Here is a 230,686-nt window from a genome sequence, read left to right as displayed (position 1 = left end):
AGGAGTATAAAAAGTATGCTTCTTCATTCTCTACCACACCATCACTCCACAATGCCATTCCGGCCATGTCAATTAAATAATAGTTTTCGAGCTTATTTTTAAAATAATCCAGTTGCAAAGTTTCTAAAGTATCAACGGTAACTTTTGAAAATTTAGAATAACGTATAGAAGCCTCAAAAAGTTTAATCAATAAATCATCATGCTGCGATTTGGCCGTTTTGGTTTTTAAAGCCAAAGCCACAATACCCAACACGGTTTCTTCGATTCTTTTTAAATACTTTTCAGGAATTGCTCCTTTTTCTAAATATTGTCTGAAAGCCAAAACATCAATAAACAAAAGCGCATTGGTAACTAAATGCGAAAAGTTTTTACTGATAATGCTGTCATTGGTCTGAACCCTTTGATCTATAATGTTCTCTAAAGATAGGGAAGGAGTGTCTTTTGGGAGTAAAATTTTAAATAAATTGAATCCTTCAGGATTCATTTCGTTATAAAATTTTAAAACTTCGGTAATAAAATTATTAGGTTCAAAACTTCTCTTTTCTAAACAAAAAACGCCGTACAAAGTATTTAATAAGGCAACTTTAGAAATTTCGGTTTTAAACCAGCCTTTTATAGGAATAGGAATTCTGGAATCAATAGTTATGATGTGGCCATAAATAAAACCGGTTTCTCTGACTTTATAGTAAAACGAATCCGTAGTTTCAAAAGGAATTGCTTCTGAAAACTTTTGTTCACTAAAAAACTTGTCTATCCAACCTGATGCTGATGGGTTAATCATTAACTTTAATTTATAGCTGCAAAGCTATATCTTTTTCTCGTTTTAGGATAAATTTTAAATGAAATAACCACTAGATTTTGTGAAAATAGTGGTTATTAGAAGATTTTTATTTAATGATTCCTGCGCAAGCAACTCTTCCGCCGGCATTTCCGGTTGGTTGTGTCGTAAAATCATCTGCTCCCTGATGCACAATCAAACCTTTTCCAAGGATGTCTTTGTTTGCATCTCCGCAACCAATACACCATTCATCAGTCGTTAGTGTTATAGTTCCGTTACCTTTTGCATCTGCAGTAAAGTTTCCAATATCACCTTTGTGGTATTCTGCAACACCCCATTTTCCGTGTTTTTTGAAAGTTGGATTCCAGTGTCCGCCAGCTGAACTTCCATCGGCTGAACTACAATCTGCTTTTTCGTGAATGTGGATTGCGTGAACTCCGGGTTGTAAACCGCTTATTTTTGCAACAAAAGTTACTTTACCATTTTTCTCTGTAAAAGTGGCACTTCCTGCAACTGTACTGCTACTTTTTGGCTCTAGTGCTACAGTCAGGGTTTTAGCATCATTTGATTTTGTACTGGTCTTACAACCAACAATTAAAGCTGTAATTATAGCGAAAGAAACAATTATTTTTTTCATGTGTGAGGCTTTTAAATTAAAGATTAAGTAAATTTAACATAAAATTCCGACATTGCTTGACCGTAATAGTTAAAAAAATCTAAAACTATTGGTTTGTAATTTAAATGCTCCTTTAAGTGAAGAACCAAAAATTATTGCGTAATTTCGTATAACCTCGAATTGAAATTTTAAAATTAGTGTTCATTATTTTTTAATTTAATACTTATAATTATGATAAAGAATGTTTTAACTTTAATTTTTTTAGGAGCGGTCTTGATTTCCTGCAATGCTTCTAAGGCTCAGAAAATTAATTCAGTTGCTCAACTTGAGGGAACGTGGGAACTAGACTATATCAGTGGCCCAAGAATTGCTTTTGACGGGTTGTATCCCAATAAAAAACCAACCATTCATTTTAACGTAAAAGAAAATCAGGTTTCCGGAAGCAATAGTTGTAACTCTTTTACGGGGAAACTCATTGTAACGGGTAACAAAATCGATTTTACACAACCAATGGCGGTGACCAAAATGATGTGTATGGATGCACAACAAGGGGAACAGGTTTTTATGAGCACTTTGCCAAAAATAACTTCGTATGATGTTACCGATAATGGTAAAACACTGAATTTTATTTCCGGAGATATTGCCATGATGCGATTTACCAAAAAATAGATAACCCTTATTTGGTTTTAAAAGAGCTATACTATGAAAACTAAATTATCCCTTTTATTAATGTTAATGTGTTTCTTAAGCTTTCCTGTTTTGGCACAGCAAAAGACTAAAAAAGAACTAAAGGCCGAAAGCGATTTGCAGAAGCAAAAAGAAATTGAAGCCCTCATTGAGGCTAAAAACTTTGTTTTTGAAGCGCAGAAAGTTAATCCTATGGGAGGCAGATTTATTATTCTGGATTACAATACGTACTTTCTAAACTTCAACACAGAGAAGACCACTTGCGATTTACCTTTTTTTGGACGTGCTTTTAATGTTGCATACGGAGGGGATGGCGGAATAAAATTTGAAGGAATACCTGAAAAAATAAAAGTAGAAAAAAAGAAAAAAAGTTATACCATAAGAACTTCAGTCAGAGGAAAAGACGATGTCTATGATTTAATGTTTTCTATCTTTTTTGATGGAGGGGCAACTCTTTCTGTAAATAGTAATAATAGAGCATCCATCTCTTATACAGGAGAAATTAAAGCTCCAAAAACGGAAGAGATTAAAAAGTAATAGTATTTTTAAGTAAGAAAAATCAGTATATTTGATACTCATAAATTTTACAAACAAATTTAAATTTAAAACTATGAAAAAATTAAGTCTTATCCTTATTATGGCAATTGCCTCGTTTTCATCTTATGCTCAGTCTTCGTTTAAAGAAGATGTTGAGGTTTTGCAAAGTGTTTATGGTAAATCGAAAAGTGATCTTGTCAAACAATACATGAATTTATCGGATACGCAATCTGCCGCTTTTACAAAAGTTTACGATAATTATGAAACAGAACGCAAGGCTCTTGGCCAAACAAAGTTTCAGCTCATTAATGATTATGCTGTAAATTATGCGACACTAACAGATGCAAAAGCAGATGAGTTGGCTACAGGAACTTTAAAAAATCATTTAGCTTATGAAAAATTATATGCTAAAACGTATAAACAGGCGAAAAAAGCTGTTGGAGCAATAAACGCAGCTAAATTTCTGCAATTAGAGGTGTATTTGCAAACCATAATCAGAGCGGAGATTTTGGAGTCTATTCCTTTTATTGGTGAATTAGACAAATCAAAAATTTAATAACTTTCTTTATAAAATAAAAAAACGGCAGTTATTTTACAGAACTGCCGTTTTTTATTCCTTTAAAAATGATTTATTTGGCTGTTTTTACTTTATAAATAGCATCTACCATTCCGTCACGCGGACTGTCAAGAGTAAGTTCCCAGAACATGATACCGCCTAATTTTTTAGTTTTTACATATTCCGTTTTAGCTTTTATAGATTTAATATCATCTGATGTTGCAAAAGTTTTTGTACCTGCATTATACCAATATGGTGCTTGTGCCTTTTCATCGTAAAAATATTTCCAGCCATTAGCTTCTGTATAAGTAGTGGCAAAATTTTTAAAATCAACGCCCTGAATATGTTCTCCGGCTTGATACAAACCGTTATTTATATTCTCTACATTTTTCCAGGTTCTGGTATAAAAAGCACCTCCAATAATTAATTTTTCAGATGGAACTCCTTGTTTTAATAAATATTCAACGGCTCTGTCTGTAGATTCTTCTTTTGGATTTGTACTGTATAAAGGAGTATGATGTCCGGTAACTTTAGAATATCCGTTTACCAGATCATAACTCATAATGTTGATGCGGTTTACTAATGGCGCTACCGCTTTCCAGTCAATAGATTCGTCCAGATATTTTTGAAAACCTCCGGCAGCAAAACTCAATTCATATTTTTTGCCTAAAGTGGTACGTAAAATTTTGATTAATTCTGTAAAATTAGGTTTGTCAGCAGGTTGGTATAAATGCCCAGGCAGTCCCTCAATTGCCGGATATTCCCAATCTAAATCTAAACCATCTACTTTAAAATAGGTACTCACTTCTTTTACTGATTTAGCAAAAGTTAATCTTCCTTCAGGAGTAGAAAATGCAGCAGAACAAGGCTCACAACCACCCCAGCCACCGAGCGACAGCACAATTTTAAGTTGCGGATTAGACGCTTTTAAGGAAACCAAATATTTAATTGTGGTAGAATCTTTAGGAGAATCAACACTTAGTTTTCCGTCTTTTAAATGGCAGAAGCTAAAAATAATTTGATCTAATTTGTTTACTTCGTAGTCGTTGATGAGTTTGTCATCACCTGTGTAATAAGCAATGATGTCCATCTTTTTGTTTTTTTGTGCAAATGTACTTGTGGTAAAGCTGCACAATACAATCAGGGCAATCAGTTTGATTTGTTTCATTTTATGTTTTTTAAAGTTTTTAGAATGCTAAATATAAAACATTAGGATCGAAATTTTGTCATACATTTTGTAACAGAAAGACAATTTTAATAAAGATTTGTGAAATGATATCCCAAAATACCGTAGGGGCGCATCGCAATGCCTCTCCTCATTGTGTAGAAGCATTGCTGTGTGGCTCTAAAAAAAAGTATGCCAAAGATTACGGTATTAAAATGATTTTAAAAAAATCTGAGTTAATCCTGAAATCTGTGGCAAAATAAAAAAAAATAAACCCGCACTGTTTCGGATTAGTGCGGGTTCAAACAAATTAAAAGCTAAAAACTATTTTTATATTAGAAGCAGTATTCATTTTCTGCAACTAATTTAGACGTTATAACCTCTCTTAAGGCTACAACATTTGGATTGTTTGTGTATTTTGTAAAACGTTTAAGTCCCATTAACATCATGCGTTGTTCGTCACCTTCAGCAAAAGAAATAATTCCTTCTTTACCTCTTGAGTTTACAATGTCTACAGCTTTATACAAGTATAATTTTGCCATTGCAATTTGCTCTTGTACTTTGTCTTCACCTTGATTTTTGGCTAATTTTTCAGTTCTAAGAATGGTACTTTCTGCCATATAGATTTCGATCAGGATATCAGAAGCAGCCATTAACAACTGTTGGTGAGAGTCTAAATCCGGTCCGTATTTTTGAACAGCGCTTCCGGCAACCATTAAGAAAACTTTTTTCAGGTTTGCGATGATTCCTTTTTCTTCAGCAAATAATTCAGAGAAATCAGGAGTGTCGAAAGATGGAATTCCCATTAATTCTTCCTGAACTTTCATAGCCGGTCCTAATAAATCAACATGACCTTTCATAGCCTTTTTGATTAACATGCCTACAGAAAGCATTCTGTTGATTTCGTTTGTTCCTTCGTAGATACGAGCGATACGAGCATCTCTCCAGGCACTTTCCATTGGAGTGTCTTCTGAGAATCCCATTCCTCCAAAAATCTGAATTCCTTCGTCAGCACAAGATTGTACGTCTTCAGAAACTGCCACTTTCAGAATAGAACATTCGATAGCATATTCTTCAACACCTTTTAATTCAGCTTCCTGATGTGTAGTTCCTTCCGCTTCACGAGCAGCAATTCTGTCTTCGATATCTTTTGCAGCACGGTAAGAAGCACTTTCTCCAGCGTAGGCATTCGTTGCCATTTCAGCTAATTTAGAACGGATAGCTCCAAAAGATGAAATTGCAGTGTTAAACTGGATTCTTTCGTTAGCATATTTTACTGCGTTTGTAGTTACTCTGCGTTGTGCATCTAAACAAGCTGCTGCCAATTTAATACGTCCAACGTTCAAAGCATTCATGGCAATTTTGAAACCGTTTCCTCTTTCAGATAACATGTTTTCAACAGGAACTTTTGTATCGTTGAAGAAAACCTGACGAGTAGAAGAAGCACGTATTCCTAATTTATGCTCCTCTTCATTCATAGAAATTCCGTTAGACGGATCGTTTTCTACGATGAAACCAGTAATGTTTTTATCATCACCAATACGGGCAAAAACGATGAAAACGCTACAGAAACCTGCATTCGAAATCCACATTTTTTGTCCTGTAATAGAGTAGTATTTTCCATCTTCAGATAAAACAGCTTTTGTTTTTCCTGAGTTAGCATCAGATCCTGCGCCTGGTTCAGTCAGGCAATAAGCTCCAAACCATTCTCCGGTAGCCAATTTAGGAACGTATTTTTTCTTTTGTTCTTCAGTACCATAAAGCGTAATTGGCATAGTTCCAATTCCGGTATGAGCTCCAAAAGCAGTTGAGAAAGATCCTGTAGCTCCAGAAATGTAATCGCAAACTAACATAGTAGATACGAATCCCATTCCTAATCCGCCGTATTCTTCAGGAACTGCAACTCCAAGAAGTCCAAGTTCACCCGCTTTACGCATAGATGCTTCTGTATAAGCATAATCTTTTTTCTCAAAACGATCTTTATGTGCCCATAATTCTTTGTCAACGAACTCTTTTACAGAGTCACGCATCATTAACTGCTCTTCCGAAAAATCTTCTGGTGTAAAGACATCTTCGCATTTTGTTTCTTTAACTAAAAACTGACCACCACGGGTTACGTTTTTTTCGATTGTATCTGCCATTGCTTATGTTTTTTAGGTAAAAGATGAAAGAAGCAAGAAGCAAGATTTTAATTTAACTTGCTTATGAACCCTGATGTCATCCTTTGAAATTCAATTATTTTGTTTTCTATTTCTTCTGTTTTTTCTTTTGATAAATAGTCGTTTTGACAAGCTATCAATAATTGTGTTTGTAATTCAAATGAAGATCCTAAACTAATATTCAGATAATGTTGAAAATGTTTATTTCCTCTGTTTGAGCCTTCAGCTATATTAGAAGGCATTGAAACAGAACATCTGTTCATTTGACTTGTCAAGCTATACGTTTCTGATTTTGGAAAAGTGGCAGTTAGTTTATAGATATTATTAGTAATTTCCATAGCTAAAATCCAAATTTTCAAATTCTTAAAATTGTGTCTCATGTTTTTAAAGCAAGATAAGAAAGTGCGAATTAAAAAGTAAGTTTTTTATTACTTTTAAGAAATATTCATTCTTATCTTTTCTTCAAAAAGACAAATCTTTCATCTTGCTTCTTTGCTCTATTCTCTCTCCTTAAAGAACCTCGTAAATCCCCGCAGAACCTTGTCCAGTTCCCACACACATAGAAACAATCCCGTATTTATTACCTCTGCGTTTCATCTCATCAAATAACTGAACAGAAAGTTTAGCGCCTGTACATCCCAGAGGGTGACCTAAAGCAATTGCTCCACCGTTTACGTTTACGATATCAGGATTTAAACCTAACTCACGAATTACAGCCAAAGACTGAGAAGCAAAAGCCTCGTTTAATTCAACCAAGTCAATGTCTTTCAATTCTAAACCAGCTTGTTTCAATGCTTTCGGAATTGCTTTTACAGGACCAATACCCATGATTCTTGGCTCAACACCAGAAGAAGCAAAGTTTACTAATCTTGCAATTGGCTCAAGGTTTAATTCTTTTACCATATCCTCGCTCATGATCAAAACAAAAGCAGCACCATCACTCATTTGAGATGAGTTTCCGGCAGTTACGCTTCCGTCAGCAGCAAAAACAGGTCTTAAACCAGCCAATGCAGCAACAGAAGTTCCGGCTCTTGGGCCTTCGTCTTGTTTTACAACGTATGATTTAGTTTCTTTTTTACCATTTTCATTGATGAAAGTCTGATCAACAGTAATCGGAACGATTTGTTTGTCGAATTTTCCTTCAGCTTGCGCTTTCAGGGCTTTCATGTGAGAGTTGTAAGCAAACTCATCCTGATCTTCTCTTGAAATTTTATATTGATTGGCAACCGCTTCAGCAGTTAAACCCATTCCCCAATAGTAATCTTCGTGACCTGCAGCAGCCACTTTATAATCCGGAGTTGGTTTGTAACCTCCCATCGGAATAAAACTCATACTTTCTGCACCACCGGCGATGATACAATCTGCCATTCCTGATTGGATTTTAGCAGTTGCCATTCCGATAGTTTCTAATCCAGATGCACAATAACGGTTTACGGTTACACCAGGAACATCTTCCACTTTTAATCCCATAAGAGAAATCAAACGTCCAACGTTAAGTCCTTGTTCTGCTTCCGGCATGGCATTTCCTACCATAACGTCATCGATACGTTTTTTGTCAAAATCAGGCAGTTCATCCATCATAAACTGAATGGTTTCTGCAGCTAATTCATCAGGTCTTTTAAATCTAAAAACCCCTTTTGGTGCTTTTCCTACCGCAGTACGGTAAGCTTTTATTATATATGCTGTTTTCATTTGTTTTTGTTTTTTTTAAGATTTATTAGAAGAAAGAGGCAAGAAGCAAGATATTTCTAAAGTCTTGCTTCTTGTTTCTTGCATCTTATTATCTAGTTACGAAGTGGTTTTCCTTTAGTTAACATATATTGAATTCTTTCTAAAGTCTTACGTTCAGTACATAAACTCAGGAAAGCTTCACGTTCGATATCTAATAAATATTGTTCAGATACTAAAGTAGCTTCAGATAAATCACCACCAGCCATTACGTAAGCCAGCTTGTTAGCGATTTTCTTATCGTGCTCAGAAATGTATTTTCCAGCTTCCATTTGATCTGTTCCCACTAAGAACATTCCAAGAGCTTGTTTTCCTAATACTTTCACATCCGTTCTTCTAATAGGTTGCGTGTAACCAGCTTCAGCCATTAACAAAGCATGTTTTTTAGCTTCAGCGATCTGACGATCTTTGTTTACTACAATAACATCTTTTCCATGTTGAAGAAGTCCTGTATCAAAAGCCTCGTAACCAGAAGTAGATACTTTCGCCATAGCGATCGTTAAGAAATACTCCTGAAGAACGTTTAATTCCACATCGTTTTTGCGGAATAAATCAGACGCTCTCAAAGCCATTTCTTTAGATCCGCCACCACCAGGAAGTACACCAACACCAAATTCAACTAATCCCATATAAGTTTCTGCAGCAGCAACCACTTTATCAGCGTGTAAGCTCATTTCGCATCCACCACCAAAAGTCATTCCGTGAGGTGCTACTACAACTGGAATTGAAGAATAACGAACGCGCATCATCGTGTCCTGGAACAATTTGATCGCCATGTTCAATTCGTCATATTCCTGCTCAACCGCCATCATGAAAATCATTCCGATATTAGCCCCAACAGAGAAATTCGCTGCCTGGTTTCCAATAACTAAACCTTGATATTCTTTTTCAGATAAGTCAATTGCTTTATTGATAGCAGCAAGAACGTCGCCACCAATTGTATTCATTTTTGATTGGAATTCTAAGTTCAAAATTCCGTCTCCTAAATCCTGAATGATTGCACCACTATTACTCCAAACTTTTTTGCTTTCGCGAATGTTGTTTAGGATAATGAATGAATCTTGTCCAGGAACTTTTACTTGTGATTTTGTTGGAATGTTATAGAAGAAAGTTGCTCCTTCTTTTACAGAGTAGAAACTTTCGCTTCCAGAAGCTAACATTTCGTTAACCCATGCAGCAGGCTCTAAACCTTCTGCTTTCATGATTTCGATTCCGTTTGCAACACCTATGGCATCCCAAATTTCAAATGGACCATTTTCCCATCCAAAACCGGCTTTCATCGCATCATCAATTTTGTATAATTCGTCTGAGATTTCAGGAATTCTGTTTGACACATAAGCAAACATTCCGGCGAAACTCTTACGGTAGAATTCTCCCGCTTTGTCTTTTCCTTTCACTAAAACTTTAAAACGGTTGATAGGTTTATCAATAGTTTTGGTAAGTTCAAGCGTAGCAAAATTTGCTTTTTTAGCAGCGCGGTATTCTAATGTATCTAAGTCTAAAGAAAGAATATCTTTATCTACTTTTTTATAAAAACCTTGTCCTGTTTTGCTTCCTAACCAATTATTTTCCATCATTTTTGTGACGAAATCAGGAAGTTTGAACAATTCGTGCTGTTCATCTGTTGGGCAGTTTTCATAAATACCATTTGCAACGTGTACCAAAGTATCCAAACCAACAACATCAACGGTACGGAAAGTAGCCGATTTTGGACGACCAATTACCGGACCGGTCAATTTATCGACTTCTTCAATCGTTAATCCCATTTCTTTTACCAGGTGGAACAAACTCTGGATTCCGTAAATACCAATTCTGTTTCCAATAAACGCCGGAGTATCTTTAGCAACAACAGATGTTTTTCCTAAAAATTTAGATCCGTATTCGTTTAAGAAATCCAAAACTTCAGTTGAGGTTTTAGGGCCAGGAATAATTTCAAATAATTTTAAGTAACGCGCAGGGTTAAAAAAGTGAGTTCCGCAGAAGTGTTGTTGAAAATCTTCGCTTCTTCCTTCGCTCATAAAATGAATCGGAATACCAGAAGTGTTTGAAGTAACCAAAGTTCCCGGTTTACGGAATTTCTCGATTTGCTCGAATACCAATTTCTTAATATCCAAACGCTCTACCACAACCTCAATAATCCAGTCAACATTGGCAATTTTTGCTATATCATCAGTCGTATTTCCAGTCGTGATTCTGCTTGCGAATTTCTGACTGTAAATAGGGGACGGTTTCGATTTTAATGAATTCGCCAAGTGCTCGTTTACCACACGGTTACGAACAGCTTTACTTTCAAGCGTTAATCCTTTTTTAGTTTCAGCTTCTGTCAACTCGCGGGGTACGATGTCAAGCAATAAAACTTCAACACCAATATTGGCAAAATGACAAGCTATACCTGAACCCATGATTCCGGATCCAATTACAGCAACTTTTTTAATTGTGCGTTTCATATTTGTTAAGGTTTGTTTTTATTTGAATTTGAATTTTCCTGCTTTCATAAAGAATTGAGGTTATTCATTTTCTGTATTTTCTGTTTGATTAAATATGTTTTTGTCCTGAATTAATTCGTTTATGATTTCTGAAACTTCGATAAAATGTTTTAGTTTTTCGTCTGAAACATGTTTTCTGATTGTTTCATTAAATTTCAGAACTGTATTTTTAGATAAATCCCTTTTTTCTTTTCCAAATTCGGTCAGGTATATCAGTACACCACGACCGTCGGTTGGATTTTTTTTGCGAACAATTAAACCTTTGTCTTCCATTGATTTTAATGTTCTGGTCAAACTTGTGGCTTCCATTCCCATTCTTGGACCTAAAGCGGTAGATGGAGTTCCTTCTTCTTTGTCAATACTCAAAAGTGCAAATCCTGTTGCCATCGTGCCGTCGTATTTTGCAGCTTCTTCATTGTACATTCTTGATACAGCTTGCCATGTAGCTCTCAAAATATAATCTATTGTTTTCTCTTTCATATGTAACTATATCGATTTCAAATATAATCAAAAAATACTATGCATGCATATAATTTTGTGATAATTTTTTGGTTAGTGAAAAAAAATCTCTGAATTAGAGTGGTTTAGGGTTAATTTTAAATTGAAATATACTATTCTTTTTTGAGATTTTAACAAATTTTATGCTGTAAAATTTGTTTTATCGTTTTAAATTAAGATTTAATTCTGCATTTTGTAGAAAATCATAAGTTTAATTCAGTATTATTTTCAGGAGTATAGCGCGAAATTGCTTTCTCGAGAATCTTTTTCATACGATTTCGTAGATTCTCAGGTTTGATAATTTCGATACCATCACCAAACCCCAATAAAATACGTTCCATTTCATAATTAGGAGAAATAAACAAATGCACGATAACACTTTTGTCCTCGTTTTCTTTAATTAGTCTTTGAGTCTGGTGCAAAGGTTTGGTCAGAACATAAGGCGCATTTACAGCATCGATCCAGAGTTCTATTTTTCTGGGTTGCAATCCAGTATTAACAGTTACTCCAATTACATTTTTATAAAATAAATCGGCATCAAAATCTTCTTCTAAATAAGGCAGATTAAAATCATAATCGATCCCAATAATTCTGTCAAGTGCCAAATTGGTAATAGGAGCAGAACCCTTTTTCTTTCCGACCAGAAACCATCTGTTATTGAATTCTTTTAAGATAAAAGGGTGAAAGTGAAATTTAGTTTCTTCTATTGATTTAAAAGATTTATAAGTAATCACCAAAACAATCTTTTTGATAATGGCCTGATACACTTCGTCTAAATAGTGTAAACCTTTTAATTCTTCGTTTTTATCCAGATAAATAACGGGTTTCGTATGCGATTTTTCGGCATAGATTTTATCTTCTAAGCGCTGTAAAATATCAGATACATCATTAAATAAAGAGAAATCCTTAAACTGTTTTAACATCGAAACCGTTTCGGTCAGAACATTCATGTCGGTTTCAGTAAGCGGAATATCGGTTATCGAAAATTCATCGTCTTCATATTTATAATATTTTTTATCGTAAACAACAATTGGAGCATTATACCCTAATTTTTCGCTTCGCATGAGTTGAATATCCATCTGAATCGTTCGTTTACTAATCGGGTTTTCGCGTCCTTCATATTCAAATAAAGCTTCGGAACAACATTCGATCAAATCTTCCAAAGTCCATTGTCGGTATTTATTCTGCAAGCATTTGTCAATGGTTTTGTACCGTATTAAGGCATTTTTGTTTTGTGACATAGTTTATGTTTTTTTTGCTCACAAAGTCGCAAATTTTTTTATCGCAGGTTTAATCTTTTAATCTGTGGTTTTAAAAACTTTGCGTCTTAGCGCGATTATTTTTTTGCTTAACCATTATATTTCAGTATGTTTTTGGACGTGTCCCTCCGGGTCGGGCTTTCGGCTTTATCTTTTGTTCCGTTCCACTTCACAAAAGGATATCGCCTCTATCCCTCACGCAAATTACGGAAACAAGAAAATCTCGCTTTCAATATTCTCTCTCGCTTTCTCCTCATATAAACTCCTGAATTCCTCCGTCTGAAAAATAAATTCATGCTCCAGAAAATGTTTCAGGGCTTTGGCACGCCCGGGTTTGTATAATAAATCAGGATAAATGCGATATTCTTTTCTAATCTGTTCAAAATAGGTTTTGTAATCTTCCCAATCTCGTGCGAGAATTTTTAAATCAAAATCTATTAACCAATTAATGTCTTCATTTTCATTATGTTGATGTTGTTGCGTTGCACAGATTGCATCAAAAACCAATTGTTTATCGAGTTTGACATTTTCAGGCAAAATGGACAAAGCATATTCAGCACTTTTAAGTTCATTGTCTTTTTTACTGCTTACATAAACGTAATCATGATAAAAAATAGAAAATAATATTTCGTTTGGAGATTTAAGTTTACCGGAATAAGTTTCAAAACTCAAAATCATATCTTTTATATGAGTCAGATTATGATAATGCCTTGATTTGCCGGAATATGCCTTTTCTAAATTCAGCCAATTATACAGGATTTCTTTTTCCTCAAAACCAATATTCAGTAGTAATTCAGTATATTTCTGTTTTAAAAACATATCCTTTTTTACTCAAATATAAAATTCTTTTTTTACTGCGCAAAATAATTGCGTAGTAGTTCTGAAATCTTTGTAATGTCAAAACGAAAGGCCTTGTAGCTTAAAAGGAAAAGCCTGCAGAAAAATACGAGCTGTAGTGTTTGCGGATATTCCGGTTAGACCCGAGCGGACTAATGGGTAGAATTTACAGAAGCACCGAAATCGTCAGGGAAAGTAGGGAAGCGTATTTAGAGCCGCAATGCCCGAAAGGGAATATGAGTTCGAATCTCATCAGGGTCACAAAAAAATAAAAGATTTTTTTACTGCGCAGAATAATTGCGCACTACTATCGAAATCTTTGTTCAGGAAATAAAAATAAGTTCATTGAAATAAAAAATTGAGTTCAACAGGTCAAGTGTAAGTTACTTCGAAAACTTTCCAACGTACACACTTACACCATTACCAGTTAACACAATTTATAATGAAGCAGTAGCTCAGCGGATAGAGCAGGTAGTTTTGAAATTATCCTAACAGGTCAATCAAAATTTACTTCTTACGCTTTTAACGTCCAGGTCGTGGGTTCGAATCCCATCTGCTTCACAATTAATGGTCAATTAAAACTTACTTCCCCAGGTTCGAGTCCTGACTTCCGAAAGGAAGTTGACGGTTAAAAGTTTTAAAATCATCATTAATAAAAAATGAGGGTCAAGATTAACTTACTTCTTCGGGGAAACCCATCTGATAAAAAGTTCATCAATTACACTCAAATTTCAGGTCAAGTGTTTCTTACTTCAAAATCTTTTAGGTAGAACCAGAAACACCATTATCTAAATTTTAAAAATTAAAAAAATGAAAACAAAAGAATTATTAAAAATCAGTTTACGTCAAAATGCTATTTTCATTCCATCAGAAATGATTGCGAATGACATCAAAAAATTATCAGGATCAACTGCGGTTTTTGTAGCCAATGTTTCAAAACTCGGATTTACATTTTCTGAGTCGTTATTACACGCTTTAAATAATGTAAACCCGAATTATAAAGTACAGGTTTTAGAAATCCTGAGAGAAGTTTTAGGAACCGATAAAAACTGGACACCATTAGTGAAAGAATGGAATATCCCAACGGGAGAATCTGGCATAGATCACATTGCAACTTTTTTCGCCAACTTTTTTAGAACGACTAACGGAACAACTTTACAATGTGGACATATTATTCCGGATAATAGTTTTCCTTTAGAAAGATACAACGGTTGTCCGTTTTGCGGAACTCCGTTTGAATTTGGTAAGATTGAAAACTTCGGTCAGGGAAGCAAATTAAAAGTATTGGATTTATGGTCAGAAAAAGAATTAGAAGATTTATACACATCATTATTGCAATCCAAAACCGCTTTAGACGCTACGCAGGCAGATAGTTTAAAGATGTTATTGAAATATTTGCCTTTGCCAAAAACTGATATCGCGATCAAAGAAACTTTGATGTTGGTGATTGCTATTTTAATCGAAGAAGGTCAGGCCGAAAAGACAGCTCAGTATTTTAAATCGCCAACCGATATCTTAAGATATTTATGGTTCAGGAATACAGGATTATTACAAATTATTGAGCCAAAAACAATCATTAAAAGAACATCAAAAAATGCTCAGCACTTTTTCAATATTTTAGATACAAGCGCGCAGGCGAAAATTGCCTCTCAAAAAGATTTAAAATTGAAATATTCCCGAAAAGAATGTTTAATGGTGGCGTCCTGGTTGAATAATCTGGATATGGATGTGGAGACAATGTGCGAAATCATGCACCCGAAAAGAGGAATGTGGGTTCGTTTTATCCGAGCGCTTCGTTTGGCAGAATACAGCAAAAGAAAAGGCTTTGAAAAATTAGCTTTTTTAATGGATGTGTTTTACAACCAGGTATACGACGTTTGGCAAAGTAAAGTGAACTTTTCAAGATTGAAATTTGATGCCGATAAAACATTTGCATTATTAAAACAACGTCCGGGATTGTTTGCACGTTCGTTATTCTCGAATATGCTTTGGTTTGGTGCAGACGAAACTATAGCACATTTCACAGAAATTATCGATAAAGTTCCGGCCAGATTGGTGTTTACCCTGAACATGTATGCTCAAAATTATTTTGATAAAAACATGCAAAGAAGCGTGAAGCCTTTGGGTGGAACCAACAAACGAATTGCACCAAATGCGTTATTAAATTTGTATGACGAAGCGCAATTAGAGGCGATGAAAAATCAAATCGAAGCGTTGTGTTTATTAGCAATGAAGAAAAGATTTGCTGCAATTGCAAACCCAAACAAAACGATGTATATCGATCCACAATTGTTTAATATGCCGGTTTCTATAGGAGATCGAAGCGAGAACGTTCAGGATTTACCGGTTGCTTTAATGGGAACACGTTTCCCGATTGAAGGTAACGAAGTGCGATTGTTTATGCAATGGGGTAACGATTTACCGGCACAACACCTGGATATGGATTTAAGCTGTCATATTGCCTATGAAGATAAAGCAGATATGTGTTCTTTTAGCCGATTGGAAACAGTGGGTTGTAAACATAGCGGTGATATCAGAAGTATTCCGAATAAAATTGGAACGGCAGAATATATCAACATCAACATTGATGAATTGGCGAAAGCCAACGCAAAATTTGTGACTTTTACCTGCAATGCGTACAGCAACGGAAGTATCACGCCAAATCTTGTCGTAGGTTGGATGAACAGCAAACACCCGATGAAAATTTCGGAAAAAACCGGAGTAGCTTACGATCCGTCGTGTGTAGATCATCAGGTTCGTGTGACGCAGAATATTGCCAAAGGTTTGGTTTTTGGAGTGTTGGATGTAGCCAAAAGAGAAATCATTTGGTTAGAGATGACCTTTGGAGGGCAAGTCGTGCAAGGTTTGGATTTTAAAGGAGTTCAGGCATTATTGGCAAAACTAAGCAGCAAATTGAATATTGGTAGTTTGTTACAACTTAAAGCGGAAGCGCAAGGTTTAATAATTACCGAAGATCAAAATGCTGATGAGGTTTACGATGCACAATGGGCGATAAATGCTGCGGCAGTGACGCAATTATTGATAGATTAGGTGCAAAGGTCCAGAGAGGCAAAGGTTCAAGGTTTTTTGTAGAGGCGCACTGCTGTGCGTCTCCGCAAAGTGTATTATGATTAATCTCGCAATCCCGATAGCTATCGGGAGCAGAGGCGCAAAGTTTTTTTTGCCACAGATTAATAAGATTAACAAGGATTATTAGAAATCTGCAGAATCTGGAATCCCGATAGCTATCGGGAGCGGGAAAAAATCTTTGAGATTATAGTAACCACACAGCTTGTCATTTCGACGTAAGGAGAAATCACACGCGGGATTCGACAAAGATTGGACTTTCGTTACGGAGTTACTTGCGAAGATTTCTCCTTACGTCGAAATGATAAACTGTGTGTTGATCACTTAAATAAAAACTTTGCGACTCTGCGACTTTGCGCGAAATAAAAACTACGCAAAATAACTGCGCACTTCTATAAAACCTTTGCACCTATGAACCTCTGTCCCGATAGCTATCGGGATTGTTCCTTAAAAAGAAAAACAAATGAAAACACAAATAAACGGTACAGATATATTAGAATTAGGATTTCCTGAAGGAAAAATAATCGGGATTGCCTTAAAAATAAATAGTAAAAGAAACGGATTTACAAGAGACGAAATGATAGCAAATTTCAAGAACGTCTTAGATACTCCAGAGAATTATATAGACGATAAAATTTTTAGCAAACTGGCAATTGCTTTGATCGAAAAATCAAACGAAAAACCGGAGGATTTTATTGCTTTAAACCAAAATCCGAATGCCTATTCTGCTTACGGATTAGAGGGAATCGAAGACGGTGCGAGAAAACAAATGGAAGTTGCCATGAAACTTCCGGTTACGGTTGCAGGAGCTTTAATGCCGGATGCGCATCAGGGTTACGGATTGCCAATAGGTGGCGTTTTAGCAACCAAAAATGCCATTATTCCGTATGGTGTTGGGGTTGATATTGGTTGTAGAATGGCGTTATCGGTTTATGATATTGCAGAGGATTTTTACTTTGAAAACGAAGCCAAATTCAAAAAAGAATTAATTGCCAATTCGATTTTTGGCGCAGGAAACGGATTTCACGGTCAATACAAAGCAGATCACGCGGTTTTAGAAAACGATGCTTTTAATATGACGCCGTTTGTGAAGCATTTGAAAGATAAAGCCTGGTCGCAATTAGGATCTTCAGGTGGTGGAAATCACTTTGTCGAATTCGGAATCATGGAATTTGCAAAAGACGATGCCGTTTTGAATATCCCGAAAGGTAAATATGTTGCTTTATTAACACATTCCGGTTCACGCGGAATGGGTGCCACAATTGCCGGACATTATACCAAAATGGCTAAAGATGTTTGTAAACTTCCTGATGTGGCTAAAAATTTAGCATACTTGGATATGAACACACAATTAGGTCAGGAATACTGGATGGCGATGAATTTGGCGGGAGATTACGCTTCGGCTTGTCATGAGATTATCCATAACAAAATGGAACGCGCTCTGGGAGCAACGATTTTAGCCAAAGTCGAAAACCACCATAATTTTGCCTGGAAAGAAATCTGGAATGGCGAAGAAGTAATCGTACATAGAAAAGGTGCAACCCCAGCCGGAAAAGGCGTTATGGGAATCATTCCGGGAAGTATGACCGCACCGGGATTTTTGGTGAGAGGAAAAGGAGAGGAGAACGCCATAAACTCGGCTTCGCATGGAGCAGGAAGACAAATGAGCAGAACTCAGGCCATAAAAAATATAACTAAATCCGAGATGAAATCGATTCTGCAAGATCACGGCGTTACGCTTATTGGTGCAGGTCTTGACGAAGCGCCAATGGCCTATAAAGATATCAATCAGGTTATGGCATCGCAACAGGATTTGGTAGATGTCGTAGCGAAGTTCACACCTAAATTGGTGAGAATGGCGGATGACGGAAGTAGAGAAGATTAATTAGAAAAAAAGATGCAAGATGCAAGAAACAAGACTTGGGAAGATAAAAGATTTAATTGTCTTGGCTCTTGCTTCTTATATCTTAAAAAATCTTAAAACAAAAAAATGAATAAATACGAACGACTGAAAACAGAATTAGAAACAGTCGGTAATGGAAAGATGAAAGCATTTGGAGACTCCATGCGCCCCATCTTAAAAAGCGGAAGTCTCTTAACCTTTGAAAAAAGTGACAAGTACCAAATAGGAGATATCGTATTCTGCAAAGTAAAAGGCAGATATATCGATGCCCATAAAATCATAAAAACCGACACCAACAAAGGTTTCCTAATCGCCAACAATCACGGATTCGAAAATGGATGGACCAAAATCATTTACGGAAAAGTGGTTGAAGCAGAATTTAAAAATGAGGTGATTTACGGTGGATAGAGAATAGAATATAGAAAATAGAGGCAAGAGAATAGAGCCAAGAAGAAAGAATTGAAGTCTTGTCTCTAGCTTCTTTTTCTAAAATTTAAAATAAAAAAAACATAAAGACTCAAAGAGAAAAAAACTCAGAACCTTTGCCTCTTTGAACCTTTGTAACTTTAAAAAAAAATATGAAACAATACATAGACATAGGAATTAATTTAACGAATAAACAATTCCACAACGACATAGACGATGTCATACAAAACGCTTTAGACGCCGATGTATTGCAAATGATACTCACCGGAACAAGCGTAAAAAATAGCAAAGCTTCGGCAGAAACAGCAAAAGAATATTCCGGAATATTGTACGCAACAGCCGGAATTCATCCGCATGATGCGAAGAGTTTCGATGCGCAAAGCATTTCGAAACTGCGAAATTTATTAAAACAGAAACACGTAGTTTCAGTAGGCGAGTGCGGACTCGATTTTGACCGTGACTTTTCGCCCAGAAATGTACAGGAAACCTGTTATAAAGCCCAATTAGAATTGGCGATAGAAGTTCAGAAACCTTTGTTTTTGCATGAAAGAGCTGCTTTTACAAGGTTTATGAGTATTACAAAAGCCTATTTGCCACAATTGCCAAAAGCCGTTGTGCATTGTTTTACCGGAAGTTTGCAAGAAGCCAAAACCTATCTTGATAACGGATTTTATTTGGGTTTTACCGGAGCAATATCCGACAGTAAACGTTTTGATCATTTAAAAGAAGTGATTCAATACGTACCGCTTGACCGAATGATGATCGAAACCGATGCGCCATTCATGCTGCCGAAAAATGTGCCAAACAATCTCTTGAAAAAATACCACGAACGCCGTTGCGAACCAGCTTTTCTGCCTTTTGTTGCAGCAACTGTAGCGCAGTTTAAAGGAGTTTCGGGGATTGTTATTGCGGAGGAAACTACCAGGAATGCTAAAAGCTTTTTTGGAATTTAGAATTGGAATTTAATTTGTTTCTAACCGCAAATTTGCAATTTTATCTTGTGAGTTTGTGGTTTTTTATTTGTTAATTTGAAGTCATATTACAACTAATATACATACCGAAAAACCAATTAATTTTTAGCAGTTTAACCAAAAAAAAAGATTGATTAATGACTTATAAATCAATATGCTTTCAAAGTAAAAAAATAATTCTTCTTGCCTTTATTCTCTTAGCATTTTCATGCAAAAAAGAAGTCAAAACAGTACATAAAAAAAGTACTAAAGACACGGTTTTGGCTGTAGAACCAGAAGAAGAAAAAGTAATTCCTACCGAAATAGAAGGTAAATTTTTAAAAAGACTTATTAACGAAGAAATTGGCGAACAAAAATATAAGGAAATGCAAATATCCGAATCTCCTTATTACGTTTCGTTTGCAAATGATGGCGATCCTTATACCGTTTCATTTTCGATTTATGAAAAAGCTGATTTTAATAATGACGGAATCATTGATTATCTAATTCACAGATCATCTGAAGGAATGCTGGGTGGAAATGCAAACACTAACGATGACTTTATTTTTTACATTATGAAAGATGAAATTGAGCAGAAAGAATCTCATAGTATTTTGGGATATGCTCCTTTTTCATACAATATAATTGACGAAGCAAATTTTGTTGGTAATAAATTTAAAATTAAGGTTACACAAAATTTCAGAACGTATTCAAGTTCGGTAGAAAATTTAAAATCGACTTCATTATCATTTATATACAAGAATGGAAATCTATACGAAGAATCGTATTTGTCAAAATGTAAATTGGCAAAATTGAAATCTAAAACTATTTTTAATGATATTCCTGGAGTAGAAAAACGTACCAGAAGTATCGAAATGCATAATTATACCGAAACCATATTAGAAATATACAAAAAGAATGATACTATAATTAATGCAAGTGTAGGAGGTTGCGATAATTTAGCCTTAGAATTTAATGCGTTTTATAAAGTAGAACCGGATAAAATAAATGATACAGAATTTAAAAAAGAAGCTGCCTTACAATTATTAGAATTTCTGGCTGAGAATACTCAGTTTGCAAAAGAAATTAATGTTGCTATAAATTATTATCAAAATAATGCTATAACCGATAAATACATCGAAAAGATAAAGGGATACGGATTTAGGATTTCTATTGGGAAAAACGATAAAGACAAAGAGGAATTACAAATTTCAGTTCAAATTGATAAAATAGATAATCCATATCAAAAAGAGAATTGGGAAATAACTACACGCAATAAAACTGCTCCGCCGGATAATGAAGATTACTAAATAGCGATGTTTCCTAACAGGTTTCAAAAACCTGTTAGGTATTTATTAGAGATTTATTTGTAGGCTTTTAAATCAGGTGTTTTTACTGGGTTTAAAGGCTTTTTGTTTATTTACATTTGACATCAACGATAATTTTAGAGGTAATAATTAAGACTTACGGAAATCCGTAAAGCTTTTTAAAAAGTTAGTTGCATTTTTGAAATAATTTAAGATAAATAAGGGAAAGTAAATTTTAATTAAACTAATAAGTATTATGAGTAATAGAGGTTCAGAATGGAGAATATGGGATTTGCATATTCATACACCATATTCGATTAATCAACATTATAATAATTCACCTGAAGGTTGGGAAAAATTTATAAATGCACTAGAGAACTTACCTCTGGATGTAAAAGTTATTGGAATTACTGATTACTATTTTATTGACGGGTATAAAAAAGTAATGGAATTTAGAAAAAATGGAAGATTACAGAATATAGATAAGATATTTCCAATTCTTGAATTTAGGATTGACACTTTTGGAACGGCAAGTGAAAATGATTTGCAAAAGGTTAATTTGCATATTCTTTTTGATGTAAATGAAAATGAACTGGGCAAAGAAATTGAAAAAATAAAAAATGAGTTTATTGAAATAATTCCCATAACAAAATTGCATCAACATCTTACTAAAATGCTTACAAAAGAGAATTTGACAATAGAAGGTGGAGACAATTTGCAAAATGGATTTAGTAATCTTATACCCTCAACGGATAAAGTTTTTGAGTTACTAAATAGTTCAGTTTGGAAAGACAAAACTTTTCTTTTTTTAGGATATAAGGAGTGGAGCAATTTAGAAAAAAATCAGCAATTAAAACCCTTTAAAGAAAAGTTGTATAATGATGTGATGGCTTTTTTTAGTAATAGTTTTGATACAAATGAAAAAAATCAAAACTGGTTAAATCAATTTGGAAATAAAAAGTTGCTACATTCTCTAGATATTCATGGATTTGATTTATTAGATACTTATGAGTTTGATGGTGAACTTAAAAAACAATGTGAAAAGTATAAATGCTTTACATGGATAAAAGCTGATCCCACATTTCAAGGGTTAAAGCAAATTATTTATGAACCAGAAGAAAGAATTAAAATTCAAAAAGAAAAACCTGATTTTAAAGAAGATAAAGTAGTTATTGATGAGGTTAAATTTATTTCTTCAGACAATAATTTTAATACAAATTCTATAAAGTTTAATCCAAATTTGAATGTAATAATAGGAGGAAAGTCTTCTGGGAAATCTATATTGCTTTATAATATTGCAAGAACCTTATCTACAGATGAAAAACTATTCACAGATGAGAAAATTGAGAATAAGTATAATTTTAGAGAAGGAGACAATGCAGATATTAGTTTTAATTTTTTGGTGGAAACTAAAGTCGGGATATCGCAATTGAGATTTGACGATCCGAATAAAAATATTATGCCAGACATAAAATATATTCCTCAAAATTATCTGATAAAATTGGCAGAACCAGAGCAATATAAGACCGGAGATTCTTTAAATAAAGTTATACGAAATTTAATTGTTGAAGATCCAATATCAAAATTGAAGTATAATGATGTTTTTGAAGTTAATGTAAAAGCAAACGATAAAGAAAGGGAACGTATAATTGAAAATTATTTTGAGATTAAAAGTAAAATTGTCGATTTAGAGGTTTCTTTGAAATCAAAAAGCAATAAGGAAGTTTTAGAGAAAAACATTCAATCTAATCTTGATAAAATTAATGAGTTAAAAAAAAGCGTAGGATTAAGCGAAGCCGACATATTGAAGTATAATTTAGTTCAGAAAGACCTTGAAATAATTATTAGTGATGGAGAAAAAATAACAAATGATTTCAAGAAAGTTTTAAGGTTCAATAAAGAAACTGAAAATTCATTGAATGAATTAAATAGACAAAAAGATATTTTGTCTCTTTCATTAGAAAATATTGAAATCAAGACCTTGTTTGATGAGACTTTTCAAGATTTAGATAACCTATCAAAAAAACTATCTGAATTTATTGCTTCATATGAGAATCAGTTGCTCGATGATGGAGAATTTAATTTTTTTAAGGAAAATAAATTTAAAACTCTTTTAACTGATATTTCAAATAGAAAGAAAGTAAAAGAAACAGAACTTGATCCTTATAGAAAGAATGAAATAATAGAAAAAAATATAAAAGAATTGGAATCTTCTATCGAGGTTGATAGAAAGAATCTAAATTTAATTATTCAGATTAACAAAGAAATTATAACTTTTAAAGAAGAAATGAAAAGTGAAAAACGTAAACTTTTTAATTTGTATAAAAAAAATGTTAAAGAATATTTAGGTATTGTTGAGGGATTAAAAGAAAGGGTTAAAGTTTTAGAAAAGGAGGGACTAATTATAAAAGGTTTAATTAAATTTAACTTTCCAAAATTTAGAAAAAACTTGTTGGATATAAGTCATGGTGGTTCAAAAACATATAAAAATTGGAATATATTTAATGAAGATTTAAATGCATTAGATTCATATGGTATTAAGAGTTTTATTAAAGATATTCATGAAATATTTATTAGTATCGAAGAAGGAAAGTATTCTTTGTTAAGTCGAATAGATAAAATACATGCTGTAAAAACATTATTAGACGACTATTTTTTTGATTATTGGGAGATTGAATATAAAGGTGATAAACTTGGGAAAATGTCTACAGGAAAAGCAAGTTTTGTAATATTGATGATGATAGTGGGATTAAGTGAATCAAAAAGTCCAATTTTGATAGACCAACCTGAAGATAATTTGGATAACCGTTCTGTGTCAAAAGAATTAGTAGAATATTTAAAAGTTAAAAAGAAAGAAAGGCAAATCATTTTGGTAACTCATAATCCCAATATTGTAGTAAATGCAGATGCTGAAAACGTTATAATTGCAAATCAAAACGGTCAAAATGAAACTGGAGGAGAAAGTACTTATCAATTTGACTATATAAATGGATCATTAGAAAATTCTTTTTCCAAAATAAAAGATGAAGAAGATGTTTTAAAAAGTATGGGAATTAGAGAACATATTGCAGATATAGTTGAAGGAGGAAAAGAGGCTTTTAAAAAGCGTGAAGAAAAATATGGATTTTAACAAAACAAAAAAAATGCGCAATTCTCATTGCGCATTTTATATATAAGAAATTCTCTTCTCAAGAATATTATTTCCCTTTCAACAACTTCTCTAAATACTCAACCTTATCTTTTTCAGCCTGAACCAAACGTTCGTAAAGCTCCACAACTTTATCAAGAGGATTGAAATTGCAATGATTATTAGTTGTGTTTCCCTGAGCACCATTATTAGCACTATTATCGTAAAAGTTATTAAAGAAATTAAAAACAGATTCTTCTGTAAAATTTTCAATAGCTTCTACTGTTACGCCAAGAGCTTTTGCAATTTGCACTAATTTATCAAAATCTACAGTTTCGCTGGTTTCAATGCTGGAAATAGTCTGCTGGCTTGTGCCAATGGCATCAGCAAGTGCTCCTTGTTTCATGCCGCGAAGTTCTCTTATTCGGCTGATATTTCGGCCAATATTTCTGGGTCTGGTTTCTGTGCTCATAATTCAAAGGTATTTAAAATTTTTCAAAAAAATAGTGATCCGTAAAAAACAAGATTGATTTGATAAAATACTATTTTCGTTGTTTTTTGCGCTTGTAAATATATGCTTTTTCTTACTTAATTAAAATTACGTAATGCGAATTAAATAAAAATAATAATCTAAAAAAATCCGCATAAATCTGCATTTTCACAAAGCGAATCCGTAAAATCCGCCTTCTAAAATCGCCCCAACATTCAGGGCGATTTTCTTTTATATAAAATTTTAATTTAAAAAGCATTAACATATTTCTTCAAAACATAAATATCCTGTCATTCGGCTTTATTTACTTTTAAAGAGATTTTTACTACAAAATCAGGTATTTATACGCTGTTTTTTAATTTTAAATAACTCTAAATTTGATTCGTCAAACGATTGATATTGAATTAATTTGAGTTTAGAAATGAGAAAATGGAATAAAATTTTACTGGTGTTTTCTGTATTCGTTACTACATTTTTGTTTGCTCAAAACGAAAGATTAATTATTGGCCGTACGACAGGAAAACTGGCAATTGATAAAAATACAACCTTACGAACTTTTGGTTTTACGAATACACTTTCGGGACAAGTTACTTTGCCGGGATTTGGTATTGATGTTGAGGCAGGAGATCGTGTGAATATCGATTTCTGGAATATTTCGCAGGGAAATCCGGTCTCTTTGTATTGTAAGGAAATCGAATTTGAGCAACGGGATAAAGAAAACGAACTCATGAAGATAAAAGAACCAATTCATCATATGGAACACGGGTTTTATTCTTTTCAGGCTCAAAAACCGGGGACGTATCTGTATTACAGTCCCGAAAATTATCCCTTTAACCTTCAGGCAGGTATGTTTGGAGTCATTATTATACGCCCAAAAACAAATGATGCTGTAGCTGTAAAACCTTTGGCGGAAGTATTATGGTGCAGTTACGAAATAGACCCTAAATGGCATACAGATGCGATTATGGGTACGGAATATGACGATAGAAATATACCTATAGTTCTTCCGGTTTATAAACCAGAATATTTTTTGATAAATGGTAACACAATCCCGAAAACCAAAGGCTTACAAGCGTTGCAGCATAAAAAAGAAACGGTACTTTTTCGGTTGGTTAACTCAGGATTATATGTTCATGAAATAGGGTTTCCGCCGCCTACAAAACTGCAGTTTATTACAGGAAAAGAAACCAGTATAATCGCATTGCCGGAAGGCTATAAAGTAGCGCTTCATCCCGGCGAATGCCTTGAAGTACTGGCTTTTTTAGAAGATGTAAGCGACAAGGAACTCATCAGTTATCAATTTACAGATCCTGTTTCTAAAAAGGCAGTTTACAAAGCTACAATTCCTGTTTTTTATTAATATTTAAACCCATAACCATGAAAACAATAGTACTTTATCTCCTTATTCTTTTTTCTTTTTCGGTTTCGTTTGCGCAAAGTAAACCCACTTTTTCTGTGGTAGGCAATGCAACCAACAAAGAAAGCCTGCCGAAAAACAAACGACTGGATATTTCGAAAATAAAGGTCGAAAACATCTCAAACAAACCCATTTATCTAGTTTGGGAAACAGTATCAAATACATTTCCCAAAGAGTGGGACTGCTCGATGTGCCAGCACGGTGCCTGCCAGATCGGGATTCCAAAAGGTTCTGCTTTTAATAAACTTAATGCAGATCAGCAGGGATTTATTGCCATTCATGTAATCCCGTCAAACAAAACAGGCAATGGCATTGTAAAATTTAAAATTTATGATAAGGCAAATCCTGATTATGCTAAGATTTTAACCTTTGAAGTAGATGTGCTTTAATACCAAATCAACTATTAATATTCACCCAAAAACAAACAAAATGAAAAAAATTACTATTTTACTCCTTACTATCCTGACGACAGCTTTGTCTTCCGGACAGTCTAAAAACAAAATAACCTATATTCGGTATAATGTAAATACAGCCGAAGGACAGGCAAATCTCGAAGCAATGAATGTTGCTTTTAAAAAAATGCGTGAAATGGGCTGTGAAAAAGGCCTTAGCTGGTATTATCAGGGCGCAATACACAATATTCCGCTTGAAATTAACGGAAAAAATGAACTTTGCCCAGGTTACGAAACCATCAAGGATAAATTGTGGGCCTGGGCAGATTGTACGCATAAAAGGAACTCTGATAGTGCTTCTTTAAATTTCTTGTTATGGCACAGAATGTACATTTGGTATCTTGAAAAAATTGTTAGGGAATTATCCGGAAAGAAAGATTTTGCCATACCATATTGGAATTACGGAAGCACAGAAGAGGCCGATAATATTATGGCAAAAGAAATTAGAGACAAATCGGGTTCTTTATTTACAGAAGCCCGATATACGGTTCTTAACGACGGGAAACCAATTCCTGGTGATCGTGTAAAAGATATTCAGGCGGCATTAAAAGAATTGCAAACCAATCCGTCATTTGCAGGATCGGCGGGATTTAGTAAAAATCTGGAAATCGCGCCACATGGTTTTATGCACGATCTTATAGGTGGTGAGTATGCGCAGCCGGCTGAAAGTTATTATAATGAAATTTACCAGAAAAAAGATTTTTCAGGTTTAATGGCCAATGTTCCTTCGGCAGGATTTGATCCTGTTTTCTGGCTGCATCACAGTATGATCGACCGTATCTGGGAATCCTGGGATGTTTCGGCTTATGGGCAGCGTCCTACATTAGAGGAATTAAAAGCCAATCCGTGGCCGTATGAATTTATATATCCAAATGGTGACCATATTACCTATACGATGGAAGAAGTTTATAATATCGTATTTAATTTAGATTATAAATATGATAATTTGCTTTACGGATCTAAAACTCCGGTTTTAGCTTCTAATGAATCGACGGCAAAAAATAAGATTTCATTTCAGGATTCAAAAGAAAAAGTGATTTGGGAACAAAAAGTAGGTAAAACTCTTGGCGTCATTCCCTTTGCGCACAAAGTAACGAGTACATTGGCAAAAAGCACGAATAAAGTTTTTAGAAGCGAAGCCAATTCTAAAATCGTATTAAATTTAGACGTAGTAGTTTACAAAGAACCAAAAGATTTTTATACCGTTTATCTTCGTTATCCCGGAAAAGCAGATCAGTATGTTGGGGCAATGACATTCTTTGGGGTAGCTCACGATCACGGAATGGAAGGAACCCATGAAACATCTGAAGACGGAATAAAACTTAATTTCTCCTATTATATCTCTGATGATTTAGTAAATTCAGATAAGGATTTCGAAATTATTATCAAAAAGACGGGTAGTGGAGATGCTAAAGTAACACTGGAAAAAATTACTGTAGCAAAAATAAACTAAAAATAAGATTTACATGCAAAATATAAATCGCCCTGATATCAGGGCGATTTTTTTATATAGCATTTTAGTTTATTGCAATTTGAATAATCGCGTAGATTCAAAATCAATTACTCATTCCATTCAATCATGGTGTTTTTGGTTTGCTCTAATGCCTTGATCAATATACTTTCCAGTGTTGCCATATATTATAAAATTATAAGTTGAATAATAGAATATAGAAATTTAAGAAATCATCATTTTCACTCCCAAAATATGCTTGCAAATCCCTCTTTTGCCCTGATAAGCCGTAAACCAGTCGCAGGTACATCTTTGCGAATTAGAGTCGATAATTACTTTGTGCAAAACGCCGGAACCTTTTACTTTGGCTTCGATATAATCAGCTCTTCGCTCTACGATTTCGATATCTTCATTATCAATTAGTTTTTTGGCATTTTTAAGTCTTGGGTTTAGCGATAAAATGCGTTCGGTTTTAAAAGGAAGACGACGGTAAAAATGCGCTTTTTCACTTAAATCATAACCCAATAATCCCATCGAGGATAAATTAGAAGTCAGATTGTCCATCGTACCAAAATCAATATCATTTTCTATAGAAAGCATGGTGGGATCAAAAGTTTCATTCGATTTAAGTAAACTGTTTAATCCGTAGACCCATTCTATGGGTAAGTTTTCGGTCATGGTTTCCAGAACATTTCCTTCGCCTGAAAATCCACGGTACGAATCCGGGGAAAAAGCCATTAAAAGCTGCATTTTTCCAAATTCGGCTACTATTGCACAAGTTTGTTTGTCTGACGATTCATAAATATAAATTTTATCTGTAATGGCCAGAATCCCTTCTAATAAACGCAAACGCTGTACACCCCCAATTCTAACGCTGTCGGCTGTTGCCAAAGTCGAAAACATAAATTTTCCGGCTCTTTTGGTAATAAAGAAATCTCCTTTTACGGTTCCTTTTGGCAAACTCTGAAACAACTGAATGGTCTGAATTTTATTCAGTTCAAATTTCACATCCATATCCGCCAGATACAACTGCACACTCGTTAAGCCTTTTATCCAGCGCATGGGTAAAGTCACTTTTTTCTCCGTTACTTTTGCTTTGCTCGTAATTACCTGAACGTCCTGCTGACCAACAGCAAGGGTTACTTTTTCGTTTTTCTGAATCGCATTTAAGGCATTCAGCATCGGATCATTAAAATCGACATTCGTTGTTCCGTTGGCAATAAATTCTCCGTCAATCGCTTCGGGTTTCATATCAAGTCGCACATAAACACCATTGCATGACGAAAATCCCTCAAAGCGCAAACGTTCTGATCCTGCCGAAACAATAGGATCCCGCAAACTTGGCGGAATTGGCCCAAAACTGGAACGAACGACTTTGGCAATCGTAGTCCAGCATTTTGCGGTAACATAAGGATCGGTCAGACTTCCCCAGAAAAAACAAGGTATGTTATTGACTTCTTCAATTTCAGTCTGATGTGCCAAAACCAGATTATTAATGCCTTTCGATTTACTGTAGGTCGAAATTCCTTTATAATTATATTCGAGATCTGTCATTTTTCTTTATTTTAAAATTTGCTTAATTAAGGCTTTAAGCGCTGCATTATCTTTCCATTTTTCAAAGAAAACAATTGCCTGAGCCGATGGTTTCTGATTGGTTTTGGTTAAGATATCCAAATAGTTTTCTACTATTTTTTTGAAGTTGGTTGGTAACTTGTCTTTTAGATCAAGAGTTGAAAAGAAGGAATTTAGCAACTTCAATAAAGCATTATTATGCAATGGCGAAACATCTTTTATGGCAATTAATCCGTCGACTAATCTTAAAAACACACCATATTTTTCGGTTACCAGATACGCTATTTTCTCAGCAAAAAGTTCAATATCAATCGCTTGTTTTTCGATTAACTGAATCAAAACTTCAGATGCCAGTAATCGTAAATCTTTCTTTTCCTGAAAGAAACAACATGCATATAAAAGCAGGCTGATGTCTGAGAATCGAAATTCAGGTCGGTTAATGACATCCAGAAAACCTTTTAATTCCGGTTTTGCTCCATCGGCAGTTCCGCAATTTTGCAATAGAGTCAATGCCAGTGCATCTGAGTTTTGCGGCGTAAGACTGTGCCAGAAATAGGTATTTCCGGCATAATTAAGTAAATAATCCCAACTGTTTGGTCGCTGATAGACATCAAGGCTGTACAGCAAATAGTTTGGAATTTTAGAATAATTAGGCAAGTCGAATCTTAGTTCGTACCAGGATGGCGTTCGTTCTTTTTCTTTGGTTTGGTAGTTCGTCCATTCGTTCCATTTTTCTTTAAACTGAAGCTGAGGTTTAAAAGGAGACACCACAAACGGAATCTCTTTTAAATACGTATTCTCAAATTCAGGGAAAGTATCGTTTGGATAAAAAGTTCTTGCTGCAACTGCCCAAAGCGATAGGTTTCCGGTTTCTTTGGTCGTTTTGCCCATTGTGGCCAACAGTTTCGAAAACAACGAAGTCGAATCTAATGCTACTTTTTCGTTTACGCCCAGACAAAACGATAATAACGGTTTGAGTTCGCCTTCAATCTTATCCAATAACGGAATCGCTTCTTCGACATTTTCTCTCGGCATACGCGCGATTGCAATAGCCAAATCGGCAGCATCAATTTCTTCATTGGTATTTTGGTACGCAATAATTCTTTCCAGCAAAACCTTTGGAGCAACCCAATACGGTTTATGGCTCGGGAAAGAGAGCAGGGGTAAAGTAGCATTGGAATCTATTTTTTGCTGCACTTTCTCTAGTAAAGGCTGCATCAACAAAGTGGTATTAATCTTTGAATAATGATTGACTTTGCTATTGAATTTGTTATCGATGTTGGCGATTTTAGATTGTAAAAATGCCTTCACGAAATTTTTGTGAGTGGCTTCAAAATAATGCTTTTGCAATTGTTTTTCATAAGGCTGCAATTGCGCGCTATAATCTGCGGGAAACAAATCCCGTTGGGCAATATAAATATTCAATAGAATTTCTGAATCTACCGTTTCTTCTGAATTGATGAAATTTCCAAACTGAAAAACAACATCGTTCCAATCCTTTGGCAACTGAACTTCTTCTGTAAGCAATAATTCTTGTTGAGTTCCGAATGTATATTCTTCAAGAGCAGTATCATCAACAACCAGAGCATCTTCGTCTAAAAACTGGGTTAATCCTGATTTGATATTTCCCTGCATCAGCGTTACATAAGATGATAATTTCTCTTTAAGAGCCTTATCTTTTACGTTGGCAATTTTGGTAATAATTTTGGTAGTGCGTTCCTGCAAAGCCAGATCTGCAATCACATAAACATCGGCAATAATGGCTGCAATTGTGGCGCTTAGTTTCGGGTTCGACTTGGTTATTTTCTCCAAAATTGGCAATACGTTTTTAATGGCCGCTTTGCAATCGCTGCGCATCATTAAAGGTTCGAGCCATTCCAGAAATGATTTGGTTTTGAATTTGGGATGATCATAGATTTTCTTGATCAGTTCAATGCCGTAACTCGTTATAGGCGGATACGGATTGTGTAGAAATGAGAATATATTTTCCTGATAAAGAATAAGTTCATCGGCAGTAACATTGAATTCTTCTATTCTTTTTCTAAAGAAAGATTTCAGGTTATTGTTCCATTCTTTGGTTTGAATCTGGATGGCATTTTCGATAAAAAACGCACGTTCCATCTTTTTCTCCTCCAATAATGATTTGTAAATAACGGCCCAGGTCTGGAACTCATCATGTTTTTGTTTTTCATTCTCCCTAAAGAAACTGTTGTGCAGAATCGTTTCATAATTAAACAATTCCGGAATATCCCTTTGATACGTTAGTTTGTCGCTTAAGGATGTATTAATGAATCTTCTGGTCTTCATTTTGGCGCGCCATTCATTCGTTGCGGCCAAAGTCAAAGCGTATAATTCGGCATTATAGGTTAATAAATTCTGCTCTTCGAGTTTGCGCAGGGTATGATAATTAAACCCGACCCAATCTTGTCTTTTTACTTTGTCTAAAATAAAGGTATCGAGCCAATTGGGTTTTGCCCACAATAAAACCTCCATCACCTGAGGTTTTTCGTCTAATTCATTTAATAGACTCAAAGCCTCGTCCCAGGAATTGATATCTGCTTTATCAAATAAGGCGATCGCGCTTAGGGTAATAATATCACTTTGTTTTTTATCGCCGCGGGTTCCCCAGCCATAATCGTGTTTGTCTTTTTTTACGTAACCCGGATCTTTGGTAAGATCAGTATAGGTCATAAAATAACGTTTACTTTTCTTGATCAGTTTTTTTAAAGCTTCAATATTACCTTTCGATTTTTCTTTTAAAAAAGGCAATAGTAAATCTATATTTTTAGATTTTATGATAGTCTCATATTCTTCAAGAACTTCATCAGATTTTGCGCTTTTAGCGGTTTTTGGTTTTGAAGCTACGGCAACATCACCAGTTTCTGAATATCCTTTTTTTACTTTTTCTGCCAGTACTTTTTCCGCTGATTTCAGACATTCTTCGTCTGTAGAAAATTTTTTGATTTGAGAAGTTCCTGACGTTCCGTTTTTGCCATAAGTTACGGTATATTCTAATCCTGTAACTTCTATTTGCCAAAACTTATCAGAGTTTCCGTCTATGTATTTTAGGTATTTTTTCATGCTTTTTTTAAAACTGAATTGATAAAAATTAAGTTGTGCGTATATTCTCAAAAATATAAAATTATTAAAGTATAGCAGAGGTTTTAAGTGAAAATTTTGGTTAAAAATGTTAGCGTTATGATAAATATTTCAGAATTAATTACATACAAATGTTAAATTATATTCACAAAAACTATTACATTTGTCATTGTAATGGAAATAAAAAATATATATATCAGCCTGTCGGCAATAGAATTTAGTGATCGTTTAGCGGGATTTGTTCCGGCTGGATGCTCAGGACGTTATATGTATTTTAAATTGAAGTGTAAATGGTGTTACCAACTCAATATGAATATATAAAAGCGTCCTTATCAGGGCGCTTTTTTTGTGCCTTTTCTTGCTGAACCAAGTCGAAGCAGGATAAAAAAATCGCTCAATATGACAATTTAGATTACGCATTATGATAGAAAATGATAAAAAAGAACTTTTAACTAAAAAAGAATTAAAAAAATTATTGACCAAATGTTACATGATTAAACTAAATAATGAAATATAGTCTGGATAGTAATCTGATGAATGACAGTCATTTGATACAAATGAAAATCTGCAGAAGTATGCGGACAGGCATTTCTATGACTTTATTTTAGGTTTAAATAACTGATTGTCAGTAAATTAATCTTAAAAAGAATTTGGATAATTGATATTTTAACATTTATATTTGCAGAACAAATTCTGATGAGAATTTCAAATAATAAAGGATTTTAAATAACAATGATTTCAATATATAATACAACAAATAAAATTAAAATGGATTTCAAATTTAACTCATATAGCATAGAATTACAAGCCTCAGCATTCGGTTCGGGCTGTGTGACTATGCAGGTGCATGAATATAGGCAATAGGATAAATATATCGTATTGAATCTCATGAAGCACCTTTAATCGGGTGCTTTTTTTGTGCCTGAAATAGTTCAAATGATTGAGAGAAGCAAGGTTCAAAGTTACAAAGACGCAAATCAAAGGTTTAATTTAAAAAGAATAGATATGAAAAAGAGACGTACGCTATTTGTTAAAGACCCGGGCAATTTGTCAGGGGTAGTAAATAAGATTAATGATGGAAATCAATGGGTTTTCGGCGAAGATGTAATTGCTGCAGGAAAATTTGATGGTACAGCCCACGCCTGTAAGTTAAGGAAATCTTGATTTTGGAATTAACAGTTTAGAATTAGTTTAAAAAATAAGATTGTAAGAATGAGTAAAAAGAAATTTACGTATGATCATCATTCTGGTCATACCAATATAAATAGGTTTAGTGAGCGTTTGTTTGATCTGGTAGAAGAGATGAATTCGAAGCTTATTAAACGATGGAATAAAAAGGTAAGTTCAGGGATAATGTATATCATTTTGGTGGTTTCTCTCTGGCAAGGTAGTGATGCTTTTAAAGCTTGTAGATAAGGAATTCGCAGAATTCCTGTATTTCTCTGAGGTTACCCGGAATTCCTTTAAAAAAAAACAATATTATGAATAACAATACATTAGAAAAATATAAAAAAGCGATTAGAGCTAAATATGAGATAGAAAAAGAAGGGGAGTACTTTGATTATTTGTACAGTCCTTCCCGTGGAAAGCTACGTGACTTTTGCTGGCTTATTTTCGAGAATAACGCAACTCAGGATGACTTAAATGTTTTTAGAAATTTATTTTCTTTAGATTTTGATCATACCAAAAAGAATAAGTTTAAGGAGCAAAGAGATAAGTTCAGACCTATTGAAACCTTCTTTAAGGGCGAAACAGATCCATCGAATATTGATGCCATAAATCTGGCAGCAATTATGGTTGATTTTCAACCGCGTCCTTTTAAAAAGTTTAATGCAATCTGCAGAGTCGAAGAACCAAGACAGATTGATAATAGCTATAAAGCTAGTGCAGTTGCTGAAGTAGAGAAAAAAGACAGAATGATAACACGTTTTGCAGAAAATGAAAAGTTAGAAGAACATCCTAAACAAGGAAATCTTTTTTCAAATTTAGCGACTCTATTTTCAAAAAAGATAGCTCAGAAGATCTATCCGGGAAAATCAATCACGTTTTCGAGTGGTTAGAACGTCATTCGTCAATTGAAAGAAGTTTTTCTGAAGTGAAATCTCTTTAAAGAGAAATTTAAATTTTAAAAACAAACAAAAATGAAAACTACAGATAAAATTATTATTATCGATTTAGAAGCCACTTGTTGGCAGGGCACAGCTCCTGAAGGTCAGGAGAATGAAATTATTGAAATTGGCTTAGCTGTTTTAGATTTACAAACCGGTGAAATTACAAAGAATCAGGGTATCCTAATAAGGCCCCAGCGTTCAGGTGTGAGTCCGTTTTGTACAGAACTAACGACTATTACTCCCGATTTACTCGATAAAAAAGGTGTAACCTTTAAAGAAGCCATTGAAAAGCTGGTTGGTGAGTATCAGCCTGATTTATATACCTGGTCAAGTTACGGCCAATACGATCTTAATATGCTTAAAAAACAATGCAGGAAGTTCGGTATTCCTTATCCAATGGGTGATCAGCATATGAATGTAAAAACACTTGTTGCGGAGAAACTGGGTTTACAGAAACCAACCGGAATGAATGGTGCCCTGCATCTGTTAAGTATTCCTTTAGAAGGAACGCATCACCGCGGAATTGATGACGCAAAGAATATTGCCAAAATCTTAAACTGGTGTTTGCACAATTAAAAACGGCTGTCCTAATAAAGGCAGCCGTTTTCTTTTGGTTATATTATTTTGATTTCTAATTGTGATCGTAGATTTTAGCGTAAAGATCTTTATAAATTTCTTTAATAATTTTACGTTTCAGTTTCAAAGTAGGAGTCAGTTGTCCACCATCGATAGACCAAACATCAGGAGTTAACTCAAAACGTTTGATTTGTTCCCAGTGTCCAAATTTTTTATTGATTTCCTCGATTTCGCTATCAATACGTTTAATAACCTCAGGATTTTCAGCAATCTCTTTGTTAGAGCTTCCCAGCGTTATTTTATGAATTTTTGCCCATTCTTTTACAAATTCAAAATTAGGCTGGATAAAAGCGGCCGGCATTTTTTCGCCTTCACCAATTACCATGATCTGCTCAATAAAACGAGATTGTTTCATGGCATTTTCGATAAGTTGAGGTGCAATATATTTTCCTCCTGAAGTCTTGAACATTTCTTTTTTACGGTCGGTGATTTTCAGGAATCCTTCGGCATCAATTTCACCAATATCCCCTGTATGAAAATATCCGTCCTGCAAAGCTTCGGCCGTTTTTTCCGGATCTTTAAAATAACCTAACATTACATTTGGCCCTTTACAAAGGATTTCACCGTCTTGTGCAATTTTAACTTCAACGTTACGAATTACTTTTCCAACTGTTCCAATTTTAAAACCTTTGTTTCTTTGATCGTTTACGGCAATTACCGGAGAGGTTTCAGATAAACCGTAACCTTCCATAACCGGAATTTCGGCAGCTGCAAAAACTCTTGTTAAGCGTGGCTGTAAGGCGGCACTTCCTGATACCATTAGTTCAAGATTCCCTCCTAAACCTTCTTTCCATTTACTGAAAATAAGTTTACGGGCAATTTTTAACTGAAATTCATACCAAAAGCCATTTGCTCCGTATGGTTCATATTTTAAACCTAAATCAATAGCCCAGAAAAACAGTTTTTTCTTAATGCCGGTTAGTTCTGTTCCTTTGGCATAAATTTTATCATAAACTTTTTCGAGAAGTCTTGGTACTGCTGTAATAACAGTCGGGCGAACTTCTTTTAAGTTGTCACTAATTTTGTCGATCGATTCTCCAAAATAAACAGATACACCATAATATTGATAGATGTATAAAATCATTCTTTCAAAAATATGACAAATAGGCAAGAAGCTTAAGGCCGTACTTTTTCCCGGATCAAACGGAATTCTTGGTGCGCTGTCTAATACATTCGACACGATATTTTTGTGCGAAAGCATTACTCCTTTTGGTTTTCCTGTTGTTCCTGAAGTATAAATAATGGTGGCTAAATCATCCGTATGAATACTGTCTTTTCTGGCTTCAACTTCATGCTGATTGCTGTCATCTTCACCAACTGCCAATAAATCAGTCCAGTTTTTGCAATCCGCAATTTCGTCAAACGAATAAACCTCTTTAAGGGTTGGTACATTCGCTTTTATAGCATTTACTTTGTCAAGTACTTCCTTATCAGAAACAAAACAGTAAATACTGCCGCTGTGGTTTAATATGTATTCGTAATCTTCTTCGGCAATGGTTGGATAAATAGGAACGTTTTGAGCACCCGTTTGCAAAATACCAATATCCATGATATTCCATTCGGTGCGATTATTCGAAGTGATTAAGGCAATCTTATCCTCCTTCTGAACGCCCATACGTAATAATGCTCTCGAAACAGCATTAGCTTTTGCAATATATTCCTGGCTAGATGTTTTTTCCCAGACTCCGTTTTTTTTGGTTGCTAAGGCAACCGGAAGGTTGTAAGTTTCTTGTTGATAATAGGGAAAATCAAAAAGGCGTGTGATTGAAACCATGTTTAATATATTGAATTTTACCGCAAATTAAATAAAAATTAGGTATGATTTTTAATTTTATACAATTTTATGGGAAAAATTATAACTACTTTATAAAAATTACGAAAACGTTTTCTTTTTTGTAGTAATTTTTTGAAATAACGAGAAATCTCTATTTTGAGGCTTGATTTAACTGTAAATTATTGCACGTTATAATCCACATATTCTTTAACTCGCTCGCCCATTAGAAACATTTTTTTCTTGGTAAAATGAATCGAAAATTGAGAATAATTCCAGGTATCACTATCATTAGTTCTAAACCAGAAGGTATAAGAAGCGCTATTGAAGCCTTCTTTAAAAACCGGAATGCCTTCGTCAGTACATTCGATTCCCCAGTTGATCTTTTTTTTAGTTAAGTCGTCAGACTGAATAACACCGGTTCCGTCTGCATTTAAGATAGTAGCGGGTTCTTTTTTTCCTGTAACTAAAAAAGTCCCGGGAACAGGATAGCCAATAGTAGTAGTAATATAATGGTCACGACCGTTGTAAGTAATTTGATCTACGTGAACCTGAGAAAAAGATTGTGTAGCAACAAGAAATAACGTAATGAGTACTAAATGTATGGATTTCATTCTATGTAGGTTTAATTGTTTTTGGATGCAAAAAAAATCAGTGGCAGAATTTTTTTGGCGAATATACTTCAAAAATTCTATAGAAAAATGAATCCCAATTACAAGAATGAATTTATTTTTTAACATTTTGTTTCTTCCGAAATATTACTCCGTAGAAAACTGATTTTCGAGTAGTTTTTCTTTGAAGTCAGATTTAAAAGTATAAGCAAAAGTAACCATCAAAGCACGGGTATCCGATTTTGAAGTTCTGTTATTGCTAAAAAGCAACGTATTGTTTTTATAGCCACTTTCCAGGGTATTGAACATATCCGTAACGACTAATCCTAAACGTGCATTTCCTTTACCCAGTTTTTGCTGAAAACCCATATCGACATTATAAATCGGAATTCTTTTTCCTTGCGGAGTTGCCAATGCTGAATTGTAATTGCCAATAACTTGCAGTTTTCCACCTTTCCAGGGAACAAAATTGTTGATGATTTTTCCGTACCAGCTAAAAGCATTGTTTACTACATCCTGTGCCAGGTTTGAGGCATTGATGTTTTGCTGAAAAGCTGTAATACTGATATTGGCATCATAAAATCCGATTGGTTTCAGACTAAAAATAGTTTCTAAACCATACGTTATTGTGCTTCCGATATTTCTGGGTTGCAGGAAAATAACGCCGTTGTCCTGTAGCTCTGCATATTGTTTAATAGTATTGGTTGCATTTCTATAAAAAGCATTGGTTGAAAACGAATATTTTGACCATTCCTTATTATAGCTTACTTCGGCAATATGTATGATTTCAGGTTTCAAATACGGATTTCCTCCATGAGGATTCAGCGCATCTGTGATATCAATAAACGGATTGAGTTCATCCAGATCCGGACGATTAATACGTTTGCTGTACCCAATTTTTATAAACTCGCCTGAAGTTAAATTTCTTTGCAAATAGGCAGACGGAAAAAATTTCAGGTAATGGTTGGAGAAATTGTCGCTGTTGTTTTGTGTTTTGCCATTGTTCGAAACCTGTTCGGCGCGTAGTCCTAAATTGTATTTCCATTTCGGATTTTCTTTGTCTCCCAGATAAGAGTTCAGCAGGCCGTACACAGCATTTATTTGTTCGTTATAGTTAAAGCCATTGCTCGCCAGGGGATTTATAACGTATTCACCATTAGTCATATCCGCACTTTGAAAATCGGAATTAAAAAATCGGAATGTTCCTTTGTACCCTGTTTCTATAATTGATTTTTCCGCAACTGGAATTGCATAATTTACAATAGCATTTGATATGTTTTCGTGCTCGTAATTGTGTGTTCTTTGCAAAAAAGCATCACCAATCTGTGTATAATACTGATCATAATTGTAAGTATCAATATTGGTGTTTTCTCTATGTTTATTAAAAGAAGAAGTAATGCTTGCGTTCAGGCTTTTTCGGTCATCAGCAAATTTTCGGTCATAGCTAAAAGCCATTTCACCCACTTTCGAACGTTCTAATTCTAAGGAATGTCGCCTATTGTTAGAGTAAAACTGATTGGTATTGGTGTTAACCTGCGTGTGCAAAGTCTCATCATTATCCTGGCTTTCCATATTTCCCAAGGCTTCAAATGAAAAACTGTTTCTTTCGTTGGGTGAAAAATCAATATTGAGTTTTAAATTCTGTAAGCCTTCAGTTCGTTCGTCATTTCTATTTTGATTGATAAAGTGTTCATCATCGATAAAATTATTTGTTCTTTCGCCTTTTATTTTTTTAGTTCGACCGGCAAATCGATTGTCATATCTCAAACCAAAATTCCATTTTTCAGTTTTCTGGTTTAAAAGCACAGAACTATTCAGTCTACCTTTTGCACCAAAACCGGTTCCTAAAACCACAGCGCCATTCATACCACTCTGATTGTTTTTCTTAAGTTTAATATTGATGATTCCGCTTTCTGCATTCGCATCATATTTAGCCGTTGGGTTACTAATAACCTCAATGCTTTCGATACTGCTTGCTGCAATCTGGTCCATATTGGTAATGGCCGAATTTTTTCCGTTAATTAAAATCATAGGCGATTTACCTCTCAGTGTTATTCCTCCATCAGCATCAACAGCAACCGTCGGGATGCTTTTTAACATATCTGTGGCTGTTCCTCCCGATTGCGAAATATTTGAGACGGCATTAAATACAAAACCTTCGTCTGTTTTCTGAATTTGTTTCTTTTGAGAATTAACAACAACAGCATTTAATAAATTAGTATCGTTTTGTAAAGTAATAGTTCCCAGAGATAGCGGAGCACTGGTCAGTTTGATTTTTTGGCTAAAAGATTTAAAGCCTATTAATTTGAATTGCAATTGATAATCGCCCAAAATTAGGTTATCTAAAGAGAAATTTCCTGTGGCATCTGTTACTGAATAAGCGACAACTTTTGTAGAATCTGTTGTGTTCTTTAAAATGACATCGACAAATTCGACAGGAAGTTTTCCATCAGAAACAATTCCTTTTATAGAAGAGTTTTGTGCAAATGAAAATTGGCTCAGTGTAAATAAGATAATTAAAAGCGATAGTTTTTGTCTCCATTTTTTCATGAGACAAAGATATTTATAGCAATAAAAAGAGCTTCTTAAAGTGCCTTAAGATATCATTAAATTAGCCTTAGAGCCGACTAAGTGAAGATCTTTTAGCCATAATTTATTTGTTGAGGTTTTTTGCCTCGAATTTCACGAATTAGCACGAATTAATTATTTTAATTGTTTGCTAATGGCGAACAAAAGCACAACTTAAAAATCATTTTAATCCCTTAATCTGTGGCTATTTTTTAAATTATAGCTTAATTAATTCGTGCTAATTCGTGGTAAAAAAAAACGCTCGATAATCTCGAGCGTTTTTAGTAAAATATATTTCTTAGATTTTCTCAATCCATTTTCTTGCATTCACAAAAGCTTCGTGCCAAGGCGAAACCTCGTCGTTTCTGTCTTTTGGATAATAGGCCCAGTTCCATTGGAAAGTTGAACGCTCAATATGAGGCATCATCACCAAATGTCTTCCGGTTTTATCACATAGCATTGCCGTGTTGTAATCAGATCCGTTAGGGTTTGCAGGATAGCCTTCGTAAGCATATTTAGAAACAATATTGTAATTCTCTTCGGCTAAAGGCAAATTGAATTTTCCTTCTCCGTGAGAAACCCAAACTCCAAGAGTGCTTCCGGCCAAAGTCGATAACATCACAGAATTATTTTCCTGAACTTTTACAGAAGTAAAGATACTTTCGTGTTTCTGGCTTTCGTTATGTAGTAATTTCCCGTGAACTTCATGTTCCGGATTAATCACTTCCAGCTCCATAAACAACTGGCAACCATTACAGATTCCCACAGATAAAGTATCTTCTCTTTTGAAGAAATTATCCAATGCTGTTTTTGCTTTTTCGTTATATAAGAAAGCTCCGGCCCAACCTTTGGCAGAACCTAAAACATCTGAATTAGAGAATCCTCCAACAGCACCAATAAACTGAATATCTTCAAGCGTTTCACGTCCGGAAATTAAATCGGTCATGTGAACGTCTTTTACATCAAATCCTGCTAAGTACATAGCATTTGCCATTTCACGCTCAGAATTACTTCCTTTTTCACGGATAATAGCAGCCTTTGGTTTTGCTTTAGAAGCGTCGATGACAGGTTTTTTACCAGTAAAATGTGCTGGGAAAGTATATTGTAGCACCTGATTTTTATAGTTTTCAAAACGTGCCTGAGCTCTTCCGTTTTTAGATTGTTTTTGATCTAATAAATAAGAAGTCTCGAACCAGATGTCTCTGTATGTTGGAATATCTAATTTATAAATTCCAAATTCCAAAGTTGCAGTGTTTTGAACTGAACCAATTTTGAAGAATTCGATATTGTTTCCTTTCAATTTAGCTTCAACAGCTGCATCTGATTTTGCCTGGAAAACGATTCCGATGTTTTCAGCGAAAAGGATTTTCAATAGATCTTTTTCCGCGAAAGCGCTGAAATCAATTTTAGCTCCAAGATTTACATCAGCAAAACACAATTCTAATAGAGTAGTAATCAAACCACCGCTTCCGATATCGTGACCCGCTAAAATTTGATTTTCACCAATTAATTCCTGAACGGTATTAAAAGCATTTTTGAAGAAAGAAGCATCTTTTATAGTAGATGTTTCGTTTCCGATTGTGTTTCTGATTTGTGCAAAAGACGAACCTCCTAATTTGAAATCATCCTGAGACAAATTGATATAATAGATAGATTCTCCGTTTTTCTGTAAAACAGGCTCAACCACTTTTCTAATATCGGTACAATTTCCACCAGCCGAAATAATAACTGTTCCCGGTGCAATTACTTCGTCGTTTGGATATTTTTGTTTCATCGAAAGTGAATCTTTTCCTGTCGGAATATTGATTCCCAATTCGATTGCGAAATCTGAACAACCTTCAACAGCAGCGTATAAACGAGCGTCTTCACCTTCGTTTTTACAAGCCCACATCCAGTTTGCAGATAATGAAATTCCTTTTAAACCATCTTTAATTGGTGCCCAGATAATGTTTGATAACGATTCTGCAATTGCATTTCTGCTTCCTGCAACCGGATCAATCAAAGCCGCGATAGGAGCGTGGCCAATAGAAGTTGCGATTCCTTCTTTACCTAAATAATCCAGAGCCATAACCCCAACATTATTCAAAGGCAATTGCAAAGGTCCTGCATTTTGTTGTTTAGCCACTTTTCCACCCACACAACGGTCTACTTTATTCGTTAACCAGTCTTTTGAGGCAACTGCTTCTAAACGTAAAACATCTTTTAAATAACTTTCGAAATCTCCTGTGTTGTAAGCAACATCAGCATATTTTCTGTCGATCGTTTTATCGGTCATAACCGTTTTTGGAGAACTTCCGAAGAAATCTTCTAAAGCATAATCCATCGGTTTTGAACCATTAGATTTTGATTGAAAAGTAAAACGGTGATCTCCCGTAACATCTCCAACCTGATACATTGGCGAACGCTCTCTGTCAGCGATTCGTTGTAAAATATCAATATCTTTTTGACCAATAACCAATCCCATTCTTTCCTGAGATTCGTTACCAATAATTTCTTTTGCAGAAAGTGTAGGATCTCCAACAGGTAATTTATCCAAATCGATTAATCCTCCGGTTTCTTCCACCAATTCCGAAAGACAGTTTAAGTGTCCTCCAGCTCCGTGATCATGAATCGAAACAATTGGGTTATTGTCGCTTTCTACCAAACCACGAATGGCATTAGCAGCACGTTTTTGCATTTCAGGATTTGAACGTTGGATCGCATTTAATTCAATTCCTGAACCAAAAGCTCCCGTATCTGCAGAGGATACCGCAGCACCACCCATCCCGATTCTATAATTTTCTCCACCAAGAATTACGATTTTATCACCTTCTTGTGGTTTCTTTTTTATGGCCTGATCTAATTTTCCGTAACCAATTCCGCCCGCTTGCATGATTACTTTGTCGTAACCAATTTTACGGTCGTTTTCTGAATGTTCAAAAGTCAAAACCGAACCTGTAATAAGCGGTTGACCAAATTTATTTCCAAAATCAGAAGCTCCGTTTGAAGCTTTGATCAAGATATCCATAGGAGTTTGGTACAGCCATTTTCTTTCTTCAACAGCATTTTCCCATTTTCTGTCGTCGTTCAAACGAGAATATGAAGTCATGTAAACTGCAGTTCCTGCTAATGGCAAAGAACCTTGTCCTCCTGCTAAACGGTCACGAATTTCTCCTCCTGAACCTGTAGCGGCTCCGTTGAAAGGCTCAACCGTTGTTGGGAAATTGTGTGTTTCTGCCTTTAAAGATAAAACAGAATCAAATTCTTTTATCTCGTAATAATCAGGTTTGTCAGCTGTTTTTGGTGCAAACTGCTGCACTTTTGGTCCTTTTACAAAAGCAACGTTATCTTTGTAAGCAGACACGATATCGTTAGGATTTTCCTGTGATGTTTTTTTGATTAATTTAAAAAGAGAAGTTTCTTTTTCTTCACCATCAATTACAAAAGTTCCATTGAAAATTTTGTGACGACAGTGTTCAGAATTCGCTTGAGAGAAAGCAAAAATCTCAGAATCAGTTAACTTTCTTCCCAGTTTTACAGCAAGATTGTCTAAATAATCTACTTCTTCCTGGCTTAGGGCTAAACCTTCTACTTTATTATAAGTGGCAATATCATCGATTTCCAAAATGGGTTCCGGCTGAACATTAATCGTGAAAATCTCCTGATCTAATTGATTGAATTTTTGTGAAAGCATCGGATCAAAATCAGTGAAATCTTCCGTTGCCGGATGAAATTCTTCAATTCTGATAATGCCCGGAATACCCATGTTTTGAGTAATTTCTACAGCATTTGTACTCCAGGGTGTGATCATAGTGGCACGGGGACCAACAAAAAAATCCGTCAGTGCGGATTTTTCGATCTTATTGGAGTTGGCAAAAAGCCAGTTTAATTTTGAAATGTCTTGAGCCGAAATTTCGTTTTGCGTTTGTACGGCAAAAACAGTTTTGCTTTGGTTTTCAAAGAAATGGATCATTGTTTTGTGTAGTTTGTTGTATTGATGTGCAAATTTAGTGTAAATAAATAGCAAGCGCAAATTTGAAAACAACAAAGTTAGATGTTCTTTTAAACCATATAAGTGATGTAAGTTCATTTTAGAAGTTTGATTTTTTAATCTCGCAAAGACGCGAAGTCGCAAAGTTTTTCTACCTATACCTTTTAAATTTACTTTGCGCCTTTGCGTCTTTGCGCGAAAAAAGAAAAACTTAAATTATCATTACATCACTTATATGGTAAAACAAAAAAAGCGGCAATATTGCCGCTTTTCAGTTTAGTAAGCACTCGTTTTAATTAGTTGATGATGATCTTTTTAGTGAAATTTTCAGCATCCTGATTAATACGAACAATGTAGATGCCTTTTGGCAAATTATGTATCGTAGATAATGAATCACTAATATTTGATTTCTCAAATACTTTTTGACCTAAAATTGAAATTATCTCGATAGAATAGGATGTATTAGCATTGTCAAAGTAGATGTCAAAGTTTCCGTTAGACGGATTTGGATATAAAAACAGTCCTTTTATTTCCGTAAAAGTTTCTTCCGGTATTTCAAGAGTTCCATCACTTCCACCTGGTTTAGCTCCTAAGTTAGAACAGGTATCAGTGCCAAATGAATCCCATTGGGCTGCCAGATTAAAAGTAGTGCTTGGAGCAGTAACCGTTGATTTTCTTCTTAAGGTAACATCCGCGGCAAAATTAGCAGTTCCGCCATTAAAAGTTCCGATGATGTCTATTAAAACGCCATTCTTAAATAAACCAACAGCATCATTCCCGTTAAAGGTCAGTTCAGTTGCAGTCGTTGAAATGTTGGCTAAACTTGTAGCATAACAATTAGAAGACATTGAACTGTTTACAATCGTAAATTTACTTCCTGAAGCTAATGTTCCGCTTAAAACTAAACCTGTACTCCATGATCCGGCACCATTCGTCTGTTTTTTTACCGTATAAGCAGATAAACTTACAGAACCACTTGTGTTGTTGGCAATTTCCAAAGCTTTGTTGTTTCCTGAACCTTCAATATATTCAGAGAAAAGCAATTCAGTAGCTGTTCCTCCGGTTCCGCCACTTGTAGTTGTAGCAGAAATGGTGTTGCTTGATGAAGAAGTATTTCCTGCCGCATCTCTGGCAGTCACATAAATACTATAATTTGTTGAAGCAGTAAGTCCTGTAATAGTATAGTTTAAGCTGGTAACAGTACCTTTTAAAACATTATTTGCATAAACGTTATAACCTGTAACGCCAACATTATCCGTTGAAGCATTCCAGCTAACTGATATAGAGGCAGTCGTTGTTGCTGTTGAAGCTAAACTTGTTGGAGCGGTTGGTGCCTGAGTATCTCCTGAAGGAGCGGTACCACCCCAAATTTGGTTTACATATTCCGGATGATCGATATAGGGATTTCGATTATTCTGACGGGCATAAATAGCATTGTTTCGTGCAATTTCTCTTGCGCTTACCGGATCCTGAGCATTCCAGGCTAATAACATATTTAAAAAAGCAGTGGTGAAAACTTTGTTGCTTGAACCATCAAACATGGCGTATGTATATCCTGCAACGGTATTTTCATAACGGGTTGCGAAATAAAAATACATTCTGGCAATGTCGCCCTTAAAAGCATTTACAGGTTCAAAAACAGTTCCTGAATATCCGGATACAGCACTTGATCCTAATTTGCTTCCGTTTTGAGAAGTATAAGTTGCTGAATTTACAGTTCCATGCGGGTAATTAGAACGCATTCCGTTTACTTTTCCATCCGTTGGAGTGATAAAATGAGCATCAGCCACCATCGGAGACTGCTCATTAAAAACCGATTGTGGTATAATGTGTTCTCTGTTGTAACAATCACCTTCTGCTGAATAATTTCCGCAACGTTGTGTGCTTCCCGTACTGTAATTGTAAGGATCTGTACCTGATGGATTTTCAGAATACATGTCTAAAACAGTTCCGTCATTCTCGTAAAAATTGTCGACATCAGAAGTTTGATACGTGGTGTACAATCCGGCATATCCATTATCGGTATGACCTTTAATAATGTTGTACAATTGTGTTTTTAAAGTGTAACCGGTTCCGGTAGCAGTGCTGTAATAACCGGATGGAATTTGGGCAAAACCCACCGTAACAAATAACAATAAGAGTAATGAGTAGTTTTTTTTCATAAAAAATAGTTTAGGATTTGGGTTGTTAATGAATTGAAATTTAGGTTTTTAATTCGTTAATGTGTCAAAAATACTACTTTTAGGAATACGCTACGTTAAGTCATGTTTAATTTTAGAAAAATTTTCTTACGGTTGTTTTTTTTCCACGAAGGCGCTAAGATGTAAAGTTTTTTATTGCTTAATGTCCTTCCTGGTAAATCTTAATTATTTAGGGAAAGGAGCACTTTGATACGCGCCTAAATCGGGTGGGGAGGTCCTTGCAGCTCCGATAATATCCTTTGGAATGATATATGCCGGATTTCCTTTCGCGAAAGCGGAAGAACTATTGTCAATATTGAATTTATTTTGATTCACATTGTAAAACTTTGGATTTTCGTTTAGGATAATCTGATTGTAATGTGCTGCATCTGTTTTAAACTGATAATCCGGATTTGTGGTAGAACTGCTGAATTTTAATAAACAATTATTCAACTGATAGACAAATGCTGCAGTAGTATTTTTATTTAAATTAAATTCGTTGGTACCTGATCCGTAAATAATACAATTATTGAAAGTTGCTTGCGTTAAAGGATTTGTTTCCGGAGTTGCGCCGGCTAAACTATTACTCAGGGTAACAGCAAATTGTGTGCTGCTTTGCCAATTGTTATTAAAAGTACAATGTGTAAAAATGTAATTCCCGCCATAAACACAGGATAAACTTGCTAAACCCGTATAATTAATAGCAATGTTTTCTCCATTAATAGTTGCATTTTGAGCTAAGATCCCATATTCAGCACAATTGTAAATCTGCGTGTTTTTGATTTGGATCGTGGTGCTATTATCAGGATTTTTAAAATGTAACCCAGTGATGGCATTTTTTAAAGTAAGATGATTTATCGCATGATTTTTACTTCCATTTGCGAAAATAACTGAATTCCATTGTCCCGGAATATCGTCATACAAAGATTCTAGTCTGTCTCCTTCAAAAATAACTTCATTTTCTAGTTTAGCTGTTGTCGATACCGCTCCGTTAATTTGAAGTGATGCTTTATTATCAACGTAAAGTCCGGAATTAGCGTGGAAAAATATTCGTGCTCCGGCTTCAAAAGTTACAGTTTTGTTCTCGGGAACACCTGCAAATCCATAAATGACATAAGGTTTCTGATTTGTAAAAAGTAATTCGTTTCCGTTTACAGGATCACTTTCATTCAAATAAAAACCATCAACAGGCTTTCCGTCAATCTGAATTTTTTCTTTAGTTCCGTCAGGATTTTGTTTTGGATAGAGAAAAATAGCATCCTGAATTAAAGTGACCAATGCAACTTCCTGCAGATTAGCGCCACTATCAAACTGAATCTGATCAGTATACAAAAAATCAGTAGGATTGGCGTCTGTAATATCTGCGGTTGTTTCTATAAAAATGTACAAACTGTCTTTGGATAAAAGAGTGACATCTTTGAATATTTTGCCATTATTTCCGCTCATTCCGTCAACGGTCATTCTGTATTTTGAATTTAATCCGTTTTTGAGTTGAATTGTCGGAATCGAGATATCGTCTTTGCTTTTGTTGTATACTTTGAGCTGGTAGGTACTCGACCCAATATTTTTAAAAACGGTATCTAAATACACAGTATCTTTTGAAAACTTTAAATCCCCGGAACTGGCAACGGTATCAAAATCAGTTCGGCAAGAACTGAGAGCTAAAAGTATTCCGAAAATAAAGAGTATAGAGTATTGACGCATTTGATTTGAATAAGTTTTTTTTTTTTTTTACCACTCCCGATAGCTATTGGGATAAAAGGATTAAAAAGGATTTTTATTGCTATTTTAATCTGTGAAAATTTGTGTAATCTGTGGCATGAATTTAAATTTTCTTTCAGATAGATTATTAAATGTTTCTGTAAAAATAACAAAAAACTTACATGTTCGAAGATGATTTTTAATTTAGAATTGCATTTTCGAATTTGTATCTCTTCTTTTCTTTAATTTTACGATTTTAAATTCCATTTTAATGAATTACACAAAAGAGCAAATTTTAGCGCATTGTAACGAGTTTTCTAAAAACACGCTAATGGAAACGCTAAAAATAGAATATATAGATGCTGGCGAAGATTTTTTGACAGCAAAAATGCCCGTAAATCCAGCTGTCCATCAACCAATGGGACTTTTGCACGGAGGAGCTTCAGTAGCTTTGGCAGAAAGTGTAGGTAGCGCAGCATCATTTTTTTTTATTGATCCAAAAGAACAGGAAGTACGTGGAATCGAAATTTCGGCCAATCACTTAAAAAGCATTCGTGAAGGATGGGTTTTTGGTACGGCGAGAATCATTCATAAAGGAAGAAGTATTCATCTTTGGGAGATTAAAATCACGGATGAAAGTGGAAATCTAATTTCGCTTTGCAAACTGACGAATATGGTTTTGGAGAAAAAGAAAACAGAATAAAACATGAATGACTTTTTTTCTAAAATAAAAAAACATTACGAAAAACATTTGCCTTTTGTAATGTATTCTAAGCCCAATTCAACGAGTATTTTTGGACTTTTACAGCAAAATGATGCTTTACATAAAATCACAAATTATAAAGAAAAAGGTTTTGTTTTTGCTTCTTTTGATGAGAAACAACTGATTTTAATTCCGGAGAATGAATCTGAAATTATAACGACAGAACAAGAAGAAATTGCTTTTGAAACCACTGAAATTGAAGATGTAAATGTTGATGAGGAAGCTAAAGTTCAATATCAGGATTTAGTCTCAAAAGGAATAGAAGCAATAAAAAATGAAGAATTCAAGAAGGTTGTTTTGTCAAGAAGCGAAAAAGTTAATTTGGCTGAATTTGATTTTATTGCCACTTTTCAGCATTTGATTCAATTGTATCCAACGACTTTATCCTATTGTTTTTTTCATCCTGAAGTTGGATTCTGGATGGGGGCAACTCCGGAACAATTATTAAAAGCGAACGGAAATGTTTTTGAAACTACGGCTTTGGCAGGAACTCAAAAAGCAACTTCTGAAGTTCAAATTCTTTGGCAACAAAAGGAAAAAGATGAACAACAATATGTAACTGATTTTATCGTAAAAAGATTGCGGGAAGTTGCTGTTTCGGTTAATGTCACAGAACCTTATAGTCTCAAAGCAGGATCTATCTGGCATATTAAAACAGATATTTCCGGAATTCTAAATGATAATTCAACTCTGGAAGACGTGATTGATACGTTACATCCTACTCCTGCAGTTTGTGGTTTGCCAAAGAAAAAAGCAAAAGCATTTATCATAGAAAATGAAAACTACGACAGGACTTTTTATACCGGTTTTTTGGGTGAATTGAATAGTAGTTTTGCTAACAACGACATTAGTTCTGATTTATTTGTAAATTTACGTAGCATGCAAATTCAGGATGATAGAGCTATTCTGTACATGGGATGTGGAATTACTAAAGAAAGCATTCCGGAACAGGAATGGGAGGAAAGCGTCAATAAATCAATGACGATGAAAAGAGTATTGAACTCAAAATAGTTAAAAAAAAGTTTCAGGTTTCAAGTTTCAAGTTGCCAACAGAACGTGAAACCTGAAACAAAACAAAAAATAAAAAGCAAAAATGAAATTAGATATATTAGCCTTTGGGGCACATCCGGATGATGTAGAGTTGGGTTGTGCGGGAACGATTTTAAAAGAAGTATGTCTTGGTAAGAAAGTAGGAATAGTTGATTTGACGCGTGGTGAATTAGGAACGCGTGGTACGGCAGAAACTAGGGATCAGGAAGCAAAAGATGCGGCAGAAATTTTAGGGGTTCTGGTTCGTGAAAATTTGGGCCTGCGTGATGGCTTTTTTGCCAATGACGAAAAACATCAGCTGGAAGTGATCAAAATGATCCGAAAATATAAACCGGAGATAGTATTGTGCAATGCTATCGACGATCGCCATATCGATCACGGAAAAGGAAGTAAGTTAGTTTCTGATGCCTGCTTTCTATCAGGTTTAATGAAAATTGAAACTTCGATTGACGGACAGGATCAGGAAGCCTGGAGACCAAAAGTAGTGTATCATTATATTCAGTGGAAAAATATACAACCGGACTTTGTGGTTGATATTACAGGTTTCGAAAATAAAAAAGTAGAAGCGATTATGGCCTATAAAACTCAGTTTTATGATCCAAATTCAACAGAACCTGTAACGCCAATTACGAGTAAAAACTTTTTTGAAAGTGTAAATTATCGTGCGCAGGACTTAGGAAGGTTAGTTGGTAAAGATTTTGCTGAAGGTTTCACTGTTGAAAGGTGTTTGGCAGTCAATAGTTTAGAGGATTTGATGTAGTTTTGGTGAAATTTTTTTCATTTTTTTCTTTGGAAAAGTAAACCTTTGTTGTATATTTGCAACCGCAAAGAAAAATGGTGGTTGTAGCTCAGCTGGTTAGAGTATTGGTTTGTGGTGCCGAGGGTCGCCGGTTCGAACCCGGTCAGCCACCCAGAAATTTAAAGCCTTGAAGAAATTCAAGGCTTTTTTTGTGTTTATAATTTAAGTCTTAATAAATATAAATACCAAACCTCTACAGTGTTGGAATTTTAAAAATATTGATTTTTGTAAATCAAAAAAAAGGCAACTTTTAAGTCTTGGTTTGTTGGTTGTTATAGTTTGGTTTGTAGGTTGTTTATTTCATCAAAAGTATTTTCTTGCTTAGTATTTCCAGTTTTGAACCCTTTTTTCTTTGTAGAAGAAAAACTTTGTTGTATATTTGCACCCGCAAAGAAAAACGGTGGTTGTAGCTCAGCTGGTTAGAGTATTGGTTTGTGGTGCCGAGGGTCGCCGGTTCGAACCCGGTCAGCCACCCGTAAATTTAAAGCCTTGAAGAAATTCAAGGCTTTTTTTGTGCGCTTAATTTTTTTAAGCGAAAATGAAGGGTGGTTGTGGGATTCGGTGATTGTTTAAGAGTATTAGATGGTCTTATATTAGTAGAAATTAACCTTCATGGTTTTTCTGAATTGGTAAATGATATGCTTATTGTTTTGGGGCTAAAAATTCAGTTGGTTTTTTTATGTTTTTAGGATGTTTTGGATTGTAGAGGAATTGGTTTTTGTTTTTAATCTGTCTGCTTTTTATTTGGTGTAGCTGCTTTGGGGTCTAGTGTGTGAAGTAGGCGGTGAGTTTTGTTGATTTGATAATTTTGACAGGGGATTGATGGGGAAGGGGGATTTTTTGATTTTTAAGATTGAGTGTTTGTTCTGGAGATTTAGTGGTGTCTTAGGATTAAATATTGATATTGAATTTGTTTTTCTTTAGATTGTAAAGAGATGTTTGGTGATGTGGGTTGGGAGTTGTGTTTGTCTGTATGATTGGTTTTTCTTCTTATATATAATAGGAGTGATGTTAGGGTGAGTCTGATAGTTTTAAGAACTATCGGGCTTGTTGTTTTTTTTGTGTCTAATATATAAGGACTGATTTCGGTTATAATTGAAGGGGGAGGGGCTATTCAAAGTGAAATGCTAATTTTTAGAACTTGGGATTTAGAATTTGGAATTTAGAATTTGATTTAGGAGCTGTTTCCCGCTATCCGTTCCAATCTTTTGTGCCGAACCCCGGCACAAAAGGATTTCCACTTCTATCGGGGCTAGGGCGGAAGTTTCCATAAGAAGGAGAGGAATGAAAATGAAACTTAGTGACTTTGCGCCTTTGCGCGAATAAAAGCAAACTCAAGACAACTATAAAGTAATGTAATAAGCGCTGAAAAAGCTATGAAGTCCATAAAAATGACACTTCTTCCAAAGTTGATATTACGAAAAACACAAATCCTTTGCGAAAATTCGTATAAATCCGGAAAAAGGTAAAAGCTTAAGGTTGGTGTTGTCAGAGTGTTAAGAAAAAGTTTTAAAAAAGGTGGAAATTATATAAACAAAAGGCTTGTAAATGTAAATAAAGAGTGTACTTTTGCACCCGCAACAACGACAGACGTTCACTGAAATACTGGCAGGCACAACGAATCAAAACTGAGAATTTATTTTCAAAAAAGATTTCAAAAAGCTTGCGAGATTTGAAAACAGATGTTACCTTTGCACCCCGCAAAATACGGAAAGTTCATTGATAGGCTGGTTGGGAGATGAGAAGAAAAGGAAAAGAAATTTTCTAAAAAAAACTTCAAAATTTACTTGCCGGTTAAAATAAATTTTCTACTTTTGCACCCGCTTTGAGAAACAAGCGCTATTAAAAAAGAAGACACGTTCGTAGACATATTGAATTGACAGCCGCTTTAACAGAGATGTTAGGGCAAAAGAATAAAGAGTGAGATAATCGAGAGATTAGAAAAGAACCGATAGAGACTGATTCGAATAACAATACGATCTGATGCAAATCAGATCAACAATATACGATGAAGAGTTTGATCCTGGCTCAGGATGAACGCTAGCGGCAGGCTTAACACATGCAAGTCGAGGGGTATAAGTCTTCGGATTTAGAGACCGGCGCACGGGTGCGTAACGCGTATGCAATCTACCTTTTACAGAGGGATAGCCCAGAGAAATTTGGATTAATACCTCATAGTATAGCAGTTTCGCATGAAACCACTATTAAAGTCACAACGGTAAAAGATGAGCATGCGTCCCATTAGCTAGTTGGTAAGGTAACGGCTTACCAAGGCTACGATGGGTAGGGGTCCTGAGAGGGAGATCCCCCACACTGGTACTGAGACACGGACCAGACTCCTACGGGAGGCAGCAGTGAGGAATATTGGACAATGGGCGCAAGCCTGATCCAGCCATGCCGCGTGCAGGATGACGGTCCTATGGATTGTAAACTGCTTTTATACGAGAAGAAACACTACTTCGTGAAGTAGCTTGACGGTATCGTAAGAATAAGGATCGGCTAACTCCGTGCCAGCAGCCGCGGTAATACGGAGGATCCAAGCGTTATCCGGAATCATTGGGTTTAAAGGGTCCGTAGGCGGTTTAATAAGTCAGTGGTGAAAGCCCATCGCTCAACGGTGGAACGGCCATTGATACTGTTAGACTTGAATTATTAGGAAGTAACTAGAATATGTAGTGTAGCGGTGAAATGCTTAGAGATTACATGGAATACCAATTGCGAAGGCAGGTTACTACTAATTGATTGACGCTGATGGACGAAAGCGTGGGTAGCGAACAGGATTAGATACCCTGGTAGTCCACGCCGTAAACGATGGATACTAGCTGTTGGAAGCAATTTCAGTGGCTAAGCGAAAGTGATAAGTATCCCACCTGGGGAGTACGTTCGCAAGAATGAAACTCAAAGGAATTGACGGGGGCCCGCACAAGCGGTGGAGCATGTGGTTTAATTCGATGATACGCGAGGAACCTTACCAAGGCTTAAATGTAGATTGACCGGTTTGGAAACAGATCTTTCGCAAGACAATTTACAAGGTGCTGCATGGTTGTCGTCAGCTCGTGCCGTGAGGTGTCAGGTTAAGTCCTATAACGAGCGCAACCCCTGTTGTTAGTTGCCAGCGAGTCAAGTCGGGAACTCTAACAAGACTGCCAGTGCAAACTGTGAGGAAGGTGGGGATGACGTCAAATCATCACGGCCCTTACGCCTTGGGCTACACACGTGCTACAATGGCCGGTACAGAGAGCAGCCACTGGGCGACCAGGAGCGAATCTATAAAACCGGTCACAGTTCGGATCGGAGTCTGCAACTCGACTCCGTGAAGCTGGAATCGCTAGTAATCGGATATCAGCCATGATCCGGTGAATACGTTCCCGGGCCTTGTACACACCGCCCGTCAAGCCATGGAAGCTGGGGGTGCCTGAAGTCGGTGACCGCAAGGAGCTGCCTAGGGTAAAACTGGTAACTAGGGCTAAGTCGTAACAAGGTAGCCGTACCGGAAGGTGCGGCTGGAACACCTCCTTTCTAGAGCCTCGAGTGTTAGCAGTAATGCACGCTGAGGAAAAAAGAAGAAGCTTTAAAGGTTTTGATTTTAAGACTATTTTACTCTTGCTGTTAGTTCAAATAATAAATTTTAAGAATAAGAGTGTCTCGTAGCTCAGCTGGTTAGAGTACTACACTGATAATGTAGGGGTCGACAGTTCGAGTCTGTCCGAGACAACTATTTTGCTCTTAAAAAAAGGAAATTCTGGAAGTTGGAATTCACCAAAAGAGATTAGAGAAGAATTCAAGAATCTAAAATCTGAATTCTACAATCTAAGATTGAAAAATGGGGGATTAGCTCAGCTGGCTAGAGCGCCTGCCTTGCACGCAGGAGGTCAACGGTTCGACTCCGTTATTCTCCACAAATTTAGTCGAAAGACTAAAGTCTGAAAGTCAAAAGTATGACTTTATGACCTTAGGCTTTACAACTTTCGACATAAATAAAGTTCATTGACATATTGAGATAAGAAAATAATAAAAAGTAGAAAGCGTTTTTTGTTATTGTAGTAATACAAAGAACAAAAGACAAAAAAAAACGGTCATATTAATTTATGATTGGTACAATAAGCAAAATAAGGGCGTATGGGGGATGCCTTGGCTCTCAGAGGCGATGAAAGGCGTGATAAGCTGCGAAAAGCTGCGGGGACGGGCACACACCGATTGATCCGCAGATACCTGAATGGGGCAACCCACTATGTTGAAGACATAGTACACCGATAGGTGGGCAAACCCGCTGAACTGAAACATCTAAGTAGGCGGAGGAGAAGAAAACAAAAGTGATTCCGTAAGTAGTGGCGAGCGAACGCGGATTAGCCCAAACCAATGATGTTACGGCATTGTTGGGGTTGTAGGACCACGATATTTTATGCATGCAGAACCGGAAGTTACTGGAAAGTGACACCATAGAGGGTGATAGTCCCGTACGGGTAATAAATGTAATAGATAGTGGTATCCTGAGTAGGGCGGGGCACGTGAAACCCTGTCTGAATTTGGCGGGACCATCCGCTAAGGCTAAATACTCCTGAGAGACCGATAGTGAACCAGTACCGTGAGGGAAAGGTGAAAAGAACCGTGAATAACGGAGTGAAATAGATCCTGAAACCATACGCTTACAAGCGGTCGGAGCCCTTTCGTGGGGTGACGGCGTGCCTTTTGCATAATGAGCCTACGAGTTAACGTTGCTGGCAAGGTTAAGTGGTTCAGCCACGGATCCGTAGCGAAAGCGAGTCTGAATAGGGCGCTTTAGTCAGTAGTGTTAGACGCGAAACCGTGTGATCTACCCATGGGCAGGATGAAGCTGTGGTAACACATAGTGGAGGTCCGAACCGGTTGACGTTGAAAAGTCTTCGGATGACCTGTGGGTAGGGGTGAAAGGCCAATCAAACTCGGAAATAGCTCGTACTCCCCGAAATGCATTTAGGTGCAGCGTTAGTTATAAAGTTATATAGAGGTAGAGCTACTGATTGGATGCGGGGGCTTCACCGCCTACCAATTCCTGACAAACTCCGAATGCTATATAATGTTCACTAACAGTGAGGGCTTGGGTGCTAAGGTCCAAGTCCGAGAGGGAAAGAACCCAGACCATCAGCTAAGGTCCCCAAATATATACTAAGTTGAAAGAACGAGGTTTGTCTGCCCAGACAGCTAGGATGTTGGCTTGGAAGCAGCCATTCATTTAAAGAGTGCGTAACAGCTCACTAGTCGAGCGGACGAGCATGGATAATAATCGGGCATAAGTATATTACCGAAGCTATGGATTTAGAGTTTACTCTAAGTGGTAGGGGAGCATTCTAACAGGGTTGAAGGTGTGTCGTAAGGCATGCTGGACTGGTTAGAAAAGAAAATGTAGGCATAAGTAACGATAATGCGGGCGAGAAACCCGCACACCGAAAAACTAAGGTTTCCACAGCTATGCTAATCAGCTGTGGGTTAGTCTGGTCCTAAGGCGAACCCGAAAGGGACAGTCGATGGCTAACGGGTTAATATTCCCGTACTACTAATTACTGTGATGGGGTGACGGAGTGATGAAAGCGCCGCGAACTGACGGAATAGTTCGTTGAAGTACCTACCTATAAGATGCGCAGGCAAATCCACGCGTCTTGGGGAAATACGATAGTACTCGGAGTCTTCGGACAAAGAGATAGTGCGCCTAAGGGCTTCCAAGAAAAACCTCTAAACTTCAGGTAATTAGTACCAGTACCGTAAACCGACACAGGTAGTTGAGGAGAGAATCCTAAGGTGCTCGAGAGATTCATGGCTAAGGAATTAGGCAAAATAGACCTGTAACTTCGGGAGAAAGGTCGCCAGCGCAAGCTGGCCGCAGTGAAGAGGTCCAGGCGACTGTTTATCAAAAACACAGGGCTCTGCAAAATCGTAAGATGAAGTATAGGGCCTGACACCTGCCCGGTGCTGGAAGGTTAAGAGGAGATGTTATCTTCGGAGAAGCATTGAATTGAAGCCCCAGTAAACGGCGGCCGTAACTATAACGGTCCTAAGGTAGCGAAATTCCTTGTCGGGTAAGTTCCGACCTGCACGAATGGTGTAACGATCTGGACACTGTCTCAGCCATGAGCTCGGTGAAATTGTAGTAACGGTGAAGATGCCGTTTACCCGCAGTGGGACGAAAAGACCCTGTGCACCTTTACTATAGCTTAGTATTGACCTTGGATAAATGATGTGTAGGATAGGTTGGAGACTGTGAAGTGGCGTCGCCAGGCGTTGTGGAGTCATTGTTGAAATACAACCCTTTGTTTATCTGAGGCCTAACCCCGTTTTGCGGGGGACATTGCTTGGTGGGTAGTTTGACTGGGGTGGTCGCCTCCAAAAGAGTAACGGAGGCTTCTAAAGGTTCCCTCAGTACGCTTGGTAACCGTGCGTAGAGTGCAATGGCATAAGGGAGCTTGACTGAGAGACATACAGGTCGATCAGGTACGAAAGTAGAGCATAGTGATCCGGTGGTTCCGCATGGAAGGGCCATCGCTCAAAGGATAAAAGGTACGCCGGGGATAACAGGCTGATCTCCCCCAAGAGCTCATATCGACGGGGGGGTTTGGCACCTCGATGTCGGCTCGTCACATCCTGGGGCTGGAGAAGGTCCCAAGGGTTGGGCTGTTCGCCCATTAAAGTGGCACGCGAGCTGGGTTCAGAACGTCGTGAGACAGTTCGGTCTCTATCTACTGTGGGCGTTAGAAATTTGAGTGGATCTGATTCTAGTACGAGAGGACCGAATTGGACAAACCTCTAGTGTATCTGTTGTTCCGCCAGGAGCATCGCAGAGTAGCTACGTTTGGAAGGGATAAGCGCTGAAAGCATATAAGCGCGAAACCCACCACAAGATGAGATTTCTTTTAAGGATCGTGGAAGATGACCACGTTGATAGGCTATAGATGTAAAGGCAGTAATGTCATAGTCGAGTAGTACTAATAATCCGTAAGCTTATGTACACCCTTTCCCGATAGCCTAGGCTATCGGGAGAAAACTTTCTAAAAATAGTAAATAAAAGTACTTTTCTTTATCTCAGTATGTTAAGATATTTGCCCGTCGCGGGCAGTCTTTTAGTCAAAAGATAAAAGTCATAAAGTCGAAAGGCTTTATAACTTTAAGAACTTTGACTTTAGACTAACAACCTTAAGGTGGTTATTGCGGCGGGGCTCACCTCTTCCCATCCCGAACAGAGTAGTTAAGCCCGCCTGCGCAGATGGTACTGCAGTTATGTGGGAGAGTATGTCGTCGCCTTTCTTTTAAGAATCCTTCCCGATTTATCGGGAGGGATTTTTTGTTTTACAAAATACTGCAGTTATGCGGGAGCCCCGATAACTATCGGGGGTCGTCGCCTTTCTTTTAAGAATCCTTCCCGATTTGTCGGGAGGGATTTTTTGTTTTACAAATACTGCAGTTATGCGGGAGCCCCGATAGCTATCGGGGGTCGTCGCCTTTCTTTTAAGAATCCTTCCCGATTTGTCGGGAGGGATTTTTTGTTTTACAAATACTGCAGTTATGCGGGAGCCCCGATAGCTATCGGGGGTCGTCGCCTTTCTTTTAAGAATCCTTCCCGATTTGTCGGGAGGGATTTTTTGTTTTACAAAATACTTCAGTTATGCGGGAGCCCCGATAGCTATCGGGGGTCGTCGCCTTTCTTTTAAAGAATCCTTCCCTATTTATCGGGAGGGATTTTTTGTTTTACAAATACTGCAGTTATGCGGGAGCCCCGATAGCTATCGGGGGTCGTCGCCTTTCTTTTGAAAACTCTGTTCCTTACGAAACGGGGTTTTTTGTTTTATATGGGTTGGTAATTTAACCGCAAGGATCGCAAGGAAGTTTTAGAATCCGCTGAAAACCGTAAAGTTCGCAAGGCTTAATTTTAGAGTTTTGCGAACTTTACGGTTTTACTTTGGGGGCTTTGTGGTAAAAAAAAATATTTATCAGGATTATGACAACATATTGTGCGTTCCGATAGTTCAAACCACTGGCAACGTTTGCGAAATTCTATAAATCGCCTGATAAGCTTTTACAGGCGTAATACTTTAGAATTTGGATTTTTAAAATTTGAAATTTCTTTTATCGAAGACTGCGTTAGGGATGGCAGCGGTATCCTTTTGCGATACTAAAACCCTTCTGGCGAAGCAAACCAATACCGCTATCGCAAAAGATTTAGCGTACAGCCCGATCCGAAGGGAAACGCCATAACGATTCATTGTACCCTTTTTAATCATTCATTACTATAATTTGTAACTATTGATTTTCTTTGTTTCAATTAAGAGCGATTAAAAAAATTAATTTAGTATAAAAGTGTACTTGCGAAATGAATGTATATCAAAAGTTAAGATGTAATTTTAGGTATCAACATTATTTATATAAAATAAAAAAGCATGACGTTTTAATCATGCTCATTTCGCTATTATAGTTTGGCTTATGTATTATTGAATCTCCTCAAAAGTATTTCCCTGTTTGATATCTCCGGTTTTGAAACCTTTCTTAAACCAGTACATTCTTTGTTCTGATGTACCGTGTGTAAATGAATCGGGAACAACTTGACCTTGCATTTTACTCTGAATTGCATCGTCACCGACAGCATTGGCTGCACTTAGTGCTTCTTCAATATCCCCTGTATCGAGATTTTCCTGATTGTAGTGTGCCCAGACTCCGGCATAAAAATCGGCTTGTAATTCTAATGCGACAGAAAGTTTATTGGCTTGAGCCTGACTTTTCCCTTCTTGGGCCTGATGCATTTTTGCCGAGGTCCCCAGTAAGGTTTGTACGTGATGCCCAATTTCGTGCGCTATAACATACGCAATAGCGAAGTCGCCTCCTTTTGCTCCAAATTTCGTTTTTAGTTCTTCAAAGAAGCCTAAATCCATATACACTTTTTGATCACCCGGACAGTAGAATGGCCCGGATGCAGATGATGCACCACCACAAGCTGTATTAACTGATCCTCTAAAAAGTACTAGTTTTGGATTCTTGTATTTCATACCATTTTCGGTAAATATTTTGCCCCAAATATCTTCGTTGTCAGCCAGAATTACTCTGACAAAATTGCCCATTTCTTCATCTTCCTTACTTAATGGGGCAGCCGCTTCGGTTTGCGTTTGCTGTCCGCCTTGCAGCTGCTCTAATACATTGCCTATAGTTTGGCCGTTTTCGCCTCCAAATACGTTTAACAATAAAATAATGATACCAATAACTCCGCCTCCAAGAGCTACTTTTCCACCAGAAAGTCCTCTTCGGTCTTCAACATTATCACTTTGTCTTCTGCCTTGCCATTTCATATTATATCCTATTTTAGCTTGTTTTAGTTTTATGTTGTACTAATTTATATATTTTTTAGGAAATAGACGTTAACAGATTTAATTTAGTTTAGACTATTTTAACCATTTTACTAAGGCTTCTTCTACAGTACCTTTGATAATTGGCTTTGATATATAGTCATCCATTCCTGCTGATAAACATTTATTTCTTTCATCTTTCTCAGCACCCGCAGTTACAGCAATTATTGGAATGTCTTTGCCTGAAATGATATTTCTTATGGCTTTTGTAGTTTCGTAACCGTTCATAATTGGCATCTGAATGTCCATAAAAACCAGATCAGGATTAATACTTTCAAATTGATTTACTGCTTCGTATCCATTTTCGCATTCATAAATATAAGCGGTGCTATGTAAATTTTTAATTATCGTCTTTAATAATAACATATTTACTTTATTATCTTCTACAATTAAAAATGTGATATTTTTTTTGTTGATACGGTTATTGCTTGAATTGCTTTTAAGATTGATTTTTTTGAGTTCGGTGTTGTATTTTTCGTTAATACTCTGGTTGCTTGTTTTTAAATTTAAATCAAAATAAAAATTACTTCCAATATCAATCTTGCTCTCCAATTGTAATCGGCTTTCCATTAAAGCTAACAATTGATTCGAGATGGTTAGTCCCAAACCTGTTCCGCCAAATTTTCGGGTTGTAGAACTATCTTCCTGAGAAAACGCTTTAAAAATTTTCTTCTGGTTTTTTTCGAGAATTCCAATTCCGGTATCAATAACTGAGAATCGAATTACACAATTATTGTTTTTGTTTTTTTCTAAAACAGAAACATTCAATTTAATAGCGCCTTCATTGGTGAATTTTACTGCATTTGAAAGTAAATTGATTAAAATTTGTTTGATTCTGACAATATCTGTCCAGATGTATTTAGGAACATCAGAGTCTACATTTAATTCAAGCTTAAGGTTTTTTTGATTCGATTCGTAAACAATTAAATCAAATACCTGACCCAACACTTTTTTGATATCATACAGATCGATGAAAAGTTCCAGTTTTCCGGCTTCAATTTTAGAAAAATCAAGAATGTCATTTATAATTTCCAGTAACGAATGTGCAGATTGATTGATAGTGGTCATATATTTTTCCTGAATTTCTTCTAATTCAGTTTTCATCAATAAATGTGTGAAACCAATAATACCGTTTAGGGGGGTCCTGATTTCATGAGACATATTGGCTAAAAAGTCGGATTTGGATTTATTTGCTGCTTCCGCCAATTGTTTGGCTTTTATGGCATCTTCGGTTTCTTTTTTGTTGGTAATATCAAAATAGATTCCGCCAACAAATTCAATTTCACCTGCTTTTTTAATAACATCTCCAAATTCTTCTACCCAAATATACTCGCCTGTTTTTCGCCGAATCCGGTATACATTATGTAATGGCATACCACTTTGTAAATTATCAATCTGATTGTTAATTACTTCTTCTTTATCATCGGGATGTATCAGTGATAAAAAGGATAAATTATTTTCAATGAATTCTGATTTTGAATATCCTGTCAAATTTAAAATTTCATCATTAAGGAATATTTTAGTCGAAAAGGCATCAAATTTTGACAGATAAACTGTGCCGGGAATATTGTTGGCGATCAATTTAAATTTTTCTTCACTTTCGAGAATTTTATTCTCATTTCGATTTCTTTCTAATGCGGATGAAATATTATTGGCCAGAACCTGAAAGATGTAAATTTCTTCTTCTGACCATTTTCTTTCGTTGATGCAATCATCAAAACCAATAAAACCAGTAAAAATATCGTTAATGTACAGTGGTAAAATCAAAATTGATTTGATTTTATTACTGATTAATAAATTTTTGAAAAAGCCATCATCAAGTTTACGTGTTAGCTTGTTTAAGATCTTTCTGTTTTTTGAAGCTTCGTAAATTTCGCGTAAATTATCTTCTGTAAGTTGTTGTAATTCGGTTATTTGATGTTCAATTTCTTTTCGTGACCATTTGTATTTTTGGCTAACCGTATCAGTTGTAAAGTCTCTTTCATAGTAATACATATGATCGACTTTTGCCGCTTTACCTATCAGGTCATAAGTTTCCTGAAACATTTCGTGAGTGGTTTTACTCAATAAAAATTTTTCGGTACAGAGCGAAAGCGCATATAGTAACTGACTCTTAAATTCTAATCTTCTTTCGGCTTCAAGGCGCATCTGAGATGAGATGGCAATAGAAATTACATCTGAAATCGTTCGGGCATAATTAATATCCTCATTGTCCCAGTCTCTTTTTTCTTCGGTACTTTCAAAACAAACGACGCCTGCTAATTGTCCACTTAAAAATATGGGTACATCCAGCATTGATTTAATTTGATTTTTAGTAAAGTAAAGCCTTTGAAATTCTGATGTTTCTAATTTATTGAAGACGTCGGGAGCATTTATAATCGCTTTACTTTTTAAAGTTTCAAAATAAATGGGATATGATTCTTTATCAAGAATATTTTTGTCGTTTAGGTTTTGATTATCGACACTATACAGATTTTTGCAGGTTATTAAATCTTTATAATATTTCCAGAAACTTACCCGATTTGTTTTGGTTACCGTTGCTGCTTCTTTAATGATATAATCAATTATGGTATCTAAACTGGCGTATGTGCTAAAATCTGAAGTGGATAATTTTTTTGTTGAATTGTTATAAGCTTCTATTTTTTTAAGACGCTTTTTTTTCTCGTTTTCGATGTTTTTAATATCAGTAATATCTCTGGCTATACCCGCAAAGCCAATGGTTTGACCTAAATCATTCTTTCGAATTATGATTTTTTGTGAAATCCATAATGTTTTTCCATTTTTCTTTAAAATTGGAATTTCAATTGTGGGAAATTTATTTTCGTTTATACCCAGATTTTCATAGAAATCCACAGCATTTCGTTGATAATTTTCATGAATGAAATTTGAATAATGTTGGGCGATAATCTCTTTTTCGGTATACCCTAAAATTGAGAATCCAAAATCGTTTACGAAAGTAAAGTAACCATCGCTGTCAATTTCAAAAATAATATCAGTAGCGGTCTGAATTAGGTTTTTATATTGATCCTGCACATTAATTTGTTCGGTGACATCCTGGCCGATACTGATAATGAGATCTTCAGAGAATTTTTTATCTTTCCATTGAATGTACTTGTATTCGCCGTTTTTACTTTTTAATTTTCGAATATAAAGTTTATTTTCTTTGTGATTTAAGTTTTTTATATCTTCAATAGTGTCCGTTTCTTTGGTTAATTTCCAAAATCTCAAACCTAATACTTCATCGGGTGAATAACCTAAAACAGAGGTTATGGTTTCGCTACAAAACAGAACTTCATTTTTCTTATTCGTAGCAATTGTGAGTGAATTTCCTTTGTGAACGATTTCATTTGTAAATCTGAAATTATCCAGGTTATTTAATAAAATAGCATATTTGACCTGATTGATGATAAAAATAATAATAGAGTAATTAATTAATAAAATGGATGATTTTAGCGGAATTAATTGAAATACAATGGTTGAAATCAGATAAAGAAAAACGACTCCGGTAAAAAGCCAATACACTTTTATGGGTTTTAAAATACTGTAAGAGAAATAAAATGAGATTAAAAAAGCAATGATCGGGACAATATCATTTTCAAGAAAAATAATATTGTATGCCACATAAGCGAGAAACAGTAAAAATAACAGAATAAAAATTTGCTGAACTTTATCCCGCAGAAATTTAACTTTATCAGTGATGAGATAAATTAAGAGAACTGAAAATCCAATCGTTACATTTAAAATTAGCAGGCTCCTGGGTCTGATCCTGAAAATTTCATTGATGATTTCGATGACAATAATTGCGATGCCAAAAAATAAAAGGTAGAGTTGATATTCTCTATTGGCTGTTTCGGTTTCTAGTTTTTTTTCGATAAAATAACCAATTCTGGCTTTAATTTTAAAGAACTGGTAAACCATGATTGCCAGAAAACCAAATAATGATAATCCTAAAATAATGATTTTAGGATTGTTGTAGAAAATAATATCCGATTTGAAAACGTATAAGTTTGTAATAGTTGATTTCAGGGCATTACCTGGATCGGCAATTCCTAAAAGCAACGAATTGAAAAAACTATAGTTTTCTACCATAGAATTTGGATATGTTTGGTTTCGTAAATAGTTTTTTGAAATTCTAAAAAGAGTAGGTTAATCTCTTTTTTTATCCAGAATTTCTATCTTATTCTAAATCCGATTGCCCAATTGAATCAATTGGATCTTCTTTATCATTTTTTAAAATTGCATAATATATGGCGTATGTCATTGAATAGCTAAGCGGAACAGTAAATAGAATTCCGATAAAAAGAGCCAGAAACCCCACAATTAAAGCGACAACTATTGTCATCATTAAACCTAAAAGTACAATAGGTTGTTTCGAAATAAGTATAAAACTTGATTTTATGGCATCTATCGCTTTTAAATTCCCAAATACAATAAGTGGAATAGTTAAAAACGTAAAATAAGAGATGGCTAACGAAACTAAAAGGCCCAAATTGCTTAATTTTTGAATTTCCAGGAAAGTAGATATCGAACCGCTAACTAATGAGATAATAATTGTTGCAAGAAAGATTTGTAAAAAATGACTTGTTTTGTAGTAGGTGAAAATTGTAGAAACTTTGAATTCCTGATCTTTCTCTGCACAATCGGCCATTTTTAGAAATCCAGCACCAAAAGGACTTAAAATTGCGGAAAAAAAAGCTGTTCCTATTATATAATAAAAGAGTTGAAGATGAGATAAATGTAAAGGCTGAATATTAAAAAATGAAGGATTACTTAATTTATCTACACCAAAAATTATAGCCAGGGCACTATAAGCTATGATACCAAAAAGTATAGAAAAGACTAATAATATCAGTCCGGCGTAAAGCGCTATTTTTTTATAGTTTTCAAAAGCATTATTAAAGACAGTTGAAAAATCTAAAGTATAACCATGATTTTTAATGTCTTTGATTCGTTCAGGTGTCGATTTCATTTTTTGTTAAGTAGAATTGTTTTATATTCTGTGGTTTAAGATCATATTGTGACGTAAATATAATATTTTTAATCAGATGCATATGAAAATCTACAAAACATTATGCGATAGTTTTTTTGTGATTTAGATCCAGTCCAGTACTTTTTTTATAGTTGCCAGTTTACCTTTATAAGGCGCATATCGCATTGGTAAATCAAGCCAATTCCCTTTTTTTACTACTGCTTTATGATGAGAAAAAATATCAAAACTCAATTGTCCATGATAAGCACCGATTCCGCTATGACCAACTCCGCCAAAAGGGAGTCTTTTGTTCGAAAAATGTACAACCGTATCATTGATGCAGCCACCGCCAAAAGAGTAGGTTTTAATGAGTTTTTTAGCGAAAGATTTGTTTTCACTAAAAATATAAAATGCAAGTGGTTTTTCGTAACGGCTAATTACGTTTTGGATGTCAGCTTCTGTTTCATAAATAAGAATTGGTAAAATTGGACCAAATATTTCTTCTTTCATTACCGGGCTTTCCAAAGATGGTTCTTCAATTAATGTTGGTGAAATGTAAAGTTCGTTAGCTTCTGTTTCTCCTCCAAAAATTACTTTTTCGGGTTCAATCATATTTGCCAGTCGCAACCAGTTCTTGGTATTGATTATACGGGCAAAATCTGGGGATTTTTCCATTTTTTTGCCGTATGCTTTTATAATTTCTTCCATTAAAAAGGAAATGAAATTAACTTTCATGTTTTTTTGCACCAAAATATAATCGGGAGCAATACAAGTCTGGCCTGCATTAATAAATTTTCCCCAGACAATACGTTTTGCAGCTAATTTTAAATTGGCAGTTTCGTCGATGACACAAGGATTTTTTCCGCCTAATTCTAAAGTTATAGGGGTTAAATTTTCTGCAGCTGCTTTGGCTACTACTTTACCAACAGTAACACTTCCTGTAAAGAAGATATAGTCCCAGCGCTGTGCTAAAAGCTGATTAGAAACTTCGACACCGCCTTCAAAAACTTCAACATGTTTTACATGAAATGTTTTTTCAATGATTTTAGCAATTATTGCTGATGTGTGGGGTGTTAGCTCTGAAGGCTTCAGAACGACTCTGTTTCCGGCTGCTACGGCAGAAATTAAGGGACATAATGCTAACTGAAAGGGATAATTCCAGGGAGCGATGACCAAAACATTTCCGTAAGGCTCTTTATAAATATAATCTGTAGAGGGAAAGTTAAGAAGCGATGGGAAAACACGTTTTCGTTTTGCCCATTTATGGATATTTTTGATGGTGTCTTTTAATTCCGAAATTACATAATTGGTTTCGGTTAAGACCGCTTCAAATTCTGGCTTTTTAAAATCATCGTATAAAGCTTTTACAATTAGATCTTCGCTTTTTTGAATGTTGTACAACAATTTTTTCAGCGTTTCTTTTCTGTATCCGATGTCGTTTTTATAGTCCATTTTTATGATCACTTGATTTATGCCTATGCAAGTTAATCGATAAAAATTAAATAATTAACAATTGTATCATAAAATCAAATGGCATTCCAGATTGTTTCGTCCGGAGTTGGTGCCACAATTGTAATGTTTTCTTTAGAAACAGGATGAATAAAAACTAATTTTCTCGCATGTAGATGAATTCCACCATCAGGATTGCTTCGGTCAGATCCATATTTTAAATCTCCTTTTATCGGTGATCCGATTGCTGCTAACTGAGCACGAATCTGATGATGACGACCGGTATGCAAATTAATTTCCAAAGCCACATAATTCTGAAGTTCTTTAAAAACGGTGTAGTCTAAACTTGCCAGTTTACTGTCCGGAACTTCTTTTAAATGTGCTTTCGAAGTATTGTTTTTTTCGTTTCTTTTCAGATAATGAACCAATTTGGCAGTTGTTTCCTGAGGTTTATTCTTCACAACTGCCCAATAGGTTTTCTGAGTTTCACGATTACTGAACATTTCGTTCATTCTCGTTAATGCTTTGCTGGTTCTGGCAAAAACTACAATTCCGGTTGTGGGACGATCTAAACGATGAATCACACCCAGAAAAACATCGCCAGGTTTATTGTATTTGTCTTTAATGTATTCTTTTACAACATCAGATAAAGGTTTATCTCCCGTTTTATCACCTTGTACAATATCACCTACGCGCTTATTAACCACAATAATATGGTTGTCTTCGTGTAGGATTTGGAGGTTGTTTTTATGTGATAGAATTTTCATTTTTAGACTTGCTTAGATTTTTAGACTGACTTAGACTTCTTAGATTTTAGAATGGATTAAATTAGATTTTTTTGAAAAACTATAATAAAGTTGCTCTAAATCTTGATGTCATTTTAATAATTTCCTCTAACATATTTGTTAATTCAATTGTGCTTTCTTCATTGATAAATCCCAAATCAGATGAAATTAAAAGTTGTGTTTCTACTTCGTATGCAGAACCAATAGCAATTTCTAAAAATCGGGCAAATCTTTATTTGAATTTCTTGAAGACCCTTCCGCAATATTTGAAGGAATTGAAACTTAAGCTCTTCGCAATTGATTTGTTATTCCAAATTTTTCTTCACTCGGAAATGTAGCTGTTGCACTATAAATTTTAGAACAAAATAACCTGCTTTTTTTCCAAATTAAAAGTTCTTTGAATTGATGCATTTTTAGATTAATTAGATTTTCAGATTCGCCTAGACTTCTTAGATTGACTATTTTAAAAGAATAGCATCTAAGCTAGTCTAAAAATCTAAGAAGTCTAAGCAGGTCTAAATTAATATTGCTCACTCGAATTAGGAAAATCACTTGACTTAACATCAGCTGCATATTGGCCAATTGCTTTTGTCATTTCTTCGTAAAGATTTAGATAACGACGTAAGAAACGTGGACTAAATTCATTGTTCATTCCTAACATGTCATGAATAACCAAAACTTGGCCGTCAACGCCACCTCCGGCACCAATACCAATAACCGGAATTGAAATACTTTGTGCTACTTTTTGAGCTAAATCAGCTGGGATTTTTTCTAAAACAACAGCAAAACAACCTACTTTTTCAAGCAGTTTTGCATCTTCAATTAGTTTTTCAGCTTCCTGATCTTCTTTGGCACGAACACTGTATGTTCCGAATTTATAGATTGATTGAGGTGTTAAACCTAAATGTCCCATTACTGGAATTCCTGCGTTTAATATTTTTTTGATAGATTCTTTAATTTCTTTCCCTCCTTCAAGTTTTACGGCGTGACCACCACTTTCTTTCATGATTCTGATAGCAGAACGCAACGCTTCTTTAGGATCAGACTGGTAACTTCCAAAAGGTAAATCTACCACAACTAAAGCTCTCTCTACAGCACGAACTACAGATGAGGCGTGATAGATCATTTGATCTAAGGTAATTGGCAATGTCGTTTCGTGACCCGCCATAACATTTGATGCTGAATCGCCCACTAAAATCACATCGACTCCTGCGGTATCAACAATTTTAGCCATTGTAAAATCGTAAGCGGTTAGCATAGAGATTTTTTCTCCATTACTTTTCATTTCGATTAGTGACTTTGTTGTGATTCTTTTATAATCTTTTTTTGCTACTGACATTTTGTTTTTTTTTGAAGATGTAAAAGTATTGAATAATTATAGATTGAAATCAGCAATAGAAGAATATTTCGATGGTAAATAACTTTCCATCTTTAAATTCTATCTTAAATTCGCTGTCTTCTATTTGTATAGAGTAAGAATGTGGCGCTTTTATAGAAGCTCCAATATAAGTACCATATTTTTCGATAAATGCTTTTTCAGACAGGGTATGGTCTAAAGTTGCATTAGGATTTAAAACCAGTTTGTTGTTTTCGTTAATGAAAACCTTTGTAATTTCTGCCTGATTTTTTTGTTCATCAACAGAGGCTTCTAAATCCGGATAGTAATAAAAAAGTTCACTTAAATAAACACCGCATTCATCGCTTACATTTGCCTTTTTAGATGGCTTTCCAAATGTTTTTACCAGATCTTTTTGAGTTAGATACCAGGCTTTTGTTTTTATTCCTTTTAAAATAAATTCAGATTTTTTAACCAAAGCAAGAATTTCATCAGGCTTTTTATGTTTGGCGACTCCTTTGGCTATAGCCATATTCAATTCTGTATCTGCAAGAAGTTTAGGATCATTTAGTTGTTTGACCACTTCGTAATATCTTTGATATGCCGGAGCTAATGTGCTGTTGTCACTGTTCCATGCTAATTCTACAAGTCTTTCGCCAATCGTTTTACGCTCTGTAATATTAGTAACATCCAGTTTGTCAAAGTCTTTTACTAAAGTATTGAAATCAGGTCTTTTTCCAACAAATTTTCTTAATGTAAATTTGGCGTACTCTTCACTGAATTGACCGCTGATATTTACCCAGTCTTCCTGATTTTTTGGTAAATAATTAATAGCGACAGGATCGCCTGCATATAAAATTTCTCTAATTTTTGAATTTTTATCAGGTTGTGTACGTGCTTTTAAGCCCGCAACTAAAACAAAAAGATGGTTTCCGCCATAATAATTATCTCCGCCTTCTAAAATGGGATTTTCGTTGTCTTTGATTTTAATGTCTTTGGCGTTTAATCTTGTGGCAACATATTTTTCAGGAATATAACCTTCAGATAAATTATCGGCTTTTACTTTGTACCAGCCGTTTTTGCTTTCGGATAATAATTGAACTTCGGCACCATATTTAAAATAACCCAAAAAATCAGCAGAGGTATTCGCTGACGTATACAAACGCGTATCTGAATTTAGGAAATAACGTTCCTGAGCATGCAATAAAACTGAGCAAAATAATATTGCAATAAGAAAGAAGTATTTTTTCATGAAGTATATTTTGGAAGAGTTTTTTTGCCACGAATTGCACGAATTAGTATTGAATTTATGCGTTACGAATATAAAATTCATGCAAATTAGTGCAATTCGTGGCAAACTTATTTTTTAACAATCAGCCATATTTACGGCAATTGCCAATCCGCCTTCTGAGGTTTCTTTGTATTTAGAATTCATGTCTTTTGCAGTCTGCCACATCGTGTTGATGACTTTATCCAAAGGTACTTTGGCATTTTTAGAATCCGTTTCAAGGGCTAATTCGGCAGCATTTATGGCTTTTATGGCGCCCATAGTATTTCTTTCGATACATGGAATCTGAACTAAACCACCAATTGGGTCGCAGGTTAAACCTAAGTGATGTTCCATTGCGATTTCGGCAGCCATTAAAACCTGAGCAGGAGTTCCGCCCATTAATTCGCAAAGTGCTGCTGCAGCCATAGAGGACGAAACACCAATTTCGGCCTGACAACCGCCCATTGCAGCTGAGATTGTAGATCCTTTTTTAAAGATACTTCCAATTTCTCCGGCAACCATCAAAAATTGTTTGATTTCTTTTTCGCCTGCATCATGGTTTTCAATGACCAGATAATACATTAAAACGGCCGGGATTACACCTGCACTTCCGTTTGTAGGTGCCGTAACAACTCGACCTAATGAAGCATTTACTTCATTCACGGCAAGTGCAAAACAACTTACCCATTTTAAGATCTGACGAAATTTTACTTCAGTTTTTCTAATTTCTTCTAACCATGTTTGCGGGTTGGAGTAATTGGATAACCCTATTAAGTTTTGGTGCATATCAAAAGCTCTTCGGCGAACATTTAATCCGCCCGGAAGAATTCCTCCGGTATGACAACCAATATACATACATTCTAACATCGTGTTCCAGATGCGCATTAATTCAGAGTGAATTTCTGCTTCCGGTTGCATTGATTTTTCGTTTTCATATACGATTTCCGAAATCATTTTGTTTTCTGAAATGGTATAATTTAAAAGTTCAACAGCATTTTGAATCGGGAAGGGGAAAGCGCATTTTATAACCTCCTTGATTTTTGCATTTATACGTTCTTCTTTTACAACAAAACCTCCTCCTATAGAATAAAAAGTTGATTCATATTCAGAGTCATCGGCTTTATAAGCAGTAAATTTTAGTCCATTGGCATGGAAAGGAAGAAATTCTTTATTGAAAACAATATCCTGAAGAAAATAAAACGGAATTGCATATTCATTGGCCAGAATAATTTCGTTCGTATCTTCAATAATTTTAATAATTCCGGCAATATTATCAATCGGAATATATTCCGGATCCTGTCCGCTAAGACCTAACATAACAGATAAATCGGTAGCGTGACCTTTACCGGTTAGGGAAAGAGATCCGTATAAATCGACTTTTACTCGTTTAATTTGGTCTAAAATTGATTCGCTTTTTAACTCTTCTAAAAAACGTTCTGCGGCTCTCCACGGCCCTAAAGTATGTGAACTTGAGGGGCCAACGCCAATTTTAAGCATATCAAAAACAGAGATACATTCTTCCATTGTGCAATATTTATTAAGACAAAGATAATTGAATAATGCAATGAACATTTATTTTCGTTTATTAATGTTGCAGTTTTGTTAAAAAAAATATTAAATTTTAATAATTTGGCAACGAAACAAAAATTATTGCTTAATATGCGGTTTTCTTGAAAAGTTCGCAGTTTTTTTAGGTATTTTTGTAATGAAGCAATCACTAAAGAATCCGGTTTGTTTGACTTTTAAATAAATCGGTAAATAATAACTTCTTAGATTTTATTTTAATTTGAACCCCTCTTTTCGCGAAAAATTAAAGTACCACAAAGAAGATAAAATTACATTATGATAGAATTTTTCAAGCATTTTTTACAAGAATTCGAATTACCCCTTAGTAACCCAGTATTGATTTTTTCGTTGATACTTTTCATTATTCTCTTGTCACCCATTTTATTAAAAAAAATAAATATTCCGGGAATTATAGGCCTTATCATTTCCGGTGTCATCATTGGACCACACGGGCTTAATATTCTCGCCAAAAATTCAGCCGTAGATTTATTTTCAACCATCGGACTTTTATATATTATGTTTATTGCTGGTTTGGAGCTTGATATGAATGAGTTTAAGGCGAATCGGAATAAAAGTTTATTATTTGGTTTCTTTACCTTTATTTTTCCTTTATCTATTGGGTTTCCAGTTTGTTTTTATTTGCTTAATTATGATTTTAATGCGAGTTTTTTAACCGCAAGTATGTTTGCAACACATACCTTAGTTGCTTATCCTATTGTGAGTAAAATGGGGATTGCTAAAAATCAGGCGGTTGCCATAACTGTAGGAGGAACTATTTTAACAGATACTGCTGTTTTGATTATTCTTGCCATTATTATGGGAAGCAGCCAGGGAAACCTGAATCAGGCTTTTTGGATCAAATTAGGGGTTTCACTGGCTATTTTCTCTGCTATTATGTTCCTGGTTATTCCCAGAATTGCCAAATGGTTCTTTAAAAAACTGGAAAGTGAAAAACACGCTCATTATATATTTGTATTATCTGTTGTTTTCTTCGCGGCATTTTTAGCAGAAGTAGCGGGAGTAGAGCCCATAATTGGAGCTTTCGTTGCCGGTTTAGCATTAAATCCGCTGATCCCCCATTCCTCTGCATTGATGAATAGAATCGAGTTTATTGGAAATTCATTGTTTATTCCGTTTTTCCTGATTTCAGTTGGGATGCTGGTAGATATCAGTGTGATTCTTAGTGGGCCAACAGCATTAATTGTGGCCGGAACATTGAGTGTTGTCGCTATTTTCGGAAAATGGATTGCTGCGTTTTTTACCCAAATTGTTTTTAAATATACCAAGACTGAAAGACAACTTATTTTTGGGTTAAGCAGTGCACACGCTGCCGCAACTTTAGCGGTTATTTTGGTTGGATTTAAAGCTAAAATTCTGGATGAAAATATCTTAAACGGAACTATTATCTTAATCTTAATTACTTGTATTGTGGCATCGTTTGCTACTGAAAAAGCGGCTAAGAAAATTGCAATTTGCGAAGAAGAAGTTTCTCATGAAGATGCGCATAGTGACCAGATTCTGGATGAACACATTTTAATTCCGTTAGCCAAAACTTCGGCAACAGCCGGTTTATTAGATTTTGCTCTTTTAATAAAAGATAAGAAATCCTCTAATCCTGTGACGTTACTAACGATTGTTCCGAATAATGACCAGGCGGAAATTAATATTTTGAAATATAGAAAAGCAGTTGACAAATTTGTGATTCAGGGATCTGCTTCTGAAGTAAAAATAAATACAATTGCCAGGATCGATCATAATCCTGCGAGCGGAATTGCCAGAACTTCAAAAGAAATAATGTCAGATATTGTGATTATAGGATGGCCGAGAAAGACTGGTTTTCTGGATAAAATTTTTGGAGAAAACGTAGATTCAATTATCAATAATGTTAATAAGAGTCTGTTCATTTGCAGGTTTCAAAAAACATTTATAGAAGAAAAAAGGCTGGTTTTTATTTGTCCGCCTTTTTCTGAAAGAGGAGTGGGTTTTCATCTTTTAATGCAGAAAATTTGCCGATTATCACAAGAGTTAAGTATACCAATTGTGATTTATGGTGATTATAAGACGCAGCAGACTATTCAGCAAATCGTCAATAATCTGAAGCTGAATGCTAAGTTAGGTTTTAAAAGTATTCTGGATTGGGATGATTTTGAAGCGATTTCGGATGAGATTAAACCAACCGATCTGATTGTTTTTAACTTATCACGAAAAGGATCTGTTTCGTATCAATCTATCTTTGATAAACTGCCTCAAAAATTTGAAAAATCATTCAGTGATAATAATTTGATCCTTGTGTATGCCCAGGATGACCGTAAAGGAACTTCTATGGATGCTTATGAAGATTTTACCGCAACACCATTAACTAAAGGTCTTGAAGCCATTGAACAAATTGGGAGAGGTTTGGGGAATATTTTGAAGAAAAATTGATTTGATTTTTATGAATCATTTGAAAATAATAGTTGTTGCATCGTTTTTAATTTTGATAAGTTGTCGGGATAAAAAAGCAGAATCGGCTACGTTAGATTTAAAAAAGGGTTCAATTATAAAAAGGGAGAATTTTGATATGTTTAATTCCCGATTTCATTCAGATTCTGTTTTTCAAATCTCGAGAGTTGATTTTCCTATTGATGGAATTTCGGTTTCAGGTTTTGACAGACACAATTGGAGAAAAGAAAATTGGAAATTTATAACTGTTCCGGTTTCTGAGAAAAATGAAATAGAAAATTATGAACATAGTTTGGTTAAAACCGATACTTTGGTAATCGAAAGATTTTGGATTCCGAAGAGTGGTTTTGAAGTTGAAAGACAATTCAAACTCCTGAAAAATAAATGGTTTCTGATTTATTATAATGATATAAATTTATAAAACATCATATCGATTATGGATGATCTACAACAAATAATGTCCAAATACGATTTTCCAAAAAGAGATATTAAAGCTTCTGTTGAAGTAGCGGATGTAGAATCTTATTCCAGTTTAAAACTCCCAAAAGATTATACTTTTTATCTTGAAAACTACTTTGGTATTGATCAGTTTATTGGTGTGGAGTTTATAAAGCTCTGGAGCTTAGAAGAAATTATTGAAGCCAATAAAAGCTATAATATTGTTGCAGAATTGACCCGAACTATTGGAATTGGTTCAAACGGAAGCGGCGAATTTATTGGAATTGAAATAGATAAATTTGATCATATTAAAATAATTCTTTCTCCTTTTGTTGGCTTAAACAGTAAAAATAATACCGAAATTGGAAATTCATTTACTGATTTTCTTATTCGCCTTGATCATAAAATTGAATGGTTTCCTTAAATTTGATAAAATTTAAAGTATTGAATATCAATTGTAAAACTGAATAAAATGAATCACAAAGCAATTTCAATCCGACCTTTTATAGGAGCCAAAGATTTCGAAGTATCCAGACGTTTTTATCAGGACTTAGGTTTTGAAGAAGGAGTTTTAGATCCCAGGTTTTCTGTCTTTAAAACAGGTGATTTAGCCTTTTATCTTCAGGATTACTATGATAAAAGCTGGAATGAAAATACCATGATTTTTCTTGAAGTAGAGGATGTTGATTATTATTACAATCAGTTATTGGCATTGAACTTAACTGAAAAATATGGGGTAAAATTAACTCCTACCGTTTATTTCGATTGGGGAAGCGAATGCTTTTTACACGACCCATCCGGTATTTTATGGCATTTTGGTAAATTTAATAAGTAATTTTTCGCCACGAATTTCACGAATAAACACGAATTTTTACTAATTAATATAAACCTTCAGCATATTTCAATTAGTGAATTGCTTTGCCTGTTCCTTTCGGTAGAGTCGTAGAAAAAAATTAGATAATAAAATCGGCTAAACGGATTGTGTTTCTTTCTTTCTGATACCAATCATTGTAAACTAATTCCAGATTTTTTACCTTAAATTCTCCAAAATCATAATGACGAAATTTTTCTACAACTGAAATTAATTTCTTAGGGTCTTGTAATTTTTCCTGAAATCTCATTACAGTAATATGTGCTGTTGCAATACTATATCGGCTATCAATACTTTGTTCTAAAGACGATTTTTTAAAATTTTCACGAAGCTTATTTCTGAAATTATTTAAGGATTCATCTGTTGGTATACCCTGAATCAGTAGGGCAGAAGGGGACGCTGTAACCCCTCGAAACTCAATGTTGATTTTATCTAAATGCACTAAACTTTGTTGAATGATGTCAATATACTCCTGAATTTTTATTTTATCTAAAGTAAAACCTTCGTAACAGGAAATAATTGACATTACGGTGATATGGATGTCTGAATCCGGATAATAATATTGTTCAGGATCAATGGCTTTTAAATGGGCTAAAAACGACTGAATATTAGCTTTTATCGTTTCGTTTGGGCGAATGAGTAAGGTTATACCAAATCGGGAATCTGATATATCATTGATCCGTATATCTAATGTGTAATTTCCAGCTAAAATTGCCTCAGAAGATTTCTCGTAAAGTTGGTTGTAATGTTGGGTTAAATCCATTTAAAATTATTTCTTTTTTGCTTTGTCAAGGTTTTCTTTTACCCTGAATTTTACGATTTTAGTAATGAGGTCATATGGCATTGTTTGATCGAAAGGGAACTGAACAGAACCTTTTCCTGATTTATATCTGCACAGTTCTTCCTTAAAAGCTTCATGGCCGCTTGGTAAAGCATAGAGACCAATATGATTCTTAAAAGCAGCAAAATAAACTACGATTCCGTTTTGGTCAAAAGCCGGCATCGAATAACTGATTTTTTCTTTAGCATCGGGAGCCGCTTTCTGAATTGTTGTTCTGACTTTTTCTAAAATCTCCTGAACATTATTTGGAAATGTGCCAATATATTCGTCGATATTTTCGGGTTTTTTAGTCTCCATATTTTTTTGTTTTTTAGATTTCAAGTTTTGTGTGAACTTGAAACCTGAAACTCTTTTATGCAAATCCCTTAGGAAATCGGTCCAACACTAAGTTCAACAAAATATTGTGCTCCAGATAAGCTTTTGCTCCTGCTAAAACCAAGGTAAAACCTTCAGTCGAATTTCTGACCTGATCTATTATTTTATCGGCATCTCCTTTTAGACCTGAATTGGTAATGCTTACAAACGTTTCATTTTCGTCTAGCGAACTAAACACCCATTCTACTAAAGTTGTTTCATCAGGGTTTCCCCATTCGATTACGATTTTTTTATTTTCGTGCAAAACAAGAGTGGTTACCGTTAATGAAAAGCCATACATTTCCCAGGTCCATTCAGTAGTGGTATCTTGTTCTAATTTGCCAGATCCCTTTGTAAACCAAAATTTACGAGTAATTTCCGGATCTGTAAAAGCCTGAAAAACTTCTGAAACAGGTTTTCTAATCAGCATTTCGGCTTTTGCGAAGTGGTTGTTTTCTGCTTTCATTTTTGAAATGTTATAAGTGTAGGGTGCTTTTTTTAGAGATACTAATTTAATGAAAATCAAGTGGATTTTAATATTTATTTTTTAGACATAAAAAAAGCTTTACAGTTGAATTGTAAAGCTTTAAAATTAGACTTTTATATTTTAAAATATAGTATACCCAAAGATCAGAGATACTGTCCCATACCTTGAACTTAAATACTCGTGATTTCCTATAATACTTTTATTGCTATATCGTAATTCAGCACTATATTTCTTTTTAAAGTTGTACCCTGCACCAACAGCGAAACCAACTTGTGGATCAACTTTAGGCTCATCCACTATATATGAATTGAACAAAATTTTTGCTTCTGAATTAAACGCTGCTTCAATTGTATACTGTGCGTTGATAAAAATTTTAGAATTATTGTTTAAGAAAATGTAATGTCTAATACCTATCGGTAACTCAATAGACTGATAATTAACTTCTGATTTTTTATCACCATAATCTACTCTTTCGGTTTTATAAGATTGATAAGTGGGTTCTATAATTAATGCCCATTTGTTTTTGTTAAAAGGCAGAACATATTCTACTTCCAGACCTATTCGAAATCCTAATTTATTACCAAAGTCTCTGTCTCGATCTGATGTATAGGAATTTGACACATATAAATTTGAATTTTTTATTCCAGGTCTGATACTTAAATGAAATGAATTTTTTCCTTTTTCTTTCTTATCAAAATTGGTAAACTCACTATTATTACATTCGTTGTACTTAACAAATAAATTGATTAGTTCGTTTCGTTTATAATTTAGGTTTTCAATGTCTTTAAGTGTAATATTATCACATTTTAAAGCCATCCAAATTTGCTGTTTGTATTGCTTGTTTTTAGCAACCTGATCTTCAGAAACTTTATAGGTTTTGTAAATTAATTGATTTACAGGAATTGTATCTGTTTTAAAGAAATAGAAAGTTAAATTGTTTTTGCTGTATTCGTATAGATTTGCTTTTCCCTGAACCAATACCTTCAGGAAAATTTTTTCTTCTTTAAATTTGGGCACTTTACTATAATCTACTTCATTGAAATTATCACTAGACAAATCAGCATTGAGAGTATATCTTTCATATTTGGATTCATTAGAAATCGCAAACTCTTTTACTTGTTGCAAATTTGTCGTTATGGGCTGATCTTGTTCGTCTAATTTGTATTGAAATTCTGTAGGAGTACTATTCCAGTCTAAATTTTTAATTAGACATTCTGTTTTTTGATCGTTATTATTTATAAAATACCCTTTTTCAAAAACAACTTGAGAATAAGAATGAACAGTTAAGAGCGTAAAAAATAATAATAGTAATTTTTTCTTCATTTTAATTTTGGTAATAAATTATATTTTGCTTCGATTTTTAATGGTGCAAATATATAAGTATTTTCAGATAAAAGAGCATTGCTTTTTTACTATATAAATGATTTATACCTATTTTTATCCGGCTACTATTTTGTATTTTACTTAATGTGCTATATTTAAATCCTTTAATAAAAAATCCGCACTATTTTAACATGTGCGGATTTTGCATGATCAATATATTTTTTACTTTTTCTTCTGATTTATGATTTTTCTTTGTCAATCCATTTTCCGACTGCAGGTGCTACATAATTTTTCATTTGCTCTAATAAATCATCAATAGTGTCACTTACCAAAAGCATTTGCTGATTGGCCTCTTTTAGTAAACCTTTATCTACCATGACTTTAGTTAATTCAATAAGAGAATCATAAAAACCGTTGATGTTTAAAATAGCGATTGGCTTTTTGTGCAAGCCCAATTGCGCCCAGGTCAGCATTTCGAAAAGTTCTTCAAGGGTTCCAAAACCTCCCGGAAGTGCGATTACGCCATCGCATAAATCGTTCATTTTGGTTTTCCTTTCGTGCATGCTTTCTACTAAAATTAATTCGGTTAAACCGAGATGGGCTATTTCTTTCGATCTTAAAAAATTTGGTAAAATTCCAATTGCTTTTCCGCCTTCGTTTAAAACGCCATCCGCTACAGCGCCCATCAAACCAACATTTGCTCCGCCGTAAACCAATTCGATATTTTGTTTGGCTAAAGTCTGTCCGAGCAAAGTGGCTTGTTCTTTGTAAATTTCATCGGTACCAAAACTGGAACCGCAGAAAACTGTTATTCTTTTCATTTTTTTATTTATTGCTTTTTTAATTCAAATTCAAAATGAGGGATATCGACTCCATTATTTGTAACAGTCATTTCGGCAACTTTTACCGCTCCCAGTTTCGATACTGCTTTTTGGGAACGAATATTATCAGCACCAATATGAAAAAGTACTGAATCAACATGCTCAAAAGCATAGTCGACCAGTAATTTTTTATTCGATTGATTGTATAAACCGCCCCAGTATTTTCTGCCAATAAACGTAAAACCTATTGCAATACTTGATTTCTCAGGATTGTAATCGTAAAATCGGGTATTGCCTATAATTTCATTTGTTTCTTTATCTAAAATTAAGAAGGCACTTTTTGAGTTGATAGCAGCATCAAAAAAAGGTCTGAACACTTCAATTTTATATCTGTCTTTTATGGGATGCTGTTTCCAAATTAATGGATCTGAAGCTACTTTATATAATGCATCAAAATCAGTTTCCTGTAGCGGAACTAATTTTGTAATGTCGTCTTGTAAAATGTCAGGTTGTAAATTGAATTCTGGTTTTTTCATTTTTTATCGTTTTATGTTTTTTAAATGCCACTCTCGATAGCTGGGAGAAAAAGGATTAAAATGACTTTTCTAAATGGTGTTTTTGAGCCCCGAATTACATTAAAATCTGTATGCCATCTTTTCTCCGGCATAATTATATTCTTTTTATCTGAACACATGAAACATTCTCCATTCTAACTTCATTTCCGGTTTTTTTGAGCATTCCGGTTTTTTCATTCCTTTTAAAAACGACTACATTTCCTGAATTGACATTTGTTACAACCAAAAATTTGCCACTTTCATCGATTGCAAAAATTCGTGGATGTTTTCCTAAAGTCGATTGATAACCAATATTTTTCAGGAGACCATTTCCATCAATAGAGAAAATGGCAATATTGTTTTCTTTGCCGCGATTTGTGGCGTACAGAAATTTTCCGTCAGGTGAAATATGAATGTCTGAACTTTCAAAACCTTCAGTGATTTCATCAGGATGTGCAGCGATACGCTGAATTTGTTTTAAAGTTCCGTTTTTATATTGGTATGCACTTATTGACCCCGACATTTCTTCGATACAGTATCCCCATTTTTCGTTTGGATGAAAAGTAAAATGTCTGGGTCCGGCTTCTAAATCTGTTTTTAGGAACGGAACTTTTACTGCTGTTAAAGGTTGTTGCTGAGTTTCGTCAAAACCATAACAACGAATTTTATCAGCACCTAAATCGGGCAGGATTAAATAATCGTTTTGTGGAGAAAACACGGTAGAATGAACATGGGATTTCGTTTGTCTTTCTTTATGGGTACTTCCGTCATTATATTGAAAATTCTGTACAATCGAATCTATTTGTCCGTTTTCTAATATCGGATGAACCGAAACACTTCCCTCGGTATAATTGCCATTGACAAGCCATTTCCCGCTTTTATGAACCGAAAGATAAACAGGATTCTCACCGCCACTGGATTGTTTGTTTAAAAAAGTCAGGGTTTTGTTTTCGGGATTAAATTCAAAACTGCTCACGCTTCCTGCATTTGGAGTTTTAGTATCTGTGCAGGCATAAAGATATTTTCCGTTTGGAGATACCGTCAAATACGATGGATTTATGATGTTTTTTACCGAAGTTATTTTGCTTAATTTCCCTTTTAAAGGATCTAATTGGTAAACCTGAATAGATGCTGCAGTAAGATCTCGATTGTAACTTCCTAAAAAGACGTAGGTATTTTGGGAGAAGCTGTTTAAGGTAATGAGAAAAGCAATTACTAAAAGGTATATTTTTTGGTTCATTTTTTTTAGTGAGGTTGTTTAAGTTTCAGGTTTGAGGTTTGCGCCATCATTTTCAGGCAATCTTGTCATTTCGGCGAAGGAGAAATCGCACTCGAAATTACGTATAGTATGTCGGCAATCTTGTTTTGTGATTTCTCTCTTCGATCGAAATGACAAACGAAACGTTTTAAGTCACAGTTTTCAATCTAAAATCTAAAATCTAAAATGGGCAATCAAAAATTATCTAACTCCTTTCCACCACTGCTGAAATTCCTGCTTGTCATTTCTCAATTCAACTAATTCACCAATTTTTGGAGTTATCAACGGAATTGGGTTTTCAGACTTTGCATTCAATTCGGTTATTTTTATCAAAGGTTCATCCCAAGGATGAAGAGACAATGGAAATTTTGATGAATGTACCGGAAATACGCGTTTTGCTTTTAGATCTTTCATGGCTTTTATGACATCTTCAGGTAAATTATGAATGTATTTCCAGGCAGGATTGTATTGGCCATTGTCGATAAGAGCAATGTCAAAAGGTCCAAATTTGTTGCCAATTTCTGCATAGTGAGTATCATAGCCGCTATCACCACCTAAATACATTTTAAAATCTTTGGTTGCTAAGACAAAAGATGTCCAAAGAGTATTGCAACGATTAATACTTCTGCCCGAAAAATGTCTTGACGGAGCAGTATAAAGCGTTAAATTTAGATCCAGTTCTATTTTTTCGTTCCAGTCTTTTTCGATAATGATTTCTTTCGGAAATTTCCAAAATTCAAAATGTGAACCTACACCAAGGGCGCAAATTATTTTTTTGATTTTCGGTTTTAATTCCATTATCGTTGCATAGTCTAAATGGTCATAATGATCGTGTGTGATCAATAAGTAATCTATTTCCGGAAAATCATTGGCGGTATAAATATCAGTTCCTTTGAATGCTTTTGTAGTGCCGTAAATAGGGGAGGCATTTCCGCTGAAAACGGGATCAATCAAAAAACGTTTTCCTTCAAGCTGAATATAGTAGGAGGAATGTCCAAACCATACCAAAACATCCTGGTCTATAGAAAGTTCATGTAAATTGGTTTTAACAGACGGAATAGTCTCAGTTGGAATTTTACGGTCTACTTTCTTAAACAAAAAATCATAGAAAACTTTAGAGAAGCTGTAACCCTCTGCGAGTTCTGGTGTAAAAGAGATGTTTTCGAATTTTCCGTTTTTATAGTGCGGAGATTTCTGCATCAAAGCCAATCTTTCTCCTGATGGTTTTTTGCCATATCTTGGATGTTGTAAAATGAAAATAAGAGCGGCGAACAAAAGAATAATTATAGTAATGATCATGATCGTATTTAATTTGAAGGATATAATTTTTTTAAATTTTCTAAAGAAAGTGAAACCATTTTTTTGAGAACGTCAATATCAATGTCACTTAGTTTTTTAATATAAATGCAACCTTTTGAAGCTTTGTGTTTTCCTAACTTAGAAAGGAATTCATCTCTGTTCTCAGGTGAGGTATAGATATAAAGCGAAATAGCAGCTTTTCTTGGAGAAAATGCGACAAGGGGAGCATCACCTTCGTGACCACTGGCATATTTGTAATGATAACTCCCGAAACCAATAATAGCCGGTCCCCACATTTTGGGCTCAAAACCAGAAGTTTCCTGTATGATTTTGGTAATTTCAAAAGCGTCATTTCTTTTTACTACATCATTAACAGCATTTATAAAATCAACAACACTGCCTTCGGTTTCGGTAGTTTTATTTTTTGCCATTTTCTTTTATTTGAGTTAGTAAATTGCTTTTTAATACAATGTTCTTGATTTTCGATTCAGAAGCATAAAATAAATCACGATTTTGATTCATTTGGTTTTCTAAAATAATCAAACTTACATCGCTTTCAGGGAAATATAAATTTACAGAAGAAAAACCATCACCCAAACCTGTATGGCCAACATATTTGATGAGTTCTTTATCGACAATTCTAAAGCCATAACCGTAGCCCACTTTTTCTTTTCCGAAGAAGTTATTTTGGGCTGTTATGGCATACTTAAACAACAATTGATAATTTTCCGGTTTTAGAAGTCTTCCTTTATGAAGATTTTCATTCCAAATGGCTAAATCACCGGCGGTTGAAACAATTCCGTTAGAAGAAATACTTTCTAGAGTAATCATTGTTTTTGATACTATTTTAAAAGAATTATTGGTGTTAATATACCCGGAAACTAAGTTTTTAATTGGAGCTGCAGAAGAACAAATTGTATTTTTCATTTTTAACTCTTTAAAAAATGCATTTGCTATTTCAGGATAGCTTTTTTTAGAAACAGATTCAATTATTTTTCCCAGTAAACTGTATCCTAAATCTCCATATTTAAAATCAGTTCCCGGTTGAAATAAAAGAGGCTTTTTCAAATCAGCTATTCCATGGGTATGATTTAATAGTTGGTGAACCGTTACAGGATCTGCCCAGGTTGGGGTAAGTTCGGGTAAATATTTTTTTATAGGGGCCTGTAAATCAATTCGGCCTTTTTCTACTTCTTTTAAGATCAAAACAGCCGTAATTTGTCGCGTATTTGACATAATTTCAAATTGACTGTCTGTTTTTAAACGTTTTCTGGTTTCAAAATTGGTAAAACCATATACTTTATTATAAACTGTTTTTCCGTTTTTAGCAATCAGGACAACGCCATTAAATATTGGATCGCTAACACTAATTAAGCTATCAATTTGAGCAGCATAATTGTTTTTTTTCTGAGCGAATGAGTTATAATTTGAAAATAGAAGAATAAAGGATAGGAGAAAGGTAATGCGAAGATTGGAAGTCATTTTTTTTTTGTTTCAGGTTTCAGGTTTTTCAGTCTTGGGTGTAAATTTTGTTGCTACTTTGATTGAGAATTAACGGCAAAGAACGCTGGGTTTTTTTATCAGTCAGAAAGTTTAAAAGCACAAAGTTCGCAAAGCTTTATATTGATCTCGCTTTGCGACCTTTGCCAATTTATAAAACTCCGTAAATAAAAAAACATTGCGAACTTTGCGGTTAAAATCAAAACATTCCATTTGCATTAATCGGATCTTTCGGGATAGGTTGTCCTAAATCCCATAGTTCAACAATTTTATCTGCTTTGAACTTAAGAATATGAACAACTGCAAAACCTAAATCGACGGGAGTTTGTTTGAGATGAGAATGTACAGCGACTAAATTTCCGTCTTCGAGAATATGATGAATTTTAAAAACTTTATTAGGATTCGTTCTCGTCGATTCTTCCATTGCCAGCATCAAAGTATCAGCATCGCCTTTAAAATAGGCATTGTGATGTTTGAAGTTTTCACCTACGTACAGACGAAACGCTTCGTGCGAATGCCCGTTTGCAGCGAGTTTCAAAAAAGCCTGGGCTATTTCTTTCTTAGTCATGATCTTAAAATTTAAAAACTAACTAAGTTATAAAATAAGTATTTAAGAAGTCAAAAAACGGAGTTAATAATTTTATTGCAATCGCTTAAACTCATAAGCACTATTGTAGCTCAGCCCACCCCACAAAAGAAAAAGTAATGCACCGGTATTATCAACGGCTTCATTCACTATTAAATTATTGTTTTTTGAAATAGCAATGCGTCTTTTATTGTTATTGCATCCTCCAAAAAGATAGGGTATTCCGGTACATTTTAGAAATTTATTATCAAGATAAAACATTCCGTCTTTTTTGAGAATACCTTTAATTTGTTGTTTTTTTATGCTGTAATTATTTTTAAACAATTCGATGTTTAGTGCTGTATTATCGACAAGGTTTAATTCGATATGATATATAGTGGTTCCCTTTAGGATAGAATCTCTGTCTTCAAACTTTAAACTTTCATTTGTGATGTTATTGTAAGAATTTATATAATTTCCTGAAAGGTCAAAATCTGCGTTTTTATTTTTGCTGTCGAATTTTTTTACCGGAAAGAAAGTATATTTTCCATTAAACGAGAGGATATTGCTTTCGTTTATTGTAGTGTAGTCATTTTTGAAATCTTTTTTAGAAAAAAAAGCACAATTGGATACTAAAACTGATACGCATAAAAGAAGAAATATTTTAAGGTTCTTTTTCATGTTTGATTTTGTTAGTTTAGAGAATTATCAACGAATTGGATTTTAAATATCGGTTTTCATTAATGTTTTTTTTTGCTTCTGAACTAATCCAGAAATTCGGGCGATATAATTTTGTACTGCTTTGTAGTTTAGCCTGGCCGGACAATGCTTTTATATTTTTAATCAGGTCATTAAATAAAGTATAATTAGCAAAAGTATGGGCATCAATTATAGCATTATCACCATCAGTTAAAAATTGCACAAATTTGGGATATGTTAATTCTAACCCAATCGTTCCTTCTGTATTCATATAAGAAATGCTTAAATTTTCTTTGTCCGGAAAGTACATGAGATAGAAAGGGGAAATGGTAATAACAGGTTCCGTTGGATCAACAGTTTTAAACTCATTTGAAATTAATCCTTCTTTATTCGTGATTTCTTTAAAATTTATTTTGGTGCTATCATCAGTAATAGCGATTCTGATCCTGCTCTCATAAAACCAATGTTGTTTTCGGTCTAATTCTTTTTCTCCAATTAAGATTTCATTAAAAAAATGGTTGTAACCATCAAATACAACATTTTTATCAGTTGTTTTATAATCTATAGGAACACTTGTATTTGTAATAACAAAGTGAAATTTAAGTTCTGTAAAAATAGCTTCAAATTCTTCAGGCGTAAGGATAAAATTAAATTTATTCCAACCTTTTCCGGAACCTAGTCCGCCAAAATAGCTCATAAGCTTACCATTTAATTTAAGAAAGTATAAAGTTGACAATCGCATCTGAATGTATTTTAGTCGTATCAAAAACAGGAACATCAAAATCAGATTGATTTATAAGTAACGGAATCTCGGTACAACCTAAAATAATACCTTCAGCACCGCGTGCCATGAGCTCGTTGGCAATTGTGATATAATTTTGTCTGGATTCAGGATTAATAATACCTCTGCCAAGTTCTTCTTTCAGCACCTGTTGAATATAATTTCGGGTTTCCTGCTTTTCGGGAATTAGTACGTTCAATCCAAAGGTTTTGAGCCGATCTTTATAAAAATCCATTTCCATAGAAAATGAAGTTCCCAAAAGTCCAATGGTAGTAATCTTTTCTTTTGTGATGGCTTTTGCAGTTTCAGTTGCGATATGAATTAAGGGTAATCCCACTTCTTTTTCTATTTCATCTGCATACAGGTGTGCAGTGTTAGCGCATAATACAATGGCATCAACGCCACTTTTCTGAAGGCTCAGGCAGGCATTTAACAAAAGTTCGTACGACTGGGCCCAGGTTTTTTCCTGAATATCACCAAAGTTCAAAGAATAAATCAGACATTCTGCAAATTGTAATCCGCCAAGTTTATGATTGACACCTTCATTAATTAATTTATAATAATCAATTGTAGATATCCAACTGATTCCGCCCACGAGTCCAATTTTTTTCATTCTTTTTTATTGTTGCTAAAAGCAGGGATACCTTTATGATTTCTTTTTCTTAATTAACTTTCCGCCCAAATAAGCCATTGGCAGGTACGCAAATACAAGATCCGTAACGTTATACCAAATATGAGAAGGTAAGGTGAAAACATTTACAATGCCGCCCAATAAAAAGAAAGCCCCTATTACCAGAGCTAATTTTGTTTTGTGATTGGCTGCAATTAAAGCAGTTGCTTGTGCTCCCGTAAAAGTTCCAAGGGCGTGTGCCAAAAAAGGAAAAATAAAATGCTTCGTTTCAAATAAATGCATGCTGGCTTTCAATCCCTCCATGGTGGTAACATCAGCACCGTCTGGCGGAGGAATGACTGTACTACTGATTAAAATAATAGCCATATTGACAACGCTTCCAACAAAAAGGCCAACGATAACGGCCAGGATATTTTTGAATATAGGATTCATACACTTCGTTTTAAGATAACGAATTTATGAAAATTATACCAGCCAGTGCATGAAAGTTCCGGTAAATTAATTAAAAGACTGCCTGAATTCTAAAGGCGAAACATTTGTTTTGGTCTTAAATAATTTGCTGAAAGACTGCTGATGTTCAAAGCCCAATTCAAAGGCAATTTCGCTTATCGATAAACTGGTTGTCGAAAGTTTTTCTTTGGCTTTTTCGATCAGTTTATCATGTATATGCTGTTGGGTACTTTGACCTGTGAGAGATTTTAGTAATCCGCTTAGATAATTAGGCGTAACATTTAGTGTTTCTGCAATATAATGAACCGTTGGTAAACCGCTTTTAGACAAAGAACCGTTACTGAAATATTCGTCAAGCAAATTTTCTAAACGGGCCAGAATCTGATGATTACTTATTTTTCTGGTAAGAAACTGGCGATTGTAAAAACGTTCTGCATAAGTAAGCAGCAATTCAATTTGAGCGATAATAACATCCTGACTGAATTTGTCAATATTGGATTGATATTCCTGCTGAATATTTTTTATGATGGCAATAATCATTTTTTCTTCCTTATCAGAGAGATGCAAAGCTTCGTGAACCGAATAACCAAAATACTCGTATTGTTTGATTTTTTTTGCCAGAGACGTATTCCACAAAAAATCAGGATGGACAAGTAATGACCATCCTGTATGTTGTAACTCTGCATTTCCTTCTATAGAAAAAACCTGACCTGGCGCAATAAAAAGCAAAACCCCTTCTTTAAAATCATATTCCTGCTGACCGTAACGCATGGTTGCGTTAGCATGACGTTTTAATGCAATCGAATAAAAATCAAGCATCAAACTTTTGGGTTCATCTTCATTTAGATGTTTAAGATCTTCAAAATTATAAACGCTTACTAAGGGATGTTCCGGTTTTGGCAAATCTCGAAAATCATGAAATTCGCTGATACTTTTTATTCGGTGTGGTTGCTGATTTGCCATAGTCTAAGATACTTATTTCTGATTGTAAATAGCAGCAAATTCTTTGGCATAATCTGCCAGTTTTACTTTTCCCATTGCTGCGGGTCTGTTACGGTAGTAATCTTCGCCTAATACACCATTGTAAAGTCCGGCGTACATTTCGACCAGGCCTTTAGCAATTTTGGGTTGCATGGCTACGTTTACCAGACCGTTTAACGTTTCTTCATCGCTGATTAAAACCCATTTCAAATCAGGCTTTCCAATTGCCTCACCTAAAACACGGGCTGTTTCATCGCCTGTAACTTCCTCACTTGCCACATAACGAACTTTTTTTCCGTCGGGCAGAGTAGTAATTTCTTCAGCAATTGCAGCAGCAATATCATTTGGAGAGACCCACGGAATTATTTGATCTCCGCCATAATTGCACGCAATAATGCCTTGAGATTTAATCGACGGAATATAAGCCAGCAGATTATAAAAGAAAGAAGTCGGACGCATAAATGTAATCGAAACATCTATTTGATTCAAAGCAGCTTCTATCTCATTGTAACGCTGAATAATTCCTGAATTTTGCGCCAAATGCGCCCCAATACTGCTTAAGAATACGACACGTTTTACGCCAGATTTCGAGATAGCTTCGGCATAACTATTTCCAATTTTACGCGTAAAAGCATCCAGATCCAGATTAGGATCAAAATAATTCGCACGCGGAATCATACAATATACCGCATCTGCGCCGGTAAAAGCTTTGGTTAGAAATGCTGCATCTTCAACAGAACCAATTGCTGCCAAAGCTCCCAAAGCTTCAATTTCAGCTTGTTTTTCGACGCTGCTGCTAATTACCGTAACCTGATGTCCTTTTTGCACTAACTCCTGAGTTAGTGGCTTGCTGATGTTCCCTAACGAACCTGTGATTGTAATTTTCATTTGTCTAAAATTTTATAATACAAAGTTGCGTAACATCAGTAGGATAGCTGTAGTCAAATCTACGATTGTCGTAGCCTAAAGTTGGGAGGGAAGTTCGTGAATTATTTCTCAGACAATTTTTTTTCATTTTCTGTTTGCGGTTTTCCGGTGGCGTTTGGTTCGCCTGTGCCTGTCGTAATGAGCTTTCGCAAACTATTCTGAATATAATTTGTCCAGGCATCTCTGCAAATATCAAAACATTCGTATTCCGGAACCAAACCAAAATGTGTAAAACGAAGTGCTGTTTTACCTTCTTTTTCCGAAATCTCGAAAGTAGGTTTCGTGCCCGTCCATTCGGTTTTGTCCTGGGTAAATTTAAAATAGTTTTCGGTTACCAGCCAAACCACTTTCTCATTCGGAATCACTTCAATTAATTTAATTTTAGCACGATGAATATCTTCATAATGATAATCAAAAACATCATTTAGTTTAGCGGTATCGCCTTCAATTTCCTCAGACCACCAACCCCGGACATTGATTACGGCATCAAAAACTTCCTGAGGAGATTGGTCTACTAATACTGTCGAGGTAAAATCTATTGTACTCATTTTGTTTGATTTAGAAATTATACAGCAAAGTTATCTTTTAAAAATCAATAAGTAAGGGTTGTTTTGAGACAATTTTAAGGACTGAATCAGACAGATTTACTGAATTTTAGATTTTAATATTCAGAAGCAGAAAATTCTTTTTCAGAAGACCTTTTGTCCCGCTGTCCGCTATATCTTTTTCCGGTTAAAGAAACCAGAAAAAGGATATCGCTGCCATCGGGGCTGGATCAGAAATCTATTTTTCAAAAGGAACAATTTCCTGCTATCTCATTAAATCCATTCGGCTTATTTTTTGATCGTTTACTTCAAAAATAACCACTTGTTCGGTTCTTTCGTCGCTTCCATTTCGGCCATAAATGTATTCGTGAACAATCACTTTAGTATCAAAATGAATTGTTTTTATGATCTCAGCGTGAAGATTTGGTGAATTTTCGAATAAGGTGATGAACATTTTTTCGCATTCTTTTTTACCATTAATTGCTAATGCGTGATCAGTGAAATTATAAATTTTGATGTCATCAGGATATAAGAGCATCATAGTTTTGATATCTCTGTTGTTAAAAGCCAGCATTTGGGTATCGATAATTTGTTCTATTGTCATTTAATATGATTTTTTAAGAAACTTTTTTTTGAGTTTTGTTTTTTAGGCTTTAATTGACTTTATTCTTTTCTCTTAAAAAGTACTGATTTTAATCAAACGAAAATACAAATTAAAAACTGAATCTTTGAACCTGATAATCCGATACTATTTTTTGCAGTAAATTTCAAAACTTCAATAATTTTATGCTATGGTGCTTGTATATGCATGATTATCAGTATTGTTATTCGAACATTTAGTAGATACAAAAAGGAGTATAATTGAAGTAGTTATTTTTTATATCGTTTTGTTTTTATAGAAATAGTTATTTTATACGGGTATAACCAGATCCAAAACAATCATAACATTCGTCGCTTAGGAATAGTTTATCATTTTCAATTGTAAAAGACATTGGTACAAAATATTGTAAAGTATCAGTGCTTACAATCATTGGTCTTTCACCACCAAAAATTGATTTTCTATTTTTTATTTCAAATTTTTTCTCAGAAAATAACTTTCCGTCCACATAATTTCTATAAGTCGAACCTGAAAATTCAATATAAATAACCTTGTTTGTTGATTCAGGCGTAGAAGATGTTCCGGCAATTCCGCCACTTGATCCATCCCAATTCCATCTGCCTTGTAATGTTTTTTTTAATTCTGTGTCAGAATCTTCGCTACTACATGAACTTATTATAATTAAAACAAGAAGTAAAAAGGACTTTTTCATGAGCTAAAAATTTATTGGTTTAATTAATAGATGTGAATTTTGTTAAATGGTTGCGTACTTGTTTTTTTTTAATGTTAAATTTATATTTTTTAATTTGTTTTTTTATGATTTGTGTCTTGTGGAATATTAAAGTTATTATTTATAAATTCATAAGATTAGGTTTTAATAATACAATTCAAAAGGGACGATCTGTAGTGGCCCATTTTATATACATTATCTCTATAATTTCTTCTTTTGTACTAATTATTTCATAGTTAGAAAAACGGACTTTATTTTGATCGTTTTTCTTGCAGTTAGAGAATAGCGTTAAAACCAAAAATGATAGTATTATCTTATTCATGTTGTTACTCAATTCTCTTTACTACATTATCCAGGTCATTGACAACTAGTTTGAAAATGATTTTGTTGTCCGGAAAGTCTTTTTGCATGTTCTTTCTTAGCTCGATAAAAGAACTATACGCTACCGGATCAGATGAAATTGATTCATTGCAGGAAATAGATATCTCGTAATTAGTATCGATTTTTTCTAAATAGATATATTTTGTAAAAGAGTCATCAAAAAAAGTTTCGTCAGTAAAGGCTTTAGCAATTTTATCGACTTCATTTTCATTGATATTATTTTGATAAACAATCTCATGATTCAGGGGGCCATATGTTTTTGTTGACTCGGTAAGGTTTCCGTTGGCCGCCTCATTCGCAAAAGAAATACCTAACAGTATGGCGACAGTCACCATGCACCCGATAAAAGAGATACCTGCTATGCGCCAGCCATTGTAATGTTCGCCGCCATTTTGAGTGTGTTCGTTTATATTTTTCTCCTGGTATTTTTTTGTAAAATAGCCTGCGATTCCCATATAAATAATGGGGAATATGATATTTGGAATATTAATATTCTCCGGAATCAAAAAAATCAGACCAAAAACAAGTAAGGTAAAAAGTATCGTTATAATCCAGGTTTTTTTTACTTTTTCATCATCATTAAAAACCTTAAAGTTTTCTGCCATAAAATAGCCGGCAACTAGCGGTCCTCCTAAAAAAGTCCCAATACGAATTGCTTTTTCGGTGTAGATTTTTTCTGTTGGTATTTCTTCGAAAACTGATTTATCAGATACTATTTCTTCCATGGCGAATTGTTTTTTGACTTTGTGATTCTGAATTTTTAAGGAAACGAAAATACAAAATAAAGTAGGGTATTTCGTTGGTTTATGCGTTTTCTTAAACTTTCGCTTGAACTATTTATAAAATTAATTTGGCAATTTTTATTGGTTATGGCATGTTTTCTAACAATTCAAACAAAATATAATCTCCGTTTTCAGATGGTCCCCTTTCTTTTTCTGTAAAACCTTTTTTTCTGTAAAAAGCGACCCCTTTTATATTGTTTTCTAAACATTTTAGAGTAATCGGGAAATTGGCTATGTCAATTGCTGCTTTTAGTAATTGAGTTCCAATACCTTTATCATGATATTTTTGATCAACATACAAATGATGAATAAAATTATCTGGCCTCCAAAGAGCGATAAAACCAACGACAATGTTGTCAATAACAGCGACTAAAACCTCTTCTTCTTTGATTGCTGCGTCAAAATCTTTCAAATGAAATTGGGATGAATCAATCCACGTAAAAGTGGTTTGTCTTTCTTTTAAGAATAAGGTTCTCAAAGAAGGATAGTCACTTTTTTTGATTTTCGTTATTTCCATTTTTGTTCTTTTATTCAAATGATATAATTGTCTTATTTTTATTTAATTTCCTTATCCGGTACAGGATATAGAAACCACCAAATGCAGCATGAGAATAAATTAGTAGATGTACTATTTTTCGTTCTCCATTTAGATTTCTATTTCAGTTCTGAATACCACTACAGCATCACCTTTTATCTGAATCAGGGAGGGTTTGCTGTCTTCTATACTTACTTTAACTTTTATAACTCCAAGGCGGTCTATTTTTTCGCCTTGTCTTCCATTGAATTCAAATTCATTATTTTTAAAATCAACAAGTTTGTTTTGTATCAAATAACCTCCTAAGGGTCCGTTTGCATTTCCGGTAACAGGATCTTCGTTGATGCCAATTGCCGGGGCAAACATTCTGCCGTAGGTCAGTATATCTTTGTCATCAGAATCGAAAGTAAAAACAAAATAACCATTACAATGAATCTCTTGGCTTAAAGTGGCTAAATCACTATAATTAGGGGCTAAAGTATTTAGTTTTGCCCTGCTTTTGATGCCAATCATTACTTTAGAATGCCCTGTTGAGGCAATCTGAATAGCGCATCTTTCGTCAAGATCTGATTTTTCTAAACCTAATGCCGTTATCATTTTTTGTGATACAGCAGCATCAAATGGAGGGCTTAGTTCAAAACTTCCCTGAGTCATTATAATTTGATAATCCTGGTCTTTTTTAATGATTTCAAAAGGAAGAATGCCCACTTTGGTTTTGAATCTTAGAATGCAGGAATCTAATTTTTCTTCGATAGCTTTGGCATACATGGCTGCAATTGTAGCATGTCCGCAAATCGGAACTTCGGTATTTGGGGTAAAATAGCGAATTACGCCATTGCAATCTGTACCGTCCGGAGAAAAAAGAAATGCAGTTTCTGAATTGTTTAATTCTCGGGCAATTTGCTGCATTTGATATTCATTTAATCCATCTGCATTTACGACAACTCCTGCCGGATTTCCTTTAAATTTTTCTTTGGTGAAAGAATCAATCTGATAGGTTATTCGTTTTTTCATTATAGTTTTTAGTCTTTATGTTTAATGTAAGGAACAAAGTAGGTGGTATAATTTTGAACAAATAATCTGTAGTACTATTTGTGTTTAAAGCTAAAATTTTTTTATTGCAGAATTTAATCAATAAAGAAAAAATTTTTAGGAAAACGGATTTGCGTTAGGGCCTTTTTTTTTAAACAAATAGATAAAGAGGTCATGCCGGCCGGAGGAAACGCCCAAATAAAACCCGGCTTTTGAAACTGATTCTTTTGAATTAGAATAAAACCGAATTATAATTTAATTTTTAAATTGGTTGAATGTGTTACTAATATTTTCGACAAAATCCTTTGTGTAGTTTCCCGTTGCGTCGAGATCCGGGTCTAAAATGGTGATTTCGAGTCCGCTTAGTTTTGGGCTTTGAAACAAATAGGAGGTAAGCTCATTAAATTCCTCATAAGTAAGTCCGTTCGGCGTTCTGCTGTCTACGCATGGCATAATCGAGTCGTTTAAAACATCGGCATCGATGTGCAGCCAGAAGCCATCAAGATTTTTGTTTTCTATTTCCGAAAGAAAAGATTGTACGCTATTCGATATGCCTTGTTTTCGTAATTCATGAAGGCTGAGGTAAGTTGCAGCTGAATTCCGGATTTCGTTTTCGTATTCATCGTCATACTCGCGATTGCCCACACACCAGAGATTTTCTTCTTTTATATAAGGCGACAAATTTAGAATATTGGTGAGTTTATGATGTCCGTTTCCGGTTACTATAGAAGCTGCCATTCCGCCAACGCCGCCGGTTTCGGATAAAGAAACATCCATAAAATCAGTATGTCCGTCAAGATACAATAGTCCATAATTGCCTTTTTGTTTTAATGCAATTGCAGCTCCTAAAAGAATACTGCAATCGCCGCCCAATACAAACGGAAATTTATTCTGGCTCAATAAGTTATTGATTAAATAAGCTTGTTCTCTGGCATAATCAACTAATGAATTTGCGTTGAGAATAGTAGTTGCTGTATCCCTGATATTAGTATATTTTGGGGCATCAAGTCTAAGAATGTCTTTAGGGTCGATTGCTTTATGCAAATTATGTTTCCACAGCCAATCCGGCAAGCGTTTTACACCTGGTTCTTTTCCGGGTTGAGGTTCTTTTAAACCTAAGTTTGATGGAAATTCAACAATGCATACTTCTTTCATAGCCTTATATTTTACTATAAAGTTATTAAAATTATTTCTGTTCTTTCTCAATTGTTATTATCAGCTTGTTTTCCTTTTGTTCAATATTAACCATTAATCCAATTTTGAAACCCAGTTTTTCAAGCCATTTACCTTTAAGGTTTATTTCAGGAATCGCAACAGTTTTATAATACTTTCTGGTTTGCCGTTTTTCATAAATTTTCAGTCTTCTTAAGTTTATCATTATACTATAATTATTTTTTTGCCTGTTTCAACACGAATCAAATGTCAAATAATTTTCTTAGAAAGTTGTCATATTAAAAGATGACATGTGGTTTTTAAACAGTATTGATAATATTTTGTATTTGAAATTCAACGTTTTAAGTGGTTCTTCTTTATTTAAAGTTTATTCAACTCTTCTCAAATTAACCTTATTCTGTTACAATAAAAACTTATAGGGGTAAAATAGAATATTTCTTAAGTTTTTCTTTGCTAAAAAATTAATTATGAGAAAATATCTTATCTTTTTACTTGTTGCCTTTGCTTCTTGTAGTGATGATTCGTCATCAGAATCTATTCAACAAAATGAAGCTAATTTTACATTATCCAAAAGTAGTGAACGCACTGTCTGGAACAATATTCAAGTGGGAGAAGTTTTAAAATTTGATGTGAAAATCAAAAACTTCGATTCGTCTGCCGATGTAGTATATGTGTTAAAACCAATTACAACAGACGCTACTAAACACCAACAAAACAAAATTGACTATAATTTTCAGGAAGAAATAAAAATACCTTCTTCTGATGTATTTGCGTTGACAAAAGATAGTCTTCTTGTTAAAAAAACTCAGGACAGCATTATCCTTAAAAAGGCAAATTCTTCCTTTTTTGTCTCGATTTTAAAACCGGGAAATTTTATACACGAATACGCGCTTTACAAAATGCGATCGAATAAACGTGTTGCGGCATCAACACAGGAAATGCTGTTTTCTGCCGTAAAAATCGAAGCTTATACCCGAAATGTGCAAACAGACAACGCTACTATGTTTTCAAGTTCAAAACACAGTCGTTATTATGAATTTACGATTGACGACGGAGATCAGTCAAACGATACTTATCTAACAGACAGTGATGCTAAAAAGAATACCTATTCGGCATTATACAATGGTAAAAAATATGACGGAAACATTGTTATAAAGGAAGTATTGACTTTTAGCGAAAAGGTAAATACTGAAAAAGGCCCGCAAATAGTGCCTGACTGGGTATTAACTGAGCTTACAATCACTCAAAAAAGAAATAATGAACCTGATAATATTATATCCTATTATAATTTGAATATTAAACAGAAATAATAACTTTTAAAACTACTAAAATGAAAGACCAAATCAAAAAAAACGTAATGCTGGCTCTGGCCATTTGCGCTGCATTATTTACTTCTTGCAGTAGCGATGATAGTAATAACAACGATTCTAATGGAAGTTTAGATAATTTACAGCCCGTAGTTTTCGAGGCTAAACCGGATAATGTGTTGAGTTCTAAAAAAACCGGATTACAGGAATTAAATCCTACGACGGGTAATAACGAATATGTTTATTTGACCGAAGTAGAAAAACAAACCACACTTTCGCCTTTGTCTATTATAAACGAGGCAAATCTGGATGTAATTTATCCGGGAAGTATCTTGCGCGGTTCCAGTTTTATGAATGCAACTTATGATCCTTTAGTGCTTAAAAATGCTTTTAAACCCGTTACTTTATCAATGTCTTTAAGAGGTGATTTAACAGTAAGTGATTATGCACTTCCGACGCCAAGTGAAATAAGAAATACAATCAACGGTTTAGTAAGTAAGAATAAAAATCTTATTGATTATGAAGCAATTCCTACTTATTACGAATATGAAAGTAATGAGATAACGACTGAAAATAGTTTTAAAAAGGCACTTGATGCACATTTAAATGTAAACGTATTGGGTGGCTTGGTAAAAGCAAATTTTGGTTATACACAAAATAGCGGTTCAAGTAATATCAAATCTTATGTAATGGTAAAAGTAAGGCAACGCTTGTATAGTATGACTATTGACCCAAAATATTACACCGACTGGATTGATGGTGATATTAATGGGAACAATTTTGGAACTCATGAACCTGTATATGTAAGCAACGTAGATTATGGACGAGTTGCTTATATATTGATTGAAACTACAAAAGATGAAGCTTATAACAATACGATGGTTAAAGCATCAGTAGGTGTGGCTCTAAAAGTTGTAGATATTGCTGTAGATGTAAACTACTCTGAAGAGTTTAAAAAATTATTTGCACAAAATAAAGTAAAAGTTATGATCGTAGGTGGACCAAATTCGCTTGGTGGAAAAGTAACTGATTATAATAGCTTTGTGAAATTTTTGCAAGCCCCAGACAATACATCTTTAGTCGGCTCATCTGCGCCAATATCATACAAAATACGCAGATTAAAAGACAATACTGAAGTAGAGGTAAAAGATATGTATACTGAACAGTTTAAAGAATTAAAAGCAAACTAAGGATCAAACACAAAAGCCAATCTTAATCGATTGGCTTTTGTATAATAAAACATTTTGATTGTCTGTTTCTGGCTTATCCTTAAATGTTTGTTACTGCCAATTTGTCGATTGAAAGTTAATTTTCTAGTTTAAGATAATTAGCATCAAAACTAATGGTTACTTTTTTAAATTGACCCATTATATCTTGTCCAATGTTGCCGTAATTCATTTTTCCATAAACGCCATAATCAGCTGTATCAACTTGTAATTTTACTAAATCTATTGTGATTTTTCCTAATTTGACAGATTGGTTTTTTATTTCGAGAAGTTCAGATATAATTTCTTGTCCGCCTGCTCCTGCAGATTTTTCAGAAATAATAATACCATTAGTATCGAGATAGGATTTAAATAATTCGTAGAATGATTTATTAAATAAACTTTGTTTTGCCCCACTATCAAAGTTAAAAGGCAATGTTTTTCCTTTAAAATTTAGCATTACTACACAACGAAGCTCATCTATAAATAAATTTTTGTCATTATTTTGAAGGCTTTTATTTTTAGAAAAAGTTAAGCTATTTTCTTCTATTGTAATTGTGCCTAATTCTTTAATAATTGGAAATCCTATAATGCCGTTTATTACATAACTGCCATTAGCAAATGTAAAGGCATCATCAGGATAGATTAAAAAAACAGCATTTTGAATTTTTATACTTCCAATATCCAAAACAGGCGCTATACCAATAAGTACCTTGTTCTTAATACCGCTGAAACTCATAACTTCTATATTATTATCCGGTAAAATAATAAACCCCAGTTTTTTTGCCAGGCTTTCTGTAATGCAGCTAATACCCGCTCCGGTATCAAAAACAAAATCAGTTTCGATATTGTTAACTAAAACAGAAGTATTAATTAAACCGGCTTTGTCTTTTTTTGTTGCTACACTAAGCTCTGAAAAGGTATCAATTGTTTGAGGTTTTTGTAGTTTGACTACTTGCCAAATGCGTTGTGTATTCAATTCGTCGTTTAACTCCTCTGTACTAAAGTTTTTTGAAAATGTACTAGTTAGAATATTGGATGTTTTAAATGCATTTTTATAATCAAACAGCTTTAAATAGTTGTCATTTTTTAATTTATAATAATTGAATTTTTGATTAATGTCGTTTTGTGTTAAACTGTCTAAATACAAATTTGATATTTTAGGCTTGTTGCATACGTTTGCAAACAGGGCTTTATAAAAAAAATATTCCCTGGTCTTCATTTTGTTGTTTACGCTATCCATTTTAACAAATTGATATTGCTCACTGAGTGTTTTAAGGCGCTTTTCAGTTTTATTTTGTGAGAATGCAGTTCCGGTTTTTACTACTATTAAAAAGATAAGAATTATATATTTTTTCATTTTCTCTGTTTTAAAGATTATTGCTAATTATAATTCAGATTCATTTTTGTATTTAAAATCCTTTGCGCCTTGTAATAGGGATCAAGACTTATATCAGGATAAATATAATAATATATAAATAAAAAAAATCCGATCTGTTTTCACAAATCGGATTTTAAAAATTGAAAATTATATATAACCGTAAAACGGTTTGTATTACAAGTGAATTACTTCGCCGTAAGCATCAGCTACAGCTTCCATAACCGCTTCACTCATTGTTGGGTGAGGGTGAATCGATTTAAGGATTTCATGACCTGTAGTTTCTAGTTTACGCGCTACAACTGCCTCAGCAATCATATCTGTAACACCGGCACCAATCATGTGGCATCCTAACCATTCTCCGTATTTAGCATCAAAGATTACTTTTACGAATCCGTCAGCATTACCGGCAGCTTTAGCTTTTCCTGAAGCTGAGAATGGGAATTTACCAATTTTTAATTCGTATCCTTTTTCTTTAGCTTGTTTTTCAGTTAAACCTACAGAAGCTATTTCCGGAGTTGCATAAGTACAACCCGGAACGTTTCCGTAATCGATTGGATCTACGTGTAAACCTGCAATTTTTTCAACACAGTTAATTCCTTCTGCAGAAGCTACGTGAGCCAAAGCCTGACCCGGAGTAACGTCTCCAATTGCGTAGTAACCCGGAATATTCGTTTGGTTGTAAGCGTTTACTAAGATTTTATCTCTGTCAACAGCGATTCCAACTTCTTCTAAACCGATGTTTTCAATGTTAGTTTTAATTCCAACCGCAGAAAGTACGATATCAGCTTCAAGAATTTCTTCTCCTTTTGCTGTTTTTACAGTTGCTTTTACACCAGTTCCTGTAGTGTCAATTTTCTCAACAGAAGAGTTGGTCATAATTTTTACACCTGCTTTTTTCATTGAGCGCTCCATTTGTTTCGAAATGTCTTCGTCTTCAACAGGTACAATGTTTGGCATGAATTCTACGATAGTAACCTCAGTTCCCATTGAGTTGTAGAAATGTGCAAACTCAACTCCAATTGCTCCTGAACCTACGATAATCATAGATTTTGGTTGTGTTGGTAATGACATTGCCTGACGGTATCCAATTACTTTTACACCATCCTGAGGCAAGTTAGGTAACTCACGGGAGCGGGCTCCTGTTGCAATGATAATATGGTCAGCACTATATTCAGTAACTTTATTGTCTTTATCAGTAACGTCAAGTTTTTTTCCTGGTTTTAGTTTTCCAAAACCTTCAATAACGTCAATTTTGTTCTTTTTCATCAGGAACTGAACTCCTTTGCTCATTCCGTCAGCAACACTACGGCTACGTTGAACTACTGCAGGGAAATCTTTATCAAATTCAGAAACTTTCAATCCATAATCAGAAGCGTGTTTTAAGTAATCAAAAACCTGAGCTGATTTTAGCAATGCCTTTGTTGGGATACATCCCCAGTTTAAACATACACCACCAAGGTTTTCTTTTTCAACTACAGCTACTTTAAAGCCTAATTGCGAAGCTCTAATAGCTGTTACATATCCGCCAGGACCACTTCCTAAAACAATAACGTCGTATTTCATTTTTTTGGTTTTTAGTATTTATTACCGAAAATGAAGTTTAATTCCGAAACTCATTTTCCGATTTTATTCTTTGTTATTTGTGATTGCGAATTTAAGGATTTATTTTAAAAAACAGTAAGATGTAAAAAGTAAAAAGGTAAAATGTGAAAAAGTGAGATGTAAGATGTGAAATATGTAAAATATGAATTGTTAAATGTGAAAAGTAAGATGTGAAAAATGAGATGTGAAAAGTAAAATGTGTTTTGTAAAATGTAATAAACTTTCGTTCATCTCACATTTTACAAAACACATTGCACAAATAAACAATTAAACCTTAACGTGTCCCCAGTTTTCTCCACTGGCAATACGTCTGATTTGCATTTCGCTTACACCAAATTGTTTGGCAATCATTTTTAGACGCGTTTTTTGTTCAGGTCTGGCGAGTATTTTCTTGATTAACATCACTTTGGTAGTGGTTAATTTTCTTCCATCAGCTTTTAAGTTGTGCTCAATCAGGTTTTTTTTCGCCTGAATCACACGCGGGCTTTTACGGCTGTGCGCCATCATTTCGGCTTTTGTAGCCCAACGCAAATTATTGACATCATCGTTGCTTCTGTTATAATCTAAATGAAGCACATAAGTTTGTTCGTCTGATGTTTTCGGAATAAAATACTGGGCAACTAATTTGTATAAAAAAAGATATTTGTTGACAATTTTGTCGTCGCTTTTGACTTTAAATCTAAAAGTTGGGTAACCATCACTTAGCCCGCCTTTAAGGAGACGTCCGTTCTGAATTTCATCTGAAAAGCTGATCAGGCGGCCTTTGTTTGAAATGGCATATCTAAGTTGTAATGAGGCGTTTATTTCTATTTCTTTGAATTGTTCGTTTGGGTAAAATCTATTTTGTGGCATTTTCTTTTGCATTTGAATTTTGTCTCTCAAAGATAAATAATTCAAAAACCATAGCAATTATATAATTTCGCTCAGATATTACATTTATGATTCCTATAACGCTTATTTAACTTTTTTAAGAACTTTTTTAGCATTTGAAAATCTAATTAGCGACAGAAAATTGCGAGTCGTAGAGGTTTTTATAATAACCGTCGGTTTTATTGAGCAATTCCTGGTGTGTTCCCTGCTCTACAATTAGCCCCTTATGCATCACCACAATTTTATCTGCGTTTACTATCGTTGCCAATCGGTGTGCAATAATGATTGAAGTTCTTCCTTTCGTAATTGTTTCCGTAGCGCGCTGAATCAATTCTTCAGAATACGTATCTATAGAGGATGTTGCTTCATCCAAAATCAAAATACTGGGATTACTCACATACGAACGTAAAAAGGCAATTAACTGGCGTTGTCCTGACGAAAGCATCACGCCACGCTCTTTTACATCAAAATCATAGTTATCCGGCAAACTCATAATAAAATCATGTACGCCAATTTTTTTGGCAGCATTCAGTACATGTTCGCGTGTAATTTCGGGATTGTGCAAAGTGATATTATTATATATAGTATCAGCAAACAAAAAGACGTCCTGTAAAACCACTGCGATTTGTTTTCGTAACGAAGCCAGGGTATAATTTTCGATATTATGCCCGTCAATAAAAATCGTTCCGCTGTTGATCTCGTAAAATCGATTCAGTAAATTAATGATAGTCGATTTTCCTGCTCCGGTAGAACCTACAATTGCAATGGTTTGCCCGGCGTCGACTGAAAGATCAATACCTTTTATTACTTCTTCTTCAGGGATATAACTAAAACGAACGGCTGCAAATTCGATACTTCCATCAAAAACGGGCGCTTCAAGTGTTCCCGTGTCCTGAATATGATCCTGCGTATCGATAATATCGAAAACACGATTGGCAGCAATCATTCCTAATTGCATCTCGTTGAATTTGTCCGCAATCTGACGCAGCGGGTTAAACAACATCCCTATAAACATCGTATACGAAAACAAATCGCCGAAAGTTGTAAAATGATCTCCGTTCAAAATTTTGAATCCGCCATACACCACCACTAATCCTAACGTAATAGACGAAATAATATCAGCAATCGGGAAAAATATTGAGTTGTATAAAATCGTTTTAATCCAGGCAACCCTGTGTTTATTGTTGATTTCTTTAAAGTTTTCAGCTTCGATTTTCTCCCTATTAAAAAGCTGAACAATTTTCATTCCCGTAACACGTTCCTGCACAAACGAGTTCATATTGGCAATTTGCGTACGAACTTCCTCAAAAGCCACCTGCATTTTACGCTGAAAAATTCGGGTAATAAAAACCAGAATTGGCATGGCAACCACTACAATCCATGTGAGTTTCCAGTTCATGTAAAACATAAAAATCAGCACCACCAGCATTTTCATCAGGTCGCTGATAATCATAAACAACCCCTGACTGAAAATACGCGCAATCGATTCAATGTCAGAAACCGATCTGGTCACCAGTTGGCCTACCGGAACCAAATCAAAATATTTCATTCTAAAACTCAAAATATGCTTAAAAAGTTTCGTTCTGATGTCTTTTACAATATCCTGACCCAGCCAGTTGGCCCAATAAACAAAATAAAACTGAGAAAAAACTTCACATAAAAGTACTGCCCCCATTAATATAATGTACATCAACAAACCTTCCTTGTCATGCGTCTTAATATAGCCGTCGACCGTTTGTTTTAATAAATAGGGGCGAAGTGCTGCAAAAATCGACAGCGAAACCGCAAAAAGAATAACGCCGTAATAGCGCCATTTATAAGGTTTAGTATACGTTAGAATTCGTTTGAATAATCCGGTATCAAATGCTTTTGCTTTCATTATATTTTTTAGGAGCTATTCCTGCTTTCCGTTACAAGTTTTTCTCAAAAATATGTTTTTGTACTGTTTTTATAAAGCTTCCGCTGGTCGCTCTATAAAAACACAAAAACTATTATTTTTTTCAAAAAAGCTTTTCACTTCAATCAGGGCTATTTTATGATGTAATCGTAATCAATTTCGGTTAAATATAATCCGTGTGCGGGAACCGAAAACCCGGCTTTCTCTCTGCTTTTACTGGCAATAATGTTTTCAAGATCGGCAAGAGAAATTTTGTGCAGACCAATGTTCACCAAAGTTCCCACAATAGAACGAACCATATTCCGTAAAAACCGATTCGCCGAAATGGTAAAAATCAGTTTGTTGTTTTCCGTTTTCCAATGTGCCTCAAAAATCGTGCAGTCAAATGTGTTTACATCTGTATTAACCTTCGAAAAACATTGAAAATCCGTATGTTTCAGTAAGATTTTTGCAGCTTCATTCATCAAAGCTACGTCTAATTTTTGGTTAAAATACCAACTCAATTCTTCCAGAAAAGGATTTTTAACAGTATTGATATGGTATTCATACGTTCTTTTAGTGGCGTCAAATCTGCAATGTGCGTCATCATGAACCGGGATAATATCAAAAATCGCAATGTCCTTAGATAAATAAGAATTCAGCTTGTGCACTAAATTTGGAACATCAATTGGAGTATCAAAATCAAAATGCCCGTACATTTCCTGCGCATGAACACCCGTATCTGTTCTTCCGGCACCCATTACATTTATAGGAGCATTTAATAAAACCGAAAGCGCTTTGTTTAAAGTTTCCTGTACAGAGGATGCATTGGGTTGAAATTGCCAACCGTGATAATGTGTACCGTTATAGGCGAATTGAATAAAATATCTCATTTTTAAGCGACAGAGGTTCTGAGGTGCAAAGGTACAAAGGTTTTTTTAAGTTGCTGAGGTACTAAGTGGCTAAGTTGCTGAGTTTTTTTATTTTTTAGGTTCAAAGGTTTTCTGTAGAGATGCACACCAGTGCGTCTAAAATTGAATAAAAAAAACAAAAACAATTGTTTTGTAATCTCTCCAAAGAAAACTTAGCCACTTAGAATCTTAGCCACTTAGTAGCTTCAAAAAACTGTTAAAACCCAAAATACCAATCATAGTTTGGTCAGTAAAAAATAGTGTCAGAAATGGACAATTCCAACGATTTAATCTGAGCTTTTTTTTAACATTATTGATAAAAAAATGGCAAAAGTTAATTTTACAATTATTTCATTTTAATAGGAAATATTTCTGCTATGTTTGTAATCTAATATAACCAAAAATCATGAATGAAATTACTTCTTATTGGTGGATAATTTTAATCTTATTCTCCATTATTTTTTACAAATTTATTTTACGCGTTTTCTTCGGAATGGTAATGGTTCCGGAAAATAAAATTGGTCTGGTGACCAAAAAATTCGTTTTGTTTGGAACAGATAAATCACTTCCTGATGGTCGTATTATTGCGACAAAAGGGGAGGCAGGTTATCAGGCAAAAACGCTTGCCCCGGGATTGTATTGGGGAATGTGGATCTGGCAGTATTCAATCGATATGTCGGGATTTACAGTTATACCGGAAGGCAAAATTGGACTCGTTTTAAGTAAGGACGGGCAGGAAATCCCAACCGGACGAATCTTAGCCCGAAAGGTAGATAGTGATAACTTTCAGGACGCTACTTTTTTCCTGGACAATGGTGGGCAAAAAGGACGTCAGACAGCTTTTATTACCACAGGATCGTATCGTATTAATACGTTCTTATTCGAAATTGTAATGGCTGACCAGATTAAAATTTATGAGAACATGATTGGTATCGTAACAGCTCTTGACGGAGAACCAATTCCGCAAGGACAAATTGCCGGTAAATTTGTTGATGGGCACAATAACTTTCAGGATTTTGACAAGTTTTTAGATACTGGAGGAAATCGTGGATTGCAGCCTCAGGTAATGTTGGCCGGATCGTATTACATCAATACCTGGGGAGTACAGATTGAACAAAACCCAATGACCGATGTGCCAATTGGATATGTTGGAGTTGTCATTTCTTATATTGGAGAAGACGGAAAAGATGTTACGGGTGATACTTTCAAACACGGAAATATTGTTTCAAAAGGGCAACGCGGTGTCTGGATGGAGCCTTTTGGACCTGGGAAATATGCCCTGAATAAATATACGACTAAGTTAGAAGCTGTTCCAACAACCAACCTGGTTTTGAACTGGGCGAATGCAAGAAGCGAATCGCATGATTTGGATAAAAATCTTTCGACGATTACTGTTCGTTCAAAAGATGGTTTCCCTTTTAATCTGGATGTGGCACAAATTATTCACGTTCCTGCTGCCGAAGCTCCTAAAGTTATTGCGCGTTTCGGAAGCATGAACAACCTGGTTTCTCAGGTCTTAGAACCAACCATTGGTAACTACTTCAGAAACTCTGCTCAGGACAGTGATGTTATTTCGTTCTTATCAACCAGAAAAGAACGTCAGGAATCGGCTAAGAATCATATCAAATTGGTATTGGACGAATACAACGTAAATGCAGTGGATACTTTGATTGGAGATATCGTTCCGCCGGATTCATTAATGAAAACTTTAACAGACAGAAAACTGGCTGAAGAAGAGCAAAAAACGTATCAAACACAAAGAATGGCACAAGAACAACGCCAGGGAATGGAGAAAGAAACCGCAATTGCAGATATGCAAAAAGAAATTGTACGAGCTTCTCAAAGTGTCGAAATTGCACAACGTACCGCCGATGCAACCGTTAAGAAAGCAGAAGGAGATGCGACCAGTTTAAAACTGAATGTAAACGCTGAAGCAGAAGCTACAAAAATGCGTGCCAATGCCGAAGCCGAAGCTACAAAAGCAAGAGCAGGAGCACAGGCAGAAGCAACGAAACTGAATGCCAGTGCCGAAGCGGAAAGAATCTCTAAAACCGGTCTTGCTGAGGCAGAGAAAATTATGGCAATTGGTAAATCGACTGCTGAATCGTACCAACTTCAGGTTAGTGCAATGGGTGGAGATAACTTCACCAGATATAAAGTAACCGAAGAAATTGGTAAAGGAAATATCAAAGTAATTCCAGATGTTTTAATTACAGGTAACGCTGGTTCTGATGGTTCGATCAGTGGTTTATTGGGATTAAAATTAATGGAAATGATGGATACCAAAGATTCTAAAGATGTTAAGAATACTAAGAAATAGTAATAGTTGTAAAATGTAAAATGTTAGATGTGAAATGTAAAAAGTAAAAGACATCGTATAACTTAGAGGCGCACAGCAGTGTGTCTAGCACAAAGTTTGAAATCCGGTCTGCACCTGCAGATCGGATTTTTTGTTTTAAAACCTGTCAGGTCAATTAATAAAAATTCGGTTTGCGGAAAGCAAGTCGGATTTTTTTATGCTCAAAACAAAAGAAAACCATTCGGAACACGCACTGCTGTGCGCCTCTACAGAAAAACCTTTGTACCTTTGCATCTTTGAACCTTTGTACCTATTTAAAAAAAATGAAAAAAATCCTCCTCCTTTCTGATACTCACAGTCATATTGATGATACTATTTTGAAATATGTAAATCAGGCCGATGAAGTTTGGCATGCGGGAGATATTGGCGATTTGAATGTAACAGATACTATTAAGAAATTAAAGCCTTTGCGTTGTGTGTATGGCAATATAGATGATGCACAAGCGAGATTAGAATTTCCGTTGCACAATCGTTTTTTATGTGAAAATGTTTCCGTTTGGATCACGCATATTGGCGGATATCCCGGAAAATACAATCCGGCTATTAGAGAAGAGATGGCTTTGAATCCGCCTAAGTTATTTATCTGCGGGCATTCGCATATTTTAAAAGTAATATTCGATAAAAAGAACAATCTATTACACATGAATCCAGGTGCTGCCGGAAAAAGTGGCTTTCACCAGGTGCGAACCATGTTGCGTTTTGTAATAGATGACGATAAAATAAAAGACCTGGAGATCATAGAAATTGGGAAGAAATAAATTTAATTGGGTATCGGTATTTTAATTTTAATGATAGTTCCTTCATTGGCGTTTGAAACAATTGACACATTTCCTTTGTACTTTTTGATTCTGGCCCTAATCCGGTTCAGACCAAAACCTTCAGATTCATTTAGTTTTTCAGTTTTAAAACCTTTTCCGTCATCCTGAATAATAATGATCAATTGATCGTTGTTTTCATGTAGTGAAATTTGGGCTTTTTGCGCACCACTATGTTTTATAATATTGCTGAATAATTCGGATACAATAAAGTAAACTTTCATTTCAAATTTTTCAATGTATCTTTTTCGGATCGAAATTGTACTTGAGAATTCAAAGCTAATACTCGAATTAGAATTTTTTTCACATAAATCTTCTAAAGCATAAATTAAACCAAAGCGAACCAAAAGGGTAGGGACTAAGTCGTGAGACATATCACGCAGCAGATCATGTGCTTCTTGCAGAATGGCTTTCGCTTTCTCAATCTCTTCAGATTTTACTTTGTTTTGTGTGGTATAAGCATTTAAATGTAAACCTATAGATGATAATAAGGAATTGATATTGTCATGTAAAAAAGAGGCAATTTTTTTTTGTTCAATTTCCTGACTGTCTATTCCGGCATTAATAACATTGAGGAGTATTTTTTGTTTGGTGTCTTTTCGCTTAATCTTTTGTTTTAATTTATTATTCTGATAAAAGAAATAAAATAAAAAGAACAGTATTATGATAAGAACAATCGATAAACTAACTAGTTTTTTATTTCGTAATTGTTCAAATTTCCGGATTTCCGGAACATTGTTTTTCTGAGTTGCTGTAGTAGATTTTTGTAGAGATAAAGCTGGACTTTGCTGACTAGGGAAAGCATTTCTACTTGCAGAAGTGAAAAAAAGAAAGAGTATTAAAATTTTAAATAAATCCATATATCAATTGTGATTATTTGATAGATTTTGATCTTAAATATGCCTACGGATTTATTAAGTTATTTTTTAGCGCATATTTTACAAGGCCAATGATATTTTTGATTTGTAGTTTCTTCATGATATTTTTTCGATGTGTTTCTACCGTATTCATACTAATAAAAAGTTGTTCGCTTATTTCTTTTCCACTATATTCAAGTGAAATCAATGTAATGATTTCGATTTCCCGTGCACTTAAAATGGGATTCTCCACATAAAGAGGTTTGTTTAATTTTGGATTGTTATGCATAAAACTATTGAAGATTTTTTCTCTCACAGCATCGCAAAAATATTCCTGTCCCTGATAAACGGCTTCGATCGCCTCGATGATATTTTCGCCCGCACATTTTTTAGTGAGATAGCCTTTAGCTCCTAGTTTCATTACTTCCTTTATGATTTTTAAATCATCGTAACTGGATAAGATAATGACTTTACAAGAGAATTCGTTTTGACTAAATTCTTTTAATACTTCGATACCGTCTTTTTTGGGCATACTGATATCTAAAACTAAAATATCAGCGTTGTTTTGATGAACATCATTATATACAGTAGTTTCGTCTAATGATTTGCCTACAACTTCAAAATTATTTACAGTTTGCAATAAATTGGTAAGGCCATCAATAAGTACTTGATGATCATCGGCTAGATGTATCCTTATTTTATGTGTCATGATTGTTTTGGAACTTAAAAAGCAAATTTATGAAAAAATATCTTACAAAGATCTTTTAGCTCTTGTTTTACTAGGTGGATTTGAAAGTAGCAGGCACAAAAAAACCCGAATTATAAAATTCGGGTTCTCTTCGCACAAAAAAATTAAGTTTATAGGTTTATCTCAAACGATCTACAGATTTTACAAGATCTTCATCCTTCTTGATGGCCTTATTAGCTAAAACTAATAATACGATAGCAACAATTGGTAGAAACATCCCAATACCTTTCTCCGAAACAGCAATTGTTTCTCCAGATAAATTTAGAGAGCGATATACAAACAATCCTAATAAAATTAAATTTAATATTATGTTCAGTCTGCCCATGACAAACTGATTTTGTCTTTTTTTGTATGAAATGATACTAATGATAGTCAACATAGTGCTTAATGATAATAAGATCGTGTAAAACTGATCTTGCATAAAATAAAATGGTTTGCCATTATTTAATGTCCAAAGCGGAATAAAAAATAGTAATACCCCTGTAATTATAAAGGTAAGTATTAAATATATGGTTTGAATTCGTTGTATCATGTTGAAAAATTGTTTTACAAAAATATATTTTCTTTTTTTAAAATACTATTGTATGATTAAATTTTATTCGTATTATTGCATCATAATACCGTAAGCACTTCATACTGCGGGCAATCGAAAACAATTATCTACCTATTCTTTTTACAGTATTTCCGTTTAAATAATTAAATTCATAGAACATTCATGTTTGATATTTCTGCATTAAAAGAAATGAAGCTTTCTGAGCTTCAAGAAATAGCTAAGTTAGCTAAAACTATAAAGTTTAATGGTGTCAAAAAAGAGGCCTTAATCAGCCAGATTTTAGCGCATCAGGAAACCACTATAGCACCACCTGTTAGTGCTGTAACTGAAACGGAAAACGTTGATGATAAGCCTAAGAGAGCAAGAATTGTTCCGGTAAAAAAAGCAGCTATCAGCAAAAATGCCCCAGTCTTAGAATTTGATAAAATAGATGAAACTCCGGAAAAAACAGAAACTCCGGTAGTTGTAAAACAAACCCCGGCAGCAAAAATAGCTCCTAAAGCAAAGCAGGCTCCCGTAGCTAAAGCGATTGCAGGAATTAAGGCAGTTGAAGAAGTTAAAGAAACTACAGAGACTCCTGGAAATTCAGAAACTCAGGAAGTTTCAGAGCATGAGGTAACGGAGAAAAAAGGACCGAAAATCGTAAAATTCAGCAAATCAGCTTACGAGAAAAAAGTTGCTTTGCAAAAAGAAAAAGAAGCTGTAAAAGAAGCACTTCCGGAAAGCGAAGCTGTAGCAGAAAGTCCAACTGCTGAAAAAACAGAAGCACCGGTTTTAGTAAAAAAGGTCAATCCGAACCAGATTAAAAATCCAAACCAGAATCCCAATCAAAATCCAGTTGCGCCTCAGAATCCAAATCAAAATGGAAACGCAAACGGAAATGTAAGTAACGGGAATCAAAATCCAAATCATAAAAATAAAAAAAGTAATTTCAGGGATTCAGACTTTGAGTTTGATGGAATTATCGAAAGTGAAGGTGTACTTGAAATGATGCCGGATGGTTACGGTTTTTTACGTTCATCAGATTATAATTATTTAGCCTCTCCGGATGATATTTATTTATCAACATCACAAATCAGATTATTTGGTCTTAAAACCGGAGATACTGTAAAAGGAGTGGTTCGTCCTCCAAAAGAAGGCGAGAAGTTTTTCCCGTTAGTGCGTGTACTTAAAATCAATGGTCACGATCCGCAAGTTGTTCGCGACAGAGTTTCTTTTGAACACCTTACACCTGTTTTTCCTTCTGAAAAATTCAAATTAGCCGAAAAAGGCAGTTCTGTTTCAACCCGTATTATCGATTTATTTTCTCCTATAGGAAAAGGACAGCGCGGTATGATTGTCGCTCAGCCTAAAACGGGTAAAACAATGTTATTAAAAGACATTGCAAATGCAATCGCAGCTAATCACCCTGAAGTGTATCTTATCGTTCTTTTGATTGATGAGCGCCCTGAGGAGGTTACCGATATGCAACGTAGTGTTCGTGGAGAAGTTATTGCTTCTACTTTTGACAGAGAACCACAAGAACACGTAAAAATTGCCAATATCGTTCTCGAAAAAGCAAAACGTTTGGTAGAATGTGGTCACGATGTTGTGATTCTTCTGGATTCGATTACACGTCTGGCAAGAGCTTATAATACTGTTCAGCCTGCGTCTGGAAAAGTTTTAAGTGGTGGTGTTGATGCAAATGCATTACAAAAACCAAAACGTTTCTTTGGAGCTGCAAGAAATGTAGAAAACGGTGGTTCATTAAGTATCATTGCAACTGCGTTGACTGAAACAGGTTCAAAAATGGATGAGGTGATCTTTGAAGAATTTAAAGGTACCGGTAATATGGAACTTCAATTGGATCGTAAAATTGCGAACAAACGTATCTTTCCTGCAATTGATCTTACCTCTTCAAGTACACGTCGTGATGATTTACTATTAGACGAAAAAACATTACAAAGAATGTGGATTATGCGTAAATATCTATCCGATATGAACCCTGTAGAATCTATGGATTTTGTAAACGAACGATTTAAGAAAACAAGAAATAACGAAGAGTTTTTGATTTCTATGAATGACTAAAAGAAGGTACAAAGGTTCAAAGTCGCAAAGGTTCTGAGGTTTTTCTTTTAGGATTCGTAAATATAAAAAAAGGGATGAGTTTTTAAACTTATCCCTTTCTTGTTAGGTAACTTGATGCAAACTTTGTTATTAAATTTTACGGTTATTTTGTTTTTTTCTAAATGAATACTCTTTAATGACTCTACAAAGACACACTGCTCTGCGCCTCTATGTTAAATATCAGAACCTTAGCAGTTTAGTCGCTCAGTATCTTAGAGTCTTATTTCTTAATCGGTTTATCAACTACCGGTCTGTTTTCTCTGTTGGCTAAATCCCAGGCAATAACGAAAGCTAATTGAGTTCTTTTGGTCAAAGCATCATATTCGATTTTTTGAGGTTCATCACCTTTTTGGTGGTAATCTTCGTGAACTCCGTTGAAGAAGAAAACTGCGGGAATACCAAATTTTGCAAAGTTGTAATGATCAGAACGCTCATAAAAATGATTAGGATCTTTAGGATCATTAAATTTGAAATCTAAATCTATTTTGGTGTATTTTTCATTTTGTGCCACTACAATATTATGCAAGTCAGTTGATAGTCTGTCAGCTCCAATTACATAAACGTAGTTGTTGGTTTTTGCATGCTCTACATCGCGACGACCAATCATGTCAATATTAATATCTGCAATGGTATTGGCAATGGGAAATAAAGGATTTTCAGAGTAATAACGTGATCCGTGTAAACCATGCTCTTCGCCAGTTACGTGCAGGAAAAGAATAGAACGTTTTGGCCCGTGTCCGTCTTTCTTTGCTTTTGCAAATGCTTTTGCCATTTCTATTACAGCTACAGTTCCTGAACCATCGTCATCAGCTCCGTTGTATACTTCGCCATTTTTTATTCCCACATGATCGTAATGCGCAGAGATTACTAAAACTTCATCCGGCTTTTCAGAACCTTCAATGTAGGCCCAGATATTTTCAGAATCCGGTAAGTTTTCGTTACGTTTTGCATTCAAAAAAGAGGCAGGAATATGCTGGTAATAGTCTGTTGCTCCTTTAGGAAACGAAACTTTATTGTTTTTGTATTGTTCAATCATGTAAAGACCTGCTTTTTTCTGTCCTTTAGAGCCGGTTTCACGACCTTCCATTTCATCAGAAGCAATAACATATAGCATTTCTTTTAAGTCTTTCTCCTTGATGAGTTGTATGTATTTGCTTGGATCTGAATTGTCTTTGGACGCAACTGACTGCGCATTTTTGCATGAAAATGCAGAACCAATTAATAATAGAATTACAATTTTTTTCATTTAGTTTAATGTAAATTGATGAATGTGTAGAAAATATAAGCGATCAGTAAAAATAGAATAAAAATGGAGTTTATAAAGAACAATGCTAAACTTTTAACAAATGAAATCCATCTGGTTTCTCCGTAAAAACGATGATGTGCAGGGTAGAAATAATAGCACATCCAAAGGACACCAAAGAAATTTGTAATACGGGATACAAAGGCGACAGGACTGTCTACTCCAAATGCCCCTATTATTTTATCTATAATAAATAAGATAAGAAAAATTAGAAGTAAAAAGGAAAAGTAATGTAAAGTAAAAATTCCGTGATCAAAGTAATACCATTTCTTTTTGCTGTGAAAGAGCCATAGTAAGAACGCAAAAAAAGGCATTATTATAAATAGTATTTTAGGAATATTATGAAAAAAAGATTCTATAAATTTCTCAATAATTTCCTTTTTGGTATTGTGTTCAGTAACATGTGCTACCTTTTCATAGAGCCAATATTGAAATTCTGATAGCTTCTCACTCTTTTTTCCATACTTTTGAACAGAGTCAATTTCTTTCATGGGAGGAAGGTCAAAATGAGTCTTTTTATAAGAATCTTTGACTTCTTTTTTGTCCTGATTAATAAGTGATGACGAAATCTCGTTTTCATTATTATTAATGTTTTTGCCTATGTCAGAAGGGAACAAAGCAATCATTAAAAAAGTAATAAAACTGATAAAGATATAAAGGCGAACTGGAGCCAGATAGGATAATCTTTTTCCTGAAAGGTATTCTTTGGTTAATGTTGCGGGTTTGAAAAGTAAATTTCGAATGGTTTTCCAAAAAGCATTTTCATAATGCGTTAAGTCTTCAAAGAAATGGATAAATAAATGGTGGAACGTTTTCCTGGAATCTGTGTTTTCCTGCCCGCAATTCGGACAATATTTTTGCTCCACAACGTGTCTGCAATTCAGGCATGTTTTATCTTTTCTAATCGGACTGTGTGACATTGGTTATTTATTAATGGATTTGGTTTATTATTTAGATTTGTGTTTTCCTGCCAACGTATGTTACGGATTTAAACGGGTTTGCGCCGTTTTTTTTTGCCACTAATTACATTGATTAGCAGGAATTTAATTAAATGGAATAATGAAATCAGTGTCAATCCCTATAACCAGTAAGATCCGTGGACTAATTAAAAGTTTATTTTTTCAACACTTCATTTAAGAAAAGCTGTAGATGTTCAAATGATCTTTTAGCGGCAACCGGATTGTATGCTGCACCTTTTGAATTATCACTTCCGGCTTCCGGATTAGTGAAAGAGTGTACTGCATTTGCATAATAAATCATTTGCCAATCGGCTTTTGTGTCACGCATTTCTTGCTGAAAAGCAGTAATTTCTTCCTTAGATTCAAACGGATCATCTGCACCGTGACAAACTAAAACTTTTGTAGTTACAGGTTCAAGGGGACGGCTTGCGTCTTTGCCTAAACCTCCGTGAAACGAAACAACTCCTTTTACATTCAAATGGCCGCGGGCTGCTTCAAGAACACCTGTTCCTCCAAAACAATATCCGATAGCCACAATATTGTCTGCATTTGCCCCGGATTTTACTAATTCTTTTAAGGCTGCATCAATACGTTTTTGATAGACTTCGTAATTCTTTTTGTAATAACCCGCTTGTTTTCCTGCTTCGGCAGTATTAGTTGGGTAGTTTCCTTCTCCGTAAATATCTGCGATGAAAACATTATAACCTAATTTGGATAAATTTTCTGCGATATCTTTCGAGGCTTTATCAATTCCTAACCATGCCGGTAAAAGTAATATACCCGGATTTTGACTGCTTTTTTTAGCAGACTTTATAAATAATCCATTTAGTGCCTGAGAACCGTCTGTATATTTTACAGCTTTTAATTGTGCATTTATAGTGTTAGAAAACAAAATAGAAGCAAACAGAAGAAGAGACAGATTTTTCATAGTTTTACAATTTTTAACAAATATCTGAAATATTATGTTACAAAAAAACCTCGAAATGTATTTCTTCCGAGGTTTCTAAGTTAATTTGTAAAGTAAAAATCATTCGCCGGGATGATAGGTCTTTTCGGCATTTTTAATCACATCTTCTTTATAAAATAAAACATCTTTAAATTGTCCTTTTTGATACATTTCGGCCTGGTCTTCAAAGTGTTTTGATTTTGGGTCACCGCTGTTTCCTCCTGCCAGTAATGACTTTGCTTTTATTTTTGGACCAAATTCTACAGCGCAAACAAAGCTATTGCCATTGTAGCCGTAGCGTTTTTTAGAGCCATTTTGATAACTGCTTTTAAAAGAAGGCAAACTTCCCCACGAACCGGGACCAAAAGCAATAGGTAAACTTGGTTTAGAATCGTCGTATTTCAGGTCAATATCACCACTGGATCGCTGAAAACGGTTGATTTCTCCCCAAGCCACTTTCCACGTTCCCCATTTTGATTTTAAGTCTTTCAGGACTTCTTGTAATTGCGGAATGAATTGTTTGACAGTAGCAGTTGCAGCGAAATTTTTAGTATTCTCTACCTGATCCGGTTCCCCTTCGTCAATATAAGCTTTTAGGATAATCGGGTCTAATTTGTACGCCCATTCGACTGCTAATGTGGTGGCCACTGAATTTTCTTTGGCATAATAATCCCAGTTTTTCAAGATGGTAACCGCTTCAGCCAATTCAGTATATTCAGGATCAGTAGTTTTAATATTTTTCTCGAAAAAAGCGATCAAACTTGGAATCAGAATTTCAAAAATGGACAATTTCGTATCGTATCCGTCAGCAATTACTTTGTCTAGAGTATAATGATCTCCTTTGCTGAAAATGCGAACAGCATTTATTCCCCTAAAATTTTCTCCGTCAGGGGCCATATACGGCAGATAATTTTCTCGTTTCGGACTGTTTTCTCCGGCAACAGAATAGGGGGTTGAATTACAATTTTGCAACCAGCCATTTACAGGATTGTATATATGAACGGTTTCGTCGACTTCATGCAGGCCTTTCCATTGTGTAGATGAAATAGATCCGTCAACGACTTTTGACCAATTCAGGCTTTTGTCCCGTATTGGGATGAAGTTACCGTGCCAGTAGGCAATATTTCCTTTACTGTCTGCATAAACGGTGTTGTTGGATGTATTGGCTTTTAAATCCATTGCTTTTTTATACTCCTCAAAACCGGTAGATTTGGTTCTGACCCAACTCTGGATCAAACTGGTCATGGAGCGATTGTTCGATTTTAGACTGATCCATTTTCCGTCACGTTTCGCCATAACAGGACCGTTGTTGGTAAAATAGGTTTTGAATTTTTTAGGAATTAATTTCCCGTTTTCGATATAGTTTATCGTGATTTGTTTTTCGATAACAGGCCATAGTTTTTTATCGAATTCATAGTATAATTTTCCGTTTTTATTGGTGATTTTCTCGGCATACATATCCGCAACATCTACGTTTGATGAGGTGTGCATCCAGCCGCAATTGTTATTAAAACCCTGGTAAATAAAAAATTGTCCCCAGGTTACGGCTCCGTAAACATTTAATCCTTCATCGCTTGTGATCTGAACTTCAGGTCGAAAGTAAAAAGTTGTATGCGGATTAATATATAAAATGGCATTTCCATCAGCAGTTTTTGAAGGTGAAAAGGCAAAACCATTTGAACCTGTTTGTACATTTTTTTCACGTTCTACATATGCCATTTTATCGTTATTACCGGAATAAAAAGCCTTTAATTCTCCGGTCGAAAGATCAGCAGTACTTATGGCGCCAATACTTCCATCTGTCCAGAGTAATGGAAACCACGGTTCGAAATGAGTTAAAAGTGCCGGTTTTACTTCGGGATGTTTGTACAGATAAAAATTGATGGCATCGGCATATCCGTTTAACAGTTTTTTGAGCCAGAGAGGTGCTTTTTTATAATCTGATTTGGCTTCTTCGGTATCAATCAAAAGGCGAATTTCTAAATCATTGTATAAAACCGATTGTCCTTTTAGTTCAGAAAGACGGCCCAGTTTTTCGACATAATTCATTTCAATTCGCTTAAAATCATCTTCGCATTGTGCATACAGTAATCCGAAAACAGCATCAGCATCCGTTTTTCCGTAAACATGTGGAATTCCCCATTTATCTCTGATAATAGAAACCTGTTGCGCTAGTTTCTCCAGACGATTGACTTCTTTTGTATTGATTTTTTGTGCAAAAATTTGAAAATTAACGCAACAAAAGATAAAGGTTAATTGAATTATTTTATTGGAATTGAACATAATTATTTGATGTTAAATTTTTGTCCTGCGGTGTAAATGCTCATTTGAAGAATCTCGATTGAAATCAGGTTATTTTTTTTCGCTTTCAAAATTCCTTTTGGATTTTTGACTACGATTACTTCGCTTTCTCCGGCTACTTCAATCTGATTGTTGCGAACTATAATGGCCGTACTTTCATCGATTCCGATTCCGGTTAAAGCAGGAAATTCAACTAAAGCAGAGAGTAAACGATTGTAACGGTTCCTTTTTAAAAAATGCTGATCGATAACCGCTGTTTTCAATAATCCCAAACCTTCAGCAGTTTCTAGATTATCGTATCGGATATTATCAAAAGTTCCGGAATATTCTTTTTGTAATTTCTGGTTTCCGGTAATCATTTTTTCCGACATTACAGCTGCTCCGGCACTTGTTCCTGAAATAGTACTTCCGTTTTCGTAGGCTTTTTGGATCGCTGTTTTTATTGGCGTATTCTGAACCACGTTCATAAAACGAACCTGATCGCCGCCACTTATAAAAATGAGTTTTGCTTTTTGCAGTGAATCGGTTAATGTTTTATTTTGAGCAGTTTCCTTGTTGAAATTAAGCATCACAATTGGGTTTGAAGTTAGTTTTACCATTTGTGTTTTAAAGAAAATAAACGAACTGTCCGGTTCTTCGCTCGACATGGGCAAAACCACTATGTAATCTTTTTTGGATAATTCAGCGACACTCAAAACTTGTTTCATTAAATCATCAGAACGGTCTCCGCCGCCAATAATAAATAATTTTCCTTTTGGTGTTTGGGCTTGTAGGAGACCACTGATCAATAGGAGCAGAGTAATCATAAATGTGTTAAATAAAAGTCTGAAAAGCGGTTGGTTTTTCATGGTTATTATGGTTTAATTATGCTGATTTTCTATAAATCTTAAAAGAGAATTATTGACTATAAATAAAACATCCTGCATTTTATCTAAATCTACTTTTGCAGTTTTATCTCGAGGCGTATGATAATCTTCGTGAAAACCACTGAAAACAGTCATAATCGGAATCCCTTTTGCTGTAAAAGAAGCATAATCGCTTCCGGTATGTCCGTTGGTTTCCCAAAGATCAAGCGCAAAAGGTTTTGAAAGTTTATGGTTGCTGAAATTGATCATCTCTTGTAAATGATCACTTCCTTTTTGTGTTCCGATACTTAATATACGGTGCATTTTGTCTTCCGGAGCACTTCGTGATATCATGTCCATATTAATAGCGAGTAGTATTTTCTGGTTTTCAAAATCGAAATGCTGAACGAAATATTCACTTCCCAAAAGCCCCATTTCTTCTGCAGTCCAGGAAGCAAATAGCATATTAAACTGTGGCTTTGCCTTCGATTCTGACCATTTTTTTGCCAATGCCAGCATTCCGGAAGTTCCGGAAGCATTATCATCTGCACCGTTATAGATTGAATCATTTATGATGCCCAAATGGTCGTAATGCGCGCCTACAATAATAGTTTTAGTGGTGTCTTTTCCGGGAATCATTCCCAAAACATTTCGGACCGGAAAACTTTGAGATTGCAATTCGATAGAGAAATTGACTTTTGTGTTTTTTAATAGCGTAGTAGCAATTGTTAATTTTTGTGCTGATTTTTTTTCCATCGATGACAATGAAATATTGGTTCCCGATAAAAGCTTTTCGGCAGCTGAATTGCTTATTTTAAAAACTGGAATTGAGGTAATGGTCGAGTTTTCTAAAGAATGAAAAACAGTATTTTTCTTTGCGTTTTGAGGCTTGAATTTTCCTTTTGGCTCTATAATAATTAAGGCAATTGCACCTTTGCTGATAGCGGTTTGCAGTTTAAGGTCTTCCAGATCATTTTGTTCTGGAAATAGGGGGTTTAATTTTTTATAGTTTACAGATGTACTGTCCTGATGTCCCGGGAATCCATTGAGAACGACTACAATTTTATCTTTTATATTTTGATTTTTATAGTCATCGTAGTTTTGTTGTGGCAGGCTTAATCCATAACCGGCAAAAACAATTTGACTTTCTTTCTGTAAAGACTGAGCGGTGGGTGTAATTTGAAAATCAGCATTTGGAGAAAGAAGTACAGTTTCTTGTCCTTTTTTAATTTCTAAAGAGGCTTTTTTTACCTTATGCTCTTTGATTTTAAAATCCTGATAATATCCGGATTCCGGATTATAAGGTACCAATTGGTACAATCCCATCATAGAAGCAATATATTCTGAAGCCATAAAACCACCTTTCTGTGTCGCTTCACGTCCTTGCATCCAGTCAGAAGCTAAAAAAGAAAGCGTTCCTGCGAAATCACTTTTGGACGGATTTGGAACAATCGTTTGCGAAAACAACAATGATTTACAGCAAAGCAAGGTAAATAAAAGCAGAATTCGTAAACGCATCTTTTTTAGATTAGAAAGTGATTATAAAGTAATATTTCTTTTGAAAGCGCAACCCAATTCAATTATCGAATCGGTTTTCGCAATACCGGGGATACTATCGATTTTTTCGTATAGGATTCTTCGCATGTGTTCGTGATTTTTTGCAATGATTTTGATGTAAAGCGTGAAGGAGCCCGTTACATAATAACATTCTGTAATTTCAGGAATGTCTTTCAAAGCTTCGATAATCCGGTCAGAATCAGAATCTTTATTTAAAGTGATTCCGGTAAATGATGCCCAGTCATAACCAATCTTCTTTTCCTGAATAATAGGTTTGATTCCGCCAATGACCCCTTGCTCTATCATTCGATTAATGCGCTGGTGCACCATTGTATTTGATATTTTCAAATTAGCAGCAATTGCAGAAAAAGCCATTCTGCCATCTTTCTCTAATTCTTTAATGATGCTGATATCAAATTCGTCTAATATATCCATTATTTAAATTGTATTGTAATTATCTACTATTTTATTGTTGTGGTAAATATGTAGTTCCTACGGAACATTTTACCGGTTTGTGATCTTCTTTTTTCTACCGATATTTTATTCCTAACGGAATATATACTGATTGCTTATAGTATAAAATTTATGTTTGCCGAATATAGTTCCTATATCCCGGAGATTAAATCCGGGCAGGTTTGTGATCTTCTTTTTCTGCCGATATTTTATTCTTAACGGAATATATGCTGATTGCTTATAGTATAAAACTCATGTTTGCCGAATATAGTTCCAATATCTCGGAGAGATTAAATCTTGGTAGAAAAATAAAATGACAAACATAATTTTGTCCCGTAGGGACAACACCATGTCCTGCCAAATTATATTCGTAATGAATTATAATTTTACATGCATAAAAGTAATTATTTTTTTCAATAAAAGGGAATATCGGAATGTCATTAAATTAAAGTAATTGATTTTTTATGTCGTTAAAAATGTGATTTTTGACTTTGTTTTGGTTTTTAAAAGTCAAAACAAGTGTTTTGTGCCTTGATAATGAATAATTTTTAATACTTTTGTGCTTTAAATAAATAAATCATGATTCATACTGAAAAATCCCTTTCGTCAAAATCTGAGGTTTTGATCGAAAAAGAAAATAAATACGGAGCTCATAATTATCATCCGCTTCCAGTTGTGCTGGAAAGAGGAGAAGGTGTATATGTTTGGGATGTAGACGGTAAAAAATATTATGATTTTTTATCGGCTTATTCTGCAGTAAACCAAGGACATTGCCACCCAAAAATTGTGAAAGCAATGGTAGATCAGGCACAGAAATTAACGTTGACATCACGTGCTTTTTATAATGACAAATTAGGTGATTATGAGGAGTTTGTAACGAAATATTTTGGTTTTGATAAAGTGCTGCCAATGAATACCGGAGCAGAAGCTGTTGAAACTGCACTTAAAGTGTGTCGAAAATGGGCTTATGAAGTAAAAGGTATTCCGGAAAATCAGGCTCAGGTTATTGTTTGCGAAAACAATTTTCACGGAAGAACGACTACGATCATTTCATTTTCTAATGATGAAGGTGCCCGTAAAAACTTTGGACCTTTTACAGAAGGATTTATAAAAATAGAATACGATAATCTGGAAGCGCTTGAAAAAGCGCTTGAATCATCAAAAAATATTGCGGGATTTCTAGTGGAACCTATTCAGGGAGAAGCAGGAGTTTATGTGCCTTCTGAAGGATATTTATCGAAGGCAAAAGCGTTGTGTGAGAAACATAATGTTTTGTTTATTGCAGATGAAGTTCAGACGGGAATTGCACGTACCGGAAAATTGTTAGCAGTACATCATGAAGATGTACAACCGGATATTTTGATTTTAGGTAAAGCAATTTCTGGTGGTGTTTATCCTGTTTCAGCTGTTTTGTGCAATAACGAAATCATGAATGTGATTAAACCGGGTCAACACGGATCTACTTTTGGTGGAAATCCTGTTGCTGCTGCTGTTGCCATTGCTGCTCTTGAAGTAATAAAGGAAGAAAATCTGGCAGAAAATGCAGAACGTCTGGGAATCCTTTTAAGAAAAGGCCTAAACGAAATTGCGGAGAGAAATAACCTAATCACGCTGGTTCGTGGTAAAGGGTTGCTGAATGCTATTGTTATTAATTGTGGCGAAGATTCAGATCTAGCCTGGGAAATTTGCCTAAGATTCAGAGATAACGGATTATTGGCAAAACCAACTCACGGAAATAAAATCAGATTAGCACCGCCATTGGTTATGACAGAAGCTCAAATTCAGGAATGTCTTGAAATTATTGAGAAATCTTTAAATGATTTTAGAGATTAAGAGGTTTTAATCCATTATATATTCAAAAAAGTTGCAGGACATTCCTGCAACTTTTTTGTTTTTAATCAATCATATAAATTATATAAGAAGCGACACTAATTGTGTAATTTTTTTGCGGGAGATGATATGTAGTTTTGAATGTCTTTAAAATGAATCTTCAAAAGAGGTTTTGATTAATTAAAGAAATAAAAAGACCAAAACGGTTTTACTAATTTTTATAAATACAATTCTATTATAATGGCTTACTCAAATACTGATATAACACGTTTTTTAGATGCGCAGAATAAACTTTATCTGACCGCTCTTTCCGAAATTAAAAAAGGTAAAAAAGAAACCCATTGGATGTGGTTTATTTTCCCGCAATTAAAAGGATTGGGAACTAGTAATATCTCTAAATATTATGCGATTGCCAATCTTAGAGAAGCGAAAGAATTTCTTGATCATCCTGTTTTATCCAAACATCTTATAGAAATTTCAGAACTTCTGCTGACCTTTAAAAGAAAATCTGCCGAGGGTATTTTTGGGGATCTGGATGCTCGTAAATTACGTTCGTCGATGACACTCTTTTCTCAGGTTGAAGGAGCCCACCCTGTATTTCAGGAAATATTGAATGCCTTTTTCTTAGGTTATTCTGATCCGCTTACCTTGTCTATGACAAATTCAAAAATAATGTCGCCAGCTGTTGAAGCATTACTATAAATTACATCGAAATGTAAAAAACAAAAAACCATTCCGTTTTAGCGGAATGGTTTTTTTATTTATAGAGTGTTTTTGATTAACTTGTTGGGTGTAACGAAAAAAAAATAATTAAAGACATAGAAACATAGATTTTATGATTTTAAAAATAATTATACCCAACCAGATTATACTAGTTACTGTATCCCGGATTCTGAGTGATTTTTTTGTTGGCATCAGTCTCTTTCAACGGAATAGGGAATACCAGGTTGTTTGCGTCATAAAGCAGCAGACTTGATCCATCACCATTTTCACTAATATCAATAGAACGTTTGGTTCTTTTGATATCGTGAATTAAGAAACCTTCCATTCCTAACTCCAATTCGCGTTCTAATAAAATATCATCTATAGTAACAGCTGATAAATTATCTGCTTTTGCTCTGGATCTGATCGTGTTGATATCGTCAAGTGGTGTGTTTCCAACAGCTGTTCCTTGTCTAAGATTGGCTTCGGCTCTTATTAAATACATCTCGGCTAATCGAATAATCGCCACATCGGCAAATTGATCCGTAAACTTAGACGTTAATATTCTGCCGTTTGCTGCATTTTCATAATTAAAAGTAGCTCTGTCATCGGGGCTGCTAAATTTTTCTAAATAATGATCTCTGATTGAAAAATCTCCACCACGTCCTCCATTATCTTCAGACTCATAAAATGTATTGACATCATTTATTCCGGTTTGTTTTGTAATTTGTATGGCAAATACATCTTCGGTTTGATCCGTATCGTGATTAAAGGCTGCTGCATAGTTTAGAGATAATCCGTGTCCACTATTCTCGATCACGTCGTTAGCGGCATCTCTTGCCTGCGCATAGTTGCCTTGTTGCAGATATACTCTGGCCAATAAAGCTTTTGCCGCATATTTATCAGCATAAAAGCTGTTATCAGCAGGAAGATTGGTATAAGCAAGATTTAAACCATCGATGATAACTTTATACACTTCATCAACCGTACTTCTTTCTTTTGAAAGATCAACATTAAAATTATAAATCGCATTGGGTCTGATGACAACTCCTAACTGAGTATTGGCCTGACCACTCACGTAAGGTTTTGCAAAAAAGCGAACGAGGTCAAAATAAGCCAGCGATCTTAAAAAACTGGCTTCACCAATCATTCGGGTTTGTTTGGCCGGATCTTTTACTTTATCAACGTTTTCGATTACAGTATTTGCCGCATTGATTATTTCGTAACATCTGGAATAAGTTCCTTCAATAATTACGTTGTCTGACAACATTGTTTTGATATACATCTGTCTCAGCTCGCCATAAGTTCCTCTCCATCTAAGATCAGTTGTATTTAGTGCGGCACTAACGCCTAACAAATCAGCGTAGAGTAATATTCTTCCTCCATAAGCATTTCCATTTGCTGCAAGAGCATACGTTCCGGTAAGTATATTGGTTATACCACCTTCTGTGCCAAGTGTGATAGACGCATCTTCAGTTTGTTTAGGATCTATATCTAATTCATTTTCGCAACTCGCAAAAAGGACTGCGAAAAATAGATATAAGATTATTTTATTTGCTTTCATTTTGTTCGTTTTAAAAGTTAATATTTACTCCCATTGCAATTGTTCTCGCTGGTGGAGCTGAGTAGAAATCTTCCCCTGTTTTTGGGCTTGTTCTTGTATTATCATCTCTTCTGGCTTCCGGGTCAGTTCCGTTGTAATTGGTGAAAGTAAGCAGGTTCACAGCTGTAATATAAACTCTCAGATTGCTCATCCCCATGTCGTTTACCGTTTTTTTAGGCAAAGAATACCCTACTGTTATATTTCTAAGACGAATAAAATCTGATTTATCTAAATAACGTGTTGAATTCTGCGTTCCGTTTGAACCGCCAAATCTGGCCTGAGGAACATTTGTAATATCGCCTGGTTTTTGCCAGCGGTTTAACTGATCAGCTGTTTGATTGTCAAAATAATCCGCTGCTGTTGATTGGTATATTCCTGCTGAATTGTAAATACTGGCACCCCATTCTCCCTGAAAAGTAAAAGTAAAATCAACACCTTTGTAAGTGATTGTGTTGGTTAAACCGGACATTAAAGTTGGAAAAGGATTTCCTGAAATTACCCTTTTAGCTTCGCTATAATCATTTGTGGTACTTTTATCAATACTTCCGTCAGCGTTTTTAGTATTTTTTACAAAAAGAGCATCTCCATTTTGTGAATCAACTCCTGCATATTCTACTAAGTAAAACGAAGAAATATTTTGACCAACTCTGTTGATGGTATAATCTGAAACGATATCTGTATTATCATTTGGAAGTGATTTTACTTTAGATTGATTAGTAGTAATATTAAGACTGGTGGTCCATTTAAATTCTTCTGTCTCAATATTTTTAGTGTTCAAAGTAAACTCGAAACCATTGCTTCTGATTTTTCCTATATTTTTACTGATGGTTCCGCTAGTACCAGCACCCGCACTTTTAGGAAGTGGTACATCGAAAAGCAATCCGTCAGTATCTTTTTGATAATAATCAGCTTCGAAAGTGATTTTGTTTAAGAATCCAATTTCGAAACCAAAATCAGTCTGAGTTGATTTTTCCCAGGTAAGATCGTCATTTCCGGGTTGGCTAAATGTTAGTCCTGATTTTAGGTTATAAGGATTTGGCTGATACAATTGGCGCGAAGCAAAGTTTCCAATTTCGGCATTTCCTAACTTACCCCAGCTTCCTTTCAATTTTAAATAACTTAAAACAGGATTGTCTTTTAAGAATTCTTCCTGAGAGATTACCCAACCAGCAGAAAAAGCAGGGAAAATTCCAAATCTGTTATTTTTTCCAAAGCGGGAAGAACCATCACGACGTACACTTGCTTTAAAAAGATATTTGCCATCATAACTGTAATTTAATCTTCCAAATTGAGAAACAAAGGCATAATCCGTCTGACTTCCGTGACCTTCATTTACTTCAGCTCCTCCATCAACGGTCTGGAAATTATCATTAGGGAAATAAATACTGTTTACATCCTGATATCTTCTGTTGTATTTATTGAATTCCATACCTGCAACAGCATTTATAACGTGCTTTTCTGCAAAAGTTTTGTCGAAAGTAAAGTAGTTACTAAAAACATAATTTTCAGTATTTACCGAGGTGGCAAATACAGCCCCGTCAGTCGCCATAAATGGTGCATTTTTTCCCTGCCAGTAATCTTCGGTCTGACTTAAGAGATCGTATGAAAAATCAGAGTTGAATTTTAAAGAGTTTAAAATTTTTAATTCACCAAATACTTTTCCGGTTACCCTTCTCATGATGGTTTTCCAGAAACTATTGTCTTTCGCTAAAAGGTAATTGGCATATTCAGTGTTCGGATTTGGCGTTCCGTCTGCTAATCTGGCTTGCGAAATAGGAGCCTGAGCAACAGATTGTAATGGCGTTGTAAATGCATTATCATCCTGAACCCTGTCAATGGCAGATCTTGAAAAACCAATATTCATTCCTGCGGTAAAACGATCAGATACTTTGTGTGATAAGTTGCTTCTTGCTGTTAACCTTTCCAGGCTATTGCTGTCCACGATCCCGATCGTTTTATTGTAGGAACCCGAGAAAAAGTATTTGGTTTTATCATCACCTCCCGAAACCGAAAAATCAGCATCAGTAGTATAACCGGTTTTTAAAGCTTCTTTTTGCCAGTCTGTATTTACTTCCCCGTTTCTCCAGTCTGTTCCTTGCGCCAAATAATCGAATTCATCTTCTACAGAAGCTAAATCGTTGACATTTCTTCCGGCTTCCTGTAACAATTCAACGTATTGTGTAGCATTAAGAAATTTCTTTTTATGAGTAACTTCGCTAACGCCTTGTGAAAAGTTGATCGCAAAAGTACCTTTTCCGTCTTTTCCTTTTTTTGTCGTAATAATTACTACTCCGTTTGCACCACGCGCACCATAAATAGCGGCAGAAGAAGCATCTTTTAAAACATCTATAGATTCAATTTCGCTGGTACTTAAAGTCAGTAATGGGTTGGTTGGAGCTCCGTTGCTTGATTCATCATCGTTGATTAACGGAATACCGTCAAGTACATACAATGGTTGACTTCCGGCACTGATACTGGCAGCTCCACGAACTCTGATATTGATTCCTCCTTCGACTTTACCGTTTGTTTGTGTTACCTGTACACCGGCCAGTTTACCCACCAGAGCATTCTGCAGGTTTGAAACGGGTATTTGCTGGATATCCTTTGCCGTTACTCTGGCAATATTATCTGTTGAGTTTCTCTTGGTTTGTGTTCCGTAACCCACTACTAAAACAGCTTCAAGCTCATTTTGAGTTTCTGTTAATTCAATTGTCATTAAGTTTGAGGCTTTTACCTGAACGGTAGCAAAACTTACATAACTCACAATTAAAATATCACCCTTTCTTGCTGCGATCTTAAAGTTTCCGTCAAAATCAGTCTGAGTACTGATATTTGTTCCTTTTAGAACGATATTTACTCCAGGAATAGGAACCCTTTTTGCATCGGTAACTTTACCGGAGATATATCCTTCTTGTGCATGGGCCATTTGCACAAATAATACCAACAAAAGCCACAAAAAATGCTTTACGTTAATTTTCATTTTTTTAAAGTTTTGGATTAGTTTTCTCAAATATCTTAATTTAATGTTAATAATTTTTATTTGTTTAACATTAAATATCACATTAAATTCTATTTTTGTGTTATATGTAACAATCGGTCATGAATTTGGGGTTATTTTTAAAAAATAATAGTTGTTATTGCTTATTGTTTAAATGTTTATGTCTTTTAAGTGTTTATAAATTAATAAATTAACAGTTATTTGGTGTCTGTATGGGGCGCTTTCGTGATTTTTATGAATATTCTTTAATGTCTTGATTGCCTAAATAAAAAGCGACTGTTCAGAGAACAATCGCTTTTGGTTATAATTACTTAAAATATCAAAAAAAGTAATTATTTTTTCAAGAAGACGCACTAGACATTTTCTCTATTATTTAAAATCTAACTTTTTTAAGTTCCCACAATGTTTTGATGAAAGTATCAACATCCTGCGTGGTATTATAAAAAGCCAAAGACGGACGAACCGTAGTTTCAACACCCATTCTTCGCAAAATAGGCTGCGCACAATGATGCCCGGTTCTTACCGCAACGCCTTCTTTATTTAAAGCCTGACCAACCTGATCGTTGGTATAACCTTGTAAATTAAAAGAAAGAACACTTGCTTTATTTTTCGCCGTTCCTATCAATCGAACACCTGGAATTTCTTTCAACAACTTTGTCGCATAATCCAGCAATTGATGTTCGTAGTGACCGATAGCATCAATGCCTAGTTTTGTAACATAATCAATCGCAGCTCCAAGACCAATGGCATCGGCAATGTTTCCGGTTCCGGCTTCGAAACGATTCGGTGCTTTGTGGTATTTGATTTCCTCAAAAGTCACATCCTGAATCATGTTTCCGCCAGCTTGGTAGGGTTCCATTTCGTTTAGCAAATCTTCTTTTCCGTATAAAGCGCCAATTCCGGTTGGACCAAAAAGTTTATGTCCGGAAAATACCAGCCAATCCGGATTTAAATCCTGAACATCAACTTTCATATGTGAAACCGATTGTGCTCCGTCGATTAAAACTTTTGCCCCAACGGCATGCGCCATTTCTACGATTCTTTTAGCAGGAGTTACAGTTCCTAAAGCATTCGAAACTTGTGTAAAGGCAACCAGACGTGTTTTTGAATTTAGCAGTTTTGCATATTCATCCAACAAAATTTGTCCGTCATCATCAACAGGAATTACTCTTAGTTTCAAACCTTTTTTATCGGCCAGACGTTTCCACGGAACAATATTCGCGTGATGCTCCAGATTACTCACAATGATTTCATCTCCGGCAACCAAGTTATGATCACCCCAGCTTTGTGCCACCAGATTGATTCCTTCTGTCGCGCCGCGAACAAATACAATTTCGTTTACTGAACTAGCATTCAAAAAGGCTTTTACTTTCTCGCGGGCCGCTTCATAAGCATCAGAAGCACGAGCGGCCAATTCATGTGCTGCACGATGAATATTCGAATTTTCGTGCTCATAGAAATAAGCAATACGATCAATAACCGATTGTGGTTTTTGAGTCGTAGCCGCATTATCAAACCAAACTAAAGGCTTACCATTTACGGTTTCTCTTAGAATAGGAAAATCTTTTTTAATCACATTAGCATCAAAACGAGAACCTGAGATATTCCCGAAATCTGGTTTTTCAAAAGTATTTCCAACAATTAAATTCGAATTTCTCTGATCAAAAGCAAACGGATTTTGCTCTAAAAAATAATACGAATTTGGATTTTCATTTCCGTTTAACGGAAAATCTAAACGTTTTGTAAATTGAGTATCAACAAATTTCAATGCAGCATTTAGTTCCGTTTCAAAAGAAGAACTTTCCGTTTGAAAAGGCAGATAATCATGATTTAAAAGCAATTTCGAAAAGACGTTTTCTTCATTTGATTGCACCGTTCCGCCATTCTTGAAATTGACATCATGAAAACCCGTTTGCGGATTGTTGACATTGACATTATTTCCGTGTGGAATTCCCGATGGAGAAACCCCACTTTGAGGATCAAATCCGGCTCCCGCATTGGGATACAAAGCCGAAGCTCCTGAACCATAATTGGCAACAGTTGGCGATACTCCAAAACCACTAAATGCAGGTGCACCAGAAGGTGGCGTTGCTACATCCTGTAATGGCAGAGTTGTCGCGCTATTACCGCTTAAGTTCCCGGCATTCAACAAGGTTTCTGCAATTTTTGTCGCACGCGGATGTTCATTTCGATCAGGACTTAACGAAATCTCCTTAGGAAACTCGTTAGGTAATGTCTTAAACAATTCGTTCGCCAAAAGCTGCAAATCCTCAATGTTTGGTAAACCGTCGTGGTTAGTATTTATACTCATGGTACTTTCCTATTTCTACATCTTCAAGAACTGCGATGGCATCGTCTACCAAAATTGCCAATGAGCAATAAAGAGATACCAGATATGATGCAATTGCTTTTTCATTAATTCCCATAAAACGAACCGATAATCCTGGTGATTGCTCTCCTTGTAATCCCGGTTGAATCAATCCAATAACACCCTGACGGCTTTCACCTGTACGCAATAAGATGATTTTCGATTTTCCGTTTACGATTGGTAATTTATCCGATGGAATAAGCGGAATCCCTCTCCATGTCAAGAACTGAGATCCAAATAAAGAAGTGGTAGGAGGTGGAACACCACGACGTGTACATTCGCGGCCAAAAGCAGCAATCGCTAAAGGATGCAACAAGAAAAAGCCTGGTTCTTTCCATACTTTTGTCAATAACTCGTCTAAATCGTCCGGAGTTGGTGCGCCCGTTCTGGTTTTAATAATTTGCGATTTGGCAACGTTGCTTAACAAACCATAATCTTTATTATTGATTAATTCGCTTTCCTGACGTTCTTTTATTGTTTCAATTGCTAGACGAAGCTGCTCAGAAATTTGATTGTATGGTTTGCTGTACAAGTCTGAAACCCTTGTGTGGACATCTACAATAGTCTGAACCGCTGCCAGATTGTATTCTCTTGGATTATCGATATAATCGACAAAAGTGTTGGGTAAAACTCTTTCGTCACGCGCAGAACAATCTACTTCGATATGGCTTCCGTCTTTTACTTTATTCAAACGAAATACGCCTGATTCGACTGGTGTCCAGTGCAAAAGATGTGTGAGCCAACGTGGTGAAATTGTCCCAATTTGAGGGACCGTACGAGTTGCAATTGCTAATTGTCTTGCTGCAACATCTCCTAATGCTGTTTGTTGTTGTTTTTGTTCAGCCATGGCTTTAAAGGTTTAATGGTTAATTTATTTTTGGTACATTATTTTAAGAATTTTCATTCGTAAAAACACCATTTTCTTGTATAAGTAAATTTATGTTAAAAATAAAAGTGTCAGAAATAAATGTTGTTTAATTTAATGTGAAATGATGTCTAAATTGTTGAATTATAATGTTATGAAAGCGGATCGAATAATTCGTCAACCGAAAGATATCGCTCTCCGGTATCGTAATTAAAAGTCAATACAACAGCATCTTTCGGGATTTTATGAATCTCTTTTGAAATCGCTGCCAAAGATGCTCCCGTCGAAATTCCTGCAAAAATTCCTTCTTCCTTTGGTAATCTTTTCGCAAAATAAAAAGCATCTTCTTTTTCTACCGGAATCACCAAATCGACATAATCCCGATTAAAAACTTCCGGAATAAATCCCGCACCAATTCCCTGAATAGGATGTGGGGCAGGAGAACCTCCGCTTAAAACAGGAGATAAGGCAGGTTCAACAGCATAAGTTTTAAGATTAGGAAAATGCTGTTTCAAAATTTTCGAAACTCCCGTAATATGTCCGCCCGTTCCAACTCCCGTGATGAGGTAATCGATGCCATCGGGGAAATCCTGTAGAATTTCCTGCGCTGTTGTTTTCTCATGAATCTCAACATTTGCCGGATTCGTAAACTGAAAAGGCAAAAACGAATTCGGAGTCGATAATGCTAATTCCTTCGCTTTTTCAACCGCGCCCGAAGTTCCTTTTTCTCTTGGAGTCAAAACAAATTCGGCACCATAAGCATTCATGATTTTGCGTCTTTCGATACTCATCGATTCCGGCATGACCAGAATCACTTTGTATCCTTTTACTGCCGCAACCAACGAAAGCCCGATTCCGGTATTTCCTGAGGTAGGTTCTATAATAATCGAATCAGGATTTAAAAGTCCTTTTTGCTCCGCATCTTCAATCATTGCCAATGCAATCCTATCTTTGATACTCGCCCCCGGATTCGACTTTTCAATTTTGATCCAAACCTGATGTTGCGGAAAAATCTTGTTGAGTTTTATGTGAGGTGTATTGCCTATGGTTTCGAGTATATTTTGATATTTCATGATGCTTTTTTTATTATTGTGCCTTTTTTAATCTTTTTTTGTCATCCCAATTCTTAATGATAAAACTATTTTTCTTTTCAGGAGCTAATCCCGCACCCGAGCCTGAAAGTGCGAACTGGCGAAGCAATGCGTTCCAATCTTTTGTTCCTCCCGATAGCTATCGGGACGCCACAAAAGGATTTCCACTTCTATCGGGGCTAGGGCAGTCATTTTCATAAAAATATTTTCGTTGTGTTTCTCAGGAACGAAAATATCAGGACAATATTTATTCTCATTTTTGTCATCCTGACGGAGGAAGGATCTTCGCAAGAAAATCCGCAAACTAAATCGCCAATCTTTGTCGAGCTACTAACGGAGATCCCTCGTTCCTCGGGATGACAAACTGTACGGTCAACACTTTGTCAAAGTTGTCATGACCTTTTATATGTCCTTATATCCCTTATATGGTTAAAAAAAACCGTTCTAAATCGAATAAAAAATAGGTTCCGGAAACGGATTGTTATCTTTTACTTTGATTTCATTTTTATGATATACTACAGAGTTGGATGGAATACTATACGTCAGCCAGACATTTCCTCCAATAATAGAATCTCTTCCCACAACAGTTTGCCCGCCCAGAATCGTACTATTCGAATAAATAATCACATTATTCTCAATCGTAGGATGCCTTTTTATAAAAGCTTCTTCTTTTTTCACACTTAAAGCCCCCAATGTTACGCCCTGATATATTTGCACATTATCACCAATAATAGTCGTTTCACCTATTACAATTCCGGTTCCGTGATCGATGGCAAAATCGTTGCCTATTTGTGCACCGGGATGAATTTCGATACTCGTTTTGATATGCGCATATTCGGAGAAAGTGCGTGCCAGAAGCTTTAAATCCTGTTCCCATATTTGATGCGAAAATCGGTAAACGGCTATGGCAAAAAATCCGGGATAGGCATATAAAACTTCTTCTATAGATTTGGCGGCAGGATCTTTTTTAAAAATTGTATCGGCATCATTTAATGTTTTTTTGTACAGATCAGGCAATGCTTCAAAGAAGGTTTTAGTTTCCTCAAAGCTGCTGTCTTTTTCAGACGTGTAGTCAATTACAATTTCATTAAACTGCTTTTCTAAAACTTCAAATTTATTTTTGATAATAGATAAATCACCAAAGCGTTTTGAAGTATTCGAAAATAAAACAGAGAATAAATCCTCAATAAATTGATGGATGACCTTTTTTTGAGGAAGGATCAATAAACTCTGGTGGTTGTTGGCTATTTCCTGATAAAATGAATTCATAATGGTTTGTTTTTTGGTTCATAACTAACATTTTTATGAGAAATCAACTCATATGAACTGGAATTCTAAAACATTTAAAAGAGACTAGTCAAATACTATTAAACACATTAGTGCGCAAAGATTTTTTTTACTGGGCTGAAATAATCTCGCAAAGGCGCAAAGTTTATAGTATTGATGACTTCAAAATTAATTCCAAAATAAGAACATAAAACTTAAAAAACTTTGTGACTCTGCGTCTTTGCGAGATTAAAATATTACAACTTAAAAAAATCTGCCAAATAGTTTAAATTGCTGTTTCTTTTGGCTTTGAAAATTTCTCTCTAATATAAAAAACGGGTATTCCGATACCTGCGATGATTAATCCAGGCCAGGTATACGTAGGTTTGTAGATGATTAATAAAATACAGAACGCTGATCCTAAAAGGATATAAATGGCGGGTAAAAACGGATATCCAAAGGCTTTATAAGGTCTTTCGTGTTGTGGTTTTTTACGTCGCAAAACAAAAATTCCGGCAATAGTGATCACATAAAATAATACCACGACAAAAGAAATCATGTCTAATAAATTGCCGTATCGGCCGCTTAAACTCAAAATAACCGCCATAAAAAACTGAATCCAAAGTGCGTTTGCCGGAACCGAATGTTTATTTAAAATGGCTGTTTTCTTGAAAAACAAGCCATCTTTTGCCATACTTTGATAGACTCTCGCGCCTGATAAAATCATTCCATTCGCACAACCAAAAGAAGCAATCAAAATCATTAACGCGATAATAGAAGTGCCGCTTGAGCCAAAGATGGCCTGTGCTGCAGCGATTCCAACTCTGTCTTTTTCCGGTGTTCCAATCGCTTCAACGGGTAAAACTGCGGTAAACATGATGTTTAAAGAAACGTAAATCAGGGTTACAACGGCAGTTCCTAAAAGCAAACTCAAACCGATATTTCGTTTTGGATTTTTTATTTCATCCGAAACAAATGTCACATTATTCCAGGCATCGTAACTAATTACGGTTCCTACTAAAGCCGAAGCAATGGCGCCCCAAAAAGCAGGCGTATTGGTATATTGTAAAAACGAACCATCCGGATTTAATTTTTGCAAATGAAAAGGATTTGTCCAGTTGGCCTGCCAGACTTCGGGTTTGAAAAATATAAACCCGAAGACAATAAGAACTAGTAAGCTTATCAGTTTGGTTCCGGTAAAAAACTTCTGAATTATTTTTCCGAGTTTTACACCTTTGGTATTGATATAAGTTAATATGAATAACAAGACAATAGAGGAGAGCTGTGCCGGCGAAATGGTAAAGGATTCTCCAATTTTAAAAGCTACTAAATCCTCACTGAAGAATGGAAAAAAGTACGCCAGAAATTTAAAGAACGATACACAAACCGCGGCAATAGTTCCGGTTTGAATCACGGTAAACAAACTCCATCCATACACAAATGCCACAAGCGGATTGTAGGCTTCTTTTAAATACACATACTGACCTCCCGATTTAGGAAACATTCCGCTTAATTCGCCATAACTCACAGCAGCAATCAAAGTCATGAATCCGCCAATTAACCACACTAAAATTAGCCAGCCCGCTGATCCCACATTACGGGTAACATCGGCACTCACAATAAAAATTCCAGAACCAATCATTCCGCTGGCGACCAATAAGGCCGCATCGGCAAGACCGAGTTCTCTTTTGTATTCTTGTTTTTTTTCTATTTCTGACATTCTAATTTTTTGTTTTTATAAACTAAACCAATTCAGCATTGGTCAAAGGCGTTGTAGGTGTTTCTGTTGGAATTCTTCCTTGCAGATGAGGTAACGATGCATTTGGCAAACGTGGTAAAACCAATTTGGCAAAATAGTTCGCTTCTTCAATCAAAGGAAAGCCGGAGAAAATAAAAGATCTGAAACCCATATCCATATAGCGGTTTAGTTTTTCTATAATCTGATCGGCGCTTCCTACCAAACCGCTTCCGCAGCCAGAGAAAACTTTACCAATATCGGTCCATAAGATATCTTCTACATAACCATCTTCATCCGAAGTTTCTCTTAATTCATCTTGTTTTAAAACTCCTAACGAGCGTGAATCTTCGCCACGGCTTCTGATTTCTAATCCGCGTTTCTCATCAAATTTTGAGATTAGTTTTTTGGCGTAAGCCCTGGCTTCTTCCTGAGTTTCACGAACAATGACATGAATTCTTAACCCGAAATCTATCGTTCTTCCTTCTGCGGCAGCGCGTTCACTCATTTCCTTTAAGGTCGCATACATCGATTCTTCAGATTCCGGCCAGGTCAGAAACACATCGCAATGTTTGGCACAAACGGCTCTGGAACCAGGGGAAGTTCCTCCAAAATACAATAATGGACCGCCGTTTTGCTGATAAGATTTTACGGGATCTGATGGTAAATCAAACTGATAGATTTCACCTTTGTGCGAGATTCTGTCTTGTGTCCAGCCTTGTTGCAAAATCTGAATCACCTCAGAACATCGTTGGTATCTCAAATTAGGATCTTCACGAGTTCCCGGCAAATCAGAGTTGATGATATTCAATATTAATCTTCCTTTTAGTATGTGATCTAAGGAAGAAATAGCCCGCGCCAACATAGGCGGATGCACTTCTCCGGTACGAACCGCGAGTAAAAATGTAATCTTGTTGGTTTCAGGTGCAACACTTGCCGCAAAAGCCAATCCGTCTTGTCCCACAGTGTAAGCCGATGGATAAAGAATATTGCTAAAACCTAATTTTTCTGCTTCTAACGTAATCTCCCGACAATGTTCATAACTGCTTCGGCGATCATTATCCAGAACGCCTAAATATGCTGTATCTCCACCAATAATGTCATTGAACCAGGAAATTTCTGCGACTCTTTCCGGGGTTCTAATGGCTACTGTTTCAATTTTACCTTCAATCATTTTCTTTATTCTTTTTTAAAGCCTTTTTTAATTTTTTATTCTTTCCCTGTGAATGCTTATCAGCTTCACTAAACCAGTAAATTTCAGAAGTGTTTTTAGTAATTCTCATTGATACAACAGGTGCGGGATTTAGGTTGATCTGATTCATATTTTTGAGTTTTAGGTTATTATTTTTTAAAAACTGTTTTTCCTTCTTTTATCGTTTCCAAAACTGTAATGTCTTTTATTTTTGAAGGATCTATTTTGGTTAAATCGTCAGACAGCACCACTAAATCGGCCAGTTTTCCGGTTTCGATAGAACCTTTACTATTTTCTTCAAAATATTCGTAAGCACCGTTTATCGTGATCGCGCGAAGCCCTTCGATAGGAGTTAGCCTTTCATCCGGACCAATAACCTGACCGGAACGGGATTTTCTTTCAACAGAAGTCCACAACAAAAACAACTGATTTAATGGCGTAACCGGATAATCGGTATGGTTCGTAGCTACAACACCTTTTTTGATGGCTGTTTTTAATGGGCTTAAAAAATTAGCTCTGTCCGGACCTAAGTTGCGAACGTGCACATCGCCCCAAAAGAATGCGTGATTGCTAAAGAAAGCAGCAATGATTCCCAGTTTTTTATAATCGTCTAACTGATCAGGTCGTACGAATTGCGAGTGAATCGTAACTGGTCTGCGATCATTACTGTTTGTATTTAAAGTTTTATTGGCATTTTCTATTGCTTTTAGATACATATCGATTGTCGCATCTCCATTACAATGCACAAACGGACGAACATTATTTTGGAATGCTTTAATGACTAAATCATTAAACTGATCCTGCGTAATATTCGGGAAACCTGTACATTCATCATGATTACAACCCGGAACTTCTACCAGATACGATTTGCTAAAAAATGCCGTTTTACCTTGTGGCGAACCATCGGCAATCATTTTGGTACCGGCCAGTTTTAAGTGATTTTTTAGAACACCAAATTTAAAGTCAGGATTTTTCAATACTTTTTCTAAAGTTGGATATCCAGGCAAAGCTTCAATATCAATGAACAACTCGTTTCTTTCTGCCGCCTTATGCAATAATTCAACAGATTCATAACTTGAATATCCATCCTGAGCGGTTGTAATACCATTGCTGGCATAAAACAATTGCTGCTCTTTTAAATCTTTTATCTGCTGGTCTAAAGTTGGAGCTGGTTTTGCAGGTCTCTTCAATAATCGACTGGCATTTTCCTGTAATAATCCTGTTGGTTCGTTCGTTCCTTTTTTTCTTTCGATGGCACCTCCTGGAGGATTTGCAGTATTGACATCAATTCCTGAAAGTTTTAAAGCATACGAATTCGAAACCGACATATGTCCGTTGATGTTTGTAATCGTAACGGGATTATTAGGAAAAGCAGCGTCAAGATCTTCCTTATTCGGATGTCTTTTTTCTTCCAGCTGATCCTGATCGTATCCGTAAGCATCGATCCATTCGCCTGGAGCGATATTATTTTTCTTTTGAAAATCCTGAATACGGCTTACCAAATCGGCAATATTTTTAACATCGCCCATTGGCGGTGATCCTACATTTACCGTAGTCGATCTCGATAAACCCATAAAATGGCTGTGACCGTCAATAAATCCGGGAACTACCGTTTTTCCTTTTAGATCGACAATAATGGTGTTTTTGTCTTTTAATTTTTCGATTTTGCTATTCGTTCCAACAGCCAGAATTTTACCATTACTTACAGCAACGGCTTGTGCAGTGCTGTTTTTGGCATCGACCGTAATAATATTTCCATTGATAAAAATCTTCTCGACGGTATTTTTTTGCTGTGCATTTATAATCGTCGTAGCGAAGATTACAGCCAGGTATTTAAAGTTATTTTTCATTTCGTTATTTTCTTTTTAATTTTTGATATTTTCTAAAATTACAATCCTATCTCGGAGCCAGTTTGTTATAAGCCAATTCATTACTTGGTATTGCCCACACGTAATTGGCAGCTGTTGGCAAAACTTCAGGTGCGGCACCTGCATTTCCTGTTTTGGCAGGAAGCGCCTGAACTCTTCTCAATAAATCAGGTGTACGGAATCCTTCGCCAACCAGTTCGATTCTTCTTTCGTTTAAAATTGTATTAATCAATTCGTCTTTTGTGGTAACTCCTGTTGTGAAAACATAAGCAGCATCAGAACGATTTCGAACGGCTGATAACAGCGTTCTGGCCAAAGGCAAATTGTCACTTTGCGCAGCAGCTTCGGCATAATTCAAAAGGATTTCGGCATAACGAATTACAGGAACATAATCAGTAAAAGGGGCACCATTTTTTTTGAATTTGTTCAGTAATTTTTGCCCTGTTGCATTGGTGATCACCAAACTTTTTCTGGCATCTGTTGAGGTTGCAGAAAAAACATTATCAGCAATAATTCCTGCTGTATTGAAATAAATAACAGGAGTTAAATAATTTCCGCCAAGGGCACTTTGCAATCCGGGAGCTTCGGCAGCAGTTGTAAACGGAATCGAAAAAATCGCTTCGTTACCTACATAAGAACCTCCAAAAACGGTAGCCACATTTGGTTCTAAACGGTGTGTCAAACTTCCGGAAACGTATTGAAAAGGAGCTGTTGCAGGAACTAATTTACTGGCTTCAGAAATTACTTTTGTATAATCGCCTTTACTTAAATAGACTCTGGTTTTTAAGGCAATTGCTGTAGCTTTATGTGCTCTTGAAGCGGTTAGAATTCCTGTTGCATAACTTTCCGGCAAATCAGCTTCGGCTTCGTCAAGATCTTTTAGAATCTGAGTGTAAACATCGGCCACGCTGCTAAAAGCGAAGTCATTAAGTCCTCCTGATGTATTTCCTTTTAAGCGTAACGGAAGTGCTAATGCAGCACTATTTTGTGCATAAGGTTTTGCGTAGGTTTGTACCAAACTTAGATACGAAATGGCTCTTACAAACTTAGCTTCGGCAATATAATTTTTACGTAGATCTTCAGTGACAACAGTAGAAGTTGCCAGATTGTCGATCAGAATATTCGAGAAATTGATGGTGGCATAAGCAACGCTCCAAACGGAGTTTACAAAATCTCCCGAAGAAGTTATGGTTTGATTCCAAACATTCGCTCCGGTTGAATTGTTTCCATCATTCTGGCTGAATTCGTTGCCTCTTTGTTCATTAAAAATAATGAAACGACCACCGTAAAAAGACGGATTACTAAACTGACCGTAAAGTCCGTTTACCTGACCTAAAATTTTGGCTGGTGTGCTGAAAGCGGTTTCTGTAGAAATGCTCGTTTCAGGAACAGTATCTAAAGCATTATCACTACATCCGGCCAATAATAAGGCTAGAAATGGCGTAATAATGAAGGCTTTTTGTATGCTTTTTTTATAATTGAAAATCATGATGTTTTTATTTTAATTAAGATTAATGCCTAGAAACCTACATTAAGTCCTAAAGTGAATACTACTGAATTGGCCGGTACGTTTTGATCTTTCCCTGAATTGATAGAGTTTCCGTTGATTGAAATTTCAGGATCTGAACCGCGATATTTTGTCCAGGTATATAAATTAGAGCCCTGTGCATATACTTTGGCTGACGAAATATATTTGTTGACCAACTCGTTTTTTACTGGAATTCTATAGCTTAAAATGATGTTTTTTACTTTTAAATAAGAGCCATCTTCAACATAAGCAGAGTTGCTTGATGAGAATCCTCCAGAGAAACTGTCTCCGTAAATTAACTTAGGAACATCTGTAACCTGACCCGGAGTTGTCCAGCGATCTTTGATGAAAGTTCCGTTGTTAAAGAAGCGCTGATCTGATAAAGTCGATCTTGTACCGTTGTACAATTTGTTTCCGCCGGAGAAAGTTAAACCAATCGTTAAATCGAAGTTTTTATACGATAAATTGTTGTTCAAACCTCCATAATAAGTGGGTAATGAAGGTCCCTGAATACGACCATCACGATAGTTGTCGATTGCCGGTGCAGTAGCTCCGTTTAGATACGTAAAAGCTTTTGTAAGGGCGTTGTATTGTACTTCTTCGTTATTAGCGTTTACATAAACACGGTTTCCGTTTTCAGGATTTACCCCGGTTGTTGGTACGGCAAAAATCGATCCTACAGAATAGCCTTCTCTTGTAATATTCTGGATTCCGAAAGTGCTCAAAGCCGTTGGATAAATATCTCCGTATCCGCCTAAAGAGGTTACTTTGTTTTTGATGGTAGACAAATTAAAACTTGCATTCCACTGAAAATCATTATCATTTATGATGTTCGCATTAATCGAAAGTTCAAATCCTTTGTTGTATAAAGAACCCACGTTTGCCGCAATAGAATTGTTAGGAATTCCTTGTGATAAAGACTGAGGCGCATTCAAAATCAAATCGTTGATGTTGTTTTTGTAATAATCCGCTTCAACTGTAATTCTGTTATCAAAAAGTCCAAAGTTGATTCCGAAGTCAAACTTTTTACTGGTTTCCCATTTTAAATTTGAATTGCCTGATTGTGCAAAATTTAGTGTTGGAACTCCGGCGTAGGTACCTGCTGTGTATTGAGATAGCGCCGCATAATCGTTTAATTCGCTGTTACCCACAATTCCGTAACTGGCACGAACTTTAAAAGCATTTAAGACATTTTTTATGGATGAACTTTTGAAAAAATCTTCTTCGGATACATTCCATCCTATAGAAGCTCCCCCAAAATTTCCCCATTTATTTCCGGATGCCAATGCTGATAATCCGTCTCTTCTGAAGTTAAGATTCAGCAAGTATTTTTTGTCATAATCGTAGGCAATACTACTGAAATAAGAAAGCAAAACATTTTCTGTCTGAACCGAAGGACCAGGGGCAATGGTTGTAAATCCGCCTTGATAACTGGTAAAGAAAGGATCTGTTAATCCGGTTTTTATAGCGCCCCAACCGTCGATTTCGCGAACATTTTTCTCTTGTCCCAAAAGCACTTTTAAATTGTGTTTTTGATCGAATACAGTCGCGTAGGTAAGGGTATTGGTCCAGTTGGATCTCGAATATTTGGTATTGGAATTTGTTGCTGCTCCTTTGGTAGAGAAACCATCTCCGCTAAACGGATTTCTAAATTCCTTGTTTTCTACAACGAAATTATTGATACCGTAAACCGTTTTAAATTTCAGGTTTTTGATGATTTCAAGTTCGGCATAAATGCTTCCGATAAAAGTGTTGTTTTCAGAAGTGTTTTTGTCTAAATCTAAAATCGTCTGCAAGTTGTAGGCATTAAAAACGCCCAAAGCAGGACTGTTTGCTCCGTATCCTATATTCCCGTTACTCGGGTTGATGTTGTAAGAACCATCAGGATTGTAAACTGAAACGTTGGATGGTAAAATATAAGTAAGTCTTCCCAAAGGCTGTAAACCAATATATTGTGTATTCACCGCATTTCCGGCTGAAGATCCAATGGAATTAGGTGTTGAAGATCCTGAATTTGGACCTGAATTTAAGGAGTTATTATAAGAGAAATTAGTTCCTAAAGTAAGGGAGTTGTTCAGCTTATGTTCAAAATTCAATCGGATTCCTTTTCGCACAAATTCATTCGTTTTTAGAATACCTTGTTGGTCTGAATAATTGGTAGAAATAAAATAACTGGTAGAATTTGTAGCACCTGAAAAGCTCAGGTTATGATTTTGTGAAATTCCTGTGTGATACGCTACATCATACCAATTGGTTCCTATTGTCGATCCGTCAGCATTTTGTCCTAAGGCAAAACCGGGTGTAAGTCCTGCATTGGTTCTCGCTTCATTCTTAATACTTACATAATCTTCAGCATTTAAAAGTTTTGGCAAATTCGTAGCTTTATTCCAACTTACCCAAACATCGTAATTGACGTTTACTTTTCCTTTCTTTCCTTTTTTAGTGGTGATAACGATAACTCCATTTGCCGCACGAGAACCGTAAACTGCCGCTGCCGAAGCATCTTTTAAAACATCAATCGATTCAATATCATTCGGGTTAATATCAGATAAAGGGTTATTGCCAATGGCACCTCCGGCTGTTCCTGTAAAAACCGTTACACCATCAACAATAATTAATGGATATAACGAACTTGTGATCGAGTTGATTCCACGAATTCGGATTACAGGCGTATTGTTTAAAGATCCGCTGGGTTGTACAATGTTTAATCCTGAAGCCTGACCACCTAACAATTGATCGAAACTTTGCGCCGGACGATTGGCAATTTGTTTCGCATCGATTTTGGATGTCGCTCCTGTAAAGGTTTTTTTGGCCGATGTGCCGTATCCTACCACCACTATTTCATCTAGTTTCTCCACTTGTTCTGTTAGTTTTATCAACACCGGACTTCCGTCTACTGTAACTTCTTTAGAATTATAACCGATATAACTAATAACTAAAGTATAAGGGAACTTTTGACCGGTCTGAAAGTAAAACTTTCCGTCGATATCGGTTTCAACGCCGTGTGTAGTTCCTTTGATGTTTACCGAAGCGCCAATAATAGGCTGATTTGATATTTGATCTACAATCGTTCCGTTAAGTTTCGATTGAATATTGGGTTCTGTATTTTGAGCATTTATTCCGATGGAGATGAACAAAATGCTAATCCATAAAATAAGTTTTGTATTTTTTTTCATTCTTGGTTATTGATTTTTTGTAATTAAAAAATGCCGGAAGATTGGATGTCTTATGCATTGTTTTATTGAGTGATAAATGTTCTTTAAGCCTTGCCATTTCTGTTGCCGCAGAAATATTTAGGTGCAATTTTGTAGTGGTATTGGTGTCATGTTTGTTCGTATTTAGTTATTGTTTTTGGATGATTTATAGTTATGCGTGATACTCCTTCCTGATGCAAAAAATGCAGCAAAATGATGGTGTAATATTCAAGAAAACCGTTGAGGTTTAAGAAAGCTCGTTTTTTAAATTGCGATTCTTTAGATAGAAATCGATTTTGAACGAAAAGGATGTGAGGGAATTAACAACAGAAGCACATATAACAAAAAGTGTTATAAGTATATTTTTTGGGAAGAATGTAAAATGATATGCTTTCGGTTGTTTTCAAAATGTAGTTCTTTTGGTTTTAAACTCTACTAATTCTATAGACAAAGTTAAATTTAATATAATAAAAACCAAAAGTTTTTTAATTTTTCTTTAACTGAATAGGAGAGAAGAACTTACGAATTGAATTGAAGTATGGTTTAATCTGTTGATTTTTAGTAGGTTGAATTTTATTCTATTAGAACAAAAAAATAAGTATACGTTAAATTTTTATACTTATTTTTCTGTCTTTAAAGGTTTTATGTAATAAAAAATTGCGCTTTTAGTAAATCTATTTAGAAAAAAGGAATACATCGATTTTGTATTGATTTCCAAATATGCCTGAATATTTTTTCTCGCAGATTTGGCAGATTGAGCAGATTTTATAATTTCTTATTTCATTTTCAATATATAGAAATCTTGATTTTTATATGTATTAAAAAGAATATAAAAAGTAAACATGCTTTTTTACACAGATTATTAAAATACACGTACTACAGATTAAATATTTACAAGATTAAAAAAAGAATCTGCTCAATCTGCCAAATCTGCGAGAAAAATTTAAACACCTATATATGTGTGTGTTAAATAAGTGAAATGTCTTTTTTAAGTTAAAGAATTTCTATGTTTCTATGTGTTAAAATAATTACTGCCAATTACTTTTTCAAAGCTGCTCCACCAGGCATTACCTCCGTTTTTAATTTGAATTTACTGTATTCTACAACACCGGTTTTATCAGCCCAATCAAAATAAGCAGCCGAAAGTTGGTTTACAATTCCGGGATTTTGTTGCGCGACATTAGTGGTTTCGCCACGATCGGTTTCGATGTTATAAAGTTCCCATTCGTACGACGGATAAGTCGAAACCAATTTCCATTTGCCATCTCTTACGGCCCTGTTTCCGGCTCTTTCCCAAAATAATGGTGCGCCTCTATCGACCTGCGAAACATTATTAAATAAAACAGGCAACAAACTGCTTCCAACCAAAGGGTTTGTCGTCACACCATTATATTGTTTGGGATATTCTATTCCGGCCAATTCATAAAAAGTAGGGGCAAGGTCAATAATATGTCCGGTTCCCTTATCGATTCGGCCCGCTTTTATTTTTGATGGAAACCACGCTATGAAAGGAGAACTGAATCCGCCTTCGTGCATGTTATTTTTATATTGCTGTAATGGAGTATTCGACAAATACGCCCAGTTTTGTTCCTGATAATCAAATGATCCTGAGGTTCCAACAGGTCCGTCGTTTCGAACCAAACCTCTTCCTAACGGATTATAGGTATTGAAACCGCCCTGTGCACCATTATCTGAAATGAAAATAATCAGTGTGTTTTTATCCTTTTTTAAAGCTTTTAATTTTTCCAGAACTTTCCCCACATTTTGATCCATATTATCGACCATTGCGGCGTAAACTTCCATTTTAGCTTTCCAGAATTGCTTTTCGTCATACGTCAATTTACTCCATTCCGGAACCTCAGGATCTCTTGGAGAAACCGTTTGATCTGCCGGTAAAATTCCGTTTGCTCTTAGTTTTGCAATTCTTTTTTCTCTTAAAACATCCCAGCCCTCGTCAAATTTGCCTCGGTATTTTGCAATATCAACTGGTTTTGCCTGCAATGGCCAATGCGGAGCCGTAAAAGCCAAGTACAAAAAGAACGGTTTATTTTCTTTGTTTTGTTCGTCTAAGAAAGTCACAGCATTGTTCCCGATTTCATCTGTAAAATAATACGAATCGTCTTTTGGATGTAATTCCTCGTTATTACGAATTAATTTTACCGGATAAGGTGTTTTACCAAAAGGCAGCGGTTTTGTATCAAAATAGTTAGAAGCTCCCTTAAGGATTCCGTAAAACTTATCAAAACCTCTTTGATTTGGCCATTGCGCCTGATCTTCGGAACCTACATGCCATTTTCCGGAAAGCAAAGTGCTGTAACCTCCAGAACGAAAAACTTCTCCTAATGTCAAAGATTCTTTGTTTAAATAACCCTGATACGCCGGTAAACCCAAATTGACATCAAAAAATCCCATTCCGGCTTTGTGTTGGTATTGTCCGGTAAGCAAGGATCCGCGGGTTGGCGCACAAATTGAATTATTATAAAATTCGCGTAAGCGTAAACCTTCGCTGGCTAATTTATCAAGATTAGGTGTTTTAATTTCTGATCCATAATTCCCTAAATCAGAATAACCCATATCGTCGACCATGATTAAAATTATATTGGGTTTTTCTGAAGTTGTTTTATTTTGTGCCGAAACTAAAACGACTGACAGCAGAAGATTTAGCGTAATAATTGTTTTTTTCATTATAGTTGATATTTTAATTTTTTTGAAAATTGTTGGGTTTTCACTTTGTTAAAGTTTCAAACTTTGACAAAGTTTTATTCGCATTTTTTGTCATTCCGAGGAACGAGGGATCACACTAGAAACTCCGCAAAGAAATGGCGACAATCTTTGTCGAGCTACTAGCGAAGATCCCTCGTTCCTCGGGATTACAAGCTTGTGGTTACTTTTGTCGAACATCATTGCCTTTAACTTTGTCAAAGTTCTCGAGATTACTATGCTGTTTTACATTCGCATAACTATGCGTTTTATTTAAAGTGAAATGACTTTTTTAAACCTTTCTAAAACTATGTTTCTATGTGTTTAAAAAATTATTTACCAAACAGTAAAAACGCAATAATCAGTGTGATAATCACATTGAACAACTGCGCGATTAAAAACGCATACAAAGGTTTACGACTATTATTACTCAGTAAATCTTTAAAGTTCGTTTCAAGACCAATACTCGTAAAAGCCAAAGCAAACCAAATACCTTGTAGATTCTTCAAACTGTCTTTTACGCCATCTCGGGTTTCAGAAGTAAGGAGGAAAGAAAACAATAAAGAAGCGGCAATAAAGCCAATAACAAATTTTGGAAAACGTTCCCAAATAACACTCAAAGTGGGTTTTGATTCAACAGCTTCTGCCGATTTGTTGTGGGTATACGTCCAATAAACTGATATGGCAAAAGCGGCAATTCCTAACAATACATTTTGAGAGAATTTTACAATCGTACTAATCTTCAAAGCAGTTTCGCCAACCAAAGAACCGGAAGCTACTACGGCGCCGGATGTATCGATACTTCCGCCCAACCACGCTCCGGTAACTTCTTCGGGGAAATTGAAATATTTGGCAATTATAGGCATGAAAATCATCATAGGAATTGCCGTTACCAAAACAATCGAAATAACATAAGACAGTTTTTTCGAATCGCCTTTTATCGCGCCCGAAGTGGCAATTGCAGCCGAAACGCCGCAAATAGAAACTGCACTCGAAATCATCATCGTTAATTCGTCGTCGACTTTTAGTTTTTTACACAACCAAAAAGCAAAATACCAAACGGATAAAACGACAACCAAAGCCTGAATTAATCCCAAAGAACCTGCTTTTAGAATGTCTGAGAAAATAACGCTCGTTCCTAATAAAACCAATCCTATTTTGACAAATACTTCTGTAGAAAGTGCGGATCGAAACCATTCCGGAAGTTTGAAGAAGTTACCAATCGCGAGACCAATTGCTAAACTGAAAATGACAGCTTCAAGATTCAATCCTTTTACTTCGGTATTTCCGGCAATGATCAAGGCGAGAACAGTCAGGATATAAACGACCGGAAAACCTAGTAAAAAGTATTTTACCGATTTACCGATTAAAAAAGCGCCTAAAGTTCCGATAGAAATAAGGTATAAAAATTGTAATCCGAGGATTTTTAGGTTTGCTAAATCGAATACATCGTGGAATAAATCGGTTCCGGTAGACCATTTGAAAACGGGAACTTCGGGAAGAAAAAGAAAAAGAGAAATCCCGATGATTATAAATCCGAGAATTACGACGGTCCAGTCTTCGTGAATGTTGAATGTTTTGGTTGGGGTTGGCATTGTAAATTTATTGTTGGTTATCCTAACAGGTTTTTAAAACCTGTTAGGTATTAATTTGTTGGGTCTTATTTTTTTGAATAATCTCCAGCCTTAGCTTGAGGTTATTGTTTTGTGACTGACATTGGCTTTAGCTGAATATTGGTAGGACTGACCTTAAAACTAAATACCTAACAGGTTTTAAAAACCTGTTAGGATAGCTAAATGTCGGGTTGCTGATCAATTATAAATCGACAAAATATTTTTGTTTACCAAAATCAAATTCATAATGCGTTAGATTTGGCCATAAAGGTTTTACTAAACCTTTTTCCCAGTTTTGTAAAGCGAGATGTAATTCTTTTACTTTTGCCGGATTTTTTTGAGCAAGATCTGTTGTTTCAGATTTGTCTGTAGCTAAATTATAAAGCCATTCTTCATGGGTTTTTCCGCTGATGATTAATTTCCAATCACCGCTTCTAATCGCTTTTGCATCGCCGGAACGCCAGTACAAAGTTTTGTGTGCTTCTTTATTTTCATTGACTGTACTTACAAGATCAACACCATCATAAACCCGGTCTTTTGGTAAATCAGAATGAATAGCAGCAGCAATTGTAGCGAAAATATCCAATGTACTTACCGGAGTTTTATAGATGGTATGCGGTTTGATTTTTCCTTTCCACGAAAGTGCAAACGGAACATTTACGCCGCCTTCGAAATGAGAAAATTTTCCGGCTTTTAGAGGTGCGTTTGTCGTAGCAAAAGTATAATCGGCACCACCGTTGTCGCTGGCAAAAATGATCAAAGTATTATCTTCCAGACCTTCTTTTTTGACTTTAGCCCTGATTCTTCCCACGGCATCATCAAGCGCGCTGATCATGGCAAAATAAACACGTTTGTTTTCGTCTTTTACATTAGGGAAACGATCGTAGTATTTTTTACGACCCTGAAATGGTGTATGGGGCGCATTAAAAGGAACATATAATAAGAAAGGCTTGTTTTTATTTCGATCAATAAAAGCTTCTGCTTCATCAGCAAATGTTTCGGTTAAATACGCCTTATTGTGAATGATCGTAGTGTCACGACGAATTTGTCCGATACCAACGCGGCCATTTCCCCAAATCATTTTATCGGTAAAATCTTTGTGGTGATGGTTGATAATATCAGGATTATCATCTTCGGGCGTGTAAAGCGAGAATGCCTGATAAAACCCATAATGGTAATCGAAACCTCGGTCTAACGGAAAAAATCCTTTGTTGTGACCTAAATGCCATTTTCCGATAATTCCCGTGCTGTACCCTTCTCTTTTGGCCAAATCAGCGAACGTAATTTCAGATTGTGGCAAACCTTGTGTGGCAATCGAAGCTTCGTTCGGGTAATTGATTTTATCATTCAGTCTCCAGTTATTGGTATTGATTAAATATTTGAAACCATAATATTCCAGATTGTTTTTTGGATAACGATCTCCAGGTTGATATTCATGCCCAAAACGTTCCTGATAACGCCCCGTTAAGATACCGGCGCGCGAAGGCGAACAAATCGAAGCCGAAACATAACCATCCTGAAAAGTTACTCCGGAAGCCGCTAAAGAATCTATTTGTGGCGTTGGTGTCGATTTTCCTCCGTATAATGAGATGTCGTATTTTCCTAAATCATCAGCGAGGATAATAATAATATTTGGTTTTTTTACAGTGCTGTCTGTGGGAACTTTTTCAGCTAGAAATTTTGCTTTTCCTTCCAGTAATTTTGGGTCTGGTTTTATTAAAGTTCCATCGGTATTGATGGGCCAGAATAAAAATACAGCTATAATTGCCAATACAATTAGAACCGGAAAAAGAATCTTTTTTATTTTGGATAATGCCATAGTTTTTATTTTTTATTTTGGAAATGATGCTTTTAGGGATAATCTTTGTCAAAGTTTTAAACTTTGACAAAGATCTATGCTCATTTTTGTCATCCCGAACGAGGGATCACACTAGAAATTCCTCAAACTGAATCGTCAATCTTTGTCGAGTTACGAGTGTGATCCCTCGTTCCTCGGGATGACAAAATTGGCGATTATGATTGCGAAGAATGGATTTTAATCCGTTGAACGCAATTGTGATTATTTCACCGCCAAAGCCACATCAACATCGTTTTTCAAATCGCCTAAACCTTCTTTTTTAAAGACAATTTTTCCGTCTTTATATAAAATTAAAGTCGGGAAAACTTTTACGGTTTTTAGATCAGCGATTACTTGTGGGCTGTCTTCTAAATCAATTTCTACGATTTTTAGATTAGAGCCGTATTGCGCTTTGATGGTTTCTAAAACAGGTTTTACTTTTTTACAAGCGCCACAATAAATAGATCCAATATCTACCAGAACATCTTTGTTTTCGGCAATGATTTTTTTGTATTCGGCAAGAGTCAATTTGCTTTTTGAGTTGGCATAAAAAGGTTTCCCGTTTCCAATCCAGTTGGCGATTCCGCCTTCGAGACTGTAGGCTTCTTTAAAACCTTTTTTTAATAAATCGTCTGCCAGCCAAACACTTCTTCCTGCACCAATCGAATAAGTAAATACAGGTTTTGATTTGTCTAATTTTGCTACTTGCGCAGCATAATCTTTAGATTCAAGGTTAAAATTTACTGCACCATTGATATGGTTCAGCGCAAATTCTTCAGCACCTCTGGCATCAATGATTTGTGGTTTTTTTTCGCTCTGAATTTTACTGTAAAACACGTCTAACGAAACCGTATTCGAACTTTTATTCTGAGAAAAACCTGTAACTGTAAAAAGCAAAATTGCGGTCGCAATACTATTTTTAAATATTTTATTTTTCATGATTTTGTTTTAAGGGGTTACAATATTCCAATACGGATTTGCCGGTTCGAAAGTGCTCGCCAATTCTCTGAACTTAAACGGATCACCTTCAAAACTAACTCCGTCAGAAGTTAGAATTTCCCTTGCCGTTTCAGGATTGGATAATAAGGCTACGAACTTGGCTTTTGGGATTGTTAGGGTAAATTCGGCTTTATCATTTGGTCGGGTTTGACTTTGATGCAAAACGCCATTTTTAAGATAAACCAGAATGTTTTTATTGAGTTCCGGGAAAATGAAACGCAATTTTACGTCTTTTCCGGCTGCTTTATTTCCGTCAACAGTAACGGATAAATAATCGAAAATAGCTTCTGGAGTTAACGTAGACAAAAATCCTGCTGCACGATTTACAGGGTTTTTAGGAACAATTACACCTTCTCGAAGTTCTTTGGTTCCGGATAAATATAAATCTCTCCAAATTCCGGATTCGCTTTGATAGGCGATTTGTTCGAAAGCATCGGCTTGTAAATTTTTAGCGGCAACATTCTCGGGATTTGCAAAAATGACGTGTTTCAACACTTCGGCAACCCAACGGTATTCGCCTTTTTGATAACTTTCGGTTGCTTTTTTCAGAGCGGTTTCTTCACCGCCAAACCATTCGATATATTTTTTAGCCGATTCTACTTGCGGTAATTTATCATAATCAGCAGGATTTCCGTCCCACCAGCCTAAGTAGAATTGATACGTTGCTTTGGCATTGTGTTTTACCGTTCCGTAAAAATCACGGTTGTACCATTCTTTGCCCAATTCGGCAGGTAATTTTATTTCTTCGGCAATCTCATCTTTATTTAAACCTTTGTTGGCCAAATGAACAGTTTGATCGTGCACGTATTTGTATAAATCTCGTTGTTTTTCCAGGAAAGTAATTCCTTTATCGTGCCCGTAAACCGGCCAGGTGTGCGACGGAACGATGAATTCGGTTTTATCTCCAAACAAATCAATCGCTTCGTCAAGATATCCTGCCCAGGCTTTAGCGTCTCTGGTTTTGGCACCACGAGGCGTAAGGACATTATGATAAGTATGACTGGCAATTTCGGCAGAAAAGAAAACTTTCTGGGCAGGAGCAAAGATCGTTAATTCGGCTGGAGCTTCAGAATTCGGCGTAAGCTGAAAAACAAGATCCAAACCATCAATCGTAATTTTTTGCCCTGTTTTTTCGACTTCGAAATTAGGCTGTAAAAGTGAGGAAGAACCTCCGCTTAAAAATGGTTTCCCTAATCCAACATCAACCTGACCGGTTGCGCTTCTTTCTAAACTTAAACCAAACTGATAACCGGCTCTTCGTCGCATTACGTTTCCTAAAAGCACATTTTCGCTTACGGCTTCTTCATAAAAACCTTTTGGTGTGATAAATTTTACTTTTCCGGATTTGATATCTTCTGCTGCAACCAAACCTTCTAAACCTCCGTAATGATCGCCGTGACTGTGCGTAACAATTACAGCCAAAATTGGTTTATTGGCAACATGTTTTTTGACCAATTCATAAGCCGCTGCCGAAGCTTCGCCAATCGTTAAGGCATCAATAACCACATAACCATTTTTGGTTTCGATAAACGAAATATTGGCGACATCAAAAGAACGAACCTGATAAACGCCATCGGTAATTTTAAACAATCCGTTGATGTTGTTGAGTTGTGCCTGACGCCATAAAGCGGGATTGACTGTTGCCGGAGATTTTCCTTTTATAAAAGCAAAATCATTTAAGTTTACAGCAACATTTCCTGTTTTAGAAAGAATTTTACCGTCGGCAAGAGTGGCGATAAAACCTCTCTTGGCGTCGGTAAAATCGGCAGTATCATCAAAGTTTAACTTCGAATATACTGCCTCATTTGATTTTTGGGTAAAAGTTGACGCTTGTTTTGGTGCTTGTGCGTTTGCAATGATGGTAAAACCAATTAACAGTGTCTTTATTTTATTTTTTTTCATGGTATTTTTAAGATTGAGCCTGCTCGTAATACACCGGACTCGGAGAAACTGTTTCTATTTTAGCTTTGAGAGGAACAGCTAAAACTCCTTCTGCCAAAGCACTTCCTTCTTTTTTGGATTTGAATATTGGCCACAAAAATTGCGCATACCATTCTTCTTGTTTGTATGATTTCATGCCGTATGATTTTGGATATTTACGGGTGATTAAACCAGTTCCGAAAGTGATATCCCAGATGAAAAACATGTTTCCGAAGTTGCCTTTAAAGTGTCCAACGCCATCTCCGCTTGTATCTGCGTGATGTGCATGATGTGTTGCCGGAGTCGAAATTAAACGTTCTAACACCCACGCAATTGGATGTAATATTCTGTATTTATAAAAAGGTTTGTCCCATTTGATACTTGAATGTGCACCAAGAGTGATGAAACTTTTGATCACCAAAACAAACAATGCCGGTAATCCTAATCCTAAATAGGTTAAGGTAGCTGTTAAATAAATTTGAGAGAAGAAAACGGTATAGATAAAGTTTTGTCTCGAAGCCATCGCCATTCCCATATATGGAGCCGAGTGGTGCGTTCTGTGGAATCTCCATAAAAACGGAACCTGATGGTGCAAACGGTGGTACCAATATTGCGTTAAATCATCTGCAATTGCAATCAGGAAAAAACCTCCCCAAAACGGAACCCATGAAAGTGAGTTAGCCAAATTTGGGATTAAATAAGGTAACGCAGTTAAGCTAAAAAAAGCAATTACGGGTGGTAAAAGTACTTTTGGAGCTAAGAAACAAATGATGTCTACTTTGCGTTCCTCACCTGTCCAGTCATCATCGTATAAACCTGCTGTAAATTCGATAACTCCCAAAACTAACATAAAAACCGTTAATCCCCAGGTACGAATGTGTTCGAAAGCGGGTTTTGAAAATTCTAAAAATGACGGTAATGTAAGGTGTGATTCTGTTATAACGCCATTTGTGAATTTAAAATAAAGAAAAATTGCCACTACCGGCAGTGAATATATTACCAAACTGATACTTAAATCTCTGATTAGCCTTCCTCTTGAATTGTGATCTATTATTGCCATGATATCTTATTTTAAAAAATTACTAATTAATGCTAAACCTCCCGCCAAAATGACTAGCGGAACTAAAAAAACAATCGCTCCCACGATGATTTTTTTCCCTATAATTTCAAAGTCTACTCTTTTCATATTTGTGAAATTTATTTTTTAGTTGTCAAATATGTAATCGCCTTTATTTATTGGTGTTTGTTTGCACAAACTTTTTTTAGTGGCGATTTCATGATTTCTAATTTTATGTTTATAACTGTATTGAAAATCAGTGTGTTTTTGATTAACGTAAAAATAAATAAAATAATATTCTAATTCTATGGATTTAGTAGAGTTTTATTTATTATTTTTTTCAATATTTGTTATAATATGTATGGATTATTATTTTACTTTTTGAATGACTGGCAGCGTCTCCACCGTTAAATTTTCTCTGAGTTTTTCAGAAGGCAAATACAAACGAATGATCAGGCTTGTTTTTTGAACATCGTTGATTGGCAGCCAGTTTTCTTTTTTTTCAGTTTCCGAAAGATTGATTTTATACGAAGTACTATCCGCTTCATATTTTACATCTTCAAGATTATAGCTGTATTTGTTGATTGGGTTTTTAATTAAAAAACCATTTTCGTCATACGCCGTAATACTCCAATATTTAGCATCCAGTTTTTTTCCGCTAATTACGTAATCAGCTTTAGGATCTAATGCGTTGCCTTCGCTATCAGTATTTGTACTTAAGTAAATCACTTCTTTTTTAGTCAGGGCATAAGGTCCATAAACCGCCACTTGTGCAATGGTTAGCAAATCGGCCGAGTTAAGGTCTTTGTCTTTATCAACCGTTTGCCAGTTGCCAATGATGCGTTGCGAGTCGCTTTTGCCGGATTTGATGTTGTAAACACCAACGGCGCTGCCTAGTACGATAGCCAGAATGATCAATGCCACTCCAAGACCTATCTTTTTAATTTTTTGATTTAAAGCCATTTTTATTTGATTTTAAGTTGAATATTTTGTTTTTTTAGGAGCTAATCCCGCTATCCGTTCCAATCTTTTGTGGCGCTAAAGAAGCGCCACAAAAGGATTTCCACTTCTATCGGGGCTAGGCCAATCTTTGTCGATCTACTCACAGAGATCCTTCGTTGTTACTAATGACATTTTTTTTGGAATTAAAATAAAAAATCCGTTTAAATCCGCGTCTTTGCAAAGCAAATCCGTGTCATCTACGTATCATGACAAAGATTGTGCTTACGATTGCGAATGATGGATTGAAATCCATCCCTACAATATATTTTGTTCCTCCGGAACTTCTTAAAGAAAGATTCCAACGGAATGATTTTACTTAGCTAACTTCTCTACCGTAACACCATGTTGCAATTCCGCTAATGTTTTTACCGGATAGGCTTTCGAAACCAAATAACGAAACAGAATTAATCCTTTTGTTGTTGGACTGTAAATGATTTTCTCTTTCGGAATATTTTTCAAAGTTTCTGAAGTACTTCCTTCAGGTGCTAAATAATATTCGAATTTGGCTTTTACTTTTTCTTCGTTTTCAACGAAGAAATTAGTGGTGTTTTCCTGATAAGCCGAGATAGACCAATACGTCGAATCCGGAACGTTACCTGAAATTTTCAATACATTTTCTTTCAAATCATAATTGATTGTCGAATACAAAAAATCTGGATTTGGTAACGGAATCACTCTGTTTTCAGAAGTTGGCTGATTTCCAAATTGAGGCGTATTGATAACACCCAGACTTTTTTCGGCAAATTTCTTTTGAACATAATAAGGAGTTACCCAAATTGTTAAGTAATAAAAGCTTACTGCAATTACTACAAGAACCAAGGCAAAAATACCTTTTTTGATAAGTGGTTTTACTGCTGCCATACTTTACTTGTTTTAAGATCAGAACCATTAAGCATGTTTTTTACAGCATGCTTAACAGCTTTGAAGGGTTAATTATTTATTTTTCTTGTGAACGCGTTGTTTCAAAACATCCTGCCAGTCGATGAAAGGGTAAATGTTGTTTTTCTTAGCCTGATCATCAAAAGCAGCCTGAAGTTCTTTTAATTTCTCCGGATTTTTTTGGGCCAGATTTACTCTTTCGTTAAAGTCAGTATTCAGGTTGTATAATTCCCAAACATCATTGTCGTAGGTACTTGGTCCTGTGCTTTTAGCCAAAGTGCCATTATCAACAATATCAATAAAATCGGGATGATGCGGTGCCGCAGCTTTCCATCCGTCTTTGTACAATGCTCTTGACCCGAAGATGTAGTAATATTGAATTTTATGTCTTGAAGGTGCTTTTGCATCAGCATAAGAATAGGCTAATGATGTTCCCTGAATAGAATCCTGAGCAATTCCGCGGATTGCTGCCGGAGCTTTGATTCCAACAGTTTCCAGAGTGGTTGGCAAAATATCAATTACGTGACCGTATTGCGTACGAATTCCAGGAGTTTTGATTCCTTTTGGATAATAAACAATCAACGGATTACGGGTTCCTCCTTCAGAATGGGCGTCTTGTTTCAGGTTTCTAAACGGCGTATTTGCGGCTAAAGCCCATCCGTAAGGATAATTTCCTTCAACAGCTTCCGGAGTTCCAAGCAGATCAATTTTTGCAAGGTTTTCTTTTACAGCATCTTCTTTGGTTCCATTTCCGAATAATTTTTTCAATAACGGCTGATCAATTGTTCCGGATTCTGTTCCTTCTTTACTCGCTCCGTTATCTCCTAAAACAATATAGAAAACCGTATTGTCTAACTGATTGATTGTTTTGAGGTGATTTACGATTCGGCTTACTTCATAATCCGTATATTCCAGATATCCGGCGTAGATTTCCATAAAACGAGCGTATAATTTCTTTTCGTCAGGACTTAAAGTATTCCATGCTTTTACGTATGAGTCGCGTGTTGGCAATTTTGCATCGGCGGGAATTAAACCTAATTTCTTTTGGTTGGCTATCACTTTATCGCGGTAAACATCCCAGCCTTCATCAAATTTGCCTTTGTATTTATCGCTCCATTCTTTGGCTACCTGATGAGGTGAATGTGTTGCTCCGGGCGCATAATACAAAAAGAAAGGTTTGTTGGGTGCTGCACTTTTCTGGCGGTCGATATAGGTAATGGCTTTGTCAGTGATCAATTCACTTAAGTGTTTTCCTTTTAAATCGGCCGTAAATTGGTTTTTAGATTTATCATTTCCTGCATTATTAAGCCTTGTGTTTCCGTTTAACCAGGTTTGATCTTCAACTAAATCAGGATTATACTGATCGGTTTCTGAACCTAAGAATCCGTAAAAATGATCAAAACCTTTTCCGGTTGGCCATCTGTCAAACGGTCCTGCATCTGTAGCGTCTTCGTCTGGCGTAACGCCGTATTTACCAACAGCAAAAGTGTTATAGCCGTTATCGCGTAAAATCTCGGCAATGGTTCCTGCCGAAGACGGAATTCTGCCATCATATCCGGGGAAACCAGCGGACATTGCCGTATGTGAAAATCCACCTACGTGAACGGCGTGTGCATTACGTCCTGTTAATAATCCGGCACGTGTTGGTGCGCAAATCGCAGTGGTGTGAAAGTTGGTGTAACGCAAACCGTTATTGGCTAAACTCTCAAAAGTCGGGGTGTTAATCAAGCCTCCAAATGCACTTGTAGCTCCATAACCCACATCGTCTAATAAAATCCAGACAACGTTTGGCGCGCCTTCCGGAGCTTTTACAGGATCTGGCCAATATTCTTTAGAATCGGCTAAAGTTTTACCAATTACACCTTTGTAATTTGGGTCTGGTTTAATTTGTGCAAAACTTAGTTGCGCGAGTATCAAGGCAGTAATCAAAAGCCCTTTTTGTTGGCTTTTGATTGTATTATTAAATTTCAAATTTTTCATTAGATTAAATTTTAAATTATTTAATGCGTAATCACTGTTTAACTATTTTATTTTATTCCAATCCTGGACACCTACTTTTACTGCCCATTGCTGATGTAATTCAATGAGGGTTTGGAGCAATTTTGGTTCTAATTTTGCTACATTTTTTGTCTCTGTCCGGTCTGTAGCAAGATTGTACAACTCCCAGGGTTGATTGTTTTCGGCAACTGCTTTCCAATTCCCTTTTCTTATTGCTTTGCTGCCTTCATGTTCCCAAAATAAGGCTTCATGTGCATCAGATTGTTGTCCTTCAAATTCTTTTTTTAGGCTGATACCTTCTAAGGGTGTTAGACTTTTTCCCTGAAAAGTAGCCGGATATTCAAAATTGGCATACTCCAAAAGAGTTGGAAAAATATCTATCACATGACTTACTCTGTTGCTTATTTTACCAGCCTTAATATGCTTTGGATAATACGCAATAAAAGGAGAAGCAATACCGCCTTCGTGGGTGTTCTTTTTGAATAATTGAAAAGGTGTGTTGCTCACATTTCCCCACGGACTTTCGTAACTGTCAATTGATGCAACTGAACCTGGTGTTCCGTTTTTTTGGGTAACATAATTCCAGTTTTTTACATCATCGGCACTTCCGCCATTATCCGAAAGAAAAAGAATCAGGGTATTATCTTCTTCTCCCAACGATTTGACTTTCTGCAGGATTTCTCCAATCCCGGTATCCATTCTGTCGATCATGGCGGCATAAATTGCCATTCTGGTATCCCACTTGTCTTTTTCTTCGGCACTTAATTTTTCCCAATCGGGTACTTTTTCAAAACGATTTGATAAGTCCCAGTTTTTATCAATGATTCCAAGTTCTTTTAATTTTTTAAAACGGCTAGCTCTCAATTTATCCCAACCTTTGAGGTATTTGCCTTTGTATTTTGCAATATCTTCCGGTAATGCCTGAATGGGCCAATGTGGAGCATTATAAGCCACATAGAGAAAAAAAGGCTTTTGCTGATTGCGCTGTTTTTCTAAAGAACGAATAGCGAAATTGGTAATCTCCTGTGTCAGATAGGTAGCAGTATCCGTGCGAATAATTTCTTTATCTCCTTTCAAAAAAGTAATTTTTCTACCGTCGTTATACAAAGGTTGCGAGTTAAAATAACTACTTCCATTGTTTTGTAAAGTAAAAGAATCATCAAAACCACGATTCACTGCCCAGGCTGATGGCACTAAACCAACGTGCCATTTTCCGGAAACAATGGTGTTATATCCTGCCTGTTTGAGTGCCTGCCCAATTGTGATACAATGCTCGTTTAAATATCCCTGATAGGCAGGAAAGCCTTTGTCCTGAACCATGTCACCAACGCCTGCCTGATGCGGATACAAACCCGTAAGCAATGAAGCCCGCGAAGGACAGCAACGTCCTGCATTGTAAAACTGCTTTATAATAAGGCCGTTTGTAGCGAGCTTATTTAAGTTTGGTGTTTTAATTTCTGAGCCAAAAGCACCAATGTCTGAGAAACCTAAATCATCTGCCAGAATGACGATGATGTTAGGTTGCTTTTTCTGTGCAAATAGCTGGGATTGTACAACAACCAATAGGGCGATAATGAGCAGTTTTTTAATCATTGTTATTTTTTCTTATGTAAGCCTTTTATTAATATCCGGGATTTTGTGGCAAACCTACAGGATCAAAACTTCTTTCGCTTTGCGGAATAGGATATAGATTATTTCTTTCTGAAACAGAGTTTTTTGCCGTTACTTTTTTTACTTCTGTAACTAAGGTTCCCCAGCGTACCAGGTCAAACCAGCGTTGTCCTTCCTGAACGAATTCTTTTTTACGCTCTTCCTGAATAGCAGCTCTAAAAGTGGTTTGTGTTAATCCTGCTAAATCTACAGTTGCGTCTGGTGCCGCAATTGGTTTTCCAAAAGCTCTTCTTCGAACCTGATTAATCAATTCATAAGCTTCCGGTGTTGGTGCACCTTGTTCGTTTATGGCTTCTGCCAATGACAATAAAATATCAGCATAACGGATAATAGGGAAATTGATAGCGACATTTCCGGGTGTAGCCAAATTGTTAAAATCGATATATTTTTTGAAGATTGGCTTTGGGAAAGTATAACTATTTGTTGTACCCGGAATAGGTAATGTTTTAGCATAACTTACATCTCTACGAGTATCTCCCGGCGCATAAATATCATAAAACAAAGCTACATCTGAGATGATGTCTGCCGGTTCTGTGGCTGTATATCCAATGAATGATGTACCTTGAAAATTATTTCCGCTCGATCCGTTTCCTGCCTGATTTGCTTCGAACTGAACGGAGAAAATGTGTTCTTTTCCGTTCTTTTTAGCTTTATTAAAGATATCGGCAAAACTTTCGAAAAGAGCATATCCGTAACCGCCATTGATCACTTCTCTTGCTTTTAAGATCGCATTTGGATAATCTTTTCTGGTCAGATATACTTTGGCTAAAATCGCTTTTGCAGCTCCGGAAGTTGCACGTCCGGCGTCAGCGCTTGCATAAGTTGAAGGCAGGCTTTCGGCATCTTTTAAGTCTGTAATAATTTGTGTGTATACGGCATCAACAGTTTCTCTTCTTGATTTTAAACTTTCTAATTGTATAGATGTTGGCTCGTGCAATACGATTGGAACTCCACCCCAAAGGCGAACGGCCTGAAAGTATAATAAAGCTCTGATAAATTTGGCTTCATTGATTAATCTCGTTTTAATGGTTTCTGTTCCTGCTACTTTTGGGATATTATCGATCGAAACATTGGCTCTGTTTATCCCGTTGTAAATTTGTCTCCATGCAACCTGAACACGATCATTTGTGGCATCATGTGTCAAACTGCTCATGGCTCTTACCTGAGGGTTTGTTGCAGAAACTCCTGCTGCAGCATAGTCAGACCCCATATCTGTTAAAAAATAAAGATTCCTGCCAAATAAACTTTGTTCTCCCGGATCAAGGCTTAAAGCTGCATAAGCCGCTGTTACGCTTGCAATAGCATCATCCTGGGTTTTAAAATAATTGTCTTCGGTTACAAAAGAGGTTGGTGTTACCTCTAATTCTGTGCACGATGCAAGTAAAACGGCACTTAGTATGATTGTTATTAATATCTTTTTCATTGTATATATTTTTTACTTAGAAAGTTATGTTCAGACCGGAGATGAATGTTTTTGAGTTGGGATAAGAACCAAAGTCAATTCCCGGATATAAGTTGTTTTGTTCATAAGAACTTACCTCTGGATCATAACCGGTGTATTTTGTCCATGTAATTAAGTTTTCTGCAGAGATGTAGAATTTAATGCTCTTGGCACCTAATTTTTGAGAAGCGCTCTTAGGCAATGTGTAACCTAAAGTGATTAATTTTAATCGTAAAAAAGAAGCATCTTCTACATAGCGCTCTGAAACTATTCCAAGTGGAGAACTTGTTGCTCTCGGAATTTCGTTGCTCGGATTCGTTGGCGTCCAGCGATCATCAAGGGTAACATTGGCATTTGTGCCAAGAGTAGAAATTTCTAATTGCTGATTTAAGGCATTAAAGATTTTTCCGCCATACGATCCCTGAAAAGAGAAATTAAGATCAAAATCATGATAAGAAACTGTGTTGCTGAAACTTCCAACAAATTTAGGTTGAGAACTTCCAAGGTTTCCTTTATCAAGAGCCGAAATTACTCCGTCTCCATTGGTATCAACATATCTTCTGTCCCCCACTTTAGTATTGGCTAAACTGTTGATTTTTGGCTGTGTATTCACTTCTTCCTGAGTTTGAAAAATTCCGTTTGTCTTATATCCCCAGAACGTTCCTAAAGGCAATCCTACCTTTACTGTCACGGGTTGTTGTTGTAATAATGAACCATTTGGAACTACAGGGAAAAATTGATCAACTCCGTTTCCTATTGAAACTACTTTGTTTTTGTTAGCAGAGAAAACAAAGTTCGAATTCCAGGAGAAATTTTCTGTTTTCACGTTTTCGGTAATCAAACCAATTTCGATCCCTTTATTTTCGACACCGCCAATATTCTGTAGTACTGTAGCGTATCCTGAAGTTAGCGGAACCGGCACATTGATCAATAAATCTTTCGTTTTCTTATAATAAACATCAAAAACAAAGTTTATTTTTCGATCTAATAATGATAAGTCCAAGCCAACATTGTACTGATTTGTTTTTTCCCATCTCAAATCCGGATTGGCCAATCGGGTAGGGGCAAGACCCGTTTGTAATGTTCCTCCAAAAGCATAATTTACAGAACCCATTTGCGCAAGGGAAAGATAGTTTCCAATTTCCTGGTTTCCTGTCGTTCCTGCTGTTATTCTAAGTTTGGCTTCGGTGACACCTTTGATGTGATTGGCAAAATTCTCATCGGTAATATTCCATGAAAATCCTGCTGATGGGAAATATCCCCAAAGAGATTCAGACCCAAATCTTGAAGAACCGTCTGCACGTGCAGAAACTGTAAAGTTGTATTTTCCTTTATAAGAATAGTTTACTCTGGTTAACCATGATTTTAGCACACTTTCGAATGCATCACTATACGGTTTTACAGGAACACCATCTTGCAAAGCATTATAAGTATTGGCATCATTTACAAAAGTATTGGCACCTGCATTTACTACTTCTCCTTTTGTATATTGAAGCGTATATCCTCCTAAGGCTGAGAATTTATGATCTTCGCCAAAAGTAGTATTGTAATTCAGGGTATTTTCGTTCAATACAGAACTTACCAATCGGTCGCCAACAGAGGCTAATCCTTTGGTTCCTGCGCCACTGGTAGTCGTTGACGGAGCATAATAATTTTGTTTTGTGTAAAGTACATCGCCGCTAACAGCTACTTTTGCGGTTAATTTTTTGGTAATTTTATATTCGCCAAATAAACTGGTCAGAATTCTGTTAATTTTAGTTTCATTGGTTGTACTTACCAAATCATTGATCGGGTTTGCTATAATACCGTTTACTGCGGTTGCATAAGGATTATTGGTTAAATTGTAACTTCCGTCAGCATTTTTAATAGGTACTACCGGCGGCTGATACAAAGCAACAACCAGCGGGCTGGGAGATCTTCCGGCAGCAGCGCCACCATTTGTACCCACACCATTTGAAACAGAGTTACTATAATTAGCATTTACACCAAATTTAAAATTCTGGGAATAATTTCTTTCGTAATTAACACGAAGCGAAATTCGTTTAAAATCGGATGCAATTACAATTCCGTCTTGTTGAAAATAGCCTGCCGAAATTGCATATCTGGAACGTTCATCTCCACCTGAAAATGATAATTGATGATTTTGTACCGGAGCTGCAGTTCTAAAAAGGGCATCTTGCCAGTCATAACTTCCGGATGTTTTAAAAGCTTCTATCTGAGCCGCAGAAAAAGAAGGTGCCTGACCAATACTAGCCTGAACATCATTGCGCAAACTTGCCCATTGGCTGGCATTCATTAAATGTAATTTTTTTGAAACATTTTGAAATCCAAAGTAACCTTGGTACGATATGTTATCTTGTCCTTTAGTTCCTTTTTTAGTCGTGATAATCACAACTCCGTTTGCTCCGCGTGATCCGTAAATAGCTGTTGCAGAAGCATCTTTTAAGACTTCAATCGATTCAATATCACCAGGATTAATAGTAGACAAAACGTTTACTGTTGCACCTGCATTCGATACTCCGGCCGTACTGTTATTATTGTCGTTGTAAATTAGTATTCCGTCTACCACATAAAGCGGTTCATTACCAGCCGTAATCGAGTTTCCTCCTCGAATACGAACACTTGAAGAAGCTCCGGGACGTCCTGAACTTTGTGTAACTACCACCCCTGGAATTGCACCTCTTAATAAGTTATCTGCCGATGAGGTTACCTGGGCTAAATTTGCTTTTGGAACAGATGCTACAGAACCTGTAATATCTTTTCTTTTTTGAGAACCGTATCCAACAACTACTAATTCGTCTAGTTCCTGGCGTTCTTCTTTTAAATTGATTGTGATTGGATTTTTGTCAACAATTATTTCGGCTTTTTTATATCCAATATAAGTTACAATTAAAGTATAAGGGAATTTTTGTCCGGTTTGAAAATAAAATTTCCCTTCTGCGTCTGTCTGAACCCCGTGGGTTGTACCCTTAATATTTACCGAAGCCCCTATAATAGGTTGGTTTGTAACATCATCTACCACAGTTCCGTCGAGCTTTGATTGTATAAGAGGTGTGGTATTTTGGGCATTAATTCCTGCTGATAACAGAAGGATCAAAAGCAATGAGTATATGTTTAAATTTTTTTTCATTTCTTTGTACTGGTTTTGAGTAATTAACAAGGCAGCCTGAAAGTTGAATTTTCAACTCTCTGATTGTTTCCTTGATTTAGTGATAAATGTTCTTTAAGCCTTGCCATTTCTGTTGCCGCAGAAATGGCTTTTTTTATTTACAGCAACAATTTTGCATCTTTTTCATCTTAGTTTTTTTAGTTATTAGTTATTTTCTTTTTAATTTATAGGTACAGTTTCAATACATCCTTTCGATGCAAATTAATGTATCAAGCAGATTTTTGTATTTTCAGTAAGTATTTTTTTGATTTTTTTTAAAGATTCGTTTTTAAATCAATTCGATGTGAGAGAGGGATCGAATGCAAACGAAAAAGATGCCGGGAATTAGCAACAGAAGCACATATAACAAAAAGTGTTATAAGTATATTTTTCAGGAAGAATGTAATACGGCAGGCTTTCGGTTGTTTTCAAAATATAATTCTTTATGGTTTTAAATAATTTTATACTCTACTAATCCTATAGACAAAGTTAATTTTATTGTAATAATATCCAAAAATTTGTTAGGTTTTTTTTTGAAAGAATGAAATCACTATAAAAATTACAATCTTGTTTGTTGGTTAATGTATTTATTATCAATTAGTTGTTGTTTTTTAGATCTACCAAATAAATGTTAAAAAAAATTTGACACAGACTATAAAATGTAGTATTTATACTTTGTTTTCTATTCTTTTGTATTCTCTATTTTATTAAAAATCAACACAAAATGTCTGGAAAGCACTAATTTGCATTTAGAATGAAACTATTTTCAAAAAAAGTAGCGTCATTTTTAAAGCTGATTTCGAACAAATTAGATTAATTTTATAGCAATAAAATAATTTCAAATCTTTATCCATACTATTAGTAAGTACTTGCAACAAGTATTTTGCTTTTATATAAAATAGCAAACCATGATTCAAGTCGAAGAAGCCTTATCAATTATTGTTGAGAATAGCAATAGTGTGTCGATTGAGAAAATTCACGTAAGTAAGGCATTAGGATATATTTTGGCAGAAACAGTTTATTCGCCTGTTGCAATGCCGCCGTTTCGCCAATCATTGGTAGATGGTTACGCCTTTATTCATAGCGAAAGACATCAATATGATATAGCAGGCATTTCGCAGGCTGGAGAGTATTCGAAAATAAAATTAAAAGAAAACACAACGCTTCGCATCTTTACAGGTGCCTTTGTACCTCATAATGCTGATACTGTTGTTAAAGAAGAACATGTGATGGCTACTGAAAATTCTATTTTGATTACGAGAATGCCGGAACAATTTGAAAATGTTCGCAATAAAGGGGAAGAAATTAGCAAAGAAGAAATTGTTTTTGATGCCAATACTTTGATTACTCCCGCAGCAATTGGGTTTTTATTGAGTTTGGGAATTACGGAAATTGATGTTTATAAAAAGCCTAAAGTTGCCATTTTAGTAATAGGAAATGAACAGGTAAAACCGGGAAATAAATTACCGAAAGGCAAAATTTACGAGAGTAATTCAGCAATGTTGCAAGCAGCTCTTCAAACAATTGGAATCAGGAAAGCAAAAGTTTATAAGGTTAAGAATAGTCCAAAAGTTAGTAAAGAGCTTAAAGGAATTTTAAACAAGTATGATATCGTTTTAATCTCAGGTAGAATTTCTCCTGAAGATAATGATTTTATAAAGGAAGGTTTATTGGAAAATGGAGTACAGAAACATTTTAATACAATCAGTCAGAAACCCGATCAATCAATGTTTTTTGGATCTAAACATGAAACTTTAGTTTTTGCTTTGCCTGGAAATCCGGCTGCATCATTAATTGATTTTTATGTTTATGTATATCCGGCAATCAAAAACAGAATGGGATTTTCTGATATTCATTTAAAGAAAATACTCCGAAAATTAAATGATGATCATACAAACACAAGCGGAAAAACGTTATTTTTAAATACTTTGCACGATGAAACTCATGTTACAATTCTAAACAGTCCGAATGCTGCAACGTTAAATACTTTAGCCATTGCAAACAGCTTACTGTTATTTCCCAATGATGTCGAAACATTAAAAAAAGGGCAATTGGTAACTTTATTACAAATAGAGTAAAGATTTTTAGAGAATAGAATAAAGAGAATAGAATAAAGAGAATGGAATAAAGAGAATGATGTGCAGTGTATAAATTTAAACCCATAGTACAAAACTTGAAACTTGAAACGTGAAACTTGAAACCTGAAACAAAAATCATGGAAGCACTAACTGTATTTATTCTTTGTGGAGGAAAAAGTTCTGGGATAAACTCAGAGAAAGGATTGCTTTTGTTTCAGAACAAACCATTTATTGAGCATATTATTCAGGCTATTTTACCTCTTACTGATGCTATAAAATTGGTAACAGCAACTAAAGAATATGATTATTTGCCTTATCAAAAAATCCCGGATATCATTACCGATAAAGGACCTTTGGGTGGAATTTATACTGCTTTAATGAATTCTGAAACCGAATTTAATCTGATTGTGAGTTGTGATATTCCATTAATTTCTACGGGATTATTATCGGAACTAATTTCAAAACACAATCCAGAAGAAGCTGAGATTACTGTTTTTGCCTCTGAAAGCAGAATGCATCCGTTGATTGGAATTTATTCAAAAAAGGTATTACCTGCTATCAAAAGTGCAATTGATCTTGAAGATCTAAAAATGATGAATTTAATAGCGAAAGTTCCGCATCAAATCATCAAAATAGAAGAAAATGAAAACTTTCATTTAACTACTATTAATTCGGTTGACGAACTAAACGACCTGAATATCAACTTAAGTTAAAAGCCATGATAGATGTAAAAGCTCCAAAATTAACGGTTGTAGGTGCAGGTCCCGGCGATCTTGACCTGATTACATTAAAAGCTATTAAAGCGTTAGAAAAAGCAGACGTTGTTTTATATGATGCGCTGGTCAATGAAGAATTATTGCAATATGTTACAAATGCTGAAATTGTTTTTGTTGGTAAACGTTTAGGATGTCACGCTTATACACAAGACCAAATTAATGAGTTGATTGTCTCGATGGCAAATCGTTTTGGCCATGTAGTACGGTTAAAAGGAGGAGATCCGTTTATTTTTGGGAGAGGGAGTGAAGAGATTGAATATGCGGAACAATTTGGATTGGAAACGGAAATCGTACCTGGAATTTCATCCGCTTTGGGTGTTCCTGCCTCGGTTGGAATTAGTTTGACACAACGTCAAATATCCGATAGTTTTTGGGTGATTACAGGAACGACATCCAATCATGAATTGTCTAAAGATGTTTATCTCGCTTCGAAATCTAATGCGACGGTTGTGATTTTAATGGGAATGCATAAATTAGATCAAATTATTTCTATCTATAAAGAAAACCGAACAGATGATTTACCAGTAGCAATTATCCAAAACGGAACTAAAAATACAGAACAAAAAGTAGTGGGTACGATCAGTACAATTGAAAAACTGGTAGCAGAGCATAAAATTTCTTCACCCGCTATTATTGTAATTGGTGAAGTAGTCAAAAGCAATTCAAGATTAACATCTTATTTTCAGGAACATTTTGATGATGAATTTATTTTTCAAAATTTAAATTTAGAATAAGATTATATTAAGTGTCCATCAAAGAGAATTTTGATTGCAGAATAATTGCTGTAATCAATTTGGTGACAAATTATAAAGTTTAAAATAAAAAATGGGTTGAACTTTTCAAATTCAACCCATTTTTTGTGTTTATTTTTTCTTTTTTGACTTTGCTTTTTTAGCTTTCTTTTTTGCTATTTTTTTTGCTTTTGCTTTAAGTTTGGCCTTTTTCGCTTTTTCTTTTTTCTTAGCGGCAGCTTTTTGTTTTGCTTTTTTAGCTTTCTCTTTCTTTTTGTCTTTTTTAGCTTTCTCTTTTTTCTTCGCTAATTTCTTTTTCTCTTTGTCCTTGTCTTTGTCTTTCACTTTTTTCTTCTTTTTATCTGTTGATTTATCTTTTTTACTTTCTCCTGCTATTTTATTTGGATCATCAGTTTTTTTCGCTGATGGTTCATTTTCTTTTTTGATAGTAACTTTTGGAGTCGTTATTTCTTCTGTTTTCTCAATGATAGCCGGAGTAACTTTACCTGCGGGAGCACTTTGAACTGCTGTTTTAGGAGTAGTTGTTGCCGCCGTTTTTACAGCAGGTTTTACCGGAGTTTTGGATACTATTGGTTTTGCAGGTACTGGTTTCTCAGCTAATGGTTTCTCAGCTAATGGTTTCTCAGCTAATGGTTTCTCAGCTAATGGTTTTGGAGCTAGAGGCTTCGCTGCTGCAGGTTTTTGGGTTGTTACGGGTTTTGACGTTATGGGTTTAGCTGGCGTTACTTTGCGAACCGGCGTTTTTACTGGTGTTGGACTAACAGGTTTTATACTATCTGCAGCTGGTTTACTATTGTCAGATGCTGGTAAATCGATTTTCTCAGGAGTACTTTCTGTGGTTTTGTTTTCCATATTAATGCGTTTTTAGATGAAGATATTATTACTAATGTAACTAAATCGTTAATTTACAGTTAAGTAAATATAATCATTAAATAAACTCGCCAATGTTAAGTTTTCTAATAAAATTTTAAATTAACGTATTGAATGTTAATTATTTGAATTTTACAGAAAATATAAAAGATAAAATCTCTTAACAATTTTACTAAGAAATAACGTAAAGTAATACAGGAAACGATTGTTTTGAAAATTCAAAAGTTGATGGGAAGATAAAAAAGCCAAACGGATTGGAAGGAGGAAAGGAGTTCGTTTTGTAGGGACACATAAGAGTGTGTCCCTACATCGGGTGTAATTATTTTTTGATTCCAACAAATCGAATCACGGAGCCTTTTCCGTTATGGAATAATCCTTCCTTCAATTCAATTTCTGTTTCTTCTAAGGTGATAATTTCATAGTTGGAAAAATCAGCTTGTATTTCTTCGATAGAGAATAAAGATTCAATATCTTTTGGTCCGCCAACTTTATCATTAACGGCTAAATATTCTAAATGTTTCTTACTAAAAGCTTCAAAAATGATCACTCCGCCTTTGCGTAAATGTAAGTCAAGGCTTTTGTGTATTGAAGATTTAATTTCTGCCGGAAAATGTGCATAAATCAAAGCAATAGCATCAAATTGTTCCGTTTGAAAGTGCAGCGATTCTAATGCCCCTACCTGATAATCAATTTTCACTTTGTTCGCTTCAGCAAGTTTGATGGCTTTATTTTTTCCTTCTGCACTAATGTCAAAAGCAGAAACTTTCCAACCTAATTGGGCTGCAAAAACAGCATTTCGGCCTTCGCCTTCAGCAGGAAAAAGAATTGATCCGATCTTTAATTTTTCTACTTGTTCTTTGAAGTAGTTGTTGGGGGCGGTGCCATAAGCAAATTCTTCATTGCTGTAGCGGTCGTTCCATCTGTCTGTCCAGGTGTTGCTCATAATTTAATTTGTAATTGGGATTTTTAAATAAGCACCGTACAATGCCTTGCTTTTAATTTAATATTTCTTAAAAAAGAGAAAATGGCTCTTTCTTTTCTCAACCAAATATACCCAAATTAAAACGGAAAAATATTTAGTATAAAAGACAAAAAAATACCCTTTTCTGAAAAATTGAAAAGGGTAAATTAGATTATTTAGTTTTTAAAAATAGTTATTTTTTCAAGGTACAAATTCTCGGATTTACAGAAATCATTAATCACGCCCAATTGTGGACATGACCGGCGTTTCAATGTGATTTGGAGTAATTTAATTTAGATTACAATCCTAAAGATGCTTTTATCAAACTTAAATTTTCTTCAGAATAATTGATTTTTAAAGCTTCCTGATGTCCTTTGTCTGACATTTTATCCCAGGTTTTTTTAATGATATTTTTTAGTTTTTCCTCATCGTGTTTATGAACGAAAGGATCTAAGTAGTATTCTAGAAATACGAGACAAATAACATCTTCAAGTAGTTGTGTTTCGGCATCTTTCTTAAGTAATTTCTTTTCGATCAAAAAAGAAACACGATCTGTGAATTCTGGAGCATAACCTGCTTTTTCTAAGATTGTGGCAGTAGTTTTGGCGTGAAATTTTTTAAGTTCTTCTCTCCATTTCAAATAACCAACACGATCCATTGGATACGACTCACGGGCTACTTTCCATCGGCAAATGTGTTGTGCTTTTGAGGCAATCTGAATTGCTTCAGAAGCTTCAGGTTCAAATTGCAGCAATCTTTGGTACATCCTGTCAGAATATAATAATTCCTTTGGATATTCTATGTTTTGGTCGATTTCGATGTTTGGATCTTGTGCATTTTCTGCATCAATCCACTCGCTTGCTTTTTGAAAAGGTGTCTTCATTTTTTTAGTAAAATAATAGATCTCAAATATACATAATTAACACGTTGAGTGTAATTTCTTAAATTTTTTATTTCCTATATAAAGCTTCGATCTTACAGCTAATAAGAATTGAATAAAGAAATATATTTCTTCATACTAAGAACCTGTTTTTGAATAAATAAGTTTTGTAATTTAAGTAATTAGTCCTAATCGTCTTCGCGACTTCAAATTTTGAAAGAACATGGTAGTACTAGGTTATTTTAAATTTAAAAGATTATAAATAATAATTTCAAAAAAAATGTCGTAATTTCATAAGAATTTTATATGTGTTTTGTTGATAAAAGAACATTTTTAATAGAGATCTTATGAAAAATATACTTTCAATGTTGCTATTACTCTCTGTGATAATAGGTTGTAAATCTACAGCAGGCAAAAATTCTGAAGTAAAAGGAAGTAGTTCTGAATACGGAACTCAGGAAGATCAAATGAAGTATTACTTTACAGCAACCGGAAACGAACCTTTTTGGGGATTAAAAATGGGAAGAGAAGGTATTGAGTTTTCATCTGTAATTTCCGGAAAAGAGAAAATTGTTTTTCCTGCAAGTGAAGCCATAAAAGCGATGGATGCCAATATAAAAATGTACAAAGTGAGTAATAAAAAATCAAGTGCAACAATTACTATTCAGCAATTAGAATGTCAAAATTCGACCTCCGGCGTTATTTCTCCTTATAAAGTATCAGTTGAAATTAAAAACAATTCTGAACTTGTTTCTACTAAATTAGATGGATGTGGAAAATATAATACGGATTATCGCCTTCACGATATTTGGGTCCTGGAAGAACTAAACGGATTCAAAGTTTTTATTACTGATTTTCAAAAGGAACTGCCAAGAATAGAAATTAATGCTGCTGAAAATAGTTTTATGGGTTTTGGAGGTTGCAATGCGATCAGTGGCAGTATTTTTTATGAAAAAGGATTGCTTAGATTTTCAAAAGTAGTTTCTACTTTGATGGCTTGCGGACCAGGAAACAAGGAGGATCAGTTTGTCAAAGCGCTACAAAATACCACAACTTATTCTATCGAAAATAATCGATTAACACTTTCTAATCCCTCAGCCAAACTTTTAGTTTTTAGAAAGGTAGATTAATTTTGTATAAGTAAATATGTCTTAAAGTGGTTAAAAAATAACATTTGAACCCCTATTGTATTATGTAAGAGAAATAAATTTGTAAACTAAAACTTATAAATTTAATTATTACATGAAAAAGATTTTAATGTTATTTATGGCTGCAGCATTGGCCTACAGTTGTAATTCTGTAAAAAAGGCAAACTCGACAGCGGCTGTGAACTCCAAGACAATTGAAAAGAAGTTACAACAAACCTGGATTTTAGAGGAGTTAAACGGAAAGAATATAACGCAAAAGGATTTTCAAAAAAATACGCCAAAGATTGACATAAAATCAGCAACTTTTAATGGTACAACGGGTTGTAATGCGATTAATGGAAATTTATTTTCTACAGGTTCAAAAGAAGTTCAGTTTCTAAACCTGAAGTCAGAAAATAAAAAATGTTCGACAGCTAAAAAAGAAGAAGAGTTTGTGAAATTATTAAAAACAACCACAAATTATTCTATTTCTAATGATAAGTTATCACTTTCAAATCAGTTTGGACCAACGATGGTTTTCAGAAAAGGAAACTAAGAAAAACAAAAGGCTTCGTGATTTACGAAGCCTTTTTTTATGGTTTTGTGATTTCTCCCTTCGGTCGAAATGAGAATATTGGGGTAAATTACGTTGCTTTCAACGGATTAAAATCCGTTGCTACAAAATAATCCGTTCCTCCGGAACTTTTACGAAAGAGCCTTAGACTTGATTTATATTATAGGGAGGAATTTCATCCCTTCAAAATAAAAAAAATCCGTACACATCCGTGTTTTTGCGTTAGCGAATCCGTTTAATCTGTGTACCATCTCCCATTTTTATTCCGGCAATTCTTTAGGATCTTCATCGTCTCCTTCTATAAAATCCAGTTCTAAAGCTCTTACCGTTTGTACTGCATTTCCGGCAATACCACGAATAGAACCGTACATTCCCAATGTGTTATGCACCACTTTTTCGATTTGTTTTTCACGTTGTTTCCAGATACGCTGCATCGCTCTTTTTTCGGAATCCAGATCGCCTTGCATTTGGGTGAAACCTTCAACAATTCCTTCAATCTGCAAACGGAATTCATTACTCGTTAAGAAATCATATAACATCGACATTTTATCGCCTTTGTTTTCCTGAGCCTGAACCGCATGGCTTACTTGTATTAAAGACTGGCGTAAAACAGCGCTTAAACCTTTAAATTCTTCGTAAGTACAGATCCAGATTCCATCGCGCATTCCCATTCTGTCCATTCCTGCCGGCATTACTTCAGTAACCAGAACACCAATATTGGCTCTCTTGGTTCTAATATCGTTTTTAAATTTCTCAATCCATGCCGGTTGAAAAGCTTTTGTACGCTTGCTTTCGTAATAAATAGAACCACAATTTTGCAATTCCCGGGTATTTACAATCTGAAGACAATCGGCACCGTTTGCACCTTTTTTGATTTCATCGATTGTATCAAGCGGAAAATTATTCGCCAGCCATTCTTCTATGGCTAACTCCATAACTTCGCCTTGTAATTGCATTGATCCCTGTTCCTGCTTGCGCTTCATTTCTTCAATCAGCTTTTTTTGATCGTCAGATTGTTTTTGGTATTCTTTTATTTTTAGTTCGTTTTTTTCTTCTTCCTGTTTGCGGATTTTGTCACGTTCTAAAACCAAAGTAGCGTTGAGTTGCTTTTCGGCTTCTGCCTGAATAGCATCTTTCATCTCCAGTTTTTCGCGTTGGAGTTTAGCAATTTCGCCTTGCATTTTACTGAGCTCACGAAGTTTCTCTGATTTTTCTGAAAGTTCTTTCTCCATCAAAAGCAAACGATCTTTGTTTTCTTCGTCGAGTTTGGTTTTTAGTTTTTCGGTAATTTCTTTTTCGGCTATCTTTTTTTCACGATCCAGACGTTCAGCAAAAAGTTCATTTTCCTGTTTCTTTTTGGCTTCAAATTCGGTTTTGGCTTTTTCGAATTGTTCGTTTTTAAGTTCCAGTTCTTTTGCCTGAGCATTGGCTTTTTGTTGAAATTCTTTACGGATACTATCTTCTAACTGATGTTTTAGAATATCATTGACATCGATAGTTGTTCCGCAATTTGGACACTGAATTGAAGATTGCTCTGCCATTTTTATTGATTTTATTTAGGTACTATAATAATCTGCTAAGGTATTTAAAAATCGAGGTTTTTGCCACGAATTCCGCGAATTTTCACGAATTGTTTTGTGTTAAAGCAAATGCTTGCTAAGTTTTTGTGAAATTAATTTATAGTTTGCAATTTAGATACTTCTTGTGGTTAACTTTTACGGATTTCCATCGTCAGGGCTTTTTTTATTTATTAGAAAAGTGCAATAAAAAATCAACAGCTATTTTTGTAATTTCAGAATCGTCTTCCTTTGAAGTAATCAATGAAACATCGGTATATAAATTGACCTTTTTTAATTCGATAAAACCTATTTCCGGATCTTGATTGTTTTTTGCAATGTTTGATGGAACAATAGAAATTCCCAATCTGTTTTTAACCAGTTGTACGATCGAATTGATGTTATTGGATTCGTGAACTACTTTTGGCTCAAAGCCATAAAAGGCACAGAGTTCCAGCAAAACCTCATGATAATGTGGCGCATAATCTTTATTGAAGAAAACAAAAGTTTGGTCTTTTAGATTCGGAATTTCTTTCTCGGAATTAATTTGGATTAAACTTTTGTTATAAACCACTGAAAAACCATCCCGAAACCACAATTGCGATTTTATTTTAGGCGATTTTATTGGGGATCGAATAATACCTAAATCTATTTTCCCTTGTTCTAAGGCTGAAATCTGTTTAGTTGTAGAAACTTCGAATAGCTTGAAATTTACGTATGGAAATTCGGCTTTCAGATGTTGTATTAATTCTGAAATCACACTGGAATAAATCGAACTGATATAAGCGATCCTGAATTCTCCGGAAACATGCTCTGCAATTTTCTGTGTTTTGATAGTAATTCGTTCCAGATTTTGAAAAAGTTCTTTTACTTCTTTTTCAAAATATTTTCCGGCTTCTGTCAGTTCTACTTTTTTATTATTTCTAATGAATAACCGTGCCTGGATTTCTTCTTCGAGTTCGATGATTTGTCGGCTCAAAGGAGGTTGAGAAATAAAAAGCTTTTCTGCGGCTTTCGTAAAATTTAATTCTTTGGCTACAGCCAAAAAATATTTCAAGTGACGTAATTCCATAAATACCTATTAAGTATTAATAATTGACAAAATAAGTATTTTTGAAGTATATATGAAAGAAATACTTTTACTAAAAAATATATGACCCACGGGTTTTACGGATTGAACGGGTTTACACGGATTTTTATTTTGTAAAAGAAAAAGTTTTGCCACAGATTAAAAAGGTTAAGGTGATTTTCTTTTGCCATAAATTACACAAATTGATTGTTTTTTGAATTCGTGAAAATTGGTGTAATTCGTGGCAACTAATTTATAAGTAACTTAAAAAAAAATCATTTAAATCCTTTAATCTGTGGCAAAAAAAATATAAAAGAGACCAGCGTAAACGTGTTCAATCCGTAAAATCCGTGGGCCATAAAAAAAAGCAAAAATTATGAAAAAATCAACTATTGAAGAAATCAGGGAACGTTTTGATAATGATGTCGAACGATTTTCAAATTTAGAAACAGGGCAAGTTGCCACAATTGATGCGATAATTTCTTTAGAGTTAATAACAGAAGCTTCCAAAAGAATCGTTCCAAATGCAGTGAACGTTTTGGATATAGGTTGCGGAGCCGGAAATTGTACTTTGAAAATGCTTACTAAAGTACCGGATTTAAATTGCACATTGGTCGATCTGAGTTTGCCGATGTTAGACAGGGCTTTTGAAAGGGTTTCGGCAGCAACAAACGGAAGAGTAGAAGTAATGCAAGGTGATATTCGGGAAGTAAATTTACAGGAAAATCATTTTGACATTATTTTGGCTGGGGCAGTTTTGCATCATTTACGTGATGATCAGGACTGGGAAACGACTTTTGTTAAGATATCTAAATTATTAAAACCCGGAGGATGTTTTATGATTTCGGATTTGATTACTCAGGATACCGAATTATTGAATGAATATACGTGGCAGCGTTACGGTGATTATTTAGAAGGAATTGGCGGAGCAGAATACCGCAAGAAAGTGTTGGATTATGTTGAGAAAGAAGACACACCAAGATCAATGATTTACCAATTGGATTTAATGAAAAAAGTAGGTTTTAAGAGTGTTGAAATTTTGCACAAGAATATGTGTTTTGGTGCTTTTGGCGGAATTAAATAGATTTAAAAATAAAAAATAAAAAATATGAAGAATATAACATTTTCAATTGTCGCGATATTGATTTTTAATTTGCTTTCTGCTCAAACTTTTACTTTGAAGAGTAAGGATTTAGGAGGACAATTTATGAGTAAAAATTTCAGTAACACGTTTGGGTGTAATGGAGAGAATAAATCACCACAGCTTTTTTGGGAAAATGCCCCACAAGGGACACAGAGTTTTGCGGTAACAATGTATGATAAAGATGCCCCAACAGGAAGCGGTTTTTGGCATTGGGTCGTTTATAATATTCCGGCAGGTACAAAAATGTTACCTGTAGATGCCGGAAATATTTCTCAGCAAAATTTACCCAAAGAGGCGATTAATGGTCTTAATGATGCGGGAATGTTTGGTTATTTAGGTCCATGTCCGCCTGTTGGACAAAGTCATTTGTATTTGATAACTGTGTATGCTTTAAAGACTCAATTAACGTTAGATAAAAATGCAAGTGCTGCTTTAATAGGTTTTATGCTAAATGCCAATAGCTTAGAAAAAGCATCATTAGCGATCTACGGACAACAATAAAAACGATTTTAAAAAAAAAGCTTTTAGACAAGTTCTAAAAGCTTTTTTCTAATGTAGAAAGTCAAACTATCTAAAATAATTCTTTGAATTGCGAAACCACTTTCTGTGCTCACAAAGCAGATTCGTAAGTATTGGGAAAAAGTACTTTTATTATTTTTTATTATAGTATTTGTACTGTTTTGTAAACGTGAATAGGTGCGGCTACTAAACTTTCGCTTTTAGCAATAAAATCCAGTAAATAGGGCTGGTTGTCATGTATGTCAAGACCTGGCTGATCTTTCCACTCTTCCCAGATGATAAAAACATTCTCTGAATTATGAAGATCGTAACGCACGCAAGCAGTTTCTTTTCTGGTTTCGGTAACCAAATGATTTAACATGCCGTTTAGTTGCTCTCTGGTTTCTGATTTGCTTTTAAAGATTGCTGTAATTGAAATCATGATTATAAGTTTTTAAAGATTTGTTCTAAATGATTGGTATAGTTTTTCTTAAAGATATCAATATTTTCTGCAGTGGCACCTTTTTCGACATCGTGAAAGTGAAATCCATCCAGTTTTTCCATACCTGTAAATTTATTCATTTTATGAAAACCAAACATAGCACCATCATCTACAGATGTTTCTTCGAAGAATTCTCCGGGAAGTGTGAAAGCGGTTGCAGGTGCATTCCAACTTGTGGTTAACATGTATTTACGTCCGTCTAATTGTCCGCCCGTTCCGTAATTGATGTCGGGGTTTGTTCTCGTTCTTCCGTCGCTTCTATAAATTCCTTTGTTGTGTCCGGCTGTGAAAACGTCGTCGATGTATTTTTTGAACTGGTTGGGTAATTGAAACCACCAAACAGGTGTGTGATAGATTATTACGTCTGCCCAAACGAATTTTTCTACTTCTTTGTCCAGGTCGAATTCTTGTTTGATATCGGTTGTTTTAATTTCAAATTGCTTGTTGTTAGTTAAGTATTCGATTGTCCAATTGGTAACGGTTTCGTTGAATTTTCCGCCTGAATGCGCAAAATTTTGACTTCCGTTGATGATAAATATTTTCTTCATAATGTAAATGTTCTAATGTATTCGTGTGCGTGAGGGATAGTAGTGGAAATCCTTTTATGCCGGGGTTCGGCATAAAAGATTGCAACGGAGAGCCCGGCCCTTGGGACACGCCCAAATTCTTATTATTTTAATTTTGAAATTGCCTGATGGATAAATTCTAATTCAGAAACTGATAAATCAAAATCTAAAGTTTTTGCATTTGAAATGGCTTGTTCTGCATTTCTTGCTCCGGCTAAAACAATAGTAATTCCTTTTTGTAAAGTGGTCCAGCGTAAAACCAATTGTGAAATTGAAATGTGCTTTGCGTTTGCCAGAGAGCTTAATTCTTCGACCAAAGTTTTTACTTTTTGAAGATCAAACTGACCGAAATAGCCGTTTCTGTGGTCGTTGTCTTTTAGTTTACTGTCTGTGAAATATTTTCCCGTTAGTAAACCTCTTTCCATTGGGCTGTATGCGATGATTCCAATATTTTCTGCTATTGTATACGGAATTAAATCGGTTTCTATACTGCGATTCAGCATGCTGTAAGGAACCTGGTTAGATGCCAATTGAATGGTTTTTTGTGCTTCCTGAATTTGAGAAAGGCTATAATTACTAACTCCGGCTGCTCTGATTTTTCCCTGTTGAATCAAGGTTTCAAGCGCTTCCATAGTTTCCTGGATTGAAGTAGTAGCATCTGGCCAGTGAATTTGTAATAAATCGATATAATCGGTTTGAAGACGTTTTAAGCTTTCTTCGACCTCTTTGATGATATTGCTTTTTGAAGCGTATTTGTAAACCGGTATTTTCTTTCCGTTGTCTTCGGCATCAAAAAAGAATTCTCCTTTTCCGTTATTGCTTCCGTCCCAAACCAATCCAAATTTGGTTAACAATTGTACTTTTGATCGGTCTTGTGTTTTTAAAGCTTCACCAATCATTTCTTCGCTTAAACCGAATCCGTAAAAAGGAGCAGTGTCTATTGTGGTCACGCCATGATCGATTGAAGCGTGGATAGAATCGATTGAATCTTTCTTTTCGTTTCCGCCCCACATGTTGCCGCCAATGGCAAATGCACCGTATGTAATAGTTGATAATTGAAGTTCAGTATTGCCTAATTTTCTATATTCCATAATATTATATTTTAATACTTAAAATTTGTTTGGCAAAATTATACCATTTTTAAGACTATTAATTTGTATATATTTGTCTTTTTTATGTAAATTTGTAGCCGAATTAATAAAGAACATCATGAAGAAAGAAAATTTATACGAGCCGTTTACTGTTTCCTTTGAAACACTGGATGAATATCCGGATGTTGGGGATCGCCATAATTTCTTTGAATTGGTTTATATTCTGGAAGGAACGGGAAGACAATGTATCAACAAAAATGTTTTTGAATATGATGCGGGACATATGTTTTTATTAACGCCTGAGGATTGTCATAATTTTACGATTGAGACTGAGACGAAGTTTTTCTTTTTGAGGTTTAATGATATTTATCTAAAAAATTCAAGTTTGCAAAATGAGAATATTCAGCGTTTAGAATATATTCTGCAAAATGCAAATCATCAACCGGGTTGTATCTTGAAAAATCATGCTGATAAATGTCTGGTAAAAGTAATGGTAGAAGCCATTATTCGTGAACGTCAGGATAAGGATGTGTATAATAAAGAACTGATTCAGCAATTGGTTAATACCTTAATTATTATTGTGGCGAGAAATATTGCAAAATATTTACCGGAACAGGTTAATATTGGTTGTGAGGCGAAAGCAATGGATATTTTGCAATACATTCAGAACAATATTTATTATCCGGAAAGAATTAAAGCAGAATCTCTTAGTGAGTATTTTGGGATTTCGAATACGTACTTAGGGCGTTATTTCAAGAAACACGCCAATGAAACGATGCAGCAGTATATTAGTAATTATAAAACTAAATTAATAGAACATCGTTTGCAGTTTAGTGATAAACGTATTAACGAAATTGCGTATGAATTTGGTTTTACGGATGAAAGCCACTTTAATAAGTTCTTTAAGAAACAAAGAGGGAATAGTCCTTCGGAGTTTAGGAAAGTGATACGTGTTAGTGCGTGATGTTGGCACACGGATGACGCAGATTCGCAAGCGAAAACACGGATTATCACGTTTTTTTTAGATTAAACGGATTTTAATCTTGATTTTCTTTGCCGGTTATAAAATCAAAATGCTCTGTTTTACCTGTTTTTAGGTTGTTGATTTCTTTTTTTAAAAGTTCTTCTAAGGATTCTGTAGCTATGTTTCGTTCCCAGGATTCGTTTTGAAGTTCTATGATTTGACCAAATTTTCCTTTATCTGCCGGGTCTGTATCGTATACTAAATAATCGCCATTTCGTCCGGTTGCAAACGGTATCCATTTGGGATTTGCGTAATTATTGGTTTTGATTTTCTCGAAATCTATTACTAGTTCGGGAAGATCGTCTTCGTTAAATTGTAAATCTTGTATCGCATTCCATTCTTCCTTAATGTCTTCAAACGGAATAAGATCATACGTCCAATCACGGATCAAAAATTGAAATGCAGAAGTTACTGCATTATATTCGACATTCTGAATCTTGTAAAAATTTTGAAGCGTTGGCGGAATTGTGATTTCGTGTTCTAAAACGAAGTGTTCTTTTAAATCTTCAGCAGAAATTCCGTCAGTTAGATTATAGTAATCGTTATCTGCTGCGACAATTTTATTGATTTCAATAATCCATTCTTGCCATAAAGATTCTAATTGTTTAAATTCTTTATCGACAGGCAAGCGTGGGTTTTTAATCTTTTCCTCGTATGCAGATATGTCTATCGCTGTTATCTTATCATTTTCTTTATTAAACCAAACGCTTATGCCATTGAGAATAAAAGCACCGCTGTCATCTCCTTTGAAAAGTTTTACAAGTTGCTTTTTATTTGTTTTATAAAGCTCAAATAGATTTTGATTTTCAAAAACAAATTCTCCTGAAAACGGTTGTTTTGAGCAGAAATCATAAGTGCCGTAATTAAGATCGAGCAGTAAATTTTCTATTTTTAATCCTTCTTTTGAAAATGCAATAATACCATGAGTATCCCAGGTGTAGATCTGGTTGTGTTTATTCTTTTTTAATCGGTAATCTCCCAAAATTTTTTCTAAAATTGCAATCTCAATTGGAAATTGAATAGCAATTTCATTTATTTGAAAATGTGTTTTAGATAATGAAAATTTTATCAAGAGTAAGTTTTAGAGATTGTTTGAATATTAAATGATCTTTTTAATAACACGCAATTTATGGGTATGTTTGTTTAATTCAGGATTGTAAATTCCTAAGTGATCTAAACGATCGATGCGTACTTTTCCACTGGCGTGAATGATGTAATTATTTTCCATGATAATTCCGACGTGAATGATGTTTCCTTCGTCATTATCAAAAAAGGCTAAATCCCCGACCTCACTTTCTTCAATAAAACTTAAAGCTTCTCCTTCGAGAGCTTGTTGTGAGGCATCCCGGTGTATTTTGTATCCGTTTAGCTTGTAAACCATTTGTGTGAAACCGGAACAATCGATTCCAAAAGGTGTTTTTCCGCCCCAAAGATAGGGAGCGTTCAGATACATAAAAGCGGTACTGATTAAAGCGCTTTTAGGTTTTATGCCACTTGTTTTTGTGCCTTCGAAATCAAAATTGGATGTGTTGATTTCGTTATTGTTCAAAAAGGATAAAGAAGCACCAAGCGGAATTGGTAATAATAAATTGTTAGACGAAGTGATGTAATCAATTAAATCAGCATTTAGAATAATCGCTTCATTGCTTAACTGATTGAAATTTGCTTCAGAGATAACCTGATATTGTTTCGAATCTACCCAGCCTTCGTAGTCATCGTATTGTATTCTTATTCGGGCCCATTGATTTTGGCGTTCTAAAATCTCGATGTGCTCGCCAAACAAAAGTTGTGTAACGATTTCACTTCTGTCACTTGGCTCAGATCGAACGGGTACTATAGCTAAATTGCAAATTCCGAACATTTAAGGTAATTTATAAGTTGAAAATCAGGAGTTATTTGCAAATGAAATAACTCCTGATATATATTATTTAAGCTCTTTCGATAACAATTGCTGATGCACCACCACCGCCATTGCAAATTGCAGCAGCTCCTGTTTTGGCATTGTTTTGTTCTAAAACATTCAGTAAAGTTACAATGATTCTGGCTCCGGAGCATCCAAGAGGATGTCCTAATGAAACAGCACCACCATTTACGTTTACTTTATTGTTATCAAGATTAAGGATTTTTGAATTGGCTAATCCAACAACGGCAAATGCTTCGTTGAATTCGAAATAATCGACATCACCAATTGCAATTCCTGCTTTATCTAAGGCTTTTGGCAATGCTTTTGCCGGGCTTGTTGTGAACCATTTTGGTTCTTGCGCTGCATCAGCATAACTTTTTATGTAGGCCAGGGGTTTAAGTCCTAATGCGATTGCTTTTTCTTCGGACATTAAAACTAAAGCAGCAGCTCCATCATTGATTGTTGAGGCATTTGCGGCAGTAACTGTTCCGTCTTTTGTAAAAACAGCAGCTAATGAAGGGATTTTATCTAATTTTACGTTGGTGTATTCTTCGTCTTTAGAAACAATGATCGGTTCACCACGTCTTTGCGGAACTTCTACAGGAACAATTTCGTTGTCGAATTTTCCGGCATCCCAGGCTTTTGCACTTCTTTGATAAGACTGAATGGCAAAATTATCTTGTTCTTCACGGCTGATGTTGTATTCAGAGGCACATAAATCAGCGCAAACTCCCATTGCGTTGTTATCGTAAGCATCTGTCAAACCATCTTTTTGCATTCCGTCAAGCATAGTTGCAGGTCCAAATTTAGTTCCGTTACGCATTTGTACGTAATGCGGAATCAAACTCATGTTTTCCATTCCTCCGGCTACTACAATCTCAGCATCGCCACAAGCGATTGCCTGAGCAGCAAACATAACGGCTTTCATTCCTGAAGCACAAACTTTGTTTACAGTTGTAGCGACAACTTCATTAGATAAACCGGCAAAAAGTGCCGCCTGGCGTGCTGGTGCTTGTCCAACTCCGGCTTGTACCACGTTCCCCATGAATACTTCATCAACTAATTTCGGGTCAAGGTTAATTTTTTGAAGTGCGCCTTTAATAGCGGCAGCACCTAATTTTGGTGCGGGTACGGTAGATAAACCTCCCATGAAACTTCCGATAGGTGTTCTAACGGCAGAAACGATAACAACTCTTTTGTTCATTTTCTGTTAATATTAGTTAATCAAGCAAATTTACTCTTTATTTGAATAAATTCAAATTTTGGGGCAATTCGATTGAATTTTAAATTGAATATGAATTTTTTGTTAATTCTATTTGTTTGATTGTGAAGTGTTTTAAAAAAAAGATCAAAAAAAGATTAAAAAAAGCGCCAAAATAGTTGTGAGATATATAATGTTGTCTTAAATTTGCAACCGCAAAACAGAACACGTTTCTTGAGCTTGGAGAGGTGCCAGAGCGGTAATGGAGCAGATTGCTAATCTGTCGACGGGTAACCGTCGCCAGGGTTCGAGTCCCTGTCTCTCCGCTTAATAATTTTGCCTTCGGGGTGTAGCGTAGCCCGGTTATCGCGCCTGCTTTGGGAGCAGGAGGCCGCAGGTTCGAATCCTGCCACCCCGACGAAAACTTTGCCATAAAGTTTTAAAACAAATGGACGCATAGCTCAGCTGGATAGAGCACCTGCCTTCTAAGCAGGCGGTCGAAGGTTCGAATCCTTCTGCGTTCACGAAAAGCCATTCAAATCGAGTGGCTTTTTTGTTTTTATTATGATGAGTTTAGTTAAAGGGCTTAGTCATAAAGTTTTAAAAAGAAATGGACGCATAGCTCAGCTGGATAGAGCACCTGCCTTCTAAGCAGGCGGTCGAAGGTTCGAATCCTTCTGCGTTCACGAAAAACCACTCAAATCGAGTGGTTTTTTTGTTTTATATTTAGATTGGGTTTTAGTGTAGTTCAGCTGAATAGAATCCCTCTGTGTTTAATTTAATTTGAAGAATTTGATCGTTAAAATATTCTAAACCCTTATAAACCCTGTAAGTTTTAGACTTGTAGGGTTTTTTGTTTTGGTTCTGTGGCATCTGGGAATAATGTATCAGTTAGATATATTGGGGCTATTCTTTTTTAAGCGATTATTGCGACAGAACGCTAAAAATTGTATTTTATATTTTGTACCGATTTTGACTATTTTGAGTATGTTTTTTAATATTCGTAAAACACTTTACAGTATTATCTTTACAAATATGATAAGCAGAAGAAAAAATAGTGTGATCGGTTTTTATGCCGTGTTTGTTTTCACAATTTTTTGTGCTGTTTTTTACGCGTTTAAAAGTGAAGGTTATTTACTTTCCAAAACTGCTATAGATTGTAATTTTTCAAAAAAAGTAAACAGCCAAAACAAGGTTGATGTCGTTCATTTAAACGATCTTCAGGAAGAGCTTACTTTAGATGAGCTGGATAAATTGTCATTTGATGCTACTATAATACTTGAAGAAAGTATTGTCTTTATTTTACGAATTCATTATTTTTCTTATCAACCGCTTGTACTTTATCACTTCTTAAGTACTGCTTTGCCAAGGTATTTACTTTATCATTCTTTACGAATACCTGATTGTTAATTCCCCTTTTTAATTCCATTAAAATTTAAAATTACTGACAAATTACGCTTTTACTTCAAAAGCTGATGATTAGACTATTTTCCTATGCCTACTGCTTTAGTTAGGTGAGAAAGTTAATCCTTCTTGTAAGGTAGCCAGGATAATTAAAATTTTAGTGGATAACATTATTAATTCTGGTTAACCCGCATCATTTTCCTGGGGGTATAGAATTCGTATTTCATTTTTTTTATCTCGTATTTGTCTTTTAACTAAGACGGACATGATTACCTATGTTCAATTTTAAATAAAAATAATTATGCACTTAACACCAAGAGAAATAGAAAAGCTTATGCTGCATACAGCAGGAGAGCTTGCTCTGAAAAGAAAGGCGAGAGGCCTTAAATTAAATTATCCCGAAGCAATTGCTTTGATCAGTCATTTTTTACTGGAAGGGGCCAGAGACGGTAAAAGAGTTGCTGAACTAATGCAGGAAGGGGCTCAGATTCTTACTAAAGAGGATGTGATGTCAGGAGTGGCAGACATGATTCATGATGTTCAGATTGAAGCTACTTTCCCAGACGGGACCAAGTTAGTAACAGTACATAATCCAATTCGTTAATCTTAATTATTATGAAACCAGGAGAAATTTTTGTAAAAGAAGGTACTATCATTTGCAATGAAGGCAGGGAGACTGTAAGAATAAAAGTAACTAATACAGGAGATCGTCCTATTCAGGTGGGTTCACACTTCCATTTTTTTGAAGTGAATAAAGCAATGGGCTTTGATCGTGAAAAGGCTTTCGGTAAGAGGCTTAACATTGTTGCCAGTACAGCTGTACGTTTTGAACCGGGAGAAGAAAAAGAAGTAGAACTGGTTGCAATCGGAGGGAATAAAAAGGCAATGGGCTTCAATAATCTAGTTGACGGGTCTATAGATTCTGATGCTAAGAAAAAAGAAAGTTTAGCAAAAGCGAATCAATTAAATTTTAAAAATCTGTAATCATGAGTTTGAACGTAGACAGAAAACAGTATGCAAATATATTAGGCCCGACTGCGGGAGATAGAATCAGATTGGGAGATACTGAAATAATTATTGAAATCGAAAAAGATTTTACTCATTATGGCGATGAAGCTGTTTTTGGAGGTGGAAAGACTGTTCGTGACGGGATGGGACAAAATGTATCCTGTACGAGAGATCAGGGTGTTTTGGATCTTTGTATCACAGGAGCAACAATTATTGATCACTGGGGAATTGTAAAAGCAGATATAGGAATTAAAGACGGTAAAATAGCCGCTATTGGTAAAGCCGGAAATCCTGATACGATGGATGGAGTGTCTCCGAATATGATTATCGGTGCTTCAACAGAAGTTCATGGTGGTAAAGGATATATTATAACTGCCGGAGGAATCGATACGCACATTCATTATATCTGTCCACAACAGATTGAAACTTCTCTTTATAGTGGTATTACAACCATGATTGGCGGAGGAACAGGCCCTAATGATGGAACTAATGCAACAACTTGTACACCAGGAAAATTCAATATCCAAAAAATGTTGGAAGCAGCTGAAGAATATCCGATGAACTTAGGATACTTCGGGAAAGGAAACTGTTCTGCAGAAGCACCATTAGAAGAACAAATCGAAGCTGGCGCATTAGGTTTGAAAATTCATGAAGACTGGGGAGCTACAACCGGAACAATTGATACTGCATTAAAAGTAGCCGATAAATATGATGTTCAGGTGGCAATCCATACCGATACTTTGAATGAAGGCGGATTTTTGGAAGATACGATGAGAGCTATCAATGGAAGAGTAATTCATACTTTTCACACTGAAGGTGCTGGTGGCGGACACGCTCCGGATATTATCAAAGCGGCTATGTATCCAAATGTATTGCCAGCTTCTACCAACCCAACCCGTCCTTATACGGTTAATACGATAGATGAGCATCTTGATATGCTTATGGTATGTCATCATTTAAGTAAAAATATCCCTGAGGATGTTGCGTTTGCAGATTCCCGCATCCGTCCTGAAACTATTGCAGCAGAAGATATTTTGCATGATATGGGGGTGTTCAGTATTATGAGCTCAGATTCTCAAGCTATGGGAAGACCAGGGGAAGTAATTACCAGAACATGGCAAACGGCCAGTAAAATGAGAGATCAACGCGGGCAACTGGAAGAAGACACAAAAACAGACAATGATAACTTCCGTGCCAAACGTTATGTGGCTAAGTATACTATTAATCCGGCTATTGCTCACGGTATTTCTGAATATGTTGGTTCTGTTGAAGTTGGGAAAATGGCCGACTTAGTAATCTGGAAGCCTGCATTATTCGGAGTTAAGCCTGAAATGATTGTAAAAGGAGGATTTGTAATTGCTGCCAAAATGGGCGACCCCAACGCCTCTATTCCCACTCCGCAACCGGTTATTTACAGAAACATGTTTGGTGCTCACGGTCGTGCTAAATTTGGAACCTGTGCTACTTTTGTTTCTCAGGCTTCTATAGATAATGGTACTATTGCTGAATACAAATTAGAGAAAATAATTCTTCCGGTCAAAAATTGTAGAAACATCTCTAAAAAAGATCTTATTCATAATGATAAAACCCCGGTTATTGAGGTAAATCCGGAAAACTATCAAGTAACAGTAGATGGAGAGCATGTAACATGTGAACCGGCAGAGAACCTTCCGTTAACACAATTGTTTTATTTGTTTTAGTAGAGAAGAATTTAAAAGGCCTGGCGTAAGCCGGTGCCTTTTCTTCAATTAAAATTTCAGATACTACTTATGCTAAACGAGATGAATTCACAAAAAAAATCTAAAAAACAATGACTATTACGGAAACTTTAGGCAACATTTCAGATAGTCCAATTACTGAGAGATCGATAGATTATCTTGATTTGGAATGGTTTGAATCCACAAAGAGGATTCAACGTAAAAAGACACGTCAGGGCGAAGACATTGCTATTAAATTCCTTAAGGAAGGACAGCGTCTTAGGGAAGGTGATATTATTTTCGAAAATGGAGATAAAATAATCGTTGTGAATATTTTGGAGACGGAAACGATTGTTATTTCTCCATCCTCTATGCTTGAAATGGGTACTGTATGTTATGAAATAGGTAATAAGCATATTCCGCTTTTTATTCAGCAGGATAAAGTGTTATTGCCTTTTGAAATGCCAATGTACAGATGGCTTGAAGTCAGTGGTTTTAAGCCCGAAAAACAATCTGCAAAATTGCTGAATCTTCTGAAATCCAATGTAGAACCTCACGGGCATGGAAATTTGGGTTCAACAATTTTTACTAAAATTCTAAAAATGGCAGCACCAAAAGATGAATAACATAAAATTTTTAGCAAGTTTATTGCATATTTCCGATCCCACACTACCTATCGGAGGGTATTCACATTCCAGCGGTCTTGAAACGTATGTTCAAAACGGAATCGTACATAATGCAGCTACGGCACAGGAGTTTGTAGAAAATATGCTTAAACACAATCTCAAATACAATGACGGGGCTTTTGTGAAATTAGCTTACAAAGCTACACAATCTAATAATTTGAAAACAATTTTAGATCTGGATCAGGAGTGTAATGCATTGAAGTGCGCAAGAGAAATTCGTCAGGCCAGTCAAAAACTGGGATTGCGTTTGATTAAGATTTTCAAAAGACGTGAGAATTTCCAACTTGTAGAAGCTTATGAAGAGGCCATTCGTAATCGGGAAGCAAGTTCTCATTACAGTATTGTGTTTGGAATGTATTGCTGTTTACTGGAAGTTCCTCTGCAAGAAGCACTTTTCGGGTTTTACTACACTTCCATAGCAGGGATGATTACCAATGCGGTAAAGCTAGTGCCCCTGGGACAATTGGACGGGCAGGATATTTTGTTTCGTTTATATGCGACTATGGAAAAAACGGCTCAGGAAACCATAGAATTGGAGAGAGAGTATGTAGGCTTGTGCAACACCTCTTTTGATATTCGTTGTATGCAGCATGAAAGGTTGTATTCAAGACTCTACATGTCTTAATTTAAAATAAAATTAATTTACAAAAATAAAATGAAAAATAGAAAATATATAAAAGTAGGAGTAGCAGGACCAGTAGGTTCTGGAAAAACGGCTTTATTGGAACGATTAAGCAGACATTTATACGGAACTTATAATCTTGGAGTAATTACGAATGATATTTATACCAAAGAGGATGCGGAATTCATGGCCAAAAATAGCCTTTTGCCTCATGATCGCATTATTGGGGTAGAAACAGGAGGTTGTCCGCACACAGCCATTCGTGAAGATGCAAGTATGAATCTTGAAGCGGTAGATGAATTAGCAGCCCGTTTTCCGGAAATCGAATTGATATTTATAGAAAGTGGCGGAGATAATTTATCGGCAACTTTCAGTCCGGACCTTGCAGATGTTACCATTTTTATTATTGATGTTGCCGAGGGGGAAAAAATCCCAAGAAAAGGAGGCCCGGGTATTACCAGATCAGATTTGTTGGTGATCAATAAAATAGATTTAGCACCTTATGTAGGAGCAAGTCTTGAAGTGATGGAAAATGACGCAAGAAGAATGAGAAAAGGAACCCCATTTATATTTTCGAACCTTAAAACGGATGTAGGTGTAACGGAAATTATTGGATGGATAAAAAAATATGCTTTACTGGAAGAATGTGAAGAACCAAATCTGGTAAGATAAATGGATAGCCGCTTACATATTATAGCTGGTTATAAGCAAGGAAGTTCCTATGTAAAAGACCTGTATGTATCATCTCCTTTTCGTGTGGTATCTGTAGGACAAAGGAAAAGTGATAATAAGTTGTATCAGATCGTAATGAGTACTTCGCCCGGAATTCTTTGTGGTGACCGTTATCAGTTGGATATTGATTTAGAGAAAGGATCTGCCTTACAGCTTCAGTCACAGTCATACCAAAGATTGTTCAATATGAAAACCCATGCCGAGCAACAGTTGAATATTTCGATGGAGGATGATACTTCTTTTGCTTATGTGCCACATCCAGTAGTTCCGCATGAAAACTCAAATTTTAAAAGCAAGGCAGAAATTCGAATTGGAGAAAACAGTCAGGTAATCATAAGTGAAATTATCACTTGTGGAAGAAAGCATCATGGAGAAGTGTTTAAACTGAGGCGTTTTCAGAATCTTACTGAGATTTATCATAAAAATAAATTGGCATTAAAGGATAATGTGCTCATTCAGCCAGATCTTATCCCTATTAATAGTATAGGCAATCTGGAAGAGTTTACCCATCAGGGAACACTTATTTTTTATAGTACAAAAGATAATTTAGAGATACATCTTTTGATTGATATGATTCATTCTGTTATTGAATCTCAAAGTGAGATGGAAATCGGTATTTCAGCGATGGAAGATAACGGATTTGTGATCCGGTCATTGGGACATGGTGGAGAAGTAATGTATAATTTTTTTCTAAAGGTTCAGGAAATCCTTTGGGAATTAGAATAAAAAAATAAGTTATGAATACCACTATTTGGGCATTAACGCTGAGCGCCATATCTATAAGTTTTATCCATACAGCATCGGGACCGGATCATTACTTGCCCTTTATTGTTTTGTCGAAATCAAAACAATGGAGCAGAACTAAAACTATTTTATTGACAATTACCTGTGGATTTGGTCATGTTTTGAGTTCCTTGGTTTTAGGGGCTGTAGGGGTTTTTCTGGGATGGCAACTCAATAAATTTTCATGGTTTCAAAATATTAGAGGTAATATTTCGGGGTGGGCATTACTAATTTTTGGAGTCGCCTATCTTATTTATGGATTAATTCAAACAATAAAAAATAAACCCCATAAGCATTTTGATGTAATGGGAGAAGATATTTACGTCTATGAACACAACCATAGTGAGGTGGTAATGCCGCAGAACAGAATAAAAGTAACCCCGTTTGTGTTGTTCATGATTTTCGTGATGGGACCAAGTGAGCCGCTTACTCCGCTTCTTTTTTATTCTGGCTTAAATCGTTCTGTATACGAAATTGTAGCGCTTGTCATTCCTTTTACACTTACAACTGTTGCCACAATGCTGGGAATGGTTTTACTCGGAAGATACGGGTATTCATCCTTATTCAAGACAGAAAAACTGGAGCGTTACATGAGCATAGTAAGTGGAGCAGTAGTGACTATTTGCGGTATTGGGATGGTCTTTTTAGGATGGTAAAAATATAAACAATTATGATGAAAACAATTTTTGAAAAATTCCCTTTTATCGATAACATATTAAAAGGAATGGGGCAAATTATGCTCCAGGAAAATAGATGGACTGGACTTCTGTTTCTTATCGGCATATTTATGGGCAGCTGGCAGGGAGGAATTGCTATTCTCTTGGCCACAAGTGTCGGCACATTTACAGCGATGAAGCTGGATTATGATAAATCCGAAATTAATGCTGGATTATATGGTTTTAGTGCCGCTTTGGTGGGAGTAGCCTTGTCTTTTTTCTTTCAGACCACAATATTAATTTGGGGGCTTATTGTTTTGGGTGCTGCATTGGCAAGTAGTATACAGCATTTTTTTATTAGTAAAAAAATTCCAGTGTTTACTTTTCCATTCATCTTTATAATTTGGATAAGTGTTTATTTGTTACATCATTTTACACAGATTCCACCTTCGGAAATGATAAGTGCAAAACCGGAAAATGTACCTTATGGCGAATTTTTAACGCCTATAAACGGCTTTGGTGAAGTGATTTTTCAAGGAGGAGTATTCTCCGGAATCATTTTTTTTATTGCTGTTTTCATCAGTTCACCTGTAGCGGCTTTATATGGCCTTGCAGGATCTTTATTAGGGGCATACATTTCTTATATGGATGGAGAATCGCTTGAAGGAATTCATATAGGATTATTCGGTTTTAATGCAGTGCTTTCAGCTATTGTATTTTCAGGTCTCAGGAAAACTGATGGGCTGTGGGTATTGATTGCAGTATTAATTACAGTGGGCATTGACGACTTTTTGATTGATAATAACGTCTTGACCGAAGTAGGAGGAGTGCTTACTTTTCCGTTTGTTGCAGGGACATGCCTGACCTTACTTATTCAGAAAATCTGTATACCTAAAAAACAAAATTAAAAATCATCTCTTGTTGATGGTTTAATAGTATCAATAAATAGAATTCAAATAATACTAGCTTTTCTACCTTAAGGGGAAATGGATTGGCTAAAAATTTCTCAAATTATTAAAAAAGTAAATAATAAACAAAATGGCTTCAAATAAAATAAATTCATTATTAGCAAGAAACACTGAAAATGCTCCAAAAAGTATTGGCCCATATTCACAAACTGTAGCTTTCTCTCATTACAATAATCTTTCAGCTCAATTACCCATCGATCCAAAATCGGGTCAATTAGTAAAAGGAGGTGTAAAAGAGCAGGCTGAACAGTGCTTTGAAAACATCAGGACAATTGTAGAAAGCATCGGTCATGTTATAAGCGATGTTGTTAGAATCACTGTATTCGTTAAGGATATCAAAGATGTTGACGCTGTAGATGAGGTTTATAAAACATTCTTTCCAACCTACGTTCCTACGCGAACGGTAGTCGCTGTTGCAGCTTTACCTATGAATGCCTTGGTGCAAATTGAAGCGCTTATTTCAAACGGTGAAGGTACAATTCCTAAAGCACCACAATCGGGCGATCTTATAAAGCTTACAAATAGTACGGCAAATGCACCAATAAATGCTTTATCAACACAAACGGTATCTTTTTCACATTACAATAATATTTCAGCGCAATTGCCTATAGATTCAAAAACAGGCAGATTGGTAGCGGGCGGTGTAAAAGAGCAAACGGGACAATGCTTAAAAAACATCAAGGCGATTTTGGAAAGTATTGACGTTCCTTTTGACGATATTGTTAAAATAAATATCTTCCTTAAAAACCTCTCAGATATTGAAGCCGTAAATCAGGTTTATACAACATTTTTTCCAGACTCGGCTATTGCCAGAAGTGTGGCTTATGTTCCTGCACGTACAGTAATTGCAGCTTCAGCTTTACCTATGGATGCTTTGGTACAAATTGAAGCAGTGGTGTCACACGGAGACGGTACACCTCCGCAAGCTGTTGAAGACAGACATGGAATCGTCATAAAAGCAAACAATAATGAGAATGCACCAAAGTGTTCTTTATCTACACAGACTGTAGCGTTTTCTCATTACAATCACCTTTCAGCTCAATTACCTTTGGACTCAAAAACAGGTAAAATAGTAGATGGTGGAGTAAAAGAACAGGCTAACCAGTGCCTAAAAAATATCAAGGCAATTTTAGAAAGTATTGATCACGTTATGGATGATGTGGTTAAAGTGAATATCTTTCTTAAAAATATCGCAGATATTGACATTGTAGACGAAGTTTACACAACATTCTTTCCGGGTGGTATTCCTGCACGAAGAACAGTTGGCGTATCAGCTTTACTTAAAGATGCATTAATCCAAATCGATGTTGTCGTATCAAATGCAGAAGGAACTCCTATAAAAGTATAAAAGTCATTTTAGTACATCAGAAATCTTCTCTTTTTAAATAACGTTTAACTCAAAATGATAATTATGGCAAGGTTATATTGAAGGAATACATCTTGTTTCTTCAGTTATCCCTTGCCTTATTTCTTCTGTTTTTTATTGCTAAAGAACAAAACGAATAACATTTTATAGAGGACAAATACAAGTTTCTTATCGAATTTAAGAAACCAAATTTCCTTGTGGTTAATAAATAAGTACAGAATTATGAAAATAAATAAATTAGCATTTTTATTCTTATTTGTAGTGAGTTGTTATACAGTGCAAGCACAAATTAATTTCCCGTCTCAACAAAAAACAGTTGATGGAAAGCCGCTTTATGAAATGGAGTTTTCTCCTCGCTTAAAACTAAACGGTTACGTGAATCTGGGAGGTAATGATATTAATTCTCAGTCAGTCAACCTGAATTCAGCTGATCCATACAATCCTCTTAATCAGAAAAATGCAGATTTTAATATGTATCAATCACAGTTGGGCTGGAAAACTACTTACAATGGTTTTTCGAAGGGACCTCTGGTAACATATGTTGAAGCGCAATGGTGGGGTGGTCCAGGCGCAGGCGGCAATTTACAATTAAGGGTAGCAACTGTAGATTACAATCACTGGCACGTAGGTCAGGACTGGACTTTCTTTGGTAATGGTGTTGCCGGCTGGTATAATACATTAGATTGGGAAGGGCCTAATAGTGGTACTTGGGCGCGTCACATACAAGTTAAATATTACAATAATTTTGGCGCTGACAAATCATGGAAGTTTGAGGGTGGTATAGAAAGTTCATCGGCCTATCTTAAAATTGCCGGAGGTAAAACACCCGGGCAGTTTTCTGCAGACCCAATTGCAGCATTTACCAAAAGCCTGGATAACGGTGAGGGTTTCTTGCGTTTAGCAGTTATGGGGCGTCCTCTTCGTTATGTTAAAAGCGCTACTGCTAATGCCACAACAATGGGGTGGGGGATCAATGCTAATTACAAAACGATGCTCAATAACAAGAGCTATTTTATGGCTCAGGCTCTTGTGGGTTCAGGTATTGGAGGTTCTTATACTTTATCCGGTGCGCTATTTGGCAATGGAGGTGCAGGAAATATGTATGACGCTATTTATGATGAGAATGATAATTTCAAAACAGTTCCAATCTATGGTGGTTCTGCAGGCATAGAATATTACTTCGGAGAAAAGCTGCATTCCAACTTAGTGGTAGGCTATACTACCATGACATATAATGCATCTCCTGTTTCACTGGTAAGTAATAAAGTAGTAAATGATAATACAAGCGAAGATTTTGTTACGAATAATTTTAATTCAAGTACAAGAATTGCTTTACCGTCGGCCAGTATCAATGCCATGTATGATGTAACAAAGAACTTTTTAATAGGTATAGAATACAATACAGGTGCGAAACAGATTATCAATACCACCACACAATCTTCTATGGTTAATCGCATAGCTCTAGGGGTAATGGTCGGGTTCTAGGATAAGAACTAGCATACAGAAAATACTTTTATAGCGGAGATTATTGACTTTAGGATGGTAAAAAAAATATCCCCTATAGTTGGATAGGGGGATAAAATTATAAATTATTAAAGAGAAGATTTTAAACTTGAAGGCTAGTTTTTTTTTTTGACTGCGTAATTATAATATCATTTTTAATAAAGAACCTCTGTCGTTGAAATTTTGAGAATAAAAAAATATTTTGCTTACTTATGAATAAAATTCTAATTACTTTTCTTGTCTTACTGATAAGCCGAGTCACTTTTGCACAAAAGAATCAAACTGAAAGTCACTCCTTCCTTAAGGATGCAGACAATAAATTTCCAATCAGTGGGGCTCAAATACTGTACAATCATGGTAATGACCATACCCATTCGGGATCTGATGGCTTATTTAAATACCACATTCAGTCCTTTCCGGATACGCTGGTAATAAGCCATGATGGGTATGATGAATTAAAATGGGTTGTTACTAATAAAGGGGATGAAAACAAGGTTGTTTTTCTTCAGCATAAGCCTATTGAAATTTCTGAGGTCGTCATAAATCACAGTTCGTTTCTTTCGGCCATTACAAAAGTTGATCTTAATAAGTTTCCGGTAAATTCTGCTCAGGATCTGTTGCGCAAAGTTCCGGGTTTGTTTATTGCTCAGCACGCCGGAGGAGGAAAGGCAGAACAATTGTTCCTGAGAGGTTTTGATGCCGACCACGGTACTGATGTAAGTGTCAATGTAGACGGAATGCCTGTAAATATTGTATCTCACGCTCATGGGCAGGGATATTCAGATTTACATTTTGTCATTCCGGAAACGGTTAATAATATCGACTTTGGCAAAGGGGCATATTATACCGATCGGGGTGATTTTTGTACGGCGGGATATGTTGATTTTCAAACCTATGACCGTTTGAAAAACAGTATGATTAAACTTGAAGGAGGCTCTTTCAATTCAAAAAGAATTCTGGGAATGTTCAGTATTATGGATGATCCTGACAATAGGAAAAATTTCTATGTTGCGACAGAATATAATTATACCGACGGTCCCTTTGATGTAAAACAAAATTTCAATAGGTTCAATATGTTTGCAAAATACAACCAGTGGCTCACGGATCATGATTATTTCAATGTTCAGTTTTCTACATTCAATTCCTCTTGGAATGCTTCAGGGCAAATTCCGGAACGTGCCGTAAATGAAGGAATTATTGATCGTTGGGGAAGTATTGATCCTACGGAAGGAGGCAGCACTTCAAGAACTAATTTTCAGATGAATTATAAACATATTATTTCTTCGTCTGAACAGATTGAAGCCATGGCCTGGTATTCCAATTACAATTTTAATTTGTATTCTGATTTTACGTTTTATTTAAAAGATAAAGTTAATGGGGATGAAATTCAACAGAAAGACGGCAGAAATATATACGGTACCGAATTTAAATATGCTAAAAGTTTTTTCTTATCTAATGCTTCTTTAACCTGGGCATCGGGAGGCGGTTTCCGTAATGATGATATTGGCACTTTGCAATTGAATCATGTTTATCACAGGGATTTATTATTGGATAAACAGGTTGATGTTACCGGGGTTGAAACCAATTTTCATGCGTATTCAGAATTGATGTGGAAAAGCGGAAAATGGACTGTTAATCCTGGGTTAAGGTTAGATCATTTCATTTTCAATATGCACAATTTACTGGATTATACGCAATTACCTTCAGGGCAATCGTCTGAAGGAACAAAATTAAGTCCTAAACTTAATTTTTGGTATGCAGCCAATGACAAAGTAACATGGTTTCTGAAAACAGGTATGGGATTTCACTCTAATGATATGAGAGTGGTAGTTCAGCAAAAAGGAATGAATACGATGCCTTATTCTTTGGGCGGCGATTTCGGATTGAGGCTGCATCCTCTCAAATCATTGATTATTATGCCAACGTTTTGGTATTTGTTCCTGCAGCAGGAATTTGTTTATGTAGGGGATGATGCGGTAATAGAACCTTCAGGAAAATCACAACGTTTTGGCCTGGATTTAGGTATTCGTTTTCAGCCATTGAAAAACCTATACCTGAATGTGGATGTTAATTATTCCCGTGCCCGCTTTGTTGACGAACCAAAAGGCGAAGATTATGTGCCATTAGCTCCGGTAATTACAAGTACCGGGTCTGTAAATTGGGATTTTTTGAATGGTTTTTCTGTCGGATTACAATATCGTTATCTGGGTGACAGGCCGGGAGTTGAAGATAACAGTATCCAAACAAAAGCTTATTTTGTGAATGATCTGATATTTAGCTACATTCATAGAAAATGGGGAACTAATTTGCAAATCAATAACCTGTTTAATGTAAAATGGAACGAAGCTCAATTTGCTACCGAAACTCAATTAAAAAACGAAGTTGCCCCAATTACGGATATGACCTTTACACCCGGGCTTCCTTTCGGAATTAAAATGGGAGTATTTTATAAGTTTTAAATGTGTATTCTATACTAAATTTGTTATGTTCAATATTATAAATTAATTGACATGGAAGTACTTTCTAATTTTCAATATAAAAAACTTTTTCTGCCTAATATTACAGAAAAAATACTTTCTAACAATGCGGATATACAGCTCTATAGACTCGAAGAGTACCTAAAAGGAATTCTTATGCCTGTAATTCCTTACCGAACCACTTTTAATTTTATCCTCTTTATTACCAAAGGGCATATCAAACAGTATCTGGAGGATAAGGAGCATCATGCAGAAAAAAGAGATGTCATTTTTATAAAACAAGGGACCATTACTGCAACAATAGAATTATCCGATGACGTTGAAGGCTTTTTTTTAGCATATGAGAATAATATCTTGTCAGAACAAGAATTACCTAAGGATAAAACCAGTATTTTTTTCATGCCTCCTTTCCTAAACCTGGACCTTCTCACTTATGAGACAATTGTACAGCTCCTTACTATAATGGAACAGGAATTATGGATTAGTGGATTAAATTTAAACGAAATAGTGGTTACTATGCTTCATCTTATTTTGGTTAAAATATTAAGTACAGAGCCAAATAGTCATCATAAATCAGCTACCCGTCCTATGGAACTATCACTACAGTTTCGTGATATCTTATTCAAATATCATATAGAAGAAAAAAGAGTCACTTTTTACGCAGATAAATTGTTTGTTACGGAAAATTATCTTAACAAATGTATAAGAAATGTAACTCAAAAATCGCCAAAACAATGGATTAATGAAATGGATATCAATTATAGTAAAGCCCTACTTCAATCCAGTAAAGATATTGCCGAAATTGCTTTTCAGCTCAATTTTCATACCGCCTCACATTTTACACAGCTTTTTAAAAAAATAACAGGAATTACACCAAAAGAGTACAGGTTACAATTTTTTAAAATGAAAATTGGATATGCTGCAAAAAAAACAGGACACTGAGTAAACAAAACGATCTTAACTTTTGCTCTGCTTTTGATAAAAGTTGTGATTTTTATCTCCTGATATATAAGATTGGTTTATGGTAGCCCCGATAGTTTTAAAAGCTTATTGGGGTTATTATTTTATACCTTATATATAAGGAGTGGTTTTATTGTTTTTGAATGTGCTGAGACTTTATAATGGGAATTTTTTATTTTGTTTTAAATTAGAGGTTGTTTCTTGCTGTTGGTTTTAATCTTTTTTGCTTTCCGAAGCCTGTAGACCGACAAAAAAAGAGTTTCTATTATTTCTGATGGTCGTTTAGACTAGGATAGAGCGCTTTTTGGGATAGTATGTCTATTATACGCATAGATAAAACTTACTTTTTGCTCTCGATGGCTATCCAGGCAGTCTTGGCGTCTTCGTGGTAAAACCAGATAAAAGGATGGGAAAGAAGTTAAAAGCTATAAAATCACTTTGATGTACTATTATAAAGTAATGTAATAAAGCGCTGAAAAAGCTATGAAGTCCATAAAAATGGCACTTCTTTCAAAGTTGATATTACGAAAAACGCAAATCCTTTGCGAAAATTCGTATAAATCCGGAAAAAGGTAAAAGCTTAAGGTTGGTGTTATCAGAGTGTTAAGAAAAAGTTTTAAAAAAGATGGAAATTATATAAACAAAAGGCTTGTAAATGTAAATAAAGAGTGTACTTTTGCACCCGCAACAACGACAGACGTTCACTGAAATACTGGCAGGCACAACGAATCAAAACTGAGGATTTATTTTCAAAAAAGATTTCAAAAAGCTTGCGAGATTTGAAAACAGATGTTACATTTGCACCCCGCAAAATACGGAAAGTTCATTGATAGACTGGTTGGGAGATGAGAAGAAAAGGAAAAGAAATTTTCTAAAAAAAACTTCAAAATTTACTTGCCGGTTAAAATAAATTTTCTACTTTTGCACCCGCTTTGAGAAACAAGCGAAATTGAAAAAGAAGACACGTTCGTAGACATATTGAATTGACAGCCGCTTTAACAGAGATGTTAGGGCAAAAGAATAAAGAGTAAGATAATCGAGAGATTAGAAAAGAACCGATAGAGACTGATTCGAATAACAATACGATCTGATGCAAATCAGATCAACAATATACGATGAAGAGTTTGATCCTGGCTCAGGATGAACGCTAGCGGCAGGCTTAACACATGCAAGTCGAGGGGTATAAGTCTTCGGATTTAGAGACCGGCGCACGGGTGCGTAACGCGTATGCAATCTACCTTTTACAGAGGGATAGCCCAGAGAAATTTGGATTAATACCTCATAGTATAGCAGTTTCGCATGAAACCACTATTAAAGTCACAACGGTAAAAGATGAGCATGCGTCCCATTAGCTAGTTGGTAAGGTAACGGCTTACCAAGGCTACGATGGGTAGGGGTCCTGAGAGGGAGATCCCCCACACTGGTACTGAGACACGGACCAGACTCCTACGGGAGGCAGCAGTGAGGAATATTGGACAATGGGCGCAAGTCTGATCCAGCCATGCCGCGTGCAGGATGACGGTCCTATGGATTGTAAACTGCTTTTATACGAGAAGAAACACTACTTCGTGAAGTAGCTTGACGGTATCGTAAGAATAAGGATCGGCTAACTCCGTGCCAGCAGCCGCGGTAATACGGAGGATCCAAGCGTTATCCGGAATCATTGGGTTTAAAGGGTCCGTAGGCGGTTTAATAAGTCAGTGGTGAAAGCCCATCGCTCAACGGTGGAACGGCCATTGATACTGTTAGACTTGAATTATTAGGAAGTAACTAGAATATGTAGTGTAGCGGTGAAATGCTTAGAGATTACATGGAATACCAATTGCGAAGGCAGGTTACTACTAATTGATTGACGCTGATGGACGAAAGCGTGGGTAGCGAACAGGATTAGATACCCTGGTAGTCCACGCCGTAAACGATGGATACTAGCTGTTGGAAGCAATTTCAGTGGCTAAGCGAAAGTGATAAGTATCCCACCTGGGGAGTACGTTCGCAAGAATGAAACTCAAAGGAATTGACGGGGGCCCGCACAAGCGGTGGAGCATGTGGTTTAATTCGATGATACGCGAGGAACCTTACCAAGGCTTAAATGTAGATTGACCGGTTTGGAAACAGATCTTTCGCAAGACAATTTACAAGGTGCTGCATGGTTGTCGTCAGCTCGTGCCGTGAGGTGTCAGGTTAAGTCCTATAACGAGCGCAACCCCTGTTGTTAGTTGCCAGCGAGTCAAGTCGGGAACTCTAACAAGACTGCCAGTGCAAACTGTGAGGAAGGTGGGGATGACGTCAAATCATCACGGCCCTTACGCCTTGGGCTACACACGTGCTACAATGGCCGGTACAGAGAGCAGCCACTGGGCGACCAGGAGCGAATCTATAAAACCGGTCACAGTTCGGATCGGAGTCTGCAACTCGACTCCGTGAAGCTGGAATCGCTAGTAATCGGATATCAGCCATGATCCGGTGAATACGTTCCCGGGCCTTGTACACACCGCCCGTCAAGCCATGGAAGCTGGGGGTGCCTGAAGTCGGTGACCGCAAGGAGCTGCCTAGGGTAAAACTGGTAACTAGGGCTAAGTCGTAACAAGGTAGCCGTACCGGAAGGTGCGGCTGGAACACCTCCTTTCTAGAGCCTCGAGTGTTAGCAGTAATGCACGCTGAGGAAAAAAGAAGAAGCTTTAAAGGTTTTGATTTTAAGACTATTTTACTCTTGCTGTTAGTTCAAATAATAAATTTTAAGAATAAGAGTGTCTCGTAGCTCAGCTGGTTAGAGTACTACACTGATAATGTAGGGGTCGACAGTTCGAGTCTGTCCGAGACAACTATTTTGCTCTTAAAAAAAGGAAATTCTGGAAGTTGGAATTCACCAAAAGAGATTAGAGAAGAATTCAAGAATCTAAAATCTGAATTCTACAATCTAAGATTGAAAAATGGGGGATTAGCTCAGCTGGCTAGAGCGCCTGCCTTGCACGCAGGAGGTCAACGGTTCGACTCCGTTATTCTCCACAAATTTAGTCGAAAGACTAAAGTCTGAAAGTCAAAAGTATGACTTTATGACCTTAGGCTTTACAACTTTCGACATAAATAAAGTTCATTGACATATTGAGATAAGAAAATAATAAAAAGTAGAAAGCGTTTTTTGTTATTGTAGTAATACAAAGAACAAAAGACAAAAAAAAACGGTCATATTAATTTATGATTGGTACAATAAGCAAAATAAGGGCGTATGGGGGATGCCTTGGCTCTCAGAGGCGATGAAAGGCGTGATAAGCTGCGAAAAGCTGCGGGGACGGGCACACACCGATTGATCCGCAGATACCTGAATGGGGCAACCCACTATGTTGAAGACATAGTACACCGATAGGTGGGCAAACCCGCTGAACTGAAACATCTAAGTAGGCGGAGGAGAAGAAAACAAAAGTGATTCCGTAAGTAGTGGCGAGCGAACGCGGATTAGCCCAAACCAATGATGTTACGGCATTGTTGGGGTTGTAGGACCACGATATTTTATGCATGCAGAACCGGAAGTTACTGGAAAGTGACACCATAGAGGGTGATAGTCCCGTACGGGTAATAAATGTAATAGATAGTGGTATCCTGAGTAGGGCGGGGCACGTGAAACCCTGTCTGAATTTGGCGGGACCATCCGCTAAGGCTAAATACTCCTGAGAGACCGATAGTGAACCAGTACCGTGAGGGAAAGGTGAAAAGAACCGTGAATAACGGAGTGAAATAGATCCTGAAACCATACGCTTACAAGCGGTCGGAGCCCTTTCGTGGGGTGACGGCGTGCCTTTTGCATAATGAGCCTACGAGTTAACGTTGCTGGCAAGGTTAAGTGGTTCAGCCACGGATCCGTAGCGAAAGCGAGTCTGAATAGGGCGCTTTAGTCAGTAGTGTTAGACGCGAAACCGTGTGATCTACCCATGGGCAGGATGAAGCTGTGGTAACACATAGTGGAGGTCCGAACCGGTTGACGTTGAAAAGTCTTCGGATGACCTGTGGGTAGGGGTGAAAGGCCAATCAAACTCGGAAATAGCTCGTACTCCCCGAAATGCATTTAGGTGCAGCGTTAGTTATAAAGTTATATAGAGGTAGAGCTACTGATTGGATGCGGGGGCTTCACCGCCTACCAATTCCTGACAAACTCCGAATGCTATATAATGTTCACTAACAGTGAGGGCTTGGGTGCTAAGGTCCAAGTCCGAGAGGGAAAGAACCCAGACCATCAGCTAAGGTCCCCAAATATATACTAAGTTGAAAGAACGAGGTTTGTCTGCCCAGACAGCTAGGATGTTGGCTTGGAAGCAGCCATTCATTTAAAGAGTGCGTAACAGCTCACTAGTCGAGCGGACGAGCATGGATAATAATCGGGCATAAGTATATTACCGAAGCTATGGATTTAGAGTTTACTCTAAGTGGTAGGGGAGCATTCTAACAGGGTTGAAGGTGTGTCGTAAGGCATGCTGGACTGGTTAGAAAAGAAAATGTAGGCATAAGTAACGATAATGCGGGCGAGAAACCCGCACACCGAAAAACTAAGGTTTCCACAGCTATGCTAATCAGCTGTGGGTTAGTCTGGTCCTAAGGCGAACCCGAAAGGGACAGTCGATGGCTAACGGGTTAATATTCCCGTACTACTAATTACTGTGATGGGGTGACGGAGTGATGAAAGCGCCGCGAACTGACGGAATAGTTCGTTGAAGTACCTACCTATAAGATGCGCAGGCAAATCCACGCGTCTTGGGGAAATACGATAGTACTCGGAGTCTTCGGACAAAGAGATAGTGCGCCTAAGGGCTTCCAAGAAAAACCTCTAAACTTCAGGTAATTAGTACCAGTACCGTAAACCGACACAGGTAGTTGAGGAGAGAATCCTAAGGTGCTCGAGAGATTCATGGCTAAGGAATTAGGCAAAATAGACCTGTAACTTCGGGAGAAAGGTCGCCAGCGCAAGCTGGCCGCAGTGAAGAGGTCCAGGCGACTGTTTATCAAAAACACAGGGCTCTGCAAAATCGTAAGATGAAGTATAGGGCCTGACACCTGCCCGGTGCTGGAAGGTTAAGAGGAGATGTTATCTTCGGAGAAGCATTGAATTGAAGCCCCAGTAAACGGCGGCCGTAACTATAACGGTCCTAAGGTAGCGAAATTCCTTGTCGGGTAAGTTCCGACCTGCACGAATGGTGTAACGATCTGGACACTGTCTCAGCCATGAGCTCGGTGAAATTGTAGTAACGGTGAAGATGCCGTTTACCCGCAGTGGGACGAAAAGACCCTGTGCACCTTTACTATAGCTTAGTATTGACCTTGGATAAATGATGTGTAGGATAGGTTGGAGACTGTGAAGTGGCGTCGCCAGGCGTTGTGGAGTCATTGTTGAAATACAACCCTTTGTTTATCTGAGGCCTAACCCCGTTTTGCGGGGGACATTGCTTGGTGGGTAGTTTGACTGGGGTGGTCGCCTCCAAAAGAGTAACGGAGGCTTCTAAAGGTTCCCTCAGTACGCTTGGTAACCGTGCGTAGAGTGCAATGGCATAAGGGAGCTTGACTGAGAGACATACAGGTCGATCAGGTACGAAAGTAGAGCATAGTGATCCGGTGGTTCCGCATGGAAGGGCCATCGCTCAAAGGATAAAAGGTACGCCGGGGATAACAGGCTGATCTCCCCCAAGAGCTCATATCGACGGGGGGGTTTGGCACCTCGATGTCGGCTCGTCACATCCTGGGGCTGGAGAAGGTCCCAAGGGTTGGGCTGTTCGCCCATTAAAGTGGCACGCGAGCTGGGTTCAGAACGTCGTGAGACAGTTCGGTCTCTATCTACTGTGGGCGTTAGAAATTTGAGTGGATCTGATTCTAGTACGAGAGGACCGAATTGGACAAACCTCTAGTGTATCTGTTGTTCCGCCAGGAGCATCGCAGAGTAGCTACGTTTGGAAGGGATAAGCGCTGAAAGCATATAAGCGCGAAACCCACCACAAGATGAGATTTCTTTTAAGGATCGTGGAAGATGACCACGTTGATAGGCTATAGATGTAAAGGCAGTAATGTCATAGTCGAGTAGTACTAATAATCCGTAAGCTTATGTACACCCTTTTCCCCACACTACGGTGTGGGGAAGAAACTTTCTAAAAATAGTAAATAAAAGTACTTTTCTTTATCTCAGTATGTTAAGATATTTGCCCGTCGCGGGCAGTCTTTTAGTCAAAAGATAAAAGTCATAAAGTCAAAAGGCTTTATAACTTTAAGACCTTTGACTTTAGACTAACAACCTTAAGGTGGTTATTGCGGCGGGGCTCACCTCTTCCCATCCCGAACAGAGTAGTTAAGCCCGCCTGCGCAGATGGTACTGCAGTTATGTGGGAGAGTATGTCGTCGCCTTTCTTTTAAGAATCCTTCCCGATTTATCGGGAGGGATTTTTTGTTTTACAAAATACTGCAGTTATGCGGGAGCTCCGATAGCTATCGGGGGTCGTTGCCTTTCTTTTAAGAATCCTTCCCGATTTATTGAGAGGGATTTTTTGTTTTACAAATAATGCAGTTATGCGCGAGCCCCGATAGCTATCGGGGGTCGTCGCCTTTCTTTTAAAGAATCCTTCCTGATTTATCGGGAGGGATTTTTTGTTTTACAAAATACTGCAGTTATGTGGGAGCCCCGATAGTTATCGGGGGTCGTCGCCTTTCTTTTAAGAATCCTTCCCGATTTATCGGGAGGGATTTTTTGTTTTACAAATACTGCAGTTATGCGGGAGCCCCGATAGCTATCGGGGGTCGTCGCCTTTCTTTTAAGAATCCTTCTCGATTTATCGGGAGGGATTTTTTATTTTACAAATACTGCAGTTATGCGGGAGCCCCGATAGCTATCGGGGGTCGTCGCCTTTCTTTTAAGAATCCTTCTCGATTTATCGGGAGGGATTTTTTATTTTACAAATACTGCTGTTATGCGGGAGCCCCGATAGCTATCGGGGGTCGTTGCCTTTCTTTTAAGAATCCTTCCCGATTTATCGGGAGGGATTTTTTGTTTTACAAATACTGCAGTTATGCGGGAGCCCCGATAGCTATCGGGGGTCGTTGCCTTTCTTTTAAAGAATCCTTCCCGATTTATCGGGAGGGATTTTTTGTTTTACAAAATACTGCAGTTATGCGGGAGCCCCGATAGCTATCGGGGGTCGTCGCCTTTCTTTTAAGAATCCTTCCCGATTTATCGGGAGGATTTTTTGTTTTACAAAACACTGCAGTTATGCGGGAGCCACGATAGCTATCGGGGGTCATCGCCTTTCTTTTAAAGAATCCTTCCCGATTTATTGGGAGGGATTTTTTGTTTTACAAAATACTGCAGTTATGCGGGAGCCCCGATAGCTGTCGGGGGGCATCGCCTTTTATATGGGTTGGTGATTGAACCGCAAAGTGCGCAAGGGAAGCTTTAGAATCCAGTGAAAACCGCAAAGTTCGCAAGGCTTAATTTAGAGCTTTGCGAACTTTGCATTTTTACTTTGCGGTAAAAAAAACTATTTTTATAAGAGTATGGAGCTTCTTTATAGTGTTTGCTCCTGAGAAGAAGACCTATCCCTTGTACGTGTTAAGGATGGAAGTGCTATAAGGATTGTTGAATATTAGAATCCATTAAGTCTCACCGCTAAACTTTTTAAATCCTGTTCCAGAGAACGAATGGTTGCCTGCAATTCGTTTAGCATATTTGCTCTTGAGTGTAAATCGTCTGCTGTATAGATGCCACCTTCATCAAAAAAAAGTTTTTGAGTTTTGACATCTATTTTACCATCAAAATTGTATTGTGTCCATCGGTTTTTGATACTTTCCTGCAGGTCATTTTCTCCGGAATTGCTAAATTCTTTCTCGTTTATAAGAGTCCATATAGAATTAGGATATGCCTCATTTGAATTGTCGTTGTACCAAATATTCCTAAGCAGATTCCTCTGAAGCTTTAGCTCTATTTTTTCTCCTTTTGGTGAAATTGTCAATGCCCCTAATCCGGCACTAAGTAATCCACCGGTTACACCAACTACATTACTGGCATTATTATTTTTTATTAAAACAGTTGCAACTGTAGTCAAGGCACCCAAGGTAACAGAAGCAACGGTTAGATTTTTAGTCTTCTTATTGTTGATGTCATCAATATAGTCTGCTAATTTGTTTATACGCTCACCATTACAGTCTAATTCTGAAGCTAACGCATTTATTTCTATAGTTGTAAGCATCAAGCGGTCAGTAATTTTTTGTTTTAAAACTAGCCTTTTTAAAGTATCTTTTTTTATTTGAAGATATTCTGCCAAATAAGTTTCAATGCCAATGGCCTTGCTGACTAATAGGTCGTGTTTGGATAAATTAGCATTTAAAATACTGTCTTGTTTGAATGTTTTATTTTGCGGAATTTCGAGCTGAGAATAATCATACTGAATAGTTGGCTGACAATAGTTACTCGTCAAATAATCTATTTTTGTACTCTTTAAAACACTACTACAAGAAGAGACAAGAAGTGATATTGTAATTGATCCGGCAAATAGCTTCAATAGTTTCATGTTGGTTTTTTTTCGGTGTTGTAAATTATTGTCTAACTTCTCGTAGTGAGAGAAATTTTGACTTATTTAAAACAGGATATTTTTCAGCTAAACGAAAATACAAAATTCTAATTACATCTTTTTTATAAAGAGTATTTAGGAGCGTAAAATATTGATAATGTACTATTTGTTGTTTGAAACAGTTGGCTGATCAGTTAAAATTTTCTAATAAAAGGTTCTAATCCTATTGCGATGCTATAAAATATTTGTTCATTTTAAATTGTTTTTAGTTTGAAGAGGATGTTTTGTTTTGATAGAGTATTTGAACTCCTATTTTTATTGGAGTAATTCTTATTTTATTGCGTTAATAGGATTCGTTAAAATAATGTATCTTTAATATAAAAGCTTAAAATAATTCCCAATTTAAACTATTAGAATGTATTTAAAATATTTATTGATTTGTTGTATTTTGTTTTCAATTACTGCAAATTCACAAATTGTAGAAGATAAAAAAAATTTCCGTGCTGCAGATTCGTTGTTGAAAGAACCTAGTTTTTCTGTTCACAAGGACAATTACTTTTTAACGGGAGTTCCGATAAATACTGATATTACCCGAAATACTGCTGATGTAAAATATCAGGTCAGTTTTAAGTTACGATTGAATTCAAAACCTTTGTGGGGCGGTTTTTTCCCCTATTTAATGTATACTCAAAAAGCATTTTGGGATATTTATGCAAGTTCAAAACCATTTGCAGAAATTAATTTTAATCCGGGTGTTGCCCTTGTTCGTCCGTTTTATTTAAAAGGAGGAAGGTTAACTTATGGGTCTGTCTCATTTGAACACGAATCTAATGGTAGAGATTCTATTTATTCCAGAACCTGGAACATGCTTGCCTTTTCATTAAAATCACAGATTTCTCCAAGGTGGATTGTTGGCTTAAGAGGATGGATTCCGCTTGTTGATAAAGAAGATAATCCCGGACTTACTAAATATGTTGGATACGGCGAAGCAAGCGCAACGTATCAGATACAACCGGGAAGATGGAGTGCAGACGTTCTTTTCAGGAAGGGAAGCGGACTTATCAATTATGGATCTTTGCAGACACAGGTAAATTGGCGACCATACAAAAGTGAGAATTATTATCTCACACTACAATGGTTTGTGGGATATACAGAAAGTTTGATTGATTATCAGGAGCACAAAAGTATGATACGTTTGGGATTTACAATAAAGCCTGAAAACATGGGGATTTTTTAAATTTTCATACTTTTTTGTTGGATTATAACTTAAATACGATACTCTGATTAAAATAATTAAAGCTTTAAACGATTGTTGTTTAAGGCTTTTTTGTTCATAATGGATTAAGTTCTGAACCTTATTTTTTATGCTGAAATTATAAATTCTGGTATTGATTCTATTGTAATACTTGTACGAATAATTTTTATATTTACGTTGCGTACTAAAAAATGTCTTAATCTGGTGTTTTTTAAACGTATTAAGCCAGAAATATTTCTTCATTTTGCCATCTGGCTTTTTTGAAATAGAATATGAAATAACCGGACCAATATGGCTCAATAATTACTTAGTGATAGGCATTCAGTACAGATAATCTTATCATTTAATTATGGAATATTTTTTGGAATTAGCAGAAAGTACAAAATCAACTTTGTTTTGTAAAAAAGCTTAATCATACTATTTATGAAAATAATTACACATCATTACGGAGTAGGGTTAGATTGGGTAGAACCCTTAGCAAAACAACTCGAAGGAAAGGTTGATGGTAATTTTATTTTGGTACCGGAACATATTCATACAGGTTATCGGTACTTTTTAAATTGTGATTTTGGAATTTCGGTGCTTTATCTGGATGTTTTGTATCATATTGACATTCATTACAGGCAAGAGAATAAAAAAGATGATTTTATAGGTATCTACTATAATCTTACTGAAGGAGAAGCTGTTTTTGTATCAAATGGTTTATCGAATCCTATTGGCAGGTGGAATTATAATTTGGCTTTTGTAGATAGTAGTCTGCGCCATGATTATATAGTTAAGGCCGGAAGCAAAACTTTTACCCTTTGTATTTTTATAAAAAAAGAAGTAATCAAAGAATATCTAAAAAACAATCCGTCTATAAAAGATCATGCAGATGATATTTTCAATCCGGAGCTAAATACGATAGTGAAGTTTACAAGAATGAGTAACGAAAGTTATAATCTTCTGATGAATCTTAGGGCTCATAAATTAGAAGACGCCTCTTTTGAACTGCATTTAAGAGGAACGGTGCAAAATCTTTTGGCAGAATATATTGAAAAAATGGTACTGGATGAGATTGTTGTTGATACAGTTAATGAAAATGATCTGACAAGTATAATAAAATCACAAGCATATTTAATTGAGAATCTAAATTGTACTTTTCCAAGTATTAGTTTTTTGGCACAAGAAGCCAATATGTCTGAATCAAAGTATAAAAGTCTGTTTAAAAAGATTACCGGAATGACTCCAAATGCCTTTTTTTTAAATAATAAATTATTAGAAGCCAAACGAGTTTTACAGGAAAAACAATTAACAGTTACACAAGTTTCAGATGCGTTACATTTTAGCAACAATTCTTATTTTGCTGCCAGGTTCAAAGAATTATTCGGAATGTCTCCAAAGGATTTCATTAAACAATTGTAATAATGATCGAAATTAGTCACACTTATTCTTTATCATCAGTATGGCAAAAACAACTTGCAAAAGTTCTTATTGAGCAAATCGGAGCAAAGCTAATTGAGGATAATTTTCTACAAATGCCTGAAAAAGTAGCAGATGGAGGTTTTTTTTATACAGAAGTTGTTCCCGGACTTTCGGTCGTAATTTGGGATTTAATATTCAAAGAAGCGTTTTTGGTACACAGACTTAAATCTGATGATGATCTTTATATTATTCATTATGACTTTAGCGATGAGATGAACCTTATTCACGTAGAGGGAATAAAACATAAAATTGGATATAAAGCAAATTTAGGGTTGGGCGTATTTGATAATGCTGTTGATAATGTTTTTCAACCGGTAGTGGGCGAAAGGGTTTTTGCAATGCGATTATTGGTGGCCAAGGACTTATTGAAATTTTCTGTAGTCAATGGATCCATAAGAGATTCTAATAAGCGTAAAATAAAAGCCGGAAAAAATACACTTTTCTTTTATGATCATATTGATAGTGAAAGCAAGGTAATTATGCATGCCATTAAAAGTAAATCTTTTCTTGATCCGGCTTTTGAGATCTATTTAAGAGGAGTTGCACTTAGGTTATTGGCTATATTTATTGATCGTTATTCTACTCAGGCACCTATGCTTCATCATATCCCGGAAAAAGAAGCAGAAACTTTAAATCATACCAAAGAATATCTCCTGAATAATTTATTTACAGGATTTCCCGGGGTTGAATTTTTGGCCAATTTCGCTGGAATGTCCGTTTCGAAATACATGTCTTTGTTTAAAAAAATGTTTATTGAAACTCCCAACAATTTTTTTGTAAGGGAAAAAATGATTCTTGCCAATGAACTCCTTAAAAGTGGAAAGTTTGATTCCGTGATAGATATTTCACATCAATTAAATTATGTCAAAATAAGTTATTTCACTTCAATATATTTTCAGCAATTCGGAAGAAAGCCCGTTGATGATTTTATTAAAGCTACTTTTTAAACTTCTCAATTTTTATCTCAATGAATAAATCTTATTTAACAGCATTTTATTCGTCTGTTGTTTGTTGAAATATGTCTTAATATGCTATTTTTTTAAAATATTTTGTCAGAAATATTTTGTCACTTTGTACTCTAAATTGGTATGAAGAAAAGTATGACAAATAAAAATGATCCGGAATATAATTTCGAAGATTTTTGTTTTTTAATTAAAATAATCTTCTAATTGTAAGAGGATTTTAAAAGAATAAAACAGAGGTTTTAGGTTTTGTTAAGCATAAAAGTAGTAGAGCGATGAAGAAGAAAAAGGCATTGGTATATGATAGTCAAAAGTGCTTTTCGAGGTTCTTAAAGTATGAATTCAAAGAACATTTTACATTTGATGTATATAAAAATTTTAAAAATTTCGATGATCAGATAGAAGAGTATGCAGTGCTGATATTTGTAGTGTATTCGGATAAAGAATTAATTGATTTATTACGGATTTACAAGAGAGGAATTCCATTGATCGTTTCGACGTTAAATAAAGAAATGAAATTAAAATTAGAAAAAATAGAAGATATCTTATTGTTTGATCCCACCAAAATAAAATCAGAAATGAGAACAGAATTGAAGTTCTGTCTTACCACTGTTGCTTAACATTTCAAAAATATAAAATCTTGTTTAGTTGGGTGCTGAACAAAATTTTTAAAGGCTTTATATTCAATGTCTTTATTTGCAGAAATCAAAAATATTTATTTTTTTAAACTGCCCAAAACGCTCTTAAAATTGTTATTGGTCGAAATTTTATAGCTCAGATCATAATTTAGATTAATATTGTGTTGTTACTATTTTAATAAAAAGTGATTAAATACAGCGCGATGAAAAAAGCTTTTCTATTAGTATGTTTTTTTTGCATCATAACACCCGTTATCAGTCAAAAAAAAGTAAAATCCCCGGAACCATTTGGTCCCTTGCCAACCCAAAAACAAATCGATTGGCAGGAAATGGAATTCTATGCCTTTGTACATTTCTCCTTAAATACCTTTACAAACAAAGAATGGGGGTATGGCGATGAATCTCCGGAACTTTTTAATCCAACAAATCTCGATGTTCGCCAGTGGGCACGAGTAGTGAAAGAAGCAGGAATGAAAGGGATTATTTTAGTAGCCAAACATCATGACGGATTTTGTTTATGGCCATCAGCCTATACAGAACGTTCTGTGAAGAATTCTCTCTGGAAAAATGGTAAAGGCGATCTGGTAAAAGAATTAGCAGCAGCTTGTAAAGGATATGGCTTAAAACTCGGACTCTATCTTTCGCCCTGGGACAGAAATCGCGCAGATTACGGCAAACCCGAATATGTAACCTATTTCAGAAATCAGCTAAAAGAATTATTAACCAATTACGGAGATGTTTTCGAAATGTGGTTTGATGGTGCCAATGGCGGAGACGGATATTACGGAGGAGCAAACGAAACCAGAAAAATAAATACACTTGAATATTACAACTGGGATGAAACCTATAAATTAATATACAAAATAGCGCCCAAAACGTTAGTCTGGGGAGTTGGACCATCTGAAGCAAGATGGATTGGAAATGAAGAAGGCCGTGCCGGAAAAACAAATTGGAGCCTTTTACGCCAGAAAGACGAACTCGCTGGAAAAGTACACTATACAGAGTTTATGTCCGGTCATGAAGATGGCGAAAAATGGGTTCCCGGAGAAGCAGATGTTTCAATAAGACCCGGATGGTTTTATCATGCAGTAGAAGATGATAAAGTACGCCCGCTGGATGAAATGGTCGATATTTATTACGAGTCAATTGGCCGTAATGCTACTTTGCTGCTCAATCTTCCGGTAGATAAAAGAGGTTTGGTTCATGAAAACGACCAAACCCGATTAAAAGAATTAGTGAATACTATAAAATCCGATTTTAAAACCGATTTAATATCAGGAAGTAAAATTACAGCCGATAATATTAGAGGAAACAACAACGAATTTGCAGCAAAAAATACAGCCGACGGAAATAAAAATACCTATTGGGCAACAGATGACGCTGTAAAATCAGCTTCTATTGTATTTGAATTCAATAAACCAACACCAATTAATCGTATCCTGCTTCAGGAATATATACAATTAGGACAACGCGTTAAAGCTTTTACAGTTGAAGCCAAAGTGGATGGAAAATGGAAAACTGTTGCGAACGAAACGACAATTGGGTACAAAAGAATTCTAAGAATAGACAGAGTAATGGCATCGGCACTAAAAATAAATATTACCGATTCAAAAGCAAGCATTGTCATTTCGAATATTCAGGCCTATAATGCGCCAACTTTTGTGCGGATGCCCGAAATACAGCGAGATAAAAACGGGAATGTCACAATGAAATCTGAAGAAGGAAACCCTGTTTATTATACTGTTGATGGGAGTAACCCAACTCAAAAAAGCAATTTATATAAAGGAGAATTCCAGTACAATAAAGCTGTTGAAATTAAAGCCGTTGCTATTAATGGAGCAGAAAATATCAGCAGTGCCATAAAAACTGCAAAATACGGTGCTTCAAAAGAAAACTGGAAAATAGTTACAGCTACGAGTGGAGATTTGAGTTTGGCCAACCGAATTATCGACGGAAATCCAAATACAGACTGGAGTTTTGGAAGTGATTCTAATAAACTTCCCCAGGAAATAACAATCGATATGGGAAGTATTGTGAGCATTAACGGATTTACTTATGTGCCACAGCAAGTAGGTAATAATCTCAATTTAATTTCAAATTATGAATTCTACACCAGTGAGGATAATGTAAAATGGACATTGCAGTCAGAAGGAGAATTTTCGAATATAAAAAATAATCCCATCGAGCAGATAAAGACCTTTAAAAAAGCTCAGGCAAGATATATTCGTTTCGTTGCCAGGTCAGTAGTAGGGAAGGGATCGACTGTTTCGATAGCAGAAATAAATGTAATTGAAACACTATAACAGCTTTTAATTTGGCATCTTTTTTCTTAAAGTTTCGAATTATGTTTTCTAGCGAAGGTAACAGGTTATTAGTCGAATTTTTGATTATTTACATTGTGTAATATTTAATTTTATATTAAATAATCACAACAACAGACAAATGATTAAAGAAAGTATAAATTTTAAAGAAGCTGGAAAGTTTGAAGAAACCCGCTTTGAGAAGATTCATAATGTAATTTTCGATTCGTCTCAGGAAGCTTCGATATTAGTAGCTCAGGAAATAGCCAATATAATTCAGAGAAAAGAAGAGTTAAACGAACCATGTGTTTTAGGATTAGCAACAGGATCATCACCTGTAAAAGTTTATGAAGAACTCGTTCGTTTGCATAAAGAAGAAGGTTTAAGTTTTGCCAATGTAGTAACCTTCAATTTAGATGAATATTATCCAATGGATAAAAATAATATTCAGAGTTATTGGTATTTCATGCATGAGCATCTTTTTAATCATGTTGATATTCATCCGCAAAACGTTAATATTCCTGACGGAAACATCAGCAATGAAGACCTGCAGCAATATTGTATCGATTACGAAATGAAGATTAAAGCTTATGGCGGATTGGATTTTCAGCTATTAGGTATTGGCAGAACCGGACATATCGGATTTAACGAACCGGGATCTCACGTTAATTCGGCAACCAGAAGTATCACACTCGATCATTTAACGAGACAAGATGCGGCATCATCATTTTTAGGTATTGATAATGTACCAAGAAAAGCAATCACAATGGGAATTGGTACAGTCAAAAATGCCAAACGAATTGTGCTTTTAGGATGGGGAATCAGCAAAGCCGAAATCATAAAAAAAACAATCGAAGGTGAAATTTCCTCCAGGGTTCCGGCAACGTATTTACAACAGCACAACAACACAACATTTGTTTTAGATACAGAAGCTTCATCAGAATTAACGAGAGTAAAAACGCCCTGGCTGGTTAAATCTGTAATCTGGACCGAAGAATTAAAACTGAAAGCCGTTGCATGGTTAAGCGAATTGACAAAAAAACCGTTCCTTAAATTAACCGATAAGGATTATAATGATAACGGAATGTCAAGCCTTTTAACAGAAGAAGGAACTGCATATGATTTAAACATAAAAATGTTTAACAAAATGCAGCAAACCATTACAGGATGGCCGGGTGGAAAACCTAATGCTGATGATACTTACAGACCGGAGCGTGCCACACCTGAAAGAAAAAGAATTATCATTTTTAGTCCGCATCCGGACGATGATGTTATTTCGATGGGAGGAACTTTTGACCGACTTGTAGAGCAGGGACATGATGTGCATATTGCTTATCAGACCTCAGGAAATATTGCCGTTTCAAATGAAGAAGCTTTAAAATTTGCCGAAATATCAAAAGCATTAAATGCGAATTCTGCAGAAGCAGAAAATATCATCAACTTTTTAAAGAATAAAAAAGCCAACGATATAGATTCATTAGAAGTCAGAAAATTAAAAGGATTAATTAGAAGAAGTGAATCTGTTGCAGCAACCCGATATTTAGGAGTTCCCGATTCAAATGTTAACTTTTTAGATTTACCATTTTATGAAACTGGAACAGTTAAGAAAAATAACCTTGGAGAAGCTGATATACAAATTATGTGTGATATTATCGAAAGGATAAAACCGCACCAGATTTATGCAGCCGGAGATTTAGCAGATCCACACGGAACACACAAAGTTTGTCTTGATAGTTTGTTTGAAGCATTAAAAAGAGTAAAACACCACAGTTATATGAATGATTGCTGGGTTTGGTTATACAGAGGAGCATGGCACGAATGGGAATCTTACCAAATCGAAATGGCAGTTCCAATGAGCCCTGATCAGGTCCTTAAAAAACGCCATGCCATTTTTTATCACCAGTCCCAAAAAGACGGAGTCATGTTTCAGGGAGATGACAGCCGTGAATTCTGGGTAAGAGTAGAAGACAGAAACAGATTAACAGCAGAAAAATACCACGCTTTAGGATTAGCAGACTACTCGGCTATCGAAGCCTTTAAACGATATTATTTCTAGATTGTAACATCTTTAAAATATAATAAACTATTTCATGTGGTTTATTTGGTTAGTTACCAACTTTGAAAATGCAGCCCTGGTTAGGCTGCATTTTTTTTGCTTTATTATCACTCAGTCTTTTCATCCTGAGCAAAGTCGAAGGGCGCAAAGTAGCTCCACAATTCTTTTCCCTACAATCCTTTTCTCACCAATCTTGTCACTCTTCGTTCCTCGGACATTAAATGAAAAAAGTCTTCGGCTTCGCTTAGACTGACAAACTTTCTAAATCGAAGAATTCAAAATCTTCTGTTTCACATGATCGATATAAGACCTGCCAATTACATATCTTAGGCCTTCAATTTCGATACTATTTCCTTCAACCGCATCAATCTTGTCAATTGCAATCGTATAAGATCGGTGTATTCTTAAAAAATTCCTTTCGGGAAGTAAATCCGTAAAATCAGATAAGGTGCTATGAATGATATATTTGCCGGTTAGCGTATTTATTTTTAAATAATCCTTTAAGCTTTCGATGACTAAAATTTCATTAAAGAAAATTTTTTTCATCCTTTTCTTGTCGATTTTTACAAAGATAAAAGGGCTTTCCGGGCTGCTTTCCTGAGGGATATTGTTTTTATTTTCGAGTCTTTTACTAATCTTATTCAGCGTTTTCATTAATCTTGGAAACTCGATAGGTTTTACCAGATAATCTAAAACATCCAGTTCATAAGTTTCTATAGCAAACTGACTGTAGGCACTTGTAATAATAAGAATTGGCGGATTTTCCAGACTTTTTATAAAATTAATACCATCAAGAACAGGCATGTTAATGTCAAGGAAGATTACATCAACCGTATTGTTTTTTAAAAAATTTAAACCTTCAATCGGGTTACTAAAAGTATTTATTACCTCAAAATTCTCGATTGGCTCTAAATAATTTTTTATAACATTGATAGCCAATGGCTCATCATCTATAATCAAACAATTTATCTTCATTTCTATAATCTTAGTTATTTGAGCGAAATAGTTTAGCAGGTAAATGTATATACGAAGAAAAGTTTTGTTTAGGTTACTTTAATCACCAGCTTTACGACAAAAATATTCTTTTTATTCTTAAATGAAAGCTTATAGTCATTTTTATTATAACCTAATTCTAACCTTTTTTTAACGTTCTCGATGCCTATACCACTTGACTTGTTAAAATTGTCCTTGTGGTGCGTAATTTCTGCCATCGGGTTTGAAATTGTAAAATGAAGAAAATCACCTTTGATCTTAAAGTTGATATCTATGGTTACATTTCCGGTGTTTTTGTTCACGCCGTGTTTAAATGCATTTTCAATAAACGTTAATAATATGATTGGAGAAATTTCCTTATCATGAATATCTCCGGAAATAGACATATTAACCTCTAATCGATCATCATTTCTAATTCGCTCCAAATCAAGATAATTCTGAATACAAAGAATTTCATTCTCTAAAGTCTGTCTTTTGCTTTTTGTATCATACAGCATATAGCGCATTAACTCAGAAAGTTTAAGAACAATTTTAGGAGTCTTATTCGATTTTTCTACTGATAAAGAATAAATATTGTTTAGCGTATTAAAGAAAAAATGTGGGGAAATTTGAGATTTCAGAAAAAGTAATTCCGTTTCCAATTGTGATTTTTCCAGATCCGTTACCCTTTTTTGTTCCTTCAAAAAGTCTAATGTAATCTTGATTGCCGTTACAAAAGTGATCACATAAAGTTCGCCCATCATCATATCGATCGTATAATTAAGCGTTAGTTTATCGATCGTTTCAGGTCCTTCAGGCCAAACGTTATGTGTTATTAATAAATAGGTAAGGTTAAATTTTATAATTACCATTAAAAATATCGAGGATAAAACCGCCAATACATACAAAAGATATTTTTTTCGATACACCAGATATGGCATAAATACCAAAATATTCAGATAACATAACGTCATGTGAATCGGAAAACCCAATAAGTTTGTCTTTAAGGAATACAGGTAATCATTAAAATAGCTTCCCCAGCGAAATGTGTTAAATAAAAAGTAAGTAAGCCAAAAAAGGATGTGATAATGCAATGGTATGCGGTATAGTTTGCTGGAATTGAAATTCATAATAATGATGCGTTTTGTGACTTTTTTTGATGTTTATCTTAGTTTATACGTCGTCCGTCTAAATTAGTTTTAATGAAAGTCCGATTTATTTAAATTTAAAGTTAAATTAAGGTTGTTTTATATGAAGAATTTTACCCTGTTGATTTTATTTGCAATTCTGATTGCAAGTTGTAAAATAAAGTCATACAAAAATAGTAGTCAGGCAAATATTTTTGTTAATCACGTAGATCCTTTTATCGGCACCGGCGGACACGGACATACTTATCCCGGAGCAACAGTTCCGTTTGGGATGTTGCAGGTAAGTCCGGATAACGGTATTTCGAACTGGGACTGGTGCTCCGGATATCACTATTCAGATTCTATAGTAGCCGGATTCAGTCATTTACATTTAAGCGGAACAGGAATAGGTGATCTGGCAGATATTCTCCTTATGCCAACCAATAAAAAACTCGATTTAACAATAAAAACAACTTCACGAGATCAATTACCTTATAAATCATCTTATAGTCATGTTAACGAAAAAGCAGCACCGGGCTCTTACCAGGTTTTTCTTGAGGATCCTAAAATCAATGTAGAATTAACTTCTTCACAACGTACAGCATTCCATAAATATACCTTTGCCAAAAATGATAAACAATCCATAATTATCGATCTTGGTTTTGCTATCAATTGGGATAAAACGCTCAAAACCGGACTTACAATAGAAGACCAATACACCATAAGCGGATATCGTTTTAGTACCGGCTGGGCAAAAAATCAGAAAGTATTTTTTGTGGCCAAATTTTCAAAACCCATCTCAGAATCTGTTTTATTAGCTAATAAACAGGTAATTACAGGGAAAAAGTCAGAAGGAGAAAACACAGCTGCACAATTATTTTTTGAAGCGAATACTACCAATGAATTACTGGTAAAAGTAGCCTTATCATCCGTAAGTGTGGCAAACGCCAAAGAAAATTTAGACGGCGAAAAATCGACTTTCGACAACACAAAATCTCAGGCAGCAGCTATATGGAATACTGCCTTAAGTAAAATAGAAGTTCAGACCCCAATAGATTCATTAAAAACCATTTTCTATACCGCGATGTTCCACGCCCAAGTTGCCCCTGTAACCTATAGTGATAAAAACGGTCAGTTTAGACAAGAGGATGATCAGATTTTTACAGCAAATGATTATACCGCTTACTCGACCTTATCACTATGGGATACTTTTAGGGCAGAAAATCCTTTATTGACTTTATTAGCGCCAGACAAAGTTTCGGATATTGTGAACTCAATGTTGGCCTATTACGATACCAAAAAAATATTACCGGTCTGGACACTTTACGCCAATGAAACCAATACCATGACAGGATATCACTCTATTCCTGTAATTGTAGACGCCTACCAAAAAGGAATTAAAGGCTTTGATGCTGAAAAAGCTTATCAGGCAATGAAAACCACCATGATGCAGGACGAACGTGACTTAAACTTCTACAAAAAATACGGTTATATCCCGTATAATTTATTAGACGAATCAGTAACCATAACTTTAGAATATGCTTACGACGATTGGTGTGTGGCACAAATGGCAAAAGCATTAGGCAAAAACGAAGATTATCAATTTTTTCTAAACCGCTCAAAAGCCTATCAACATTTATTTGATCCCAAAACAGGGTTTATGAGAGGAAAATCTGAAGACGGGAAATCCTGGAACGAACCTTTCGATCCAAAACATTCCAACCACAGAGAACATACTGATTATACCGAAGGAAATGCCTGGCAGCACAGCTGGTTTGTACCACAAAATGTCGAAGATTTTATCTCGTTACACGGAAGTAATGAAATCTTTACCAAACGTTTAGAACAGCTTTTTACAGAAAGTTCAGAAATCACAGGAAACAATGTTTCGGCCGATATTTCCGGATTAATTGGTCAATATGCTCATGGAAATGAGCCAAGTCACCATATTGCCTATATGTTCAATCATGCAGGACAGCCGTGGAGAACACAATATTGGGTGCATCATATCCTGGATACACAATACAACACAACACCAAACGGCTTAAGCGGAAACGAAGACTGCGGACAAATGTCGGCATGGTATGTATTTAGTTCAATGGGATTATATCCTATGAATCCGGCTTCAGGAGAATACGAAATAGGAAGTCCGATTTTCGAAAAAGCGACCCTTAATCTTGAAGGAGGAAAAACCTTTGTGATCGAAGCCCAAAATGTTTCAGACAAAAACTTTTATATCCAGTCAGCAACCTTAAACGGAGTTGAATTTAACCAAACAGCAATCTCACACAAACAAATAGTACAAGGCGGAATTTTGCATTTTGTAATGGGAGCAGAACCCAATAAAAACTGGGGATTAAAAAAATAAGAAACCACAATAACTAACCAGTAACTAACCAATAAATAAACATAAATTAATGGATATCATTGACGTATCAATCATCGTAGCCTATATTCTGCTCTCAGTAGGAATAGGAATCTGGATTTCAAGAAAAGCATCAAAAGGACTGGATGATTATTTCCTTGGCGGAAAAACAATCAAATGGTATTTCCTGGGTTTAAGCAACGGATCAGGAATGTTTGATGTTTCCGGGACTTCCTGGATGATTGGAGTATTATTTTTATACGGAGTAAAAAGTTTTATGTTTATGTGGCTCTGGCCCATATGGAATCAGATTTTTGTCATGATGTTCCTCGCCGTCTGGATCAGAAGATCTAAAGTAATGACAGGTTCTGAATGGATTTTAACCCGTTTTGGGAGTGACAGAGCCGGAAAAGCATCCCACATTATTGTGGCTATTTTTGCCATTATTTCTACGATTGGTTTCATTGCTTATTTCTTTGAAGGAATCGGGAAATTTGTAACCATCATCCTGCCTTGGGATTTAACGCTGCATTATGGCGACTTAATTGTCCTGACTTCAGAGCGTTCGTATGCTTTGATCATTATACTTTTAACCACGATTTATACCGTTAAGGGCGGAATGTTTTCAGTAGTAGCAACAGAAGTGGTACAATATTTAATCATGATTATTGCCGGAGTTTTAATTGCCGGTTATGCTTTTATCAATTATACCGACCTTCAGATTAATTCGGTGATTACCGAAGAATGGAAAAATGTTTTCTTTGGCTGGCAATTTGAAACCCAATGGAGTGATAAATTTCAAACCTTCAATCATTTAATAGATTCAGAAGGATATAAAATGTTTGGCGCTTTTATCGGTATGACATTATTTAAAGGATTTTTCGCCAGTATTGCAGGACCAACGCCAAGTTATGATTTACAAAGGATTCTTTCGACAAAATCCGTAAAAGAAGCCGCGTATATGAGTGGTTTCACCAACCTGATTTTATTCATCCCAAGATATTTATTAATTACCGGAATTGTCGTAATTGCTTTAGTAAACCTTGCACCTGAATTAAATGCCAATACAGGTTTAACCGGAGCCGACTTAGAATTACTAATGCCAAAAGTGGTTAATTTGTATATTCCTGTGGGGATAAAAGGAATTTTATTAGCAGGTTTATTAGCCGCATTTATGTCAGGATTCTCCGCTTTCGTAAATGCAGGACCAGCGTATATTGTAAATGATATCTATAAAAAATATTTTAAACCCGTTGCCACAAATCAGCATTATATAAAAGTAAGTCAGATTTCTTCTTTCCTTGTAGTTGGCTTAGGAGTTTTTATGGGATTTTTTGCAGATTCTATTAACTCCTTAACCTTATGGATCACCAGTGCTTTGTACGGAGGTTATGTCGCCGCCAACTTTCTAAAATGGATTTGGTGGAGATTTAACGGCTGGGGTTATTTCTGGGGAATGTTCGCCGGACTAATTGTAGCTTCTTTACAATTTGCCCTGGGTCAGGCTAAAGGAAGTTTATCCGAAGGTTCACTTTTATACGACTTAGCACAAGTTCAGGCCATTTACCTGTTCCCAATAATATTTAGTTTTTCTATTTTAGGTTGTCTTTTAGGAACATTCTTAAGCAAACCAACAGATATGGAAGTATTAAGATCTTTTTATAAAAACGTAAGACCCTGGGGATGGTGGAATCCGGTTTATAAAACATTAAAAATCGAAGATCAGACTTTCGAAAAAAATAATGATTTTTGGAAAGATATGCTCAATTGCATCATCGGAATTGTTTGGCAGTCGAGTATGATTTTGCTTCCGATATTTTTTATCATCAGAGATTATCCAAAAGCAATTACAGCACTACTAGTATTTTTAGTGACAACAACGATTTTGAAATTTACGTGGTTGGATAAAGTTAGAAAAATAGAAGATTAACGTATCAACAGCTTTGTCAAAGTAAAGCTCTCAGGACGAAAATTTTAAACACATAGAAACATAGATTTCAAATGTGTTGAAAAAGAATATAAAAAGAAACTAGTTTCTCACACATAGCTATGTGTGTTTAAATAAAGTGAAACGCCTTTTTTAGGTTTCTAAAAGCTATGTTTCTATGTGTTTAAAAACAATGACAACAGTTTTGACAAAAATGATACAAAAACAAAAAAACAAACTATAAAAAAACAAAAATATCATGAGTACAATTCCCTGGCAAGACAAACCCGAAAACAGCAACGACGTAATGTGGAGATATTCTGAAAACCCCATTATCGACAGATACGCAATCCCGTCATCAAACAGTATTTTTAATAGTGCTGTAGTTCCTTTTGAAGACGGATATGCAGGTGTTTTCAGATGTGATAACAAAGCGGTCCAAATGAATATTTTTGCCGGTTTTAGTAAAAATGGAATCGATTGGGATATTAATCACGAGCCAATCGTCATGCAATCCGGTAATACCGAGATGATCGAATCGGCTTATAAATATGATCCACGTGTTGTTTTTATCGAAGATCGTTACTGGATTACGTGGTGTAACGGATACAACGGACCAACAATTGGTATTGGATACACTTTCGACTTTAAAGAATTTTTTCAGTGCGAAAATGCCTTTTTACCGTTCAACAGAAATGGTGTTTTGTTCCCGCAAAAAATAAACGGAAAATACGCCATGTTAAGCCGTCCTAGTGATAACGGTCATACGCCTTTTGGAGACATCTGGATCAGTTACAGCCCGGATATGAAATACTGGGGAGAACACCGTTTAGTCATGAAACCATCTCCTTTTGAACAAAGTGCGTGGCAATGTACCAAAGTAGGAGCAGGACCAATCCCAATCCTTACTGATGAAGGATGGTTAATGTTATACCACGGGGTTATCAATACCTGTAACGGTTTTCGTTATGCAATGGGAGCAGCTATTTTAGATACAGATGCACCGGATCAGGTAAAATACAGAACACAGCCTTATTTATTAGGTCCTGCTGAACTTTATGAAATGGTAGGAGATGTACCCAATGTAGTTTTTCCATGTGCTGCTTTGCATGATATTGAAGAAGATAAATTAGCCGTTTATTATGGTGCAGCAGATACTGTTGTAGCTATGGCGTTTGGTAAATTAAGTGAAGTGATACAGTTTACAAAAGATAATAGTTTATAGAAAAAACATGCGTTTAAAATTAAAAAGATTAATATTGATTTTAGGTTTTCTTTCGGTTAGTGGATATTCACAATCGAAAAATACCATTATTCCTAAAACCTATGTAGCGGCTAAAACTACAAGTCCAATTGTAATCGATGGAGAAGAAAATGATGCTTCATGGAATAAAGTAAACTGGACTGATCTTTTTGAAGACATAGAAAATAATGTAAAACCAAAATATGCAACAAAAGTTAAAATGCTCTGGGATGAAACCAATTTTTATATTTTAGCAAAAATTGAAGAACCGCATGTTTGGGCAAATTTAAAACAACGTGATACCATTATCTTTTACAACAACGATTTTGAAGTTTTTATAGATCCTGACAGCGATACTTTTAACTATTATGAATTAGAAATTAATGCTTTAAACACAGCCTGGGATCTGTTTCTGTCAAAACCTTACAGAGAAAATGACAATGTTGTTTTAAATGACTGGAATATTCCGGGTCTGAAGTCTGCGGTAAAAATCAACGGAACGCTAAACAACCCCAACGATACAGATGAAGGTTGGGTATTAGAAATGGCGATTCCCTGGGCATCTTATAAAACGTCTTATTTTGACAAAAATGTGCCCGTAGACAAATTTTGGCGCGTCAATTTCTCGAGGGTAAATTGGCAGCATAGCATTACAAATGGAAGTTACGAAAGAAAGAAAGAGGCTGATGGAAAGTTTTTGCCGGAGTACAATTGGGTTTGGTCGCCAATGGGAGTCATCAATATGCATGAACCGGAGAAATGGGGGTATGTTTATTTTTCTTCCAAAGAAGGAAAAGACAGCTTTACCATTCCGCAGGACGAAAAAATAAAATGGGAACTTTATAACTTATACAGATTTCAAAAAGAATATTTTCAAAAAAATAAGGTTTGGGCAAAATCTATCGCAAACCTTACAAAAGGAACAATCAGTGTTGAAGGTAAAATTATAAAACCAGAATTAGAAAATCATGCTTCAGGCTACAACATTTCAGTAAAAAGCCCCTTTTCTAACCAAACCTTTATTATCAGGCAGGATGGCAAAATAATACAAAAATAAACCACTATGAAACTACCAAAACTATTACTTCTTTTATGGGCATTTGCTATTTTTTCCTGTGCAAAAAAAGAAGTACAAACCAATTTTAAATTTGGAGTCTGGACCACCGCAGATCCCAAAAAATCAGATGCAGATTATGCAAAAGAATTCAGGAAATACAAAGACGGCGGAATCGATGAGGTATTAATCAATACCAAAACTGATGCTGAACTTTTAAAAAGATTAGTGCCTTTAGCGACAAAAGAAGGTCTAAAAGTGCATGCCTGGATTATGGCAATGAACAGACCTGATGATTCGATTGCACTGAAACATCCGGAATGGTACCAGGTAAGCAAAGAAGGAAAATCCTGCTTTGACAATCGCCCGTATGTAGATTATTACCAATGGTTATGTCCAACCAGAAAAGAATCCAGAGAACATGTTTTATCCTTGGTTGAAGAACTGGCAAAAGTAGAAGGAATCGAAAGCGTTCACTTAGATTACATTCGTTTTCCGGACATCTTTTTACCCATTAGTTTATTGCCAAAATACAATTTGGTTCAGGACACAGAATTACCTCAATTCGATTTTTGCTATTGTGATGAATGTGTAAAAGCCTTTGAAAAAATTCATCATAAAAATCCAAAAACAAGTCACAATACTTCTATCGATATGGAGTGGAAAAATTTTAGGTTAAATGCGATAAAAGCAGTTGTTGATGATGCGTATAAAATTGCCCACAAACACAATAAAAATTTAACGGCCGCAGTATTTCCTTATCCTGAAATGGCAGATCATATGGTACGCCAGCGTTGGGACAAATGGAATATTGATGAAGTATATCCTATGATTTACCACAGTTTTTATAATGAAGAGATTGACTGGGTAGGTTACGCTACAAAACAAGGTGTTGCGGATTTAGAAGATAAAAAAACAAAAATCAATACAGGAATTTATATTCCGGGATTAAAAAATGACAAAGAGCTGAAAGAAGCTATTTTGCTGGCAAAAGAAAACGGAGCAGTTGGTGTTTCTTTCTTCGACGGAAATGCTTTGACAGACAGTAACTTGAAAACCATTAAAGAAACAAAAGCAAGTTTAAAATAATATTTTTCCGATTTATTAAAAGAAGTAACATGTCAAACAGAAGAGACTTTATAAAAAAAACAACTTTAGGAACACTTGCAATAAGTTCTGTTCTGGGCTATAGCGGATTTGCAAAAAATCAGGAAGAGAAAAAAGAAGAAGCATTCGAATTTCTTTCAAAAAAACAAAAAAAGCCCATTATCATTTCTACCTGGAATCATGGTTTACCTGCAAACCAGGAAAGCTGGAAACAATTAAAATCAGGAAAACCTGCCTTGGATGCTATTGAAGCCGGAATGAAAATTCCCGAAGCAGATCCTAATGTTCGCAGTGTTGGTTATGGCGGATATCCGGATCGCGAGGGAAAAGTAACTCTTGATGCCTGTATTATGGACCATAACAGTAATTGCGGTTCAGTTTGTTTTCTGCAGGGTATTATGCATCCCATCTCGGTTGCTAAATTAGTACTTCAAAAAACACCTCATGTTATGCTGGCAGGACAAGGCGCTTTGCAATTTGCCCTTTCAGAAGGTTTTAAAGAAGAAAATCTATTGACTCCGGAATCTGAAAAAGACTGGAAAAAATGGCTGGAAGATTCCAAATACAAACCCGTTATTAATATAGAAAATCACGATACCATAAGCATGCTAATGTTAGATCAGGACGGCAATCTTTCGGGTGGCTGTACCACAAGTGGAGCCGCCTGGAAAATGCACGGTCGCGTCGGTGACTCCCCAATCATCGGCGCGGGTCTTTTTCTGGATAATGAAGTGGGAGCTGCTGCTGCAACAGGATTAGGAGAAGCGGTTATCAGAACAGCAGGAAGTGCGATGGTGGTCGAATTAATGCGTCAGGGAAAATCACCCTTTGATGCGTGCAAAGAAATTACAGAACGTATTTACAACAAACACAAGAACCACAAAGACATGGAATATCTGCAGGTTGGCTTTATTGCCTTAAATAAAAACGGTGAACATGCAGGTTACAGCCTAAGATCAGGTTTTAATTATGCCGTTTCTGATGATGAAAAAGGACACAGAATGGAAGATGCAAAATTTAAAATGGCATGGGATAATAAATAATGTGCGTAAGCTTTGTCAAAGTTTTAAACTTTGACAAAGCTCTTACAATTACACACAAAATTGTCATTTCAACGGAGGAGAAATCACACTAGTGAGTCGACAAAGATTGACGAGCTGCTATGAGGAGTTTCTAGTGTGATTTACTTCGTCTATTCGCTATCGCTCGAGTCTCCTCCGTCGAAATGACAAACGAAACGGAAACATTCTTATGAAACTGAATGTCCTAGCCCCGATAGAAGTGGAAATCCTTTTGTGTAATGAAATGGAACAAAAGATTGAAACGGATAGCGGGATTAGCTCCTAAAAAAAGCTTTAGGATAGAAATCGAAATGACAAAAACATATATAGTTGCAAGCAGCATACAGAGAATAAAAAATCAAAAAATGAAAAAAACAATATCCATAGTATCAGTACTCATCGCTTCGATATTTTCTGGTCAGGCGCAGGAAAAAGTTCCTTTCTGGCAAAACGAAAAAATCAATGAAGAGCATAGAGAACCCATGCACGCTTCGTATTATGTTTTTGAAAATGAAGTATTGGCAGCCAAAAATGATTGGAAAGCATCAAAAAACTATTTGGATCTAAACGGAATATGGAAATTTAAATATGTGGACAGTCCAAATGATTTGCCGGCAGCATTCGAAAAAAGCACTTTTGATGATACGGCCTGGGATAATTTTAAAATCCCTGCAAGCTGGGATGTAAACGGTTATGGATATCCTGTTTATACCAATACAACGTATGATTTTGCAAAATATATCAAAATAAATCCACCTTTTGTCCCAACAAATTATAATCCAACAGGAGTTTACAGACGAGAAATTACAATTGACAAGTCTTGGGAAGGAAAAGATATTTTTCTTCATGTGGGAACTGCAAAATCAAATCTTACGGTTTGGGTAAATGGTGTTTATGTAGGTTATGGCGAAGATGGAAAATTACCCTCTGAATTCAACTTAAATAAATATGTAAAGACGGGTAAAAACAGCATTGTTTTAAAAGTAATGAAATGGAGTGACGGTTCGTATTTAGAATGTCAGGATTTCTGGAGAATGAGCGGTATTACAAGAGATACCTATTTGGTTGCCAGAAACAAGGCACATTTAAAAGATTATGAAATCATCCCGGATTTAGATGCTTCATATGTAAACGGAACTTTAAAAATCTCAACTGAATTTTCAGATTTAAATAAAAAAGACAATTACACTTTAGACGTTCAGTTAAAAGACGGTGATAAAATCATTATCTCAAAAGTTGTTTCCGCTTTAAGCGAAAAACAAACTTTTGATTTTGCTGTAAATAACCCGAAGAAATGGAGTGCAGAAATTCCGAATCTCTATCAAATCGATTTTATTTTAAAAGATAAAAAAGGAACAATTGTAGAAGTTATTCATCAAAATGTTGGTTTTAGAAAAGTAGAAATCAAAGGCGGACAACTTTTAGTAAACGGAAAAGCAATTTATATAAAAGGTGTAAACCGCCATGAAACAGATCCGGTTACAGGACAAACCGTTTCACGAGAACGCATGGAAGAAGATATTAAATTAATGAAAGAATTTAATATCAATGCCGTGAGAATGTCGCATTATCCTAACGACGAATATTTTTATGAATTATGTGATAAATACGGAATTTATGTAGTCGATGAGGCCAACATAGAATCGCACGGAATGGGGTATGATATTACCAAAACCCTGGGAAATAAACCAGATTGGGAGTTAGCCCATTTGCAGCGTATGCAGCGTATGGTCGAAAGGGATAAAAATCATACTTCGATTATCATCTGGAGTATGGGTAACGAGGCAGGAAATGGATATAACTTTTACAGAGGGTATTTATGGATTAAAAATCGTGATAAATCAAGACCGATTCAATACGAAAGAGCTACAGTGGGAGCTTGGGACGGAAAAGATTTGAAATATGATTGGGATTCTGACATTATTGACCCGATGTACAGTGCGCCAAATAAAATGGAAGAATATATTCAGGCAAATCCAAATCCGGACAGACCTTATATTCAATGTGAATATGCACATGCAATGGGGAATTCGATGGGGAATTTTAAAGATTATTGGGATGTGATTAGAAAGCATCCCAATTTTCAGGGCGGATTTATTTGGGATATGATCGATCAGTCGGTTTATAAAAAACAGCCGGATGGTACAATCGTTTTTGCATATGGCGGCGATTTTGGACCTAAAGATGTACCAAGTGATAATAACTTTCTTGACAATGGTGTTTTTAGCCCGGACAGAAAACCAAATCCGCATGCTTTTGAAATGCGAAATGTGTATCAAAACATCCTGACTTCCTGGGAAAATTCGGCTACAGCCACCATTAAAGTGTATAATGAATTTACTTTTAAAGATTTAAGTAATGTGAGTTTGCAATGGAAATTAATTTTGGATGGAAAAGTAGCAAACAGCGGTGCAATCGATAATTTGGATATTAATGCAAATCAATCTAAAACGTATGCATTGCCAATTAATTTAGAAGGAAAAACGTTTAAAGAAGCGTTTATAAATGTAACGTATCACCTGAAACAAGATGAGCCATTTTTGCCAAAAGGTTTTGAAATTGCCACAGAACAATTAGCCTATAAAGGAATCTGGAAAAACGATATTAAACTTGAAGGTGCTTCAAAAATTACAGTAGAAAAAAAGGAAAACAGTACCGTTTTTAAAGGTGATAAAGCTACAATAACTTTCGATAAAAAAAACGGATTTATTAGTGGTTATGTATTCAATAATCAACCTGTTTTAAAAGAAGGCTATCAATTGCGTCCTAATTTCTGGAGAGCACCAAATGACAATGATTTTGGAGCCTTATTTATGGAAAAATTAGTAGCATGGAAAGAAGCCACTGAAAATCCAACGCTTGTAAATTGGACGTATACTGTTTCAAAAGACAATAAAATCCTGGTAAAAGCTCAATACAGTTTGCCTCAGGTTTCATCAGAATTAGAGCTGAATTATGAAATCAGCGGTAACGGAGAACTGCTTGTAAAAGAGCAATTGAATATGGACAAAACCAAAGAACAGCCCATATTGCCAAGATTTGGTATGGAAATCATTCTGCCTAAAGATTTTAGTGCGATGAGTTATTACGGAAGAGGACCCCATGAAAATTATATCGACAGAAATTACAGTTCACAAGTAGGACTTTATAATCAAACGGTTTCAGAGCAATTTTATCCGTATATCCGTCCGCAGGAAACCGGAAATAAAACAGATGTTCGCTGGTTAGAATTGTCTAATGCGAATTTAAAAATTACAGTTCAGTCAGATATTTTATTGGCAGTTACGGCTTTACATTATTTAAACGAAGATTTAGATGATGGTTTGAAAAAAGACCAAAGACACTCAGCCGAGTTGAAAGAAAGAGACTTAACCAGTTTAAAAATTGATTACAAACAAATGGGAGTTGGAGGGATAGACAGCTGGCAGGCCTGGCCCATGGAGAAATACCTTTTGAGAGACAAAACTTATCAGTATCAGTTTAAAATAACACCATCAATAAAATAATTTATAATGAAGAGATTAAAATCTTTGCTTATCGTATTTTTTCTAACTGTTTTTAATGCTGTATATAGCCAGAAAGTATATACAGAAAAGGACATTCAGATCATTCCGAAACCATCACAATTGTTGATTCAGCCGGGAATATTTGAGTTTTCTAAAAACACGAAATTTTTTGCGGTTACTGATTTTCAAAAAGAAATTGCTAAAACATTGGCAGATAAATTTGAAAAGTCGGCAGGATGGCGTCCTGAAGTTTCAGCGACATTGCCGCAGAGTAATTTTATTCAGTTTAAAGTCGATCAAACCCTTAATAAAGAAGCGTACAAATTAGAAGTAAACGCTAAAAGCATCACGATTACTGCAAAAGGAAATGCGGGATTTATTTACGGATTAGAAAGTCTGCGACAATTATTGCCAACTGCTATCGAAAGCAATTTTGTTATTACAACCGTAAAATGGCAGATTCCGAATGTGGTGATTACAGATGAACCCCGTTTTCAGTGGAGAGGTTTAATGTTAGACTTATCCCGTCACTTTTTTGATAAGAATTATGTGTTAGCGACTATAGATCGTTTGGCCATGCTTAAAATGAATGTTCTGCATTTACATCTGGTAGACGATCAGGGCTGGCGAATGGAAATTAAGAAATACCCGAAACTAACCGAAGTAGGTGCGTGGAGAGTCGATCAGGAAAATGTGGCGTGGAATGCAAGACTAACCACAAATCCGGATGAAAAAGGAACATACGGCGGATTTTTGACGCAGGAAGAATTAAAAGAAATTGTAAAATACGCCGCAACTAAAAATATCGAAATTATTCCGGAAATCGAAATGCCGGCACACGTAAGTTCTGCCATTGCCTCGTATCCCGAACTGGCTTGTTTTGATCAGCGAATAGGAGTTCCGTCAGGCGGATTATGGCCTATTACGGATATTTATTGTGCCGGAAAAGAATCTACGTTTGAGTTTTTACAAAATGTAATCGATGAGGTGATTGCTGTTTTTCCGTCAAAGTACATTCATATTGGTGGCGATGAGGCAACCAAAACCAATTGGGAAAAATGCCCGCATTGTCAAAAAAGAATGAAAGACAATGGTTTGAAAAACACCCACGAATTGCAAAGTTACTTCGTAAAAAGAATGGAGAAATACATCAATTCGAAAGGCAGGAAAATAATAGGCTGGGATGAAATTCTAGAAGGCGGTCTGGCTCCTGAAGCTACAGTTATGAGCTGGAGAGGAACCAAAGGAGGAACAGATGCTGCTGCGCAGGGACATGATGTGATTATGACACCGGAATCTCCTTGCTATTTTAATTTTTATCAAGGCCCGCAAAACGAAGAACCTCTGGCTTTCGATGCTTATAATCCACTAAGTGAAGTGTACAAATTTGATCCTGTTGTTGAAAAGATGACGCCGGAACAGGCCAAACACGTTTTAGGGGGACAGGCGAATTTATGGGCAGAACATCTGGCCAACCCAAAAGCATCAGAATATATGATTTTTCCAAGGCTTGCTGCCTTGGCTGAGGTAGTATGGAGTCCGAAAGAAAAACGCAATTGGAATGATTTTACCACAAGATTGCCTTCTTTATTAGAACGTTATGACTATTTAGGCATCAATTATGCAAAAAGTGCTTATTTAGTTACAGCTTCTTCAAGCGCGAATATCGCTCAAAAACAAATTTATGTAACCTTAAAAAACGAATTTCCAAATCCTGATATTCGTTACGTTTTGGGCGATAAAAATATAGACCACAACGCTATAAAATACACAACGCCAATTCAGTTTTCGACGACGGCTGTTTTAAAAGCTTCCTTATTTCAAAACGATAAACCTATAGGGAAAACGTTTACGGATACGATCCTATTTCACAAAGCAGTAGGCAGTAAAGTGTTGTATTTAACCCCTTTTAATGAAAATTACAAAGGCGATGGCCCTTTTGTAATGGTAAATACCATTAGAGGAAGTAAAAATTTTCATGACGGACAATGGCAGGCCTGGTTGGTAAATGATATGGAAATTGTGCTTGACTTTCAAAAACAGGAAAGTATCCAGGAGGTTATTATTGGTACTTTGGAAAGCCAGGGTGCGGGAGTTAATTTTCCCACACAAATAAAAGTTTTAGTATCAAATGACGGTATCAAATATAAAGAAGTAGGGCAAATAGCACGTCCGTATGCGGCGAATGTCAATTCGGAATTGAAAGATTTTAAAATCAATTTTGAAAAATGCAATGTCCGATTTGTAAAAGTAATTGCAACTAATTTGAAGAAAAGCCCGAAAGGAGAATCTTCGTGGTTGTTTGTAGATGAGATTTTAGTGAATTAAACGTTAGCTGATTTTCACAAAGAATAACCATAATCTTGTTATCCCGAGGAACGAGGGATCACACACGATGCTCGACAAAGATTGTCGATTTAGTTTGCATAGTTTCTAGTGCGATCCCTCGTTTCTGGGGAAGACAAAAATGCCGCAGAAGCTTTGTCAAAGTTTCAAACTTTGACAAAGCTTGGATTACGCATAATACAAAAGAATCAAAAAACAAAAAACAAAACCATAAAAACAGATTAAAGATGAAAAGAGGAATATTCATAATCGCAATTTTATTTTCGGTTCAAATGTTTTCGCAGGCCATTTATGAAGATGAGCGTTATGTACCGGAAACAGATCCGTTAGTATTGAAAAACTTAGACGAATGGCAAGGTAAAAAGTTTGGATTGCTAATGCATTGGGGAACGTACAGCGAATGGGGAATCGTAGAATCCTGGTCGATATGTCCTGAAGATTACGGATGGTGTGAACGTAAAAAAGGAAGTAATCCGGGCAATTATAACGAGTATGTAAAAGAATACGAAGGATTGAAAAAGAAATTCAATCCTGTAAAGTTTGATCCGGCAAAATGGGCCAAAGCCGCTAAATATGCCGGAATGAAATACATGGTTTTTACCACAAAACACCATGACGGATTTAATATGTACGATACCAAATATTCAGATTATAAAGTAACAGACAAAGAATGTGCTTTTAGTACGAATCCAAAAGCAAATATTACCAAAGAAGTTTTTAATGCCTTTAGAAACGAGAATATTTCCACCGGAGCTTATTTTTCTAAACCGGACTGGCACAACGAAAATTACTGGGATCCTTATTTTCCTGCTTTCGACAGAAACGTGAACTATGACCCGGCTCTTTATCCGGAAAAATGGCAGAAATATGTTGACTTTACCCACAATCAAATTTTAGAATTGTTATCAGATTACGGTAAAATCGATATTTTATGGCTTGATGGTGGATGGGTTAGAAAAAGAGACCAACAAAACTTAAAAGAAAACTACGAAGAGAAGTTTACTGAAAACGAATCAAAAAATGGTTTCATCAAACACAGAGTAGTAGATCAGGATCCTAAAATGGACGAATTGGTGGTAAAAGCACGCCAAAAGCAACCGGGATTAATTGTAGTCGACAGAGCCGTTCATGGTAAAAACCAAAACTATTTAACGCCTGAAAACCGTGTTCCTGAAAAAACATTGCCTTACCCATGGGAATCATGTATTACTTCGGGCGGCGGATGGTCGTATACTCCGGACGCTAAATACATGACCGGCAGAGAAGGAATCCACATGCTTATTGATATTGTGGCGAAAGGTGGAAATTTATTATTGAATATTGCACCAAGTCCTGAAGGAGATTGGCAGCAAGGTGCTTATGATTTATTGACAGCTTACGGAGACTGGATGAAAG

173 protein-coding genes, 11 tRNA genes, 6 rRNA genes and 1 pseudogene (2 of these 191 only partly in view) are annotated in these 230,686 nt (G+C 35.6%); 85 read left to right on the top strand and 106 right to left on the bottom strand.

Features of this window, described 5'->3' with window-relative positions:
• A protein-coding gene (locus ACQY44_RS01165; RefSeq protein WP_428228586.1) for an LETM1-related biofilm-associated protein crosses the window boundary here: on the bottom strand, nt 1–781 show its 5' portion. Its footprint begins 422 nt before the window's first position; 781 of the gene's 1,203 nt are visible here — the first part of the coding sequence; the start codon lies at nt 779–781; the stop codon falls past the left edge of the window.
• Nucleotides 782–887: 106 nt separating this feature from the next.
• Nucleotides 888–1,415 carry a superoxide dismutase family protein gene (locus ACQY44_RS01160; RefSeq protein WP_428228585.1) on the bottom strand — a complete coding sequence of 176 codons (528 nt, stop codon included), beginning with the start codon at nt 1,413–1,415 and terminating at the stop codon, nt 888–890.
• A gap of 210 nt (nt 1,416–1,625) precedes the next feature.
• Between ACQY44_RS01160 and ACQY44_RS01155 the strand changes: the two genes are divergently transcribed.
• The 3 genes from ACQY44_RS01155 to ACQY44_RS01145 all read left to right on the top strand — a co-directional run bounded on the left by ACQY44_RS01155 (nt 1,626) and on the right by ACQY44_RS01145 (nt 3,174).
• Nucleotides 1,626–2,063 carry an META domain-containing protein gene (locus tag ACQY44_RS01155; RefSeq protein ID WP_428228584.1) on the top strand — a complete coding sequence of 146 codons (438 nt, stop codon included), beginning with the start codon at nt 1,626–1,628 and terminating at the stop codon, nt 2,061–2,063.
• A 33-nt stretch (nt 2,064–2,096) separates the two neighbouring features.
• Complete coding sequence (locus tag ACQY44_RS01150; protein ID WP_428228583.1) at nt 2,097–2,618, top strand: DUF4251 domain-containing protein; 522 nt, start codon at nt 2,097–2,099, stop codon at nt 2,616–2,618.
• A gap of 73 nt (nt 2,619–2,691) precedes the next feature.
• Nucleotides 2,692–3,174 (top strand): hypothetical protein, encoded by a 483-nt coding sequence (locus ACQY44_RS01145; protein ID WP_428228582.1) that lies wholly within the window; start codon nt 2,692–2,694, stop codon nt 3,172–3,174.
• A 73-nt stretch (nt 3,175–3,247) separates the two neighbouring features.
• On the opposite strand, the gene ACQY44_RS01140 is transcribed toward ACQY44_RS01145, so the two are convergent.
• Nucleotides 3,248–4,342, bottom strand: coding sequence for a glycoside hydrolase family 18 protein (locus tag ACQY44_RS01140; RefSeq protein ID WP_428228581.1), 1,095 nt, complete (start codon nt 4,340–4,342; stop codon nt 3,248–3,250).
• 104 nt (nt 4,343–4,446) lie between these two features.
• On the opposite strand from ACQY44_RS01140, the gene ACQY44_RS01135 reads away from it, so the two are divergent.
• Nucleotides 4,447–4,602, top strand: coding sequence for a hypothetical protein (locus tag ACQY44_RS01135; RefSeq protein ID WP_428228580.1), 156 nt, complete (start codon nt 4,447–4,449; stop codon nt 4,600–4,602).
• Between the two features lie 72 nt (nt 4,603–4,674).
• On the opposite strand, the gene ACQY44_RS01130 is transcribed toward ACQY44_RS01135, so the two are convergent.
• The 7 genes from ACQY44_RS01130 to ACQY44_RS01100 all read right to left on the bottom strand — a co-directional run bounded on the left by ACQY44_RS01130 (nt 4,675) and on the right by ACQY44_RS01100 (nt 13,288).
• Nucleotides 4,675–6,480, bottom strand: a complete 1,806-nt coding sequence (locus ACQY44_RS01130) for an acyl-CoA dehydrogenase family protein (protein WP_428228579.1) — start codon at nt 6,478–6,480, stop codon at nt 4,675–4,677.
• Between the two features lie 47 nt (nt 6,481–6,527).
• A complete protein-coding gene (locus tag ACQY44_RS01125) occupies nt 6,528–6,878 on the bottom strand; it encodes a four helix bundle protein (RefSeq protein ID WP_428228578.1) in 351 nt (116 codons plus the stop codon).
• Between the two features lie 130 nt (nt 6,879–7,008).
• Nucleotides 7,009–8,190: a thiolase family protein gene (locus ACQY44_RS01120; protein ID WP_428228577.1), complete on the bottom strand. Its 1,182-nt coding sequence runs from the start codon at nt 8,188–8,190 to the stop codon at nt 7,009–7,011.
• Nucleotides 8,191–8,282: 92 nt separating this feature from the next.
• A complete protein-coding gene (locus ACQY44_RS01115) occupies nt 8,283–10,673 on the bottom strand; it encodes a 3-hydroxyacyl-CoA dehydrogenase NAD-binding domain-containing protein (RefSeq protein ID WP_428228576.1) in 2,391 nt (796 codons plus the stop codon).
• Nucleotides 10,674–10,733: 60 nt separating this feature from the next.
• Complete coding sequence (locus ACQY44_RS01110; protein ID WP_428228575.1) at nt 10,734–11,192, bottom strand: MarR family winged helix-turn-helix transcriptional regulator; 459 nt, start codon at nt 11,190–11,192, stop codon at nt 10,734–10,736.
• Nucleotides 11,193–11,413: 221 nt separating this feature from the next.
• Nucleotides 11,414–12,451: a helix-turn-helix transcriptional regulator gene (locus ACQY44_RS01105; RefSeq protein ID WP_428228574.1), complete on the bottom strand. Its 1,038-nt coding sequence runs from the start codon at nt 12,449–12,451 to the stop codon at nt 11,414–11,416.
• A 222-nt stretch (nt 12,452–12,673) separates the two neighbouring features.
• Entirely contained in the window at nt 12,674–13,288 is a 615-nt protein-coding gene (locus tag ACQY44_RS01100) for an HD domain-containing protein (RefSeq protein ID WP_428228573.1), read from the bottom strand.
• Between the two features lie 462 nt (nt 13,289–13,750).
• Between ACQY44_RS01100 and ACQY44_RS01095 the strand changes: the two genes are divergently transcribed.
• From ACQY44_RS01095 to ACQY44_RS01065, 7 genes are all read left to right on the top strand, one after another.
• A tRNA-OTHER gene (locus ACQY44_RS01095) sits at nt 13,751–13,867 on the top strand.
• Between the two features lie 249 nt (nt 13,868–14,116).
• On the top strand, nt 14,117–16,357 hold the full coding sequence (locus ACQY44_RS01090; RefSeq protein ID WP_428228572.1) for a hypothetical protein: 2,241 nt from the start codon (nt 14,117–14,119) through the stop codon (nt 16,355–16,357).
• 499 nt (nt 16,358–16,856) lie between these two features.
• Complete coding sequence (locus ACQY44_RS01085) at nt 16,857–18,278, top strand: RtcB family protein (protein ID WP_428228571.1); 1,422 nt, start codon at nt 16,857–16,859, stop codon at nt 18,276–18,278.
• A gap of 105 nt (nt 18,279–18,383) precedes the next feature.
• On the top strand, nt 18,384–18,704 hold the full coding sequence (locus ACQY44_RS01080) for a S24 family peptidase (protein WP_428228570.1): 321 nt from the start codon (nt 18,384–18,386) through the stop codon (nt 18,702–18,704).
• 170 nt (nt 18,705–18,874) lie between these two features.
• The gene (locus ACQY44_RS01075) at nt 18,875–19,675 is read left to right on the top strand and encodes a TatD family hydrolase (RefSeq protein WP_428228569.1); all 801 of its coding nucleotides are present in this window, start codon (nt 18,875–18,877) and stop codon (nt 19,673–19,675) included.
• A 155-nt stretch (nt 19,676–19,830) separates the two neighbouring features.
• On the top strand, nt 19,831–20,982 hold the full coding sequence (locus tag ACQY44_RS01070) for a hypothetical protein (protein WP_428228568.1): 1,152 nt from the start codon (nt 19,831–19,833) through the stop codon (nt 20,980–20,982).
• Between the two features lie 253 nt (nt 20,983–21,235).
• Nucleotides 21,236–24,109, top strand: a complete 2,874-nt coding sequence (locus tag ACQY44_RS01065) for a TrlF family AAA-like ATPase (protein ID WP_428228567.1) — start codon at nt 21,236–21,238, stop codon at nt 24,107–24,109.
• 67 nt (nt 24,110–24,176) lie between these two features.
• Here ACQY44_RS01065 and ACQY44_RS01060 read toward each other — a convergent pair whose 3' ends face one another.
• Nucleotides 24,177–24,578, bottom strand: a complete 402-nt coding sequence (locus ACQY44_RS01060) for a helix-turn-helix domain-containing protein (protein ID WP_428228566.1) — start codon at nt 24,576–24,578, stop codon at nt 24,177–24,179.
• A 439-nt stretch (nt 24,579–25,017) separates the two neighbouring features.
• On the opposite strand from ACQY44_RS01060, the gene ACQY44_RS01055 reads away from it, so the two are divergent.
• From ACQY44_RS01055 to ACQY44_RS01045, 3 genes are read left to right on the top strand one after another with little or no spacing between them, the layout of a single operon-like run.
• Nucleotides 25,018–25,956 carry a multicopper oxidase domain-containing protein gene (locus tag ACQY44_RS01055; protein ID WP_428228565.1) on the top strand — a complete coding sequence of 313 codons (939 nt, stop codon included), beginning with the start codon at nt 25,018–25,020 and terminating at the stop codon, nt 25,954–25,956.
• 17 nt (nt 25,957–25,973) lie between these two features.
• On the top strand, nt 25,974–26,402 hold the full coding sequence (locus ACQY44_RS01050; protein ID WP_428228564.1) for a hypothetical protein: 429 nt from the start codon (nt 25,974–25,976) through the stop codon (nt 26,400–26,402).
• 40 nt (nt 26,403–26,442) lie between these two features.
• Nucleotides 26,443–27,918 (top strand): tyrosinase family protein, encoded by a 1,476-nt coding sequence (locus ACQY44_RS01045; RefSeq protein ID WP_428228563.1) that lies wholly within the window; start codon nt 26,443–26,445, stop codon nt 27,916–27,918.
• 222 nt (nt 27,919–28,140) lie between these two features.
• On the opposite strand, the gene ACQY44_RS01040 is transcribed toward ACQY44_RS01045, so the two are convergent.
• Together ACQY44_RS01040 and ACQY44_RS01035 are read right to left on the bottom strand one after the other, a co-directional pair.
• Complete coding sequence (locus ACQY44_RS01040) at nt 28,141–29,469, bottom strand: SWIM zinc finger family protein (RefSeq protein WP_428228562.1); 1,329 nt, start codon at nt 29,467–29,469, stop codon at nt 28,141–28,143.
• A gap of 6 nt (nt 29,470–29,475) precedes the next feature.
• Nucleotides 29,476–32,568 carry a DUF6493 family protein gene (locus ACQY44_RS01035; protein WP_428228561.1) on the bottom strand — a complete coding sequence of 1,031 codons (3,093 nt, stop codon included), beginning with the start codon at nt 32,566–32,568 and terminating at the stop codon, nt 29,476–29,478.
• Nucleotides 32,569–33,591: 1,023 nt separating this feature from the next.
• Here ACQY44_RS01035 and ACQY44_RS01030 point away from each other — a divergent pair.
• From ACQY44_RS01030 to ACQY44_RS01015, 4 genes are all read left to right on the top strand, one after another.
• Complete coding sequence (locus tag ACQY44_RS01030; RefSeq protein WP_428228560.1) at nt 33,592–33,750, top strand: hypothetical protein; 159 nt, start codon at nt 33,592–33,594, stop codon at nt 33,748–33,750.
• A gap of 48 nt (nt 33,751–33,798) precedes the next feature.
• Complete coding sequence (locus tag ACQY44_RS01025) at nt 33,799–34,002, top strand: hypothetical protein (protein ID WP_428228559.1); 204 nt, start codon at nt 33,799–33,801, stop codon at nt 34,000–34,002.
• Nucleotides 34,003–34,067: 65 nt separating this feature from the next.
• Complete coding sequence (locus ACQY44_RS01020) at nt 34,068–34,646, top strand: hypothetical protein (protein ID WP_428228558.1); 579 nt, start codon at nt 34,068–34,070, stop codon at nt 34,644–34,646.
• An 81-nt stretch (nt 34,647–34,727) separates the two neighbouring features.
• Complete coding sequence (locus ACQY44_RS01015; RefSeq protein WP_428228557.1) at nt 34,728–35,273, top strand: exonuclease domain-containing protein; 546 nt, start codon at nt 34,728–34,730, stop codon at nt 35,271–35,273.
• 55 nt (nt 35,274–35,328) lie between these two features.
• Here ACQY44_RS01015 and ACQY44_RS01010 read toward each other — a convergent pair whose 3' ends face one another.
• The 6 genes from ACQY44_RS01010 to ACQY44_RS00985 form a co-directional block, all read right to left on the bottom strand.
• A complete protein-coding gene (locus tag ACQY44_RS01010; RefSeq protein ID WP_428228556.1) occupies nt 35,329–37,107 on the bottom strand; it encodes an AMP-dependent synthetase/ligase in 1,779 nt (592 codons plus the stop codon).
• Nucleotides 37,108–37,286: 179 nt separating this feature from the next.
• Nucleotides 37,287–37,718 carry a hypothetical protein gene (locus ACQY44_RS01005; protein ID WP_428228555.1) on the bottom strand — a complete coding sequence of 144 codons (432 nt, stop codon included), beginning with the start codon at nt 37,716–37,718 and terminating at the stop codon, nt 37,287–37,289.
• A 144-nt stretch (nt 37,719–37,862) separates the two neighbouring features.
• Nucleotides 37,863–40,265 carry a TonB-dependent receptor domain-containing protein gene (locus tag ACQY44_RS01000; protein WP_428228554.1) on the bottom strand — a complete coding sequence of 801 codons (2,403 nt, stop codon included), beginning with the start codon at nt 40,263–40,265 and terminating at the stop codon, nt 37,863–37,865.
• 316 nt (nt 40,266–40,581) lie between these two features.
• Entirely contained in the window at nt 40,582–44,235 is a 3,654-nt protein-coding gene (gene purL, locus ACQY44_RS00995; protein ID WP_428228553.1) for a phosphoribosylformylglycinamidine synthase, read from the bottom strand.
• A gap of 314 nt (nt 44,236–44,549) precedes the next feature.
• Nucleotides 44,550–46,415 carry an endonuclease gene (locus ACQY44_RS00990; RefSeq protein ID WP_428228552.1) on the bottom strand — a complete coding sequence of 622 codons (1,866 nt, stop codon included), beginning with the start codon at nt 46,413–46,415 and terminating at the stop codon, nt 44,550–44,552.
• Nucleotides 46,416–46,619: 204 nt separating this feature from the next.
• Entirely contained in the window at nt 46,620–48,137 is a 1,518-nt protein-coding gene (locus ACQY44_RS00985; RefSeq protein ID WP_428228551.1) for a hypothetical protein, read from the bottom strand.
• Nucleotides 48,138–48,405: 268 nt separating this feature from the next.
• Between ACQY44_RS00985 and ACQY44_RS00980 the strand changes: the two genes are divergently transcribed.
• From ACQY44_RS00980 to rrf (ACQY44_RS00935), 10 genes are all read left to right on the top strand, one after another.
• Nucleotides 48,406–48,837 (top strand): PaaI family thioesterase, encoded by a 432-nt coding sequence (locus ACQY44_RS00980; protein ID WP_428228550.1) that lies wholly within the window; start codon nt 48,406–48,408, stop codon nt 48,835–48,837.
• Nucleotides 48,838–48,840: 3 nt separating this feature from the next.
• Nucleotides 48,841–49,908, top strand: a complete 1,068-nt coding sequence (locus ACQY44_RS00975; RefSeq protein WP_428228549.1) for a chorismate-binding protein — start codon at nt 48,841–48,843, stop codon at nt 49,906–49,908.
• 82 nt (nt 49,909–49,990) lie between these two features.
• On the top strand, nt 49,991–50,707 hold the full coding sequence (gene bshB1 / locus ACQY44_RS00970) for a bacillithiol biosynthesis deacetylase BshB1 (protein WP_428228548.1): 717 nt from the start codon (nt 49,991–49,993) through the stop codon (nt 50,705–50,707).
• Between the two features lie 77 nt (nt 50,708–50,784).
• Nucleotides 50,785–50,858: transfer RNA gene (locus ACQY44_RS00965), tRNA-His, on the top strand.
• Between the two features lie 288 nt (nt 50,859–51,146).
• Nucleotides 51,147–51,220, top strand: a tRNA-His gene (locus ACQY44_RS00960).
• A 1,531-nt stretch (nt 51,221–52,751) separates the two neighbouring features.
• Nucleotides 52,752–54,265 (top strand): 16S ribosomal RNA (locus ACQY44_RS00955).
• 122 nt (nt 54,266–54,387) lie between these two features.
• A tRNA-Ile gene (locus ACQY44_RS00950) sits at nt 54,388–54,461 on the top strand.
• Between the two features lie 110 nt (nt 54,462–54,571).
• Nucleotides 54,572–54,645: transfer RNA gene (locus ACQY44_RS00945), tRNA-Ala, on the top strand.
• A 199-nt stretch (nt 54,646–54,844) separates the two neighbouring features.
• Nucleotides 54,845–57,726, top strand: a 23S ribosomal RNA gene (locus ACQY44_RS00940).
• Nucleotides 57,727–57,911: 185 nt separating this feature from the next.
• Nucleotides 57,912–58,021, top strand: a 5S ribosomal RNA gene (gene rrf, locus ACQY44_RS00935).
• Together the 16S, 23S and 5S rRNA genes with 2 tRNA genes alongside form the textbook arrangement of a ribosomal RNA operon.
• Nucleotides 58,022–59,199: 1,178 nt before the next feature.
• Here rrf (ACQY44_RS00935) and ypfJ read toward each other — a convergent pair.
• From ypfJ to ACQY44_RS00890, 9 genes and pseudogenes are all read right to left on the bottom strand, one after another.
• Nucleotides 59,200–60,051, bottom strand: a complete 852-nt coding sequence (ypfJ, locus tag ACQY44_RS00930; RefSeq protein WP_428228547.1) for a KPN_02809 family neutral zinc metallopeptidase — start codon at nt 60,049–60,051, stop codon at nt 59,200–59,202.
• 93 nt (nt 60,052–60,144) lie between these two features.
• Entirely contained in the window at nt 60,145–64,197 is a 4,053-nt protein-coding gene (locus ACQY44_RS00925; RefSeq protein WP_428228546.1) for a PAS domain S-box protein, read from the bottom strand.
• Nucleotides 64,198–64,285: 88 nt separating this feature from the next.
• On the bottom strand, nt 64,286–65,077 hold the full coding sequence (locus ACQY44_RS00920) for a hypothetical protein (RefSeq protein WP_428228545.1): 792 nt from the start codon (nt 65,075–65,077) through the stop codon (nt 64,286–64,288).
• A gap of 123 nt (nt 65,078–65,200) precedes the next feature.
• The gene (locus tag ACQY44_RS00915) at nt 65,201–66,529 is read right to left on the bottom strand and encodes an aldehyde dehydrogenase (protein WP_428228544.1); all 1,329 of its coding nucleotides are present in this window, start codon (nt 66,527–66,529) and stop codon (nt 65,201–65,203) included.
• A 74-nt stretch (nt 66,530–66,603) separates the two neighbouring features.
• Nucleotides 66,604–67,293, bottom strand: coding sequence for an RluA family pseudouridine synthase (locus ACQY44_RS00910; protein ID WP_428228543.1), 690 nt, complete (start codon nt 67,291–67,293; stop codon nt 66,604–66,606).
• Between the two features lie 79 nt (nt 67,294–67,372).
• Nucleotides 67,373–67,722, bottom strand: a pseudogene (locus ACQY44_RS00905) (four helix bundle protein).
• Between the two features lie 109 nt (nt 67,723–67,831).
• Nucleotides 67,832–68,650: a 3-methyl-2-oxobutanoate hydroxymethyltransferase gene (gene panB / locus ACQY44_RS00900; protein WP_428228542.1), complete on the bottom strand. Its 819-nt coding sequence runs from the start codon at nt 68,648–68,650 to the stop codon at nt 67,832–67,834.
• Between the two features lie 49 nt (nt 68,651–68,699).
• Complete coding sequence (locus ACQY44_RS00895) at nt 68,700–69,899, bottom strand: SH3 domain-containing protein (protein ID WP_428228541.1); 1,200 nt, start codon at nt 69,897–69,899, stop codon at nt 68,700–68,702.
• 114 nt (nt 69,900–70,013) lie between these two features.
• Complete coding sequence (locus ACQY44_RS00890) at nt 70,014–71,441, bottom strand: L-serine ammonia-lyase (RefSeq protein ID WP_428228540.1); 1,428 nt, start codon at nt 71,439–71,441, stop codon at nt 70,014–70,016.
• 318 nt (nt 71,442–71,759) lie between these two features.
• Here ACQY44_RS00890 and ACQY44_RS00885 point away from each other — a divergent pair, with 318 nt between their 5' ends.
• The 4 genes from ACQY44_RS00885 to ACQY44_RS00870 are packed head-to-tail and all read left to right on the top strand — an operon-like array spanning nt 71,760 to nt 75,198.
• Nucleotides 71,760–73,907, top strand: a complete 2,148-nt coding sequence (locus ACQY44_RS00885; RefSeq protein WP_428228539.1) for a cation:proton antiporter — start codon at nt 71,760–71,762, stop codon at nt 73,905–73,907.
• A gap of 10 nt (nt 73,908–73,917) precedes the next feature.
• Nucleotides 73,918–74,346 (top strand): hypothetical protein, encoded by a 429-nt coding sequence (locus ACQY44_RS00880; protein WP_428228538.1) that lies wholly within the window; start codon nt 73,918–73,920, stop codon nt 74,344–74,346.
• Between the two features lie 15 nt (nt 74,347–74,361).
• On the top strand, nt 74,362–74,787 hold the full coding sequence (locus ACQY44_RS00875) for an SMI1/KNR4 family protein (protein ID WP_428228537.1): 426 nt from the start codon (nt 74,362–74,364) through the stop codon (nt 74,785–74,787).
• 48 nt (nt 74,788–74,835) lie between these two features.
• Entirely contained in the window at nt 74,836–75,198 is a 363-nt protein-coding gene (locus tag ACQY44_RS00870) for a VOC family protein (RefSeq protein WP_428228536.1), read from the top strand.
• Between the two features lie 118 nt (nt 75,199–75,316).
• On the opposite strand, the gene ACQY44_RS00865 is transcribed toward ACQY44_RS00870, so the two are convergent.
• The 25 genes from ACQY44_RS00865 to ACQY44_RS00745 form a co-directional block, all read right to left on the bottom strand.
• Nucleotides 75,317–75,997, bottom strand: coding sequence for a 2'-5' RNA ligase family protein (locus ACQY44_RS00865; protein ID WP_428228535.1), 681 nt, complete (start codon nt 75,995–75,997; stop codon nt 75,317–75,319).
• Nucleotides 75,998–76,003: 6 nt separating this feature from the next.
• A complete protein-coding gene (locus tag ACQY44_RS00860; protein ID WP_428228534.1) occupies nt 76,004–76,372 on the bottom strand; it encodes an iron chaperone in 369 nt (122 codons plus the stop codon).
• A 55-nt stretch (nt 76,373–76,427) separates the two neighbouring features.
• Complete coding sequence (locus ACQY44_RS00855) at nt 76,428–76,895, bottom strand: SRPBCC family protein (protein ID WP_428228533.1); 468 nt, start codon at nt 76,893–76,895, stop codon at nt 76,428–76,430.
• Nucleotides 76,896–77,036: 141 nt separating this feature from the next.
• Nucleotides 77,037–78,239, bottom strand: a complete 1,203-nt coding sequence (locus tag ACQY44_RS00850; RefSeq protein ID WP_428228532.1) for an outer membrane beta-barrel protein — start codon at nt 78,237–78,239, stop codon at nt 77,037–77,039.
• A gap of 239 nt (nt 78,240–78,478) precedes the next feature.
• Nucleotides 78,479–79,060, bottom strand: coding sequence for a TIGR00730 family Rossman fold protein (locus tag ACQY44_RS00845; RefSeq protein ID WP_428228531.1), 582 nt, complete (start codon nt 79,058–79,060; stop codon nt 78,479–78,481).
• 8 nt (nt 79,061–79,068) lie between these two features.
• Complete coding sequence (locus tag ACQY44_RS00840) at nt 79,069–79,596, bottom strand: GNAT family N-acetyltransferase (RefSeq protein WP_428228530.1); 528 nt, start codon at nt 79,594–79,596, stop codon at nt 79,069–79,071.
• Nucleotides 79,597–79,729: 133 nt separating this feature from the next.
• Nucleotides 79,730–80,854, bottom strand: a complete 1,125-nt coding sequence (locus ACQY44_RS00835; RefSeq protein WP_428228529.1) for a lactonase family protein — start codon at nt 80,852–80,854, stop codon at nt 79,730–79,732.
• Between the two features lie 219 nt (nt 80,855–81,073).
• Nucleotides 81,074–82,171, bottom strand: coding sequence for an MBL fold metallo-hydrolase (locus tag ACQY44_RS00830; RefSeq protein ID WP_428228528.1), 1,098 nt, complete (start codon nt 82,169–82,171; stop codon nt 81,074–81,076).
• Nucleotides 82,172–82,179: 8 nt separating this feature from the next.
• Nucleotides 82,180–82,602, bottom strand: coding sequence for a DUF1801 domain-containing protein (locus tag ACQY44_RS00825; protein ID WP_428228527.1), 423 nt, complete (start codon nt 82,600–82,602; stop codon nt 82,180–82,182).
• On the bottom strand, nt 82,589–83,653 hold the full coding sequence (locus ACQY44_RS00820) for a serine hydrolase domain-containing protein (protein ID WP_428228526.1): 1,065 nt from the start codon (nt 83,651–83,653) through the stop codon (nt 82,589–82,591). Before ACQY44_RS00820 ends, ACQY44_RS00825 begins: the two co-directional genes overlap by 14 nt.
• A 217-nt stretch (nt 83,654–83,870) precedes the next feature.
• Nucleotides 83,871–84,239, bottom strand: a complete 369-nt coding sequence (locus ACQY44_RS00815; RefSeq protein ID WP_428228525.1) for a nuclear transport factor 2 family protein — start codon at nt 84,237–84,239, stop codon at nt 83,871–83,873.
• A gap of 72 nt (nt 84,240–84,311) precedes the next feature.
• Nucleotides 84,312–84,917, bottom strand: a complete 606-nt coding sequence (locus ACQY44_RS00810) for a hypothetical protein (RefSeq protein WP_428228524.1) — start codon at nt 84,915–84,917, stop codon at nt 84,312–84,314.
• 16 nt (nt 84,918–84,933) lie between these two features.
• A complete protein-coding gene (locus tag ACQY44_RS00805) occupies nt 84,934–85,632 on the bottom strand; it encodes a hypothetical protein (protein ID WP_428228523.1) in 699 nt (232 codons plus the stop codon).
• 16 nt (nt 85,633–85,648) lie between these two features.
• Nucleotides 85,649–86,329 (bottom strand): aspartate/glutamate racemase family protein, encoded by a 681-nt coding sequence (locus tag ACQY44_RS00800; protein WP_428228522.1) that lies wholly within the window; start codon nt 86,327–86,329, stop codon nt 85,649–85,651.
• A gap of 33 nt (nt 86,330–86,362) precedes the next feature.
• Complete coding sequence (locus ACQY44_RS00795; RefSeq protein WP_428228521.1) at nt 86,363–86,779, bottom strand: hypothetical protein; 417 nt, start codon at nt 86,777–86,779, stop codon at nt 86,363–86,365.
• A gap of 66 nt (nt 86,780–86,845) precedes the next feature.
• Nucleotides 86,846–87,760 (bottom strand): helix-turn-helix domain-containing protein, encoded by a 915-nt coding sequence (locus ACQY44_RS00790; protein WP_428228520.1) that lies wholly within the window; start codon nt 87,758–87,760, stop codon nt 86,846–86,848.
• 12 nt (nt 87,761–87,772) lie between these two features.
• Nucleotides 87,773–88,666 carry an NAD(P)H-binding protein gene (locus ACQY44_RS00785; protein ID WP_428228519.1) on the bottom strand — a complete coding sequence of 298 codons (894 nt, stop codon included), beginning with the start codon at nt 88,664–88,666 and terminating at the stop codon, nt 87,773–87,775.
• 101 nt (nt 88,667–88,767) lie between these two features.
• A complete protein-coding gene (locus tag ACQY44_RS00780) occupies nt 88,768–89,253 on the bottom strand; it encodes an SRPBCC family protein (RefSeq protein ID WP_428228518.1) in 486 nt (161 codons plus the stop codon).
• Nucleotides 89,254–89,515: 262 nt separating this feature from the next.
• Nucleotides 89,516–89,854: a nuclear transport factor 2 family protein gene (locus ACQY44_RS00775; RefSeq protein ID WP_428228517.1), complete on the bottom strand. Its 339-nt coding sequence runs from the start codon at nt 89,852–89,854 to the stop codon at nt 89,516–89,518.
• A gap of 301 nt (nt 89,855–90,155) precedes the next feature.
• Nucleotides 90,156–90,560, bottom strand: a complete 405-nt coding sequence (locus ACQY44_RS00770; protein WP_428228516.1) for a hypothetical protein — start codon at nt 90,558–90,560, stop codon at nt 90,156–90,158.
• A 344-nt stretch (nt 90,561–90,904) separates the two neighbouring features.
• Entirely contained in the window at nt 90,905–91,684 is a 780-nt protein-coding gene (locus ACQY44_RS00765; RefSeq protein ID WP_428228515.1) for a hypothetical protein, read from the bottom strand.
• Between the two features lie 142 nt (nt 91,685–91,826).
• The gene (locus ACQY44_RS00760; RefSeq protein ID WP_428228514.1) at nt 91,827–92,258 is read right to left on the bottom strand and encodes an N-acetyltransferase family protein; all 432 of its coding nucleotides are present in this window, start codon (nt 92,256–92,258) and stop codon (nt 91,827–91,829) included.
• Between the two features lie 129 nt (nt 92,259–92,387).
• The gene (locus ACQY44_RS00755; protein WP_428228513.1) at nt 92,388–93,290 is read right to left on the bottom strand and encodes a PhzF family isomerase; all 903 of its coding nucleotides are present in this window, start codon (nt 93,288–93,290) and stop codon (nt 92,388–92,390) included.
• A gap of 273 nt (nt 93,291–93,563) precedes the next feature.
• The gene (locus ACQY44_RS00750; RefSeq protein ID WP_428228512.1) at nt 93,564–94,463 is read right to left on the bottom strand and encodes an arginase family protein; all 900 of its coding nucleotides are present in this window, start codon (nt 94,461–94,463) and stop codon (nt 93,564–93,566) included.
• A 31-nt stretch (nt 94,464–94,494) separates the two neighbouring features.
• Entirely contained in the window at nt 94,495–94,686 is a 192-nt protein-coding gene (locus ACQY44_RS00745) for a SymE family type I addiction module toxin (RefSeq protein ID WP_428228511.1), read from the bottom strand.
• A gap of 262 nt (nt 94,687–94,948) precedes the next feature.
• On the opposite strand from ACQY44_RS00745, the gene ACQY44_RS00740 reads away from it, so the two are divergent.
• Nucleotides 94,949–95,791, top strand: coding sequence for a hypothetical protein (locus ACQY44_RS00740; RefSeq protein WP_428228510.1), 843 nt, complete (start codon nt 94,949–94,951; stop codon nt 95,789–95,791).
• 20 nt (nt 95,792–95,811) lie between these two features.
• Nucleotides 95,812–96,978, top strand: coding sequence for a thiol-activated cytolysin family protein (locus ACQY44_RS00735; protein ID WP_428228509.1), 1,167 nt, complete (start codon nt 95,812–95,814; stop codon nt 96,976–96,978).
• A 115-nt stretch (nt 96,979–97,093) separates the two neighbouring features.
• Here the strand turns inward: ACQY44_RS00735 and ACQY44_RS00730 are convergent, their stop codons facing one another.
• The 5 genes from ACQY44_RS00730 to truA all read right to left on the bottom strand — a co-directional run bounded on the left by ACQY44_RS00730 (nt 97,094) and on the right by truA (nt 103,615).
• Nucleotides 97,094–98,353, bottom strand: coding sequence for an aspartyl protease family protein (locus ACQY44_RS00730; protein WP_428228508.1), 1,260 nt, complete (start codon nt 98,351–98,353; stop codon nt 97,094–97,096).
• A 195-nt stretch (nt 98,354–98,548) separates the two neighbouring features.
• Nucleotides 98,549–99,937, bottom strand: coding sequence for a dihydrolipoyl dehydrogenase (lpdA, locus tag ACQY44_RS00725; RefSeq protein WP_428228507.1), 1,389 nt, complete (start codon nt 99,935–99,937; stop codon nt 98,549–98,551).
• Between the two features lie 306 nt (nt 99,938–100,243).
• Nucleotides 100,244–100,828, bottom strand: coding sequence for an NUMOD4 domain-containing protein (locus ACQY44_RS00720; protein WP_428228506.1), 585 nt, complete (start codon nt 100,826–100,828; stop codon nt 100,244–100,246).
• Nucleotides 100,829–100,970: 142 nt separating this feature from the next.
• The gene (locus tag ACQY44_RS00715; protein WP_428228505.1) at nt 100,971–102,725 is read right to left on the bottom strand and encodes an ABC transporter ATP-binding protein; all 1,755 of its coding nucleotides are present in this window, start codon (nt 102,723–102,725) and stop codon (nt 100,971–100,973) included.
• 149 nt (nt 102,726–102,874) lie between these two features.
• Nucleotides 102,875–103,615, bottom strand: a complete 741-nt coding sequence (gene truA / locus ACQY44_RS00710) for a tRNA pseudouridine(38-40) synthase TruA (protein WP_428228504.1) — start codon at nt 103,613–103,615, stop codon at nt 102,875–102,877.
• A 424-nt stretch (nt 103,616–104,039) separates the two neighbouring features.
• On the opposite strand from truA, the gene ACQY44_RS00705 reads away from it, so the two are divergent.
• Entirely contained in the window at nt 104,040–105,953 is a 1,914-nt protein-coding gene (locus tag ACQY44_RS00705; protein WP_428228503.1) for an SPFH domain-containing protein, read from the top strand.
• A 302-nt stretch (nt 105,954–106,255) separates the two neighbouring features.
• The gene (locus tag ACQY44_RS00700; RefSeq protein WP_083692918.1) at nt 106,256–106,750 is read left to right on the top strand and encodes a metallophosphoesterase family protein; all 495 of its coding nucleotides are present in this window, start codon (nt 106,256–106,258) and stop codon (nt 106,748–106,750) included.
• A 2-nt stretch (nt 106,751–106,752) separates the two neighbouring features.
• Here ACQY44_RS00700 and ACQY44_RS00695 read toward each other — a convergent pair whose 3' ends face one another.
• The 3 genes from ACQY44_RS00695 to ACQY44_RS00685 form a co-directional block, all read right to left on the bottom strand.
• Entirely contained in the window at nt 106,753–107,667 is a 915-nt protein-coding gene (locus tag ACQY44_RS00695; RefSeq protein ID WP_428228502.1) for a sensor histidine kinase, read from the bottom strand.
• A gap of 43 nt (nt 107,668–107,710) precedes the next feature.
• A complete protein-coding gene (locus ACQY44_RS00690) occupies nt 107,711–108,373 on the bottom strand; it encodes a response regulator (RefSeq protein WP_428228501.1) in 663 nt (220 codons plus the stop codon).
• A 157-nt stretch (nt 108,374–108,530) separates the two neighbouring features.
• Nucleotides 108,531–108,944 (bottom strand): DUF4293 domain-containing protein, encoded by a 414-nt coding sequence (locus tag ACQY44_RS00685; RefSeq protein WP_428228500.1) that lies wholly within the window; start codon nt 108,942–108,944, stop codon nt 108,531–108,533.
• 183 nt (nt 108,945–109,127) lie between these two features.
• Here ACQY44_RS00685 and rho point away from each other — a divergent pair, with 183 nt between their 5' ends.
• Nucleotides 109,128–111,032 (top strand): transcription termination factor Rho, encoded by a 1,905-nt coding sequence (gene rho / locus ACQY44_RS00680; protein ID WP_428228499.1) that lies wholly within the window; start codon nt 109,128–109,130, stop codon nt 111,030–111,032.
• Nucleotides 111,033–111,291: 259 nt separating this feature from the next.
• Here rho and ACQY44_RS00675 read toward each other — a convergent pair whose 3' ends face one another.
• From ACQY44_RS00675 to ACQY44_RS00645, 7 genes are all read right to left on the bottom strand, one after another.
• On the bottom strand, nt 111,292–112,317 hold the full coding sequence (locus ACQY44_RS00675) for a M28 family peptidase (RefSeq protein WP_428228498.1): 1,026 nt from the start codon (nt 112,315–112,317) through the stop codon (nt 111,292–111,294).
• Between the two features lie 5 nt (nt 112,318–112,322).
• Nucleotides 112,323–113,294 (bottom strand): DUF3667 domain-containing protein, encoded by a 972-nt coding sequence (locus ACQY44_RS00670; RefSeq protein WP_428228497.1) that lies wholly within the window; start codon nt 113,292–113,294, stop codon nt 112,323–112,325.
• A gap of 193 nt (nt 113,295–113,487) precedes the next feature.
• Nucleotides 113,488–114,261: a dienelactone hydrolase family protein gene (locus ACQY44_RS00665; protein ID WP_428228496.1), complete on the bottom strand. Its 774-nt coding sequence runs from the start codon at nt 114,259–114,261 to the stop codon at nt 113,488–113,490.
• Nucleotides 114,262–114,360: 99 nt separating this feature from the next.
• Nucleotides 114,361–116,562, bottom strand: a complete 2,202-nt coding sequence (locus tag ACQY44_RS00660; protein WP_428228495.1) for a penicillin acylase family protein — start codon at nt 116,560–116,562, stop codon at nt 114,361–114,363.
• 2 nt (nt 116,563–116,564) lie between these two features.
• A complete protein-coding gene (locus ACQY44_RS00655; RefSeq protein WP_428228494.1) occupies nt 116,565–117,428 on the bottom strand; it encodes a cyanophycinase in 864 nt (287 codons plus the stop codon).
• Nucleotides 117,429–117,440: 12 nt separating this feature from the next.
• Entirely contained in the window at nt 117,441–118,943 is a 1,503-nt protein-coding gene (locus ACQY44_RS00650; RefSeq protein ID WP_428228493.1) for a M28 family peptidase, read from the bottom strand.
• Between the two features lie 21 nt (nt 118,944–118,964).
• Complete coding sequence (locus ACQY44_RS00645) at nt 118,965–119,417, bottom strand: Lrp/AsnC family transcriptional regulator (protein WP_428228492.1); 453 nt, start codon at nt 119,415–119,417, stop codon at nt 118,965–118,967.
• Between the two features lie 597 nt (nt 119,418–120,014).
• On the opposite strand from ACQY44_RS00645, the gene rocD reads away from it, so the two are divergent.
• Nucleotides 120,015–121,268, top strand: coding sequence for an ornithine--oxo-acid transaminase (gene rocD / locus ACQY44_RS00640; RefSeq protein WP_428228491.1), 1,254 nt, complete (start codon nt 120,015–120,017; stop codon nt 121,266–121,268).
• Nucleotides 121,269–121,505: 237 nt separating this feature from the next.
• Complete coding sequence (locus ACQY44_RS00635) at nt 121,506–121,967, top strand: DUF1810 domain-containing protein (protein WP_428228490.1); 462 nt, start codon at nt 121,506–121,508, stop codon at nt 121,965–121,967.
• 169 nt (nt 121,968–122,136) lie between these two features.
• Here the strand turns inward: ACQY44_RS00635 and ACQY44_RS00630 are convergent, their stop codons facing one another.
• From ACQY44_RS00630 to ACQY44_RS00515, 24 genes are all read right to left on the bottom strand, one after another.
• Nucleotides 122,137–123,531: a RagB/SusD family nutrient uptake outer membrane protein gene (locus ACQY44_RS00630; protein WP_428228489.1), complete on the bottom strand. Its 1,395-nt coding sequence runs from the start codon at nt 123,529–123,531 to the stop codon at nt 122,137–122,139.
• Between the two features lie 10 nt (nt 123,532–123,541).
• Nucleotides 123,542–126,550, bottom strand: coding sequence for a SusC/RagA family TonB-linked outer membrane protein (locus ACQY44_RS00625; protein ID WP_428228488.1), 3,009 nt, complete (start codon nt 126,548–126,550; stop codon nt 123,542–123,544).
• Between the two features lie 391 nt (nt 126,551–126,941).
• Entirely contained in the window at nt 126,942–128,879 is a 1,938-nt protein-coding gene (locus ACQY44_RS00620; RefSeq protein ID WP_428228487.1) for a family 2A encapsulin nanocompartment cargo protein cysteine desulfurase, read from the bottom strand.
• Entirely contained in the window at nt 128,863–129,783 is a 921-nt protein-coding gene (locus ACQY44_RS00615; RefSeq protein ID WP_072960213.1) for a family 2A encapsulin nanocompartment shell protein, read from the bottom strand. Before ACQY44_RS00615 ends, ACQY44_RS00620 begins: the two co-directional genes overlap by 17 nt.
• 170 nt (nt 129,784–129,953) lie before the next feature.
• A complete protein-coding gene (cysK, locus tag ACQY44_RS00610) occupies nt 129,954–130,874 on the bottom strand; it encodes a cysteine synthase A (RefSeq protein ID WP_428228486.1) in 921 nt (306 codons plus the stop codon).
• A gap of 462 nt (nt 130,875–131,336) precedes the next feature.
• Nucleotides 131,337–132,161 (bottom strand): serine O-acetyltransferase EpsC, encoded by an 825-nt coding sequence (gene epsC / locus ACQY44_RS00605; protein WP_428228485.1) that lies wholly within the window; start codon nt 132,159–132,161, stop codon nt 131,337–131,339.
• A 283-nt stretch (nt 132,162–132,444) separates the two neighbouring features.
• Nucleotides 132,445–133,878, bottom strand: a complete 1,434-nt coding sequence (locus ACQY44_RS00600; protein ID WP_428228484.1) for an APC family permease — start codon at nt 133,876–133,878, stop codon at nt 132,445–132,447.
• A 22-nt stretch (nt 133,879–133,900) separates the two neighbouring features.
• Nucleotides 133,901–135,067, bottom strand: a complete 1,167-nt coding sequence (locus ACQY44_RS00595; protein ID WP_428228483.1) for an LLM class flavin-dependent oxidoreductase — start codon at nt 135,065–135,067, stop codon at nt 133,901–133,903.
• A complete protein-coding gene (locus tag ACQY44_RS00590) occupies nt 135,060–135,215 on the bottom strand; it encodes a hypothetical protein (protein ID WP_428228482.1) in 156 nt (51 codons plus the stop codon). The genes ACQY44_RS00595 and ACQY44_RS00590 overlap by 8 nt, the downstream gene beginning before the upstream one ends.
• Nucleotides 135,216–135,234: 19 nt before the next feature.
• On the bottom strand, nt 135,235–136,935 hold the full coding sequence (locus ACQY44_RS00585) for an amidohydrolase (RefSeq protein WP_428228481.1): 1,701 nt from the start codon (nt 136,933–136,935) through the stop codon (nt 135,235–135,237).
• A 46-nt stretch (nt 136,936–136,981) separates the two neighbouring features.
• Entirely contained in the window at nt 136,982–138,442 is a 1,461-nt protein-coding gene (locus ACQY44_RS00580; protein WP_428228480.1) for a RagB/SusD family nutrient uptake outer membrane protein, read from the bottom strand.
• A 29-nt stretch (nt 138,443–138,471) separates the two neighbouring features.
• Complete coding sequence (locus ACQY44_RS00575; RefSeq protein WP_428228479.1) at nt 138,472–141,657, bottom strand: SusC/RagA family TonB-linked outer membrane protein; 3,186 nt, start codon at nt 141,655–141,657, stop codon at nt 138,472–138,474.
• Between the two features lie 1,056 nt (nt 141,658–142,713).
• Entirely contained in the window at nt 142,714–144,360 is a 1,647-nt protein-coding gene (locus ACQY44_RS00570; protein ID WP_428228478.1) for an arylsulfatase, read from the bottom strand.
• Between the two features lie 347 nt (nt 144,361–144,707).
• A complete protein-coding gene (locus ACQY44_RS00565) occupies nt 144,708–145,970 on the bottom strand; it encodes a YeiH family protein (RefSeq protein ID WP_428228477.1) in 1,263 nt (420 codons plus the stop codon).
• A 220-nt stretch (nt 145,971–146,190) separates the two neighbouring features.
• The gene (locus tag ACQY44_RS00560) at nt 146,191–147,807 is read right to left on the bottom strand and encodes a sulfatase-like hydrolase/transferase (protein WP_428228476.1); all 1,617 of its coding nucleotides are present in this window, start codon (nt 147,805–147,807) and stop codon (nt 146,191–146,193) included.
• A 240-nt stretch (nt 147,808–148,047) separates the two neighbouring features.
• Nucleotides 148,048–148,764 carry a thioredoxin domain-containing protein gene (locus ACQY44_RS00555; RefSeq protein ID WP_428228475.1) on the bottom strand — a complete coding sequence of 239 codons (717 nt, stop codon included), beginning with the start codon at nt 148,762–148,764 and terminating at the stop codon, nt 148,048–148,050.
• 9 nt (nt 148,765–148,773) lie between these two features.
• Entirely contained in the window at nt 148,774–150,726 is a 1,953-nt protein-coding gene (locus ACQY44_RS00550; protein WP_428228474.1) for an alkyl/aryl-sulfatase, read from the bottom strand.
• Nucleotides 150,727–150,733: 7 nt separating this feature from the next.
• Nucleotides 150,734–151,804: a sterol desaturase family protein gene (locus tag ACQY44_RS00545; RefSeq protein ID WP_428228473.1), complete on the bottom strand. Its 1,071-nt coding sequence runs from the start codon at nt 151,802–151,804 to the stop codon at nt 150,734–150,736.
• 366 nt (nt 151,805–152,170) lie between these two features.
• Nucleotides 152,171–152,764, bottom strand: coding sequence for a DUF1214 domain-containing protein (locus tag ACQY44_RS00540; protein WP_428228472.1), 594 nt, complete (start codon nt 152,762–152,764; stop codon nt 152,171–152,173).
• A gap of 351 nt (nt 152,765–153,115) precedes the next feature.
• The gene (locus ACQY44_RS00535; RefSeq protein WP_428228471.1) at nt 153,116–153,664 is read right to left on the bottom strand and encodes a DUF1254 domain-containing protein; all 549 of its coding nucleotides are present in this window, start codon (nt 153,662–153,664) and stop codon (nt 153,116–153,118) included.
• A gap of 72 nt (nt 153,665–153,736) precedes the next feature.
• A complete protein-coding gene (locus tag ACQY44_RS00530; protein WP_428228470.1) occupies nt 153,737–155,662 on the bottom strand; it encodes an arylsulfatase in 1,926 nt (641 codons plus the stop codon).
• Nucleotides 155,663–155,704: 42 nt separating this feature from the next.
• Entirely contained in the window at nt 155,705–157,273 is a 1,569-nt protein-coding gene (locus ACQY44_RS00525) for an arylsulfatase (RefSeq protein WP_428228469.1), read from the bottom strand.
• A gap of 28 nt (nt 157,274–157,301) precedes the next feature.
• Complete coding sequence (locus ACQY44_RS00520; RefSeq protein WP_428228468.1) at nt 157,302–158,774, bottom strand: RagB/SusD family nutrient uptake outer membrane protein; 1,473 nt, start codon at nt 158,772–158,774, stop codon at nt 157,302–157,304.
• Nucleotides 158,775–158,790: 16 nt separating this feature from the next.
• Nucleotides 158,791–161,922, bottom strand: coding sequence for a SusC/RagA family TonB-linked outer membrane protein (locus ACQY44_RS00515; RefSeq protein ID WP_428228467.1), 3,132 nt, complete (start codon nt 161,920–161,922; stop codon nt 158,791–158,793).
• Between the two features lie 926 nt (nt 161,923–162,848).
• Here ACQY44_RS00515 and ACQY44_RS00510 point away from each other — a divergent pair.
• The 3 genes from ACQY44_RS00510 to cobA all read left to right on the top strand — a co-directional run bounded on the left by ACQY44_RS00510 (nt 162,849) and on the right by cobA (nt 165,528).
• Nucleotides 162,849–164,018: a molybdopterin molybdotransferase MoeA gene (locus tag ACQY44_RS00510; protein WP_428228466.1), complete on the top strand. Its 1,170-nt coding sequence runs from the start codon at nt 162,849–162,851 to the stop codon at nt 164,016–164,018.
• 137 nt (nt 164,019–164,155) lie between these two features.
• Complete coding sequence (locus ACQY44_RS00505; RefSeq protein WP_428228465.1) at nt 164,156–164,731, top strand: molybdenum cofactor guanylyltransferase; 576 nt, start codon at nt 164,156–164,158, stop codon at nt 164,729–164,731.
• A gap of 5 nt (nt 164,732–164,736) precedes the next feature.
• Nucleotides 164,737–165,528 carry a uroporphyrinogen-III C-methyltransferase gene (cobA, locus tag ACQY44_RS00500; protein WP_428228464.1) on the top strand — a complete coding sequence of 264 codons (792 nt, stop codon included), beginning with the start codon at nt 164,737–164,739 and terminating at the stop codon, nt 165,526–165,528.
• A 129-nt stretch (nt 165,529–165,657) separates the two neighbouring features.
• Here the strand turns inward: cobA and ACQY44_RS00495 are convergent, their stop codons facing one another.
• The 3 genes from ACQY44_RS00495 to ACQY44_RS00485 form a co-directional block, all read right to left on the bottom strand.
• Nucleotides 165,658–166,398 (bottom strand): hypothetical protein, encoded by a 741-nt coding sequence (locus ACQY44_RS00495; RefSeq protein WP_428228463.1) that lies wholly within the window; start codon nt 166,396–166,398, stop codon nt 165,658–165,660.
• Between the two features lie 337 nt (nt 166,399–166,735).
• Nucleotides 166,736–167,359, bottom strand: a complete 624-nt coding sequence (locus ACQY44_RS00490; protein WP_428228462.1) for a class I SAM-dependent methyltransferase — start codon at nt 167,357–167,359, stop codon at nt 166,736–166,738.
• A gap of 316 nt (nt 167,360–167,675) precedes the next feature.
• A complete protein-coding gene (locus ACQY44_RS00485) occupies nt 167,676–168,260 on the bottom strand; it encodes a DUF4202 domain-containing protein (protein WP_428228461.1) in 585 nt (194 codons plus the stop codon).
• A 344-nt stretch (nt 168,261–168,604) separates the two neighbouring features.
• Between ACQY44_RS00485 and ACQY44_RS00480 the strand changes: the two genes are divergently transcribed.
• Both ACQY44_RS00480 and ACQY44_RS00475 read left to right on the top strand, forming a co-directional pair.
• The gene (locus ACQY44_RS00480) at nt 168,605–169,387 is read left to right on the top strand and encodes an META domain-containing protein (protein WP_428228460.1); all 783 of its coding nucleotides are present in this window, start codon (nt 168,605–168,607) and stop codon (nt 169,385–169,387) included.
• Nucleotides 169,388–169,499: 112 nt separating this feature from the next.
• Nucleotides 169,500–169,940, top strand: a complete 441-nt coding sequence (locus ACQY44_RS00475) for an META domain-containing protein (protein ID WP_428228459.1) — start codon at nt 169,500–169,502, stop codon at nt 169,938–169,940.
• A gap of 278 nt (nt 169,941–170,218) precedes the next feature.
• Here the strand turns inward: ACQY44_RS00475 and ACQY44_RS00470 are convergent, their stop codons facing one another.
• Nucleotides 170,219–171,499: a DUF2130 domain-containing protein gene (locus ACQY44_RS00470; RefSeq protein WP_428228458.1), complete on the bottom strand. Its 1,281-nt coding sequence runs from the start codon at nt 171,497–171,499 to the stop codon at nt 170,219–170,221.
• A 202-nt stretch (nt 171,500–171,701) separates the two neighbouring features.
• Nucleotides 171,702–172,586, bottom strand: a complete 885-nt coding sequence (locus ACQY44_RS00465) for a LysR family transcriptional regulator (RefSeq protein WP_428228457.1) — start codon at nt 172,584–172,586, stop codon at nt 171,702–171,704.
• A gap of 373 nt (nt 172,587–172,959) precedes the next feature.
• Here ACQY44_RS00465 and ACQY44_RS00460 point away from each other — a divergent pair, with 373 nt between their 5' ends.
• Both ACQY44_RS00460 and ACQY44_RS00455 read left to right on the top strand, forming a co-directional pair.
• Complete coding sequence (locus ACQY44_RS00460; RefSeq protein WP_428228456.1) at nt 172,960–173,667, top strand: class I SAM-dependent methyltransferase; 708 nt, start codon at nt 172,960–172,962, stop codon at nt 173,665–173,667.
• A 24-nt stretch (nt 173,668–173,691) separates the two neighbouring features.
• Nucleotides 173,692–174,228, top strand: coding sequence for a YbhB/YbcL family Raf kinase inhibitor-like protein (locus tag ACQY44_RS00455; RefSeq protein ID WP_428228455.1), 537 nt, complete (start codon nt 173,692–173,694; stop codon nt 174,226–174,228).
• A gap of 160 nt (nt 174,229–174,388) precedes the next feature.
• Here ACQY44_RS00455 and ACQY44_RS00450 read toward each other — a convergent pair whose 3' ends face one another.
• The 3 genes from ACQY44_RS00450 to ACQY44_RS00440 form a co-directional block, all read right to left on the bottom strand.
• Nucleotides 174,389–174,667 carry a putative quinol monooxygenase gene (locus ACQY44_RS00450; protein ID WP_428228454.1) on the bottom strand — a complete coding sequence of 93 codons (279 nt, stop codon included), beginning with the start codon at nt 174,665–174,667 and terminating at the stop codon, nt 174,389–174,391.
• Nucleotides 174,668–174,669: 2 nt separating this feature from the next.
• The gene (locus ACQY44_RS00445; protein WP_428228453.1) at nt 174,670–175,275 is read right to left on the bottom strand and encodes an NAD(P)H-dependent oxidoreductase; all 606 of its coding nucleotides are present in this window, start codon (nt 175,273–175,275) and stop codon (nt 174,670–174,672) included.
• A 122-nt stretch (nt 175,276–175,397) separates the two neighbouring features.
• Nucleotides 175,398–176,384: an aldo/keto reductase gene (locus ACQY44_RS00440; RefSeq protein ID WP_428228452.1), complete on the bottom strand. Its 987-nt coding sequence runs from the start codon at nt 176,382–176,384 to the stop codon at nt 175,398–175,400.
• 118 nt (nt 176,385–176,502) lie between these two features.
• On the opposite strand from ACQY44_RS00440, the gene ACQY44_RS00435 reads away from it, so the two are divergent.
• Nucleotides 176,503–177,348: an AraC family transcriptional regulator gene (locus ACQY44_RS00435; RefSeq protein ID WP_428228451.1), complete on the top strand. Its 846-nt coding sequence runs from the start codon at nt 176,503–176,505 to the stop codon at nt 177,346–177,348.
• Nucleotides 177,349–177,421: 73 nt separating this feature from the next.
• Here the strand turns inward: ACQY44_RS00435 and ACQY44_RS00430 are convergent, their stop codons facing one another.
• The 3 genes from ACQY44_RS00430 to ACQY44_RS00420 form a co-directional block, all read right to left on the bottom strand.
• On the bottom strand, nt 177,422–178,480 hold the full coding sequence (locus ACQY44_RS00430) for an SMI1/KNR4 family protein (protein ID WP_428228450.1): 1,059 nt from the start codon (nt 178,478–178,480) through the stop codon (nt 177,422–177,424).
• Nucleotides 178,481–178,507: 27 nt separating this feature from the next.
• Nucleotides 178,508–179,269, bottom strand: coding sequence for an NlpC/P60 family protein (locus ACQY44_RS00425; RefSeq protein ID WP_428228449.1), 762 nt, complete (start codon nt 179,267–179,269; stop codon nt 178,508–178,510).
• 67 nt (nt 179,270–179,336) lie between these two features.
• A complete protein-coding gene (locus ACQY44_RS00420; protein WP_428228448.1) occupies nt 179,337–180,515 on the bottom strand; it encodes an acetyl-CoA C-acyltransferase in 1,179 nt (392 codons plus the stop codon).
• A 239-nt stretch (nt 180,516–180,754) separates the two neighbouring features.
• Between ACQY44_RS00420 and ACQY44_RS00415 the strand changes: the two genes are divergently transcribed.
• From ACQY44_RS00415 to rrf (ACQY44_RS00305), 23 genes are all read left to right on the top strand, one after another.
• Nucleotides 180,755–180,838, top strand: a tRNA-Ser gene (locus tag ACQY44_RS00415).
• A 17-nt stretch (nt 180,839–180,855) separates the two neighbouring features.
• Nucleotides 180,856–180,930, top strand: a tRNA-Pro gene (locus ACQY44_RS00410).
• A 32-nt stretch (nt 180,931–180,962) separates the two neighbouring features.
• Nucleotides 180,963–181,036, top strand: a tRNA-Arg gene (locus ACQY44_RS00405).
• Nucleotides 181,037–181,124: 88 nt separating this feature from the next.
• Nucleotides 181,125–181,198, top strand: a tRNA-Arg gene (locus ACQY44_RS00400).
• Nucleotides 181,199–181,499: 301 nt separating this feature from the next.
• Nucleotides 181,500–181,922, top strand: a complete 423-nt coding sequence (locus tag ACQY44_RS00395) for a hypothetical protein (protein WP_428228447.1) — start codon at nt 181,500–181,502, stop codon at nt 181,920–181,922.
• A gap of 295 nt (nt 181,923–182,217) precedes the next feature.
• Nucleotides 182,218–182,520, top strand: a complete 303-nt coding sequence (gene ureA, locus ACQY44_RS00390; RefSeq protein WP_428228446.1) for an urease subunit gamma — start codon at nt 182,218–182,220, stop codon at nt 182,518–182,520.
• An 11-nt stretch (nt 182,521–182,531) separates the two neighbouring features.
• Nucleotides 182,532–182,900, top strand: coding sequence for an urease subunit beta (gene ureB, locus ACQY44_RS00385; protein ID WP_428228445.1), 369 nt, complete (start codon nt 182,532–182,534; stop codon nt 182,898–182,900).
• A 2-nt stretch (nt 182,901–182,902) separates the two neighbouring features.
• Entirely contained in the window at nt 182,903–184,624 is a 1,722-nt protein-coding gene (gene ureC, locus ACQY44_RS00380) for an urease subunit alpha (RefSeq protein WP_428228444.1), read from the top strand.
• A gap of 110 nt (nt 184,625–184,734) precedes the next feature.
• A complete protein-coding gene (gene ureE / locus ACQY44_RS00375; protein WP_428228443.1) occupies nt 184,735–185,247 on the top strand; it encodes an urease accessory protein UreE in 513 nt (170 codons plus the stop codon).
• The gene (locus ACQY44_RS00370) at nt 185,240–185,932 is read left to right on the top strand and encodes an urease accessory protein UreF (RefSeq protein ID WP_428228442.1); all 693 of its coding nucleotides are present in this window, start codon (nt 185,240–185,242) and stop codon (nt 185,930–185,932) included. Before ureE ends, ACQY44_RS00370 begins: the two co-directional genes overlap by 8 nt.
• Before the next feature lie 30 nt (nt 185,933–185,962).
• A complete protein-coding gene (ureG, locus tag ACQY44_RS00365; RefSeq protein WP_428228441.1) occupies nt 185,963–186,601 on the top strand; it encodes an urease accessory protein UreG in 639 nt (212 codons plus the stop codon).
• Entirely contained in the window at nt 186,602–187,387 is a 786-nt protein-coding gene (locus ACQY44_RS00360) for an urease accessory protein UreD (protein ID WP_428228440.1), read from the top strand. It abuts the gene before it with no gap.
• A gap of 11 nt (nt 187,388–187,398) precedes the next feature.
• Nucleotides 187,399–188,100, top strand: a complete 702-nt coding sequence (locus ACQY44_RS00355) for a hypothetical protein (RefSeq protein WP_428228439.1) — start codon at nt 187,399–187,401, stop codon at nt 188,098–188,100.
• Between the two features lie 14 nt (nt 188,101–188,114).
• A complete protein-coding gene (locus ACQY44_RS00350; protein ID WP_428228438.1) occupies nt 188,115–189,008 on the top strand; it encodes an urea transporter in 894 nt (297 codons plus the stop codon).
• 130 nt (nt 189,009–189,138) lie between these two features.
• Nucleotides 189,139–190,416: a RidA family protein gene (locus tag ACQY44_RS00345; protein ID WP_428228437.1), complete on the top strand. Its 1,278-nt coding sequence runs from the start codon at nt 189,139–189,141 to the stop codon at nt 190,414–190,416.
• Between the two features lie 240 nt (nt 190,417–190,656).
• Complete coding sequence (locus ACQY44_RS00340) at nt 190,657–191,919, top strand: hypothetical protein (RefSeq protein WP_428228436.1); 1,263 nt, start codon at nt 190,657–190,659, stop codon at nt 191,917–191,919.
• A gap of 230 nt (nt 191,920–192,149) precedes the next feature.
• A complete protein-coding gene (locus ACQY44_RS00335; RefSeq protein WP_428228435.1) occupies nt 192,150–194,396 on the top strand; it encodes a TonB-dependent receptor in 2,247 nt (748 codons plus the stop codon).
• Nucleotides 194,397–194,447: 51 nt separating this feature from the next.
• The gene (locus ACQY44_RS00330) at nt 194,448–195,356 is read left to right on the top strand and encodes a helix-turn-helix domain-containing protein (protein WP_428228434.1); all 909 of its coding nucleotides are present in this window, start codon (nt 194,448–194,450) and stop codon (nt 195,354–195,356) included.
• Nucleotides 195,357–196,486: 1,130 nt separating this feature from the next.
• Nucleotides 196,487–198,000 (top strand): 16S ribosomal RNA (locus ACQY44_RS00325).
• A gap of 122 nt (nt 198,001–198,122) precedes the next feature.
• Nucleotides 198,123–198,196: transfer RNA gene (locus ACQY44_RS00320), tRNA-Ile, on the top strand.
• A 110-nt stretch (nt 198,197–198,306) separates the two neighbouring features.
• Nucleotides 198,307–198,380, top strand: a tRNA-Ala gene (locus ACQY44_RS00315).
• Between the two features lie 199 nt (nt 198,381–198,579).
• Nucleotides 198,580–201,461 (top strand): 23S ribosomal RNA (locus tag ACQY44_RS00310).
• Between the two features lie 184 nt (nt 201,462–201,645).
• Nucleotides 201,646–201,755: ribosomal RNA gene (rrf, locus tag ACQY44_RS00305) — 5S ribosomal RNA — on the top strand.
• Between the two features lie 1,229 nt (nt 201,756–202,984).
• Here rrf (ACQY44_RS00305) and ACQY44_RS00300 read toward each other — a convergent pair.
• The gene (locus ACQY44_RS00300; protein ID WP_428228433.1) at nt 202,985–203,908 is read right to left on the bottom strand and encodes a hypothetical protein; all 924 of its coding nucleotides are present in this window, start codon (nt 203,906–203,908) and stop codon (nt 202,985–202,987) included.
• 415 nt (nt 203,909–204,323) lie between these two features.
• Between ACQY44_RS00300 and ACQY44_RS00295 the strand changes: the two genes are divergently transcribed.
• The 6 genes from ACQY44_RS00295 to nagB all read left to right on the top strand — a co-directional run bounded on the left by ACQY44_RS00295 (nt 204,324) and on the right by nagB (nt 212,583).
• The gene (locus ACQY44_RS00295) at nt 204,324–205,145 is read left to right on the top strand and encodes a phospholipase A (RefSeq protein WP_428228432.1); all 822 of its coding nucleotides are present in this window, start codon (nt 204,324–204,326) and stop codon (nt 205,143–205,145) included.
• Nucleotides 205,146–205,586: 441 nt separating this feature from the next.
• A complete protein-coding gene (locus ACQY44_RS00290) occupies nt 205,587–206,567 on the top strand; it encodes a helix-turn-helix transcriptional regulator (protein WP_428228431.1) in 981 nt (326 codons plus the stop codon).
• Nucleotides 206,568–206,569: 2 nt separating this feature from the next.
• Nucleotides 206,570–207,574 carry a hypothetical protein gene (locus ACQY44_RS00285; RefSeq protein WP_428228430.1) on the top strand — a complete coding sequence of 335 codons (1,005 nt, stop codon included), beginning with the start codon at nt 206,570–206,572 and terminating at the stop codon, nt 207,572–207,574.
• Between the two features lie 290 nt (nt 207,575–207,864).
• Nucleotides 207,865–208,209, top strand: coding sequence for a hypothetical protein (locus ACQY44_RS00280; RefSeq protein WP_428228429.1), 345 nt, complete (start codon nt 207,865–207,867; stop codon nt 208,207–208,209).
• A gap of 221 nt (nt 208,210–208,430) precedes the next feature.
• Nucleotides 208,431–210,530: an alpha-L-fucosidase gene (locus ACQY44_RS00275; RefSeq protein ID WP_428228428.1), complete on the top strand. Its 2,100-nt coding sequence runs from the start codon at nt 208,431–208,433 to the stop codon at nt 210,528–210,530.
• Between the two features lie 139 nt (nt 210,531–210,669).
• Entirely contained in the window at nt 210,670–212,583 is a 1,914-nt protein-coding gene (gene nagB, locus ACQY44_RS00270; protein WP_428228427.1) for a glucosamine-6-phosphate deaminase, read from the top strand.
• Nucleotides 212,584–212,844: 261 nt separating this feature from the next.
• Here nagB and ACQY44_RS00265 read toward each other — a convergent pair whose 3' ends face one another.
• Entirely contained in the window at nt 212,845–213,558 is a 714-nt protein-coding gene (locus ACQY44_RS00265; protein WP_428228426.1) for a LytR/AlgR family response regulator transcription factor, read from the bottom strand.
• Between the two features lie 68 nt (nt 213,559–213,626).
• Nucleotides 213,627–214,685: a sensor histidine kinase gene (locus ACQY44_RS00260; RefSeq protein ID WP_428228425.1), complete on the bottom strand. Its 1,059-nt coding sequence runs from the start codon at nt 214,683–214,685 to the stop codon at nt 213,627–213,629.
• 121 nt (nt 214,686–214,806) lie between these two features.
• Here ACQY44_RS00260 and ACQY44_RS00255 point away from each other — a divergent pair, with 121 nt between their 5' ends.
• From ACQY44_RS00255 to ACQY44_RS00215, 9 genes are all read left to right on the top strand, one after another.
• Nucleotides 214,807–217,050, top strand: coding sequence for a GH92 family glycosyl hydrolase (locus tag ACQY44_RS00255; RefSeq protein ID WP_428228424.1), 2,244 nt, complete (start codon nt 214,807–214,809; stop codon nt 217,048–217,050).
• Between the two features lie 49 nt (nt 217,051–217,099).
• Entirely contained in the window at nt 217,100–218,977 is a 1,878-nt protein-coding gene (locus ACQY44_RS00250) for a sodium:solute symporter family protein (RefSeq protein ID WP_428228423.1), read from the top strand.
• A gap of 256 nt (nt 218,978–219,233) precedes the next feature.
• Nucleotides 219,234–220,199, top strand: a complete 966-nt coding sequence (locus ACQY44_RS00245) for a glycoside hydrolase family 130 protein (RefSeq protein ID WP_428228422.1) — start codon at nt 219,234–219,236, stop codon at nt 220,197–220,199.
• 7 nt (nt 220,200–220,206) lie between these two features.
• Complete coding sequence (locus tag ACQY44_RS00240; RefSeq protein ID WP_428228421.1) at nt 220,207–221,274, top strand: carbohydrate-binding family 9-like protein; 1,068 nt, start codon at nt 220,207–220,209, stop codon at nt 221,272–221,274.
• Between the two features lie 6 nt (nt 221,275–221,280).
• Nucleotides 221,281–222,360, top strand: coding sequence for a putative glycoside hydrolase (locus tag ACQY44_RS00235; RefSeq protein WP_428228420.1), 1,080 nt, complete (start codon nt 221,281–221,283; stop codon nt 222,358–222,360).
• A 29-nt stretch (nt 222,361–222,389) separates the two neighbouring features.
• A complete protein-coding gene (locus ACQY44_RS00230; RefSeq protein ID WP_428228419.1) occupies nt 222,390–223,421 on the top strand; it encodes an isoaspartyl peptidase/L-asparaginase family protein in 1,032 nt (343 codons plus the stop codon).
• Between the two features lie 383 nt (nt 223,422–223,804).
• A complete protein-coding gene (locus ACQY44_RS00225; protein WP_428228418.1) occupies nt 223,805–226,945 on the top strand; it encodes a glycoside hydrolase family 2 TIM barrel-domain containing protein in 3,141 nt (1,046 codons plus the stop codon).
• A gap of 6 nt (nt 226,946–226,951) precedes the next feature.
• A complete protein-coding gene (locus ACQY44_RS00220) occupies nt 226,952–229,273 on the top strand; it encodes a glycoside hydrolase family 20 protein (protein ID WP_428228417.1) in 2,322 nt (773 codons plus the stop codon).
• Nucleotides 229,274–229,518: 245 nt separating this feature from the next.
• On the top strand, nt 229,519–230,686 hold the 5' portion of the coding sequence (locus tag ACQY44_RS00215) for an alpha-L-fucosidase (RefSeq protein ID WP_428228416.1). It continues 317 nt past the right edge of the window; the window shows 1,168 of its 1,485 coding nt (coding positions 1–1,168); its start codon is at nt 229,519–229,521; its stop codon lies off the right edge, out of view.

Source organism: Flavobacterium sp. (assembly GCF_965277525.1).
GTDB lineage: Bacteria > Bacteroidota > Bacteroidia > Flavobacteriales > Flavobacteriaceae > Flavobacterium.
This window is presented reverse-complemented; position numbering and strand designations above follow the sequence as displayed.

What these genes read in the sequence shown, in the direction of transcription:
- ACQY44_RS01075 (WP_428228569.1), top strand. Translation starts at nt 18,875, where the DNA reads ATGAAACAATACATAGACATAGGAATTAATTTAACGAATAAACAATTC.
- cysK (WP_428228486.1), bottom strand. Translation starts at nt 130,874, where the DNA reads ATGAAATATCAAAATATACTCGAAACCATAGGCAATACACCTCACATA.
- ACQY44_RS00765 (WP_428228515.1), bottom strand. Translation starts at nt 91,684, where the DNA reads ATGGAAGAAATAGTATCTGATAAATCAGTTTTCGAAGAAATACCAACA.
- ACQY44_RS00345 (WP_428228437.1), top strand. Translation starts at nt 189,139, where the DNA reads ATGGCTTCAAATAAAATAAATTCATTATTAGCAAGAAACACTGAAAAT.
- ACQY44_RS00580 (WP_428228480.1), bottom strand. Translation starts at nt 138,442, where the DNA reads ATGATTTTCAATTATAAAAAAAGCATACAAAAAGCCTTCATTATTACG.
- truA (WP_428228504.1), bottom strand. Translation starts at nt 103,615, where the DNA reads ATGAGATATTTTATTCAATTCGCCTATAACGGTACACATTATCACGGT.
- ACQY44_RS00585 (WP_428228481.1), bottom strand. Translation starts at nt 136,935, where the DNA reads ATGAAAAATAACTTTAAATACCTGGCTGTAATCTTCGCTACGACGATT.
- ACQY44_RS00335 (WP_428228435.1), top strand. Translation starts at nt 192,150, where the DNA reads ATGAATAAAATTCTAATTACTTTTCTTGTCTTACTGATAAGCCGAGTC.
- ACQY44_RS00625 (WP_428228488.1), bottom strand. Translation starts at nt 126,550, where the DNA reads ATGAAAATTAACGTAAAGCATTTTTTGTGGCTTTTGTTGGTATTATTT.
- ACQY44_RS00660 (WP_428228495.1), bottom strand. Translation starts at nt 116,562, where the DNA reads ATGTTCAATTCCAATAAAATAATTCAATTAACCTTTATCTTTTGTTGC.
- ACQY44_RS01130 (WP_428228579.1), bottom strand. Translation starts at nt 6,480, where the DNA reads ATGGCAGATACAATCGAAAAAAACGTAACCCGTGGTGGTCAGTTTTTA.
- rho (WP_428228499.1), top strand. Translation starts at nt 109,128, where the DNA reads ATGTTTGATATTTCTGCATTAAAAGAAATGAAGCTTTCTGAGCTTCAA.
- ACQY44_RS00620 (WP_428228487.1), bottom strand. Translation starts at nt 128,879, where the DNA reads ATGAGTATAAATACTAACCACGACGGTTTACCAAACATTGAGGATTTG.
- ACQY44_RS00265 (WP_428228426.1), bottom strand. Translation starts at nt 213,558, where the DNA reads ATGAAGATAAATTGTTTGATTATAGATGATGAGCCATTGGCTATCAAT.
- cobA (WP_428228464.1), top strand. Translation starts at nt 164,737, where the DNA reads ATGATAGATGTAAAAGCTCCAAAATTAACGGTTGTAGGTGCAGGTCCC.
- ACQY44_RS00440 (WP_428228452.1), bottom strand. Translation starts at nt 176,384, where the DNA reads ATGGAATATAGAAAATTAGGCAATACTGAACTTCAATTATCAACTATT.
- ACQY44_RS00570 (WP_428228478.1), bottom strand. Translation starts at nt 144,360, where the DNA reads ATGAAAAAAACAATTATTACGCTAAATCTTCTGCTGTCAGTCGTTTTA.
- ACQY44_RS00260 (WP_428228425.1), bottom strand. Translation starts at nt 214,685, where the DNA reads ATGAATTTCAATTCCAGCAAACTATACCGCATACCATTGCATTATCAC.
- ACQY44_RS01135 (WP_428228580.1), top strand. Translation starts at nt 4,447, where the DNA reads ATGATATCCCAAAATACCGTAGGGGCGCATCGCAATGCCTCTCCTCAT.
- ACQY44_RS00540 (WP_428228472.1), bottom strand. Translation starts at nt 152,764, where the DNA reads ATGGCTTTAAATCAAAAAATTAAAAAGATAGGTCTTGGAGTGGCATTG.
- ACQY44_RS01100 (WP_428228573.1), bottom strand. Translation starts at nt 13,288, where the DNA reads ATGTTTTTAAAACAGAAATATACTGAATTACTACTGAATATTGGTTTT.
- ACQY44_RS00785 (WP_428228519.1), bottom strand. Translation starts at nt 88,666, where the DNA reads ATGAAAATTACAATCACAGGTTCGTTAGGGAACATCAGCAAGCCACTA.
- ACQY44_RS00760 (WP_428228514.1), bottom strand. Translation starts at nt 92,258, where the DNA reads ATGGAAATAACGAAAATCAAAAAAAGTGACTATCCTTCTTTGAGAACC.
- ACQY44_RS00460 (WP_428228456.1), top strand. Translation starts at nt 172,960, where the DNA reads ATGAAAAAATCAACTATTGAAGAAATCAGGGAACGTTTTGATAATGAT.
- ACQY44_RS01065 (WP_428228567.1), top strand. Translation starts at nt 21,236, where the DNA reads ATGAGTAATAGAGGTTCAGAATGGAGAATATGGGATTTGCATATTCAT.
- ACQY44_RS00925 (WP_428228546.1), bottom strand. Translation starts at nt 64,197, where the DNA reads ATGGTAGAAAACTATAGTTTTTTCAATTCGTTGCTTTTAGGAATTGCC.
- ACQY44_RS00515 (WP_428228467.1), bottom strand. Translation starts at nt 161,922, where the DNA reads ATGAAAAAAAATTTAAACATATACTCATTGCTTTTGATCCTTCTGTTA.
- ACQY44_RS00395 (WP_428228447.1), top strand. Translation starts at nt 181,500, where the DNA reads ATGTTTTTTAATATTCGTAAAACACTTTACAGTATTATCTTTACAAAT.
- nagB (WP_428228427.1), top strand. Translation starts at nt 210,670, where the DNA reads ATGATTAAAGAAAGTATAAATTTTAAAGAAGCTGGAAAGTTTGAAGAA.
- ACQY44_RS00235 (WP_428228420.1), top strand. Translation starts at nt 221,281, where the DNA reads ATGAAACTACCAAAACTATTACTTCTTTTATGGGCATTTGCTATTTTT.
- ureB (WP_428228445.1), top strand. Translation starts at nt 182,532, where the DNA reads ATGAAACCAGGAGAAATTTTTGTAAAAGAAGGTACTATCATTTGCAAT.
- ACQY44_RS00545 (WP_428228473.1), bottom strand. Translation starts at nt 151,804, where the DNA reads ATGGCAATAATAGATCACAATTCAAGAGGAAGGCTAATCAGAGATTTA.
- epsC (WP_428228485.1), bottom strand. Translation starts at nt 132,161, where the DNA reads ATGAATTCATTTTATCAGGAAATAGCCAACAACCACCAGAGTTTATTG.
- ACQY44_RS00565 (WP_428228477.1), bottom strand. Translation starts at nt 145,970, where the DNA reads ATGCCAACCCCAACCAAAACATTCAACATTCACGAAGACTGGACCGTC.
- ACQY44_RS00480 (WP_428228460.1), top strand. Translation starts at nt 168,605, where the DNA reads ATGAAAAATATACTTTCAATGTTGCTATTACTCTCTGTGATAATAGGT.
- ACQY44_RS00690 (WP_428228501.1), bottom strand. Translation starts at nt 108,373, where the DNA reads ATGACACATAAAATAAGGATACATCTAGCCGATGATCATCAAGTACTT.
- ACQY44_RS01060 (WP_428228566.1), bottom strand. Translation starts at nt 24,578, where the DNA reads ATGAGCACAGAAACCAGACCCAGAAATATTGGCCGAAATATCAGCCGA.
- ACQY44_RS00890 (WP_428228540.1), bottom strand. Translation starts at nt 71,441, where the DNA reads ATGGAAGAATGTATCTCTGTTTTTGATATGCTTAAAATTGGCGTTGGC.
- lpdA (WP_428228507.1), bottom strand. Translation starts at nt 99,937, where the DNA reads ATGAAATACGACGTTATTGTTTTAGGAAGTGGTCCTGGCGGATATGTA.
- ACQY44_RS00615 (WP_072960213.1), bottom strand. Translation starts at nt 129,783, where the DNA reads ATGGCTGAACAAAAACAACAACAAACAGCATTAGGAGATGTTGCAGCA.
- ACQY44_RS01040 (WP_428228562.1), bottom strand. Translation starts at nt 29,469, where the DNA reads ATGACAGATCTCGAATATAATTATAAAGGAATTTCGACCTACAGTAAA.
- ACQY44_RS00855 (WP_428228533.1), bottom strand. Translation starts at nt 76,895, where the DNA reads ATGAAAGCAGAAAACAACCACTTCGCAAAAGCCGAAATGCTGATTAGA.
- ACQY44_RS00805 (WP_428228523.1), bottom strand. Translation starts at nt 85,632, where the DNA reads ATGAGCTATTTTGGCGGACTAGGTTCCGGAAAAGGTTGGAATAAATTT.
- ACQY44_RS00560 (WP_428228476.1), bottom strand. Translation starts at nt 147,807, where the DNA reads ATGGCATTATCCAAAATAAAAAAGATTCTTTTTCCGGTTCTAATTGTA.
- ACQY44_RS01120 (WP_428228577.1), bottom strand. Translation starts at nt 8,190, where the DNA reads ATGAAAACAGCATATATAATAAAAGCTTACCGTACTGCGGTAGGAAAA.
- ACQY44_RS00820 (WP_428228526.1), bottom strand. Translation starts at nt 83,653, where the DNA reads ATGACTTCCAATCTTCGCATTACCTTTCTCCTATCCTTTATTCTTCTA.
- ACQY44_RS00750 (WP_428228512.1), bottom strand. Translation starts at nt 94,463, where the DNA reads ATGAAAGAAGTATGCATTGTTGAATTTCCATCAAACTTAGGTTTAAAA.
- ACQY44_RS00720 (WP_428228506.1), bottom strand. Translation starts at nt 100,828, where the DNA reads ATGCCACAAAATAGATTTTACCCAAACGAACAATTCAAAGAAATAGAA.
- ACQY44_RS00555 (WP_428228475.1), bottom strand. Translation starts at nt 148,764, where the DNA reads ATGAAAAATAAAATATTTAAAAATAGTATTGCGACCGCAATTTTGCTT.
- ACQY44_RS01050 (WP_428228564.1), top strand. Translation starts at nt 25,974, where the DNA reads ATGAAAACAATAGTACTTTATCTCCTTATTCTTTTTTCTTTTTCGGTT.
- ACQY44_RS00285 (WP_428228430.1), top strand. Translation starts at nt 206,570, where the DNA reads ATGATCGAAATTAGTCACACTTATTCTTTATCATCAGTATGGCAAAAA.
- ACQY44_RS00665 (WP_428228496.1), bottom strand. Translation starts at nt 114,261, where the DNA reads ATGAAAAATCTGTCTCTTCTTCTGTTTGCTTCTATTTTGTTTTCTAAC.
- ACQY44_RS00840 (WP_428228530.1), bottom strand. Translation starts at nt 79,596, where the DNA reads ATGAAAAAACCAGAATTCAATTTACAACCTGACATTTTACAAGACGAC.
- ACQY44_RS01150 (WP_428228583.1), top strand. Translation starts at nt 2,097, where the DNA reads ATGAAAACTAAATTATCCCTTTTATTAATGTTAATGTGTTTCTTAAGC.
- ACQY44_RS00370 (WP_428228442.1), top strand. Translation starts at nt 185,240, where the DNA reads ATGAATAACATAAAATTTTTAGCAAGTTTATTGCATATTTCCGATCCC.
- ACQY44_RS01090 (WP_428228572.1), top strand. Translation starts at nt 14,117, where the DNA reads ATGAAAACAAAAGAATTATTAAAAATCAGTTTACGTCAAAATGCTATT.
- ACQY44_RS01035 (WP_428228561.1), bottom strand. Translation starts at nt 32,568, where the DNA reads ATGAAAAAATACCTAAAATACATAGACGGAAACTCTGATAAGTTTTGG.
- ypfJ (WP_428228547.1), bottom strand. Translation starts at nt 60,051, where the DNA reads ATGAAATGGCAAGGCAGAAGACAAAGTGATAATGTTGAAGACCGAAGA.
- ACQY44_RS00250 (WP_428228423.1), top strand. Translation starts at nt 217,100, where the DNA reads ATGGATATCATTGACGTATCAATCATCGTAGCCTATATTCTGCTCTCA.
- ACQY44_RS00705 (WP_428228503.1), top strand. Translation starts at nt 104,040, where the DNA reads ATGAATGAAATTACTTCTTATTGGTGGATAATTTTAATCTTATTCTCC.
- ACQY44_RS00465 (WP_428228457.1), bottom strand. Translation starts at nt 172,586, where the DNA reads ATGGAATTACGTCACTTGAAATATTTTTTGGCTGTAGCCAAAGAATTA.
- ACQY44_RS00255 (WP_428228424.1), top strand. Translation starts at nt 214,807, where the DNA reads ATGAAGAATTTTACCCTGTTGATTTTATTTGCAATTCTGATTGCAAGT.
- ACQY44_RS00830 (WP_428228528.1), bottom strand. Translation starts at nt 82,171, where the DNA reads ATGATCATTACTATAATTATTCTTTTGTTCGCCGCTCTTATTTTCATT.
- ACQY44_RS00825 (WP_428228527.1), bottom strand. Translation starts at nt 82,602, where the DNA reads ATGGCAAAAAATAAAACTACCGAAACCGAAGGCAGTGTTGTTGATTTT.
- ACQY44_RS01115 (WP_428228576.1), bottom strand. Translation starts at nt 10,673, where the DNA reads ATGAAACGCACAATTAAAAAAGTTGCTGTAATTGGATCCGGAATCATG.
- ACQY44_RS00910 (WP_428228543.1), bottom strand. Translation starts at nt 67,293, where the DNA reads ATGAAAATTCTATCACATAAAAACAACCTCCAAATCCTACACGAAGAC.
- ureE (WP_428228443.1), top strand. Translation starts at nt 184,735, where the DNA reads ATGACTATTACGGAAACTTTAGGCAACATTTCAGATAGTCCAATTACT.
- ACQY44_RS00875 (WP_428228537.1), top strand. Translation starts at nt 74,362, where the DNA reads ATGGATGATCTACAACAAATAATGTCCAAATACGATTTTCCAAAAAGA.
- ACQY44_RS00630 (WP_428228489.1), bottom strand. Translation starts at nt 123,531, where the DNA reads ATGAAAGCAAATAAAATAATCTTATATCTATTTTTCGCAGTCCTTTTT.
- ACQY44_RS00505 (WP_428228465.1), top strand. Translation starts at nt 164,156, where the DNA reads ATGGAAGCACTAACTGTATTTATTCTTTGTGGAGGAAAAAGTTCTGGG.
- ACQY44_RS00360 (WP_428228440.1), top strand. Translation starts at nt 186,602, where the DNA reads ATGGATAGCCGCTTACATATTATAGCTGGTTATAAGCAAGGAAGTTCC.
- ACQY44_RS01125 (WP_428228578.1), bottom strand. Translation starts at nt 6,878, where the DNA reads ATGAGACACAATTTTAAGAATTTGAAAATTTGGATTTTAGCTATGGAA.
- ACQY44_RS01045 (WP_428228563.1), top strand. Translation starts at nt 26,443, where the DNA reads ATGAAAAAAATTACTATTTTACTCCTTACTATCCTGACGACAGCTTTG.
- ACQY44_RS01110 (WP_428228575.1), bottom strand. Translation starts at nt 11,192, where the DNA reads ATGAAAGAGAAAACAATAGATTATATTTTGAGAGCTACATGGCAAGCT.
- ACQY44_RS00280 (WP_428228429.1), top strand. Translation starts at nt 207,865, where the DNA reads ATGAAGAAGAAAAAGGCATTGGTATATGATAGTCAAAAGTGCTTTTCG.
- ACQY44_RS00595 (WP_428228483.1), bottom strand. Translation starts at nt 135,067, where the DNA reads ATGATTGAAGGTAAAATTGAAACAGTAGCCATTAGAACCCCGGAAAGA.
- ACQY44_RS00650 (WP_428228493.1), bottom strand. Translation starts at nt 118,943, where the DNA reads ATGCGTTTACGAATTCTGCTTTTATTTACCTTGCTTTGCTGTAAATCA.
- ACQY44_RS00600 (WP_428228484.1), bottom strand. Translation starts at nt 133,878, where the DNA reads ATGTCAGAAATAGAAAAAAAACAAGAATACAAAAGAGAACTCGGTCTT.
- ACQY44_RS00835 (WP_428228529.1), bottom strand. Translation starts at nt 80,854, where the DNA reads ATGAACCAAAAAATATACCTTTTAGTAATTGCTTTTCTCATTACCTTA.
- ureG (WP_428228441.1), top strand. Translation starts at nt 185,963, where the DNA reads ATGAAAAATAGAAAATATATAAAAGTAGGAGTAGCAGGACCAGTAGGT.
- ACQY44_RS00490 (WP_428228462.1), bottom strand. Translation starts at nt 167,359, where the DNA reads ATGAGCAACACCTGGACAGACAGATGGAACGACCGCTACAGCAATGAA.
- ACQY44_RS00525 (WP_428228469.1), bottom strand. Translation starts at nt 157,273, where the DNA reads ATGATTAAAAAACTGCTCATTATCGCCCTATTGGTTGTTGTACAATCC.
- ACQY44_RS00815 (WP_428228525.1), bottom strand. Translation starts at nt 84,239, where the DNA reads ATGACTAAGAAAGAAATAGCCCAGGCTTTTTTGAAACTCGCTGCAAAC.
- bshB1 (WP_428228548.1), top strand. Translation starts at nt 49,991, where the DNA reads ATGAAATTAGATATATTAGCCTTTGGGGCACATCCGGATGATGTAGAG.
- ACQY44_RS01030 (WP_428228560.1), top strand. Translation starts at nt 33,592, where the DNA reads ATGAAAAAGAGACGTACGCTATTTGTTAAAGACCCGGGCAATTTGTCA.
- ACQY44_RS00980 (WP_428228550.1), top strand. Translation starts at nt 48,406, where the DNA reads ATGAATTACACAAAAGAGCAAATTTTAGCGCATTGTAACGAGTTTTCT.
- ACQY44_RS00290 (WP_428228431.1), top strand. Translation starts at nt 205,587, where the DNA reads ATGAAAATAATTACACATCATTACGGAGTAGGGTTAGATTGGGTAGAA.
- ACQY44_RS01070 (WP_428228568.1), top strand. Translation starts at nt 19,831, where the DNA reads ATGACTTATAAATCAATATGCTTTCAAAGTAAAAAAATAATTCTTCTT.
- ACQY44_RS00675 (WP_428228498.1), bottom strand. Translation starts at nt 112,317, where the DNA reads ATGAAAAAAATTGTAATTCTATTATTAATTGGTTCTGCATTTTCATGC.
- ACQY44_RS01055 (WP_428228565.1), top strand. Translation starts at nt 25,018, where the DNA reads ATGAGAAAATGGAATAAAATTTTACTGGTGTTTTCTGTATTCGTTACT.
- ACQY44_RS00670 (WP_428228497.1), bottom strand. Translation starts at nt 113,294, where the DNA reads ATGTCACACAGTCCGATTAGAAAAGATAAAACATGCCTGAATTGCAGA.
- ACQY44_RS00715 (WP_428228505.1), bottom strand. Translation starts at nt 102,725, where the DNA reads ATGAAAGCAAAAGCATTTGATACCGGATTATTCAAACGAATTCTAACG.
- ureA (WP_428228446.1), top strand. Translation starts at nt 182,218, where the DNA reads ATGCACTTAACACCAAGAGAAATAGAAAAGCTTATGCTGCATACAGCA.
- ACQY44_RS01105 (WP_428228574.1), bottom strand. Translation starts at nt 12,451, where the DNA reads ATGTCACAAAACAAAAATGCCTTAATACGGTACAAAACCATTGACAAA.
- ACQY44_RS00845 (WP_428228531.1), bottom strand. Translation starts at nt 79,060, where the DNA reads ATGAAAAGAATAACAGTTTTCTGCGGTTCCAGTTTTGGTACCGATGAA.
- ACQY44_RS00860 (WP_428228534.1), bottom strand. Translation starts at nt 76,372, where the DNA reads ATGGAGACTAAAAAACCCGAAAATATCGACGAATATATTGGCACATTT.
- ACQY44_RS00700 (WP_083692918.1), top strand. Translation starts at nt 106,256, where the DNA reads ATGAAAAAAATCCTCCTCCTTTCTGATACTCACAGTCATATTGATGAT.
- ACQY44_RS00455 (WP_428228455.1), top strand. Translation starts at nt 173,692, where the DNA reads ATGAAGAATATAACATTTTCAATTGTCGCGATATTGATTTTTAATTTG.
- ACQY44_RS00795 (WP_428228521.1), bottom strand. Translation starts at nt 86,779, where the DNA reads ATGAATCCTATATTCAAAAATATCCTGGCCGTTATCGTTGGCCTTTTT.
- ACQY44_RS00770 (WP_428228516.1), bottom strand. Translation starts at nt 90,560, where the DNA reads ATGAAAAAGTCCTTTTTACTTCTTGTTTTAATTATAATAAGTTCATGT.
- ACQY44_RS00865 (WP_428228535.1), bottom strand. Translation starts at nt 75,997, where the DNA reads ATGGATTTAACCCAACATTACAACCAACTTTACGAGAAATCTTCTGAG.
- ACQY44_RS00450 (WP_428228454.1), bottom strand. Translation starts at nt 174,667, where the DNA reads ATGATTTCAATTACAGCAATCTTTAAAAGCAAATCAGAAACCAGAGAG.
- ACQY44_RS00870 (WP_428228536.1), top strand. Translation starts at nt 74,836, where the DNA reads ATGAATCACAAAGCAATTTCAATCCGACCTTTTATAGGAGCCAAAGAT.
- ACQY44_RS00915 (WP_428228544.1), bottom strand. Translation starts at nt 66,529, where the DNA reads ATGGACTATAAAAACGACATCGGATACAGAAAAGAAACGCTGAAAAAA.
- ACQY44_RS00420 (WP_428228448.1), bottom strand. Translation starts at nt 180,515, where the DNA reads ATGAACAAAAGAGTTGTTATCGTTTCTGCCGTTAGAACACCTATCGGA.
- ACQY44_RS00300 (WP_428228433.1), bottom strand. Translation starts at nt 203,908, where the DNA reads ATGAAACTATTGAAGCTATTTGCCGGATCAATTACAATATCACTTCTT.
- ureC (WP_428228444.1), top strand. Translation starts at nt 182,903, where the DNA reads ATGAGTTTGAACGTAGACAGAAAACAGTATGCAAATATATTAGGCCCG.
- ACQY44_RS01140 (WP_428228581.1), bottom strand. Translation starts at nt 4,342, where the DNA reads ATGAAACAAATCAAACTGATTGCCCTGATTGTATTGTGCAGCTTTACC.
- ACQY44_RS01145 (WP_428228582.1), top strand. Translation starts at nt 2,692, where the DNA reads ATGAAAAAATTAAGTCTTATCCTTATTATGGCAATTGCCTCGTTTTCA.
- ACQY44_RS00975 (WP_428228549.1), top strand. Translation starts at nt 48,841, where the DNA reads ATGAATGACTTTTTTTCTAAAATAAAAAAACATTACGAAAAACATTTG.
- ACQY44_RS00745 (WP_428228511.1), bottom strand. Translation starts at nt 94,686, where the DNA reads ATGATAAACTTAAGAAGACTGAAAATTTATGAAAAACGGCAAACCAGA.
- panB (WP_428228542.1), bottom strand. Translation starts at nt 68,650, where the DNA reads ATGTCAGTAGCAAAAAAAGATTATAAAAGAATCACAACAAAGTCACTA.
- ACQY44_RS00920 (WP_428228545.1), bottom strand. Translation starts at nt 65,077, where the DNA reads ATGAAATCGACACCTGAACGAATCAAAGACATTAAAAATCATGGTTAT.
- ACQY44_RS01010 (WP_428228556.1), bottom strand. Translation starts at nt 37,107, where the DNA reads ATGGTTTCAATCACACGCCTTTTTGATTTTCCCTATTATCAACAAGAA.
- ACQY44_RS00225 (WP_428228418.1), top strand. Translation starts at nt 223,805, where the DNA reads ATGAAAAAAACAATATCCATAGTATCAGTACTCATCGCTTCGATATTT.
- ACQY44_RS00520 (WP_428228468.1), bottom strand. Translation starts at nt 158,774, where the DNA reads ATGAAAAAGATATTAATAACAATCATACTAAGTGCCGTTTTACTTGCA.
- ACQY44_RS00575 (WP_428228479.1), bottom strand. Translation starts at nt 141,657, where the DNA reads ATGAAAAAAAATACAAAACTTATTTTATGGATTAGCATTTTGTTCATC.
- ACQY44_RS00695 (WP_428228502.1), bottom strand. Translation starts at nt 107,667, where the DNA reads ATGGATTTATTTAAAATTTTAATACTCTTTCTTTTTTTCACTTCTGCA.
- ACQY44_RS01080 (WP_428228570.1), top strand. Translation starts at nt 18,384, where the DNA reads ATGAATAAATACGAACGACTGAAAACAGAATTAGAAACAGTCGGTAAT.
- ACQY44_RS00730 (WP_428228508.1), bottom strand. Translation starts at nt 98,353, where the DNA reads ATGAAAAAATATATAATTCTTATCTTTTTAATAGTAGTAAAAACCGGA.
- ACQY44_RS00220 (WP_428228417.1), top strand. Translation starts at nt 226,952, where the DNA reads ATGAAGAGATTAAAATCTTTGCTTATCGTATTTTTTCTAACTGTTTTT.
- ACQY44_RS00740 (WP_428228510.1), top strand. Translation starts at nt 94,949, where the DNA reads ATGAGAAAATATCTTATCTTTTTACTTGTTGCCTTTGCTTCTTGTAGT.
- ACQY44_RS00475 (WP_428228459.1), top strand. Translation starts at nt 169,500, where the DNA reads ATGAAAAAGATTTTAATGTTATTTATGGCTGCAGCATTGGCCTACAGT.
- ACQY44_RS00295 (WP_428228432.1), top strand. Translation starts at nt 204,324, where the DNA reads ATGTATTTAAAATATTTATTGATTTGTTGTATTTTGTTTTCAATTACT.
- ACQY44_RS00550 (WP_428228474.1), bottom strand. Translation starts at nt 150,726, where the DNA reads ATGAAAAAAAATAAAATAAAGACACTGTTAATTGGTTTTACCATCATT.
- ACQY44_RS00895 (WP_428228541.1), bottom strand. Translation starts at nt 69,899, where the DNA reads ATGAAAAAATACTTCTTTCTTATTGCAATATTATTTTGCTCAGTTTTA.
- ACQY44_RS00240 (WP_428228421.1), top strand. Translation starts at nt 220,207, where the DNA reads ATGCGTTTAAAATTAAAAAGATTAATATTGATTTTAGGTTTTCTTTCG.
- ACQY44_RS00485 (WP_428228461.1), bottom strand. Translation starts at nt 168,260, where the DNA reads ATGAAGACACCTTTTCAAAAAGCAAGCGAGTGGATTGATGCAGAAAAT.
- purL (WP_428228553.1), bottom strand. Translation starts at nt 44,235, where the DNA reads ATGATCCATTTCTTTGAAAACCAAAGCAAAACTGTTTTTGCCGTACAA.
- ACQY44_RS00330 (WP_428228434.1), top strand. Translation starts at nt 194,448, where the DNA reads ATGGAAGTACTTTCTAATTTTCAATATAAAAAACTTTTTCTGCCTAAT.
- ACQY44_RS01000 (WP_428228554.1), bottom strand. Translation starts at nt 40,265, where the DNA reads ATGAAAAAATGGAGACAAAAACTATCGCTTTTAATTATCTTATTTACA.
- ACQY44_RS00425 (WP_428228449.1), bottom strand. Translation starts at nt 179,269, where the DNA reads ATGTTCGGAATTTGCAATTTAGCTATAGTACCCGTTCGATCTGAGCCA.
- ACQY44_RS00635 (WP_428228490.1), top strand. Translation starts at nt 121,506, where the DNA reads ATGGCTTACTCAAATACTGATATAACACGTTTTTTAGATGCGCAGAAT.
- ACQY44_RS00230 (WP_428228419.1), top strand. Translation starts at nt 222,390, where the DNA reads ATGTCAAACAGAAGAGACTTTATAAAAAAAACAACTTTAGGAACACTT.
- ACQY44_RS01160 (WP_428228585.1), bottom strand. Translation starts at nt 1,415, where the DNA reads ATGAAAAAAATAATTGTTTCTTTCGCTATAATTACAGCTTTAATTGTT.
- ACQY44_RS00885 (WP_428228539.1), top strand. Translation starts at nt 71,760, where the DNA reads ATGATAGAATTTTTCAAGCATTTTTTACAAGAATTCGAATTACCCCTT.
- ACQY44_RS00435 (WP_428228451.1), top strand. Translation starts at nt 176,503, where the DNA reads ATGAAGAAAGAAAATTTATACGAGCCGTTTACTGTTTCCTTTGAAACA.
- ACQY44_RS00350 (WP_428228438.1), top strand. Translation starts at nt 188,115, where the DNA reads ATGATGAAAACAATTTTTGAAAAATTCCCTTTTATCGATAACATATTA.
- ACQY44_RS00775 (WP_428228517.1), bottom strand. Translation starts at nt 89,854, where the DNA reads ATGACAATAGAACAAATTATCGATACCCAAATGCTGGCTTTTAACAAC.
- ACQY44_RS01085 (WP_428228571.1), top strand. Translation starts at nt 16,857, where the DNA reads ATGAAAACACAAATAAACGGTACAGATATATTAGAATTAGGATTTCCT.
- ACQY44_RS00800 (WP_428228522.1), bottom strand. Translation starts at nt 86,329, where the DNA reads ATGAAAAAAATTGGACTCGTGGGCGGAATCAGTTGGATATCTACAATT.
- ACQY44_RS00985 (WP_428228551.1), bottom strand. Translation starts at nt 48,137, where the DNA reads ATGCGTCAATACTCTATACTCTTTATTTTCGGAATACTTTTAGCTCTC.
- ACQY44_RS00735 (WP_428228509.1), top strand. Translation starts at nt 95,812, where the DNA reads ATGAAAGACCAAATCAAAAAAAACGTAATGCTGGCTCTGGCCATTTGC.
- ACQY44_RS01020 (WP_428228558.1), top strand. Translation starts at nt 34,068, where the DNA reads ATGAATAACAATACATTAGAAAAATATAAAAAAGCGATTAGAGCTAAA.
- ACQY44_RS00590 (WP_428228482.1), bottom strand. Translation starts at nt 135,215, where the DNA reads ATGAATCAGATCAACCTAAATCCCGCACCTGTTGTATCAATGAGAATT.
- ACQY44_RS00245 (WP_428228422.1), top strand. Translation starts at nt 219,234, where the DNA reads ATGAGTACAATTCCCTGGCAAGACAAACCCGAAAACAGCAACGACGTA.
- ACQY44_RS00535 (WP_428228471.1), bottom strand. Translation starts at nt 153,664, where the DNA reads ATGGCAGCAGTAAAACCACTTATCAAAAAAGGTATTTTTGCCTTGGTT.
- ACQY44_RS00470 (WP_428228458.1), bottom strand. Translation starts at nt 171,499, where the DNA reads ATGGCAGAGCAATCTTCAATTCAGTGTCCAAATTGCGGAACAACTATC.
- ACQY44_RS00530 (WP_428228470.1), bottom strand. Translation starts at nt 155,662, where the DNA reads ATGAAAAATTTGAAATTTAATAATACAATCAAAAGCCAACAAAAAGGG.
- ACQY44_RS00755 (WP_428228513.1), bottom strand. Translation starts at nt 93,290, where the DNA reads ATGAAAAAACGAATAACCTATCAGATTGATTCTTTCACCAAAGAAAAA.
- ACQY44_RS00880 (WP_428228538.1), top strand. Translation starts at nt 73,918, where the DNA reads ATGAATCATTTGAAAATAATAGTTGTTGCATCGTTTTTAATTTTGATA.
- ACQY44_RS00340 (WP_428228436.1), top strand. Translation starts at nt 190,657, where the DNA reads ATGAAAATAAATAAATTAGCATTTTTATTCTTATTTGTAGTGAGTTGT.
- ACQY44_RS01005 (WP_428228555.1), bottom strand. Translation starts at nt 37,718, where the DNA reads ATGAAATCCATACATTTAGTACTCATTACGTTATTTCTTGTTGCTACA.
- ACQY44_RS01015 (WP_428228557.1), top strand. Translation starts at nt 34,728, where the DNA reads ATGAAAACTACAGATAAAATTATTATTATCGATTTAGAAGCCACTTGT.
- ACQY44_RS00495 (WP_428228463.1), bottom strand. Translation starts at nt 166,398, where the DNA reads ATGGAAAACAAAACCACAGAAAGTACTCCTGAGAAAATCGATTTACCA.
- ACQY44_RS00655 (WP_428228494.1), bottom strand. Translation starts at nt 117,428, where the DNA reads ATGAAAAACCAACCGCTTTTCAGACTTTTATTTAACACATTTATGATT.
- ACQY44_RS00850 (WP_428228532.1), bottom strand. Translation starts at nt 78,239, where the DNA reads ATGAAGAAAAAATTACTATTATTATTTTTTACGCTCTTAACTGTTCAT.
- ACQY44_RS00275 (WP_428228428.1), top strand. Translation starts at nt 208,431, where the DNA reads ATGAAAAAAGCTTTTCTATTAGTATGTTTTTTTTGCATCATAACACCC.
- ACQY44_RS00780 (WP_428228518.1), bottom strand. Translation starts at nt 89,253, where the DNA reads ATGAGTACAATAGATTTTACCTCGACAGTATTAGTAGACCAATCTCCT.
- ACQY44_RS00790 (WP_428228520.1), bottom strand. Translation starts at nt 87,760, where the DNA reads ATGGCAAATCAGCAACCACACCGAATAAAAAGTATCAGCGAATTTCAT.
- rocD (WP_428228491.1), top strand. Translation starts at nt 120,015, where the DNA reads ATGATTCATACTGAAAAATCCCTTTCGTCAAAATCTGAGGTTTTGATC.
- ACQY44_RS01025 (WP_428228559.1), top strand. Translation starts at nt 33,799, where the DNA reads ATGAGTAAAAAGAAATTTACGTATGATCATCATTCTGGTCATACCAAT.
- ACQY44_RS00510 (WP_428228466.1), top strand. Translation starts at nt 162,849, where the DNA reads ATGATTCAAGTCGAAGAAGCCTTATCAATTATTGTTGAGAATAGCAAT.
- ACQY44_RS00810 (WP_428228524.1), bottom strand. Translation starts at nt 84,917, where the DNA reads ATGAAAAAGAACCTTAAAATATTTCTTCTTTTATGCGTATCAGTTTTA.
- ACQY44_RS00685 (WP_428228500.1), bottom strand. Translation starts at nt 108,944, where the DNA reads ATGATACAACGAATTCAAACCATATATTTAATACTTACCTTTATAATT.
- ACQY44_RS00445 (WP_428228453.1), bottom strand. Translation starts at nt 175,275, where the DNA reads ATGAAGAAAATATTTATCATCAACGGAAGTCAAAATTTTGCGCATTCA.
- ACQY44_RS01155 (WP_428228584.1), top strand. Translation starts at nt 1,626, where the DNA reads ATGATAAAGAATGTTTTAACTTTAATTTTTTTAGGAGCGGTCTTGATT.
- ACQY44_RS00645 (WP_428228492.1), bottom strand. Translation starts at nt 119,417, where the DNA reads ATGGATATATTAGACGAATTTGATATCAGCATCATTAAAGAATTAGAG.
- ACQY44_RS00355 (WP_428228439.1), top strand. Translation starts at nt 187,399, where the DNA reads ATGAATACCACTATTTGGGCATTAACGCTGAGCGCCATATCTATAAGT.
- ACQY44_RS00990 (WP_428228552.1), bottom strand. Translation starts at nt 46,415, where the DNA reads ATGAAAAAAAACTACTCATTACTCTTATTGTTATTTGTTACGGTGGGT.